Annotated in this window: 250 protein-coding genes, 1 tRNA gene, 4 pseudogenes and 1 riboswitch (2 of these 256 running past the window's edge); of the genes and pseudogenes, 179 read left to right on the plus strand and 76 right to left on the minus strand. The window is 70.2% G+C overall.

The annotated features are described in order from the left end of the window. The 4 genes in view from IG54_RS0103005 to IG54_RS0103020 are tightly spaced (at most 19 nt apart) and all read left to right on the plus strand, a layout consistent with a single transcriptional unit that may run on beyond the window. Positions 1–263: the final stretch of a nitrate- and nitrite sensing domain-containing protein gene (locus IG54_RS0103005; RefSeq protein WP_030776939.1), read on the plus strand. 2347 nt of this gene lie to the left of the window's left edge; the window shows 263 of its 2610 coding nt (coding positions 2348–2610); its start codon lies off the left edge, out of view; the stop codon is at positions 261–263. Further along, positions 260–694, plus strand: coding sequence for a roadblock/LC7 domain-containing protein (locus tag IG54_RS0103010; protein WP_030776940.1), 435 nt, complete (start codon positions 260–262; stop codon positions 692–694). The genes IG54_RS0103005 and IG54_RS0103010 overlap by 4 nt, the downstream gene beginning before the upstream one ends. 19 nt (positions 695–713) lie before the next feature. After that, positions 714–1127: a DUF742 domain-containing protein gene (locus IG54_RS0103015; RefSeq protein ID WP_030776943.1), complete on the plus strand. Its 414-nt coding sequence runs from the start codon at positions 714–716 to the stop codon at positions 1125–1127. Next, positions 1108–1713 carry a GTP-binding protein gene (locus IG54_RS0103020; protein WP_030776944.1) on the plus strand — a complete coding sequence of 202 codons (606 nt, stop codon included), beginning with the start codon at positions 1108–1110 and terminating at the stop codon, positions 1711–1713. Before IG54_RS0103015 ends, IG54_RS0103020 begins: the two co-directional genes overlap by 20 nt. A gap of 4 nt (positions 1714–1717) precedes the next feature. Here IG54_RS0103020 and IG54_RS0103025 read toward each other — a convergent pair whose 3' ends face one another. Then, complete coding sequence (locus tag IG54_RS0103025) at positions 1718–2146, minus strand: PPOX class F420-dependent oxidoreductase (RefSeq protein ID WP_030776945.1); 429 nt, start codon at positions 2144–2146, stop codon at positions 1718–1720. A gap of 92 nt (positions 2147–2238) precedes the next feature. On the opposite strand from IG54_RS0103025, the gene IG54_RS0103030 reads away from it, so the two are divergent. Both IG54_RS0103030 and IG54_RS0103035 read left to right on the plus strand, forming a co-directional pair. Further along, entirely contained in the window at positions 2239–2652 is a 414-nt protein-coding gene (locus IG54_RS0103030; protein WP_030776946.1) for a roadblock/LC7 domain-containing protein, read from the plus strand. A gap of 154 nt (positions 2653–2806) precedes the next feature. Continuing rightward, positions 2807–3739, plus strand: coding sequence for a DUF6397 family protein (locus IG54_RS0103035; protein ID WP_030776947.1), 933 nt, complete (start codon positions 2807–2809; stop codon positions 3737–3739). A gap of 27 nt (positions 3740–3766) precedes the next feature. Here the strand turns inward: IG54_RS0103035 and IG54_RS0103040 are convergent, their stop codons facing one another. The 4 genes from IG54_RS0103040 to IG54_RS0103055 form a co-directional block, all read right to left on the minus strand. Further along, positions 3767–4264 (minus strand): tetratricopeptide repeat protein, encoded by a 498-nt coding sequence (locus IG54_RS0103040; RefSeq protein ID WP_420712221.1) that lies wholly within the window; start codon positions 4262–4264, stop codon positions 3767–3769. Positions 4265–4389: 125 nt separating this feature from the next. Continuing rightward, positions 4390–5583 (minus strand): winged helix DNA-binding domain-containing protein, encoded by a 1194-nt coding sequence (locus IG54_RS0103045; RefSeq protein ID WP_030776949.1) that lies wholly within the window; start codon positions 5581–5583, stop codon positions 4390–4392. Between the two features lie 40 nt (positions 5584–5623). Continuing rightward, positions 5624–6526, minus strand: a complete 903-nt coding sequence (locus tag IG54_RS0103050; protein ID WP_030776956.1) for an acyl-CoA thioesterase — start codon at positions 6524–6526, stop codon at positions 5624–5626. A gap of 46 nt (positions 6527–6572) precedes the next feature. Continuing rightward, a complete protein-coding gene (locus IG54_RS0103055) occupies positions 6573–9146 on the minus strand; it encodes a DEAD/DEAH box helicase (RefSeq protein ID WP_078593649.1) in 2574 nt (857 codons plus the stop codon). A gap of 61 nt (positions 9147–9207) precedes the next feature. Here IG54_RS0103055 and IG54_RS0103060 point away from each other — a divergent pair, with 61 nt between their 5' ends. After that, positions 9208–10002, plus strand: a complete 795-nt coding sequence (locus tag IG54_RS0103060; protein WP_030776960.1) for a metal-dependent hydrolase — start codon at positions 9208–9210, stop codon at positions 10000–10002. A gap of 41 nt (positions 10003–10043) precedes the next feature. Here the strand turns inward: IG54_RS0103060 and IG54_RS0103065 are convergent, their stop codons facing one another. The 4 genes from IG54_RS0103065 to IG54_RS0103080 all read right to left on the minus strand — a co-directional run bounded on the left by IG54_RS0103065 (position 10044) and on the right by IG54_RS0103080 (position 17991). After that, on the minus strand, positions 10044–11999 hold the full coding sequence (locus tag IG54_RS0103065) for an ABC transporter ATP-binding protein (protein WP_063756182.1): 1956 nt from the start codon (positions 11997–11999) through the stop codon (positions 10044–10046). Continuing rightward, positions 11996–14059: an ABC transporter transmembrane domain-containing protein gene (locus tag IG54_RS39905; protein WP_078593651.1), complete on the minus strand. Its 2064-nt coding sequence runs from the start codon at positions 14057–14059 to the stop codon at positions 11996–11998. Before IG54_RS39905 ends, IG54_RS0103065 begins: the two co-directional genes overlap by 4 nt. Before the next feature lie 258 nt (positions 14060–14317). Next, entirely contained in the window at positions 14318–16099 is a 1782-nt protein-coding gene (locus IG54_RS0103075; protein ID WP_030776967.1) for an ABC transporter ATP-binding protein, read from the minus strand. Beyond that, a complete protein-coding gene (locus tag IG54_RS0103080; RefSeq protein ID WP_030776968.1) occupies positions 16096–17991 on the minus strand; it encodes an ABC transporter transmembrane domain-containing protein in 1896 nt (631 codons plus the stop codon). Before IG54_RS0103080 ends, IG54_RS0103075 begins: the two co-directional genes overlap by 4 nt. 270 nt (positions 17992–18261) lie before the next feature. On the opposite strand from IG54_RS0103080, the gene IG54_RS0103085 reads away from it, so the two are divergent. Then, positions 18262–19017, plus strand: a complete 756-nt coding sequence (locus IG54_RS0103085) for a L,D-transpeptidase family protein (protein ID WP_030776969.1) — start codon at positions 18262–18264, stop codon at positions 19015–19017. A gap of 13 nt (positions 19018–19030) precedes the next feature. Here the strand turns inward: IG54_RS0103085 and IG54_RS0103090 are convergent, their stop codons facing one another. Both IG54_RS0103090 and IG54_RS0103095 read right to left on the minus strand, forming a co-directional pair. Further along, the gene (locus IG54_RS0103090; RefSeq protein ID WP_030776972.1) at positions 19031–21949 is read right to left on the minus strand and encodes an FAD-binding and (Fe-S)-binding domain-containing protein; all 2919 of its coding nucleotides are present in this window, start codon (positions 21947–21949) and stop codon (positions 19031–19033) included. An 18-nt stretch (positions 21950–21967) separates the two neighbouring features. Continuing rightward, on the minus strand, positions 21968–22408 hold the full coding sequence (locus IG54_RS0103095; protein WP_030776973.1) for a MarR family winged helix-turn-helix transcriptional regulator: 441 nt from the start codon (positions 22406–22408) through the stop codon (positions 21968–21970). A gap of 180 nt (positions 22409–22588) precedes the next feature. On the opposite strand from IG54_RS0103095, the gene IG54_RS0103100 reads away from it, so the two are divergent. Continuing rightward, the gene (locus IG54_RS0103100; RefSeq protein WP_030776974.1) at positions 22589–24394 is read left to right on the plus strand and encodes an ABC transporter ATP-binding protein; all 1806 of its coding nucleotides are present in this window, start codon (positions 22589–22591) and stop codon (positions 24392–24394) included. Positions 24395–24437: 43 nt separating this feature from the next. Further along, positions 24438–25250: an endolytic transglycosylase MltG gene (gene mltG, locus IG54_RS0103105; RefSeq protein WP_030776975.1), complete on the plus strand. Its 813-nt coding sequence runs from the start codon at positions 24438–24440 to the stop codon at positions 25248–25250. Positions 25251–25409: 159 nt separating this feature from the next. Here mltG and IG54_RS0103110 read toward each other — a convergent pair whose 3' ends face one another. Both IG54_RS0103110 and IG54_RS0103115 read right to left on the minus strand, forming a co-directional pair. Further along, positions 25410–26069: a CoA transferase subunit B gene (locus IG54_RS0103110; protein ID WP_030776976.1), complete on the minus strand. Its 660-nt coding sequence runs from the start codon at positions 26067–26069 to the stop codon at positions 25410–25412. 1 nt (position 26070) lies between these two features. Continuing rightward, positions 26071–26853: a CoA transferase subunit A gene (locus tag IG54_RS0103115; protein ID WP_030776978.1), complete on the minus strand. Its 783-nt coding sequence runs from the start codon at positions 26851–26853 to the stop codon at positions 26071–26073. Between the two features lie 111 nt (positions 26854–26964). Between IG54_RS0103115 and IG54_RS39910 the strand changes: the two are divergent. The 5 genes and pseudogenes from IG54_RS39910 to IG54_RS0103140 form a co-directional block, all read left to right on the plus strand. Continuing rightward, positions 26965–27890, plus strand: a pseudogene (locus IG54_RS39910) (3-hydroxybutyrate oligomer hydrolase family protein); the annotation flags it as partial. 139 nt (positions 27891–28029) lie between these two features. After that, the gene (locus tag IG54_RS0103125; RefSeq protein ID WP_030776979.1) at positions 28030–28833 is read left to right on the plus strand and encodes a 3-hydroxybutyrate dehydrogenase; all 804 of its coding nucleotides are present in this window, start codon (positions 28030–28032) and stop codon (positions 28831–28833) included. A 72-nt stretch (positions 28834–28905) separates the two neighbouring features. Continuing rightward, positions 28906–30333 carry an MFS transporter gene (locus IG54_RS0103130; RefSeq protein ID WP_078593653.1) on the plus strand — a complete coding sequence of 476 codons (1428 nt, stop codon included), beginning with the start codon at positions 28906–28908 and terminating at the stop codon, positions 30331–30333. Positions 30334–30373: 40 nt separating this feature from the next. Continuing rightward, positions 30374–32299 (plus strand): helix-turn-helix domain-containing protein, encoded by a 1926-nt coding sequence (locus IG54_RS0103135; RefSeq protein ID WP_037896187.1) that lies wholly within the window; start codon positions 30374–30376, stop codon positions 32297–32299. 243 nt (positions 32300–32542) lie between these two features. Continuing rightward, positions 32543–33778, plus strand: coding sequence for an alpha/beta hydrolase family esterase (locus tag IG54_RS0103140; protein WP_106976934.1), 1236 nt, complete (start codon positions 32543–32545; stop codon positions 33776–33778). On the opposite strand, the gene IG54_RS0103145 is transcribed toward IG54_RS0103140, so the two are convergent. Next, the gene (locus tag IG54_RS0103145) at positions 33727–34869 is read right to left on the minus strand and encodes an NAD(P)-binding domain-containing protein (protein WP_051819230.1); all 1143 of its coding nucleotides are present in this window, start codon (positions 34867–34869) and stop codon (positions 33727–33729) included. The two genes, IG54_RS0103140 and IG54_RS0103145, sit on opposite strands and share 52 nt — an antisense overlap. 88 nt (positions 34870–34957) lie before the next feature. Here IG54_RS0103145 and IG54_RS0103150 point away from each other — a divergent pair, with 88 nt between their 5' ends. The 3 genes from IG54_RS0103150 (at position 34958) to IG54_RS0103160 (ending at position 37788) form a co-directional block, all read left to right on the plus strand. Beyond that, on the plus strand, positions 34958–35380 hold the full coding sequence (locus tag IG54_RS0103150; protein ID WP_030776984.1) for a secondary thiamine-phosphate synthase enzyme YjbQ: 423 nt from the start codon (positions 34958–34960) through the stop codon (positions 35378–35380). A 79-nt stretch (positions 35381–35459) separates the two neighbouring features. Beyond that, entirely contained in the window at positions 35460–36017 is a 558-nt protein-coding gene (locus tag IG54_RS0103155; RefSeq protein ID WP_030776985.1) for a PadR family transcriptional regulator, read from the plus strand. 46 nt (positions 36018–36063) lie between these two features. Next, positions 36064–37788 (plus strand): acyl-CoA dehydrogenase family protein, encoded by a 1725-nt coding sequence (locus tag IG54_RS0103160; protein WP_030776989.1) that lies wholly within the window; start codon positions 36064–36066, stop codon positions 37786–37788. Positions 37789–37821: 33 nt separating this feature from the next. On the opposite strand, the gene IG54_RS0103165 is transcribed toward IG54_RS0103160, so the two are convergent. Then, positions 37822–38238 carry a Fur family transcriptional regulator gene (locus IG54_RS0103165; protein WP_030776991.1) on the minus strand — a complete coding sequence of 139 codons (417 nt, stop codon included), beginning with the start codon at positions 38236–38238 and terminating at the stop codon, positions 37822–37824. 216 nt (positions 38239–38454) lie between these two features. Between IG54_RS0103165 and katG the strand changes: the two genes are divergently transcribed. Continuing rightward, positions 38455–40686 (plus strand): catalase/peroxidase HPI, encoded by a 2232-nt coding sequence (gene katG / locus IG54_RS0103170; protein ID WP_030776994.1) that lies wholly within the window; start codon positions 38455–38457, stop codon positions 40684–40686. A gap of 211 nt (positions 40687–40897) precedes the next feature. Continuing rightward, the gene (locus tag IG54_RS0103175; protein WP_030776997.1) at positions 40898–42262 is read left to right on the plus strand and encodes an FAD-dependent oxidoreductase; all 1365 of its coding nucleotides are present in this window, start codon (positions 40898–40900) and stop codon (positions 42260–42262) included. A gap of 19 nt (positions 42263–42281) precedes the next feature. Here IG54_RS0103175 and IG54_RS0103180 read toward each other — a convergent pair whose 3' ends face one another. Beyond that, a complete protein-coding gene (locus IG54_RS0103180) occupies positions 42282–42908 on the minus strand; it encodes a histidine phosphatase family protein (RefSeq protein WP_030777000.1) in 627 nt (208 codons plus the stop codon). A 188-nt stretch (positions 42909–43096) separates the two neighbouring features. Between IG54_RS0103180 and IG54_RS0103185 the strand changes: the two genes are divergently transcribed. After that, a complete protein-coding gene (locus IG54_RS0103185; RefSeq protein WP_234335945.1) occupies positions 43097–46189 on the plus strand; it encodes an AfsR/SARP family transcriptional regulator in 3093 nt (1030 codons plus the stop codon). A gap of 291 nt (positions 46190–46480) precedes the next feature. Next, entirely contained in the window at positions 46481–47170 is a 690-nt protein-coding gene (locus tag IG54_RS0103190) for a M15 family metallopeptidase (protein ID WP_030777003.1), read from the plus strand. Here IG54_RS0103190 and IG54_RS0103195 read toward each other — a convergent pair. The 3 genes from IG54_RS0103195 to IG54_RS0103205 are packed head-to-tail and all read right to left on the minus strand — an operon-like array spanning position 47167 to position 49830. Continuing rightward, on the minus strand, positions 47167–48528 hold the full coding sequence (locus IG54_RS0103195) for an aldehyde dehydrogenase family protein (RefSeq protein ID WP_030777006.1): 1362 nt from the start codon (positions 48526–48528) through the stop codon (positions 47167–47169). The genes IG54_RS0103190 and IG54_RS0103195 overlap by 4 nt on opposite strands. Then, positions 48528–49130 carry a TetR/AcrR family transcriptional regulator gene (locus IG54_RS0103200; RefSeq protein ID WP_051819231.1) on the minus strand — a complete coding sequence of 201 codons (603 nt, stop codon included), beginning with the start codon at positions 49128–49130 and terminating at the stop codon, positions 48528–48530. The genes IG54_RS0103195 and IG54_RS0103200 overlap by 1 nt, the downstream gene beginning before the upstream one ends. A 4-nt stretch (positions 49131–49134) precedes the next feature. Continuing rightward, the gene (locus IG54_RS0103205) at positions 49135–49830 is read right to left on the minus strand and encodes a type 1 glutamine amidotransferase domain-containing protein (RefSeq protein WP_030777011.1); all 696 of its coding nucleotides are present in this window, start codon (positions 49828–49830) and stop codon (positions 49135–49137) included. 240 nt (positions 49831–50070) lie between these two features. Here IG54_RS0103205 and IG54_RS0103210 point away from each other — a divergent pair, with 240 nt between their 5' ends. Beyond that, on the plus strand, positions 50071–50988 hold the full coding sequence (locus tag IG54_RS0103210) for a DNA-binding protein (RefSeq protein ID WP_199809490.1): 918 nt from the start codon (positions 50071–50073) through the stop codon (positions 50986–50988). Here the strand turns inward: IG54_RS0103210 and IG54_RS0103215 are convergent. Continuing rightward, positions 50951–51529 carry a TetR/AcrR family transcriptional regulator gene (locus IG54_RS0103215; RefSeq protein ID WP_030777015.1) on the minus strand — a complete coding sequence of 193 codons (579 nt, stop codon included), beginning with the start codon at positions 51527–51529 and terminating at the stop codon, positions 50951–50953. The genes IG54_RS0103210 and IG54_RS0103215 overlap by 38 nt on opposite strands. A gap of 235 nt (positions 51530–51764) precedes the next feature. Between IG54_RS0103215 and IG54_RS0103220 the strand changes: the two genes are divergently transcribed. Genes IG54_RS0103220 through IG54_RS0103235 form a run of 4 tightly spaced genes read left to right on the plus strand, consistent with a single transcriptional unit; the run spans position 51765 to position 56587 of the window. Further along, complete coding sequence (locus IG54_RS0103220) at positions 51765–52307, plus strand: (2Fe-2S)-binding protein (RefSeq protein WP_030777017.1); 543 nt, start codon at positions 51765–51767, stop codon at positions 52305–52307. Beyond that, positions 52304–53296, plus strand: a complete 993-nt coding sequence (locus IG54_RS0103225; protein ID WP_030777019.1) for an FAD binding domain-containing protein — start codon at positions 52304–52306, stop codon at positions 53294–53296. Before IG54_RS0103220 ends, IG54_RS0103225 begins: the two co-directional genes overlap by 4 nt. Beyond that, positions 53293–55446, plus strand: a complete 2154-nt coding sequence (locus IG54_RS0103230) for a xanthine dehydrogenase family protein molybdopterin-binding subunit (protein ID WP_030777023.1) — start codon at positions 53293–53295, stop codon at positions 55444–55446. Before IG54_RS0103225 ends, IG54_RS0103230 begins: the two co-directional genes overlap by 4 nt. Further along, positions 55439–56587, plus strand: coding sequence for an XdhC family protein (locus IG54_RS0103235; protein ID WP_030777026.1), 1149 nt, complete (start codon positions 55439–55441; stop codon positions 56585–56587). The genes IG54_RS0103230 and IG54_RS0103235 overlap by 8 nt, the downstream gene beginning before the upstream one ends. On the opposite strand, the gene IG54_RS0103240 is transcribed toward IG54_RS0103235, so the two are convergent. The 4 genes from IG54_RS0103240 to IG54_RS0103255 all read right to left on the minus strand — a co-directional run bounded on the left by IG54_RS0103240 (position 56566) and on the right by IG54_RS0103255 (position 64168). Beyond that, positions 56566–58785: a WD40/YVTN/BNR-like repeat-containing protein gene (locus IG54_RS0103240; RefSeq protein WP_030777028.1), complete on the minus strand. Its 2220-nt coding sequence runs from the start codon at positions 58783–58785 to the stop codon at positions 56566–56568. The two genes, IG54_RS0103235 and IG54_RS0103240, sit on opposite strands and share 22 nt — an antisense overlap. A 141-nt stretch (positions 58786–58926) precedes the next feature. Further along, positions 58927–60477 (minus strand): FAD-dependent oxidoreductase, encoded by a 1551-nt coding sequence (locus IG54_RS0103245; RefSeq protein ID WP_030777031.1) that lies wholly within the window; start codon positions 60475–60477, stop codon positions 58927–58929. A gap of 141 nt (positions 60478–60618) precedes the next feature. Then, the gene (locus IG54_RS0103250) at positions 60619–62673 is read right to left on the minus strand and encodes a CocE/NonD family hydrolase (RefSeq protein WP_030777033.1); all 2055 of its coding nucleotides are present in this window, start codon (positions 62671–62673) and stop codon (positions 60619–60621) included. Between the two features lie 181 nt (positions 62674–62854). After that, a complete protein-coding gene (locus tag IG54_RS0103255) occupies positions 62855–64168 on the minus strand; it encodes an ATP-grasp domain-containing protein (protein WP_030777035.1) in 1314 nt (437 codons plus the stop codon). 171 nt (positions 64169–64339) lie between these two features. On the opposite strand from IG54_RS0103255, the gene IG54_RS0103260 reads away from it, so the two are divergent. Further along, a complete protein-coding gene (locus IG54_RS0103260; protein ID WP_030777038.1) occupies positions 64340–65005 on the plus strand; it encodes a hypothetical protein in 666 nt (221 codons plus the stop codon). A gap of 46 nt (positions 65006–65051) precedes the next feature. On the opposite strand, the gene IG54_RS0103265 is transcribed toward IG54_RS0103260, so the two are convergent. Further along, positions 65052–66470 (minus strand): vWA domain-containing protein, encoded by a 1419-nt coding sequence (locus IG54_RS0103265; protein ID WP_030777042.1) that lies wholly within the window; start codon positions 66468–66470, stop codon positions 65052–65054. Between the two features lie 17 nt (positions 66471–66487). Beyond that, the gene (locus IG54_RS0103270; protein WP_030777045.1) at positions 66488–67357 is read right to left on the minus strand and encodes an AAA family ATPase; all 870 of its coding nucleotides are present in this window, start codon (positions 67355–67357) and stop codon (positions 66488–66490) included. A gap of 175 nt (positions 67358–67532) precedes the next feature. On the opposite strand from IG54_RS0103270, the gene IG54_RS0103275 reads away from it, so the two are divergent. Together IG54_RS0103275 and IG54_RS0103280 are read left to right on the plus strand one after the other, a co-directional pair. Then, positions 67533–68666: a 12-oxophytodienoate reductase gene (locus tag IG54_RS0103275; RefSeq protein WP_030777046.1), complete on the plus strand. Its 1134-nt coding sequence runs from the start codon at positions 67533–67535 to the stop codon at positions 68664–68666. Positions 68667–68731: 65 nt separating this feature from the next. Continuing rightward, positions 68732–69349 (plus strand): CGNR zinc finger domain-containing protein, encoded by a 618-nt coding sequence (locus IG54_RS0103280; RefSeq protein ID WP_030777048.1) that lies wholly within the window; start codon positions 68732–68734, stop codon positions 69347–69349. Between the two features lie 33 nt (positions 69350–69382). On the opposite strand, the gene IG54_RS0103285 is transcribed toward IG54_RS0103280, so the two are convergent. Further along, positions 69383–69823, minus strand: coding sequence for a nitroreductase family deazaflavin-dependent oxidoreductase (locus IG54_RS0103285; RefSeq protein WP_030777051.1), 441 nt, complete (start codon positions 69821–69823; stop codon positions 69383–69385). Positions 69824–69982: 159 nt separating this feature from the next. Here IG54_RS0103285 and IG54_RS0103290 point away from each other — a divergent pair, with 159 nt between their 5' ends. Further along, a complete protein-coding gene (locus IG54_RS0103290) occupies positions 69983–71107 on the plus strand; it encodes a PucR family transcriptional regulator (RefSeq protein ID WP_078593655.1) in 1125 nt (374 codons plus the stop codon). Here IG54_RS0103290 and IG54_RS0103295 read toward each other — a convergent pair. Together IG54_RS0103295 and IG54_RS0103300 are read right to left on the minus strand one after the other, a co-directional pair. Beyond that, positions 71064–71471: a CoA-binding protein gene (locus IG54_RS0103295; protein WP_030777055.1), complete on the minus strand. Its 408-nt coding sequence runs from the start codon at positions 71469–71471 to the stop codon at positions 71064–71066. The two genes, IG54_RS0103290 and IG54_RS0103295, sit on opposite strands and share 44 nt — an antisense overlap. 48 nt (positions 71472–71519) lie before the next feature. After that, positions 71520–72095 carry a TerD family protein gene (locus IG54_RS0103300; RefSeq protein ID WP_030777057.1) on the minus strand — a complete coding sequence of 192 codons (576 nt, stop codon included), beginning with the start codon at positions 72093–72095 and terminating at the stop codon, positions 71520–71522. A 149-nt stretch (positions 72096–72244) separates the two neighbouring features. Here IG54_RS0103300 and IG54_RS0103305 point away from each other — a divergent pair, with 149 nt between their 5' ends. Both IG54_RS0103305 and IG54_RS0103310 read left to right on the plus strand, forming a co-directional pair. After that, positions 72245–72652 carry a BlaI/MecI/CopY family transcriptional regulator gene (locus tag IG54_RS0103305; RefSeq protein ID WP_030777060.1) on the plus strand — a complete coding sequence of 136 codons (408 nt, stop codon included), beginning with the start codon at positions 72245–72247 and terminating at the stop codon, positions 72650–72652. A gap of 23 nt (positions 72653–72675) precedes the next feature. Beyond that, the gene (locus IG54_RS0103310; protein WP_030777062.1) at positions 72676–73608 is read left to right on the plus strand and encodes a M56 family metallopeptidase; all 933 of its coding nucleotides are present in this window, start codon (positions 72676–72678) and stop codon (positions 73606–73608) included. A gap of 20 nt (positions 73609–73628) precedes the next feature. Here the strand turns inward: IG54_RS0103310 and IG54_RS0103315 are convergent, their stop codons facing one another. The 7 genes from IG54_RS0103315 to IG54_RS0103345 form a co-directional block, all read right to left on the minus strand. Continuing rightward, a complete protein-coding gene (locus IG54_RS0103315) occupies positions 73629–74084 on the minus strand; it encodes a tellurite resistance TerB family protein (RefSeq protein ID WP_030777064.1) in 456 nt (151 codons plus the stop codon). Between the two features lie 103 nt (positions 74085–74187). Continuing rightward, entirely contained in the window at positions 74188–75933 is a 1746-nt protein-coding gene (locus IG54_RS0103320) for an ABC transporter ATP-binding protein (protein WP_051819233.1), read from the minus strand. 95 nt (positions 75934–76028) lie between these two features. Beyond that, the gene (locus tag IG54_RS0103325; RefSeq protein ID WP_030777069.1) at positions 76029–76481 is read right to left on the minus strand and encodes a lasso peptide biosynthesis B2 protein; all 453 of its coding nucleotides are present in this window, start codon (positions 76479–76481) and stop codon (positions 76029–76031) included. Then, positions 76478–76732: a lasso peptide biosynthesis PqqD family chaperone gene (locus tag IG54_RS0103330; protein ID WP_030777072.1), complete on the minus strand. Its 255-nt coding sequence runs from the start codon at positions 76730–76732 to the stop codon at positions 76478–76480. The genes IG54_RS0103325 and IG54_RS0103330 overlap by 4 nt, the downstream gene beginning before the upstream one ends. Positions 76733–76762: 30 nt before the next feature. Then, entirely contained in the window at positions 76763–78601 is a 1839-nt protein-coding gene (locus IG54_RS0103335) for a lasso peptide isopeptide bond-forming cyclase (protein WP_030777075.1), read from the minus strand. A 26-nt stretch (positions 78602–78627) separates the two neighbouring features. Further along, on the minus strand, positions 78628–78738 hold the full coding sequence (locus tag IG54_RS41170; RefSeq protein ID WP_106976935.1) for a keywimysin-related RiPP: 111 nt from the start codon (positions 78736–78738) through the stop codon (positions 78628–78630). 393 nt (positions 78739–79131) lie between these two features. Further along, positions 79132–79740 carry a TetR/AcrR family transcriptional regulator gene (locus IG54_RS0103345; RefSeq protein WP_158708782.1) on the minus strand — a complete coding sequence of 203 codons (609 nt, stop codon included), beginning with the start codon at positions 79738–79740 and terminating at the stop codon, positions 79132–79134. Between the two features lie 230 nt (positions 79741–79970). On the opposite strand from IG54_RS0103345, the gene IG54_RS0103350 reads away from it, so the two are divergent. After that, positions 79971–81437, plus strand: a complete 1467-nt coding sequence (locus IG54_RS0103350; protein ID WP_030777079.1) for an APC family permease — start codon at positions 79971–79973, stop codon at positions 81435–81437. A 65-nt stretch (positions 81438–81502) separates the two neighbouring features. After that, the gene (locus IG54_RS0103355) at positions 81503–83137 is read left to right on the plus strand and encodes an amidohydrolase (RefSeq protein ID WP_030777082.1); all 1635 of its coding nucleotides are present in this window, start codon (positions 81503–81505) and stop codon (positions 83135–83137) included. Here IG54_RS0103355 and IG54_RS0103360 read toward each other — a convergent pair. Then, positions 83112–83789: a 4'-phosphopantetheinyl transferase superfamily protein gene (locus IG54_RS0103360; protein ID WP_030777083.1), complete on the minus strand. Its 678-nt coding sequence runs from the start codon at positions 83787–83789 to the stop codon at positions 83112–83114. The two genes, IG54_RS0103355 and IG54_RS0103360, sit on opposite strands and share 26 nt — an antisense overlap. 195 nt (positions 83790–83984) lie before the next feature. On the opposite strand from IG54_RS0103360, the gene IG54_RS0103365 reads away from it, so the two are divergent. The 3 genes from IG54_RS0103365 (at position 83985) to IG54_RS0103375 (ending at position 88910) form a co-directional block, all read left to right on the plus strand. Then, positions 83985–84611, plus strand: coding sequence for a YigZ family protein (locus IG54_RS0103365; RefSeq protein ID WP_030777085.1), 627 nt, complete (start codon positions 83985–83987; stop codon positions 84609–84611). A 94-nt stretch (positions 84612–84705) separates the two neighbouring features. Further along, entirely contained in the window at positions 84706–85869 is a 1164-nt protein-coding gene (locus IG54_RS0103370; RefSeq protein ID WP_030777089.1) for an exonuclease SbcCD subunit D, read from the plus strand. Further along, positions 85866–88910, plus strand: a complete 3045-nt coding sequence (locus IG54_RS0103375) for an AAA family ATPase (RefSeq protein WP_030777091.1) — start codon at positions 85866–85868, stop codon at positions 88908–88910. Before IG54_RS0103370 ends, IG54_RS0103375 begins: the two co-directional genes overlap by 4 nt. Before the next feature lie 302 nt (positions 88911–89212). Here the strand turns inward: IG54_RS0103375 and IG54_RS0103380 are convergent, their stop codons facing one another. Continuing rightward, on the minus strand, positions 89213–89503 hold the full coding sequence (locus tag IG54_RS0103380) for a hypothetical protein (RefSeq protein ID WP_030777095.1): 291 nt from the start codon (positions 89501–89503) through the stop codon (positions 89213–89215). A gap of 27 nt (positions 89504–89530) precedes the next feature. Next, complete coding sequence (locus tag IG54_RS39065; protein ID WP_051819235.1) at positions 89531–90484, minus strand: hypothetical protein; 954 nt, start codon at positions 90482–90484, stop codon at positions 89531–89533. Positions 90485–90786: 302 nt separating this feature from the next. Here IG54_RS39065 and IG54_RS0103390 point away from each other — a divergent pair, with 302 nt between their 5' ends. From IG54_RS0103390 to IG54_RS43705, 4 genes and pseudogenes are all read left to right on the plus strand, one after another. After that, entirely contained in the window at positions 90787–91224 is a 438-nt protein-coding gene (locus IG54_RS0103390; RefSeq protein WP_030777099.1) for an ATP-binding protein, read from the plus strand. A 123-nt stretch (positions 91225–91347) separates the two neighbouring features. Beyond that, complete coding sequence (locus IG54_RS0103395) at positions 91348–92205, plus strand: SigB/SigF/SigG family RNA polymerase sigma factor (protein WP_030777102.1); 858 nt, start codon at positions 91348–91350, stop codon at positions 92203–92205. A 352-nt stretch (positions 92206–92557) separates the two neighbouring features. Then, positions 92558–92932: pseudogene (locus tag IG54_RS43700) on the plus strand (FAD-binding oxidoreductase); the annotation flags it as partial. A 752-nt stretch (positions 92933–93684) separates the two neighbouring features. Beyond that, positions 93685–93843 (plus strand): BBE domain-containing protein, encoded by a 159-nt coding sequence (locus tag IG54_RS43705; RefSeq protein WP_420712222.1) that lies wholly within the window; start codon positions 93685–93687, stop codon positions 93841–93843. A gap of 56 nt (positions 93844–93899) precedes the next feature. Here the strand turns inward: IG54_RS43705 and IG54_RS39070 are convergent, their stop codons facing one another. Continuing rightward, positions 93900–94514 carry a DMT family transporter gene (locus IG54_RS39070; RefSeq protein ID WP_078593661.1) on the minus strand — a complete coding sequence of 205 codons (615 nt, stop codon included), beginning with the start codon at positions 94512–94514 and terminating at the stop codon, positions 93900–93902. 171 nt (positions 94515–94685) lie between these two features. Between IG54_RS39070 and IG54_RS0103410 the strand changes: the two genes are divergently transcribed. Continuing rightward, positions 94686–95708, plus strand: coding sequence for a TerC family protein (locus tag IG54_RS0103410; protein ID WP_420712223.1), 1023 nt, complete (start codon positions 94686–94688; stop codon positions 95706–95708). 17 nt (positions 95709–95725) lie between these two features. Here IG54_RS0103410 and IG54_RS0103415 read toward each other — a convergent pair whose 3' ends face one another. Further along, positions 95726–96172, minus strand: coding sequence for an Lrp/AsnC family transcriptional regulator (locus tag IG54_RS0103415; protein WP_030777110.1), 447 nt, complete (start codon positions 96170–96172; stop codon positions 95726–95728). 94 nt (positions 96173–96266) lie between these two features. Between IG54_RS0103415 and IG54_RS0103420 the strand changes: the two genes are divergently transcribed. Both IG54_RS0103420 and IG54_RS0103425 read left to right on the plus strand, forming a co-directional pair. Beyond that, positions 96267–96794, plus strand: a complete 528-nt coding sequence (locus tag IG54_RS0103420) for a rhodanese-like domain-containing protein (RefSeq protein ID WP_030777113.1) — start codon at positions 96267–96269, stop codon at positions 96792–96794. Positions 96795–96881: 87 nt separating this feature from the next. Next, positions 96882–97667, plus strand: coding sequence for an SDR family oxidoreductase (locus IG54_RS0103425; protein ID WP_051819238.1), 786 nt, complete (start codon positions 96882–96884; stop codon positions 97665–97667). A gap of 25 nt (positions 97668–97692) precedes the next feature. Here the strand turns inward: IG54_RS0103425 and IG54_RS0103430 are convergent, their stop codons facing one another. From IG54_RS0103430 to IG54_RS0103440, 3 genes are all read right to left on the minus strand, one after another. Beyond that, complete coding sequence (locus IG54_RS0103430) at positions 97693–99399, minus strand: DUF885 domain-containing protein (RefSeq protein WP_106976942.1); 1707 nt, start codon at positions 99397–99399, stop codon at positions 97693–97695. 51 nt (positions 99400–99450) lie between these two features. Next, entirely contained in the window at positions 99451–100899 is a 1449-nt protein-coding gene (locus IG54_RS0103435; RefSeq protein ID WP_030777121.1) for a GNAT family N-acetyltransferase, read from the minus strand. A 129-nt stretch (positions 100900–101028) separates the two neighbouring features. Beyond that, positions 101029–102612: an alkaline phosphatase D family protein gene (locus IG54_RS0103440; protein ID WP_030777122.1), complete on the minus strand. Its 1584-nt coding sequence runs from the start codon at positions 102610–102612 to the stop codon at positions 101029–101031. Between the two features lie 194 nt (positions 102613–102806). On the opposite strand from IG54_RS0103440, the gene IG54_RS0103445 reads away from it, so the two are divergent. Beyond that, the gene (locus IG54_RS0103445) at positions 102807–103217 is read left to right on the plus strand and encodes a VOC family protein (protein WP_030777123.1); all 411 of its coding nucleotides are present in this window, start codon (positions 102807–102809) and stop codon (positions 103215–103217) included. Here IG54_RS0103445 and IG54_RS0103450 read toward each other — a convergent pair. Continuing rightward, on the minus strand, positions 103175–104632 hold the full coding sequence (locus IG54_RS0103450) for a PLP-dependent aminotransferase family protein (protein ID WP_234335949.1): 1458 nt from the start codon (positions 104630–104632) through the stop codon (positions 103175–103177). The two genes, IG54_RS0103445 and IG54_RS0103450, sit on opposite strands and share 43 nt — an antisense overlap. A gap of 114 nt (positions 104633–104746) precedes the next feature. On the opposite strand from IG54_RS0103450, the gene IG54_RS0103455 reads away from it, so the two are divergent. The 3 genes from IG54_RS0103455 (at position 104747) to IG54_RS0103465 (ending at position 107713) form a co-directional block, all read left to right on the plus strand. Then, positions 104747–105643, plus strand: a complete 897-nt coding sequence (locus IG54_RS0103455) for a DMT family transporter (RefSeq protein ID WP_030777127.1) — start codon at positions 104747–104749, stop codon at positions 105641–105643. Between the two features lie 112 nt (positions 105644–105755). Beyond that, a complete protein-coding gene (locus IG54_RS0103460; protein ID WP_030777129.1) occupies positions 105756–106646 on the plus strand; it encodes an RNA polymerase sigma-70 factor in 891 nt (296 codons plus the stop codon). Positions 106647–106951: 305 nt separating this feature from the next. After that, on the plus strand, positions 106952–107713 hold the full coding sequence (locus IG54_RS0103465) for a GntR family transcriptional regulator (RefSeq protein WP_030777132.1): 762 nt from the start codon (positions 106952–106954) through the stop codon (positions 107711–107713). 60 nt (positions 107714–107773) lie between these two features. Here IG54_RS0103465 and IG54_RS0103470 read toward each other — a convergent pair whose 3' ends face one another. The 6 genes from IG54_RS0103470 to IG54_RS0103495 form a co-directional block, all read right to left on the minus strand. Then, the gene (locus IG54_RS0103470) at positions 107774–108931 is read right to left on the minus strand and encodes an ROK family transcriptional regulator (RefSeq protein WP_030777135.1); all 1158 of its coding nucleotides are present in this window, start codon (positions 108929–108931) and stop codon (positions 107774–107776) included. Further along, a complete protein-coding gene (locus IG54_RS0103475; protein ID WP_030777137.1) occupies positions 108919–109308 on the minus strand; it encodes a hypothetical protein in 390 nt (129 codons plus the stop codon). Before IG54_RS0103475 ends, IG54_RS0103470 begins: the two co-directional genes overlap by 13 nt. A gap of 108 nt (positions 109309–109416) precedes the next feature. After that, on the minus strand, positions 109417–110451 hold the full coding sequence (locus tag IG54_RS0103480) for an enoyl-CoA hydratase/isomerase family protein (protein WP_030777140.1): 1035 nt from the start codon (positions 110449–110451) through the stop codon (positions 109417–109419). A 93-nt stretch (positions 110452–110544) separates the two neighbouring features. Beyond that, positions 110545–111552, minus strand: a complete 1008-nt coding sequence (gene meaB, locus IG54_RS0103485; RefSeq protein WP_030777143.1) for a methylmalonyl Co-A mutase-associated GTPase MeaB — start codon at positions 111550–111552, stop codon at positions 110545–110547. A gap of 13 nt (positions 111553–111565) precedes the next feature. After that, entirely contained in the window at positions 111566–113767 is a 2202-nt protein-coding gene (gene scpA, locus IG54_RS0103490; protein WP_030777146.1) for a methylmalonyl-CoA mutase, read from the minus strand. Next, the gene (locus tag IG54_RS0103495; RefSeq protein WP_030777149.1) at positions 113767–115614 is read right to left on the minus strand and encodes a methylmalonyl-CoA mutase family protein; all 1848 of its coding nucleotides are present in this window, start codon (positions 115612–115614) and stop codon (positions 113767–113769) included. The genes scpA and IG54_RS0103495 overlap by 1 nt, the downstream gene beginning before the upstream one ends. 348 nt (positions 115615–115962) lie before the next feature. Here IG54_RS0103495 and IG54_RS0103500 point away from each other — a divergent pair, with 348 nt between their 5' ends. Further along, positions 115963–116400: an SAV_915 family protein gene (locus IG54_RS0103500; protein WP_030777151.1), complete on the plus strand. Its 438-nt coding sequence runs from the start codon at positions 115963–115965 to the stop codon at positions 116398–116400. A gap of 25 nt (positions 116401–116425) precedes the next feature. Next, entirely contained in the window at positions 116426–117820 is a 1395-nt protein-coding gene (gene lysA, locus IG54_RS0103505) for a diaminopimelate decarboxylase (RefSeq protein WP_078593667.1), read from the plus strand. Between the two features lie 63 nt (positions 117821–117883). On the opposite strand, the gene purB is transcribed toward lysA, so the two are convergent. The 6 genes and pseudogenes from purB to IG54_RS0103535 form a co-directional block, all read right to left on the minus strand. After that, complete coding sequence (gene purB / locus IG54_RS0103510) at positions 117884–119326, minus strand: adenylosuccinate lyase (protein WP_030777156.1); 1443 nt, start codon at positions 119324–119326, stop codon at positions 117884–117886. Between the two features lie 83 nt (positions 119327–119409). Then, the gene (locus IG54_RS0103515; protein ID WP_030777158.1) at positions 119410–120189 is read right to left on the minus strand and encodes an SGNH/GDSL hydrolase family protein; all 780 of its coding nucleotides are present in this window, start codon (positions 120187–120189) and stop codon (positions 119410–119412) included. Positions 120190–120337: 148 nt separating this feature from the next. Beyond that, the gene (locus IG54_RS0103520) at positions 120338–121351 is read right to left on the minus strand and encodes a hemolysin family protein (protein WP_030777160.1); all 1014 of its coding nucleotides are present in this window, start codon (positions 121349–121351) and stop codon (positions 120338–120340) included. Then, positions 121348–122679 carry a hemolysin family protein gene (locus IG54_RS0103525; RefSeq protein ID WP_030777162.1) on the minus strand — a complete coding sequence of 444 codons (1332 nt, stop codon included), beginning with the start codon at positions 122677–122679 and terminating at the stop codon, positions 121348–121350. Before IG54_RS0103525 ends, IG54_RS0103520 begins: the two co-directional genes overlap by 4 nt. Positions 122680–122851: 172 nt before the next feature. After that, positions 122852–123277 carry a GNAT family N-acetyltransferase gene (locus IG54_RS0103530; protein ID WP_030777164.1) on the minus strand — a complete coding sequence of 142 codons (426 nt, stop codon included), beginning with the start codon at positions 123275–123277 and terminating at the stop codon, positions 122852–122854. Between the two features lie 88 nt (positions 123278–123365). Further along, a pseudogene (locus IG54_RS0103535) lies at positions 123366–125135 on the minus strand (ABC transporter permease); the annotation flags it as partial. Positions 125136–125301: 166 nt separating this feature from the next. On the opposite strand from IG54_RS0103535, the gene IG54_RS41800 reads away from it, so the two are divergent. The 66 genes from IG54_RS41800 (at position 125302) to IG54_RS0103895 (ending at position 155195) form a co-directional block, all read left to right on the plus strand. After that, entirely contained in the window at positions 125302–125469 is a 168-nt protein-coding gene (locus tag IG54_RS41800) for a hypothetical protein (protein ID WP_158708784.1), read from the plus strand. A 348-nt stretch (positions 125470–125817) separates the two neighbouring features. Beyond that, on the plus strand, positions 125818–126153 hold the full coding sequence (locus IG54_RS0103545; RefSeq protein WP_030777169.1) for a hypothetical protein: 336 nt from the start codon (positions 125818–125820) through the stop codon (positions 126151–126153). Beyond that, positions 126150–126503, plus strand: coding sequence for a hypothetical protein (locus IG54_RS0103550; RefSeq protein WP_030777172.1), 354 nt, complete (start codon positions 126150–126152; stop codon positions 126501–126503). The genes IG54_RS0103545 and IG54_RS0103550 overlap by 4 nt, the downstream gene beginning before the upstream one ends. A gap of 11 nt (positions 126504–126514) precedes the next feature. Then, positions 126515–126766 (plus strand): hypothetical protein, encoded by a 252-nt coding sequence (locus tag IG54_RS0103555; RefSeq protein ID WP_030777174.1) that lies wholly within the window; start codon positions 126515–126517, stop codon positions 126764–126766. Between the two features lie 406 nt (positions 126767–127172). Further along, complete coding sequence (locus IG54_RS37605; RefSeq protein WP_234335951.1) at positions 127173–127622, plus strand: DUF3846 domain-containing protein; 450 nt, start codon at positions 127173–127175, stop codon at positions 127620–127622. Between the two features lie 63 nt (positions 127623–127685). Next, a tRNA-Leu gene (locus tag IG54_RS0103575) sits at positions 127686–127760 on the plus strand. A gap of 29 nt (positions 127761–127789) precedes the next feature. Beyond that, entirely contained in the window at positions 127790–128023 is a 234-nt protein-coding gene (locus IG54_RS0103580) for a hypothetical protein (RefSeq protein ID WP_030777181.1), read from the plus strand. Between the two features lie 130 nt (positions 128024–128153). Continuing rightward, the gene (locus tag IG54_RS0103585) at positions 128154–128765 is read left to right on the plus strand and encodes a hypothetical protein (RefSeq protein WP_030777183.1); all 612 of its coding nucleotides are present in this window, start codon (positions 128154–128156) and stop codon (positions 128763–128765) included. Further along, a complete protein-coding gene (locus IG54_RS0103590) occupies positions 128762–129289 on the plus strand; it encodes a hypothetical protein (RefSeq protein WP_030777185.1) in 528 nt (175 codons plus the stop codon). The genes IG54_RS0103585 and IG54_RS0103590 overlap by 4 nt, the downstream gene beginning before the upstream one ends. Then, positions 129286–129468 (plus strand): hypothetical protein, encoded by a 183-nt coding sequence (locus IG54_RS0103595; protein WP_030777187.1) that lies wholly within the window; start codon positions 129286–129288, stop codon positions 129466–129468. The genes IG54_RS0103590 and IG54_RS0103595 overlap by 4 nt, the downstream gene beginning before the upstream one ends. A 12-nt stretch (positions 129469–129480) precedes the next feature. Next, complete coding sequence (locus tag IG54_RS0103600; protein WP_030777189.1) at positions 129481–129705, plus strand: hypothetical protein; 225 nt, start codon at positions 129481–129483, stop codon at positions 129703–129705. 240 nt (positions 129706–129945) lie between these two features. Then, positions 129946–130161 (plus strand): hypothetical protein, encoded by a 216-nt coding sequence (locus IG54_RS0103605; RefSeq protein ID WP_030777191.1) that lies wholly within the window; start codon positions 129946–129948, stop codon positions 130159–130161. Positions 130162–130243: 82 nt separating this feature from the next. Continuing rightward, entirely contained in the window at positions 130244–130399 is a 156-nt protein-coding gene (locus IG54_RS41805) for a hypothetical protein (protein ID WP_158708785.1), read from the plus strand. Continuing rightward, positions 130396–130623: a hypothetical protein gene (locus IG54_RS41810; RefSeq protein WP_030777194.1), complete on the plus strand. Its 228-nt coding sequence runs from the start codon at positions 130396–130398 to the stop codon at positions 130621–130623. Before IG54_RS41805 ends, IG54_RS41810 begins: the two co-directional genes overlap by 4 nt. Continuing rightward, a complete protein-coding gene (locus IG54_RS41815; protein ID WP_158708786.1) occupies positions 130620–130784 on the plus strand; it encodes a hypothetical protein in 165 nt (54 codons plus the stop codon). The genes IG54_RS41810 and IG54_RS41815 overlap by 4 nt, the downstream gene beginning before the upstream one ends. Further along, positions 130781–130933 carry a hypothetical protein gene (locus IG54_RS41820; protein WP_158708787.1) on the plus strand — a complete coding sequence of 51 codons (153 nt, stop codon included), beginning with the start codon at positions 130781–130783 and terminating at the stop codon, positions 130931–130933. The genes IG54_RS41815 and IG54_RS41820 overlap by 4 nt, the downstream gene beginning before the upstream one ends. A gap of 148 nt (positions 130934–131081) precedes the next feature. Next, a complete protein-coding gene (locus IG54_RS0103630) occupies positions 131082–131411 on the plus strand; it encodes a hypothetical protein (protein ID WP_030777195.1) in 330 nt (109 codons plus the stop codon). 64 nt (positions 131412–131475) lie between these two features. After that, the gene (locus IG54_RS0103635) at positions 131476–132828 is read left to right on the plus strand and encodes a DNA cytosine methyltransferase (RefSeq protein WP_199809492.1); all 1353 of its coding nucleotides are present in this window, start codon (positions 131476–131478) and stop codon (positions 132826–132828) included. Positions 132829–133090: 262 nt separating this feature from the next. Beyond that, positions 133091–133399 (plus strand): endonuclease VII domain-containing protein, encoded by a 309-nt coding sequence (locus IG54_RS0103640; protein ID WP_234335952.1) that lies wholly within the window; start codon positions 133091–133093, stop codon positions 133397–133399. Between the two features lie 87 nt (positions 133400–133486). Next, positions 133487–135370, plus strand: a complete 1884-nt coding sequence (locus IG54_RS41825; protein WP_158708788.1) for a hypothetical protein — start codon at positions 133487–133489, stop codon at positions 135368–135370. Between the two features lie 193 nt (positions 135371–135563). Next, on the plus strand, positions 135564–135758 hold the full coding sequence (locus tag IG54_RS0103660; protein ID WP_030777210.1) for a BldC family transcriptional regulator: 195 nt from the start codon (positions 135564–135566) through the stop codon (positions 135756–135758). Between the two features lie 138 nt (positions 135759–135896). Next, the gene (locus tag IG54_RS0103665) at positions 135897–136100 is read left to right on the plus strand and encodes a hypothetical protein (protein ID WP_030777212.1); all 204 of its coding nucleotides are present in this window, start codon (positions 135897–135899) and stop codon (positions 136098–136100) included. A 47-nt stretch (positions 136101–136147) separates the two neighbouring features. Next, the gene (locus IG54_RS0103670) at positions 136148–136963 is read left to right on the plus strand and encodes a hypothetical protein (RefSeq protein WP_030777214.1); all 816 of its coding nucleotides are present in this window, start codon (positions 136148–136150) and stop codon (positions 136961–136963) included. A gap of 185 nt (positions 136964–137148) precedes the next feature. Then, positions 137149–137718 (plus strand): TerD family protein, encoded by a 570-nt coding sequence (locus IG54_RS0103675; RefSeq protein ID WP_158708789.1) that lies wholly within the window; start codon positions 137149–137151, stop codon positions 137716–137718. After that, on the plus strand, positions 137718–137957 hold the full coding sequence (locus IG54_RS0103680; protein ID WP_030777219.1) for a hypothetical protein: 240 nt from the start codon (positions 137718–137720) through the stop codon (positions 137955–137957). The genes IG54_RS0103675 and IG54_RS0103680 overlap by 1 nt, the downstream gene beginning before the upstream one ends. A 170-nt stretch (positions 137958–138127) precedes the next feature. Continuing rightward, entirely contained in the window at positions 138128–139042 is a 915-nt protein-coding gene (locus IG54_RS0103690; protein WP_078593673.1) for a bifunctional DNA primase/polymerase, read from the plus strand. Positions 139043–139044: 2 nt separating this feature from the next. Then, positions 139045–139194, plus strand: a complete 150-nt coding sequence (locus IG54_RS41830; RefSeq protein WP_158708790.1) for a hypothetical protein — start codon at positions 139045–139047, stop codon at positions 139192–139194. Further along, positions 139191–139646, plus strand: a complete 456-nt coding sequence (locus tag IG54_RS0103700; protein ID WP_030777225.1) for a hypothetical protein — start codon at positions 139191–139193, stop codon at positions 139644–139646. The genes IG54_RS41830 and IG54_RS0103700 overlap by 4 nt, the downstream gene beginning before the upstream one ends. A gap of 3 nt (positions 139647–139649) precedes the next feature. Next, positions 139650–140072, plus strand: coding sequence for a hypothetical protein (locus tag IG54_RS0103705; RefSeq protein WP_030777226.1), 423 nt, complete (start codon positions 139650–139652; stop codon positions 140070–140072). Between the two features lie 167 nt (positions 140073–140239). Next, complete coding sequence (locus IG54_RS0103710; protein ID WP_051819241.1) at positions 140240–141049, plus strand: DUF2637 domain-containing protein; 810 nt, start codon at positions 140240–140242, stop codon at positions 141047–141049. Further along, positions 141046–143241 (plus strand): FtsK/SpoIIIE domain-containing protein, encoded by a 2196-nt coding sequence (locus IG54_RS0103715; protein ID WP_051819242.1) that lies wholly within the window; start codon positions 141046–141048, stop codon positions 143239–143241. Before IG54_RS0103710 ends, IG54_RS0103715 begins: the two co-directional genes overlap by 4 nt. Before the next feature lie 149 nt (positions 143242–143390). After that, a complete protein-coding gene (locus IG54_RS0103720; RefSeq protein WP_030777231.1) occupies positions 143391–143741 on the plus strand; it encodes a hypothetical protein in 351 nt (116 codons plus the stop codon). A gap of 283 nt (positions 143742–144024) precedes the next feature. After that, positions 144025–144240 (plus strand): hypothetical protein, encoded by a 216-nt coding sequence (locus tag IG54_RS41835; RefSeq protein WP_158708791.1) that lies wholly within the window; start codon positions 144025–144027, stop codon positions 144238–144240. 63 nt (positions 144241–144303) lie between these two features. Continuing rightward, positions 144304–144657 (plus strand): hypothetical protein, encoded by a 354-nt coding sequence (locus IG54_RS0103735; protein WP_030777236.1) that lies wholly within the window; start codon positions 144304–144306, stop codon positions 144655–144657. Next, the gene (locus IG54_RS0103740) at positions 144654–144866 is read left to right on the plus strand and encodes a hypothetical protein (protein WP_030777238.1); all 213 of its coding nucleotides are present in this window, start codon (positions 144654–144656) and stop codon (positions 144864–144866) included. The genes IG54_RS0103735 and IG54_RS0103740 overlap by 4 nt, the downstream gene beginning before the upstream one ends. Further along, positions 144863–144994: a hypothetical protein gene (locus IG54_RS43430; RefSeq protein ID WP_267883631.1), complete on the plus strand. Its 132-nt coding sequence runs from the start codon at positions 144863–144865 to the stop codon at positions 144992–144994. Before IG54_RS0103740 ends, IG54_RS43430 begins: the two co-directional genes overlap by 4 nt. Continuing rightward, a complete protein-coding gene (locus IG54_RS0103745) occupies positions 144976–145173 on the plus strand; it encodes a hypothetical protein (RefSeq protein ID WP_030777241.1) in 198 nt (65 codons plus the stop codon). The genes IG54_RS43430 and IG54_RS0103745 overlap by 19 nt, the downstream gene beginning before the upstream one ends. Then, positions 145173–145460: a hypothetical protein gene (locus IG54_RS0103750; RefSeq protein ID WP_030777243.1), complete on the plus strand. Its 288-nt coding sequence runs from the start codon at positions 145173–145175 to the stop codon at positions 145458–145460. The genes IG54_RS0103745 and IG54_RS0103750 overlap by 1 nt, the downstream gene beginning before the upstream one ends. A 177-nt stretch (positions 145461–145637) precedes the next feature. Beyond that, positions 145638–145976, plus strand: coding sequence for a hypothetical protein (locus IG54_RS0103755; RefSeq protein ID WP_051819243.1), 339 nt, complete (start codon positions 145638–145640; stop codon positions 145974–145976). After that, positions 145973–146248 (plus strand): hypothetical protein, encoded by a 276-nt coding sequence (locus IG54_RS0103760; RefSeq protein WP_158708792.1) that lies wholly within the window; start codon positions 145973–145975, stop codon positions 146246–146248. Before IG54_RS0103755 ends, IG54_RS0103760 begins: the two co-directional genes overlap by 4 nt. Then, entirely contained in the window at positions 146245–146421 is a 177-nt protein-coding gene (locus IG54_RS41840; protein WP_158708793.1) for a hypothetical protein, read from the plus strand. Before IG54_RS0103760 ends, IG54_RS41840 begins: the two co-directional genes overlap by 4 nt. Further along, complete coding sequence (locus tag IG54_RS0103770) at positions 146418–146756, plus strand: hypothetical protein (protein ID WP_030777248.1); 339 nt, start codon at positions 146418–146420, stop codon at positions 146754–146756. Before IG54_RS41840 ends, IG54_RS0103770 begins: the two co-directional genes overlap by 4 nt. Continuing rightward, a complete protein-coding gene (locus IG54_RS0103775) occupies positions 146749–147666 on the plus strand; it encodes a hypothetical protein (RefSeq protein ID WP_051819244.1) in 918 nt (305 codons plus the stop codon). Before IG54_RS0103770 ends, IG54_RS0103775 begins: the two co-directional genes overlap by 8 nt. Positions 147667–147668: 2 nt before the next feature. Beyond that, positions 147669–147887: a hypothetical protein gene (locus IG54_RS0103780; protein ID WP_030777253.1), complete on the plus strand. Its 219-nt coding sequence runs from the start codon at positions 147669–147671 to the stop codon at positions 147885–147887. Next, positions 147884–148036, plus strand: a complete 153-nt coding sequence (locus IG54_RS41845; protein WP_158708794.1) for a hypothetical protein — start codon at positions 147884–147886, stop codon at positions 148034–148036. Before IG54_RS0103780 ends, IG54_RS41845 begins: the two co-directional genes overlap by 4 nt. After that, on the plus strand, positions 148033–148347 hold the full coding sequence (locus tag IG54_RS0103790) for a hypothetical protein (RefSeq protein ID WP_030777255.1): 315 nt from the start codon (positions 148033–148035) through the stop codon (positions 148345–148347). The genes IG54_RS41845 and IG54_RS0103790 overlap by 4 nt, the downstream gene beginning before the upstream one ends. Continuing rightward, positions 148344–148676 carry a MazG-like family protein gene (locus tag IG54_RS0103795; protein ID WP_030777256.1) on the plus strand — a complete coding sequence of 111 codons (333 nt, stop codon included), beginning with the start codon at positions 148344–148346 and terminating at the stop codon, positions 148674–148676. Before IG54_RS0103790 ends, IG54_RS0103795 begins: the two co-directional genes overlap by 4 nt. Next, positions 148673–148897, plus strand: coding sequence for a hypothetical protein (locus tag IG54_RS0103800; RefSeq protein ID WP_030777259.1), 225 nt, complete (start codon positions 148673–148675; stop codon positions 148895–148897). Before IG54_RS0103795 ends, IG54_RS0103800 begins: the two co-directional genes overlap by 4 nt. Positions 148898–149003: 106 nt before the next feature. Beyond that, positions 149004–149201 carry a hypothetical protein gene (locus IG54_RS0103810; RefSeq protein WP_030777262.1) on the plus strand — a complete coding sequence of 66 codons (198 nt, stop codon included), beginning with the start codon at positions 149004–149006 and terminating at the stop codon, positions 149199–149201. A 186-nt stretch (positions 149202–149387) separates the two neighbouring features. Continuing rightward, positions 149388–149564, plus strand: coding sequence for a hypothetical protein (locus IG54_RS41850; protein ID WP_158708795.1), 177 nt, complete (start codon positions 149388–149390; stop codon positions 149562–149564). Positions 149565–149640: 76 nt separating this feature from the next. Next, a complete protein-coding gene (locus IG54_RS0103820) occupies positions 149641–149880 on the plus strand; it encodes a hypothetical protein (RefSeq protein WP_158708796.1) in 240 nt (79 codons plus the stop codon). Continuing rightward, entirely contained in the window at positions 149877–150284 is a 408-nt protein-coding gene (locus IG54_RS0103825; protein WP_051819245.1) for an SsgA family sporulation/cell division regulator, read from the plus strand. Before IG54_RS0103820 ends, IG54_RS0103825 begins: the two co-directional genes overlap by 4 nt. A 53-nt stretch (positions 150285–150337) precedes the next feature. After that, complete coding sequence (locus IG54_RS0103830; protein WP_030777270.1) at positions 150338–150553, plus strand: hypothetical protein; 216 nt, start codon at positions 150338–150340, stop codon at positions 150551–150553. Then, complete coding sequence (locus IG54_RS0103835; protein WP_030777271.1) at positions 150546–150806, plus strand: hypothetical protein; 261 nt, start codon at positions 150546–150548, stop codon at positions 150804–150806. The genes IG54_RS0103830 and IG54_RS0103835 overlap by 8 nt, the downstream gene beginning before the upstream one ends. A gap of 148 nt (positions 150807–150954) precedes the next feature. Further along, complete coding sequence (locus IG54_RS0103840) at positions 150955–151209, plus strand: hypothetical protein (protein ID WP_030777272.1); 255 nt, start codon at positions 150955–150957, stop codon at positions 151207–151209. Beyond that, positions 151202–151447, plus strand: coding sequence for a hypothetical protein (locus IG54_RS0103845; RefSeq protein WP_030777273.1), 246 nt, complete (start codon positions 151202–151204; stop codon positions 151445–151447). The genes IG54_RS0103840 and IG54_RS0103845 overlap by 8 nt, the downstream gene beginning before the upstream one ends. Then, positions 151431–151763, plus strand: coding sequence for a hypothetical protein (locus IG54_RS0103850; protein WP_051819247.1), 333 nt, complete (start codon positions 151431–151433; stop codon positions 151761–151763). The genes IG54_RS0103845 and IG54_RS0103850 overlap by 17 nt, the downstream gene beginning before the upstream one ends. After that, positions 151760–152278 (plus strand): hypothetical protein, encoded by a 519-nt coding sequence (locus tag IG54_RS0103855; RefSeq protein WP_030777277.1) that lies wholly within the window; start codon positions 151760–151762, stop codon positions 152276–152278. Before IG54_RS0103850 ends, IG54_RS0103855 begins: the two co-directional genes overlap by 4 nt. Beyond that, a complete protein-coding gene (locus IG54_RS0103860) occupies positions 152275–152613 on the plus strand; it encodes a hypothetical protein (RefSeq protein WP_030777278.1) in 339 nt (112 codons plus the stop codon). The genes IG54_RS0103855 and IG54_RS0103860 overlap by 4 nt, the downstream gene beginning before the upstream one ends. A gap of 9 nt (positions 152614–152622) precedes the next feature. Next, positions 152623–152778, plus strand: coding sequence for a hypothetical protein (locus IG54_RS41855; RefSeq protein WP_158708797.1), 156 nt, complete (start codon positions 152623–152625; stop codon positions 152776–152778). Then, on the plus strand, positions 152771–152947 hold the full coding sequence (locus IG54_RS41860) for a hypothetical protein (RefSeq protein ID WP_158708798.1): 177 nt from the start codon (positions 152771–152773) through the stop codon (positions 152945–152947). Before IG54_RS41855 ends, IG54_RS41860 begins: the two co-directional genes overlap by 8 nt. Further along, positions 152944–153153, plus strand: a complete 210-nt coding sequence (locus IG54_RS0103875; protein WP_030777280.1) for a hypothetical protein — start codon at positions 152944–152946, stop codon at positions 153151–153153. The genes IG54_RS41860 and IG54_RS0103875 overlap by 4 nt, the downstream gene beginning before the upstream one ends. Next, positions 153146–153448, plus strand: coding sequence for a hypothetical protein (locus IG54_RS0103880; RefSeq protein ID WP_030777282.1), 303 nt, complete (start codon positions 153146–153148; stop codon positions 153446–153448). The genes IG54_RS0103875 and IG54_RS0103880 overlap by 8 nt, the downstream gene beginning before the upstream one ends. After that, on the plus strand, positions 153445–153669 hold the full coding sequence (locus tag IG54_RS0103885; RefSeq protein ID WP_030777287.1) for a hypothetical protein: 225 nt from the start codon (positions 153445–153447) through the stop codon (positions 153667–153669). The genes IG54_RS0103880 and IG54_RS0103885 overlap by 4 nt, the downstream gene beginning before the upstream one ends. A gap of 284 nt (positions 153670–153953) precedes the next feature. Continuing rightward, positions 153954–154400 (plus strand): hypothetical protein, encoded by a 447-nt coding sequence (locus IG54_RS0103890; protein WP_158708799.1) that lies wholly within the window; start codon positions 153954–153956, stop codon positions 154398–154400. Between the two features lie 183 nt (positions 154401–154583). Continuing rightward, positions 154584–155195 carry a hypothetical protein gene (locus IG54_RS0103895; protein WP_158708800.1) on the plus strand — a complete coding sequence of 204 codons (612 nt, stop codon included), beginning with the start codon at positions 154584–154586 and terminating at the stop codon, positions 155193–155195. A 2-nt stretch (positions 155196–155197) separates the two neighbouring features. Here the strand turns inward: IG54_RS0103895 and IG54_RS41865 are convergent, their stop codons facing one another. Next, positions 155198–155680 carry a hypothetical protein gene (locus IG54_RS41865; protein WP_158708801.1) on the minus strand — a complete coding sequence of 161 codons (483 nt, stop codon included), beginning with the start codon at positions 155678–155680 and terminating at the stop codon, positions 155198–155200. Between IG54_RS41865 and IG54_RS0103900 the strand changes: the two genes are divergently transcribed. The 11 genes from IG54_RS0103900 to IG54_RS0103965 all read left to right on the plus strand — a co-directional run bounded on the left by IG54_RS0103900 (position 155636) and on the right by IG54_RS0103965 (position 162966). Further along, positions 155636–156631 (plus strand): AAA family ATPase, encoded by a 996-nt coding sequence (locus IG54_RS0103900; protein ID WP_158708802.1) that lies wholly within the window; start codon positions 155636–155638, stop codon positions 156629–156631. The genes IG54_RS41865 and IG54_RS0103900 overlap by 45 nt on opposite strands. A 301-nt stretch (positions 156632–156932) precedes the next feature. Next, positions 156933–157394: a hypothetical protein gene (locus tag IG54_RS0103905; RefSeq protein ID WP_030777302.1), complete on the plus strand. Its 462-nt coding sequence runs from the start codon at positions 156933–156935 to the stop codon at positions 157392–157394. Between the two features lie 380 nt (positions 157395–157774). Then, positions 157775–158503 carry a hypothetical protein gene (locus IG54_RS0103915; protein ID WP_030777305.1) on the plus strand — a complete coding sequence of 243 codons (729 nt, stop codon included), beginning with the start codon at positions 157775–157777 and terminating at the stop codon, positions 158501–158503. Between the two features lie 34 nt (positions 158504–158537). Further along, a complete protein-coding gene (locus tag IG54_RS0103920; protein ID WP_030777307.1) occupies positions 158538–158750 on the plus strand; it encodes a hypothetical protein in 213 nt (70 codons plus the stop codon). Then, on the plus strand, positions 158747–158944 hold the full coding sequence (locus tag IG54_RS0103925) for a hypothetical protein (protein ID WP_030777309.1): 198 nt from the start codon (positions 158747–158749) through the stop codon (positions 158942–158944). Before IG54_RS0103920 ends, IG54_RS0103925 begins: the two co-directional genes overlap by 4 nt. Continuing rightward, positions 158941–159303 carry a DUF6221 family protein gene (locus tag IG54_RS0103930; RefSeq protein WP_030777311.1) on the plus strand — a complete coding sequence of 121 codons (363 nt, stop codon included), beginning with the start codon at positions 158941–158943 and terminating at the stop codon, positions 159301–159303. The genes IG54_RS0103925 and IG54_RS0103930 overlap by 4 nt, the downstream gene beginning before the upstream one ends. Next, positions 159300–159689 (plus strand): DUF6221 family protein, encoded by a 390-nt coding sequence (locus IG54_RS39075; RefSeq protein ID WP_051819248.1) that lies wholly within the window; start codon positions 159300–159302, stop codon positions 159687–159689. The genes IG54_RS0103930 and IG54_RS39075 overlap by 4 nt, the downstream gene beginning before the upstream one ends. Continuing rightward, positions 159686–160096 carry a hypothetical protein gene (locus IG54_RS0103940; RefSeq protein WP_158708803.1) on the plus strand — a complete coding sequence of 137 codons (411 nt, stop codon included), beginning with the start codon at positions 159686–159688 and terminating at the stop codon, positions 160094–160096. The genes IG54_RS39075 and IG54_RS0103940 overlap by 4 nt, the downstream gene beginning before the upstream one ends. Positions 160097–160109: 13 nt before the next feature. Continuing rightward, positions 160110–160340, plus strand: a complete 231-nt coding sequence (locus IG54_RS0103945) for a hypothetical protein (RefSeq protein WP_030777318.1) — start codon at positions 160110–160112, stop codon at positions 160338–160340. A 439-nt stretch (positions 160341–160779) separates the two neighbouring features. Then, on the plus strand, positions 160780–161925 hold the full coding sequence (locus tag IG54_RS43540) for a transglycosylase family protein (RefSeq protein ID WP_051819249.1): 1146 nt from the start codon (positions 160780–160782) through the stop codon (positions 161923–161925). A 765-nt stretch (positions 161926–162690) separates the two neighbouring features. Further along, positions 162691–162966, plus strand: coding sequence for a hypothetical protein (locus tag IG54_RS0103965; protein ID WP_030777328.1), 276 nt, complete (start codon positions 162691–162693; stop codon positions 162964–162966). Here the strand turns inward: IG54_RS0103965 and IG54_RS0103970 are convergent. Then, positions 162953–163462: a hypothetical protein gene (locus IG54_RS0103970; protein ID WP_158708804.1), complete on the minus strand. Its 510-nt coding sequence runs from the start codon at positions 163460–163462 to the stop codon at positions 162953–162955. The genes IG54_RS0103965 and IG54_RS0103970 overlap by 14 nt on opposite strands. Before the next feature lie 129 nt (positions 163463–163591). On the opposite strand from IG54_RS0103970, the gene IG54_RS0103975 reads away from it, so the two are divergent. From IG54_RS0103975 to IG54_RS0104060, 18 genes are all read left to right on the plus strand, one after another. After that, on the plus strand, positions 163592–164071 hold the full coding sequence (locus tag IG54_RS0103975) for a hypothetical protein (protein ID WP_063756186.1): 480 nt from the start codon (positions 163592–163594) through the stop codon (positions 164069–164071). Positions 164072–164081: 10 nt separating this feature from the next. Then, positions 164082–164498 carry a hypothetical protein gene (locus tag IG54_RS39080; RefSeq protein ID WP_030777333.1) on the plus strand — a complete coding sequence of 139 codons (417 nt, stop codon included), beginning with the start codon at positions 164082–164084 and terminating at the stop codon, positions 164496–164498. A 68-nt stretch (positions 164499–164566) separates the two neighbouring features. Further along, positions 164567–165232 carry a hypothetical protein gene (locus IG54_RS0103985; protein WP_234335953.1) on the plus strand — a complete coding sequence of 222 codons (666 nt, stop codon included), beginning with the start codon at positions 164567–164569 and terminating at the stop codon, positions 165230–165232. 9 nt (positions 165233–165241) lie between these two features. Then, the gene (locus tag IG54_RS0103990; RefSeq protein ID WP_158708806.1) at positions 165242–165511 is read left to right on the plus strand and encodes a hypothetical protein; all 270 of its coding nucleotides are present in this window, start codon (positions 165242–165244) and stop codon (positions 165509–165511) included. 47 nt (positions 165512–165558) lie between these two features. Then, positions 165559–166008 carry a hypothetical protein gene (locus IG54_RS0103995; protein ID WP_158708807.1) on the plus strand — a complete coding sequence of 150 codons (450 nt, stop codon included), beginning with the start codon at positions 165559–165561 and terminating at the stop codon, positions 166006–166008. 17 nt (positions 166009–166025) lie between these two features. Further along, the gene (locus IG54_RS0104000) at positions 166026–167279 is read left to right on the plus strand and encodes a hypothetical protein (RefSeq protein ID WP_030777339.1); all 1254 of its coding nucleotides are present in this window, start codon (positions 166026–166028) and stop codon (positions 167277–167279) included. Next, complete coding sequence (locus IG54_RS0104005) at positions 167276–167581, plus strand: hypothetical protein (RefSeq protein ID WP_030777340.1); 306 nt, start codon at positions 167276–167278, stop codon at positions 167579–167581. Before IG54_RS0104000 ends, IG54_RS0104005 begins: the two co-directional genes overlap by 4 nt. Further along, positions 167578–169152: a hypothetical protein gene (locus IG54_RS0104010; protein WP_037896211.1), complete on the plus strand. Its 1575-nt coding sequence runs from the start codon at positions 167578–167580 to the stop codon at positions 169150–169152. Before IG54_RS0104005 ends, IG54_RS0104010 begins: the two co-directional genes overlap by 4 nt. Positions 169153–169155: 3 nt before the next feature. Continuing rightward, entirely contained in the window at positions 169156–170586 is a 1431-nt protein-coding gene (locus IG54_RS0104015) for a phage portal protein (protein WP_063756187.1), read from the plus strand. Further along, a complete protein-coding gene (locus tag IG54_RS39085) occupies positions 170573–171724 on the plus strand; it encodes an HK97 family phage prohead protease (RefSeq protein WP_158708808.1) in 1152 nt (383 codons plus the stop codon). Before IG54_RS0104015 ends, IG54_RS39085 begins: the two co-directional genes overlap by 14 nt. A 61-nt stretch (positions 171725–171785) precedes the next feature. Next, positions 171786–173072 carry a phage major capsid protein gene (locus IG54_RS0104025; RefSeq protein ID WP_030777345.1) on the plus strand — a complete coding sequence of 429 codons (1287 nt, stop codon included), beginning with the start codon at positions 171786–171788 and terminating at the stop codon, positions 173070–173072. 69 nt (positions 173073–173141) lie between these two features. Next, a complete protein-coding gene (locus IG54_RS0104030; protein ID WP_030777346.1) occupies positions 173142–173576 on the plus strand; it encodes a hypothetical protein in 435 nt (144 codons plus the stop codon). After that, the gene (locus IG54_RS0104035; protein WP_030777347.1) at positions 173576–173821 is read left to right on the plus strand and encodes a hypothetical protein; all 246 of its coding nucleotides are present in this window, start codon (positions 173576–173578) and stop codon (positions 173819–173821) included. The genes IG54_RS0104030 and IG54_RS0104035 overlap by 1 nt, the downstream gene beginning before the upstream one ends. A gap of 21 nt (positions 173822–173842) precedes the next feature. Beyond that, positions 173843–174454 (plus strand): hypothetical protein, encoded by a 612-nt coding sequence (locus tag IG54_RS0104040; protein WP_030777349.1) that lies wholly within the window; start codon positions 173843–173845, stop codon positions 174452–174454. Between the two features lies 1 nt (position 174455). Then, positions 174456–174899 carry a hypothetical protein gene (locus IG54_RS41875; protein ID WP_030777351.1) on the plus strand — a complete coding sequence of 148 codons (444 nt, stop codon included), beginning with the start codon at positions 174456–174458 and terminating at the stop codon, positions 174897–174899. A 149-nt stretch (positions 174900–175048) separates the two neighbouring features. Beyond that, a complete protein-coding gene (locus IG54_RS41880) occupies positions 175049–175249 on the plus strand; it encodes a hypothetical protein (protein WP_158708809.1) in 201 nt (66 codons plus the stop codon). 275 nt (positions 175250–175524) lie between these two features. Then, on the plus strand, positions 175525–175941 hold the full coding sequence (locus IG54_RS0104055; RefSeq protein ID WP_030777355.1) for a hypothetical protein: 417 nt from the start codon (positions 175525–175527) through the stop codon (positions 175939–175941). Beyond that, complete coding sequence (locus IG54_RS0104060) at positions 175941–176432, plus strand: hypothetical protein (RefSeq protein ID WP_051819252.1); 492 nt, start codon at positions 175941–175943, stop codon at positions 176430–176432. Before IG54_RS0104055 ends, IG54_RS0104060 begins: the two co-directional genes overlap by 1 nt. A gap of 93 nt (positions 176433–176525) precedes the next feature. Here IG54_RS0104060 and IG54_RS0104065 read toward each other — a convergent pair whose 3' ends face one another. Then, positions 176526–176861 (minus strand): histone-like nucleoid-structuring protein Lsr2, encoded by a 336-nt coding sequence (locus IG54_RS0104065; RefSeq protein ID WP_030777360.1) that lies wholly within the window; start codon positions 176859–176861, stop codon positions 176526–176528. Between the two features lie 73 nt (positions 176862–176934). Here IG54_RS0104065 and IG54_RS0104070 point away from each other — a divergent pair, with 73 nt between their 5' ends. The 10 genes from IG54_RS0104070 to IG54_RS0104115 all read left to right on the plus strand — a co-directional run bounded on the left by IG54_RS0104070 (position 176935) and on the right by IG54_RS0104115 (position 190216). Further along, complete coding sequence (locus IG54_RS0104070; protein ID WP_037896215.1) at positions 176935–177357, plus strand: hypothetical protein; 423 nt, start codon at positions 176935–176937, stop codon at positions 177355–177357. A 14-nt stretch (positions 177358–177371) separates the two neighbouring features. After that, a complete protein-coding gene (locus IG54_RS0104075) occupies positions 177372–177647 on the plus strand; it encodes a hypothetical protein (protein ID WP_030777364.1) in 276 nt (91 codons plus the stop codon). Between the two features lie 22 nt (positions 177648–177669). Continuing rightward, positions 177670–181983 carry a hypothetical protein gene (locus IG54_RS42450; RefSeq protein WP_030777366.1) on the plus strand — a complete coding sequence of 1438 codons (4314 nt, stop codon included), beginning with the start codon at positions 177670–177672 and terminating at the stop codon, positions 181981–181983. Beyond that, entirely contained in the window at positions 181980–185942 is a 3963-nt protein-coding gene (locus tag IG54_RS0104085) for a hypothetical protein (protein WP_030777369.1), read from the plus strand. Before IG54_RS42450 ends, IG54_RS0104085 begins: the two co-directional genes overlap by 4 nt. A 17-nt stretch (positions 185943–185959) precedes the next feature. After that, positions 185960–187105 carry a DUF5047 domain-containing protein gene (locus IG54_RS0104090; RefSeq protein WP_030777373.1) on the plus strand — a complete coding sequence of 382 codons (1146 nt, stop codon included), beginning with the start codon at positions 185960–185962 and terminating at the stop codon, positions 187103–187105. Continuing rightward, positions 187102–188154 (plus strand): hypothetical protein, encoded by a 1053-nt coding sequence (locus IG54_RS0104095; RefSeq protein ID WP_158708810.1) that lies wholly within the window; start codon positions 187102–187104, stop codon positions 188152–188154. Before IG54_RS0104090 ends, IG54_RS0104095 begins: the two co-directional genes overlap by 4 nt. Before the next feature lie 26 nt (positions 188155–188180). Beyond that, positions 188181–188432 carry a hypothetical protein gene (locus IG54_RS0104100; protein ID WP_158708811.1) on the plus strand — a complete coding sequence of 84 codons (252 nt, stop codon included), beginning with the start codon at positions 188181–188183 and terminating at the stop codon, positions 188430–188432. 170 nt (positions 188433–188602) lie between these two features. Then, positions 188603–189100, plus strand: coding sequence for a hypothetical protein (locus IG54_RS0104105; RefSeq protein ID WP_030777380.1), 498 nt, complete (start codon positions 188603–188605; stop codon positions 189098–189100). Then, entirely contained in the window at positions 189100–189843 is a 744-nt protein-coding gene (locus IG54_RS37615) for an N-acetylmuramoyl-L-alanine amidase (RefSeq protein WP_030777382.1), read from the plus strand. The genes IG54_RS0104105 and IG54_RS37615 overlap by 1 nt, the downstream gene beginning before the upstream one ends. A gap of 7 nt (positions 189844–189850) precedes the next feature. Continuing rightward, positions 189851–190216, plus strand: a complete 366-nt coding sequence (locus tag IG54_RS0104115) for a hypothetical protein (protein ID WP_051819253.1) — start codon at positions 189851–189853, stop codon at positions 190214–190216. A gap of 55 nt (positions 190217–190271) precedes the next feature. Here IG54_RS0104115 and IG54_RS0104120 read toward each other — a convergent pair whose 3' ends face one another. Next, a complete protein-coding gene (locus IG54_RS0104120; protein WP_030777386.1) occupies positions 190272–190886 on the minus strand; it encodes a hypothetical protein in 615 nt (204 codons plus the stop codon). 97 nt (positions 190887–190983) lie between these two features. On the opposite strand from IG54_RS0104120, the gene IG54_RS0104125 reads away from it, so the two are divergent. Then, the gene (locus tag IG54_RS0104125) at positions 190984–191196 is read left to right on the plus strand and encodes a hypothetical protein (protein WP_030777388.1); all 213 of its coding nucleotides are present in this window, start codon (positions 190984–190986) and stop codon (positions 191194–191196) included. Positions 191197–191245: 49 nt separating this feature from the next. Continuing rightward, positions 191246–191428 (plus strand): hypothetical protein, encoded by a 183-nt coding sequence (locus tag IG54_RS41885; RefSeq protein ID WP_158708812.1) that lies wholly within the window; start codon positions 191246–191248, stop codon positions 191426–191428. Between the two features lie 98 nt (positions 191429–191526). Here the strand turns inward: IG54_RS41885 and IG54_RS0104135 are convergent, their stop codons facing one another. Together IG54_RS0104135 and IG54_RS0104140 are read right to left on the minus strand one after the other, a co-directional pair. Then, the gene (locus IG54_RS0104135; protein ID WP_030777390.1) at positions 191527–192393 is read right to left on the minus strand and encodes a helix-turn-helix domain-containing protein; all 867 of its coding nucleotides are present in this window, start codon (positions 192391–192393) and stop codon (positions 191527–191529) included. 12 nt (positions 192394–192405) lie between these two features. After that, on the minus strand, positions 192406–193155 hold the full coding sequence (locus IG54_RS0104140) for a DUF6879 family protein (protein WP_030777399.1): 750 nt from the start codon (positions 193153–193155) through the stop codon (positions 192406–192408). Positions 193156–193327: 172 nt separating this feature from the next. Between IG54_RS0104140 and IG54_RS37620 the strand changes: the two genes are divergently transcribed. The 5 genes from IG54_RS37620 to IG54_RS0104165 all read left to right on the plus strand — a co-directional run bounded on the left by IG54_RS37620 (position 193328) and on the right by IG54_RS0104165 (position 194864). Next, a complete protein-coding gene (locus IG54_RS37620; protein WP_158708813.1) occupies positions 193328–193612 on the plus strand; it encodes a hypothetical protein in 285 nt (94 codons plus the stop codon). Beyond that, a complete protein-coding gene (locus IG54_RS0104150; protein ID WP_030777404.1) occupies positions 193609–193821 on the plus strand; it encodes a hypothetical protein in 213 nt (70 codons plus the stop codon). Before IG54_RS37620 ends, IG54_RS0104150 begins: the two co-directional genes overlap by 4 nt. Continuing rightward, positions 193818–194003 (plus strand): hypothetical protein, encoded by a 186-nt coding sequence (locus IG54_RS0104155; RefSeq protein WP_030777406.1) that lies wholly within the window; start codon positions 193818–193820, stop codon positions 194001–194003. Before IG54_RS0104150 ends, IG54_RS0104155 begins: the two co-directional genes overlap by 4 nt. A gap of 88 nt (positions 194004–194091) precedes the next feature. Further along, positions 194092–194607, plus strand: a complete 516-nt coding sequence (locus IG54_RS0104160) for a glycine-rich domain-containing protein (RefSeq protein WP_030777408.1) — start codon at positions 194092–194094, stop codon at positions 194605–194607. 26 nt (positions 194608–194633) lie between these two features. Further along, the gene (locus tag IG54_RS0104165) at positions 194634–194864 is read left to right on the plus strand and encodes a hypothetical protein (RefSeq protein WP_030777410.1); all 231 of its coding nucleotides are present in this window, start codon (positions 194634–194636) and stop codon (positions 194862–194864) included. A 971-nt stretch (positions 194865–195835) separates the two neighbouring features. Here the strand turns inward: IG54_RS0104165 and IG54_RS0104170 are convergent. Then, entirely contained in the window at positions 195836–196330 is a 495-nt protein-coding gene (locus IG54_RS0104170) for a hypothetical protein (RefSeq protein WP_030777412.1), read from the minus strand. A 509-nt stretch (positions 196331–196839) separates the two neighbouring features. Here IG54_RS0104170 and IG54_RS41890 point away from each other — a divergent pair. Together IG54_RS41890 and IG54_RS0104180 are read left to right on the plus strand one after the other, a co-directional pair. Next, the gene (locus IG54_RS41890; RefSeq protein ID WP_158708814.1) at positions 196840–196989 is read left to right on the plus strand and encodes a hypothetical protein; all 150 of its coding nucleotides are present in this window, start codon (positions 196840–196842) and stop codon (positions 196987–196989) included. A gap of 94 nt (positions 196990–197083) precedes the next feature. Then, entirely contained in the window at positions 197084–199078 is a 1995-nt protein-coding gene (locus tag IG54_RS0104180; RefSeq protein WP_234335964.1) for a recombinase family protein, read from the plus strand. On the opposite strand, the pseudogene IG54_RS39935 reads toward IG54_RS0104180, so the two are convergent. After that, a pseudogene (locus IG54_RS39935) lies at positions 199047–199862 on the minus strand (ABC transporter permease); the annotation flags it as partial. The gene IG54_RS0104180 and the pseudogene IG54_RS39935 sit on opposite strands and share 32 nt — an antisense overlap. Positions 199863–199875: 13 nt before the next feature. Beyond that, the gene (locus tag IG54_RS0104190; protein WP_030777417.1) at positions 199876–200688 is read right to left on the minus strand and encodes an ABC transporter ATP-binding protein; all 813 of its coding nucleotides are present in this window, start codon (positions 200686–200688) and stop codon (positions 199876–199878) included. Positions 200689–200852: 164 nt separating this feature from the next. Here IG54_RS0104190 and IG54_RS0104195 point away from each other — a divergent pair, with 164 nt between their 5' ends. The 3 genes from IG54_RS0104195 (at position 200853) to IG54_RS0104205 (ending at position 201968) form a co-directional block, all read left to right on the plus strand. Beyond that, positions 200853–201152 (plus strand): hypothetical protein, encoded by a 300-nt coding sequence (locus IG54_RS0104195; RefSeq protein WP_030777421.1) that lies wholly within the window; start codon positions 200853–200855, stop codon positions 201150–201152. A 4-nt stretch (positions 201153–201156) separates the two neighbouring features. Then, a complete protein-coding gene (locus IG54_RS0104200; RefSeq protein WP_030777423.1) occupies positions 201157–201528 on the plus strand; it encodes a hypothetical protein in 372 nt (123 codons plus the stop codon). Between the two features lie 77 nt (positions 201529–201605). Beyond that, positions 201606–201968 (plus strand): VOC family protein, encoded by a 363-nt coding sequence (locus IG54_RS0104205; RefSeq protein WP_030777424.1) that lies wholly within the window; start codon positions 201606–201608, stop codon positions 201966–201968. A gap of 40 nt (positions 201969–202008) precedes the next feature. Here the strand turns inward: IG54_RS0104205 and IG54_RS0104210 are convergent, their stop codons facing one another. From IG54_RS0104210 to bioB, 4 genes are all read right to left on the minus strand, one after another. Further along, a complete protein-coding gene (locus tag IG54_RS0104210; RefSeq protein ID WP_030777425.1) occupies positions 202009–202680 on the minus strand; it encodes a class I SAM-dependent methyltransferase in 672 nt (223 codons plus the stop codon). A 137-nt stretch (positions 202681–202817) separates the two neighbouring features. Continuing rightward, positions 202818–203552, minus strand: a complete 735-nt coding sequence (bioD, locus tag IG54_RS0104215; RefSeq protein WP_030777426.1) for a dethiobiotin synthase — start codon at positions 203550–203552, stop codon at positions 202818–202820. A gap of 1 nt (position 203553) precedes the next feature. Continuing rightward, positions 203554–204834, minus strand: coding sequence for an adenosylmethionine--8-amino-7-oxononanoate transaminase (locus tag IG54_RS0104220; protein ID WP_030777427.1), 1281 nt, complete (start codon positions 204832–204834; stop codon positions 203554–203556). Continuing rightward, on the minus strand, positions 204827–206035 hold the full coding sequence (gene bioB, locus IG54_RS0104225) for a biotin synthase BioB (protein ID WP_030777429.1): 1209 nt from the start codon (positions 206033–206035) through the stop codon (positions 204827–204829). The genes IG54_RS0104220 and bioB overlap by 8 nt, the downstream gene beginning before the upstream one ends. A gap of 120 nt (positions 206036–206155) precedes the next feature. Here bioB and IG54_RS0104230 point away from each other — a divergent pair, with 120 nt between their 5' ends. After that, a complete protein-coding gene (locus tag IG54_RS0104230; protein WP_078593681.1) occupies positions 206156–207364 on the plus strand; it encodes an 8-amino-7-oxononanoate synthase in 1209 nt (402 codons plus the stop codon). Positions 207365–207403: 39 nt separating this feature from the next. Here IG54_RS0104230 and IG54_RS0104235 read toward each other — a convergent pair whose 3' ends face one another. Together IG54_RS0104235 and IG54_RS0104240 are read right to left on the minus strand one after the other, a co-directional pair. Further along, positions 207404–207628: a DUF397 domain-containing protein gene (locus tag IG54_RS0104235; protein WP_030777433.1), complete on the minus strand. Its 225-nt coding sequence runs from the start codon at positions 207626–207628 to the stop codon at positions 207404–207406. Between the two features lie 9 nt (positions 207629–207637). Then, entirely contained in the window at positions 207638–208504 is an 867-nt protein-coding gene (locus tag IG54_RS0104240; protein ID WP_030777436.1) for a helix-turn-helix domain-containing protein, read from the minus strand. Positions 208505–208778: 274 nt separating this feature from the next. Between IG54_RS0104240 and IG54_RS0104245 the strand changes: the two genes are divergently transcribed. Further along, the gene (locus IG54_RS0104245) at positions 208779–209231 is read left to right on the plus strand and encodes an ATP-binding protein (RefSeq protein WP_030777438.1); all 453 of its coding nucleotides are present in this window, start codon (positions 208779–208781) and stop codon (positions 209229–209231) included. Between the two features lie 18 nt (positions 209232–209249). Here the strand turns inward: IG54_RS0104245 and IG54_RS0104250 are convergent, their stop codons facing one another. Next, the gene (locus tag IG54_RS0104250; protein WP_030777439.1) at positions 209250–210167 is read right to left on the minus strand and encodes a LysR family transcriptional regulator; all 918 of its coding nucleotides are present in this window, start codon (positions 210165–210167) and stop codon (positions 209250–209252) included. 118 nt (positions 210168–210285) lie between these two features. Between IG54_RS0104250 and IG54_RS0104255 the strand changes: the two genes are divergently transcribed. After that, positions 210286–210915: a LysE family translocator gene (locus IG54_RS0104255; protein ID WP_030777440.1), complete on the plus strand. Its 630-nt coding sequence runs from the start codon at positions 210286–210288 to the stop codon at positions 210913–210915. A gap of 56 nt (positions 210916–210971) precedes the next feature. Here IG54_RS0104255 and IG54_RS0104260 read toward each other — a convergent pair whose 3' ends face one another. The 3 genes from IG54_RS0104260 to IG54_RS0104270 all read right to left on the minus strand — a co-directional run bounded on the left by IG54_RS0104260 (position 210972) and on the right by IG54_RS0104270 (position 212925). Then, positions 210972–211445 (minus strand): C40 family peptidase, encoded by a 474-nt coding sequence (locus tag IG54_RS0104260; RefSeq protein WP_030777441.1) that lies wholly within the window; start codon positions 211443–211445, stop codon positions 210972–210974. Positions 211446–211448: 3 nt separating this feature from the next. Beyond that, positions 211449–211625: riboswitch (cyclic di-AMP (ydaO/yuaA leader) on the minus strand. Between the two features lie 348 nt (positions 211626–211973). Then, positions 211974–212282, minus strand: a complete 309-nt coding sequence (locus IG54_RS0104265; protein WP_030777442.1) for a hypothetical protein — start codon at positions 212280–212282, stop codon at positions 211974–211976. A 7-nt stretch (positions 212283–212289) separates the two neighbouring features. Then, a complete protein-coding gene (locus IG54_RS0104270) occupies positions 212290–212925 on the minus strand; it encodes an ATP-dependent Clp protease proteolytic subunit (RefSeq protein WP_030777444.1) in 636 nt (211 codons plus the stop codon). A 144-nt stretch (positions 212926–213069) separates the two neighbouring features. Between IG54_RS0104270 and IG54_RS0104275 the strand changes: the two genes are divergently transcribed. From IG54_RS0104275 to IG54_RS0104310, 8 genes are all read left to right on the plus strand, one after another. Next, complete coding sequence (locus IG54_RS0104275) at positions 213070–213357, plus strand: type II toxin-antitoxin system Phd/YefM family antitoxin (protein ID WP_030777446.1); 288 nt, start codon at positions 213070–213072, stop codon at positions 213355–213357. A 506-nt stretch (positions 213358–213863) separates the two neighbouring features. Next, entirely contained in the window at positions 213864–214166 is a 303-nt protein-coding gene (locus IG54_RS0104280) for an urease subunit gamma (RefSeq protein ID WP_030777448.1), read from the plus strand. Positions 214167–214183: 17 nt separating this feature from the next. Further along, positions 214184–214528 (plus strand): urease subunit beta, encoded by a 345-nt coding sequence (locus IG54_RS0104285; protein ID WP_030777450.1) that lies wholly within the window; start codon positions 214184–214186, stop codon positions 214526–214528. Next, positions 214521–216242 (plus strand): urease subunit alpha, encoded by a 1722-nt coding sequence (locus tag IG54_RS0104290; RefSeq protein WP_030777452.1) that lies wholly within the window; start codon positions 214521–214523, stop codon positions 216240–216242. Before IG54_RS0104285 ends, IG54_RS0104290 begins: the two co-directional genes overlap by 8 nt. Positions 216243–216325: 83 nt before the next feature. Next, positions 216326–217000 (plus strand): urease accessory protein UreF, encoded by a 675-nt coding sequence (locus IG54_RS0104295; protein ID WP_030777454.1) that lies wholly within the window; start codon positions 216326–216328, stop codon positions 216998–217000. A gap of 122 nt (positions 217001–217122) precedes the next feature. Then, positions 217123–217806, plus strand: coding sequence for an urease accessory protein UreG (ureG, locus tag IG54_RS0104300; protein WP_030777456.1), 684 nt, complete (start codon positions 217123–217125; stop codon positions 217804–217806). Further along, entirely contained in the window at positions 217803–218600 is a 798-nt protein-coding gene (locus tag IG54_RS0104305; protein ID WP_030777458.1) for an urease accessory protein UreD, read from the plus strand. The genes ureG and IG54_RS0104305 overlap by 4 nt, the downstream gene beginning before the upstream one ends. Before the next feature lie 78 nt (positions 218601–218678). Further along, positions 218679–218878: the 5' end (the start) of a hypothetical protein gene (locus IG54_RS0104310; protein ID WP_030777460.1), read on the plus strand. 832 nt of this gene lie beyond the right edge of the window; only the first 200 of its 1032 coding nucleotides appear in the window; the start codon lies at positions 218679–218681; the stop codon falls past the right edge of the window.

Consider the following 218878-nt stretch of genomic DNA (forward strand, 5'->3'; position numbering starts at 1 on the left):
AAGCGGCGGACGCACTGCCCCGCCGCGTACGGCAGGCGAGTCTTGCGCCTCAACTTCGTGAGCCCCACTCGGCCGACGCGGAGGGCTCCACGGACGACAGGGCAGACGAGCAGCGCAGCGCCGAGCAGGTGCGCGATCGCATGACCGCCTACCGCGACGGCTGGGCACGCGGCGGCGGTCCGCGCCCTGGTGTCGTCGGTTCGGTCCCCGACCTCTCAGGGCCCGTACCGGGCAGGGACAGCAGCGAAGGAGACCCCGCATGATCCAGGACCAGAGCATTCCCGCCGGGCGGACCGGCGAACTCGACTGGCTACTGGACGACCTGGTGCTGCGCGTCAACGAGGTGCGGCACGCGGTGGTTCTGTCCAACGACGGCCTGCCGGTCGGCGCTTCGACCGCCCTCACCAGAGAGGACGCGGAGCATCTGGCCGCCGTCGCATCGGGATTCCACAGTCTTGCCAAGGGGGCGGGCCGCCATTTCGGGGCCGGGGGAGTGCGCCAGACCATGGTCGAGATGGACGACGCGTTCCTGTTCGTGGCGGCCGCCGGTAACGGCTCCTGCCTCACGGTCCTCAGCTCCGTGACGGCCGACATCGGCCTCGTCGCGTACGAGATGGCTCGCCTGGTCAAGCGGGTGGGCGAGCACCTCCACACCCCCGTCCGCATCACCGCGCAACCTCCGGCAGCCGGATGACCGAGAACGGCCGGTACTCATGACCGACGAATCGACAGGCTCCGCGCCTCAGGCGGGCAGCCAGTGGTACGACAATGAAGCAGGGCCTCTCGTCCGGCCCTACGCGATGACAGGCGGGCGGACCGAGCCGGGGCCGAGCGGCGTCCGCTTCGACCTGATCGCCCTGGTGACTCTCGAAGCCGACACCACTGGCCTTGGGAGCGACACCGTGCTCGGGCCCGAACACCGGGCGCTCATCGAACTGTGCCGTGCCGAGACACAGTCGGTCGCCGAACTCGCAGCCGGAGCCGACCTGCCTGTGGGCGTGGTCAGGGTGCTGCTCGGCGACCTGCTGGAGATGGGCGTCGTCAAGGTCAGCCGGCCGGTGCCACCCGCACAGCTTCCCGACGAAAAGATCCTCCGAGAGGTGATCGATGGGCTCCGAGCGCTCTGACGCCACGGACGGCGAAACTGCCGCCATGGCGCTGAAGATTCTGGTGGCCGGCGGCTTCGGGGTGGGCAAGACCACCCTGGTGGGCGCGGTCAGCGAGATCCGCCCCCTGCGCACCGAGGAACTGCTCAGCGAGGCAGGCCAATCGGTGGACGATACCGAGGGCATCGACCGCAAGACCACCACGACCGTCGCCATGGACTTCGGCCGCATCACCATCAGGTCCGGCCTGTCGCTGTACCTCTTCGGCACTCCGGGACAGGACCGTTTCTGGTTCCTGTGGGACGAGCTTTCGCAGGGTGCTCTCGGCGCTGTCGTCCTCGCGGACACCCGGCGGCTCGAGGACTGCTTCCCGGCCGTGGACTACTTCGAACACCGCCGCATCCCGTTCGTCGTGGCCGTCAACTGCTTCGCGCACGCCCGTACGTACGGCGCGCAGGACGTCTCACGAGCCCTGGACCTCGACCGCGGCACTCCCGTGGTGCTGTGCGACGCACGGGATCGCGACTCGGGAAAGGAGGTGCTGATACGTCTGGTCGAGTACGCCGGACGGATGCATGCCGCCCGGCTGCTCGACTCGGTGGGCTGAACCCTCAGTCGGCGACTCCGAAGGACGCGAGCACCTTGTCGATCCTCACGCGCACCAGGAGTTCACCGGGGACGCCATTGCGCTTGCCGAACTCCTCGGCCCGGTCCCCGCCCATGTATCGCGCGCCGAGCCGGGCGGCCCAGTGCCGGACCTGGTCGATCTCCTCGATCAGCTTGGCCCGGCCCTGGAGGACGACGTAGGCGAAAGGCGGTTGATCGTCGTCCACGCACAGGGCCATGCGTCCGTCGCGCGCGAGGTTCCGGCCCTTCACCGTTTCCTTGCCGGTGTTGAACACCAGGTCTTCTCCGTCGAGCAGGAACCAGATAGGTGCGATGTGCGGGCTGCCGTCCGCCCGGACCGTCGAGAGCTTGCCGGTTCGCGTGCCGTGCGAGACGAAGGCCCGCCATTGTTCATTGGTCATCTTCTGTGCCATGTCCCCATCATGCTTGCCGGGGCGCCGGTCGTGGGGAAGGCTGGCAGGTCAGATCCTCCAGCCAGGGGGAGCGGACGCGGGGAGACGGGACCATGGGGCAGAGCACGGGGTTGGGCTGGCTGCTGGACGACCTGACGCAGCGGATGGAGCACGTACGACACGCGCTGGTGCTGTCCAACGACGGGCTGGTGACGGGCGCGAGTGCGGACCTGAAGCGTGAGGACGCGGAGCATCTTGCCGCGGTTTCCTCGGGACTTCACAGCCTCGCCAAGGGATCAGGGCGCCACTTCCGCGCCGGGAACGTGCGCCAGACAATGATCGAGTTCGACGACGCCGTCCTCTTTGTCACGGCGGCGGGCGACGGCAGCTGCCTCTGTGTCCTGAGTTCCGCGGAGGCCGACATCGGCCAGGTCGCCTACGAAATGACACTGCTCGTGAACCGCGTCGGCGAGCATTTGGGCGTGGGGGCCCGGCAGCCGGATCGCACGCCTGCTGTCGACCTCTGACCAGCGTTGACGGCGGCCTGACCAGCATTGTCGTCTGCCTCCGGCCAACTCTGACGTCGCCACGACAAGGGTTATCCACAGGCCCAGCGAGAATCGCGGTGGTCGGGCTACGGTTTTTCCCGAGAGCAATCACGTCTCACGGGGGAGAACCACCATGTCAAGTGACACGATCACGCAGAAGAGCGCCGCGACGGCCGCGACCGCCGTTCGGCCATCGATGACGCTGAGCGGGGCTGCGAGGGAACTGGACCTGAAGCGCGGCGAGTTCGACCTCGCGGTTGTGCTGGGCCGCATCCGCACCGTCGGGGACGGGGCCGGCGGTCAGCGGCGCGTCACGCGCGAGGAGATCGAACGCGTGCGCGGAAGCGAAGGATTCCCCGAGTCGCTGCGAGCGGGCATCAGAGCCGTGGGTACGACAGAGGGAGCGGGGCTCATGGACATCAGCCCGGCCCGCTTCACCCGCCTCGCCCGAGTCGGCGCGCTGACCCCGGTAAAATTTTACCTGAACAGGTATCGAGCTGTTGTCTGGCTCTATCTCGCCGAGGAACTGAGGCAGTTCGCCGAGACCGAGACCAACGCCGAGCTGCTCACCGGACGTCTGCCCGGAACACTGCGCACACGACTTGAAGAAGGCCAGGACCTGAGGGCGCGCAACTGGCGCGGCCGCCACGCGGACTTCCTATTAAGGCAGTCCGAGGATCCGTGGGAGCGCGTCGCCGCCATGGCCTCGCTGCTGGATCCAGTACAACTCGCGGAGATCATCAGGGATCCGTACGAGCGTGCCTACCTCAACCGTCTCAAGCCCGTGCCGCGTACCAGCGGAGCGCCGGACTCGCCCGTGGCGCGGATCGTGGAGAGGATCACGACCGCGGACGATCCGGACGAGATCCGGTGGTTGCGTTCCAGCCTGCTGATCGGCCTCGTCCAGGCCCGCGCGCAACGCCCGGCGCCCCGCCCGGCACCACGGCCCACGCAGGAACCAGCGCCCCTCGCACGGGAGCCCGAGCCACCGGTGGACGCCGTGGTCAATGCCTCCGTGCAGGAGTCGCGTGGCCTGCTGAAGTGGCTGCGCCGCAGGCGGGCGTAGACAGGCGTCACGCGGCCGACCGCGTCGCTATATCGTCGCGTCGAGGTCCTTGGCGTACTCCTCGATGGCGGGCCGGTAACCCGCGATCCCCGGATCCTTGCTCGTGGCCGCGAGCAACGTCAGGAGTATCTCCATCGCGTCATGTGTTCGGCCGGTGTTGTACAGCGCCATGGCCAGGAATGTCTTGAGCGCGCAGTCGTCGGGAAACTCGGCTGCCGCGTCGCCGAGCGTGGCGACGGCCTCCTCGTAGCGGCCGAGGACCCGATAGGTGCTGCCGAGGCCAAGGAGTGCCCCGCGGCGGTCGTCGGCGGACAAGCCCGGACCGGCAAGCGCCCGCTCGTAGTACGGCACCGCCTCGGCCTCCAGGCCAAGCGTGTCATGGACCCACGCGGTCTGGTACGCGACTTCCGCGTCCTGGGGGAACCGCGCGGAGAGGGCGACAAACCGCTCTCGGGCTTCCTCCCTCCGGCCTGCCTCGCGCAGACGAACGGCCTCGCCGAGCACCTGATCCCTGTCGTCGACCACATTCCCGTTCAACTGGCCCCCCTCGCTGTCGTACTCGTCGAGCTTTCTGCCCCGCTCATCGCGAACCCTTATTGGATGGAGACGCAATGCCTGAACTGCCCTGCCTCAGGTCCGCTCTGTGGCCGTCAAGCGGCCAGCTCCTCCTCGAGCCATGTGCGGCCTCGAGTGCGCGCGGTGAGCCGCACTCGGCCCAGGCGCGCGGCGAGCCGCTCGGCCTCGACCCGGACCGCGCTCCGCGCGTCCGCTCCCACGTCCTCGAGGAACCGGCATACGATCTCACCTTGCTTGTCCTGGGCCCAGCCGCCGACGATGCGGCCGTTCCACCACAGGGACGGACCGATGTTGCCGTTCCTGTCGAACAGGCGAGGGCCATGGTCGCCGAGAAACCAGCCGCGGTTCTGCCAGCCCATCGGGGTCGAGTCGAGAGCGGGCAGCAGGGCCGCCCATGGCTCGGGCCGGGCGGTCTCCGCCACATCGTCGGGAAGGAGCAGGCCCGTCACTCCGTCCAAGTCGACCTCGACGGGGCGCAGCTCAGTGAGCGCCCGCTTCGTCTGGGTCTTGGTCCACCCGGCCCACCAGCGCAGATCATCCGCCGGAGCCGGACCGAACGTCCGCAGCCAGCGCCGGGCAAGCTCGACCTCGGCCTCCTGGGTGGCCCAGTCGGCGAACCCTGCGGGAAACCAGTCCGTCAGAGGGGCCCAGCGGTACTGATGCGAGGTCCACGTGCCACGCGGGCGTCCACGCGCGACAAGGCCTTCTGCGGCGAGCAGCAGAAGGAGTCTGCTGGCCAGCTTCTGCCGGCCCTCGTAGCTCTTGCCGCGTGCCATCACCAGCTCCGTGCCCAGACGCGGGTCGTCGCCCGCCAACTCGGCCGCCGTTGCCTCGCCCCGCTCCTTGAGCGCCCGCACCGCCACCTTCTCGGTCTCCGCCAGCCACGCCAGGACTCCGGCCGCGTCGGCGGCGACGCCGGACTCCAGCAGCATCGTCAGCAGGAGTCGACGCTCCCGGGCAGCCACCGCACGCGAGCACGCGGCCTGCAACACGGGAGCGATATCAAGGGACGTCACGAAGACCGTGCGCCGCATCCCCATCAACCGGATCAGCGACCGGTCCTCGTACAGCGCGCGCTCCACATCCCGCACATGACCATCCCGCATACGGGCCCAGGCGCCCACATACACCGACGACGGATCGGTTCCGTGCAGTGCCAGCAGAGACTGCGCCACCTCGACCGGATCGTCCGCCCTGGTATCGGCTGTCAACCGATGGCGCGAAGCCAGCCGCGCCCGCCGCTCGGCCACATCGATCCGTCGCACCATGATTCCCCTACAGGTCCCCGTCCCTACAGGTCCCCGACGCTCACGCGCCTGCTGTCGGACTGTCCATGTGCCGTTCTCCGTAGGGACGGAAGAGCCCCTCCTGGACGACGGACACCAGGAGCCGCCCCTCCGTGTCATAGATACGGCCCCGGGCCAGGCCGCGACCCCCCGTCACGATGGGGGACTCCTGGTCGTACAGGAACCACTCGTCCGCCCGGAATGGACGGTGGAACCACATGGCGTGGTCAAGTGATGCCATGTCGAACCCGCGGGGACCCCAGAGCGGTTCCACCGGGATACGCACGGCGTCGAGAAGCGTCATGTCGCTCGCGTAGGTGAGCGCGCAGGTGTGTACGAGCGGGTCGTCCCCCAGCGGCCCGACGGCACGCATCCACACAGCGCTGCGCGGCTCGGCGTCCTTGATCTCCTCGGCGGTCCAGCGCAGCCGGTCCACATAGCGGATGTCGAAGGGCTGACGCCGGGCCATGCGCTCCAACTGCTCGGGGAGCGCGCCGAGGTGCGCCTTGATCTCCTCGGTGACGGTCGGGAGCGACTCCGGGTCGGGAGCCGCGATGCGTGGTGGCAGTTGGTGTTCGAAGGCGCCCCGTTCGGGCTGGTGGAAGGAGGCGGTGAGGTTGAAGATGGTGCGGCCCTGCTGGACGGCGGTGACGCGGCGCGTGGTGAAGGAGCGCCCGTCCCTGACCCGCTCGACCTGGTACACGATGGGAACGCCCGGCCGTCCCGGACGGAGGAAGTACGCGTGCAGCGAGTGCACCGGGCGGTCGCCCTCGGTGGTGCGGCCCGCTGCCACCAGGGCCTGCCCCGCGACCTGTCCTCCGAACACGCGTTGCAGCGATTCCTCGGGGCTGCGGCCGCGGAAGATGTTGACCTCGATCTGCTCCAGGTCAAGCAGGTCGACCAGTCGGTCGGCGGGGTTGTTCATGACTGTTCCTCGACTCCTGTCCGGGACGCGTGGATCCTCGGGGCGGTCAGAGCTGGCCGACGTCCGTCACCCGGACGATGGCGCGGCCCTCCTCGTCGGAGGCCGCGAGATCGACCTCCGCGCTGATGCCCCAGTCATGGTCGCCGTTCGGGTCGGCGAACGTCTGCCGGACGCGCCACAGACCGTGTTCCGGATCCTCCTCGATGAGCAGCAGCTTGGGGCCACGCGCGTCGGGGCCGGTCCCGAGATCTTCGTACTCGTCCCAGTACTTGTCCATGGCCTCGCCCCAGGCGTCCGCGTCCCAGCCGGATTCGCCGTCCAGCTCGCCAAGCTCCTCGACGTGATCGAGGGCGGCCAGCTCCACCCTGCGGAACAGCGCGTTGCGCACCAGGACACGGAAAGCGCGGGCGTTGGCGGTGACCGGCTTCACCTGGTCGGCCTTTTCCTGGGCTTCCTCGGCGGTCATGACCTCGGGGTTGGCGAGCTGCTCCCACTCGTCGAGGAGGCTGGAGTCGACCTGACGGACCATCTCGCCGAGCCAGGCGATCAGATCTTCCAGGTCCTCGGACTTCAGGTCGTCCGGGATGGTGTGCTCCAGGGCCTTGTACGCGCTCGCGAGGTAACGCAGCACGATCCCCTCGGTGCGGGCGAGTTCGTAGAAGGAGGTGAACTCCGTGAACGACAGGGCCCGTTCGTACATGTCCCGGACGACGGACTTCGGGGAGAGCGGGTGGTCGCCGACCCACGGGTGACTGGTGCGGTACGTGTTGTACGCGTGGAAGAGCAGCTCCTCCAGCGGCTTCGGGTACGTGATGTCCTGGAGTCGTTCCATCCGCTCCTCGTACTCGACGCCGTCCGCCTTCATGAGCGCCACGGCTTCGCCACGTGCCTTGTTCTGCTGGGCCGCGAGGATCTGACGCGGGTCGTCGAGAGTGGATTCGACGACGGACACCATGTCGAGGGCGTACGAGGGGGACTCGGGGTCCAGGACCTCGAAGGCGGCGAGGGCGAACGTCGACAGCGGCTGGTTGAGTGCGAAGTCCTGCTGCAAGTCGACCGTCAGGCGCACGATGCGGCCAGTGGCATCCGGCTCGTCGAGCTTCTCGACGACACCGCCGGCCAGGAGCGAGCGGTAGATCGCGATGGCCCGGCGAATGTGCCGCAGCTGCTGCTTGCGCGGCTCGTGGTTGTCCTCGAGGAGGTGGCGCATCGCCTCGAAGGCGTTCCCGGGGCGGGCGATCACGGACAGCAGCATGGTGTGCGTGACGCGGAAGCGCGAGGTCAGCGGCTCGGGCTCGGAGGCGATGAGCTTCTCGAAGGTGTTCTCGGTCCAGCCGACGAAGCCCTCGGGAGCCTTCTTGCGGACGACCTTGCGGCGCTTCTTCGCGTCGTCGCCAGCCTTGGCGAGGGCCTTCTCGTTCTCGATGACGTGTTCGGGCGCTTGCGCGACCACCAAGCCCGCGGTGTCGAAGCCCGCGCGCCCGGCCCGCCCCGCGATCTGGTGGAACTCCCGCGCGCGCAGAGTGCGGACACGGTTGCCGTCATACTTGGTCAGCGCCGTGAACAGCACCGTGCGGATCGGGACGTTCACGCCGACGCCGAGGGTGTCCGTGCCGCAGATGACCTTGAGGAGCCCTGCCTGGGCGAGCTTCTCCACCAAGCGGCGGTACTTGGGCAGCATGCCCGCGTGGTGGACGCCGATGCCATGGCGCACGTAGCGAGAGAGGTTGCGGCCGAACTTGGTGGTGAAGCGGAAGTTGCCGATCAGGTCGGCGATCTTGTCCTTCTCCTCGCGCGTGCACATGTTGATGCTCATCAGCGACTGTGCGCGCTCGACGGCCTGTGCCTGCGTGAAGTGCACGATGTAGACGGGTGCCTGCTTGGTCTCGAGCAGCTCGGTGAGCGTTTCGGTGATCGGCGTCAGGCGGTACTCGTACGACAGCGGCACGGGGCGCGTCGCGGACCGCACGACCGAGGTGGGTCGGCCCGTGCGGCGTGTGAGGTCCTTCTCGAACATGGAGACGTCGCCGAGCGTCGCCGACATGAGGATGAACTGCGCCTGCGGCAGTTCGAGCAGGGGGATCTGCCAGGCCCAGCCGCGGTCGGGCTCGGCGTAGAAGTGGAACTCGTCCATCACGACCTGGCCGATGTCGGCGTGCTTGCCGTCCCGCAGCGCGATGGAGGCGAGGACCTCGGCCGTGCAGCAGATGACAGGGGCGTCGGCGTTGACCGACGCGTCGCCCGTGAGCATGCCGACGTTCTCGGTGCCGAAGAGCTTGCACAGGTCGAAGAACTTCTCGGACACCAGTGCCTTGATGGGCGCGGTGTAGAAGGTGACCTTGTCCTGGGCGAGGGCTGTGAAGTGGGCGCCCGCCGCGACCAGGCTCTTGCCCGAGCCGGTCGGAGTGGACAAGATCACGTTCGCCCCGGAGACCACCTCGATCAGCGCCTCCTCCTGGGCCGGGTAGAGAGTGATCCCCTGGTCCTCGGCCCACGACGAGAAGGCTTCGAAGAGGGCATCTGGGTCGGCATCCGGCGGCAGCTGATCGATAAGGGTCACACCCCCATCTTGCCTTCCTTCTCCTCCATTCTGGGAACCGGAGGGCCCGACGAAGATCACGACCGCTACGCTGAGTCGCCAACGGGGCGTCAGTACAACGGAAATGGGGCGGGCAGCACCAATGATGGGACCGGCACATTCACTGTCGGGGGCGGCGGCCTGGCTCGGAGTAGGTGCGGCTGCCGCGGCCGCGGGGCACATGATGCCCTGGCCGGTCCTGCTCGTCGGGGCTCTGATCTGCGCCGGGGCGGCGCTCGCGCCCGACCTCGACCACAAGTCGGCGACCATCTCGCGCGCCTTCGGACCGATCTCACGCGGGCTGTGCGAGATCGTCGACAAGCTCTCGTACGCCGTCTACAAGGCGACGCGCAAACAGGGCGACCCGCGCCGCTCGGGCGGGCACCGCACGCTGACGCATACCTGGCTGTGGGCGGTGCTGATAGGGGCGGGCGCCTCGGCCCTGGCGATCTCCGGTGGGCGCTGGGCGGTCCTCGCGCTTCTCTTCGTCCACATGGTCCTCGCCATCGAAGGCCTGCTGTGGCGGGCCGCACGCGGGTCGAGCAGCGATGTGCTGGTGTGGCTGCTCGCCGCGACGAGTGCCTGGATCCTGGCCGGGGTCCTCGACAAGCCCGGCAACGGCTCGGACTGGCTGTTCACCGAGCCCGGCCAGGAGTATCTGTGGCTGGGGCTACCGATCGTCCTCGGAGCGCTGGTCCACGACCTCGGGGACGCGCTGACGGTCTCCGGCTGCCCGGTCCTGTGGCCCATTCCCATCGGCCGCAGGCGCTGGTACCCGGTCGGGCCGCCGAAGGCGCTGCGCTTTCGGGCCGGCAGCTGGATCGAGCTGAAGGTGCTGATGCCGGTGTTCATGCTGCTCGGGGGAGTGGGCGGCGCGGCCGCGCTCAACTTCATCTGAGGGTCAGTCCCTGGGCCAGCGCGGGCCACGAAAGCATCGGCTCAGGCCCTGGAGCTGCGGCTTCGGACTTCGGCGCCGGGTGGGCCTGTCTGTGTGCCGAGGCCGGGTCTCTCGAGATCGCCATTGCCATTGATGTCAGCATCGACGTCAGAATCGGCATCGGAATCGGCCTCGGCGGTCGGTGGGCGCTCGCCGTGCCAGGAGTGCCAGAGAGCCGCGTAGGAGCCGCCGGCCGTGACGAGGTCGTGGTGGGTGCCCAGCTCTGTCACCTGCCCGTCCTCCATGACCGCGACGCGGTCCGCGTCGTGGGCCGTCTGGAGGCGGTGAGCGATGGCGATGACGGTTCGTCCGCGCAGGACAGCGGCCAGAGCCCGTTCGGTGTGGCGCGCTGTCGTCGGGTCCAGGAGTGCGGTGGCCTCGTCGAGTATCAGGGTGTGCGGGTCGGCGAGTACGACCCGGGCCAGTGCCAGCTGCTGGGCCTGTGCCCCGGGCAGCCGGTGGCCCCCGGCACCGAGTTCGGTGTCCAGGCCGTCCGGCAGATCCCCCGCCCACTCGGCGCCGGCCGCCGCAAGAGCGTCATACAGTTCCCGGTCTGTGGCGGATTCCGCCGCGATCTGAAGATTGTCCCGGAGGGTGCCCAGGAACACGTGGTGCTCCTGGGTGACGAGGACGATCTGGCGGCGCAGTCGGCTTGGAGGCAGGTCGGCGATCGGGGTGCCGCCGACGGTCACCGTGCCCCTGGTCGGTGCGTCGATGCCCGCGAGCAATCGACTCAGAGTTGTCTTGCCCGCGCCGGAGGGGCCGACGATGGCGAGGCGTTCTCCGGGGCGGACGGACAGGTTGACACCGCGCAGGACGTCGGCGCCGTCACCGTAGGAGAACGAGACGCCGTCGGCTTCGATGCGGTCGTCGTCGAAGGCGGCGCAGGCGGAAGAGGGAGTGGCGGGGATGGCGGCCGCGAGTGTGGGCGCTGTCGTCCCCGCCGGGGCAGCGGCCAGGCCCTCGACCCGGGCGAAGGATGCGCCGCTGCTCTGCAACTCCTCGATCCGCTGCAAGATCGTGTCGAGCGGTTGGGAGAGCTGGCGCAGGTAGAGCGCGCAGGCCACCACCGTGCCGAGGCTCACCGCACCCCGGTCGTGCATCACGCCGCCGATGAGGAGCACGGTGACCACCGGGATCACGTACGAGATGTCGATGGACGGGAAGAGGACGCTGCGCAGGAACAAGGTGCGTTCGCGGGCGGCGACGCACCGTCCGATCTCCGCCTCGCTGTCCGCGATCCGGCGTTCCCGCAGACCGAAGGCCTCGATGGTGCGGGCTCCGGAGGCGGTGGCGGAGAGCACTTCCGCGAGTGCGGAGTGGGCCGCACCCTGGTCGAGGTAGGCGGAGCGCGCCCGCCGCAGGTACCAGCGGGTGGCGAACCAGATGCCGGTGAGGCCGAGCACACCACAGGCGCCCAGCAGCGGATCGAGCAGGAAAACCGCGCAGAGGATGAACAGCGCCTGCACGGCCGCGACGAAGACGTCGGGTCCGGTGTCACGCAGCGTGTGCCCGGCGGTCGCGACATCGGATGTGCCTCGGGCCGTCAGGTCCCCCGCGCCCGCGCGCTCGACGACCGACGCGGGCAGGGCGAGGGCCCGCTCGACGAACTGCTCGCGGATGCGGGCCAGGGTGCGCTCGCCGAAGCGGTGGCCGAGGTAGCGGGCGTGGCGCGCCAGGAGGAGCTGAGCGACGGCTCCGGCGAGGATGCCGAGGGCGAGGCGGTCCACGGCCTCGACGTCTCCACCGTCTTTGACCGTGTTGACGATGCGGCCGAGGAGCCACGGACCGATGAGGCCCGCCGCCGCGGCGAGCGCGTTGAAAATGATCATGGCGGTGAAGGCTCGGGCGTCCTGACGCACCAGCTGGAGCGCGGCGCGGCGGACCTGGCGCGCGTCGGCTGTGGGCAGCTGCCCCTGAGCGGCTTGAGGGCTGTCGGCGCAGCGTGGCGCCGTCATCGGAGGGCCTCGTGAGGGGGCTCGGAGGGGCGGGGGTCCTGATGGTGTTGTGGTGCTGGTGTGCCGTGATCTTCCGGGACTTGCGCCTCCGTGACGTGCTCTCTTGCTTCCTGCGTAGTGAGCTGCTCGCTCGCTTCCTGCGTAGTGACCTGCTCTCTCGCGTCCTGCGCTGCGAGCTGCTCGCTCTCCTTTCGGGCCGCGAAGCGTTCGGTCTCGTCGTGCGTGGGGTTCTGCTCGGCGGAGCCGCGCGACACCAGGCGCCGGTAGTCGGGGTGCGAGGACAACAGATCGGCGTGGCGGCCGACAGCGGCCAGTCGGCCGTCGACCAGGTAGTACACGGCGTCGGCCTGGCCGAGGACGAGGGGAGACGTACTGGTCACGAGGGTCGTGCGACCGCTGCGGGCGGCGCGCAGGCGGCTCGCCATCCGGGCCTCGGTGTGGGCGTCGACCGCAGACGTGGGTTCGATCGCCAGCAGGATCTCGGGGTCCGCGAGCAGAGCGCGGGCCAGGCGGACGCGTTGACGCTGACCGCCGGAGAGGTTGTGGCCGTGGGAGTCGAGGCGGGCATCGAGTCCGCCCGGAAGGCCGAGCACGATGTCGCGGGCCACGGCCTCGTCGATGACGCGCGCGAGAGCTTGCTCGTCCGGGCGGAGTCGGCCGGAGATCGCCGCACGCAACGTACCGGCGAAGAGTTCGGCTTCGTTGTCCGCGACGAGGATACGGGCGCGCACCTGTTCCAGGGCGATGTCGTCGAGACGGGCCGTGCCCCAAGTGGTGTGCGAAGGGGAGAACCGGCCGAGGCGGTCGACGACGTCCGTGGCGTCCGACGGGCGGGCGCTGACGAGCGCGGTGAGGACGCCGGGCTTTACCTCCACGCCGGACAGGGGGTCGCGCAACACAGCCGGTGCGTCGGGAGCGTCGATGGGGGCGGCGCGTTTGCCCGACGGCTCTGGGGCCGCCCCGCTCTCACCCGCACTCCCGCTCTCACCCGCACTTCCGTTCTCACCCGCCCTTCCGTGCGCGCTCTCGCTCGCTGCACCGGCTGCCTCCGCGGGCCCAACCGTGTGGTCGTCGGGCTCCAGGTTCAGGAAGTCCACGACTCGTCGTGCCGAGACCAGGCCCCGGCCGATGTCGTAGCCGCTCTCGATGAAGGACGCCACCGGCACCACGAGGACGGCGACGTAGCCGTAGACGGCCACCAGTTCGCCGACTGTGATGGTCCCCTGCGCGGCCATGCGGGCGGCGAGCCATGCCACGATCGACAGGAACACCGTGGGCAGGCCGAGCCCGAAGGCCTGGATCCAGCTCATCGACGAGCCGACGCGGTATCCCTCGTCGAGCAGCTGTCTCGAGCCGTGGCGGTATCGGGCCGCGAACACAGCCTTGCCGCCGATGCCGTTGAGGATCCGCAACCCGCCGACGAGGTCGCCGAGCACGGCGGCGAGGGTGCCCTGCCGATCTCGGTACGCGGTCTCGGCTCCCTGCAAACGGCTGAGGAACGGGCCGACCAACAGGGCGAGCAGGGGCACCCCGACCAGGACCACCACCGCGAGCAGAGGGGAGACGGACAGCAGCAGCGCGGCTATCACGATGTAGGCGATCACCGCGCCCACGCCGGGCCCTGTCACGGTCAGGGTCTGGCTGATCACGCCCACGTCGGAGTGCCCGATCGTGACGACCTCACCGGCGGAGACGCGGCGGGGGAGCGCGGCGCCGAGCCGCGTCGCGTGGTCGACCACGAGGCGCACGGTGCGGAAGTAGGCGTCGAGCCGGATCCGGGACATTGTGCGGTGCCGCATGATCGCGAGCCAGGCGTTGAGTACCCCGATACCGAGAAGGGCCGCGGCCCAGCCGACCAGCGCTCGCTGATCGCCGGTCCGCAAGCCGTCGTCGATGGCGCGCGACAGGAGGTACGGAGGGAGTGTCAGGCCGATCATCCACGCACTGCCCAGCAGCGCTCCGGCTGCGACGCGTCGGCGCTGGCTGACGGTCAGCCACCAGAGGTAGCGAGCAGGCCCGCGGCGGTCGGGGGTGCCGGGATCCGTGGGCGATGCAGTCATCCGAGCACCCTAACTACCCATGCGGGGAAGGGAGTAGGGCACCCAGTGCCTGGCCGCCCGCTCCGTCCCGGGGTGCGAAGGCGACCGACCGCGTCACGGTCGCCCCGACCGTCCTCGCCCGGACCGTCCTCGCCCGGCGCGTGGCAGCCCTCGCGAATGTCCCGGCCGCCGGTGCCCGGTGTACGGCCACCCTCGCGAGCGCCCGAGCAACCCTCGCTCAGAGCGCAGCCGCTCTCCTCCGAGCAGCAGCCGCCGCCGCTACCCGTGCCAGGACCGCCACAGGGCCGCGTACGCGCCGTCGGCGGAGACGAGCTGGTCGTGGCTGCCGAGTTCGCTGATGCGGCCGTTCTCGACCACGGCGATGACGTCCGCGTCGTGCGCGGTGTGCAGGCGGTGGGCGATCGCCACGACTGTGCGGCCGTCCAGGACGCGGGCGAGCGAGCGCTCCAGATGGCGTGCGGCGCGCGGGTCGAGGAGCGAGGTGGCCTCGTCCAGGACCAGCGTGTGCGGGTCGGCGAGGACGAGTCGGGCCAGTGCGATCTGCTGCGCCTGTGCCGGTGTCAGTGCGAAGCCGCCCGAGCCGACCTCGGTGTCCAGGCCCTTGTCGAGGCCCCGCGCCCAGTCGGCCGCGTCGACCGCGCCGAGCGCCGCCCAGAGTTCGGCGTCCCGCGCCCCGGTCCTGGCGAGAAGGAGGTTGTCACGCAGGGAGCCGACGAAGACGTGGTGCTCCTGGTTGACCAGCGCCACATGGGTGCGCACCTCCTCCGCGGGCATCGACGACAAAGCGGCGCCGCCCAGAGTGACCCGTCCGGTGCGCGGTCCGTAGATGCCGGCGAGCAGCCTGCCCAGTGTCGACTTGCCCGCGCCGGAGGGACCGACCAGGGCGACGCGCGAGCCGGGTTCGACGGCCAAGGACACCTCGCGCAGTACGTCGACGCCCGCGCGGTATCCGAAGTGCACGTCGTCCGCGAGGACGTGGCGCCCTTCCGGGGTGACCGAGGAGTCGCCCGCGTCCGGTTCGATGTCGCGCACCCCGACGAGTCGGGCCAGCGACACCTGGGCCACCTGCAACTCGTCGTACCAGCGCAGGATGATGCCCAGCGGGTCGACGAGCATCTGGGAGATCAGCACGCCCGTGGTCAGTTGTCCCACGCCGATCCAACCCTGGAGGACGAATACCCCGCCGATCATCAGTGTCGAACAGAGCACGATGACGTGGGTGAAGTTGATCACCGGGAAGAGCACCGACCGCAGAAAGAGGGTGTACCGCTCCCAAGCGGTCCACTCCTTGATGCGGCGTTCCGACAGTTCGATGCGGCGCTCGCCGAGCCGGTGGGCCTCGATGGTGCGGCCCGCGTCGACGGTCTCGGCGAGGGCGGCGGCCACGGAGGCGTACCCGGCGGCTTCCGAACGATAGGCGGAGGGTGCCCGCTTGAAGTACCAGCGGCAGCCCACGACAAGGAGCGGTACGGCGACGAGGACGGCGGGTGCCAGCGGCGGCGCGGTCACGACGAGCCCGCCGAGCAGCAGCGCCACCCACACGACACCGATCGCGAGTTGTGGCACGGCCTCGCGCATGGCGTTGGCCAGTCGGTCGATGTCCGTGGTGATCCGGGAGAGCAGATCACCCGTCCCCGCCCGCTCCAGGACTCCGGGCGGCAGCCCGACGGACCGTACGAGGAAGTCCTCCCGCAGGTCGGCCAGCATCCGCTCACCGAGCATCGCGCCGCGCAGCCGCACCTCCCGGACGAAGAAGGCCTGCACAGCGAGCGCCAGGGCGAACAGGCCGATGGTGCGCTCGAGATGGAGGTCACGGGCACTGTCCGAGACCTTCTCGACGAGGCCACCGAGCAGGTAAGGGCCTGCCATCGAGGCGACCACGGCGAGTGTGTTCACCACGACGAGCAGGACGAAGGCCCGGCGATGGCGCTGAAACAGCTCACGCACGTAGGTGCGAACGGTCGCGGCCGTGCCGATGGGCAGGGTCTCCGCCGTCGTGGGGGCCGCCGGGTCGTACTCCGGGGGCGCCAGGCCGATCATGCCGTCTCCTCGATCTCGAATTCCTTGAGGGCGTCCACACGGGCGCGCTCGTCGTCGGTCTCGCGGGTCACGACCGCGCGGTATCGCGGTTCGCTGTGCACCAGTTCGCGGTGCGCGCCGACCGCGGCGACCTCGCCTTCGGCCAGGAAGACGACACGTTCGGCGCGGTCCAGGAGCAGCGGCGAGGAGGTGAGTACCACGGTGGTGCGTCCGGCCCGCAGTCGCCGGATGCCGTCACCGACGCGCGCCTCGGTGTGCGAGTCGACGGCGGACGTCGGTTCGTCGAGCACCAGCGCCTCGGGGTCGGTGACCAGCGAGCGGGCCAGGGCGAGTCGTTGGCGTTGCCCTCCGGAGAGGGAGCGGCCGCGTTCTGTGAGGTGGGCGGCCATCGGGTCGTCGTCCACCGAGGTCTGTGCCAGAGCGTCCAGGACGTCCGAGCACTGCGCCGCGGCGAGGGCCTCTTCGGGGGTGACGGCTCCGGACGCCGGTACGTCGAGGAGCGCGCGGAGCGTTCCGGAGAGGAGGACGGGGTCCTTGTCCTGGACCAGGACAGCGGTACGGGCGGCGGACAGTGGGAGATCATCGAGCGGTACGCCCCCGAGGCGTACGGAGGGCAGGCCCGCTGCCTCCTCGAACGCGGGGTGGCCGCCGAGGCGTTCGGCCAGCCGCCCCGCCTCGTCCGGGTCGCCGCAGACCACAGCGGTGAGGCGACCGGCCGGGGCGAGAAGCCCCGTCACGGGGTCGTACAGATCGCCGGCCCCGGCAAGAGGCGCAGGTGCCGCCGTACGCCCAGCTACCTGCTCAACCATCCGCGCTTGCTCAGCTGTCCGCGCCTCCGCCCGCTCCCCCTCGTGGCTCTCCGCCCGCTCCGGGGTCGCCTCGCCTGTCCGCTCCGCCACTCGCTCCAGCGAAAGCACCCGAGCCGCCCGCTTCGCGGAGGGGCGGGAGAAGGAGTACGCCATGGCGATCTCCTCGAAGTGCCGGAGCGGATAGTTGAGCATCATCACGGCGCTGTAGACGGTGACCAGTTCGCCGACCGTGATCCGGCCCTCGCGGGCGAGATGCACGCCGTGCCAGACGACCGCGATCAGCAGCAGTCCCGGCATCAGGACCTGGATCGCCGAGATGACGGCCCACATCCGAGCGCTGCGGACCGCGGCCGTGCGGACCTCCTGGGAGGCGCGGCGGTAGCGGTCGAGGAAGAGTTCCTCACCGCCGATGCCGCGCAGCACCCGGAGCCCGGCGACGGTGTCCGACGCCAGTTCGGTGGCCCGCCCGGCCTTCTCGCGCTGGAAGTCCGCCCGGCGCGTGGCGCGGGGCAGCAGCGGGAGCACGGACAGCGCGAGCACCGGGATGCCCACGGCGACGACGACGCCCAGCGCGGGCTGGTAGACAAGGAGGCCGACACAGATCACGACGACCGTGAAGGCGGCCGCGGCGAACCGCGACAGCGCCTCGACGAACCAGCCGATCTTCTCGACGTCGCCCGTGGAGACCGCGACGACCTCACCGGCCGCCACGCGCCGGGTGAGCGCGGAGCCGAGCAGGGCCGTCTTGCGGGCGAGGAGTTGCTGCACGCGGGCCGCCGCGGTGATCCAGTTGGTGACCGCGGTGCGGTGCAGCATCGTGTCGCCCAGCGCGATGCCCACGCCGAGCAGGCCGATCAGCGCGCCCGCGAGGGCGAGCCGTGTCCCGGAGCGGTCGAGCACGGCTTCGACGGCGGTGCCGACCATATAGGGCAGGCCCGCGATGGAGCCGAAGTGCAGCAGGCCCCATGCGAGGGACTTGAGTTGGCCCCCGAGTTGGTTCCGGCCGAGCCACAGCAGGAAGCGCGGCCCTGACCGGGCATCGGGGACGCCGGGGTCGGAATACGGAAGATCGCGAATCTGCATGACGTCCCAGGACTCGGAAGCGGCGGCCGTCGGTCCCTGGGTCCTCGGAGCCGATGCGGTGTCGCGTTCGACGTGATGTTGTCGCAGGCGAGATCGCGGGCGGGTCCGAAGCCAGGAGAAACAGGCGGCGGTAACAAACCGTGAAAGGTTCGCCTCGGACGGTGGCCCGAAGCAAACGGTTTTCCGTCCGGGGGTAAAGAATCGGCCCCGGCTTCGCGTGGGCCAGGGAGCTGGGCGGGGGCAGCGCGGGCCGGGTGCGACCATGGGCGGATGCGTATAGCCGGTGCGGTGCGAGTGGCGGTCGCGGCAGCGGCCTGCGGGGTCCTATTGACGTCCTGCGGGAGCGGAAGCGACGACTCCACCAGGACGACGAAGAACGACGGGGGAGCGGGGCAGGCCAAGGGCGGCGGGAGCGCGCGGCAGAAGCCTGCCGATCTCAAGAGCATCCCTGACGTGGGTGACCGCTTGCAGTCGAAGATTCCCAAGGACTCCCGTCAGGTCGTCGCGGTCTACGGCGACGGCGAGGACTCGGCGAAGTCGACCGTCGTGCTCTTTACGAAAACAAGCAAGGCGGATGCCACTTGGGAGAAGGCCCGGAGCTGGCCCGCGCACAACGGCAAGAAGGGCTGGACCACCGCCCACCGCGAGAACGACAAGCGCAGCCCGGTCGGGGTGTTCACGCTCACCGACGCGGGCGGTGTCCTCGCGGACCCGGGCGCCAAGTTCCCGTACACGAAGTCGGACTCCATGCAGGCCCCGCACTACTGGCCCAGGACGCACTGGCACGACTTCGACTACGTCATCGCCATCGATTACAACCGCGCCAAGGGAACCCCGCCGAACGACCCGACGCGCCCCCAGGGGCAGGCCAAGGGCGGCAGCATCTGGCTGCACATGGATCACGGCAGCGGTACGTCGGGCTGCGTGAGCCTGTCCAAGGCGGGCATGGAGCATCTGCTGCGCACGCTGGATCCGAAGCAGCACCCGGTCGTGGTGATGGGGGACAGGGCCAACCTCAAGGCCTGAGCCACCGAGCCCGCTAGGGACGCGTCGCCCGCTCCAGCTCCAGCAGTACGGAGTAGTAGCCGCGGCCCGTCGCATGGTCCATGCCCACCTCGCACATGCGGTTCGCCGAGAGGTGGGCGTCGAAGGGGCGGGAGGTGACCTCCGCGGCCTCCTTGCGGGTGGCCGACTCGGTGAGTTCCTTGTGGAGCATGCCGCGGTCGCCCGCGAACGCGCAGCACCCGGCGTCGTCCGGCACGACCACCTCGTCCGCGCAGGCCTCGGCGACGGCACGCAACTGCGGTTCGTCGCCGAGGTGCCGCATGGAACAGGTGGGGTGCAGGACGGCGGAGCCGATCGTGCGGCGCACGGTCAGGCGGGGCAGCAGTTCGTCGGCGGCCCAGACGATGGAGTCGACGACCGTCAGTTCCCGGTGCAGCGCGCGGTTGTCCGCCGTCAGGTAGGGCACGACGTCGTGTGCGATGCCGAGCGTGCACGACGAGGCGTCGACGACCAGTGGCAGTCGGCCGCCCGCGGTCCAGCCCCAGGCCGCCTCGACGATGCGATTGGCCATGAGCGCGTTGCCGACCTCGTAGCCCTTGGAGTGCCAGATCGTCGCGCAGCACGTCCCCGCGACATCGCCGGGGATCCAGACGGGCCTGCCCGCGCGCGCGGACACGGCGACGACGGCCTCGGCCAGGGAGCGGTCGCCCGGGCCGCCGAAGATGCGGTTGACGCACGCCGGGTAGTAGACCGCCGAGGCGCCCGCGCGTGAGGTGCGCGGCAGGGTGCGGGCGGCGGCGCCGGGGATCCGCGGCAGCCACTCCGGTACGAGATCGGGCCGCACCGCCTTGCGGGCGGTCCGGGTCACCGTGGTGAGCAGCCGGTCGCTGATCCGGTCGGCGGCCGCCACGGCGAGCCGCGCCGTCGCCTCGACGGCCTTGAAGTTCCTCGCGGTGAGGGCGGCGAGCCGCTCCTCGCGCGGGGAGTGCCGTGCGTGCCGGAAGTTCTTCATCAGGGCGCCCGTGTCGATGCCGACCGGGCAGTCGAGCTTGCAGGTCGAGTCGCCCGCGCAGGTGTCCACCGCGTCGTAGCCGTACGCCTCGACGAGGCCGTTCTCGACGGGGGAGCCCGGCGTCTGGCGCATCATCTCGCGGCGCAGCACGATGCGCTGGCGCGGTGTGGTGGTCAAGTCCTCGCTGGGGCAGGTGGGTTCGCAGAAGCCGCACTCGATGCAGGGGTCGGCGATCAGCTCCACCCTGGGAATGGTCTTCAGGCCCCGCAGATGGGCTTTCGGGTCGCGGTCGAGGACGATGCGCGGCGCGAGGACGCCGTCCGGGTCGATGATCTGCTTGGTGCGCCACATCAGCTCCGTGGCCTTCGGGCCCCATTCGAGCTGAAGGAAGGGCGCGATGTTGCGGCCGGTGGCGTGCTCGGCCTTCAGGGAGCCGTCGAAGCGCTCCACGGTCAGGCGGCAGAACTCCTCCATGAAGGCGGCGTAGCGCGCCACGTCCGAGGGCAGCGCCGCGTCGAAGGCGAGCAGGAAGTGCAGATTGCCGTGGGCCGCGTGGCCCGCGACGGCGGCGTCGAAGCCGTGCCGCGTCTGGAGTTCGAGCAGCGCCTCGCAGGCCTCGGCGAGCTGCCCCGGCGGTACCGCGAAGTCCTCGGTGATCAGGGTCGTACCCGAGGGGCGGGAGCCGCCGACGGCCGTGACGAACGCCTTGCGTGCCTTCCAGTAGCGGCCGATCGTCTTCGGGTCGCGCGTGAAGGTGTTCGTCACCGAGGGGACGGGGGTGACCAGTTCGAGCCCTTCGAGGGCCTTGGCCGCTGCTGACTCGTACGCCTCCCGCGTGGCCTCGTCCGGCGCGCGGAACTCCACCAGGAGCGCGGTCGTCGCCTTGGGGAGCCCGGCCCAGTCGGCGGGCACCCCCTGCACGCTGACCGAGGCGCGCAGGGTATTGCCGTCCATCAGTTCGACGGCGAGGGCGCCCGCCGCGTTGAACAGCGGCACCGCCGCGGCGGCCGCGGACAGCGAGGGGAAGAAGAGCAGGGCGGTGCTGGTGTGCCGCTCCAGCGGCAGCGTGTCGAAGACGACTTCCGAGATGAAGCCGAAGGTGCCCTCCGAGCCGACCATGAGTCCGCGCAGGATCTGAACGGGCGTCGCGCCGTCGAGGAAGGCGTCGAGGCGGTAGCCGTTGGTGTTCTTGATCTGGTATTTGGCGCGGATGCGGGCCACCAGTTCGGCGTCCGCCTCGATCTCCCGTTTGATCGCGAGCAGGCCCTCGCACAGCGCGGGTTCGGCGTGCGCCAGCTGGTCGTCGGCGTCGGGCGCGGCCGTGTCCACGACCGTGCCCGAGGGCAGGACGAACGTCAGGGAGGCCATCGTGCGGTAGGAGTTGCGGGTCGTGCCCGCCGTCATGCCCGAGGCGTTGTTCGCGACGACGCCGCCGATGGTGCAGGCGATCGCGCTCGCCGGGTCGGGGCCGAGGACGCGGCCGAACCGGGCCAGCGTGGCGTTGGCGCGTACGACCGTGGTGCCCGGGCCGATGCGGGCCCGTTCCCCCTCGCCGAGCACCTCGACTCCCGCCCAGTGCTTGCGCACGTCGACCAGGATGTCCTCGCCCTGGGCCTGGCCGTTCAGCGACGTGCCCGCGGCCCGGAAGACGACTTCGCGGCCCTTGCCGTGCGCGTAGGACAGGACGGCGGAGACGTCGTCGATGTCCTCGGGGACGACCACGACCTGCGGCAGGAACCGGTAGGGGCTCGCGTCCGACGCGTACCGCACCAGATCCGAGATCCCCGTCAGGACCTTCTCTGCGCCGAGCAGTGCGGTCAGTTCGCTACGCAGCGGCTCCGGGGTCCCCGTGGCCCGCCGGTCCGGCACGCGGTCCGGTGCCGGGCCCTCCGTGCGCGACGTGGGGCGCAGGGCGTCGGGCTCGGGCTCCAGCAGCGGCATGGGCTCTCCTCGGCGGTGTCAGCAACGACCTTCCGGGTCGTCGAGCAGGGCGGACAGCAGACCGCCGAGCACCTCGCGCTGTTCGGCGGTCAGTGGAGCCAGGATGTCCTCCGCCGCGGCCCGGCGCGCGGCGCGCAGCTTCTTGAGGGCTTCCTGTCCCGTATCCGTCAGCTCGATGCGGATGACGCGGCGATTTCCGGGATCCGGCGCGCGGCGCACGAGGCCGCCCGCCTCCAGGCCGTCGACCAGGCTCGTCACCGCGCGCGGGACCACTTCGAGGCGCTGCGCGAGGTCGGCCATCCGCGGCGGTGCCTCGTAGTGCGCGAGGGTGCGCAGCAGCCGGGACTGGGCCGGGGTGACGCCCACCGGCCCCAGATGGCGCTTCTGGATGCGGTGCAGCCTGCGGGTGAGCCGCAGCAGCTGTTCGGCGAGGGGGCCGTCGGTGTCCGGGGTGCTCATGGCCGGAACATTATCAGGACCTAGTGCATTGTGAGTATAGGTAACAGTGAGCTAAGCTCCCTGATCCTGTCCCTCATCCTCGGCACCGTTCTCCCGCAGAGCCCCGGAACACCCCGGAACCATCCCGGAAGCAGCCCGGGATCCACCCCGCATCCCCCTCAGACACCCCGTCAGGAGCCCATGCGTCACGACGAACCGACCTGGACGCCGCCGCCCCAGGCCCCCGGCCAGGAGCCGCCGCGCCAGATGCGCCGCATCCTGCGTCTCTTCCGCCCCTACCGAGGTCGCCTCGCGATCGTGGGCCTGCTGGTCTGCGCCGCCTCCCTCGTCTCGGTCGCTACCCCCTTCCTGCTGAAAGAGATCCTCGACACCGCCATCCCGCAGGGCCGCACGGGCCTGCTGAGCCTGCTCGCGCTCGGCATGATCCTCAGCGCGGTGGTGACGAGCGTCTTCGGCGTCCTCCAGACCCTCATCAGCACATCCGTGGGGCAGCGGGTCATGCACGACCTGCGCACTGCCGTCTACGGTCGGCTCCAGGCCATGTCCCTGGCCTTCTTCACCCGCACCCGCACCGGCGAGGTCCAGTCCCGCATCGCCAACGACATCGGCGGCATGCAGGCGACCGTCACCTCTACCGCCACCTCCCTGGTCTCCAACCTCACGAGCGTGATCGCGACCGTCGTCGCCATGCTCGCCCTGGACTGGCGGCTGACCGTCGTCTCGCTGCTCCTGTTGCCGGTGTTCGTGTGGATCAGCCGTCGCGTCGGCCGCGAGCGCAAGAAGATCGCCACCCAGCGCCAGAAGCAGATGGCCGCGATGGCCGCGACCGTCACCGAGTCGCTCTCGGTGAGCGGCATCGTCCTCGGCCGCACGATGGGTCGCGCCGACTCCCTCACCCAGTCCTTCGCGGACGAGTCCGAGCGGCTGGTCGATCTGGAGATCCGGTCGAACATGGCGGGCCGCTGGCGCATGGCCGTCATCTCGATCGTCATGGCCGCCATGCCCGCCGTCATCTACTGGACCGCGGGCATCGCCTTCCAGGCGGGCGGCCCGAGCGTCTCGATCGGCACGCTCGTCGCCTTCGTCTCACTCCAGCAGGGCCTGTTCCGGCCGACCGTGAGCCTGCTCTCCACCGGCGTGCAGATCCAGACCTCGCTCGCGCTCTTCCAGCGCATCTTCGAGTACCTCGACCTGCCCGTCGACATCTCCGAACCCGCCGAGCCGGTCCGCCTCGACACGATCAGGGGCGAGGTCCGCTTCGAGGACGTCGAGTTCCGCTACGACGAGAAGTCCGGGCCCACGCTCCAGGGCATCGACATCGCGATCCCGGCGGGCGGCAGCCTCGCCGTGGTCGGGCCCACCGGCTCCGGCAAGTCGACCCTGAGCCATCTCGTCCCCCGGCTGTACGACGTCACGGGCGGCCGCGTCACCCTCGACGGGGTGGACGTGCGCGACCTGGACTTCGACACCCTCGCCCGCGCGGTCGGCGTGGTCTCCCAGGAGACGTACCTCTTCCACGCCTCCGTCTCCGACAACCTCCGCTTCGCCAAGCCCGACGCGACCGACGAGGAACTTGTCGCCGCCGCCCGCGCCGCCCAGATCCACGACCACATCGCCTCCCTGCCCGACGGGTACGACACGGTCGTCGGCGAGCGGGGCCACCGCTTCTCCGGCGGCGAGAAGCAGCGGCTCGCCATCGCCCGCACCGTCCTGCGCGATCCGCCGGTCCTCATCCTCGACGAGGCGACGAGCGCCCTGGACACCCGCACCGAGCGGGCCGTGCAGGAGGCCATCGACGCCCTGTCCGCCGACCGGACCACGCTCACCATCGCCCACCGGCTCTCCACGGTCCGCGGCGCCGACCAGATCGTGGTCCTGGACGCCGGACGCGCGGTCGAGCGCGGCACCCACGAGGAGCTGCTCGCGCGCGACGGGCGTTACGCCGCTCTCGTCCGCAGAGACGCCCAACTGGAGCCGACAACGTAGGGATATGCCGGGAATAACCCTATTTACGGGTTAACGTGCCCCCATGCAGACCAAGACTCCGCGACGGGGCACGATTCGACTGACGCGGCGGGGCCGGATCGCCCTGATCGCGACCGGAGCCGTCGCGGCGGCCACCGCCGTGGCGGTGCCGCTGCTGCTCCCGGACGACAACGCGCGGCCCGAGTCCCTGACCATCCCCGAGGGCTGGCGCTCGGGCCAGGTGTACGCGGCTGTGGACAAGGCCCTGAAGGTGCCCGCGGGCACCACGAAGAAGGCCGTGCCCAAGGCCGATCTCAAGCTTCCCGGCGATGCCGGGGGCAACCCCGAGGGCTACCTCTTCCCGGCGACGTATCCGCTCAGTTCCCAGTCGACGCCGGCGTCCGTCCTCTCGTACATGGTGAACACGGCCAACGAGAAGTTCAACGGCGGCCACGTCACGGCGGGCGCCGACCGCAACGCGGTGAACGTCTACCAGACCGTCACCATCGCGAGCATGATCGAGGCGGAGGCGGGCTCCAAGGAGGACATGGGCAAGGTGGCCCGGGTCATCTACAACCGCCTCGACCGGGGCATGCCCCTCCAGATGGACTCCACCATCAACTACGCCCTCAACCGCTCGACGCTGGCCACCAGTGACCGTGACACGAAGGTCAACAGTCCGTACAACACCTACGCGCGCATGGGCCTGCCGCCGACCCCCATCGGCAATCCGGGCGAGGAGGCGATGCGCGCGGCGATCAGTCCGACCCCGGGGAACTGGCTGTACTTCGTGACGGTGAAGCCGGGTGAGACGCGCTTCACGTCGGACTTCGGGGAGCACCAGAAGAACGTCGTGGAGTTCAACCGGAACACCTGACAGATCAGGGCCCGTCAGGTGTTGTCTTCCCCTGCCGGAATGTCGTCGACGGCGGCTGATCACGGCCGCCCTCCGGAAACAAATGGCCTGGTGCCCATCGCGCTTCTCCAGCCGCAGGGGGCCGGCTTGTGGTGCTACCGGCGTGTGCGGCGCGTCCGATCAGGCGGCGGTCGATGCCAAGAGCCGAGGGGGCACGATCAGGTCGGCCGCCGTCGCCGCCTCGACGTCCTGGACCGTCACAGTGGGCGCCAGCTCCGCCAGCTCGAACCCGTCGGGCGTGACATCGAGGACGGCGAGGTCGGTGATGACGCGCTGGACCACGCCGCGGCCGGTGAGCGGGAGCGTGCACCGCTCCACGAGCTTGGGGCTGCCGTCCTTGGCCGTGTGCTCCATGAGCACGATGACCCGCCGGGCTCCGTGGACCAGGTCCATGGCGCCGCCCATGCCCTTGACCATCTTGCCCGGGATCATCCAGTTGGCGAGGTCACCATGGGCGGAGACTTGCATGGCGCCGAGGACGGCGGCGTCGATGTGGCCGCCGCGGATCATGCCGAAGGAGAGCGCGGAGTCGAAGAACGAGGCTCCCGGCAGCGTGGTCACCGTTTCCTTGCCCGCGTTGATCAGGTCGCTGTCGACCGCGTCCTCGGTCGGGTAGGGCCCTACGCCGAGGATGCCGTTCTCCGACTGGAGCACCACTTCGACGCCGGGCGGCAGGTAGTTGGGGATGAGGGTGGGCAGACCGATGCCCAGATTGACGTACGTGCCATCGGTCAGTTCCCGTGCGGCCCGTGCGGCCATCTGCTCTCGGGTGAGCGCCATGTCAGGTACCGACTTCCTGCTGGGTACGGACGGTGCGGCGTTCGATGCGCCGCTGGGCCGTGGGGTCACCGGGGTGGACACGGACCACGCTCTGGACGAACACGCCGGGCAGGTGGATCTCGTCCGGGTCCAGTTCACCGGGTTCGACCAGGTGCTCGACCTCGGCGATCGTGATCTTGCCGGCCATCGCCGCCAACGGGTTGAAGTTGCGGGCGGAGGAGTGGAAGACCAGGTTGCCGTGGCGGTCGCCGAGGGCGGCTCGCACCAGTGCGTAGTCGGTGGTGATGCTCTCTTCCAGCAGGTACTCGGTGCCGTTGAAGACGCGACTCTCCTTGGGCGGTGAGGCCACGGTGATGGCGCCGCCCGGGCCGTAGCGCCAGGGCAGCCCGCCGTCGGCGATCTGGGTCCCGGCGCCGGCCGGTGTGTAGAAGGCGGGTATGCCCGCGCCCCCGGCACGCAGTCGCTCGGCGAGGGTGCCCTGTGGCACCAGCTCCACCTCCAGCTCCCCGCTGAGGTACTGCCGGGCGAATTCCTTGTTCTCGCCCACGTACGAGCTGGTCATCCGGTCGATCCGGCCCGCCCGCAGACGCAGCCCGAGCCCCCAGTCCTCCACACCGCAGTTGTTGGAGACGATCTTCAGCCCGGAAGTGCCCTCGCGCAGCAGCGCGTCGATCAACGCGCTCGGTATGCCGCAGAGACCGAATCCGCCGACGGCGAGTGATGCCCCGTCGGGGATGCCTCTCACCGCTTGGGCGACGTCCGCGACCGTCTTGTCCAGACCCATGCGACCTCTCTTCGTCATTGCTGCTGCTCGACCGAGCCGACGCCGAGCCTAGGAATCCCGGGCCGCCTCTCACCATGGTTGTCGCTCACATACCGAGAGGCCCCTGTATGGGGGACCGTGGGATCCGGTCACACCGATCCGGCCGACTGGGCGGGGCTGACCCCGAAGGGCCTCGCGACCCCGAGCGGCGTGCCCGGCATCCAGATCGACGGCTACTTCCCCGACAGCTCGCCCAGCGCTACCACCGCCCGCCCGCCCGGACCCTGGCCACCGGGATGTCCAACGCCGGCTACCTGGTGCGCTGGCAGCTGGAGAACCACCCTGAGCTGTACGACGGCGGGGTGGACTGGGAAGGCACGCTCTGGCGCGCCGATGGGCCGAACCTGCTCACGTTCCTGCCGCCCGCGCTGCGCTACTACCTCGCGTACGAGGCCGGAAGGCCCGGCGCCGAAGGGGCGCGGAAGGCGATGCACGCCGCCGGGTGCCCGGCCGGGTCGGAGTTCCTGTAGCCGTACCACCACAAGGTGTACTGGGACCTCACCCAGCGCATCTACCGCGAGGAGATCGACCCCGGCTTCGACGGCCCGACGGAAGCCGGCACTCCGTACTGCGCCCCGGGAAGCGCGGCCTGCGACGCGGACTACGACTACGCCTCGCGCCCCGCGGAAGTGCGCCGCGCCATGCAGCGGATCGCGCTGACCGGCCGTATCGGCAAGCCCTTGATCACCGTCCACGGCACCCTGGACGCGTTGCTGCCCATCAGCCGGGACTCCGACGTGTACGCCCGCATGGTGCGCCAGGCCGGCCGCGGCGGGCTGCACCGCTACTACCGCATCGAGGGCGGCACGCACGCCGACTCCCTGGTGGACACCTTCCCCGACCGGCTGCGGTCGCTCGTCCCCTGTCACCGGTCGGCCTTCAGCGCACTGGAGGGGTGGCTGACGCACTCCGACCCGCCACCGGCCGGCCGCACTGTGCCCCGTCCACCCACGGCCGACGCGGCGACGCTCCTGACCACCTGCCCCCTCGGCCGCTGAGCCATCAGGGCCCGCCGAGCAGCGGGGACAAAACCCTTACTTCAGACGTGGGCATAGGGGAGACTGCCACCTTCTGACGGGTCATTGTGGTGCTCGCTCCCATAGGAGAGTCGGCGAGGTGACTCTACTGTTTCCGGCCATGACCAGGGAATTTGCATCCTCGCAACTGTTGGGGTCGACCGTCTCGGCCACGGGCGGCGCGAATCTGTCCGGCCGTGCCGCACTGGTGACCGGCGGCGGCAGCGGCATCGGCCTGGCGTGCGCCGCCGCCCTTGCCGCCGCCGGCGCGGATGTCCACGTGGTCGACCTGGACGCCGAGAAGGCCAAAACGGTCGCCGACGCCATCGGGGGTGTGGCACACACGGCCGACCTGGCCGACCCGGACGTCATCGACACACTGCCCTCCGCCATCGACATCCTCGTCAACAACGCCGGATTGCAGCACGTCGCCGCCCTCCACGAGTTCCCGCCGGATCGCTTCGCGCTCATGCAGCAGGTGATGGTCACGGCGCCGTTCCTGCTGATCCGCCGCGTCCTGCCGCACATGTACGCCGGCGGATGGGGCCGAGTGATCAACATGTCCAGCGTCCACGGCCTGCGCGCCAGCGCGTTCAAGAGCGCCTACGTCACGGCCAAGCACGCCTTGGAGGGCCTGAGCAAGGTCACCGCCGTCGAGGGTGCCCCGCACGGTGTGACCAGCAACTGCGTGAACCCCGGCTATGTCCGCACCCCGCTGGTCGAGGGCCAGATCAAGGACCAGGCCGCGGCCCACGGCATCAGCCCCGGCGACGTCCTCTCCGACGTCCTGCTCACCCGCGCTCCGGTCAAGCGGCTCCTGGAGGCCGAGGAGGTCGCCGCCGCCGCCCTGTGGCTGTGCGGTCCGCACACCAGCTACATCACCGGAGCCTCGCTGCCCATGGACGGCGGTTGGGGAGCGAGCTGATCCCGGCCCGCCGTCCGCTTCCCGTCCCCGTCCACGCCCCTCACCCCATTCCGCACACGAAAGTGGTGACACATGTCCGACGCTCCGGCCATCGACCCCACCGAGCCCCCGGCCCCCACTGACCCCACCGCGCCAGGCCGCTCGCCCGGCATCGCCCGTATCGTCAGCGCGAGCCTGATCGGCACCACCATCGAGTGGTACGACTTCTTCCTCTACGGCTCCGCCGCCGCGCTCGTGTTCAACACGCTCTTCTTCCCCACCGCCGACCCGCTCGTAGGAACCCTGATCGCTTTCATCACCTACGCGATAGGGTTCGCCGCCAGGCCGATCGGCGGCGTGGTCTTCGGGCACTTCGGCGACAAGATCGGGCGCAAGAAGCTGCTCGTCATCAGCCTGCTCATGATGGGCGGGGCCACCTTCGCCATGGGCCTGCTGCCCACCTACGACAGCATCGGCATCGGCGCCCCGATCCTGCTCACCGTGCTGCGGCTCGTCCAGGGATTCGCGCTGGGCGGCGAATGGGGCGGTGCGGTGCTCATCGTCTCCGAGCACGGCGGGGACAAACAGCGCGGTTTCTGGGCCTCCTGGCCGCAGGCCGGCGCCCCGGGCGGCAACCTCCTGGCCACCGGCGTCCTCGCCCTGCTCGCGGCCGTCCAGTCGGAGGAGGACTTCACGGCCTGGGGCTGGCGCATCCCGTTCCTGCTCTCCGGGGTCCTGGTCCTCCTCGGCTTGTGGATCCGCATCTCCGTCTCGGAGTCTCCCGTCTTCCTCGCCGCCCAGGCCAAGACCCAGGCGGAAGCCGCCCGCGGCATCAAGCAGAAGCCGCCGGTGGTCGAGGTGTTCCGCCGCAGCTGGCGGGAGGTCCTGACCGCGATCGGTACCCGCTTCGGCGAGAACATCTCCTACTACGTCCTCACCGCCTTCCTCCTCGTCTACGTCACCAACCACCTGGACCTGCCGAAGAGCACCGCGCTGAATGCCGTCCTGATCGCCTCGGCCGTCCACTTCGTCACCATTCCCCTGTGGGGGGCGCTCTCCGACCGCATCGGCCGCAGGCCGGTCACCCTGATCGGCTCGGTCGGCATGGCTCTGTGGGCCTTCGCCTTCTTCGCCCTGCTCGACTCCAAGTCGTTCGCCGTCATCACCCTCGCGGTGACCGTCGGCCTGCTGCTGCACGGCGCCATGTACGGTCCCCAGGCCGCCTTCATCTCCGAGATGTTCGACACCAAGGTCCGCTACTCCGGCGCGTCGATGGGCTCCCAGCTCGCTTCCATCGTGGCCGGCGCGCTGGCACCGATCATCGCGGTCGAACTCCTCAAGGAGTACGACTCCGCCACCCCCGTCGCCGTGTATCTCTGTCTGGCCGCGGTCGTCACCACCGTCACCGTCGCCCTCGCCAGGGAAACACTCGGCCGGGACCTCACCGTCTCCATGGCGGCCGACCCCACGGACCGCTTGCAGCGGGAGACGCCCGCGCCCGCCGGCAGCGACAGGGTCTGAACCGACGCGTTCAGCGCCTCCGGACGTGAGGAGTGCCATCATGACCACCGTGAACGACCGCACGTACCGCGCCGCGGCACACAGTGCGATGGTGGCCCTCAGGCAGCTGCTGACCCTGCTGGCCTCCGGGGCGTCCACCGAGCAGTTCACCCGCCCCTCGGGCGACGCCGACACCGCTCACCTTCCACCCGAAGAGCGGTCTCTGCTGGAGGACGCCACACGGATCGCGCTGGAGATCCGCCGCACCCTCGACCAGCACCGCAGACGCGAGGCCGAGCTGGCCGCCCTCTTCGACACCGCCAGCGACCTCGCGGCCCTGCGCGACCTGGACGCGGTCCTGCGCGCCATCGTCCACCGGGCCAGAACCCTGGTCGGCACCGACGCCGCCTACCTCTCCCTGAACGACCCCGTCGCCAAAGACACCTATATGCGCGTCACCGACGGATCGGTCTCCGCCCGCTTCCAACAACTGCGTCTCGGCATGGGCGAGGGCCTGGGCGGCCTCGTCGCCCAGACCGCCCGCCCCTACACCAGCGCCGACTACCAGACCGACCCGCGCTTCAAGCACACCCGTGCCATCGACGAAGCGGTGCTTGAGGAGGGGCTGCGCGGCATCCTCGGCGTGCCGTTGCGTGTCGGCAAACGCGTCATCGGGGTGCTCTTCGCCGCCGACCGCACCACGCGCGACTTCCCGCCCGAAGCCATCGCGCTGCTCACCTCGCTCGCCGACCACGCCGCCGTCGCCATCGACAGCGCGCGCATGCTGGAGGAGACCCGCTCCGCGCTCGTCGAACTCAACACGGCCAACGAGACCGCGCGGGCCCACAGCACGGCGTTGCGCCGCGCCGCCGACGCCCACGACCGCCTCACCGACCTGGTCCTGCGCGGTGCGACCGTCGACGACCTGGTCCGCGAGATCGCCGCGCTGCTCGGCGGCGGCATCGCCCTCCACGACCCCGACGGCACGGAGATGGCCCGCGCAGGCACCGCCCCCCTCACCCCTTCGCCCCAGGGCATCACGGCCTCCCGCACCGGTGGCCGCGCCGTCCCGGTGGACGGCACCTGGGTGTGCGCCGTCCTGGCCGGCTCCGAACTGCTCGGCAGCATCGTCCTGACCTCACGCGCGGACCTGGCCGACCCCGACCGCCGCCTGTTCGAACGCGCCGCCCTGGTCGCCGCCCTCCTCCTGCTGCTGCGCCGCACTGTCGCCGAGGCCGAGGACCGCGTCCGCGGCGAACTCCTCGACGACCTGCTCACCGGCCACAAGACCGGCGGACGCCACGACGGCGGCAGCATGGCCCTCCGCGCCCGCAAGCTCGGCATCAACCTCTCCCGGCCCCACGCCGTGCTCACCCTGGACACCGACAACGAGCCGCGTTCGCATCTGTTCGCAGAAGCCGTGCGCCACGCCCGCTCACTGGGCGGGCTCGCGGGTATCCACGACGGCCACATCGTGCTGCTCGTCCCGTCGTCGGACCCCGGCGCACTCGCCGCCGAACTGGCCAGAGACCTCGGCAAGGCGGCCGGCGCGCCCGTCACCGTGGGCTCCGCGGGACCGGCCACCGGCCCCGAACAGCTCCCGGGCACGTACTCAGAAGCGGGCCGCTGCCTCAACGCCCTGCACGCCCTGGGCCGCACCGGGGACGGCAGCGACATCGCCGGACTGGGTTTCCTCGGAGTCCTGCTCGGCGACCGATCCGACCTCGACGGTTTCGTGCAGCGCTACCTGGGCCCCGTTCTCGCCTACGACCAGCAACGCGGCACCCAGCTCGTCCTGACGCTCGACGCCTACTACACCCATGGCGCGAGCCTGTCCAAGGCCAAGGACGCCCTGCACGTGCACGTCAACACCGTCGTGCAGCGACTGGACCGGGTCGCCCAACTCCTCGGCGCCGACTGGAACAGCCCCACCAGGGCCCTGGAGCTCCAACTGGCTCTGAAGTTGCATCGACTGGGCAGCCACTAGGGCCTGTCCGGCGGATCATGCCGCGGGCCGCGGGGTCTGGCACGCCGATCTGCCGTGTTGTCGTCGGTTGTCAACGCTCCGCGTTGCCGCCCTCCTCCGCCTTGCATCTCGACGCACCAGACCCCGCTCACCAGCGCAGAAAGGTGACCGCCACCCCAAGGCGCGGACGACACCGGCGCCCCTAGCCTCCACACAACCCCGTGAGGGCCGTCATCACAGAGCCGAACGTGGAGGTCTCTCCCCATGCCACATCTCTGCCCCCTGCCCGCGGTCGGCCGCCGACCAGCCGCCGCGTTCGCCGCGGCACTGGCCGTCCTGCTCGTCGCCGTACTGTCCGTCGTGTCGTCGTCCGGTCCGGCGCGCGCGGCGGCCACCCCGCAAGAAGTCACGGGGTTCGGATCCAACCCCGGCAACCTTCGCATGTTCCGTTACGTCCCCCCAGGTCTGCCCGACGGACGTCCTGTCGTCGTCGCCCTTCACGGCTGCACGCAGAACGCCGCGTCCTATGCGGCCCACACCGGCTGGCTGGGCCTGGCCGACACGTACAAGTTCTCACTGGTCCTGCCGCAGCAGCAGTCAGTGAACAACTCGAACTCCTGCTTCAACTGGTTCGAGCCCGGCGACACGCGGCGGGACTCCGGAGAGGCGCTGTCGATCAAGCAGATGGTCGACCGCGCGAAGAAGGACAGTGGCGCGAAGAGCGCCTACGCCAGCGGCCTCTCGGCGGGTGGAGGCATGGTCTCCGCCATGCTGGCGGCCTACCCCGACGTCTTCTCCGGCGGGGGGATAATCGCCGGCCTGCCCCACGGCTGCGCCAACTCGGTCTCCACCGCCTTCACCTGTATGAGCCCTGGCGTCAACAGGAGCGCCAAGGAGTGGGGAGACAGGGTCAGGGCGGCCTCTTCGTACTCCGGGCCCCGTCCGAAGGTCTCGATCTGGCAGGGCACCACGGATACGACCGTGAAACCCATGAACGCCACCGAACTGATGGAGCAGTTCACCAACGTGAACGGCACCGATCAAGTGCCGGACACCACGGACACGGTCGCCGGCTATCCGCACCGGGTGTACGGCGACACGGTGGAGACCTACGAGATCACCGGCATGGGGCACGGACACCCCGTCGACCCGGGCACCGGGCCGGCCCAGTGCGGGACCGCCGCCTCCTACGTCCTGGACGTGAACACCTGCTCCGCGTACCACCTCCTCCGCTTCTGGGACATCGACGACAGCGCCTCACCCACCCCGACACCGACCCCGACACCGACCGGCACGAGCACACCGACGCCCACGCCGACCAGCACCCAGCCCCCTTATTCCGACACGGCCGAGGGCACGGCGACCGACCACTACGTGGCACAGCGCATCACCGTGGACGAGTACAACAGGCTCGGCGCGGCCCGTGGCTACAACACCCCCTTCACCCTCTACAAGTGCGTAGCGGGCTGGACCGACAAGTCTGACTGCTCACCCATCTGACCTGCGATGCTCCGCTGGATCTCCCGTACGGCCGCGCGCCCCGCGCGATTGGCGCCGATCGTGCTGGCCGAAGGTCCGTAGCCCACCAGGTGGACGCGCGGGTCGGCGGCCGCTTTGGTGCCTTCCATACGGATGCCGCCGCCCGGCTCGCGCAGCCGCAGCGGCGCCAAGTGGTCGATCGCGGCGCGAAAGCCCGTCGCCCAGAGGATCACGTCCGCGTCGACGCGGCGTCCGTCGTCCCAGGCGACGCCGGTCGGTGTGATCCGGTCGAACATCGGCAGCCGGTCGAGGACCCCGTCGGCGCGCGCCCGGCGGATCGCGTCGTTCACGGGCAGGCCGGTCACCGACACCACACTGCGCGGCGGCAGCCCCCGACGTACGCGCTCCTCCACCATGGCGACGGCCGAGCGCCCCCAGTCCTCGTCGAACGGCCCCTCGCGGAACACCGGGGGCCGCCGGGTGACCCAGGTGGTCCCGGCCGCGTAGGGGGCGATCTCCATGAGGTGCTGGGTGCCCGACGCGCCACCGCCGACGACGATCACCCGCTGCCCCGCGAAGGCCTCCGGCCCCGGGTAGAGCGCCGTGTGCACCTGCCGCCCGCGGAACGTCTCCTGGCCGGGGTAGCGCGGCCAGAACGGCCGGTCCCAGGTGCCCGTCGCATTGATCAGCGCGCGTGTGGACCAGATGCCCGCCGAGGTCTCCACCAGCAGCCGGCCGCCCTCGCCCTCGCGCACCGCGCGCACATCGACGGGGCGCCGCACCCGCAGGCCGAAGCGGTCCTCGTACGCCGTGAAGTACTCCCCGATGACCTCTGACGACGGACGCGCGGGGTCGGCGCCCGTCAGCTCCATGCCGGGGAGTGCGTGCATGCCGTGCACCTTGCCGTACGTCAGGGAAGGCCACCGGAACTGCCAGGCGCCGCCGGGCCGGGGCGCGTGATCGAGGACCACGAAGTCCCGGTCGGGCTCGAAGCCGGCCCGCCGCAGGTGGTAGGCGCCGGACAGGCCCGCCTGGCCCGCGCCGATGACGACCACGTCAACGTCCTGCGCCGCCGCTGCGGCGGCCGTGTCACGTACCCCGATGTCGTTCACGCTTCCACTAACTGCGCCGGGGCCGGGGATCTTCCCGCGAGCGGCCGGGATACGCGGATCGGGAGACGGGATGAGGGAGGATGGCCGTATGCCCGACGCGTTCACCACCCGAGTCCTGCGGATCACCACCGGTTCGACCGAGAAGGTCCACGACCTCACCCGCGACTGCGAAGCCTTCCTGCGCGAGGCGGCGGCCGGCCGCGACGGCCTCCTGAACATCTTCGTCCCGCACGCCACGGCGGGCATCGCGGTCCTGGAGACGGGCGCCGGCAGCGACGACGACCTGCTCGCCGCGCTGCACACCCTGCTCCCCGCCGACGACCGCTGGCAGCACCGCCACGGCAGCCCCGGCCACGGCCGCGACCACGTCCTGCCCGCCCTGGTCCCGCCGCACGCGACGCTTCCGGTGGTGGCCGGGAGCCTGGAGCTGGGCACCTGGCAGTCGGTGTGCCTGGTCGACACGAACGTCGACAATCCCGACCGCAAGGTCCGGCTCAGCTTCCTGGGGTGACACGACGTCCCAGGTGAGCCGCGTCTCACCGGGGCGACGCCACTTGTCTATGCAACGAATTGCATAGAAAGATCGGCGTATGGCGCTAGAGCACGCGATCCTCGTCTCGCTGCTGGAGCAGCCGGGCTCCGGCTATGAGCTGGCCCGGCGGTTCGAGCGGTCCATCGGCTATTTCTGGACCGCCACCCACCAGCAGATCTACCGCGTCCTCAAACGCATGGAGGGCGACGGCTGGATCGACGCCCGCGAGGTGGCGCAGCAGACGCGGCCGGACAAGAAGGAGTACTCCGTCACCGCTCGGGGGCGGTCCGTCCTGGCCGAGTGGCTGCACGAGCCCATCGCGCCCGAGAGCGTCCGGCACGAGCTGGCCGTGAAGATCCGCGGCGCCGCGTTCGACGACCCGGTCGCGTTGATCCGTGAGGTCGAGCGGCACCGCGAGGCGCACGCCGACCGGCTCGCCCGCTACCTCGCGGGGGAGCTGCGCGACTTCACGGGCCCCGAGGCGCCGACGGCCCCCGACGCAGGGCAGCAGCTCCAGCACGTCGTGCTGCGCGGCGGCATCGCGTACGAACGCATGACCATCGCCTGGCTCGACGACGTGATCGCCACCCTCCACCGGCTCGGCCCCCCGGCCTGAACCGGCCCCCCTCACCTCAACTCCCGACCAGGAAAAGGCGGACACCATGGCCGACGCGCTGCTGTTCAACCCGCGCACCTACGACCCGACGCACTTCGACCCCGAGACCCGCAGGCTGCTGCGCGCGACCGTCGACTGGTTCGAGGCCCGCGGCAAGCGCAAGCTGATCGAGGACTACCGCTCCCGTGCCTGGCTGGCGGACTTCCTGGAGTTCTCCGCCAAGGAGAAGCTGTTCGCGACCTTCCTCACCCCGGCCTCCGCCGCGGGGGAGGGGCAGGGTGACCAGCGCTGGGACACCGCCCGGATCGCCGCCCTCAACGAGATCTTCGGGTTCTACGGGCTCGACTACTGGTACGCGTGGCAGGTCACCATCCTCGGCCTCGGCCCGGTCTGGCAGAGCGACAACGCCGCCGCGCGCACCCGCGCGGCCGAACTCCTCGACCAGGGAGAGGTGTTCGCCTTCGGCCTGTCCGAGAAGACGCACGGCGCCGACATCTACTCCACCGACATGCTCCTCACCCCCGACGCCGACGGCGGCTTCCGCGCCACCGGCTCCAAGCACTACATCGGCAACGGCAACGCGGCCGGTCTGGTCTCCGTCTTCGGCCGCCGTACCGACATCGAGGGCCCCGACGGCTACGTCTTCTTCGCCGCCGACAGCCGCCACCCCGCGTACCACCTCGTCAAGAACGTCGTCGACTCGTCCAAGTACGTCAGCGAGTTCCGCCTGGAGGACTACCCGGTCTCCGCCGCCGACGTCCTGCACACCGGCCGGGCCGCCTTCGACGCCGCGCTCAACACCGTCAACGTCGGCAAGTTCAACCTCTGCACCGCCTCGATCGGCATCTGCGAGCACGCTATGTACGAGGCCGTCACCCACGCCCAGGGCCGCATCCTCTACGGCCGCCCCGTCACCGCCTTCCCGCACGTGCGCCGGGAGTTGACCGACGCCTACGTCCGCCTCGTCGGCATGAAGCTGTTCAGCGACCGCGCCGTCGACTACTTCCGCTCCGCGGGCCCCGACGACCGCCGCTACCTCCTCTTCAACCCCATGACGAAGATGAAGGTGACCACGGAGGGCGAGAAGGTCATCGACCTGATGTGGGACGTCATCGCCGCCAAGGGCTTCGAGAAGGACAACTACTTCGCCCAGGCGGCCATCGAGATCCGCGGCCTGCCCAAGCTGGAGGGCACGGTCCACGTCAACCTCGCGCTGATCCTGAAGTTCATGCGCAACCACCTCCTGGACCCGGCGCCGTACGAGCCCGTACCGACCCGCCTGGACGCCGCCGACGACGACTTCCTCTTCCGGCAGGGGCCGGCCCGGGGCCTCGGCTCCGTACGGTTCCACGACTGGCGCACCGCCTACGACACCTTTGCCGAGGTGCCCAACGTCGCCCGCTTCCGCGAACAGGCCGACGCCCTGTGCGAGTTCGTGAGGACCGCCGCCCCCGACGAGGAGCAGAGCCGCGACCTGGACCTCCTCCTCGCTGTCGGCCAGCTGTTCGCGCTGGTCGTGCACGGCCAGCTGATCCTGGAGCAGGCGCGTCTGACCGGTCTCGACGAGGACGTCCTCGACGAGCTGTTCGCGGTCCTGGTACGCGACTTCTCCGCCCACGCCGTCGAACTGCACGGCAAGGACTCCGCCACCGAGGCGCAGCAGAGCTGGGCGCTGGGCGCGGTACGCCGCCCGGTCGTCGACGACGCCCGCTCGGCGCGCGTGTGGGCGACCGTCGAATCCCTGGCCGGGGCGTACGAGATGGCGCCGTAGGGCGCAGCCACACCCCGACTGTGCCCGCCCGGGCTACGGGCGGGCGCAGTCGGGGCAGCGGCCCCGGTAGGTGACCTCGGCCTCGGACACGGTGTAGCCGAACCGCTCGGAGTCCGGCAGGTCGGCCAGGGGATCGCCGCCGGGGTGCACGTCCCGGATGGTGCCGCAGTCCGAGCAGACCAGATGCTGGTGGGGGCGGTGGGCGTTCGGGTCGTAGCGCTTGGCGCGGCCGTGGGCCGTCACCTCGATCACCTCACCGAGCGAGACCAGTTCGCCGAGGGTGTTGTAGACCGTGGCGCGGGAGATCTCCGGCAGCCGGGTGGTGGCCCGCGCGAGCACCTCGTCCGCGGTGAGGTGGACGTGGTCGCCGTTGAGCACCTCGGCGACCACCCGGCGCTGAGCGGTCATCCGCCAGCCGCGTCCGCGCAGTCGTTGCAGCAGGTCACTCATGGCCACCAGCCTCACTGTGCTTCGTTCGACAAATGACTTCGGGCGGGCCTGTCTGTCGTATTGACTTGGACATGGTCCATCGTAGGATCGGATCCGGCTGTCGGCCAAGAGTCAGGGCAACAGCGGGGAAAAGTACGTGACTTGACCCGGGCCAGGTTCGTGGACGCGACCGTCCGCAGCTCCGCATCGTGATCCGCCCCGTCCGGAAGGATTCGCATGACTGAGAACCATGACGCGATCGTCACCGACCCCAAGCCGGAGGAGGTGACCGGCTGCCCGGTCGCGCACGGGCGTGCCCCGCACCCGACCCAGGGCGGCGGAAACCGCCAGTGGTGGCCGGAGCGGCTGAACCTGAAGATCCTCGCGAAGAACCCCGCCGTGGCCAACCCCCTCGGCGAGGAGTTCGACTACGCCGAGGCGTTCAAGGCCCTCGACCTGTCGGCCGTGAAGCGTGACATCGCGGAGGTCCTGACGACCTCGCAGCCCTGGTGGCCCGCGGACTTCGGCCATTACGGCCCGTTCATGATCCGGATGGCCTGGCACAGCGCGGGCACCTACCGCATCAGCGACGGCCGCGGCGGCGCCGGGGCCGGGCAGCAGCGCTTCGCGCCCCTCAACAGCTGGCCGGACAACGCCAGCCTCGACAAGGCCCGCCGTCTGCTGTGGCCGGTCAAGAAGAAGTACGGCCAGAGCATCTCGTGGGCCGACCTCATGATCCTCACCGGCAACGTGGCCCTGGAGTCGATGGGCTTCGAGACCTTCGGCTTCGCCGGTGGCCGCGAGGACGTGTGGGAGCCCGACGAGGACGTCTACTGGGGCCCCGAGACCACCTGGCTCGGCGACGAGCGCTACACCGGCGACCGCGAGCTGGAAAACCCCCTCGGCGCGGTCCAGATGGGCCTCATCTACGTCAACCCCGAGGGTCCGAACGGCAATCCGGACCCGATCGCCGCGGCCCGCGACATCCGCGAGACGTTCCGCCGGATGGCGATGAACGACGAGGAGACCGTCGCCCTGATCGCCGGTGGCCACACCTTCGGCAAGACGCACGGCGCGGGCCCGGCCGACCACGTCGGCGACGACCCCGAGGCCGCCCCGATGGAGCAGCAGGGCCTCGGCTGGAAGAGCACGTACGGCACCGGCAAGGGAGCCGACGCGATCACCAGCGGCCTTGAGGGCATCTGGACGAACACGCCGATCGCCTGGGACAACAGCTTCTTCGAGATCTTGTTCGGCTACGAGTGGGAGCTGTTCAAGAGCCCCGCGGGCGCGCACCAGTGGCGGCCGAAGGACGGCGCGGGCGCGGGCACTGTCCCCGACGCCCACGACGGGGCGAAGACCCACGCCCCGACGATGCTGACGACGGACCTCTCGCTGCGGTTCGACCCGGCCTACGAGCAGATCTCGCGCCGCTTCCTGGAGAACCCCGACGCGTTCGCGGACGCTTTCGCCCGCGCCTGGTTCAAGCTGACCCACCGCGACATGGGCCCGGTCGTGCGCTACCTCGGCCCGGAGGTCCCGGCGGAGACGCTGGTGTGGCAGGACCCCCTGCCCGAGGCCGCGCACGAGGTCATCGACGCCGCGGACATCGCCGACCTGAAGAGCCGGATCCTCGCCTCGGACCTCTCGGTGTCCCAGCTGGTGTCCACGGCGTGGGCCGCCGCCTCCTCCTTCCGCGGCAGCGACAAGCGCGGCGGCGCCAACGGCGCGCGCATCCGCCTGGAGCCGCAGAGCGGCTGGGAGGTCAACCAGCCCGACCGGCTGGCCACGGTGCTGCGCACCCTCGAAGGCATCAAGGAGACCTTCGACTCCGCGCAGAGCGGCGGCAAGCGGGTCTCGCTCGCCGACCTGATCGTGCTCGCCGGCGCCGCGGGTGTCGAGCAGGCCGCCAAGGACGCCGGGTTCGACGTCGAGGTCCCCTTCACACCGGGACGCGTCGACGCCACGCAGGAGCAGACGGACGTCGAGTCGTTCGCCGCCCTGGAGCCGACCGCCGACGGGTTCCGCAACTACCTCGGCAAGGGCAACCGCCTGCCGGCCGAGTACCTGCTGCTGGACAAGGCGAACCTGCTGACCCTGAGCGCCCCCGAGCTGACGGTCCTCGTCGGTGGCCTGCGCGTCCTCGGCGCGAACTACCAGGATTCCCAGCACGGCGTCCTCACCACCAGCCCCGGGACGCTGACCAACGACTTCTTCGTCAACCTGCTCGACCTGGGCACGGAGTGGAAGTCGACGTCCGAGGCCCAGGACACGTTCGAGGGGCGCGACATCGCCACGGGCGAGGTCAAGTGGACCGGCACCCGCGCCGACCTCGTCTTCGGGTCGAACTCCGAACTGCGGGCGCTCGCGGAGGTCTACGCCAGCGACGACGCGAAGGAGAAGTTCGTCAAGGACTTCATCGCGGCGTGGGACAAGGTCATGAACCTGGACCGGTTCGACCTGGTCTGATCCGTACGACCGTCCGCCCTGATCCGCGCGACGGTGCTGATCACGGCGTCAGGGCCGGCCCGCGCGGGCCGGCCCTGACGCCGTTCGTGCGCATGCGAGACTCATAAGGCAGCCTTATGGGGTCATAAAGCAGACCCGGCTACTTACTTAGGTTTGCCTTAGTTTAGGCTTCCCGGAGAGTACTCCTCCACCGCTCGAAGGGAACCTGAACATGCCTCGCCCTCTGCGGGTAGCCATTGTCGGAGCCGGCCCCGCCGGGATCTACGCCGCCGACGCGCTGCTGAAGTCCGCGGTGGCGGTCGAACCCGGTGTGTCGATCGACCTCTTCGAGCGCATGCCGGCGCCGTTCGGGCTGATCCGCTACGGCGTCGCGCCCGACCACCCGCGCATCAAGGGCATCATCACGGCCCTGCACCAGGTGCTCGACAAGCCCCAGGTCCGCCTCTTCGGCAACGTCGACTACCCGGGCGACATCAGCCTGGACGACCTGCGCACCTTCTACGACGCCGTGATCTTCTCCACCGGTGCGACGGCCGACCGGGCCCTGGACATACCGGGCATCGACCTCGACGGCTCCTACGGCGCCGCCGACTTCGTCTCCTGGTACGACGGTCACCCCGACGTGCCGCGGACCTGGCCGCTGGAGGCGGAGAAGGTCGCCGTCCTCGGCGTCGGCAACGTCGCGCTCGACGTGGCCCGCATCCTCGCCAAGACCGCCGACGAACTGCTGCCGACCGAGATCCCGGCCAACGTCCACGAGGGCCTCAAGGCCAACAAGGCGCTGGAGGTCCACGTCTTCGGCCGCCGCGGCCCCGCCCAGGCGAAGTTCAGCCCGATGGAGCTGCGCGAGCTGGACCACTCCCCGAACATCGAGGTCATCGTCGACCCCGAGGACATCGACTACGACGACGGGTCGATCGCCACGCGCCGCGGCAACAAGCAGGCCGACATGGTCGCCAAGACCCTGGAGAACTGGGCGATCCGCGACGTCGGCGACCGCCCGCACAAGCTCTTCCTGCACTTCTTCGAGTCGCCCGTCGAGATCCTCGGCGAGGACGGCAAGGTCGTCGGCCTGCGCACCGAGCGCACCGCCCTGGACGGCACCGGCAACGTCAAGGGCACCGGCGAGTTCAAGGACTGGGACCTCGGCGCCGTGTACCGCGCCGTCGGCTACCTCTCCGACGAACTGCCCAAGCTGCCCTGGGACGTCGCGTCGGGCACCGTCCCCGACCAGGCGGGCCGCGTGATCGAGGAGACCGGCGAGCACCTTCAGTCGACCTACGTCACCGGCTGGATCCGCCGCGGCCCCGTGGGCCTCATCGGACACACCAAGGGGGACGCCAACGAGACGGTCGCCAGCCTCCTCGATGACCACGAGAACGGCCGCCTGCACACCCCCGGCGCCCCCGCCCCGGAGGCCGTCGACGCCTTCCTCGGCGAGCGGAACGTCCGCTTCACCACATGGGAGGGCTGGTACCGCCTCGACGCCGCGGAGAAGGCGCTCGGCGAGCCGCAGGGCCGCGAGCGCGTGAAGATCGTGGAGCGCGAGGACATGCTCGACGCGAGCGGCGCGTAACGCCCCTCACTCCAGGTCGTCAGCCGAGGTGACGGACGTCGCCGAGGCTGACGACCTGCCGGTTGTGGAAGAAGTCGTCCTCGCGCAGCACCGTGATGCTGCCGGCGGGCGCCCGGAAGCTGACCGAGTGGAGCGACTCGAACGGCATCCTGATCCAGGCCGCCACGACGAACGTCAGGGCGAACCCGTGCGTCACGACGATCTGGTGGGCGGCGGGGCGGCGCAGCAGCTCGTCCATCACCGCGTAGACGCGCCGCGCGCACTCGCCCCTGGTCTCGGCACCCGTGACGCCCTCATGGTGGTTCATCCGGTCACCCTCGGCCGGCGGTGGGACGAACCGCCGGTCGAGCCACTCCTGGGACCGCCCCTCGGCCTCCCCGTAGGACTTCTCCCGCAGCCGCCGGTCCAGGACCGGCTCCACGCCGAGGAGTTCCCCCGCCGCCTGTGCCGTCTGCCGCGCGCGGCGCAGATCCGATGAGATCAGCTCCACGTCCGCGCCCTCGGGGATTTGCTCCCGCAGCGCCCGGGCGATGGAGGCCGCCGCGGTCCGGCCCGACGCGGTGAGGTGCGAGTCGTGCCAGCCGCCCACCACACGCTCGATGTGGTGGGTCGCCTCGGGGTGGGCGATGACGTACAAGCTGCGCATCGGTGCCTGCCTTTCGTGTAAGTGACCACTATGCGTAATCGATGGCTGATTCCCTGTGCTCGAAGGGGAGTTGGCGCCGAGCGGACGTACCATGACCAGTCGATCGGGGGCAGGGGTACGGCGAGGGGTTCGAGGAGCGGGGATCAGGGAGCGGGGGCGGTGCGGGGCAAGGACCCATGGAGATGGGCGTGGAAACGGACATGCACTACCGCTTGCTGGGACCGGTCGAGGCATGGCGCGAGGGGCGCCGCCTGGCGCTCGGCGGCCCCAAACCGCGGGCGCTGCTCGCCGCGCTGCTCCTCGAGCCCGGCCGGGTGGTCTCCGCCGACGCCCTGATCGACGCGATCTGGGGTGACCGGCCGCCGGACACGGCCCGGTCCCTGATCCAGTCGTACGTCTCGGCGCTGCGCCGCGCGCTGTCCGCCGACGTCATCGAGACACAACCGCCCGGATATCTGATCCACGCGGACGCGGAAGTCGTCGACCGCGTCGCGTTCGAGCGGCTCACGGCACAGGGGCGGCAGGCGGCGGCCGCCGGTGATCACGCCGGCGCCGCCCGGCTCCTGAGCGAGGCCCTCGCGCTCTGGCGAGGCCCCGCCCTCGGCGGGATAGGCGAGACGCTGCGGGCCATGGCCGACCAGCTGGAGGAGGCCCGGCAGGCGGCACTGGAGGAGCGCATCGCCGCGGACCTCGCCCAGGCGGGCCGCGAGACGGAGCTGGTCGGCGAACTCACCGCCCTCGTCGCCACCCACCCCACGCGCGAGCGGCTGCGCGGCCAACTGATGCTCGCCCTCTACCGGCTGGGCCGCCAGGCCGACGCGCTCGCGGTGTACGCGGAGGGCCGCGACGTACTCGCCGAGGAGCTGGGCATCGACCCCGGGCCGGGGCTGAGGGCGATGCACGAGGCCATCCTGCGGGCGGACGAGGACCTGCTGCCCGCGGCGGCGAGCACACCGGGCCCCACCGACGGCGAACGCGTGCCCGCCGCCCGCTCCCGCGACGAGGCCCCGATGCCCGCCCCGGCCCTTCTGCCGCCCGCCATCGGTGACTTCACCGGACGCGAGGAGCAGCTCAGCGCGGTGCAAGCCGCGCTCACGGGAGACGCTTCGCGCGAGACCATGCCGGTCGTCGCCGTGACCGGACCCGGCGGCATCGGCAAGTCCGTCCTCGGCGTCACCGCCGCCCACCGCGTCGCCGCCGCCTACCCGGACGGCCAGCTCTACGCCGAACTGCGCGGGGCCACCGACCCGGTGGCCCCGGGCGAGGTACTCGGCCGCCTGCTGCGCGCCCTCGGGGCCAACCCGCCCGAGGGAGACGCCGAACGGAGGGATCTCTTCCGGAGTCTGGTGGCGGGGCGCCGCGTCCTGCTCGTCCTCGACGACGCGGGCAGCGAGTCCCAGGTGCGCCCCTTGCTCCCGGGCAGTGCCACCTGCGGCGTGCTGATCACCGCACGCGCCCGGCTCGGCGCGCTGCCGTGCACCCACCGCACCGACCTCGACGTGCTCGACACCCAGCCCGGCGCCGACCTGCTCGCCCGGGTCGCCGGCGCCGAACGCGTACGCGACGAGCCCGACGCCGTCCGCCGCATCGTCGAGCTGTGCGGCGGACTGCCGCTGGCCCTGCGCATCGCCGGGGCCCGCCTCGCCACCCGCAGACACTGGACGGCCCGCACACTCGCCGAGAGACTCGCCGACGAACACCACCGCCTGGACGAACTCTCCGTCGGGGACCTGGAGGTCCGCGCCGGGCTCGGCCTGAGCTACCGGGCCCTGGACGCCCCGGCCCGCACCGCGCTGCGCCGCCTCGGCCTGCTCGCCGCGCCGGACGTCGCCTCCTGGGTGGTCGCCGCTCTCCTCGACGTGACGGAGACCGAGGCGGAGCGCGTCGTGGAGCAGCTGATCGACGCCCAGCTGCTGCACTGCACCGTCGTCGACCGCGCCGGACAGCCCCGGTACCGACCCCACGACCTCGTACAGGTGTACGCCGCCGAGCGCGCCGAGGCCGAGGACACCCCCGCCGAACGCTCCGCCGCCGTCGGCAGGGCGCTCGGCGCCGGGCTCTGGCTCACCGGTCGCGTCGCCTCCGCCACCCCGTCCGGCGCGGTCGAACTGCACCGCGGCTTCCTGGACTCCGGCGGCCCGGTCGGCGCCGCGTCGGACGCCATGCGCCACCTCGTGCGGCCCGTCGGGCCCGAGGCCACCCGGCGGGCGCTCGCCGACCCGTCCGCCTGGTTCGAGGCCGAGGCCGACGCGTTCGCCGCCGCCGTCGAGCGGGCCGCCGCCTACGACCTGCACACCCTGGCCTGCGAGGCCGCCGCCGCCCTGTGCTCGTCCGCGTACGCGGTGGGCAACCGCTTCGAGGCCTGGTGGCGCAGCCACGACGCGGCCCTGGCGGCCGCCCGCCGCGCCGAGGACCACTCCGGAGAGGCCCTGCTGCTCATCGGGCTCGGCCAGCTCCGCTACGAACAGGACCGGTTCGACGAGTCGCAGGACTACTTCCGCCAGGCCGCCGGGCTCTGCGCCGAACTCGGTGACGCGCGCGGCAGGGCCGCCGCCCTCGCCGGGCTCGGCAGCGCCCTGCGCGAGGCGGGTCGGCTGCGCTCCGCGCTCGACGTGCTCTCCCAGGCCGTCGAGGGCTTCCGCGGGCTCCAGGACGACCCGGGGCTCGGGCTCTCCTGTCGGTTCGCAGGCACGGTCCACCTCGAACTGGGCGAGCACGAGGAGGCGTTCGTCCTCCTCGACGAGTCCCTGCGGGCCTACCGCAGGCTCGGCAGCCGCCGCGGCGAGGCGCTCACGCTGCGCTCGCTCAGCCTCGTGCACCGCGCGCTCGGCGCGTACGAGGAGGCGCAGGAGCTGGCGGGACAAGCGGTGGACCTGCTGCGCCTCATCGGGGACCCGCTCATGTCGGCGTACGCGGTGCAGGCGAGGGCCAAGTGCCGCTTCCGCCTCGGCCATTGCGACGAGGCGGCCGCCGACCTGCGGGGCGTCCTTGAGACGTGCCGCGACCACCACGACCGCTTCGGCGAAGCGCTCGCCCTGCGCACCCTCGGCGAGTGCGAACTCGCCGCGGGCCGTCCCGACGCCGCGGAGAAGCACCTGACGGCGGCGGCCGCCCACTGGGCCGCGCTGGAGCTGCCGCTGCCCCGGGCGCGGACCCTGCGCGATCTCGCCACGGCGCGCGAGGCCGTGGGCGACCGCGCACAGGCGCTCGCGCTGCGCGCCGAGGCACGGGAGGTCTTCACCGCGTACGAGGCGCGGGAGCGGGATGAACCGGGCATGTGACCGCCGCGGCTCCCACCGCGGCCATGGAGGCACTTGCCGTGATTTTGCAGAGAACTTGCAGCGGCCCGCGCGATGCTCTACGTGTCGGCGGCACCAAGGGGTCGACAGCAACGGGGGATCTAACGGGGGAAAGGCCTTTGTTGCCTGCACGGCACGGCCCATACGACCGCGACGCCGGCCGTATGGGCCGTCCTTCGCGTCGGGCCACCGCGAGGCGGGGGACTCCGGGGGCGGGCGGCAGCCCGCCCCCGGAGCTGTGCCCGTCACTCCTGACACGAGAAGGGGCCGAGCGTGCCGTCGATCATCCTCATGAGCGATCCCCGCGTGGTCGGCATCCCGGTCCACGAATGCGGCGAGGCCCTCGTCGACCTGCGCCATCTGCCGTTCGTCGACGTCGACGAGCGCCTCGCGGACCCGGCGGGGGCCTACGCCCAGCTGCGCGAGGGCGTCGTATGGCGCCTGGCCCGCGCCGCCCGGCTGCTGCCTGAGGGGCTGCGGCTGCTGGTCACCGAGGGCTACCGCCCGCTCGACCTCCAGATCAAGTACTTCGAGGAGTACGCGGCCGAGCTGAGGCGCGCCCACCCCGACTGGTCGGCCGACCACCTGCACCGGCAGACGAGCCGCTCCCTGTCACCGCCGGAGGTGGGCCCGCACGTCGCGGGCGCCGCCGTCGACGTGACGCTGTGCACCGCCGCGGGCGTCGAACTCGACCTCGGGACACCGGTGAACGCGAGCCCCGAGGAGAGCGACGGCGCCTGCTACACCGACACCGACCGCATCTCCGCCCAGGCCCGCCGCAACCGCCGCACCCTCGGCGCCGCGCTGACCACGGCGGGCCTGGTCAACTACCCCACGGAGTGGTGGCACTGGTCCTACGGCGACCGCTATTGGGCGCATACGACCAGCGCGCCCGCCGCCCACTACGGCCCCGTGACCTTCTGCGCGCGCACGGGGCCGCAGGGCGTGACCGGCACGCTCTAGCCGAGGGGCACGTCGAGGCGGGCGCGGCGGTGGCTGAACGCGGCGATGGAGTGCGGGCCGTGATAGCTGCCCATGCCGCTCTCGCCGACGCCGCCGAAGGGCAGGTCGTGGACGCGCAGATGGGCCATCGGCAGCCCGAAGCCGAGCCCGCCGGAGGAGGTCTCCGCGGCGAGGCGCCGCCGGGTGGTCTCGTTCTCCGTGAAGCCGTAGAGGGCGAGGGGCTTGTCGCGGTCGTTGATGAAGGCGATGGCCTCGTCCAGGTCCTCGACCTCGACGAGGGGCAGGACGGGACCGAAGATCTCCTCCCGCATGACGGGGTCGTCCCCCTTCACCCCGGCCAGGACGGTCGGCGCGATGTAGACGTCGTCGCGGTCGGTGTGCCCGCCGAACACCGTCGTCCCCGAGTCGAGCAGGGCGGACACGCGGTCGAAGTGCCGCTGGTTCACCATGCGCCCGTACGCCTCGCAGGACTGCGGGTCCGGGCCGAACATGCCCTCCACGGCCTCGGCGAGGGCGACTTCGAGGGCGCGGGCGGTGGCGGGGTCGGTCAGGACGTAGTCGGGCGCGACGCACGTCTGCCCGGCGTTGCGGAACTTGGTGTCCGCCAGGCGCGCGGCCACCACGGAGACGTCGGCGTCCCGGTCGACGAAGACCGGTGACTTGCCGCCCAGTTCGAGCGTGACGGGCGTCAGATGCTCGGCGGCGGCGCGCATCACGATGCGGCCGACCGTGCCGTTGCCGGTGTAGAAGATGTGGTCGAAGCGCTGGGCGAGCAGCTCGGTGGTCTCCGGGACGCCGCCCTCGACGACGGCGACCGCCTCCGGGTCCAGGTACCGGGGCACCAGCCGGGCCATCAGCTCCGAGGTGGCGGGGGCCAGCTCGCTCGGCTTGAGGAGGACGGCGTTGCCCGCGGCGAGCGCGCCCGCGACCGGCACGAGCGAGAGCTGGACGGGATAGTTCCAGGGCGCGATGACCAGCACGGTGCCCAGTGGCTCGTACTGCGTACCCGCGGTGGAGCCCTGCGGCAGCCCGGCGAGGGATTCCTGGCCGAGCGACGTCGGGGTGAGCCACTGGGCCAGATGGGTCAGCGTGTGGTCGATCTCGCGTACGGGGAGGTCGACCTCGGCGGCGTACGCCTCGGCGCGCGGCTTGCGCAGATCGCTGTGGAGCGCGTCCGCTATCGCCTCGCGGTTCTCGGTGAACAGGGCGCGCAGCCGGGTCAGCTGCTCCTCACGCCAGGCGAGGGGGCGGGTGCGGCCGGTGGCGAAGGTGGCGCGCAGGCGGGCCACGAGGGCCGCGGTGTCTTCGGTGTCCTCCGTGCCTTGGGCGCGGTCGGTGGGTGTGACGGCGGTGTTCATCAGGAGGTTCCTCGGGTGGTGCGGAAAGGGGCGGTGCTGTGCTGGTGGGAGGAGCGGGCCTCGCCGAGCAGGCCGGTGGCGAGGGCGGCGGTCGCCGGGGCGAGCAGGCCACGGGCGCCGGGCATCGACTCCAGGCCGACGACCAGCGCGACGCAGATGTCGGCGGCCTCGGGCGGCTCGACGCCGTCCGCGGTGCCCGCCTCGGTCAACAGGGCGATCAGGAGGCGGCGCAGGTCCGAGGTGAACGACCCGCAGATCTCACCGAACAGGCGGGTCTTCCCGTCGAGCAGCTCCGTGGCGTGCGGGGAGTCCCCGGCCAGCTGGAGTACGAGGTCGAGCTTGGCGGCCAGGACGCCGTGCAGCCGCTCCCCGTAGGGGGCGTCCGCCTCGGCCGCCTCCCGGGCCCGCCGGAGCGCCTGCTCATGGAGGCGTCCGGCGAGCCGGCGGAAGGCGTCGTCCTTGCTGCGTACGTACTGGTAGACCGCTGACCGGGACACGCCCATGGCGGAGGCGATGTCGTCCATCGTGGTGCGCCGCGCGCCGTACCGCGTGAGGCAGTCGTAGGCGGCGTCGAGGACCTCGTCGAGCCGGTCGGCGCTCATGGCATCAGGCCAGCTTCTTCAGCAGCTCGGTGGCGAGCGGGGCGGAGGAGGCGGGGTTCTGGCCCGTGACGAGGTTGCGGTCGACGACCACCTTCGGGGCCCACGGCTCACCCTCCTGGAAGTCGGCTCCGGCCTCGACGAGACGGTCCTGGAGCAGCCACTTGGCCCGCTCGGCGAGACCGGCCTGGCGCTCCTCGGCGTTGGTGAAACCGGTCAGGCGGTACCCGGCGAAGGCGTTCGAACCGTCGTCCTTCGTGGCGGCGAGCAGGGCGGCCGGGGCGTGGCAGACCACACCCAGCGGCATGCCGATCTCCAGGGCGAGGGCGAGGAGCCTGCCGGAGTCGGCGTTGGTGGCGAGGTCCTCCATGGGGCCGTGGCCGCCGGGGTAGAAGACGGCGGCGTAGTCGGCGAGGTCCACGTCCTCCAGCCGGATCGGCCCCTGAAGCTCGGTGAACGCGGCGAGCGAGGCGGCGACCTTGTCCGCGCCTTCCTGGCCGCCGTTGGCCTCGGGGGCGAGGGAGCCGCGGTCGACGGTGGGCACCACGCCGCCCGGGGTGGCGACGACGATCTCGTGGCCGGCGGCCTTGAACGCCTCGTAGGGGGCGACGGCCTCCTCGGCCCAGAACCCGGTGGGGTGCTTGCTGCCGTCCGCCAGCGTCCACTGGTCGGCGCCGGTGACAACGAAAAGGATCTTCGACATGGTGGGTCTCCGGGGGGAGTGCGGTCTGACGTTCTGTGCTCAGAGCGTCAGCGTGGCGATGTATCGACCGTAGACCGATCGGACATAAGTATCCAATGCGGAAATAAATACGAGGCATCGGAAATCCGATGGGGGTTTTCGGAATAGCGTCGGGGCGAGGGCCGGGGTGCGGCCTACGTGACAGGGGGACGCGCGATGCCGGGTCGGAGCGATGAGCGGCAGGTCTCGACCCTTACCAGGGTGACCGGCGCCATCCAGCGCCTCCTCGCTCTGGACGCCACCCAGGGCGCCCGCGCGGCCGTCCCCGCGGCGCGCGAGGCCGTGCGGTCCGTGCCCGAGCTGTCCGCCGACCCCGAGCGGCTGCGAGGCCTGGACCGTGAACTGCTCGCGGAGTTGGCCGAGTTGTGCGAGGTCATCGGCTGGATCCTCTTCGACGCCGGACTCCACCGCCCCGCCCACCGGGCGAACGCGCGGGCGCTGGCCCTCGCGGAGCTGTGCGGCGACCGCTGGACGGCACGCCTCGTGCTGCTGAACCACAGCATGCTCCAGGCCCACACCGGCAGGTCCCGCGCCGCTCTGGAGACCGCTTCCCGGGTGTACGGCTCCCGTGCCCTCCCGCCCAGGGTGGAGGCCCTCGTCCTGATCCGCCGGGCCCACGCCATCGCCCTGCTCGGTGGCGACCGTGAGCCCGAGGCGCTGGTCTCCCGGGCCCGCGGCCGCTTCCTGGACGGCGTCTCCCGCCACGACCCGCCCTGGGCCTGGTGGATCGACGACACCGAACTCCTCGGTCACCAGGGCTGGGTGCTGGCCCGGCTGGGCCGCTGGGACCGGGCGATCCCGCTCCTGCGCCGGGCCGCGACGGCCCCCGGCGGCCCCGCCTACCGCGACCTGTTCGGCGCGGAACTGCTCGCGGCGCTCACGGGGGCCGGCGCCTGGCGGGAGGCCGAGGGCGTCATCGCGGACCTCGCGCCCCGCGCCGCCCGCATCGCCTCCGCCCGCACGCTCGGCTCGCTCGCCGCCACCGCGACCCGGCTGCGCGGCAGCACGACGGCCACCCCTTCGGCGCGCGACGGGGCGGCGCACCTCCTGGAGGTGCTGGGCGCCCCGCCGCCCGAGGCCCTCAGCGCCCCGGAGCGCCGGCTTTCAGCCCGTCCATGACGAGGTCCATCAGGCGCCCCGCGCGCGCCTGCCACTCGCCGTGCGGATCGATCTGCCACAGCCCGGCGATGGCCAGCAGGAAGTCGTCGGGGGTCACCCCGGACCGGATGGTGCCCGCTTTCTCGTTCGCCTCCAAAAGGACCGCCACGGCGTGCGTCAACGGTCCGTGGCCCACCCCCGCCAGGCTGCCGAGCGCGCTGGTCGCCCGGCGTATGGCGTCGGCGAGGCCCGCCTTGGCCATCGCGTACTGCACGAGGCGGTCCATCCACTCCCGCAGGGCCTGGTCGGGCGGCCGGGTGTGGAGCAGCTGGCAGGCGGCGTCGCAGACCTGCTGGACCTCGAAGCGGTAGACCTCCAGGACGAGCGCCTCGCGATTGGGGAAGTTGCGGTAGAACGTCCCCTGCCCGACGCCCGCCTTCCGCGCGATCGTGCTCAACGGCGCGTCGCTCGCCCGCGTCAGCTCCACCAGGGCCACTTCCAGGATGCGCTCGCGGTTGCGCTGCGCGTCCGAGCGCAAGGGTGCGTCCTTGTGCTGCCCCACTCGCTCTCCTCCCGCGCCTCACGGCCCGATTCGGCCTTGCTAAGCGGACACCTGTCCGCTAAGTTCGAAGGCTCATGGACAACTGTCCGCTTAGGGCCACCCTAGCGCCGGAAACGGCCGCGCGGGCCGATCTCCCGCCTCTGGTCGCCCTTCTCCTTCTCTGTACAGCGCCACCTCTCCCGAACCTCGCGCCGGGACCGCCTCGTCCGGTGCGATACGCGAAAGAAGGCTGCTCATGGCCCCATCGACGTCCAGTGCCCTCACCCTCCATATCAACGGCGAGAAGCACACACTGACCGTCGACCACCGCACCACCCTGCTCGACGCGCTGCGCGAGCGGCTCGACCTCACCGGCACCAAGAAGGGCTGCGACCAGGGCCAGTGCGGTGCCTGCACGGTGCTGATCGACGGCCGCCGCGCCGTGTCCTGTCTGCAACTCGCGGTCGCCGCCGAGGGGCGCGAGATCACCACCATCGAGGGCGTCGCCGACGGCGACCGGCTGCACCCCGTGCAGCAGGCGTTCCTCGACCTCGACGGCCTCCAGTGCGGCTACTGCACACCCGGCCAGATCTGTTCCGCCCTCGGCGTGATCGAGGAGCACGCGGCGGGCTGGCCGAGCGCCGCCACCACCGACGTGCGGCCCGAAGCGGGCGTGCCCGAACTCACCGCGGAGGAGATCCGCGAGCGGATGAGCGGCAACCTCTGCCGCTGCGGCGCGTACGTGTCGATCGTGCAGGCCGTCGCGGAGGCGGCCCGCGCCGAGAAGGAGAGCGTATGAGGGACTTCGGATACCAGCGGGCGCACGACGTGCCCGGGGCGGTCGCCCTGCTCGGCGCCGACCCCGACGCCCGCTACCTCGGCGGCGGCACGAACCTCGTCGACCTGATGAAGACCGGCGTCGAACGGCCCGCGCTCCTCGTCGACGTACGCGAACTGCCCCTGGACGGCATCGAGTCCACCGACGACGGCGGACTGCGCATCGGGGCGACCGTCACCAACAGCGACCTCGCCGCCCACCCCGAAGTGCGGCGCCGCTACCCGGCGTTGGCCGAGGCCGTCCTCGCGGGCGCCTCCGGCCAGCTGCGCAACATGGCGACCGTCGGCGGGAACCTGCTCCAGCGCACCCGCTGCGGCTACTTCACCGACCTGAGCAAGCCGTGCAACAAGCGCACCCCCGGCAGTGGTTGCTCCGCCGTCCGGGGCGAACACCACAACCACGCGATCCTCGGCGCCACCGAGCACTGCGTGGCCATCCACCCCTCCGACATGGGGGTGGCGCTCGCCGCCTTCGACGCCGTCGTCACCTACGAAACGCTCGACGGGCCGGGGGAGTTGCCGCTCACGGAGTTCTATCTTCCGGTGGGGGACACCCCGCATCTGGAGACCGCGCTGCCGCCCGGCGCGCTCATCACCGGCATCACGCTGCCGCCCGCACCGGTCGCGGCCCACTCCCGCTACCGCAAGGTGCGCGAGCGTGCCTCGTACGCGTTCGCCATCGGCTCCATAGCCGGGGCGCTCGACGTCAGGGACGGTGTCGTGCACGAGGTGCGCCTCGCCCTCGGGGCGGTCGCGTCCCGGCCCTGGCGGGCGCGGGCGGCCGAGCGGGCCCTGACCGGGGGCCCGGCGACCGCCGAGGCGTTCGCCGCCGCGGCGGACGCCGAACTGGCCGCGGCCGAGCCGCTGTCCGGCAACGCGTACAAGGTGACGCTCACGCGCAACCTCGTCGTGGCCCTGCTGACCGAACTCGCCGAGGAGGCCACCCGATGACCACGACCACCGGCCCCACCGCGGTGACGGGCTCCGTCGGCGTCGCGCACACCCGCGTCGAAGGCCGCGACAAGGTCACCGGCGCCGCGCGCTACGCCGCCGAGATCCCCTTCACCGACCTCGCCCACGGCTGGCTGGTGCTCTCCACGATCGCCCGCGGCCGCGTCACCTCCGTCGAGGCCGAACCCGCCCTCGCGATGCCCGGCGTCCTGACCGTCCTGCACCACGGGAACGCGCCGCGCATCGACGTGCACTACCAGGGGCTCATGGGCTCGCCCGACCCGGTCGTCGGGGTCTTCCAGCACGATCGGGTGCCCTTCGTGGGCTGGCCCGTGGCGCTCGTCGTCGCGGAGACGTCCGAGCAGGCCAGGGAGGCCGCCGAGACCCTGGTGGTCCACTACGCCCAGGAGCCGCACGACATCGCGTTCTTCGCGGGGCGCCCCGGCAGCTACACGCCCGAGGCCGACGGCATGCACACGGAGAAGGGCGACCTGGAGGCCCAACTCGCCGCCAGCGCCCACGTCGTGGACGCCCAGTACACCACGCCCGAAGAGCACCACAGCCCGATGGAACCGCACGCGGCGACCGCGCGCTGGGACAACGGCCGTCTCGAACTCGTCGACTCCAACCAGGGCAGCAACTGGATCGCCGACGAGCTGACGAAGGTGTTCTCCCTGGAGCCCGGCTCGGTGCGGGTCCGCTCCGAGCACGTCGGCGGGGCCTTCGGCTCCAAGGGGCTGCGGGTCCCCCAGGTCCTCGCCGCGATGGCGGCGACCGTACTCGACCGACCCGTCCGGGTCGTGCTGACCCGCCGACAGATGTTCTCCCTCGTCGGCTACCGCAGCCCCACCGCGCAGCACGTCCGGCTCGGCGCGGACCCCGACGGACAGCTGCGCGCCCTCGACCACCAAGCGCTGAACCTCAGCTCGACCGTCCATGAATTCGTCGAGCCGAGCGCGGGGTTCGCACGCCCGATGTACGACGCCGACGCGCACCGCACCCACACCCGCGTGGTGCGCCTCGACGTGCCGACGCCGACGTGGATGCGCGCCCCCGGCGAGGCCCCGGGGTCCTTCGCGCTGGAGTGCGCGCTCGACGAACTGGCCGAGAAGTGCGGCGTGGACCCCATCGCGCTGCGCCTTCGCAACGAACCGGAGGTCGGACCCGTCTCCGGGCTGCCGTTCAGCAGCCGCAACCTCGCCGCCTGCTTCGAGGAGGGCGCCCGCAGGTTCGGCTGGGCGGAGCGCGACCCGCGCCCCCGCGTGCGCCGCGAGGGACGCTGGCTGCTCGGCACCGGCATGGCCGCGGCGACCTTCCCGGTCCTCGTCGGCCCGGCGACGGCGGGCGTGACGGCCGAGGCCGACGGGACGTTCACCGTCCGCATCGCCGCCGCCGATGTCGGCACCGGCGCGCGGACCGCGCTCACACTGATCGCCGCCGACGCCCTGGAGGTGGCGCCCGAGCGCGTCCGGGTCCAGGTCGCCGACAGCGACTTCGGCTTCGCGATGATCGCGGGCGGCTCGATGGGCACCCGGTCCTGGGGCTGGGCGGTCACGGCCGCCGCGCGCGAACTGCGGGACAAGCTCGTCCCCGGTGGCGACATCCCCGCCGAGGGCATCACCGCGAAGGCCGACACCGGCGCCCTGCTCGGCACACTCACGCAGAAGGAACGTCACTCCTACGGCGCGCAGTTCGCCGAGGTCGCCGTGGACGTCGCCACCGGCGAGGTGCGCGTACGCCGCATGCTCGGCATCTTCGCCGCGGGCCGGATCATCAACCCGCTGACCGCGCGCGGCCAGCTGACCGGCGGAATGACCTGGGGCCTTTCCATGGCGCTGCACGAGGAGGCGGTCAGGGACCAGGCCACGGGCGCACCCGTGGGCCCCGACCTCGCGGGCTACCACGTCGCCGCGCACGCCGACGTGCCGCACATCGAGGCGGACTGGGTGGACGACCCGGACCCCGACGACCCGGTCGGGATCAAGGGCATCGGCGAGATCGGCATCGTGGGCGCCGCGGCAGCGATCGCCAACGCCGTCTGGCACGCGACGGGCGTCCGTCACCGGCACCTGCCGATCCGCCCGGACCGTGTCATCGAGGACGGTGTGAGCGAGGACCGGGTGACCGCGGCGGGCGGCGGCAGTGCTTGACATCGCCGACGACCTGAACCGCTGGGTCCAGGAGGGCCGGGACTTCGCGGTCGCCACCGTCGTGCGCGTCGGCGGCAGCGCACCGCGGGGTCCCGGCGCGGCCCTCGCCGTCGACGGCGAGGGCACGGCCATCGGCTCGGTCTCCGGCGGCTGCGTGGAAGGGGCGGTGTACGACCTGTGCGTCCAGGCCCTCCACGCGGGCGAGGTGGTGGTCGAGCGGTTCGGGTACAGCGACGAGGACGCCTTCGCGGTCGGCCTGACCTGCGGCGGTGTCATCGAGGTGCTGGTCGCCCCGGTGGCCGCGGACGCGCCGAACAGGGCGCTGCTCGCCACCGCCCTCGCGGCCGCCGCCCACGGTGAGCCGGCCGCGCTCGCCCGGATCACCGCGGGCCCCGCCGACCTGCTCGGCAAGGCGATCGTCGTGCACGGCGACGGCACGATCGAGGGGAGCCTCGGCGGGCATCCGGAGCTGGACCGCACGGCGGCGGGGGAGAGCCGCGCCCTGTTGGCGGCCGGCCGCACCGGCGAGTTCGTCGTCTCGGAGAGCGGGTCGCGCTGCGGGAGCGCCCTGACCTTCCTCGTCGAGTCGAGCGTGCTGCCGCCCCGCATGATCGTGTTCGGGGCGATCGACTTCGCCGCGGCCCTGGTCCGCGCAGGCAAGTTCCTCGGCTATCACGTCACGGTCTGCGACGCCCGCCCGGTCTTCGCGACGGCGGTTCGCTTCCCCGAGGCGGACGACATCGTGGTCGAGTGGCCGCACCGCTACCTGGAGCGCACCGCCACGGACAGCCGCACGGCCTTGTGCGTGCTCACCCACGACGCCAAGTTCGACGTGCCGCTGCTCGCCGCGGCGCTGCGGCTGCCCGTCGCGTTCGTCGGCGCGATGGGCAGCCGCCGCACCCACGAGGACCGCGACCGCAGGCTCCGCGACATCGGTGTCACCGAGGACGAACTGGCCAGGCTGCACTCGCCGATCGGCCTCGACCTCGGCGCCCGTACGCCCGAGGAGACCGCCCTGTCGATCGCGGCGGAGATCGTCGCGGTCCGACAGGGCGGCACGGGACTGCCGCTCACCGGCTCACGGACGCCGATCCACCACGAGGCGCCCGCGAGCCGCCTTCAGCGGGCGGCCAGTTCGTAGAAGCCCCTGCCGAACGTGGCCGCCACCAGACGGTCGTGCCCCGCGTCGTACTCGATGTCGTCGACCGGGACCGCGGGCAGGCCCCGCCCGAGCCGCGACCACGTCGGCTTGCCGGACCGGGACGTGAACACGCCCTGGTCGGTGCCGACGTGCAGCCGCCCGCCGTGCCCGAGGACGAGGTCGTTCACGGGCGCGTCCGGCAGATTGCCCGAGAGGTCCTGCCAGCTCCTGCCGCCATCCGAACTGCCGTATACATGGGCCTTGTTGGAACCGGAGCGGTAGGCGGAGTGGGTGGTGTACACGCGGTCGGGGTCGCGCGGGTCGACCACCACGCGGGTCACCCAGGAGCGGCCCTCGGCCAGCTTCGTCCAGTGCGCGCCCAGGTCCTCGGTCACCCAGACCCGGCCGTCGTCGGTGCCCGCGTAGACCGTGCGGCCGTCACCCGCCGGCGCGATCGACGTGATCGTTCCGTAGTTGGTGTAGAGCGGGTCGGGGCCGGGCCCGCCGGACAGGTCGGGGCTGATGGGCCGCCAGGTCGCGCCGCCGTCGGTGGAGCGGTTCACCACCTCCGAGCCGTAGTAGAGGACCTTAGGGTCCTTCGGGTCGAAGACGACGGGTGTGAACCAGTTGCGGCGCTTGAACGTCGTCCTGTCCGCGAAGTACGTCAGGGTGTCGCCGCCGTCGGTGGAGCGGAAGCAGTTGCCGTACTGGTAGCAGGCGAAGACGTTGTGCACGTCGGTGGGGTTGATCAGGTTCTCCTCACCGTCCCCGCCGAGGTACTCGTTGAAGCGCTCCCCGCCCCAGGAGCGCAGCGAGCCGTTGTCCTGCGCGCCGCCGGATATCCGTGCGGTGTCCTGCGGGCTGATGGCCGCGCTGTAGAGCTGGGTGTACGGCTCGTGCCTGGCCTTGACCCAGCCGCCGTCGCCGTTCGCGTCGGAGCGGTAGACGCCGCCGTCGTTGCCGAGATAGACACGACCCGGCCGGCGCGGGTCCCACACCATCGCGTGCTGGTCGACGTGGATGCTGGTGTCGTCGGCGCTCCAGGTGGCGCCGCCGTCCTTCGTGGTCATCAGGGGCACGCCCGCGACCTGTACGTGGTCCGCGTCCTTCGGGTCGGTCCACACCTTGCCGAACCACCAGCCGAACGACGACTGCGACGCGGTCAGCCGCTGATCGGCCGGGGTGCGCCGCCAGTGGTCGCCGCCGTCGGTGGACGCGTAGAAGCCCTCGAAGGGCCCGCTGGTCCTGTTGACGATCGCGTACGCCTTCTCGCCCGCGACGGCGAGGCCGATGCGCCCCACGTCCGGTCCTCGCCCGGGGAGGCCTGCGCCGAGCCGCCGCCAGGACCTGCCGTCGTCGTCGCTGCGGAAGATCCCGGAGCCCACACCGCCGTAGGTGCGCAGCTCGGGCGTGCGGCGGTGGTCCCAGAGCACGGCGTACAGCCGCTTGCCCCGGACGATGATCTCAGTGGCTCCGGTGAACTCGTTGGCGCCGGACAGGATGCGCCGCCAGGTCTTGCCGCCGTTCTCCGTGCGGTAGACGCCACGGTCGCCGCCGCCGTTGTAGAGCGAACCGGCCGCGGCCACGTAGACGCGGCGCGGGTCGCGGGGATCGACCGTGATCGCGCTGATGGCGCCGGAGTCGCGCAGGCCGATCCGCCGCCAGTGCCGGCCGCCGTCGGCGCTGCGGTAGAGGCCGGTGCCTTCGTACGTGATGCTGCCGCCGCCGGGGTTGGGCTCGCCGGTGCCCGCGTACAGGGCGCCGTCCGGGCCGGTGGCGACCGCGCCCATGGCTTGGGTCCAGCCGTCGGGCCAGGCGGACTTGAACGTCCGCCCCGCATCCGTGCTGCGCCAGATCCCGCCGCTGGCAGCGGCGGCGTACAGGGTGTCGGCCCGCTTCGGGTCGAGGGCCAGCGACACGATCCGGCCGCCGATGTTGGTGGGGCCGAGGGCCTTCCAGCGGCCGCCGGTGGTGGGCAGTTCGCGTGCCTGCGCGGCGGCGTTCTCGTGGGCGTGCCGGGGGAGCGGCTCTCCCGGCACGGTCTTTTGCAGATAGCGGTACTCGGCCGGTGCGGCGGGCCCGCGGACGGGGCGGTACACGTCGCCCGGCCCCGGCGGCGCCGCGCTCGCCGGTGCGGTTGCCAGGAGGACTACGCCCGCGAGCGGGGCGAGGACCAGATGAAGCAGGCGTCTTCGCATAAGCACCCTCTTCGTCGGCATGGCCAGGACAAGCCGTGCCGACGTTACGAGAGGGTGCGGAGGAACAGTAGGGCGGAAGTTGGCCGTTGTGGACCGAGCGCGCGCGAGGGGCGCTGGACGCCGCCCGCGGCCCCGGCCGCCTCACGAGCCCGGCAACTCCCGCCGCTCCAGGGGAGAGGTCGCCGGACCCTGAAGAACCTCCCCGTCGGTGCCGAAGCGCGAGCCGTGGCACGGGCATTCCCACGTGGTCTCCGCCTGGTTGAAGGCGACCAGGCACCCCAGGTGCGTGCAGCGGGCGGAGACGGCGTGGAGCGCGCCGCTCTCGTCGCGGTGCACCGCGCAGCGGCGCCCGTCGATCCGCACCACCGCACCCGAGCCCGCCGGGATCTCGTCCACCGAGTCGACATGGGTGCGCAGCCGGTCCCCGACGAAGTGCTTGGCGACCTCGGCCTGCTGGCTCAGCAGGGCCGGAGCCTCGCGCACGGTGCTGAGCAGCCGGCGCGGGTCGTACAGGTCGGCCCACGGCGACTTCTGTCCGTCGATCAGCCGGGCGAGCAGGCTCCCGGCCATGACGCCGCCGCTCATGCCCCAGCCGCCGAACCCCGTGGCCACGTAGGTGTGGCGGGCCCCGGGATGGAAGGGCCCGACCATGGGGACACCGTCGGTCACGGAATTGTCCTGGGCCGCCCACCGGTAGGCCGTCTCCGCGACGTCGAAGTGCTCCCGCATCCACGCGTCCAGCGCCCGGAAGCCGGCGGCGGCGTCGCCCGTGCCCGGGGTGAACCCCTCGCCCGTCACGATGAGGAGACGCCCGCCGTCGTCCCCGTACGGCGCGGTGCGCACCGAGCGCTTGCCTTCCTCCTGCGTGATGTACATGCCGCCGGGGTCCTGCCCGGGGGCCAGCGGCGCGGCGACGACGAGTTCGCGGTTGGCCGACAGCCTGGCGAAGAGCAGAGCGCGGTCGAAGACGGGGTAGTGGGTGGCGACGACGACCGCCTTCGCGGTGACCGTGTGCCCGGACTCCGCGGTCACCCTGCACGGGGATCCCTCGCGCAGGCCGGTCACCCGGGTCCGCTCGTGAATGACACCGCCCCGCGTCCGGAGATCCTCGGCGAGCGCCAGCAGATAGGCGCGGGGATGGAACTGCGCCTGGTCCTCGACGCGCACCGCGCCCGCCACGGCGAAGGGCAGATCGGTGACCTCCGTGTATCGCGCGGGCAGACCGGCCTCGCGGGCCGCGTCGGCCTCCGCGCGCAGTTCGTCGGTGCCGTCCGCGCGGGTGGTGTACGTGTAGGCGGGCGCGCGCTCCAGTTGGCAGTCGACGCCGATCTCGGCGCACACGGCCGCCACGTGCTCCACCGCCTCCTGCTGGGACCGCGCGTACAGGTGGGCGGCCTCCGGGCCGCGGGTGCGGCGCAGCCGCTCGTACACGAGGGTGTGCAGGGAGGACAGCTTGGCGGTGGTGTAGCCCGTCACGCCCGCGGCGATGCGGTCGGCTTCCAGGACGGCGACCGTCCGCCCGGTGCGGGCCACCTCCCACGCCGTGCTGAGCCCCGCGATGCCGCCGCCCACCACGGCGACGTCCACCTCGATGTCCTGTGCCAGGGGTGGATACGACGTCGGGTCGCTGGTGTCCATCCAGTACGACTCGGGCCGGCCCGGCAGTGGCCCGGTACGAGGTGTGACGGCCATGGTGGCTCCCTGGTCTCGGGATTCGTGGGTCGTGGTCTCGGGGTTCGTGCGGGTTCCCCGATCCCCACCGGGTCAACCCGGTGGGGATCTTGCCCACAGGCTACGCAAAAGGGGCATAGCGTGCTTCTGGGGTGGCCGGTCCTACAGCCAGTCGCGGGGCAGCGTCTCGTTCCACGTACGGGAGAAGACGCGGCGCTCACCCTCGTAGCCGTCGAGGGTCGCGTCGACGAGGAAGTTCTCCTCGTCGCACCGCAGCACCGTGCGGGTCCGCACACTCACCTCCCAGTCGTCGCGCGCGAACCGCATCGTCCACTCCGACTCGCCGGCCACCGACGTGAAGTCGTCACCCGTGGAGGTGTACCGCTCGAAGGCGCGGCAGCCGACGTCGAGGCCGATCTCCTCGAAGCGGACGGTGCCGCGGTCCTTGACGATCTCCAGCGCGGAGTTGTAGCCGACCAGGTCGCGCCGGACCTCCCAGCGCTGGTCCGGCGGCGAGAGCCGGGTGGTGGCCAGCGGCTCCGCGCCCTCGGGCTCGTCGAAGGGGCGCTGCGGCGCGTTGTCCGGCTCGGCGACCGGCCGCACCGGCAGCCGCAGCGCGCTGGAGCCCTCGTACACGCTGAGCAGGACGGGCCGGGGCGGGGGCCAGGCGAGCGGCCAGTACGACGTGGACAGCGAGAGCCGGATGCGGTGGCCGGCCGGGAAGGACTGGGCCACGCTGTTGAGCTGGAGGGTCGCGCGGTAGCGGCGCCCCGGCTCCAGGGGTTCGGGCTGCCCGGTGCCGTCCCTGTGGGTCAGGTTGAGTACGCCGTACGTCACCCGGGTGGCCCGCCCGTCCGGGGCGACGTCGGAGATGCGGGCGGCGACCGTGGCCACCGGTTCGCTGACCGACAGATCCAGGTCGACGCGGGGGGAGCCGAGGATCTCGACCGGCTCGGTCAGCTCGGGGGAGTCGAAGACCAGGGAGCCACCGTCCTCCTCTCGCTGGTCGTAGGGCAGGTCGGGCGGGGCGTTGTAGGAGGCCCACTTCCCCGCGAACTGGCCGACCGACAGCGGGGACTGGACGGTCATGGCCTCACCGGCGGCGTCCTGTCCCGCCACCGGCTCACTCTGCGCCGGGTCACCCTGCCAGGCGATGCGGTGACGCATCAGGGGGTGCGAGACCTCCTCGATGTGCGGCGAAGGCCAGTCCGGTTCGCCGACCCAGCGGCCCGGCCGCTCCTCGTAGGAGGTCGACGGCGGCACGCTGTCCTGCATCCAGGCCCGCAGCATCGGGCCCTCCATGACGCCGTTGTCCTCGCCCTTGAGCCAGTGGTCCCACCAGCGCACCACTTCCTGGAGATAGCCGATGGCGGGGCCGGGCTCACCCAGGTGCGGATACTTGTGCGACCAGGGGCCGATCAGACCCTTGCGCGGCACGTCCAGATGGCCGAGCAGCCGCGTCACGGCGTTGGAGTAGCCGTCCGCCCAGCCGCTGGAGGCCAGGACGGGGCAGCGGACGTCCTCGTAGTTCTCGCAGACCGAGGCGTGCTTCCAGTAGTCGTCGCGGCGCTGATGGCGCAGCCACTCCAGGACCCAGGGGCGTGCCTGGTCCATCCGCTCGTGCCACATCTCGCGCCAGCGCTCGCCGACCACCGCCGGGTCGGGCGGACAGGTGGCGTAGGCGAACATGGTGCCGGCCTCGGCGAGGTTGTCCGACAGCATCGCGCCGCCCATGTAGTGCATGTCGTCGGCGTACCGGTCGTCCGTGAACGAGGAGATGACGATGGCCTTCAGGCTCGGCGGCCGCCGAGCGGCGACCTGAAGAGCGGCGAACGCGCCCCAGGAGATGCCCATCATGCCGGTCGACCCGTCGCACCAGGGCTGCTCGGCCAGCCAGGCGAGCACTTCCTCGGCGTCGGTCTGCTCCCGCTCCAGGTACTCGTCCCGCAGGACGCCCTCGGACTCGCCCGTGCCGCGCACGTCCACGCGCACGCACGCGTAGCCGTGCCCCGCGATGTAGGGGTGATGGATCGAGTCGCGCACGGAACTCAGATCGCGCTTGCGGTACGGGATGTACTCCAGGACGGCCGGTACGGGCGCGTCGTCCGAGGACGTCGGGCGCCAGATCCGCGCCGAGAGCCGGGTGCCGTCGGACATCGGTACGACGACGTGTTCTTCCTCTTTGGTCGCGTACGGGAGATTGCCCACGTAACGCATGGGGCCGTGCCATCCTCTCGGTCGGTTCCTCCGCCGGGACAGGCGGAGTCCTGGGGGTTCTGTCCGCTCGTGCTAGGGCCTGTCCGGCGGATCAGGCCGTACTTGGGTGGCGGTCACCTTTCTGCGCCGCAGATCGGCGTGCCAGGCCCCGCGGCCCGCGGCATGATCCGCCGGACAGGCCCTAGTCGTTGGTCTGGTCGCGGCCGCCGGGCTCCGTGTCGTCGAAGGTGAGCCCGAGCGCGGCCACGCACCGGTCGTACTTGCGGCGCAGGTCCTCCTCGCTGTCGCCCCCGGTGTAGATGTGGGCCAGCTCGAAGCTGTAACTGTCCTGGTGACCGGAGTCGGACAGCCGCTGCCCCTCCTCGACGTTGACCTCGATCCGCACGTTCCCGATCTCGCGCTCGATGCGGTCGATGTCCTCACGCGTGGGCACGTTGTGCACCACGCCGTCGGCGAACCACCGGTAGTACCACTTGGCGGACGTCGCGCAGGGCCCTTCGCGATGGGGGATCGCCGGGTCCTCGTCGAAGGCGAGGCTGACCATGCAGTGGTGGTTCGGCACGCCGTCGACGTACTCGAACAGCTCCGCGTGCGACTGCGAGTGCCGCGGGTTGATCTCCAGCAGGTTCAGCTCGTCGGTACCGGGATCGTAGAAGTACTCGATGCTGAAGGTCGCGTTGTCCATGCCTATCTGCCGCATCACGCGCACGGAGACGTCGTGCAGCCGCCGCACGACCGGTTCCGGCAGGGTGGAGGGGTACTGGTGGCGCAGGAAGCACGAGGAGTCCGGGTAGTTGATGGAGTCGAGGACGCCGTAGACGGTGACCTCCCCCCGGTGGACGTATCCCTCGACCGCGACCTGGATCCCCGACAGCGCCTCCTCGGCGAGACAGACCTGGGCGCCGATCCCGTCCATCTCCGCGGGCAGCTCGATCTGGTCGAGGATGTGCTCGAAGGGGCGCCCGACCGTACCGATCCCCTCCTTGATCCTCGCCACGGCCGCGTCGAACTCGTCCTGGTCCTTCACGCTGTAGGCCAGCTTCGAGGAGTACGACAGGGCGGGCTTGAGCCACATGGGGAAGCGCACGCCCTCGGGAGGCCGCGGGGACTCGGCGTCCAGATCGACGCGGCCGAACCGGGGGTGCTCGTCGACCACCTTCTGCTGCTCAAGGCGGCTCCAGTACTTGTGCTCGCACTTGACGACCGACTCAAGGCTGGTGCTGCGGGTGCCGTACTGGGCGCCCAGCATCGGCACAAGGGTGCTCCCGGGGAAGTCCCAGTAGCTCACGATCGCGTCGATCTCGCCGTCGAACCCGTCGAGGACCTCCCGCGCCTTCGCGAGCAGGTCCGGCACGGAGACCTCGCCGCCCTGTAGCTCGTCGATCGTGAGCAGCGGATGGAAGCGATAGTCCCGCGCGTGCGGGATGGCGTGAAGTGTGGGCAGATTGGCCTCGTCCAGGCCGATCACGAATACGTTCTTTTGGCGTGCAGCCACAGATGCTCCCTCGTTCTTGTCCGGCGGTTCTCGTCCGGCTCTTCTCCGACGTCAGGGCGGCTGTGTACCCGCAGGCCGGACACGCACACGTTTTCGGCCATCAGGAGCGGGGAGCCATGAGGGCGGGGAGCCATGAGGGGTGGGGAGAGGAACCGACCCGGGAGGAGAACCATGGCCGACCGACACGGCCGCGACCGTGCCGTCGTGCAAGCCCTGCTCGACGCCCACGGCCGCACCTACGCCGAGGAGGCGGGCATCCGGCTGCGCGACACTCCGCAGCCGCTGTACCAGCTGCTCGTCCTGTCCGTACTGCTGAGCGCCCGCATCCGCAGCGCCGCGGCCGTGGGTGCCGCCAAAGAACTGTTCGACGCCGGTCTGCGCGACCCGCGGCGCATGTCCGGGGCGACGTGGCAGCAGCGGGTCGACGCGCTGGGCCGCGGCGGGTACCGCCGCTACGACGAGAGCACCTCCACCCGCCTGGGGGACGGCGCCGAGCTGATTCTGCGGGAGTACGGGGGCGACCTGCGCCGCCTGCGGGACGCGGCGGACGACGACGCCGCGCTGCGCCGCCTGCTCCAGACGGTGCCCGGCCTCGGCCCGACGGGCGCGGACATCTTCCTGCGCGAGGTGCAGCGGGTGTGGCCGGAGGTGGCACCCCGCCTGGGCGGCAAAGCCCTGCAAGGCGCGCACCGGCTCGGCCTGCCCGACGACGAGGAGGAACTGCTGCGCCTCGCCGGGAACGCGGACCCGGCGGCCCTGTCGGCGGCGCTCGTCCGCGCCGCCCTGGACAAGTCCGTCGCCGATGAACTGACGGGCGATGACCTACCGAACGGATGACCTATCGGGCGAGGCCTGACCTGCGGCGGGCGGAGTTCGCCGCAGGTCACACCGGCAGCAGCCGCGCGATCAGCTCGCCGAGCTGCCGGGCGTTGCGGCACTCGTGCATCTCGACCAGTTCCGCGTACGCGTACGCCGCCGAGTCACCGGTCGACCACTGCGCGCGCCGCTCGGGATTGAGCCAGTGCACCCGGCGGGCCCGCCCGGCGATCTGTCGCAGCGCCGGCAGATTGGGGTCCCTCATGTTCGTACGGGCGTCGCCGAGGACGAGGACCACGGTGCGCGGGCCGACCGCGTCGAGGTGGCGCTCGGCGAACTCGCCGAGGGACGTGCCGTAGTCACTGCTGCCGTGCCAGTCCGTCACGGCCGCCTCGCCGAGGATGCGGGCGCCGAGGCCCGCCGGGTCCGCGGAGCCGCGCGCGAGCAGCCCGGTCACCTCGTCGACACGGTTGACGAAAGCGAACACGCGCACCTTGCTGAACTGGTCGTGCAGCGCCTGCACCAGCAGCATCGTGAAGTTCGCGAAGCCCGCCACCGAACCGGACACATCGCACAGCAGTACGAGTTCGAGCCGCGCGGGACGGCGACGGCGCAGCACGGGCCGCATCGGCACACCACCGGTCGACAGCGAGCCGCGCAGCGTGCGCCGCAGGTCGATGGTGCCGTGCGCGGCATGCCTGCGGCGGGCGGCCAGCCGGGTCGCGAGCTTGCGGGCCAACGGATGAACGGCCCTGCGGAGTTCGTCCAGCTGGGCGCGGCCCGCGACCAGGAAGTCGACCCGGTCGGCGGTGGTCTCGACGGCCCGGCGGGCGACCTCCTCCGTGCCGCGCCGCTCGGCGACCCGCCGACGCGCCTCGGCCCGCACCCGCTCCCGGAACCCCTCGATGCGGCGCCGGATCTCATCGGGCTCCAGGCGGTCCGTGAACGCGGCGGCTCCCGGGCCCTCGCCGGTGGAGCCCGCGCGGAGAGCGGCGAGGACACGCGCGAGAAGCGTCTCGGGCCGCAGCCTGCTGAGCGTCTGGTGGGAGGACCAGCCGTCCGAGCCCTGCCCCGAGCCGTACCGGCCGAAGCCGTCCACCGCTTCGCGCGCCAACTGCCCGAGCAGCGCCCGGTCGTCGGCCGCGAGCGCGGCGACCAACCGCTCACGTAGCGCCTCCCGGTCGGCCTCGGCGCTCCTGTCCTGCGACGCGCTCCTGTCCGCCGACGCGCTCCTGTCCACCGGCCCGCCCACGCCCAGCGGGAAGTAGAGATCGAAGACGGGGTCGAAGACCGCCCGCTGGCTCTCCTGGTGCAGCAGCGCGGCCGCCAGTCCCTCCCTGACGCGTTCGCGGTCGGTGAGACCGAGCGCCGCCAGGGCGGCCGCCGCGTCGACGGTCTCACCGGGGCCGATGCGCAGGCCGTGGGAGCGCAGCGCCTTGACGAGCCCGGCGAGCCTGCCGGTGACCCCCTCGGCGTCGGCCGTCAGGGGGCCGGGAAGCGACGTCACACGGCGTCCAGATCCAGCTTCGCGACCGCCTTCAGCACATCGTCCTGGTGCTTGAGGAGGACGCCGAGGCTGTCGCGTACGACCGTCTCGTCCAGGGTGTCGGCGCCGAGCGCGAGCAGGGTGCGCGCCCAGTCGACGGTCTCGGCGACCGAGGGCGCCTTCCGCAGGTCCATGGCGCGCAACGCGCCCACCACCCGCACCACCGAATCGGCGAGCGCCTCGTCCAGGCCCGGCACCTTCATCCGGACGATGCGGCGCTCCAACTCCTCATCGGGGAAGCCGATATGGAGGAAGAGGCAGCGGCGGCGCAGCGCCTCGGACAGTTCCCGGCTCGCGTTGGAGGTGAGGACCACGAACGGGCGGCGCTCCGCGCTGATCGTGCCCAGCTCCGGGACCGTGACCTGGAAGTCGCTGAGGACTTCGAGGAGCAGGCCCTCCACCTCGACGTCCGCCTTGTCCGTCTCGTCGATCAGGAGCACCTTCGGATCACCGCCGCGGATCGCCGTGAGCAGCGGGCGGGAGAGCAGGAACTCCTCGCTGAAGATGTCCGTGCGCGTCTCGTCCCACGACTCGTCGCGCCCGGCGGTGATGCGGAGCAACTGCTTGGCGTGGTTCCACTCGTAGAGCGCGCGGGACTCGTCGACGCCCTCGTAGCACTGGAGCCGGACGAGGCGCGCGCCCGTGACCTGGGCGACGGCCTTCGCCAACTCCGTCTTGCCGACGCCCGCGGGGCCCTCCACCAGCAGTGGCTTGCCGAGCCGGTCGGCCAGGAAGACGGTCGTGGCGACCGCGGGCGAGGCCAGATACCCGGTCTCGGCCAAGCGGGCCGCGACGTCGTCGACGGATGTGAAGTACCCGGTCGTCATGGAGGTACCTGATCAGTTCCGGCCGCCGCCCACAACACGCGGCGGCGGTTTGGGGCGCACGTCACGTCCAGGGTCGCTGCTGCCCGGGAAGCGATGCCGACCCCGCGCGAGCGACAGAGGTAAATGGGTTACGCTTATTTCATCGATCTTGTGATCAAGAGCAGAGGAGCCTGTCATGACCCGTCCGAGCAGCGCCCACGGTTACCGGTCCCGCGCCGCACGCCTCCTGGGCCGGCCCCTCACCCTCGGCGATCTGACGCTGCGCAACCGCATCGCGATGGCCGCGGTGACCCGGCGCTTCTCACCGGGCGGCGTGCCGGGCGAGGACGTCGCCGCGTACTACGCGCGGCGGGCGGCGGGAGGCGCCGGCCTGATCGTCACGGAGGGCACCTACATAGGACGGGACGCGGCTGCGGCGTACGACCGGGTGCCGCACTTCCACGGCGAGAGGGCCCTGGCCGGCTGGGCGCGGGTGGCCGAGCGGGTGCACGAGGCGGGCGGCCGCATCATGCCCCAGCTGTGGCATACGGGCGTGGTCCGCACCGACACCGTCCCGCCGCTCGGCGTCCCCGCCGAGGGTCCTTCGGGGATCGGCCTCGACGGCCGTCCGCACGGCAGGGCCATGACGCTCGACGACATCGACGCGGTCGTGGAGGCCTTCGCGGAGGCCGCCGCCACCGCCGAGCGCATCGGCTTCGACGGCGTCGAACTGCACGGCGCCCACGGCTATCTGATCGACGCCTTCCTGTGGCACGGCACCAATACCCGCGGCGACGCCTACGGCGGGGACCACGCCTCCCGTGCCCGGTTCGCCGCCGAGGTCGTCGCCGCCGTACGCGCGGCGGTCTCACCCGGCTTCCCGGTCGTCCTGCGCCTCTCGCAGTGGAAGACCGACCACTACGACGCCCGCCTCGCCGAGAACCCCGCCGAACTGGAGCATTTGCTCGCACCCCTCGCGGCGGCGGGCGTGGACGCCTTCCACGCCTCGACGCGGCGCTACTGGCTCCCCGAGTTCGACGGCAGCGATCTGAACCTCGCGGGCTGGGCGAAGAAGCTCACCGGCAAGCCGTCGATCACCGTGGGCTCCGTCGGGCTCGACCAGCAGTTCGCCGGGGCGCCCGGGCGCACCCAGCGCTCCGGCGTCACCGGTATCGATCCGCTCCTGGACCGGCTGGAGCGCGACGAGTTCGACGTCGTCGCCGTCGCCCGCGCGCTGGTCGCCGACCCCGAGTGGCCCGCCAAGGCGCTCACCGGCCGGTTGGACGAGGCGGTGCCGTACGACGCCGCACGCCTCGACGCCCTGGTGTGAGAGGGGCGCGGGACCTGGCGTGAAAGAGTGGGTCGGCCCTTTCGAACCCCGGAGAGTGATCCGCCATGACCTGGCCCGCGACCGCGCGCTACCGCCTGGAGCCCGCGCCCGGCGGCCTCGGACTCGTCCAGGACCTGCTCAACACCGTCGCCGCCGGTACACCCCCGCACCCCGACCTGCTCGACGGCCTCGCCGAGGCGCGGGCATGGGCGCACGAGGCCGCCGTTGAGTGGGCGGCGGCGACCGGACTGCCCGCGCCGCACCTCACCCTCGACGCCGAGGGGCTGCGCGAACTGCGGACGTTCCGCGAGACGCTGGGGAAGCTCGTCGCGCGGCAGGGGGAGGGGCGGAGCCAGGAGAGCGGTGAGGGGGCCGGGGCGCTCGGGCCGGGCGTGGCGTACTCCGGTGAGGCGGCGCTGCGGCTCGGTGAGGACGGTGTCGTACGCCTGGAGCCGTGCGGCACCGGCTGGCGCCACCTGGTCGCACTGGCCCTCGCGGCGGCGTACGACGGGCGGCGCGCCGACACGGCGCGCCGCCTCAAGACCTGCCGCAACCCGCTCTGCCGGGTCGCGTTCTACGACCGCTCCCGCAACAACAGCGGAGTCTGGCACGACGTCAAGACATGCGGGAACGCGGCGAACCTGCGGGCCTACCGGGCCCGCCGCCGCGAACAGGAGACCTGACGCGACCTGCGCCAGGAGGCCTCCTGAAGGCGCTCAGGACTCGATGGGCGTCAGGACGAACAGGGGGATCTCGCGGGTCGTCTTCTTCTGGTAGTCGTCGTAGTCGGGCCATACCGCGACCGCCCGCTCCCACCAGACGCGCCGCTCCTCACCGGTGGCGACGCGCGCGCGGTAGTCCTTCTTCACCGGGCCGTCCTGAAGCTCGACATGCGGCTGGGCGACGAGGTTGTGGTACCAGGACGGGTGCGCGGGGTCGCCGCCCTTGGACGCCACTACCGCGTACTCCCCTTCGTGCTCGACGCGCATCAGGGGGTTCTTGCGGAGCTTCCCGCTCCTGGCGCCGACCGACGTCAGCACGATGACGGGCTTGCCCCGCAGGGTCGTGCCGTCCGTGCCGCCGGAACTCTCGTAGAGGTCGACCTGCTTGCTCGACCAATCCCATGTACCGGGCTCGTACTCTCCAGTCAGAGGCATGACCTGTACAACGACGCGTGCCGACCGATTGTTCCCGCCCCCCGCCCGGATTGCCCACACCAGCCATGCGTTAAAAAGGCATCAACGGTCCATCGGTATCAAGGTTCATCCGTATCGAGGTCCATCGGTATCAAGGTTCATCGAGGCGGCAGGTGCGGCATGGCGGGGCAGGACATACCGCAGGAGTATCTCGACGGCTACGCCCATATCCTCGCCGCCGCCTCCTCGACAGGGCGGCGGCTCACCCGCGACGAACTGGCGTCGCGGCGCGTGCTGGGGGAGCGGGCCGCCGAGGCCGGCCTCGGCCTCAGGGCCCTGATCGGCGCCCACCTCGCGGCGACCCGCGCCCACTGGCCCGCCGAGCGGGCGCTCTCCGTCGACAGCGCGCTGGCCGCCGCCGAACAGGCCGTGGACGCCTTCGCCGAGGGCTACGAACGCGCCCAGCGCCTGGCCGTCCGCCAGGAGGAGGCGGCCCGGCGCGAGTTCATCGACGATTTGCTCTACGGACGCAGCGACCTCGGCCTGCTCGCCGAACGCGCGGAACGCTTCGGGCTGCGCCTCTCCTTCGAACACGCCGTCGCCGTCGCCGAGGGCCCGAACGGATACGAGGAGGGGCACGCGGTCCCCCGTAAGGTCGAGCGGGCCCTGATCGGCCGGTTCGGCGACCGCAGCATCCTGCTCACCACCAAGGACGGCCGCCTGGTGTGCATCGCCCCGGGCGACCAGGACGAGGTCCTGGCCTTCTTCGCCAAGCATGCCTACGCCGCCACCGACGGCGGCCGCGTCGCCATCGGCCGCCCGCAGCCCGGCCCCGGCGGCGTCGTCCAGTCGTACGAGGAAGCGCTCAACGCCCTGGACCTCGCGGAGCGCCTGGAGCTCGACGACCCCGTGCTGCACGCGGCCGACCTGCTCGTCTACCCCGTCCTGACCCGCGACCGCCAGGCCATGGCCGACCTCGTGCTCAACACGCTCGGCCCGCTGGAGCGGGCCCGCGGCGGAGCGCAGCCGCTCATCGACACGCTCGCCGCGTACTTCGACTCGGGGTGCGTGGCCGCGGAGGCCGCCCGCCGTCTCGCGCTGAGCGTGCGCGCCCTGACCTACCGGCTGGAACGCATCCACAAGCTCACCGGCGCCAACCCCTCGGACCCCGTGCACCGTTACACCCTTCAGACCGCGGTGATCGGCGCGCGCCTGCTCGACTGGCCCTCGAAGCGGTTCTGGGGGCACGGCCGCCCCGACCTCAGCCCAGCCGCGGAATCTCGATCGCCGGGCAGCGGTCCATGACCATGTCCAGACCCGCCGCGCGCGTCCGTTCGTACGTCGCCTCGTCGATGACGCCGAGCTGGAACCACACGGCCCGCGCGCCGGCCGCGACCGCCTCGTCGGCGACCTGGCCCGCCAGGCCGCTGTTGACGAACACATCGACCACATCGACCTCGAACGGCACGGCGGACAGGGACGGATACCCCTGCTCGCCGTGGACCGTCTCGGCCTTGGGATGGATCGGCACGACACGCTTGCCGAAGCTTTGCAGGACGGCCGCGACGCCGTACGCCGGCCGGTCGCGATTGCCGGACAGGCCCACGACCGCCCAGGTGTCGCCCAGCTCCGTCAGGATCTTGCGCACCGTCTCCTGGTCGCCGTACATGACCTGCCTCCTCGGGGTTCGCGGCCGGATGCCGTCAGGGGCCGCGGGTCAGACGTTCACGCCGAAGTCCGTCGCGATGCCCCGCAGTCCACTGGCATAACCCTGGCCGACCGCGCGGAATTTCCACTCGGCGCCGTGGCGGTACAGCTCGCCGAAGACCATGGCGGTCTCCGTCGACGCGTCCTCGGAGAGGTCGTAGCGCGCGATCTCGACGCCGTCCGCCTGGTTCACCACGCGGATGAAGGCGTTGCGGACCTGGCCGAAGCTCTGGCCGCGGTTCTCGGCGTCGTGGATCGACACCGGGAAGACGATCTTCGTGATCTGGGCGGGCACCTGCGCGAGGTTCACCTTCACGGCCTCGTCGTCGCCCTCGCCCTCACCGGTGAGGTTGTCGCCGGTGTGCTCGACCGAACCGTCCGGACTCGTCAGGTTGTTGTAGAAGATGAAGTGCTGGTCGGAGACGACCTTGCCGGAGTCGTCGCAGAGCAGCGCGCTGGCATCCAGGTCGTAGTCCGTGCCCGTCGTGGTGCGCACGTCCCAGCCCAGACCGACCAGTACGGCGGTCAGGCCCGGGGCCTCCTTGCTGAGTGAGACGTTGCCGCCCTTGGCCAGGGAAACTCCCACGATGTCCTCCTGAGGTCCGAGTTACGCGTTCCGGGTGATAGCTCCGTAGAATCTACAGGAATGTAGAAGCTGGCGGGGTGGTCCGGGCCCGTTACGATATGGCGCTCCCGGCCGCCGAGGAGCGCGAAGAGGCTGGAGGGAGCCCCGGCATGGAGCATCACGACAAGCGCGAGGAGCGCCCGCAGAGGCTGCGCCGCCGCGCGCAGGGCGAGCTGGAGCAGCAGGTGCTCGCCGCGCTGCACGCCGCCCGCGGCCCGGTCGGCGCCGCCTGGGTGCAGGAGCGGATCGGCGGCGACCTCGCCTACACGACCGTGATGACGATCCTGACCCGCCTCCTCGCGAAGAACGTGGTGACCCGGGAGCGCGCGGGCCGGTCCTTCGCGTGGACGCCGGCCTCGGACGAGGCGGGGCTCGCCGCGTTCCGCATGCGCAAGGTGCTCGACGGCGAGAGCGACCGGGAGGCGGTCCTCGCCAGCTTCGTCACGACGCTCACCGCCGACGACGAGCAGCTCCTGCGGGAGCTGCTCGGGCGGGCGGGCGCCGAGACGGACGACTGACACCCGATGGGAGCTACCGCCTGATGGGCGTCTTCGTCTTCCTGCCGCTCGTGCTGCCGCTGACCGCCTGGCCGGTCGCCCGCCTCGCCGAACAGCATCTCCATCCGCGTACCGCCACGCGCGTGCTCACCGCCGTCGCCGGGGTGATGGCCGTGTGCAGCACGCTCTGCCTGGCGCTGCTCATGGTCGTCGGCACCGCCCAGCTGCCGGGCAACCCCCTGCCCGACGGCTGGTCCGACCCCGAGGTGCGGGCCGCCGTGCCCTACGACGAGATCGCGGGGAGGGCCGCCATTCCCGCGCTGCTCGCCGTGTGCGCCGCGTGCGCGCGCACCCTGTGGCGGCACGCGCGCGTACGGCGCCGGGGCCACCGCGCCCTCGAAGGCCTGCCCGGCACGTCCGTCGCCGTGCTGCCCGACGACGTGTCGTACGCCTACGCCCTGCCCTCGCGCCGCGGCGGCCGTGTCGTGGTCACCACCGGCATGCTGGCCCGGCTCGCGGCCCCGGAGCGGCGCGCGCTGTTCGCGCACGAGCGGGCCCATCTGGCCGCGCGCCACCACCGGCACCTGCTGGTCACGCGGTTGGCGGCCCGCGCCAATCCGTTCCTGCGGCCGCTGCGCACCTCGGTGGCCTTCACCGCGGAACGGTGGGCCGACGAGGAGGCGGCGCGGGCCGTGCGGGACCGGCGGACCGTCGCCCGCGCGATCGGCAAGGCCGCCCTCGTCTCGCGGGGCGCGCCCGCGCCGGCCCTCGCGGGGTTCGCCGCGCCGGGCCCCGTGCCGCGCCGCGTCGCCGCGCTGCTCGCCCCGCCGCCCGCGGCCCGCACGCGCCCCTCCCTGTTCACGGCGGTGGGACTCGCCCTGTGGTGCGCGGCGTTCGGCACCGTCGTGTCCGCGATGTCCTCGGCGAACTCCGCGGTCACGATGGTCCTCATCCTGCGCGCTGCCACGCCGCTCTGAACGGCTGTACGCAGTGGCTCCTATAGGTCGAACTCGTGCGGGGGCAGTTCGAGCGCGAAGCACGCTTCGCGCACCACGGCCTGCTCGTCCTTGTCGAAGTCGCCGTCGGCGCCGCCGATGACGATGCCTATCTGGATGACCGCGCGGGCCTCCGCGGGCTTCTTCTTCGCCTTGGCGACCTCCTGGAGGACGCTCACCTTGCCGAAGGCGAAGTCGGCGGTCAGCTTGTCGACATAGGCGTCGAAGCGGCGGCGCAGGTCGTCCGCCGGGAAGTTCTGCAACACCTCGTTCGAGCCGATGAGCTGGGCCACGCGGTGGCGCTCGGACGGGTCCACCGTGCCGTCGGCGGCCGCCACCAGGGCGCACATGGCCATGCTCGCGTCGCGGAAGGCGCCGCTCTTGAGATCGTTCTTCTTCGCCATCAGCTGGGTCTGCATCGTCGATGCGGATTCCTTGACGCGGTCCCACAGGGCCATGGAGAACTCCATACACGTATCGATAAATCAGTTTCTACAGCGGTGTAGAAACTACACTGCTGTAGAAACTACACCAGGGCGGTGACAGGCCCGGGTGGCGGGTTCACCCTTGCCCGGCGCCGGGCTGGAGCATCTGACCGGCCGCCAGTTCGCGGTACAGCGGGCTGTGGGAGAGCAGTTCCTCGTGACCTCCGCGAGCGGTGGCGCGACCGCCGTCGAGGACGACGATCTGGTCGGCGTGCTGCACGGTGGAGAGCCGGTGCGCGATCACCAGCAGGGCGCATTCACGCGCGACGTCCTTCATCACCGTGGTGAGGGCGGTCTCGTTGATCGCGTCGAGGTGGGAGGTCGGCTCGTCGAGCAGGAGCAGTCCGGGGCGGGCGAGCAGGGCGCGGGCCAGGGCGACGCGCTGGCGCTCGCCCCCCGAGAGGGTGTTGCCGCGGTCGCCGAGCAGACCGGCCAGACCGCCCGGCAACCGCCGTACGACGTCGTCGAGTTGCGCGAGTTCGATGACGCGCCGCACCTCGGCGTCGCTGGCGTCGGGTACGGCGTAGGTGATGTTGTCGCGCAGGGTGCCGTGGACGACGTGGGTGTTCTGATCGACCACGGCGATCCGCTCGCGGCATTCCGCGCGGGTCAGTTCGGTGGCGGGCCGCCCGTCGAAGAGGAGTACTCCGGAGTCCGGTTCGTAGAACCTGGCCACCAGAGCGAACACCGTGCTCTTCCCCGCACCCGACCGGCCGACCAGGGCCGTCTGACTCCGGTGGGGGACAGGGAAGGTGACGCCGCGCAGCACCGGCCGGCCGGGGGTGTAGCCGAAGGTGAGGTCCCGCAGAGCGAGGGCGGGCTCCTCGTGCGAAGGGGCGTGCGTGGGCGCCTCGCACGTGCGCGCCCGTACCGCCGGGCTGCCGGGGTGCGCGGGCTCCACGGGGAGATCCAGGGCCTGTTCGATGCGCTGGTAGGCGCCCATGCCGCGCTGGATCAGACCGACGGCGCGGAAGACCGACGACAGGGGCAGGACGAGGTAGGAGGCGTACAGCAGGAAGGCCACGAGGTCGCCGAGGGAGTTGGCGTGGCCGGCGACCCGCAGGCCGCCGATGACCAGGACGAGCAGGAAGGAACCCTGGACCGCCAGCTCGACCGCCGGGCTCATCACGGACGCGAGCTTCGCGGCCCGTACCCCCGCGTCGTGGGCGGAGTCGATGCGTTCGCCGACGCGCCGCGCCTCGCGGTCCTCGGCACGGTGGACGCGGACCATGGGCAGGGCGCCGAGCGCGCGCTCGAGGTCGGCGGCGATCGCGCCGACGGAACTCTGCATGTGCTCGGAGGCGGCGCGGATGCCCTTCAGCAGCGAGGCCACGACCGCGGCGGCGGTGGCCACGGTCAGGGCGACCAGGACGAGCAGCAGCGGGTCGATCCACATCATCAGGGCGATCGCTCCGGCGGCGACGAGGGCTCCCGTGACGAGGTCGACCAGGGCTTGGGAGACCACTTCCCTGAGCAGGGTGGTGTCGGTGGTCACGCGGGAGATCAGGTCGCCGGTGCGATGGTGGTCGTACTCCCGCATCTCCAGCCGCAGCAGTCGTGCGACGAGGCCGTGGCGGAGCTGCCGTACGACCCTTTCGCCCATGCGTTCCAGGACGAAGCGGCCCATCGCGCCGGTGGCGGCTTCGCTGATGAACAGCACGGCCAGGAGGATCAGCAGGGGCCAGAACGGCCGCCCCCGGTCGCCCGCGTCCACGATCTGCTTGGCGACGAGGGGCTGGGCGAGCCCGAGCACGGAGCCGACGAGGGTCAGCACGGTGGCCACGAGGATGGAGGGCCGGTGTCCTGTGGTGAGCCGGTACATGGTGGCGACCGCCGCCCGGGTCGAACGATCCGGTTCCTGTGGCGGCCGGTCCGGCTCCTGTGGTGACCGATCCGGCCCCTGCGTCCGGGAGTCCGTCATGGGCGGGACTGGTGGGGTCGGCGCTTCGCGGTCCGGGGCTCCACCGTGAGCAGCCGTGCGAAGTAGTCGTCGGGCGCGTCCTCGCCGATGGGCCGGCCCTCCGCCTCGATCCACGCGTGCGCGTTGAAGGGAGGCACCACGCTCGCCCCCGTGCACCACGTGGGCCAACTGCCCGTCAGCCGGCACAGCAGGGCGGCGCCCAACGAGCGGGGCAGACAGCCTTTCGGACCGGCGCAGAGCAGGCTGACCGCGCACATCGCGTCCCGCGCGCTCTTCGCCTGCGCGGCGGTGGCCGGGGCGGCTCCGCGGCGTACGACATCGAGGACGGCGCGGATCCGGCGCGGCGACAGCGAGGAGAGCACGACGGCGGGCAGCAGCACGAGCCGGGCGGCCAGACGCCGGGTGAAGGGAACGCCCGCGGGCCGTTCCAGGGCGCTCGGTGTCGTCATGAGGCCAGTCCCGACTCCCGCAGTTCCCGCACGAGAGCCGTGACGTCCTGTGTGGCGCGGGCCCGGTCGATGTCGAACTCCGTGACGAGCGCGTCGACGGCCGCCGCCTCCTCGCCACCGTCGAGGAGGGTCTTCACGACCAGGGTGCCGGTGGGATTCAGCTCCCAGTAGTCGCCGCTGCGCTGGTCCAGCAGAACTGTGCCGTAGTCGGTCTCCGCGGTGGAGACATCGGGGCCGAACCGCAGTGCCATAGCTGGTAACTGCCTTTCTCCGGGGGCGGCTTATCGGGTACGGGCGGGGGAGAGGCCCCGCAGCCACACTTCGGCGGCGATGGTGGAGTAGAGGATCGCGTCGCGCAGCCCGGGCGCGGAGGGCCGCTGCGCGAGGCGGCGCAGCGCGTCACCGTCGACCAGGCCGAGCTGTTCCAGCCTGGAGTCCTCCCACAGGGCCAGCAGGTCGGCGCGGTGCCTGCGCAGTCCGTCGGCGGCGTCCATGGCGGCCGCCGCCTTGGTGGTGCGCCGCAGACACTCCTCGGGCACGATGCCGCGCATCGCGGCGGTGAGGACGGGCTTGTACGACCAGGGCGTGACGCGTTCCTGCGGCCGGATCGCGAGGCACGCCTCGATGACGCGGTCGTCGAGGAACGGCGACGCCATCGGCACGCCGGCGCGGGCCGCCATGCGGTCCCATTGGCGGATGACGCGCGTGCAGGACCGGATCGCTTCCAGGTCGGTGTGCATACCGCGGTCCGGGTGCAGCGGCGTGACCGCCGCGGCGGCCTCCCGCAGCGCCCGCTGGACGACGCGTTCGGCGTCGGGCGTCACCCAGTCGAACAGCCGCGGCGGCATCCCCCAGGCGAGACTGGTGGTGACCGAGTCGGGGAGCGGGTCGCGAAGGTGACCGGCGGCATCGGCGAGGAACCTCCCGTACGAGCGGGATTCGGCCAGCGCCCGGACCGTGGCACCGAGCGGCCACTGCCACAGGGCCCGGAAGCCACGCAGCTGCCGCAGTGCGAACAGCGGTTCCGTGCGCGCGAGTCGGTGGTAGTACGCCTCGGAGCACCAGGCCACATGATCGCCGCCGATACCCGTGATGTGCAGTCGGCTGCCCCGCTCCGCCATTCCCGGCAGATGGTGCAGCACCCGCGAACGGTCCATGACGCCGATGGTCGGCTCGTCCAGCAGGTCATCGATGTCAAGGAGACCGTCGTAGACCAGAGGTGAGGCGTCCGCCTCCCACACCACGTGCTCGACATCCGGCAGGTGTTTCGCCGCCCGCTCGGCCCAGTGCAGATCGGTGTCGGCCGGATCGCGCCCCGGCCAGGTGCTGGCCACCACCTTGGCGGGGGACCGGTCGGCCAGGAAGCAGATGGAGGTCGAGTCCAGGCCCCCCGACAGGTCGCAACTGACCACACCGCCTTGCCGGGTGCGGGCGTCGACGGCCGTGGTGAGGGCCTCGCGGACCAGCGGGGCGCCGTCGGCGAGCGTACGGACGGGTTCGGGCGGGCTCCACCAGCGCGAGTGGCGTGCGGTTCGGCCGTCCGCGGCGACGATCAGCGCGTCCTGCGGTGGAACCGCGGTGACGGCCCGCCAGTGGGACGTTTCGAAGAGTGGATAGGGAACCGGCCACAGCAGCCCGACGGCGAGCTGCTCCTCGTCGGGATCGTGGCCGAGGGCGGCGGCGAGGACGTCGGCGCGGGTGGCGGCCACGCGCACTCCGTCCACGGCGGCGTGGAAGACCAGTCGGAGGCCGGACGCGGTGCCCTGCACCCGGAGTTGCTGGTCCATAGCGGCGACGAGGTGGAAGCTGCCGGGCAGGGAGCGGGCCAGCGCGTCCAGTTCGGCCAGGTCGCGCAACCGTCCTGCTCGGGCCTCCAGTTCGGTGGTGTCCACGGGGCAGCAGCCGATGACGGCCAGGGCGGTGCGGCCGGCGCTCGCCGTGACGATCTCCTGGTCGTCCCAGTGACCGACCAGCCACGGTCGGCCCGAGGGGTGCTTGAGGGTCCGCGTTCCGGGGTGGGCGAGGGACCGGGCCACGGCGGCCGCGTCCGCACGGTCACTGAAGACCGTGAAGTGCGCGTCGCCGGGGCCCGTCCCCGCACTCTCGTGCAGTTCAGTCATGACGTCGGGTCAGGGACCGTCGGTCGTCAGTTCTTGCTCAGGATGAGTCGGTCGTTGCCGGAGCGCCGCAGCAGCCCGGTCTTCTTCCGGAACGTCCCGAGCCGGACGAGTCCCGGCGCTTCGTAGGCCTTCTTCATGACTTCTCCTCAGGTAGAGGATGGGCGGCCGCTTCCCTGGTCGACGGTGCGCGAGGGCTCCGTCGGCCGATCCGGGGCTCATCGGGAACCCCGGGTGAGGACGTGGTCGCAGCTACCAAATAGCTGCACAGCCGGAACGCACGGCAAGACCAAGACAGAAAGTACGACAATACGAACAACGCATATGCGGCTGTGTGGCCACATTGCTACTTGTGGGTTTCGTCAGGGGTGCCGCACGATCCGACAACGCATGTACGAACAAGGTCAAAAAACGTTTCGACCTGCACACCAAAGGCCGGTGGACGGTCCTGCCGCGGACATGGGGAGGGCCCACGGCCGGGGGGCGCCGCCGGGGCGCATTCGGCTCCTTTGTTCGCGCTCCATCTTTTTCCGTCACCTCGGTCGCCGGGGCTCCGCGGCGGAGGTGCGAACTTCCGCGAGCTGCGCCACGAGCCCGCGCAACAACGCGTCGAGGCCCGCGTCGAACGCCTGCTCGGCACGCGCCGCCTTGTCGTGCTCGTGCTGGTGCGTGGCGTGCAGGGCGGCAGTGAGAGCCGGGACCCGGGGCCCTTGTCCCGAGGGGTCGATCATCGGCGGGGGCGCGACGAGGTCGAGCGCGGAGCCGAGCACGAAGGACTCCACGCTCGTCAGGACCGTCACCAGACGCTCGGACGGCCAGCCACCGCGGGCCAGCGCCTCCACCACCGACTCGTACATCGCGAGCATCGCCGGGGAACCGATCGTCGTCGTGACGAGGAGATCGATGGCCCGCGGGTGGCGCGCGAACGCGTCGCGGTACGAGCGCGCCCACGCGGCCACCGCGTCGGGCCAGGGCAGCACGGCGAACACGGAGACGTCGATCTCCTCGACGACCAGGCGCCGCACGCTCTCGATGACGGCGGCGCGGCCGTCCACGTGGTTGTACAGCGAGGCGGCCCGCACACCGAGCCGGCCGGCGAGCCGCGGCAGGCTGAACGCGCCGGCGCCCGCGGTGTCGATCATGGCAAGCGCCTCTCGCGCGATCAGGTCGGCGCTCAGCACCGGCCTGCTCGGGCGCCCCCTGCCCGCCCCTTCGCGACCTCTTCCCATGCCCTCTGCCCGCGCCCTCTTCTCCCGTGACCTCTTCCCAGGCACTTCCCTCGCAGAGTACGGTCCTGCCAGCCCGGACTAAAGGGTTTAGTTTTCTCGGCGATTCCACCCCCGTCGGCGCTTTCGACCCCGGGAGCACGCGCGTGACCGCACCCACTTCCCCCTTACCGCCACCCACCGCCACCCCCCAGGGTCTGAGCGACGCGGCCGTCGGCACCGGCGATCTGGTCTTCTTCGTCGTGGCGGCCGCGGCCCCGCTCACGGTCATGGCGGGCGTGGCCCCGCTGGCCATCGGCATGGCGGGACCCGCGGCGCCGCTCGGCTATCTCCTCTCGGGGCTGCTGCTGATCGTCTTCGCCGCCGGGTTCACGGCCATGAGCCGGTACGTGCGCAACGCCGGCGCTTTCTACGCGTACATCGGCAGGGGGCTCGGCCGCCCGACGGGAGCCGGATCCGCGTACGTCGCGCTCTTCTCGTACAACGCGATCGAGGTGGGCCTGCTCGCCGCCTTCGGATGGTTCACGGAATCGGGCTTCGAGGACCTCACCGCAGTCCATGTGCCCTGGTGGATCTGGGCGTTGGCCGGGCTGGGCGCCATCGGCGTGCTCGGCTATCTCAAAGTCACCCTCAGCGCCAAGGTCCTCGGCGCCGCCCTGGTCCTCGAAGTGCTGGTGCTGCTCGTCTTCGAAGCTGGCGTCCTCGCGCACGGCGGCGGTCCGCGCGGCCTCGACCTCGGGGCGCTGTCGCCCGCCCATCTCGGCGAGTCCGGGGTCGGCGGCATGTTCGTCCTCGCCATCGGCGCCTTCGTCGGCTTCGAGGCGACCGCGATCTACGCGGAGGAGGCGCGGCGACCGGAGCGGACCGTGCCGCGCGCCACCTACATCGCCGTGGCGTTCCTCGCGCTCTTCTACACCTTCACCGTCTGGATGATCATCAACGCGTACGGCAGTGATCGCGCCCAGGCGGTCGCGGACGGCAAGGGCGGCGCCGACATGGTGTTCTCCGCCACCGAGCGGTTCAGCGGAGCCTGGGCCGCCGACTCCATGCACGTACTGATCATCACCAGTGCCTTCGCCGCCACGCTCGCCTTCCACAACGGAGCCGCCCGCTACTTCTACGCGCTCGGCAGGGAGGGCCTCCTCCCGGGCCGCCTCGGCACCGTCTCCGTGAAGACACGGGCCCCGGCCGCGGCGGTCGTCACGCAGTCGGCCCTGGCGCTCACCGTGATCGTCGTGACGGTGGTCAGCGGGGCCGATCCGTACACCGTCACGTTCCTGTGGAGCAGCGGCTCCGGCATCCTCGGCGTGATGCTCATGCAGGCCCTCGCCGCCCTCGCCGTGTACGGGTTCTTCCGCCGCGACCGGCGCGCCCTGCCAGCGTGGCGGGTGGTCGTCGCCCCGTTGCTCGCCTGCGCGGGCCTCGCCGTCATGATCGTCCTCGTCTGCGCCCACCTCGACCTGCTCACCGGCGCCTCCGCAGGCGTGAACACGGCCCTGATCATCCCGCTGCCGGCGCTGTTCGTCATCGGCGCCGCGCTGGCCCTTCGTATGAAGACGCGCGATCCGGTCGCGTACGAGCGGCTGACGACGGTGGACGGCGAGCACGTCTGAACCCCCGGCCCACCCCGGCCCACCCCGGTCCCCCCGGCCCGAGCGAACGCGAGCAAGGAGAAGACGTGACGACCCTGGTCTTCCTCGGCCCCACCCGCACCGGCAGCCACCCCGGCCACGACGCCACGGCGCTCGCCGTGCGCGACGGCAAGGTCCTCGCGCTCGGCGACGAGGCCCGCGCCCTCGTCACCACCGCCGACGAGGTCGTCGACATCGGGGACGGGCTGCTGATGGCCGCCTTCGGAGACGGTCACGCCCACCCGCTCCTCGGCGGTCTGGAGAGCTTCGGACCACAGATCAAGGAACTCGCGTCCATCGCGGCGGTCGTCTCCGAAGTCGCGCGATGGGCCGAGGAGCACCCGCGGGCCGAGTGGATCGTCGGCGCCTCCTACGACCCCGCGCTCGCGCCCGACGGGGAGTTCGACGCCCGCTGGCTGGACGCGGCGGTACCCGACCGGCCCGTCGTGCTGCGCGCCCACGACTACCACACCGTCTGGTGCAACACCGAGGCGCTGCGCCGGGCCGGGGTGAGCGAGCGGACCCCGGAGCCGCGCCTCGGCCGGATCGTGCGCCGCCCCGACGGCACCCCTCTGGGGACGCTGCGCGAATGGCACGCCTGCGACCTCGTGCTCGACCAGGTCCCCTCGCGCGCGACGGACGACCTCGTCGAGGCGGTGCGCCGCGCCGGGCACGCGTACGCGCGCGCGGGCATCACCTGGGTCCAGGACGCCTGGGTCGAACCGGAGATGGCGGACGCCTATCTCGCCGCCGCCCGGCGTGACGCCCTGGCCTTCCGCGTCGACCTCGCCCAGCGCGCGGACCCCGACCGCTGGCGCGCGCAGCTCAAGCCGTTCGCCGAGACACGCGCGCGAGTGGCCGCGGAGGGCGGCGAGCTGCTGACCGCGCGGACGGTGAAGTTCTTCAGCGACGGCGTCGTCGAGGGCGGCACCGCCGCCATGCTCGCCCCCTATCTGGACGCGCCCCACAGCTGCGGCATGCCCGTGTGGGAGCCCCGAGCGCTCGCCGACGCGGTGCGGGCCTTCGACGCCCTGGGCTTCCGGACGCACATCCACGCGATCGGTGACGCGGGCGTACGCGCCTCGCTCGACGCGATCGAGTCCGCGATCGACGCCAATCCCGCCTGGGACCGGCGCCCGGTCATCACTCACGTACAGGTGGTCGACCCCGCCGACCTGCCCCGGTTCGCACCCCTCGGCGTCATCGCCAACTTCGAACCCCTCTGGGCGCAGCCCGACCCGCTCCAGACCGAGCTGTCCGTACCGCGGATCGGCGCGCGCCGGGCGGCCCTCCAGTACCCCATGGGCGAGCTGGCGCGGGACGGCGTCCGCCTGTCCTTCGGCAGCGACTGGCCCGTCAGTTCGCACGTACCGCTGGAAGGAATCCAAGTGGCCGTCACCAGGCGCACGTTCACGGGGGAGCCGGAAGAGGGCTGGATCCCCCACCAGCGGCTCACCGTCGAACAGGCACTCACGGCGGCCACCACCGGGGTCGCCCACCAGGCGGGCGCGGACGACCGGCTGCACCTCGCGCCGGGCGCCCCCGCCGACCTGGTCCTGCTCTCCGCCGACCCGCGCGCCGTCGACCCCATGGCGATCCGCCACGCGCGCGTGCTGGGCACCTGGCTGGGAGGCCGCCCCACGTACCGGGCGGCGGCTACGCGTGCGCCGCGGGCGCGGTGACCGGCAGGACGATGGCCGTGGCGGCCACCCCCGCGCGCACGATCCACTGCCCCGAGAACACCTTCAGTTCGACGCCCTCCACCACGGGCCCCTCCACGAGCAGCCGCGCGGAGAACGTCCCGTCCGGGTCCAGCTCCACCCGGGCCTCCTCGAAGCCGAGCCAGCGCCCGGTGAGCGGGAACCACGTCTTGTAGACGGACTCCTTGGCGCTGAACAGCAGCCGGTCCCAGGGCGTGTCCGGGTACCGGGCGCCGAGTGCGGCGAGCGCCGCCCGCTCCGTCTCGTCGGCGATCATCTTCAGGACGTCCGGGTCGCGCAGCGGCGCGGCGGGCTCCGCGTCGATGCCGAGCGAGGTCACCTCACCGGCCCGCGCCACGACCGCCGCGCGGTACCCGTCGCAGTGCGTCATGCTCCCGACGACGCCGGCCGGCCAGCGGGGCGCGCCCCGCTGGCCCGGCAGGATCGGGGCGGGCGGTACGCCGATGCGGCCGAGCGCGGCGCGGGCGCAGTGCCGCACGGTGGTGAACTCGTCGCGCCGCTTGGCCACCGCGTTCGCCACCACCGCCTCCTCCTCCGGGAAGAGCACGGCGTCGGCCGGGTCGTGATGGGTCTCGACGACGGTGACCGGCACGGCGGCCAGCAAGGAGACCAAGGGGCCGGAGGCTTCCGGCACTTGGGGCACGGGTATCGAGGGTGACGTCACGAGGGATCACCGTACCCGGCGCACGGCACGCGCGCGTGGACAGTGACCTGCGCCACCCGGCTCCGCTCCCGGCTGCGGACGGCCCCCGCACCCGGTTCCGCTCCCGGCTGCGGACGGCCCCCACGCAGCGCCTACGCTGGTCAGATGCAGGACGAATACCGCACAGTGGCCCGCGAGGGCGTGCACGAGACCGAGGTCAACCGCTCGCGCTTCCTGTGCGCCCTGGCACCCGCGGCCACCGAGCGGGAGGCCCAGGACTTCGTCGCGCGCATCCGCAAGGAGCACCCGACGGCCAGCCACAACTGCTTCGCGTACGTCATCGGGGCCGACGCGGCGATCCAGAAGGCCAGTGACGACGGCGAGCCCGGCGGCACCGCGGGCGTCCCGATGCTCCAGATGCTCACCCGCCGCGACATGCGGTACGTCGCCGCGGTCGTGACCCGCTACTACGGAGGCGTCAAGCTCGGCGCGGGCGGACTCATCCGTGCGTACGGAGGCGCGGTCGGCGAGGCACTCGACGCTCTCGGCACCGTCACCCGCCGCCGCTTCCGCCTCGCCACCGTCACCGTCGACCACCAGCGGGCGGGCAAGGTCCAGAACGATCTTCGGGCGGCCGGCCGTGCGGTGCGTGACGTTCGTTACGGCGACGCGGTCACCATCGAGATCGGCCTCCCGGACGCCGACGTGGACGCCTTCCGGGGCTGGCTGGCCGACGCCACCGCGGGCAGCGCGGTGTTGGAGCTGGGAGGAGAGGCGTACGGCGACGCCTGACGCGCGCCGCCCCCGCGCGGCCGGGGCCCAGGACGGCGGCGGTTACGGAAGGAGCCGCCCGTGATGTCCGACCCGCCCGTTAGTCTCGGGGATCATGAGGCTGCTGCACACGTCCGACTGGCATCTGGGCCGCTCGTTCCACCGCGTGAACATGCTGGACGCCCAGGCCGCGTTCATCGCTCACCTGGTGGCGACCGCCCGCGAGCGCGAGGTCGACGCCGTCCTGGTGGCCGGGGACGTGTACGACAGGGCGGTGCCGCCGCTCGCCGCGGTCGAGCTGTTCGACGACGCCCTGCACCGGCTCGCGGACCTCGGCGTGCCGACGGTGATGATCTCCGGGAACCACGACTCGGCACGCCGCCTCGGCGTCGGCGCGGGCCTCATCGGCCGCGCGGGCATCCACCTGCGCACCGACCCCGCCGCCTGCGCGGAGCCCGTCATCCTCGCCGACGACCACGGGGACGTGGCCTTCTACGGCCTGCCCTACCTCGAACCCGCTCTGGTCAAGGAGGAGTTCGCGGTGGCCAAGGCAGGGCACGAGGCGGTCATCGGGGCCGCCATGGACCGGGTGCGCGCCGACCTCGCCACCCGCGCGCGGGGCACCCGTTCCGTCGTCCTCGCCCACGCCTTCGTCAGCGGCGGGCAGATCAGCGACAGCGAGCGGGACATCACCGTCGGCGGGGTCGCCGCGGTCCCCGCCGCGGTCTTCGAGGGCGTCGACTACGCGGCGCTCGGTCACCTGCACGGCAGCCAGACGCTCACCGCGCGCGTGCGCTACTCCGGCTCCCCGCTGCCGTACTCCTTCTCCGAAGCCGACCACCGCAAGAGCATGTGGCTCGTCGACCTCGGACCCGAGGGCAAGATCGAGGCCGAGCGCGTCGACTGCCCGGTACCGCGCGCGCTCGCCCGCATCCGCGGCACCCTCGACGAACTCCTCGACGACCCCGGCCTCGCCCGCCACGAGGAGGCGTGGGTCGAGGCCACCCTCACCGACGCGGTCCGCCCCGACGACCCCATGGCCCGCCTCTGCGAGCGCTTCCCGCACACGCTCAGCCTCGTCTTCGACCCCGCCCGGGCACCGGAGGACCCGGACGTCTCGTACGCCCAGCGCCTCCAGGGCCGCAGCGACCAGCAGGTCGCCGAGGACTTCGTGGCCCATGTGCGCGGTGCCGGGCCCGACGCGCACGAGCAGGCGGTGCTGCGCTCCGCCCTCGACGCGGTCCGCGTCGACGACACCCTGCACGAGGTCGCCCGATGAGACTCCACCGGCTCCGGATCACCGCCTTCGGGCCCTTCGGCACCACCCAGGACATCGACTTCGACGACCTCTCCGCCGCCGGGATCTTCCTGCTGCACGGCCCGACCGGCGCGGGCAAGACCTCCGTCCTCGACGCCGTCTGCTACGCCCTGTACGGATCGGTGCCCGGGGCACGCCAGGGCAGCGGGCAGGGCATGACGCTCCGCAGCGACCACGCCCCGCAGGGCACGCGCACCGAGGTGAGCCTCGAACTGACCGTCGCCGGGCGCCGTTTGGAGATCACCCGCCAGCCACCCTGGGCACGCCCCAAGAAGCGCGGCACGGGCACGACCACGGAGAAGGCGCAGAGCTGGCTCCGCGAGAGCACTCCGGAAGGCGGCTGGAAGGACCTGAGCCGCTCCCACCAGGAGATCGGCGAGGAGATCAGCCAACTGCTCGGCATGAGCAAGGAGCAGTTCTGCCAGGTCGTACTGCTTCCCCAGGGCGACTTCGCGCGCTTCCTGCGCGCGGACGCGGAGGCGCGGGGCAAGCTGCTCGGGCGCCTCTTCGACACCCGTAGGTTCGCCGCCGTCGAACAGCGCCTCGCCGAGCAGCGGCGCACCACAGAGGCCGAGGTCAAGGACGGCGACGCGGCGCTCCTCGCCGACGCCCACCGCATGCAGCAGGCCGCGGCGGACGACGGCCGGGACGCCGAACTGCCCCTTCCCGACCTCGCGCCCGGCGACCCGGGCCTCGCCACCGAGGTCCTCACCTGGGCCGCCGTCGCCCGCGCGGGAGCGCGCGAACGCCTCGACATCGCGCACTGCGCGCTCACCGCCGCCGAATCGGCGCAGGCCGCCGCGGAGCGCCGACTCGGTGACGTACGCGAACTCGACCGGCTCCAGAGCCGGTTCGCCGAGGCACAGGAGCGCGCCGCGCGGCTCCACGCGCGCGCGGAGGAGCAGCGGGAGTGCGAGCAGCGCCTGGAGCGGGCGCGCAAGGCCGAGAAGGTCGCCCCCGCACTCGGGCTGCGCGACGCTGCCGAGGCGGAGCACCGCAGGGCCGCGCAGGAGGAGGCACGCGCGCGTGGCCGCCTCCCCGAGACCTTCGAGTCCGCGGGGGCGTCCAATCTCGCCGCCGCCGCGCGCAAGGCCGCCGAGGAGCTGGGCGGCCTGGGAGCGGCCCGGCGCGCCGAGCAGCGGCTCACCGATATCACCGCCGAGCGCGCCGCCCTGGGCCGACAGGAGCGCGCCGACGACGAGATCTCGCGAGACGCGGCGGGCTGGCTGGAGAGCTGGGAGACCACACGGGGCGCCCTCCAGGAGCGCATCGAATCCGCCCAGGAGGCCGCGACCCGCGCCGAGCGGCTCGCGGGGCGCCTCGAACCTGCCCGGACCCGGCTGGACGCGGCCCGCCGCCGCGACCGGCTCGTCCAGGACGCGGCGGCGGCACAGGACCGGGCCCTGACGGCCCGCGAGCACGCCACCAGTACGCACGAAGACTGGCTCGCCCTCAAGGAACAGCGCCTCACCGGCATCGCGGCCGAACTCGCCGCGCACCTGACGGACGGCGAACCGTGCGCGGTGTGCGGGGCGACGGAACACCCCGACCCCACCCGCAAGACCGCCGGGCACGTGGACCGCGGCGCGGAGGAGGAAGCGCTCGCCGCCCACCGCGCGGCGCTGGAGTCCCGCACGGCCGCCGAGCGCGAACTGAGCGACGTACAGGCCTCGCTGGCGGCGGCGACAGCGGCCGCACGAGGCAGTGGCACGGGGGCGGACGAGCCGGGGAACACCGACCCGGCCGTCGATGAACTCTCCGCGGCGGTAGAGGAGCTGCGCCGCTCCCACGCCGAAGCACGCGACCGGGCCTCCGGGCTGCACGCCGCCCGCGAGGCGCTCGCGCGGGCCGAGCGGGAGTACGACCGCAGGGTCGCCGAGCAGCAGGAGGCCGCACGCCGCGCGGCATCGAGGGCCACCCTGCGCGAGGCCCTCGACCGCGAACAGGAGTCCCTGGAGGCGGAGTTGGCCCACGCGCGCGGGGCCACCGGCAGCGTCGCGGCCCGCGCCGCCCAGCTGGAGCGGCAGACGGCCCTGCTCACAGAGGCCGCGGACGCCGCCCGCGCCGCGGACGAGACGGCCGAACGCCTCAAGGCGGCGGACGCGCGACTCGCCGACGCGGCTTTCCGCGCCGGGTTCGACACGCCGGTGGCCGCGGCCGAGGCCCTGCTCGACGACGCCCGGCACCGCGACCTCCAGCACCGCATCGACGCCTGGCGGAACGAGGAGGCCGCGGTGCGCGCCGTCCTCGCCGAACCGGACACGGCCGCCGCCGCGCGGCGGCCACCCGCCGACCTGCCGGCGGCGCGGGCCGAGGCCGAGACCGCGGGGCGGCGCCTTCGGGCCGCCGCGTCCGCGCGCGACGCCGCGGCCCGGCGCTGCGCCGAACTCGACCGGCTCTCCGCCCGCACCGTCGAGGGGACGCGCAGACTGGCCCCACTGCGCGCCGCGTACGACCGGGTGGCGCGGATGGCCGGCCTCACCGCGGGCACCTCGGCGGACAACGAACGCAGGATGCGCCTGGAGTCGTACGTACTGGCCGCCCGCCTCGAACAGGTGGCCGCTGCCGCGACGGTCCGGCTGCGACGGATGTCGTCGGGGCGGTACACCCTCGTGCACTCCGACGACCGTACGGGACGCGGCCGTTCCGGCCTCGGCCTGCACGTGGTCGACGCGTGGACCGGCCGCGAGCGCGACACGGCGACGCTCTCGGGCGGCGAGACCTTCTTCGCCTCCCTCGCACTCGCGCTCGGCCTCGCCGACGTGGTCACGGACGAGGCGGGCGGCGTACGCCTCGACACGCTCTTCATCGACGAGGGCTTCGGCAGCCTGGACGACCAGACCCTGGACGAGGTCCTCGACGTCCTGGACTCCCTGCGCGAGCGCGACCGCAGCGTCGGAATCGTCAGCCACGTCGCTGACCTGCGGCGACGCGTGCACGCGCAGCTGGAGGTGGTGAAGGGGCGGGGCGGATCGTCCGTACGGCAGCGGGGTGGGGTCTGAGGGCTCAGAACTGAGTACGGCTACTCATGCGCGAGGTGTGAGCGCCGTCTACCTTCGCGATATGCCTGCAAAGTCACCCACTTCCGGCAGTAGGGGGCCGGTCTGCTGCCTGCTGTTCACTGCCCTGCCGCTCGTCTGGTTGGTCGCCGCTCCCATCCTGCCGGAGCGGGTCTCTTGGTTTCCGTTCTGGTTGGGTGCTGTGATCTGGAATGGGACGGGCGGCCAAGGCGGTGTCAGCGGCCTGTTCGGCTGACGGCCTCCCCAAGGTGACGCCCGGCCCGCCCTGACGGTGGGTGAACTCCTCAGTAGGAGGCGTTCTTCCTGCCGCGCGGGTGCGCGCTGCTGCGTCGCGCCGTGGCGACGAGGCAGGCTACGACGGCGCCTGTCAGTCCTCCGAAGAGCAGGCCGCCGACGGGGTCGGTGTCATCGGCCCACGAGAGGGCGACCGCGACGGCGCACCATGCCACGCCGACGGCCAGGGCGACGCGGTCACCGTTGATCGTGCGCCATACGGACCGTCGGTGGGACCGCTTCGTCAGCCAGATCTCGACGAGGACGAAGACGGCGATGAGCGCGAGCCAGAGGAACGTCATCGGGATACACCTTTCTCCGCGTGGATGTCAGCGGCAGTAGCCGTCGCCCTGCTTGCCCGAGTACTCGCCGGGCTTCCCGTAGCTCTTGATCTTCAGGCACTTCTTGTGGGACTGGGCGATGTTGGCCATCGTGGTGATCGCGGCAACGGTGATGCCGGCGGCGGTGGTGAACCCGGCGGGTATCGACGCGATGATGGTGGCGGCGAGCCCGCCTCCAAGAGCGATCTTCCGGGTTTCGCTCTTGTTGAAGTAGACCGTTCCGCTGACGATGCCCCAGGTGTAGTGGGGGTCGGCGACCACGGGGAAGGCTGTGGTGCTGTTGGTGTCGATGCGCTGCACCAAGGTGCCGCCTTCCAGCTTGTAGCTGGTGGCGACGTCCTCGCCGTTGGCGTCCTTGGCCCAAGGCGCCGAGATGGTGCCCTTGAGCACGGTGGAGCCCTCGCCGCTGTCCTGGAAGATGTCGTAGCCGCCGCTGTCGTTGGCGGCCAGGTGCGTCCCGGTCGGCATCTGGAGGTCAAAACGCTGCTCGGTGGGAGCGTTCTTGTCCTTGAGCGTGACGAGCGTACGGGCACCGCCCTCGGTGGTGGGCTGGACGGCGAGGTCGGTGGAGTCGGCGGCGTCGGGATAGACGATGGTCCCGGAGCCCGCCCTGACGCCCTCGACGCTCTTCGTTCGAGACAGGCCGAGCCCGAATGCCGTGCCGTCAGGAGCCGTGGTTGTCACGTTTCCGGTGGCGTCTTCGGGGGCTTGCACGGTCACGGTGCCGCTCTCGGTCTTCGTGACGCTCCGCGCGGCCGCGCCGTGTGCGGCGGAGGAGGCGGCCAAGTCCTGCGTACCAGTGACCCGTTCGATGCCTGCGGCTGCTTCCTGGCCGCGCTGGTCCAGAGTCTCGGCGGAGGCCGTCGGGGCGATCGCGATGACGAGCGAGGTGGCGGTCACTGCGGCGACCAGGCCGGTCGCGGTGCGCTGACGGTGATTCATGATGCCCTTTCGGGATGGCGTTTCCTATGCGTCGGCGCATGAAGCCGGGTGGAAGCTCCCGCGCCGAGATGATCTTGAAGGACCTGTGTCATATGCCGCAACCGAGATGAACAGTGTTTATCGGATCTAAATAAGAAATGGGACCAAAGTCCCTCATGAGGGACTTTGGTCCCGACAGTGCGCCGCCGGGCACGCGGGGGCGCGACGGCCACGCGATAACCGGAAGACGGACATGATCGCTCAGAGGTCGGGAAACCCGCATGGCAGCCCTTCGGAGATCCGAGAGCGAAAGGGAGAGTGCCATGGACGCCGAACGCAAGCACCTGCGAGGCGAAGCCGGACTGAACATCTTGGCCGTCGAACAGACCTGGAATTTCGAGGGTGAACTGAGTGATGTGACGGAGGCGCGCGAGTGCGCGGACGTCTTCCTCCGTGATCTGGCGTGTGTGAAGCCGCAGTCCTCACCGGAGGCGCACGACGATGTGCTGCTCGCGGTCACCGAGCTGGCCTCGAACGCCTTCACCTACGCACCCGGGCCGTTCAGCCTCCGTCTGTGCGCGATGGCCGACACCGTCGAGATCGCCCTGACCGATACCAACCCCACAGCGCCGAAGCCCCGTTTCGCCGATCTCACGGGTTGCGGCGGCATTGGGTGGCACCTGATCAACGCCCTGGCCGAGCAGACCATCACCGTGCCGGAAGGGGAGGGCAAGACCGTGCACGCCTTCCTCCCCTGGTGATCGCCCTGGTGCGCGTGCCGAAAATTCGGCAATTCGGAAGACTTTTTACGTGTGAGGTGGTGGAAGCAGGGCAGACGATGCCCGCAGAGGCGGCACGCAACAATCTGAGAGGGAACGGGACGCATGATCACGGTGGCATTCGAAGAGCAGGTGCAGGCGCGCGCTGCGGAGAAGGCTGATGAGCGTGCGTACGTGGATCCGGCATCCGTCGCGCCCAAGGACGCTCGGGCGATCTCCAAGCGGTTCTTCGACCGGCTGGGCGAGCTGGAGGAGGGCACGCACGAGTACCAGTACGTGCGCAACTGCCTGATCGAGATGAATCTGTCCCTCGTGCAGTACGCGGCCTCACGTTTCAAGCACCGTGGTGCGCAGGAGATGGAGGACATCGTCCAGGTCGGCACGATCGGGCTGATCAAGGCGATCGACCGGTTCGAGCTGAGCCGCGAGGTGGAGTTCACCTCGTTCGCCGTCCCCTACATCACCGGTGAGATCAAACGGTTCTTCCGCGACACCAGCTGGGCCGTCCACGTGCCGCGCCGTCTCCAGGAAGCCCGTATCGAACTGTCGAAGGCGACCGAGGAGCTGCGCACGCGGCTGGGCCGCTGGCCCTCGACGGCGGAACTCGCCGAGCTGATGCAGCTGACACCGGCCGAGGTCTCCGAAGCCCAGCGGGCGTCCAACGGCTATGCCTCTGTCTCGTTGGACGCCGCCATCAGCGGCAAGGACGATGAATCCGACACGGCCCTGGCCGACTTCGTCGGAGTGGAGGAGGACCGCTTCGAGCTGGTCGACAACTTCCACGCCCTGGCCCCCCTCATCGCCCAGCTCGACGACCGCGACCGCCAGGTCATCCACCTGCGCTTCGTCGAGGAGAAGTCCCAGGCGCAGATCGGCGAGATCCTGGGCTGCTCGCAGATGCACGTCTCCCGCCTCATCAGCAGGATCGTCGCCAAGCTCCGCACCGGACTGGCCACCGACTGACGGCACGACCCTGTTCGACCGCTGCACCGACCCGCTCGGCCACGGCGGGCTTCCGGTGATCCGGGCCCCTGCCACCGAACCAATCATGCCCAACTGTCGTTGGGATTCGGCCAATTGATCCACCCGGCATCTCGCACGAATGTACGTTGTCCGCAGTGCGGTGGACCTGGCAGTCATGCTGGGAACACGGTCTGAGACGTGCGTACGTCCACACGGGGGTGTTCGGCATAGAGGTCAATTGGAAACTCCTGAGTCCGAGTCTCGACGGCCAGTTGGTGGTCCCGGGCGATGAGCAGTACGAGTGGGTCCGCAAGCCTTCATCGCACGCTTCGACGGCGTTCGCCCGCAGGCAGTGGCCCTGTGCCGGCACGCTCATGACGTCCGCGAGGTGATCGCGTTCGCCCGGCGGCACAGCGTCGGTATCGCCATACGCAGCGGTGGCCACTGCTTCGCCGGGAATTCGTCAACGGACGGTGTGATCGTCGATGTGACGCCGATGGACGACGTGCGCGTCGACGGCGAAACGGCGAGAGTCGGAGCAGGGACGCGTATCGGCGCGCTCTCGCGGGCCTTGCAGGAGCACGGTGTGACGGTCCCGTCCGGCTCCTGCCCCAGCGTCGGCATCGGCGGCACCACGCTCGGTGGCGGACTCGGGGTGCTCGGCCGCGTGCACGGGCTGACCTGCGACCACATGCTCGCAGCCGAAGTGGTGCTCGCGGACGGGCGAGTGGTGGAGACCGACAGTGAACGTGAGCCCGACCTGTTCTGGGCGCTGCGCGGCGCGGGCGGGGGAAATTTCGGCATCGTGACGTCGTTCCGGTTCCGCACGCGCACGGCTCCGAGGATGACCAACTTCTCCTACGTCTGGGACATCCGCCATGCGGCGACGGTCATCGACGCGTGGCAGCGTTGGGCGCCCGTGGCGCCCGACGAGATGGCAGCCGGACTCGCCCTGACCGCCACCGACGACGTGCGCGAGCCACCGTTCGTCGAGGTGTACGGTGCGATGCTCGGCAACGAGTCGGACGCCCTGCGCCTGCTTGAGCAGCTGGTGGAACGGGTCGGCGCCGTGCCGCGCAGCACCTCGTGCAAGGAACTGTCGTACCGCGAGACGGCCGACTTCCAGGCCGGGCTGCTCAGCGCCGCCAACGAGGTCGTCCCGACCCCGCGGGGGCCGGTCGAGCGGCAGGGGCACCGCTTCACCAAGTCCGAGTTCTTCAGCCGTCCGCTGCCCGCCGAGGCGGTCGAACGGCTGGTGTCCGTCTTCGTGCAGGACCGCAGACCCGGGGAGTATCGCGGACTCGAATGGGCGCCCTGGGGCGGTCAGTACTGCCGCGTGCCCGCCCACGCGAGCGCGTTCGTCCATCGTGACCAGTCGTACTCGCTCAAGCACGCCGTACTGGTCGACGGGGAGGCTTCCGGTCACGACAAGCACGCGGCGCACACCTGGGTGACCCGGTCCTGGGGGGCGGTTCACCCCTGGGGGCCCGCGCCGTCTACCCGAACTTCCCCGATCCGGAGACTCCGGACTGGCAACGTGCCTACCACGGAGCCAACTTCGAGCGTCTCACTCGGGTGAAGGCCCGGTTCGACCCCGAGAACGTCTTCCGGTTCCCGCACTCCATTCCCGTAGCCTGACGCGTTCACACGGGGACGGTCCGCAGCGCAAGCAGCACGGAGAGCAAAGGAAGTAGTCATGTTACGGCAGCTCCGCGGCCATAGCCCCACGGTCCACCCCGAAGCCCGGGTAGCACCCACCGCGGTCGTATCCGGCGCCGTGACCATCGGCCCCGGGGCCGTGGTCCTCGACGGTGAATGAACCCCAGCAGGTCGGCTCTCGTCTCTCCCACCGCACCGCTCGACGCGATCAGGCCGGCGATGGCCAGGGCGGTCGCCACGTACCAGCGGCCGACGGGCTTCTCCTTGCGGAGCAGATAGGCGACGATGCCGGTGGCGACGGGCACCGTGGCCACCGTGACGATCGAGCCCATGGCGACACCGAGCCGACTTATCCCGCTGAAGTAGCACCCCTGGTAGAGGGCGACCGAAGCCCCGAGCAGCAGCGTGGTGCCCGGGAGCGACCGTGCCACCGTGAACCTGCTGCGCCTGTGGAACGCCACGGCCAGCAGGAAGAGCCCTCCCACCAGCACGCGGGTGGCTCCCACCGCTGCTGGATGCGCGTCCGGCCCCAAGGCTCGCGCCACACCGCTTGTGCCGAAGAGAGTGGATCCGGCGAGAACCGCCAGAACAGCTGTTGAATGCGTAGACACCCGTTGTTTCATGCGACGTTGACTCTTCACTCCGGTCATGGTGACCGGCTCCCCGAGATTATTGATCACATAGTGCTACGACGTCGCCGTGCAGTCTTGTACGAAATTGATGCGCCGCTCCACATGCCGCTGGGGGCGAAATGCCGGACACTTCCCTTATGGGAGTCGGCATCAGGGGCGACATCGCAGTCCGTGTACGTCGCGCGGGCCATGGTCGGCGCGGTCAGGGTGCTGGGCGTGCTTGAGGTCCCGTACTGGCTGTGGCTGGCGTTCGCCGCGACGGTGGTCGTGTCGTTGGTGGTGGATCTGCTGGCCCACCGCACCGCGCATGTCATCGGGTTCAAGGAAGCCGCCGCCTGGAGCGGCCTGTGGGTCGGCCTCGCCCTGATCTTCGGAGCTGTCGTCTTCCTCGTCCTCGGCTCCACCGCCGGCACCGAGTACACGACGGCCTGGCTGCTGGAGAAGAGCCTCTCCGTCGACAACCTCTTCGTCTTCGCGGTGATCTTCGCCTACTTCAAGGTGCCCCGCGCCTACCAGCACCGCGTGCTGTTCTTCGGTGTCATCGGGGCACTTGTCTTCCGGGGGATCTTCCTCTCCCTCGGCGTGGCCGTGGTCAGCCGTTTCACCGCGGTGCTCTTCGTCTTCGCCGCCGTGCTCTTCTACAGCACCTACAAACTCCTCAAGGATGAAGAGGAGAGCTTCGATCCGGGCAAGAGCTTCGCGGTGCGGATGCTCCGCAAACTCATCCCCGTACGGGACGAGTACGCCGGGGCGAAGTTCTTCGTCAAGGAAGCCGGCAAGAGGATGGCGACTCCGCTGCTCGCGGTGGTCGCGGCGATCGAGGCCGCCGACCTGATCTTCGCCGTCGACAGCGTCCCCGCCGTTCTCGCCGTCAGCGACGACGCCTTCATCGTCTACACCAGCAACGCGTTCGCCATCCTCGGCCTACGAGCCCTCTACTTCATGCTCGCCGGCCTGCTGGACCGCTTCCACTATCTGAGCAAGGGCCTGGCGATCATTCTCGCCTTCATCGGCGTCAAGCTCATCCTCCAGGCATCCCACAAGCTGATCAGCCCGAGCATCCCGGAGATTGCCTCGCCGATCAGCCTCGCGGTCATCGTCGTCGTCCTGGCGGCCTCCGTGGTGCTCAGCCTCAGAAGACCCGCCCCGGCGGGCGCCACGGAACGGACCGACCCGGAGCCCCCCGCCGATCCGCCGCGTCGGGACGCTTGAACCGGATCGATGCGCTTTCAGCGCCCCAGCGGGCGCCTCGTCAGGGGAGAGGAGTAGACGACGCTCGTCGTCACCGACCCCAGCGCGCCGATCCGCCCCGAGACCTCCTCCAGGTGGTTCATCGAACGCGCGGCGACCTTGATGACGAAACAGTCGTCGCCCGTGACGTGGTGCGCCTCCAAGATCTCCGGAGTCGCCTCCACCAGGTCGTGGAACGGCTTGTAGTTCCCGGTCGGATAGCGCAGCCGTACGAACGCGAGGATGGGCAGACCGAGCCGCTCCGGGTCGACCACGGCCGCGTAGCCCTGGATGACCCCCGCTTCCTCCAGGCGCCGCACGCGCTCGGTGACGGCGCTCGGGGACATCGAGACGGCGCGCGCCAGCTCGGCGTAGCTGGCTCGGCCCTCGCGCTGGAGGACGTCGAGGATGCGCCAGTCGGTGGCGTCCGTGGAATAACCGGTCATGCCCGAGAGGAAACAGGGAAATCCCCGGCCGATCAAGAGGGATGCCGGGGATCGCTGCTTCCGGCTTCCGGTCGGCAGCCATAGATTTTCTGTCATGAACAACACGAACGCGCAGGTCAGCGCCCCTTCCTCCGTATCGTCCGGCGCGAGCGCCGACGCCACGAATTCGGTCCTGCGGGTCCCGCCGGCCTCCCCGGCCGCGGCCGCCGCCTATTTCGGGGCGAGCCTCGCTTTCCACGCCGATGTCTCGGACGTGGCGTCCGCGCTGGCCGCCGACGGCGATCCCGGCTTCGTCGTGATCGACACGCGTTCCACCGCCTCCTGGGACCAGGGCCACGTCCCGGGTGCGCTCCACCTGCCCACCGCGCTCATCCCGGAGCAGGCCGAGGCGCTCCTCGACAAGTCGGTGCCGGTGGTGACCTACTGCTGGGGACCCGGTTGCAACGGCGCGAGCCGCGCGGCCCTCGCCCTCGCCCAACTGGGCTTCCAGGTCAAGGAGATGCTGGGCGGCTTCGAGTACTGGGTGCGGGAAGGCTTCGCGTTCGAGACCTGGCAGGGCCCGGAAAGGCGCACCCCGGACGCGCTCACGGCACCCGTCGACGGGAACGACTGCGGCTGCTGACGGCACCGGCGCCGACGCCGTGGTGAGCACTCAGCCCCCATGGAAATGCCGTGCGCGGCACAGCCTCGGCGCCCATCATGAGGAGTCATGCCGCACCTGCCGCCTCCCTCGCCCGCCCAACTCCGCCGCGATCCCCTTCCGCTGCGCGGCCGTACCGCTCTCGTCACCGGCGCCAGCCGACGCGTCGGCATCGGGTACGCGGTGGCGCGTCGGCTCGCCGCCTATGGAGCCGGGGTGTATCTGCACCACCACGTGCCCCACGACGCCGCCATGCCCTGGGGCGCCGACCGGCCGGACGACCTCGTCGAGGGAGTGCGTGAGGCGCTCGGCGACCCGGACGCGACGGTGTGTGCGGGACCCGGCGACCTGGCGGAGCCCTCCGCGCCGGCCGAGCTGATCGGCACGGCGGCCGACGCGCTCGGCGGACGGCTCGACATCCTCGTCGCCCACCACGCGCTGAGCGGCGCCGACGGCTCCCTCGACGCCGTCGACGCCGCCATGCTCGACGCCCACTGGGCGGTCGACACCCGCTCCGTGATCCTGCTCGTCCAGGCGTACGCCCGGCTGCGCGCCCGGTCGGCGCCCCGGACTCCCGGCGGGCGCGTGCTGCTGATGACCTCCGGGCAGGACATCGCGAGCGGCATGCCGGACGAGATCGCGTACGCCCTACAGAAAGGCGCGCTGGCCTCGGTGACCCGCTCGCTCGCCACCGGCCTCGCCGACCTCGCCACCACCGTGAACTGCGTCAACCCGGGCCCCGTGGACACCGACTACCTCACCGGCGAGGCCTACGCGCAGGTCGAGGCCCGCTTCCTCCGAGGGCGGCTTCCGCCGCTGACGGACTTTAGGGCGGCGGCGCGGGTGCGCGCGTAAGCGCCGGCCCCGCCGCCCCTCCCCTTCACAGTGCGGACAGTTCGTCCACCAGGTCGTCCAGGCCGAGCGAACCCTGGGAGAGCGCCGCCATGTGCCACGCCTTGGCGTCGAACGCGTCGCCGTGGCGGCGGCGCGCGTTCTCACGGCCGAGGAGCCAGGCACGCTCACCCAGCTTGTAGCCGATCGCCTGCCCGGGAATCGTGAGGTAACGCGTCAGCTCGCTCGCGACGTAGTCCGTCGGGCGGCTGCAATGCGCGTCGCAGAACTCCTGCGCCAGGTCCGGCGTCCAGCGCTCACCCGGGTGGAAGGGGGAGTCCGCCGGGATCTCCAGCTCCAGGTGCATGCCGATGTCGACGATCACCCGCAGCGCGCGCATCATCTGGGCGTCCAGATAGCCGAGCCTGCGCTCCGGCTCCGTGAGGAACCCCAGCTCGTCCATGAGCCGCTCCGCGTACAGCGCCCAGCCCTCGGCGTTGGCGCTGACGATGCCCACGGTCGCCTGGTAGCGGGAGAGGTTCTCCGCGACGTGCGCCCACTGCGCCAGCTGGAGGTGATGGCCGGGCACGCCCTCGTGGTACCAGGTGGAGACGAGGTCGTAGACGGGGAAGCTGGTGTCACCCATGGTCGGCAGCCAGGTGCGGCCGGGGCGCGAGAAGTCCTCGGACGGGCCCGTGTAGTAAGGGGCGGCGGCGCCGCCCGGCGGGGCGATGTGCGACTCCACCTTCCGTACCCGCGCGGCGAGTTCGAAGTGCGTGCCGTCCAGCGCCTCGATCGCCTCGTCCATCAGTTCCTGGAGCCAGACCCGCACCTCCTCCACGCCCTCGATGCGGGTCCCGTGCTCGTCGAGGTGGGCGAGCGCCACCCACGGCGTGGCCGCGCCCGGCAGGATCTTCTCGGCCTCGGTCCGCATCTCCGCGAGCAGCCGGTGGAACTCCGACCAGCCGTACGCGTACGCCTCGTCGAGATCCAGGTCGGCGCCGTTGAAGTAGCGGGCGAGGACCGCGTAGCGCTCGCGGCCCACGGTGTCGGGGGAGCCCTCGATCGAGGGGGCGTAGACCTCCCGCATCCAGTCGCGCAGCGCCACGACGGAGGCCGTGGCGGCACGCGCCGCGGTGTCCAGCTCGGCGCGGAGCGCGTCCGGGCCCGCGGAGGCGAACTCCTCGAACCAGCCCCGGCCGCCCGCCCCGGGCTCCTCGCCCGCCCACTCCGTGAGCTGCTCGATGAACGTGGCCGTGGGACGCGGCGGGCCGAACAGCTTGCGGTCGAGACCGAGTTCGAGCGAGGCGCGATAGCCCTCGAACGCGGCCGGCACGGCCCGCAGCCGTTCGGCGATCGCCGCCCAGTCCTCCTCGGTCTCCATGGGCGTCACGGTGAAGATCTCGCGCACCGCGTGCGGAACCGTATGCAGATTGCCGACCCAGCGCAGCTCCTCACCCGTGTCGTGCAAGGCGAGTTCGGCGGTGAGCCGCTCCCGCAGCAGCCGTCCGCAACGGCGCTCGATCTCGCTGTCGGCCCCCGGCCGGGCTTCGGCCTCGTCGAGCCGGACCAGGGTCGTCCGCGCCAGCCGGGCGACGGCGTCCCGGCCCGCGGGCGAGGTGTCGGGCAGCTTGCCGCTGCTCTCCCGCACGCCGAGATAGGTGCCGATGATGGGGTCCAGGGCGATGAGTTCGTCGACGTAGGTGTCGGCGACCTCGCGAGGCAGGGGGCCGGTGTTCGGAAGCGGGTTCTTCATGGCTGACATGCGGACATCCTCGTACGAGGGGAGGGTGCGCGTCACCATGATTCAGCGGAGGTTTCGTGCGGGGCGATCCTCACGGGGCGGCAGCTGCGAACCGGCGGGCGTCGCATCCAGGCGGGCCGTGATCACCAGCGTGCCCTCCTCGATCTGGTAGTCGAGCGGCAGGCCGAGCCCGCGCATCGCGGCGACCATGCCGGTGTTGGACGCCTGCGTCACCGCGTACACGCTCTCGCAACCCGCCTCGACCGCCAACGACACGAGGCGACGCAGGAGTTGGCCGCCGATGCCGCGCCGCTGCCAGCCGTCCTCGACGAGCAGTGCGATCTCGGTCTCGTCGCCGTCCCAGAGCAGATGGCCGATGCCGACGATCCGGCCGGAGGCGGTCTGCACCGCGAGGGTGCGGCCGAACCGCGGGCTGAGCAGGTGGCCGAGGTAGCGGTCGGCGTCCCGCACCGGACCGTGGTAGCGCATGCTCAGCGTGCGCCGCGAGCAGCGGTCGTGCATGGCCTTGGCGGCCCCGACATCGGCCGTGTCGGCCCGGCGCAGGGTGATGGAGTTGCCCTCGGGCAGCGTCAGCACGTCCTGGCCGCGCGGAATGCGCGGGCCGAGCCGCGTGTCGAGTTCCACCAGCGCACGCGCGCGGGCGAACTCCGTGGGAGTGAACGGCAGATACGGCCGCTCCACGCTGATCACTTCGCCCTCCGGACCCTTGAGGCGCAGCACGGTCCCCTCCAGTACGCCGTCGCCCGGGACCGTCTCCTCGGCCGCCGCCCCGTCCCCGCGCCCGACCGCCCGCGCCCCGGCGGGCAGTGACCGGATGGTGCAGCGGCCCAGGAGCTGCCGCAGCGCCAGCGGCAGCTCCGCCGCATCCAGGGCGGTACGGGTGGCCAGGCCCAGGATGCGGGTGGGGGCGTCCACCAGGTCGTGGGTGTCGGCGCGTTCGATCCAGGTCCCGGTGCCGCCCGCCCGTGAGATCGACCGGGTGATCTCCGCGGCGTCCAGCGCCTCGGGAGCGCGCAACAGGAACTCGTCGACCGTGCCCTCGGCCAACGGATGTGCCTGGAGGCTCAGGATGTCCACCCGCCGGCCGGCGAGCGCCACGCACAGCGCCGCCAGCGAACCCGGCTCGTCTCGTACGGTCGTACGCATCCGCCACAGCGTCGTCGCCCCGGACGGGCCGGGGGAGGGCTCGCCCGGGGTCGCGGAGGCGGTGGGCCCGGCCTGCTCCGCGACAGCGGGCGGCCGGGCATCGGTATCGTGCGGACCCGGCGGGGCGTGGTTGTGGCGCCGCGCCCACCAGATGTGGAACCCGGCCGTGGCGAGCAGCACCACGGCCGAGATCACGAGCAGGGCGGGCCCGTCCGGGCCGTGTCCGATCGAGTTCGCCACGGCGTCCGCCACCGCGACGGCGGTGAACAGGGCGGCCAGTTCGACCACGTCGCGCCGCCAGTGGTGAACGGGGCGGCCGTGCTTGGTCCGTGTCACGTCAGGCATCTCAGCTCTCATACGGACACTCTGGGGGACCGGTGTTGCCTGATCGCGAACGCCTTGTGACTGATGGGTTAAGAGGCTATCCGCCCTCTTCGCACCCTTTCGTACCTACTCTCGGCCCGCGCCGCCCGGTTACTGCCCCACCCGGCCGGGCCGCAGGACACGCGTGTACAGCACGCCCCCGCCTTCCTGCCGCAGGCGCACGGTGAGGTCGCCGCTGCCCCCGTCGATGTCGACCTCGCCGAAGTACTGCGGGGTCTCGGCCGGTGAGGTGTTCGCCCGGGTCGGAGCCTTGATGAACTTCTGCTCGGGTCCGAACGTCCCGTCGAGCTTCGTCGCGGGGAAGCCTCCCGCGGCCAGTGGTCCGGACACGAACTCCCAGAACGGCGCGAAGTCCTTGAACGCGGCACGCGACGGGGCGTAGTGCTGTGCCGAGGTGTAGTGCACGTCGGCCGTGAGCCACAGCGTGCCCGTAATTCTGCGGTGCTTGATGTGCCGCAGGAGATCGGCGATCTGGAGTTCGCGGCCCAGCGGGGCGCCGGGGTCGCCCTGCGCCACGGCCTCGAAGTTCACCCTGCCGTCGGGTACGACGAGACCCAGCGGCATGTCCGACGCGATCACCTTCCACACCGCCCGGGAGCGCGACAGCTCCCGCTTCAGCCAGGCGAGCTGACGGGCCCCCAGGATGCCGGTGGCGTCCTCGGTCTGCCTGTTCGGGGAGTTGGCGTTCCGGTACGAGCGCATGTCCAGCACGAACACGTCCAGGAGCGGGCCGTGCCGCAGCACCCGGTACACCCGCCCGTCCTCGTCGCCCGGCGGCAGCGTCGAGAGGGGGTAGTACTCGCTGAACGCCCGCAAGGAGCGCCCTGCCAGCACGTCGACGTTCTTCTCGGTGTAGCGGGCGTCGTCCAGGATCTGTCCCGGGTACCAATTGTTGCGCACCTCGTGGTCGTCCCACTGGACGATCGACGGCACCTGGGCGTTGAACCGCCGTACGTTCTCGTCGAGCAGGTTGTAGCGGAACGCGCCGCGGAACTCGGCCAGGGACTCGGCGACCTTGGACTTCTCCTCCGTCGTGACGTTCCGCCACACCGAGCCGTCGGGGAGGGTGACGCTCGGCAGGATCGGCCCGTCGGCGTAGATGGTGTCGCCGCTGCACAGGAAGAAGTCGGGGTCGCGGCGGCGCATCTCCTCGAACACACGGAAGCCGCCGCGGTCCGGGTTGATGCCCCAGCCCTGCCCGGCGATGTCCCCCGACCACAGGAAGCGCACCCCCTCCTTGCGGCCCTTCGGCGTCGTACGGAACGTTCCGGTGACCGGCTCTCCGGTGCGCCGCGGGTCGTCGGGGTCGGCCAGCAGCACCCGGTAGTGGATCTGCTCCCCCGCGGGCAGCCCGCGCAGCCTGGTCGTGCCCGTGAAGTCCGTGCCCGGACCGAGCAACGGCCCCTGCCAGCGGCGTGCGTTGCGGAACGACTCCGTGGCCGAGGTCTCCACGATCATCCGGGCCGGACGGTCGGACCGCACCCAGACGAGCCCCGCGTGCGCGGTCACGTCCCCCGCCTGGATGCCCCACCGGGCTCTCGGGCGTCCCGACAGCGCGAACGAGGGCGCTGCCGCCCCCGCCAGCGCCGGTACGGCGAGCGCCGCCGGTACGGCGAGCGATCCGCGCAGCACGCTGCGGCGACGGGGGGCGGGACTCGGCTGACGTTGTGACATGACTGCGCCTCCAGTTGACGGGTGCGACCAGTGGGCGGGTGCCTGACCAGCCTCGGCCGATGGTCGCAGGTCTGTGGACGGATGCCCGGGGCCGTTTGTACCAGGACGTACGGCCGATGGCCGCGTGATCATCCTCTGCCTAGGCTCAGGACCGCGGCAAGCAACCGGGCGAGCCGCGCAGAAGGGGGACTCCCGTGCCTGTCAACGGTCAGAGCCACATCCGTATCGCCCGTCCCTCCCGTGACCTGGCGGCCGCGGAGCGCTTCTGGGTCGACGGGCTCGGACTGAAGGTGGTCTACCGGGCGGAGGGCGGCGACGCTCCCGGGGAGCACGAACTGCTCATGGTCGGCTGGCCGGACGCGTCCTGGCACCTCGAACTCGTCCACGAGGCCGCGGCCCCGGTCCAGCCGCGCCCCACCGAGGAGGACCTGCTCGTCGTCTACGTCGACGGCGAGGTCCCCGAGGAACTGCCGGCACGCCTCGAGGAGCACGGCGGCAAGCGGGTCCAGTCGCCCAACCCCTACTGGAACGAGTGGGGCGTCACGGTCGAGGACCCCGACGGCTATGGTCTGGTGCTCTGCACGCGCGCGTGGTCCAACGCCTGAACCCCTTGCGCCCCTTGGACGGCGTCGGCCAGCAGCCGGACGCCCTCGGTGATCCGGGCGGGCGTCAGGTGCGCGTACCCGAGGACGAGGCTCACACCGGGCCCGGCCGGTGTTCCGTAGTCACTGAGTGGGCGGAGCGCGACCCCGGCCGCCGCGGCCCGCTCCAGGAAGACGTCCTGGGGCCCCCAGCGGCTGCCGGGCAGCCGGGCGATGACGTGCAGGCCCGCCGCGATCCCGGTCACGCGCACGCCCGGCAGATGCTCACGCAGCGCCGCGACAAGAGCGTCCCTGCGGTCCCGGTAGGCGCGCTGGCAGCGGCGCAGCTGCCGGTCGTAGTCGCCCCGTTCGACGAAGCGGGCCAGGAGTGCCTGGTCCAGCGCCGGATTGCCCAGGTCCATCACGCGCTTGCGCTCGACGACCTCTTCGGCGAGGCCGTCCGGCACCAGGAGCCAGCCCAGGCGCAGGCCCGGGGCGAGTGACTTGCTCACCGAGCCGGTGTAGGCGACGCGTTCGGGGTCGAGGCCCTGCAAGGCCCCCACGGGGGCACGGTCGTAGCGGAAGTCCCCGTCGTAGTCGTCCTCGATGACGAGACCGTCCACCGACCGCGCCCAGTCCAGGAGTCCGGCACGCCGCCTCGCGGAGTAGCCGATCCCGGAGGGGAACTGGTGGGCGGGCGTGGTGACGACCGCGCGTACGTCCCGTTCCCGCAGCGCCCGCAGGTCCACGCCCTCGTCGTCCACGGGGATGCCCACCGGGGTGATGCCCGCGGCGGCGAGCAGCGTCTCGTGCTCGGGGCTCCCGGGGGACTCGACGCCGACCGTTGTCCGCCCACGCGCGCGGAGTGCCAGCGCCAGCAGCGTCATGGCCTGCGCCACTCCGGAGCACACGATGACGCGCTCGGGGTCCGCGACCACACCCCGGCGCCGCACCAGCAGGTCCGCGAGGACCGTACGCAGGTGCGGCAGCCCGCGGGGGTCGGGGTAGCCCAGCATGTGGTGCGGCAGTTCGGCGAGTACCTGGCGGTGGGCGGCGGCCCAGGCCGCGCGGGGGAACAGCGAGAGGTCGGGCACGCCGGGGAGGAAGTCCACGCGCGCGTGTCCGGGCCGGGGTGCGCGATCGCGCACCGGGGGCGCCGCGGCCCGCGCCGCCGCGCCCACCCAGGTCCCCGCCCCCCGGTCGCTGCGCAGATAGCCCTCGGCGGTCAACTGTTCGTACGCCTCGGTGATCAGGCCGCGCGAGACGCCGAGGTCGGCGGCGAGTTCACGGCTGGACGGGAGCCGTGTGCCCGGTGCGAGCCGCCCTGATCTGACGGCCTCCCGCAGGGCCGAGCGCAGGCTGCGGCCGCGGCTGCGCGCGGGAGCGGAGACCGCCGGGAGCAGCAACTCCCAGGCCGTGCCGGCGTGTGGACCGCTCACCGGGCCCTGTCCCACAGGATTCACCTCGCTGGAGAGGGGAGCGGGGAAGTGGTCCCCGAACCAGCTGTGGAAGTGGACCTTAATGCGGGCCGCCCGGCTTCCTAGCGTCGGGGCATGAACGCGAACTCCACACGCGGCGCGCTGCTCGCGGCCCTCGCCTGCCTCCTCGTCGGCGGCTCCTTCACCGCGAACAGCCTGCTGGGCGACTATCCGTACAGCGGGGGCCAGTTCGTCCGCTACGGACTGGCCTTCCTGCTCCTGCTGCCCTTGCTGGGAAAGGGCGGGACCGCCGCCCTGCGACGTCTGCCACGGCGCGCGTGGGGCCGCCTCGCGCTCCTGGCGGCTGTGGGGATGGTCGGATTCAACATGGCCATCCTGGCCGCGGAACGGTCGGCGGAACCCGCCGTACCGGGTGTCTTCGTAGGATGCGCCCCGGTGATCGTTGCCCTCCTGGTACCGCTCCTGGAACGTCGTACCCCTCAACGCACTGTCATCCAGGGGGCGCTCTTCGTCGCCGTCGGCGCCTTCGTCGTCCAGGGGTGGGGGCGCACCGACGGCCTGGGGCTCCTCTTCTCGGTCGGCGCGCTCGCCGGGGAGGTCGGGTTCGCGGTGCTCGCGGTTCCCGTGGTGCGTCCGCTCGGCCCCAGGCTGCTCGCGGCGACCGTGTGCGCGCTCGCCGCCGTCGAGTCGGCCGCCCTCGGTGTCGTCCTCGACGGAAGCGAGTTCGTGCGCTGGCCGGACCGGACCGAGGGCGCCGCCCTGCTGTGGCAGGCGGTCGTCGTCACCGTCGTCGGCTTCGTGCTCTGGTATACGGGGCTCCAGCGCATCGGCGCCGAGCGGGCCACGATCTTCTCGGGCCTCATCCCGGTCGCCGCGGCGTGCACCGCGCCCCTGGTCGGCACGGGCACGTACGGGGCGGCCCAGGCCGTCGGCAGCGCCCTGGTCGGACTCGGCGTGGCCGTCGGCTCCGGTGTCCTGCGCCGGCGCCCGTCAGCGACAGTTACCCGGTAGTAGGCCCTGCCTCAAGAGGAGGGCCGTTCTTCCTTCGGGACGGGCCACGGTGTGCCGAGCGCCGCACCGTTTTCTTCTGGACAGCGGATGCCCCGTGAGCTGGGATGGAGGGGTGGCTACCGACAGCGTGACCGACCTCTTCGAACAGCACCGCCCCGTCCTGATGGGTGTCGCCTACCGCATGCTCGGCCGGGTGGCGGACGCCGAGGACGTCGTCCAGGAAGCCTGGCTCCGCTGGTCCGCCGCCGACCACGACCAAGTGCGCGAACCCCGCGCCTACTTGGTGCGCGTCACCACACGCCTCGCCATCGACCGCCTCCGCCACGTGCAGTCCCGGCGCGAGGCGTACGTAGGGCCGTGGCTCCCCGAGCCCTACGCCACCGACTTCGGCCCGACCGTCCCCGACACGGCCGAGCGGGCCGTGCTCGCGGAGTCCGTCTCCCTGGCGGTCCTCGTCGTCCTCGAGTCCCTCTCACCCCTGGAGCGCGCCGTCTTCGTGCTGCGGGAGGCGTTCGGTTTCCCGTTCGCCGAGATCGCGCTCACGCTGGACCGCACCGAGGCCGCGGTGCGCCAGCTCGCCGGGCGGGCCCGCAAGCACGTCGAGGCGGGCCGCCCCCGCTACGAGGTGGACCCGGCCGAGCGCCGCGATCTGACCGAGCGGTTCCTGGCCGCGGCGGCGGAGGGCGACCTCGACGGGCTGATGTCGCTGCTCGCGCCGGACGTCCGCCTGGTCGGCGACAGCGGCGGCAAGGCCAAGGCCCCGGTGCGCGTCCTGGAGAGCGCCGACAAGGTGGGCCGCTTCCTGCACGGCATCGCGGGCAAGGGCATCGCCCCGGGGGCCGAGCTGGAATTCCGCTTCGTCGAACTCAACGGCGCCGAGTCCCTGCTCCTGCTGGCCGACGGCAAGCCCGACAGTGTGGTCCAGGTGGACGTCGTCGACGGCCGCATCCAGAGCATCTACATCATCCGTAATCCGGACAAGCTCGTGACGCTCGCTCGGTAGAGCAGCGACGAAAAGACGGCCCAAACCGCACAATTCCACAGAAAGAAACCCCCACCGCTCGGTGGGGGTTTCTTTCTGCGGAATTCCGGCGTCCCCGCACGCGCGCGTGGCCGATTACGCCTGCTTGGCCGCGTGCGAACACCGCGTGAATGCTCTGTGGCGTCGCTCCTGTGCGGGCTGTAACGGATCGAGGATTGGTCTTGACCAAGGGTGGGTGCAGGCCTATGGTCGCAGGGATAGTGCAGGAACCTTTAATAAACAAGGGCGCTAAAAAGCCGCCGGTGACGGCGATTGCGGAGGACAGGGTGGGGACCACGCAGCTCGAAACGGTGCCGGAGCCGAAGTACTGGCACCTGAAGACCGTGCTCAGTGAGGCGCTCGACTCCGAGTTCGCCGTGGGGGAGATCCTGCCCAACGAGCGTGAGCTGGCCGCCCGCTTCGGCGTCGCCCGCGCCACCCTCCGTCAGGCGCTCGAACAGCTTGAGCTGGAAGGCCGGCTCCAGCGCCGCCGCGGTGTCGGTACGACCGTGGCGCCGCCGCGCATGGGGGTGCCCGTGGGGTCCGCGCAGGGCGCCTGGCCGGGCGCGGCCGGTGACGCCTGGCAGCCCGCGGACTGCGCCCCGGGGACCCCGCCCGCGGCTGTCGCCCGGATGCTGGAGACCCACCCCGACGAACAGGTGCACATCGTGCGCCGCACCCGCGTCTCGCAGGGCCAGCCCGTCGCCGCCGAACTGCTGTACGTCCCGATGTCGTCCGTCGCCGAACTGACCGGCATGGACGCCCCCTCCGGCGCCGCCCGCGCGCGCGTGGTCCTGCGCGAGCTGGCGCGGCACGGCCTCGAAGGGCAGGACAGGGCCGTCGAGCTGGGCTCGGCCCGCGCGGACGACGCCAAGGCGCTCGACCGCCTGCCCGGAGCCCCCGTCCTCGTCGTGACGACCCGCTTCCTCGCCGAGGGCCGTACGGCCGCGGTCTCCGTGGCGACGTACCGCGCGGACACCTGCCGGCTCACCTTCGGCGACTCGGGCGGCGTGGAGATCCACCACGGTCCGCAGCGCCAGGCCTCCTGACATCGGCTGCCCCGCGGCGCACCGCACCGCGCCGCGCGTGGCCGACTTGGCCTCAGAGCTTCACCGCCGGGCGGTGACGGTGCCCTCCACGGCGAACAGCTGCTCGTCGACGTGGTCGAGAGCCAGCCGCAGCGCCCCCGTCGCCACCGCCGCCTCGCCGAGCACCGACAGCGCGACACGGGGCGGCCGCAGGCAGTAGCGCGCCAACTCCCGGCGCAGCGGCTCCAGCACGCCGTCCAGGCCCGCCGCCCAGCCGCCCACGACGACCAGTTCGGGATCGAGGGCGAGCACCAGCGCCGCCACATCGTGCACGAGACGCTGGATGAAACGGTTCACCGCCGCCCGGGCCCGCTCGTCGCCCTCCCGGGCGTGCGCGAAGACCTCGGCGACGGCCTGCTCGTCCAAGGGGTGCAGCGGCTCGCCCGTGGTGGACAGCAGCGTCTCCGGAGTGACCTCACGGCCCAGCAGGTGCAGCGCCCCGATCTCGCCCGCCGCGCCGCCGTAGCCGCGGTGCAGCCTGCCGCCGATCAGCGACCCGGCCCCCGGGCTCAGCCCCGCGAGGACGAAGACCATGTCGTCGGTGTCGGTCGCCGCGCCCTTCCAGTGCTCGGCCACGGCCGCCGCGTTCGCGTCGTTCTCCACGAGCACCGGGCACTTGAAGGAGCGGCGCAGCCGCTCACCGAGCTGGAGCCCCGTCCACTCGGGCAGCGCCGTGCTCAACCGCACCGTGCCATCCGCCTCCAGGATGCCGGGGCTGCCCACCCCGACCGCGCGCAGCGAGCTGCGGGCGATTCCTGCGCGGCGCAGCAGATCGGCGACCGTGGTGCGCAGGCGTTCGAGCCGCTCGTCCGCCGGGGCGTCCTCGCAGACGTCCTTGGACGCCGTCCCGAGGATCGTGCCGTCCAGATCCGACAGGACGGCGGCCACGCGGTGCGGCCCGACCTCCAGACCCAGCAGATGACCCGCCTCCGCCCGGAAGCGGAACTTCCGCGCGGGCCGCCCCTGGCGCCGGGCGCCGCTGTCCTCGGGCGCGGACTCCACCACGAGCCCGGCCTCGATGAGACCCTCCACGACCCCCTCCACGGTGGGCCGCGAGAGCCCGGTCACCCGGGCGATCTCCGTGAGCGTCGCCAAGTCCGTGGCGCGCAGCGCGTGCAGCACCACCGCGGAGTTGATCCGCCGCAACAGAGAGGGGTCCCCGCCGGTCAGCTGCCCCAACGTCCGTCCTCCCAGCGTGTGCGCATGATGGCCGGATCGTACTCGTAGGACGGGGCGGCGGCGAGTGCCGGGCCCGCATTCGCCCTGCGTACGGCCCTCATCGCGGCGAGACGAGCCCGGATGCGTCCGCGGCGATGCCCGCCTGTGGCCGGTCGCGCGCGCCCAGCACGGCGAGGAGCGGGGCAACACGCGGGGCGCGGGCCGCGCTCGACCGGGCGGTGCTCCCCGAGCGGGAGGCGCGGGTGCCGCGGGGTGGCCTCGATGCCGTCGAGCAGTGGGCCGTCGAGCAGATGCATGTGGATATCCATGGCGATCACGTGGGGCCGCAGCTCGCGGACGAGGGGCTTGTCGTCGGCGAGGAGGACGGTGACGGGCATCCGGCAAGCGTAGATCACGCCGGGGGAAGGTCGACGTGCACCTGCCATGCGCCGTCGCGGGGGCCGGTGGTGGCCCGAGCGCTGGGGGCCGATCTCCGGTGCACAGGGCTACGGGCCGACGTCCTCGAAGAAGCGGGCCACGTCCGCCTCCGTCACCTGCTCCAGCGCGGCGGGCGACCAGCGCGGCCTGCGGTCCTTGTCGACGACCTGCGCCCTGATGCCCTCGGGCAGGTCGGGCGAGCCGAGCGCGGCACAGGACACGCGGTACTCCTGGTCGAGAACGGCTTCCAGGGACGGCAGTTCACGCGCCCGGCGCAGCGCGGCGAGCGTGACCTTGAGGGAGGTCGGGGACTTCGTGAGGATCGTCTCGGCCGTCTGCTTCGCGTGCCGGTCGCCGCAGGCGTGCAGCCGGTCGACGATCTCCTCGACGGTGTCGGCGGCGTAGCAGTGGTCGATCCACTCGCGGTGCGCGGCGAGTTCACCCGCCGGGGCCGCGGCGGCGTACCGCCGTACGGCGTCGGACGCCTCGCTGTCGGCGAGGGCCGCGGTGAACTCCGCCAGCCGCTCCGAGGGCACGTAGTGGTCGGCGAGGCCGCACAGCAGCGCGTCGCCCGCGCCCACCGCCGTGCCGGTCAGCGCGAGGTGCGTGCCGAGTTCGCCCGGGGTGCGCGTGAGGAGGTAGGTGCCGCCCACATCGGGCACGAAGCCGATGCCGGTCTCGGGCATCGCGACCCGCGAGCGCTCGGTGACCACCCGTACGCTGCCGTGCGCCGACACGCCCACGCCGCCGCCCATCACGATGCCGTCCATGACGGCGACGTACGGCTTGGGGAAGCGGGCGATGCGGGCGTTGAGGCGGTACTCGTCGTGCCAGAACGCCGCCGACGCGCCCCCGCCGCCCGCCCTGACGTCGTCGTGGATGGAGCGGATGTCGCCGCCCGCGCACAGCCCGCGCTCCCCGGCCCCGGTGAGGACGACCGCCGTCACCGACTCGTCGGCCTGCCAGGCGCTCAGGGCCTCGTCCATCAGCCGGACCATGGCGTGGTCGAGGGCGTTGATGGCGCGCGGCCGGTTCAGGACGATGTGCCCCGCGCCGCCCTCGCGGCGGAGCAGGACGGGCGCGTCGTCGGGGGAGGCGTTCATGCTGCGGTGGCTCCGTTCACTTGAGGCGCGGTGCGAAGGAGACCGTAACCTCCGGGTCAGGCCGGGGGCGCGTGGGGGCCGCTGCTCAGAACGTCAGCCCGGAGGCGCGTGCGGGCCGCTGCCCTGGAACACGGCCAGGATCCGCTCGGCCGCCGAGGTGGCCGTCAACGTCCCCTCCCGTACGCGCTGCTCCAGCTCAGGGGCGACGCGCTGCACGTCCGCGTGGCCCAGGAGCCTGCCGAGCAGTTCGTCCCGCACCACCGCCCACGTCCAGTCGACCTGCTGATCGCGGCGCTTGGCCGCCAGCCCGCCCGTCGAGTCGAGCAGCGCCCGGTGCTGTTCGATCCGCTCCCAGAGCGTGTCGAGGCCGCTCGACTCCCGGGCGCTGCACGTGAGCACCGGAGGCGTCCACGCGGCGTCGGCGGGGTGCATCAGGCGCAGCGCGCCCGCCAGTTCGCGCGCGGCCGAGCGGGCGTCCCGCTCGTGCGGTCCGTCCGCCTTGTTCACGGCGATGACGTCCGCCAGCTCCAGGACGCCCTTCTTGATGCCCTGAAGCTGGTCGCCCGTGCGGGCGAGGGTCAGCAGGAGGAACGTGTCGACCATGTTCGCGACCGTCGTCTCGGACTGGCCGACGCCCACGGTCTCCACCAGCACCACGTCGTAACCCGCCGCCTCCATCACCACGATCGACTCCCGGGTCGCCTTGGCGACCCCGCCGAGCGTCCCGGCGGACGGGGACGGGCGTACGAACGCGGCGGGATCCAGCGAAAGCCGCTCCATCCGGGTCTTGTCACCCAGGATGGAGCCGCCCGTGCGCGTCGACGAAGGGTCGACGGCGAGGACGGCGACCCGGTGGCCGAGCGAGGTGAGCATCGTGCCGAGCGCGTCGATGAACGTGGACTTGCCCACGCCCGGCACACCGCTGATGCCGACCCGCCGCGCCCGCCCGCTGTGCGGAAGCAGCTCGGTCAGCAACTGCTGGGCGAGCGCGCGGTGCTGGGGGCGCGTGGACTCGACGAGGGTGATGGCGCGCGCGACATACGCGCGCTTCCCGTCGAGGACGCCCTTCACATACGTATCGATGTCGATCGTCACAGGCAGCGGGCTCACCGGCTCACAGGTCGTGGCCGAGATCGGCCGCCAGTCGGGTCACCAGGTCGTACGCCGCGTCCGGGATCACCGTGCCCGGCGGGAAGACGGCCGTGGCACCCGCGTCGTGCAGCGCCTCGACGTCCTGCGGGGGAATCACCCCACCCACGACGATCATGATGTCCTCGCGGCCCTCCGCGGCCAGTTCCTCACGCAGCGCCGGTACGAGGGTCAGGTGCCCGGCGGCCAGCGAGGAGACGCCCACGATGTGCACGTCGGCCTCGACGGCCTGGCGGGCGACCTCCGCCGGGGTCTGGAAGAGCGGGCCGACGTCCACGTCGAAGCCGAGGTCGGCGAAGGCGCTGGCGATGACCTTCTGGCCGCGGTCGTGCCCGTCCTGGCCCATCTTGGCGACCAGGATGCGCGGGCGGCGCCCCTCGGCCTCGTCGAAGGCGTCCACCAGCGTGCGCGTGCGCTCGACGGACGGGGACTGGCCTGCTTCGGTGCGGTACACACCGGAGATCGTACGGATCTGGCCCGCGTGCCGCCCGTACACGCTCTCCAACGCGTCGGAGATCTCACCGACCGTGGCCTTCGCCCGCGCCGCGTCGACCGCGAGCGCGAGCAGATTGCCCTCAAGACCCGGGCCCGAACCGCGCTCGGCCGCCGCGGTGAGCGCGCGCAGCGCGTCCTGGCACGCCGTGTCGTCACGCTCCGCGCGCAGGCGGCGCAGCTTGGCGATCTGCTGGGTGCGGACCGAGGAGTTGTCGACCTTCAGGACCTCGATCTGCTCGTCGGTCTCCACCCGGTACTTGTTGACGCCGATGACCGGCTGACGACCCGAGTCGATGCGGGCCTGCGTGCGCGCGGCGGCCTCCTCCACGCGCAGCTTCGGGATGCCCGCGTCGATGGCCTGCGCCATGCCGCCGGCCGCCTCGACCTCCTCGATGTGCTGCCAGGCGCGGCGTGCGAGGTCGTACGTCAGCTTCTCGACGTACGCGCTGCCGCCCCATGGGTCGATCGTCCGCGTCGTCCCCGACTCCTGCTGGATCAGGAGCTGGGTGTTGCGGGCGATGCGCGCGGAGAAGTCGGTCGGCAGGGCGAGCGCCTCGTCCAGGGCGTTCGTGTGCAGGGACTGGGTGTGCCCCTGCGTCGCCGCCATCGCCTCGACGCACGTACGCGTGACGTTGTTGAACACGTCCTGCGCGGTCAGTGACCAGCCCGACGTCTGCGAATGGGTGCGCAGGGACAGCGACTTGGCGCTCTTCGGGTCGAACTGCTTGACCAGCTTCGCCCACAGCAGGCGCGCCGCGCGGAGCTTGGCGACCTCCATGAAGAAGTTCATGCCGATCGCCCAGAAGAACGAGAGCCGGGGCGCGAACGCGTCGACGTCCAGGCCCGCCTCCTGCCCGGCGCGCAGATACTCGACCCCGTCGGCCAGCGTGTACGCCAGCTCCAAGTCGGCCGTCGCACCCGCCTCCTGGATGTGATAGCCGGAGATCGAGATGGAGTTGTAGCGTGGCATCTTCTGCGACGTGTACGCGAAGATGTCGGAGATGATCCGCATCGAGGGCTTCGGCGGATAGATATAGGTGTTGCGGACCATGAACTCTTTGAGAATGTCGTTCTGAATGGTCCCGGCCAGCTTCTCGGGCGGCACGCCCTGTTCCTCGGCCGCCACGATGTACAGCGCCAGTACGGGAAGCACGGCGCCGTTCATCGTCATCGACACCGTCATCTTGTCCAGCGGGATGCCGTCGAAGAGCTGACGCATGTCGTAGATGGAGTCGATGGCCACGCCCGCCATGCCGACGTCGCCGGTGACGCGCGGGTGATCACTGTCGTACCCGCGGTGCGTCGGCAGGTCGAAGGCGACCGAGAGACCCTTCTGGCCTGCCGCCAGATTGCGCCGGTAGAAGGCGTTGGACTCCTCGGCCGTGGAGAAGCCCGCGTACTGCCGGATCGTCCAGGGCTGGTTCACGTACATCGTCGGGTAGGGGCCGCGCAGGTACGGGGCGACGCCGGGATAGGTGTCCAGGAAGTCCAGGCCCTCCAGGTCGGCGCCCGTGTACAGCGGCTTGACCGCGATGCCCTCGGGCGTCTCCCACAGCAGGTCGCTCTCGGACTTGCCCGTGGACTCCTTCACCGCGGTGCGCCACTGCTCGTACGAGCCCTCCGCGCCCGCGCCGGAACCCAGGTCGACGGAGGAGAAATCGGGGATGCGCATTACGCCACTCCCATACGGTCGAGGGTGGAGGAGAGCACGGTCACGGCGTCGCAACCGGCGAAGACGTACGAGTCGACGCCGTCGTACTCGCCGCGACCAGCGAGGAACACATGGTCGGCGCCCGCCTCCTTGAGCACCCGGGCGACCGCCTCGGCCTGCTCGGCGTAGAGCGCGTCGCTGGAACACAGGCACGCCACCGGAGCGCCGCTCGCCGTGAAGGCGCCGGCGGCCGTCGCCGCGTCCACCGTCGCCGGTTCGTGCACGGTCTCGATGCCGCCCGCCTGGAAGAGGTTCGCGGCGAAACCGGCCCGGGCGGTGTGCGCGGCGGCGGGTCCGAGCGCGGCGAGGAACACCTTGGGGCGCGCGCCGGTCGCCTTGAGGTGGGCGTCCGATCGGGCGCGCAGCGCTTCGTACGCCTCGTCGCGACGCACCCGGGGCAGCCCACCGGCCGGTGTGGCGGGCGCGGCCTCGCGCTCGACGGGACGCTCCGCCAGATGGGGGAACTCGCTGACCCCGGTGATCGGTTCGCGGCGCCGGGCGAGCTTCGCGCTGCGCTCGGCCCAGGTGGCGGCGAGACGCTCGCCGACCATCCCGGAGCGCAGCGCCGTCGCCTGGCCGCCCACGCGCTCGATCTCCTGGAAGAACTCCCAGCCCGCGTGGGCGAGTTCGTCGGTGAGCCGCTCCACGTACCAGGACCCGCCCGCCGGGTCGATCACGCGGGCCAAATGGGATTCCTCGATCAGGATCGTGGAAGTGTTGCGGGCGATACGGCGCGCGAACGCGTCCGGCAGGCCCAGGGAGTGGTCGAACGGCAGCACGGTGACGGCATCCGCGCCACCGACGCCCGCGCCGAGGCAGGCCACCGTCGTACGCAGCATGTTCACCCACGGGTCGCGGCGGGTCATCATCACCGGCGACGTCACGGCGTGCTGCCGCTGCGCGCCCGCGCCGGCCGCCCCGCACACCTCGGCGACACGCGCCCAAAGACGCCGCGCCGCACGGAGCTTGGCGATCGTGAGGAACTGGTCGGCGGTCGCGGCGTAGCGGAACTCCAGTTGCGCACACGCCTCTTCGACCGTCAGCCCGGCCGCGGTGAGTTCCCGCAGATAGGCGACGCCCGTGGCGAGGGAGGCGCCCAGCTCCTGCGCGGCCGAACCGCCCGCCTCGTGATACGGCAGCGCGTCCACCGCCAGGGCCCGCAGCGCCGGGTACTCGCGAGCGCACAGCCGGGCAAGATCGACGGCTTCCGCCGGGTCCAACGCCTCACCGGACCGGGCCTCGTGGCCGAGCGCGTCCGCGCCGAACGTGCCGCGTGCGGACTCCTTCGGGACGCCCGCGGCCTCGTACAGACGGAGCAGCTCGCGCGCCGCGGGGCCGAATTCGGCGCCCGCGTCGAGCGCGACCGGGGCGAGATCCAGATAGACGCCGTCCAGCGTCCGCGCGAGGCCGGAGACCGGCACGCCGTGCGCGCCCACGCCCAGCCACAGCGAGGTGACGCCGTTCTCCAGGTCGGCGAGCACGGCTTCGTTCATGCGGGCGGGGTCGGCGCTCGCGTGCCGCTGCCGCACGTCCCAGCCCGCGGCGGCGCTGCCGCCAGGGGTGCCGCCCCGTACGAAGGGGGCGAAGCCGGGGTGTCCGGCGGCGGGCGCGGTGTCGCGCGCGGTGTACAGGGGCCGGGTGGTGAGCCCGTCCTCGAGAGCGGTGGAGAGCGCTTCCTCGGCGGCCGTGCCCGATACGTCCTTACCCGACTTGCGCAGCACGCCTTCCACAAGGCGGTGCCACTGCTCATGGGTCGCATCAGGGAACTCGGCGGCCAGGGAAAGCCCGTCGTCAGGCAGGACCGTCATGCCCCGATGCTAGGGCGCAACCCCTGGCACGCGGTGCCATCAGGGGCTGTGACCTTGCCCTCTTCTGATCGGTCTTGATCTCGAACGAGCGGGCGGCTAGTGCCGCGCCCGCCGCGCCCGCCGTGCGCCCAGGGACGCAGGCCGCCCCGAACCGGCCCGAGGCGCCTCTCTGGAATAGAGCCCCGTGAGACCTTCGAGTGAAGTTCCGGTCCCGATGGGCGGGAGGGGCCCGCCAGTATCGCGTCAGGGAGGGGCGTCGACGCGTCAACGTCGCGTTATCGAGGGTCGGTTGGCACTGCGTGCCGGGCATAACGTCTACGTACACCTTCTCTCCACCGGAGGAACCCCATGGCGAAGCTTCTGCGCGACGAGGACCCCGAGCCCTGCGAACGCGGCCCGGCCGGGCCGCTGTTCGTTCCCGTCCGGCCGGGGCCCGCGGGGTGTGTGGCCCGTCTGTTCCGCACACCCGTCGGCGAGCGCACCGCCGTCGCCTTCACCACCGCGCAGCGCCTGAGGGCGGCCCTCGGCCTCCGGCAGGCGTGGATCAGGCTCTCCGAACCGGCACTGCGTGCCCTTGCCGCGCCGCTCGGCGTCAGCGGCATCACCGTCGACCCCCGGCTGGCCGCCCATCCCGTCGGTCCGGCACCGGCACCGGCTCCGGCACCGGTACGGCTCGGCGAGCGGCGTGCCGCCGCCCGGCACGGCCAGGACCCGCTGGCGGTGGGCGCGCCGCGGGCGAGCGGCCCGGCGTCCTTCGCGGGCGCGCCCACCCCGTGGACCGGCTGAGGACGAGGCGAAGAGAGAACCTGCCATGACCACGCTGCACGTACCCCCGTTCCCGGCCCCGGCCCGGACGTCATCCCCGGCCGCTGCCTCTACGACGGCCGCCACCGCCACCGCTCCGCCCGACGAGACCCTCTCCGTCTGGCCCGCGTCCACCACCCCGCTCGCCCACGGTGACCTCGCCGTCGGCGGTGTGCCGCTCACCGAGGTCGCCGAGCGCTTCGGCACCCCCGCCTACCTCCTCGACGAGGGCGACGTGCGCGCCCGCTGCCGCGGTTACCTGCACGCCTTCGAGGACGCCGAGGTCCTCTACGCCGCCAAGGCGTTCCTGTGCCGCGCGATGGCGCACTGGATCGCCGAGGAGGGCCTCGGCCTGGACGTCTGCTCGGCCGGGGAGCTGGAGCTGGCCGTCACCACGGGCTTCCCCGCGGACCGCATCGTGCTGCACGGCAACGCCAAGAGCCCCGACGACCTGCGGGCCGCCCTCAGGCTCGGCGTCGGCCGCATCGTCATCGACAGCGCCTCGGAGATCGCGCGACTGGCCGCCGCCGTACCGCAGGGCAGCCGCCAGAAGGTGATGGTCCGGGTGGTGCCGGGCATCATGGCGGGCGCCCACGCCAAGATCCGCACGGGCACGGACGACCAGAAGTTCGGCCTGTCCCTCACGGACGGCTCGGCGCAGCACGCCATCACCCGCATCCTCGGCCAGCCGGCCCTCGACCTGGTGGGCCTGCACTGCCATCTGGGTTCGCAGATCACCGCCGAGAAGCCCTTCCTGTGCGCGGTGCGCCGCCTGGTGGGGCTCATGGCGCGGATCAAGGACCAGCACGGCGTCACCCTCCCCGAACTGGACCTCGGCGGCGGGCACGGCATCGCGTACCGCCCCGGCGAGGACGCCCTCGACATCGCCTCCCTCGCCCGCAAGGTGCGCGCCGAGCTGGTCGAGAGCTGCGCGGCGGCGGGGCTGACCGTGCCCCGGCTCATCGTGGAACCGGGCCGGGCGATCGCCGGCCCGGCCGGGGTGGCGCTCTACCGGGTGCTCGCGGTCAAGCGGACCGGCGGGCAGATCTTCGTCGCGGTGGACGGCGGCATGAGCGACAACCCGCGGCCCGCGCTGTACGGGGTGCGGTACGCGCCCCGTCTCATCGGACGGCGCTCCGCCGCCGGGCCGCAGCCGATGACAGTGGTGGGGAGGCACTGCGAGGCGGGCGACGTCCTCGCTTCGGATGTGCCGCTCCCCGACGACGTACGCCCCGGTGACCTGCTCGCCGTGCCGGTGGCAGGGGCGTACCACCTGTCGATGGCGTCCGGCTACAACCTCGTGGGCCGTCCGCCCGTGGTCGCGGTGGCCGGCGGGCACGCCAGGCTGCTGGTGCGCCGCGAATCACTGGAGGACTACCGCAGCAGGGACGTGGGCCTGTAGTCGTCGCGGAACGCGTCGGCCCCGGGGCATCGCGCCCCGGGGCCGCCGTATGCGCTGCGGGTCTCAGAGAATGGCGCCCGGCGTGTAGGCCGCGGCCTCCGGGTGGTCCTTCAGGAGCGCCTCGATCTGCGCGACGACCGTGGCGACCTGGTCGCTCGCCGCCCCGGTGAAGGACAGCTTGTCGGCCATCAGCTCGTCGAGCTGGGCGCGGTCCAGCGGGATGCGGGAGTCCGCCGCGAGCTTGTCGAGCAGTTCATTGCGCTCGGCGCCCTGCTCGCGCATGGCGAGCGCGGAGGCGACCGCGTTCTCCTTGATGGCCTCGTGGGCCTCCTCGCGGCCGACGCCCGCGCGCACCGAGGCCATCAGGACCTTGGTGGTGGCGAGGAAGGGGAGGTAGCGGTCCAGCTCGCGCGCGACGACCGCCGGGAAGGCGCCGAACTCGTCGAGCACCGTCAGGAAGGTCTCCAGCAGGCCGTCGAGCGCGAAGAACGCGTCGGGCAGCGCGACCCGGCGCACGACCGAGCAGGAGACGTCGCCCTCGTTCCACTGGTCGCCCGCCAGCTCGCCGGTCATCGAGGCGTAGCCGCGCAGGATGACGGTGAGGCCGTTGACGCGCTCGCAGGAGCGGGTGTTCATCTTGTGCGGCATCGCGGACGAGCCGACCTGGCCCGGCTTGAAGCCCTCGGTGACCAGCTCGTGCCCGGCCATCAGCCGGATCGTCTTGGCGATCGAGGACGGCGCGGCGGCGACCTGCACCAGCGCGGTGACGACCTCGTAGTCCAGCGAGCGCGGGTAGACCTGGCCGACCGAGGTGAACGCGCGGTCGAAACCGAGGTGCCCGGCGATGCGGTCCTCCAGCTCGGTGAGCTTGCCCGCGTCGCCGCCGAGCAGGTCGAGCATGTCCTGGGCGGTGCCGACCGGGCCCTTGATGCCGCGCAGCGGGTAGCGGCCGAGGAGGTCGTCGAGGCGGCGGTAGGCCACGAGCAGCTCGTCGGCGCCGGTCGCGAAGCGCTTGCCCAGCGTCGTCGCCTGCGCGGCCACGTTGTGGGAGCGGCCCGCCATGACCAGCTCGGCGTACTCACCGGCGAGCTTGCCGAGCCGGGCGAGGACCGCGACGGTACGGGAGCGGATCAGCTCCAGGGAGAGCCGGATCTGGAGCTGCTCGACGTTCTCGGTGAGGTCGCGCGAGGTCATGCCCTTGTGCACGTGCTCATGTCCGGCGAGGGCGTTGAACTCCTCGATACGGGCCTTCACGTCGTGGCGCGTGACCTTCTCGCGCTCGGCGATGGAGGCCAGGTCGACCTGGTCGAGGACGCGCTCGTAGTCGGCGATGGCGGCGTCCGGAACCTCGATCCCGAGGTCCTTCTGCGCACGCAGCACGGCGAGCCAGAGCTGACGCTCCAGCTTCACCTTCTGCTCGGGCGACCAGAGGGTGGCTAGCTCGGCGGAGGCGTAACGTCCCGCGAGGACGTTCGGGATACGGGGCTTTGCAGGCGCAGCAGTCACGTGTACGGATTCTACTGGGCATTCATGCAGGCCAGCGCCACGGCCCCGTTCGTCGGAAGCTACGAGGGTCCAGGGTGGCGCCGCTAGGGGAGCGGGCCGTCCCACGGCAGGAGGTCGGGGCGCTTGGGCGGGCGGCCGTCACCGGAGGAGCGGCCGGTCAGGCGGCGGCCGATCCACGGCACCAGGTGCTGCCGGGCGAACCGGGCGTCGGCGACGCGCCGCGCCGCCCAGTTGAGGGGCACCGCCGCGTCGAGCGGGGTCTGCCAGTCCTCCTCCGGCGGGTAGCCGAGGGCCTGCCACACGGCCTCGGCGATCCTGCGGTGCCCCTCGGCGGTGGGGTGCAGCCGATCCACGTCCCACAGGCGCTGATCGCCGAGGACAGGTACGCCGTAGAGGTTCACGACGATCGCGTCATGCCGGGAGGCGAGGTCGTCGATGTGTGTGTACAGCTCCTCCATGCGCGGCCGGAACCGTTCCATCACCGGGCCGTTGCGGCCCGGGCTGCGCATCAGGACGAGCTGCTTGCAGGAGGGGGCGAGGCGTTCGACGGCCTCTTCGAGGAGGTCCCGTACGCGCTTCATGTCGCACTTGGGCCGCAGCGTGTCGTTGAGCCCGCCCACCAGCGTGACCACGTCGGCCCGCATCGCGGCCGCCACGTCCACCTGCTCGGCGACGATCTGCCCGATGAGCTTGCCGCGCACCGCGAGGTTCGCGTAGCGGAAGCCGGGGCTGTGCGCCGCCATCCGCGCGGCCAGGAGGTCGGCCCAGCCGCGGTAGGTGCCGTCGGGCTGGAGGTCCGACATGCCCTCGGTGAAGGAGTCGCCGACCGCGACGAGACTGGTGTAGTTGGCATTCATCTGCATGGCGGGAGCGATGGTATCCCGCGTGGCGCGGGGCGGTCAGGGCGGGCGGCGGGCGTCGCCGGTCACTGGGGGACGGGGGACGGGGGGTGGGGCCGGCGCCCCGGACGGACTCCTGCCCCGCCCCCGGCCCCACCGGACACGCCCTAGCTCACACCGGCTGCCCGAACAGCTCCCGCAGGACGTCCTCCATCGTGACCATCCCGGCGAGCCTGCCGTCGGATCCCAGCACCGCGGCCACATGCGTACGGCTGCCCCGCATCGCGGTCAGCACGTCGTCCAGCGGCGTCGTCTCGCGCACCTGGGCGATCTTCCGCATATCCGGCACCCGGAACGGCAGATCGCGCGGCGCCCGGTCCAGGGCGTCCTTGACGTGCAGATAGCCGACGATGCGGCGCCCCTCGTCGACGACAGGGAAGCGGGAGAACCCGGACTCGGCCGAGAGGCTCTCCAACTGCTCCGGAGTGACGCCCACGCGCGCGTAGACCACGTCCTCCAGCGGCAGGACCACATCCCTGACCGGGCGCCTGCCCAGTTCGAGCGCGTCGTGCAGCCGCTCCTGCGCGCGGTCGTCGATCAGGCCCGCGTCACCGGAGTCCTTGACCATGCGGGCCAGGTCGTCGTCGGAGAAACTCGCCGAGACCTCGTCCTTCGCCTCGACCCGCAACAGCTTCAGGAGGCCGTTGGCGAACGCGTTGATCGCGAAGATCACCGGGCGCAGCGCCCGCGCGAGCGCCACCAGCGGCGGCCCGAGCAGCAGCGCGGTGCGCACCGGCTCGGCGAGCGCGATGTTCTTGGGGATCATCTCGCCGAGCAGCATGTGCAGATACGTCGCCAGGGTCAGCGCGATGACGAACGAGATGGGGTGCACCAGGCCGTGCGGCACACCGACCCCGTTGAACACCGGTTCGAGGAGATGCGCGATCGCGGGCTCCGCGACGACACCGAGGACGAGCGTGCACAGCGTGATGCCCAGCTGCGCGGCCGCCAGCAGGGCGGACACGTGCCGCAGCCCCCACATCACGCTCTTGGCGCGCCGGTCGCCCTCGTCGGCGTGCGGTTCGATCTGACTGCGGCGTACGGAGATGAGGGCGAACTCGGCGCCCACGAAGAAGGCGTTGACGACGAGCGTCGCGAAACCGATCAACAACTGGATGGCGATCATCGGGCGTCCTCCGCCTCGTCTGCGGTCAGCGGGGCGTGCAGCAGAACGCGCGCGGCGCGCCGCCCGGCGGCGTCCGTGACGTCGAGCCGCCAGCCACCGACCTCGACGCTGTCGCCGACGGCCGGGATGCGGCCGAGTTCCGTCGCGACGAGCCCGGCGAGGGTCTCGTACGGCCCGTCGGGAGCCCGCAGGCCGACCCGCGCGAGCTGGTCGGTGCGCGCCGCGCCGTCGGCGGAGTAGAGCGCCCTGCCGTCGTCGTCCGCGCCCGCGGGGGCGATGTCGGGCGTCTCGTGCGGGTCGTGCTCGTCCCGGACCTCGCCGACGACCTCCTCGACGATGTCCTCCAGGGTGGCGACCCCGGCGGTACCGCCGTACTCGTCGATGACCACGGCCATCGTGCGCTTGCCCGAGAGCCGGTCCAGGAGGCGGTCGACGGTCAGCGACTCCGGTACGAGCAGGGGCTCGCGCATCAGTTCGGCGACGGAGACGCGCGGGCGGCGTTCGGCCGGCACGGCGAGCACGTCCTTGATGTGTGCGACGCCCACGACCGAGTCGAGGTTGCCGCGGTAGACCGGGAAGCGGGACAGGCCCGTCGCCCGGGTCGCGTTCGCCACGTCCTCGCAGGTCGCGTGGACGTCGAGGGCCATCACCTGGACGCGCGGCGTCATTACGTTCTCCGCGCTGAGGTCGGCGAGGTTCAGTGTGCGCACGAACAGCTCGGCGGTGTCCGCCTCCAGCGCGCCCTCCCTGGCGGAGTGCCGCGCCAGGGCGATGAGTTCCTTGGGGCCGCGCGCGGAGGCCAGCTCCTCGGTGGGCTCGATGCCGAAGCGGCGTACAGAACGGTTCGCCGTGTTGTTCAGATGGGCGATGAACGGGCGGAACGCGGCGCTGAAGAGCCGTTGCGGTGTCGCCACCCGCTTGGCGATGGCGAGCGGGGAGGAGATCGCCCAGTTCTTGGGGACCAGCTCGCCGATGACCATCAGGAAGACCGTCGACAGTGCCGTACCGATGACCAGGGCCACCGAGGACGCCGCCGAGCGGGGCAGACCGAGGTCGCGCAGCGGCCCCGAGATCAGCTTGGCGATCGAGGGCTCGGAGAGCATGCCGACCACGAGGTTGGTGACGGTGATGCCGAGCTGGGCGCCGGAGAGCTGGAAGGTGAGGTTCTTGACGGCCTTGAGGGCGCCGGCGGCGCCGCGCTCACCACGCTCGGCGGCCCGTTCGAGTTCGCTGCGCTCGACCGTGGTGAGGGAGAACTCCGCCGCGACGAAGACGCCGCAGGCCACACAGAGCAGCACCGCCACGAGGAGCAGGAGCACTTCGGTCATCGGGTCACCTCCGTCCCATGATCGGGCAGGGGCGTGAGGAATGCGCGATGTCGGGTACTAGGAGGCTCGCCCATGGGCGGACGCTCACACCTTTCAGTCGGATACAGGTAGTGCGTCCATGGTAAAGGATCAGCAAAGGCACTCCGAAGCGGCCCCGGGAGCGCGCCCGGACTCAGCCCGTGAGGTGCTTCACCCAGCGGCTCCACTGCGGTTCGGGGGCGTAGCCCGCCGCCCGCCAGGCGCCGTGGGCGGGTTCGTTACGGTCCAGGACCATCGCGTCGCCGCGCCGCCCGCCGAGGCGTACGAACCGCTCCTCCGCGGCGGCCAGCAGCGCCGACCCGACGCCCCGGCGGCGGTGCTCCGGGTGGACGGCGAGGCGGTAGAGGTGGCAGCGCCACCCGTCGAAGCCCGCGATGACCGTGCCCGCCAGCTCGCCGCCGCGCTCGGCGAGGATCAGCGCCTCGGGGTCGCGGGCGACGAGCCGCTCCACGCCGGCGCTGTCGTCGCTGATGCTCGTGCCCTCGGCGGCCACCTTCCAGAACGCGAGCACCGCGTCCAGGTCCTCGGGCCCGGCGGTCCGTAACTGAAGATCGTCCATGGGCCCATCCCACCACCGGCACGGACGCGCCGCACGGGATTTTTCGGATTCGGCCAGGGAGGTGGGCACGCCCCCGCCCTCACTCACGTCACTCGTGCGCGATCGCCGCCAGCACGTTCATCCGGGACGCACGCAGCGCGGGCAGCAGCGCCGCGGCGAGGCCGACGACCACCGAGCCGATCACCACCGCCACGATCGTCGGCCACGGGAACGCGAGTTCCCTCATGCCCTGGAGCGCGAGCACCTGCTGCACGGCGACACCCCAGACCAGGCCGAGCGCGAGCCCGAGCAGCGCTCCGAAGACCGCGATCACCACCGACTCCAGGCGGATCATCCGGCGCAGCTGCCGCCGCCCGAGACCGATGGCGCGCAGCAGACCGATCTCCCGGGTGCGCTCCACGACCGACAGCGCCAAGGTGTTGACCACGCCCAGTACCGCGATGACGATCGCGAGGCCGAGCAGGGCGTAGACGAGGTAGAGCATCACGGCGATCTGCTGCCGGATCAGTTCCTTGTAGTCGGCCTGGTCGCGCACCTGCACCTGGGGGTAGGAGTCGAGTGTCTTCTCCAGGCGCTCGCGCAGGGTGTCCGCGGAGGTGCCGGAGGCCGCGTTGACGTACACCGCCGAGTCCTGCCCGTCCGGCACGTACTTCTCGACCGTGCCGAGGCCGAGGAAGAGCCCGCCTTCGACAGCGAACCCCTCGGGCGCGGCCTGATCGGTGAACGCCCCCACCGTCAGCTTCGCCTCCCGCCCGCCGGGGAAGGTCACCGGCAGCACGTCACCGACGCGCACCCCGTGCTTCCTCGCGAATTCCTTGTCCATGCCGATGCGCCCCGGTGCGAGCGCGGTCCGCGAACTCCCCTCGGCGTACTTGAGGTTGGCGACGTCGTCGAGCCGCGCGCCGTACCCCGCCGCGGTCGTCTCGACGTTCTCGCCGTCGGGGAGCGCCACTTCGAGGGGGGTGAAGCGCTGGCGTACGACGAGGCCCGCGCCCTCGGTGTCCTCGATCTTCCCCGTGATCTCCGCGGAGAAGGGCATGAACGTGTTGTTCTGCACCACGAAGTCGGCGCCGAGCGTGTCGTCGATCTGCCGGTCGAAGGACTTGGTCATCGACGCGCTCGCCACGGAGAGGCCGCCGACCAGCGCGAGCCCCACCATCAGGGCGGCCGCTGTCGCCCCCGTGCGGCGCGGGTTGCGCAGCGCGTTGCGCTGGCTCATCCGGCCGACCGAGCCGAAGACCGCGGGGAACGCGCCGCCGAGCACCCGGATCACCGGACGCACCAGGAGCGGGCCCGCGATGACGGTGGCGATGAGGGTCAGCACGATACCGAGGCCGAGCAGGGAGGCCGCCGACGACGTCTTGTCGGCGACGGCGCAGCCCACCAGGGCGCCCGCCCCGGCCACCGCGACGACGGAACCCGCCACCGCCCGCACCTTGAGCGGCCGCCCCACCCCGGCGATCTCGGCGTCCGCGAGCGCCGCCATCGGCGAGACGTGCGCGGCCCGGCGCGCCGGAAGGTACGCCGCGACGAACGTGACTCCCACCCCGACGACGTACGAGGAGACCGGGGTCGCCCAGGTGATGACCATCTCCGTGGACTTGAGGTTCATCCCGAGCAGGCCCATCAGCTCGATGAGGCCGAGGGCCAGGCCGATGCCGGCGGCCAGTCCCAGCGTCGAGCCGACCAGGCCGAGCAGCAGCGCCTCGATGAGCACCGAGCGGCGCACCTGCCTGCGGTCGGCGCCGAGCGCGCGCAGCAGTCCCAGCTCGCGGGTGCGCTGCGCGATCAGCATCGAGAACGTGTTGACGATCAGGAAGATGCCCACGAGTACGGCGACCCCGGCGAAGCCGAGCATCCGGCGAAGTGCTCTTCAAGTTCCCACTGTCACTGACCGCGTGACCAGCAGCAACACCCAAGGCGCCCCGCTCACTTCGAGCCGGGCGCCTTTCTCATGCCCCGCGGCCCGCACCCGGATTGCTCGGTGCGCGTCGCGGGTCCACCACCACAGAGAGGTGATCACGATGACCGGTACCACTGCACCGAAGGCGACCGGCGGACTCAAGGCGGTCCGCGACTTCTTCGGGCTGAAGCTGAACGAGATGAAGAGCGGGTGGACGAACGGCGGACTCACCGACGCAGAGAAGGAACAGATCGTGGCGGGCCTGAAGGACGGGACGCTGACCTACTGAGGCGGCTCGGACCACGGGCCGGCCGGAGGGCGCTCCGGGAGCTTGGCCCCGGGGCGCCTCATGTACCAGCGGATGAATTCACGCACGACGGCCGTACGGGGACTGCGTCCCGAGGGGCGCATTACCTTCGTGGCCTTCTCGAACGGGAGCCATTCGTCATCGGGCATGCGCATCTGCCGCGGCTGATCGTACTCAGAGTCGGCCATGCCGCCAAGGTAGCTGTTTGTAGCTACACGGAACAAGGCCTCCCACTTCTCTTGTAGCTACAAAATCATGATGCACGGTGGGGTCTTGTAGCTACGAACGGCCCTAGGCTTGTAGCTACAAGGCAAGTCGAGGGAGGTACCCATGAAGACCACCGTCACACCAAGCGAGGCAGCCGCCCTCAATCGCCTTGCGGATCTGATGGCTGAGGACGACTCCCGCACCGGCGGCGTTGGCATTCCGGTCTCATATGGCCACCGTCTCGTCTGGCTGGCGATCGTCGGCTCGTTCGAGGCGTGGCAGACCGAGTGGCTGCGGCTAACGCGAACAGAGTCGGCGCAAGCCGCCAATGCGTGGGACGACAGGCAAGAGGCGTTGGTCCGACGCCTGATCGAACTGGTTTACCCGGGCGGGGCAACGGCACAAGCCAAGACGGTGGCGGAAGTTCGCGCCATGGCAGCAACCGACGCGACGTCATGAAGACCACCGTCGCTGAGTACCTGGCCACCCGGGGACTGCCCGCGAACTGGCGCTACGCCTCCCCGTTCGGCCGCATCGCTGCCGAGACCTACCGCAGCATCTACCGCCGCGAGCCCCGCAAGGCGTTCCGCTTCATCAACGGCAAGTTCCGCCGCGTGATGGCGTACCGCGCGAGCGAGCGTCACGTGCTCGACACCGCATGGGACATCTACCCGCGCTGCGCGAACCCGTCCGCCGTTCCGACGCCGCGCCGCACCGTCGACCGCATCGACCGCGTGCTGAACGACTACGTGAGCAACGACGCGATGCGGTGGAGCCCCAGCAACCAGCCGCTGACGCGGCACCCGTAGGAGGGATCGTCATGTACCGCATTGCTATTTGCCGCAAGGGCCAGGCACCCGACCTCCGTGCCGCCACCGGAGCGGGGGACCTGCGAGACGTCGTTTACGAGGTGATCCGCGCCGAAGGCACCGAGATCAAGGACACCGACCACGCCGGGCTTGTCGCTCTTATCGGCAGTGCCCGCGCCATGGTCGACGCCGACGGCTTCGCCGGGCTGACGTTTGGTGCAGCCGCAATCGCCATCCGGTCTCTCCCTGTGGAGTCGTCATGATCCTCTCCATCGTCGTCTGGGTCTGGGACCACTGGTTCCTGTACACGCTCGCCGCCGCCGCGCTGGTCGCGGTGGCCGTGGCGGCGACCGTGAGGGGGCGGGCGTCGTGAGCGGCTACACGGACCGCGCGTCTATCGATCACCGCGCTGACTCGGCGCTACTGACGGTTGAGGCGATCATCGCCAACCGCTCCGTGCCCTCTGCCGTGCGGCTGCTCCGAGTCGCGGAACGCATGGCGGATGAGCCGATCTTGACCGACCCCTCACCTGCGGCGCGCTCCGTACGCCGGGACCGCCGCTAGCGACTGATCCCCCACCCCGCCCCGGTCCGGTCACCACGGACGTACGCCGCAAGGCAGACCGGGGCACCGATTCCATCCCACCCGCAAGCCCCAAGGAGGGGCGTCATGAAGGATCCCCTGCTCCACCTGATCGACACGGCACTGGCCGACCACGCTACGAGCGCGATCGCCATGCGATGGAGTCCTGACCGCCCGACGGTCAACGCGCTTCTGGTTCCCGTAGTCCAGGCCGCTCCCGTACCTCTGACTCTGCCAGGGGGTGCGGATGGCAACCTTGCCGCCTACTACTCGGCGATCGGCTGCGAGTCGGTCGACGTGGTGGCGCTCGCACAGCACCTCGACATGTGGCTGGACGACAACGGTCTCTATGACCAGCCGTTCAACCCGCAGGCGACGCGCCTCGCGCAGCGCTATGGCTTCACCGCGCAGCCGTACCACGGCCCGGTGGTGCTTACGGGAGGTGTCGACGCTCACGGCGATACGCAGGGGCTGACTCAGGACCAGGTTCAGGCGCTGACCTTGTTCCTCGACTGGCCCAACGCGCTGTCTCTCTGAGCCCCGACCCCCGCCCGGGACATGCGACCCGCACCATCGACTCGCTTCCCGGGCGGGCTCCTTGCACCCGTACCCCAACGGCAGAGGGTGGGGCCTTAAAAGCCCTGAACAGTGCGGGTTCGAATCCCGCCGGGTGCACTCCCGCAACCGAGCCCCAAGGGGGCGTCATGACACCTGAGCCCTACGCCTGGACGTACACCGAGGACGGCATCCGCCGCCAGATGAAGATCCACTGGACCCGAGACGGCATCGACGTCATATGGGCGCCGCGCCGTCTCGGAGACCCCGCCCCGTGGTTCGACGCGGACCGCGCGTTGGACGACCCCGCCGCGTACTACGAGGACGCCGACCTGATCACTCTCGGAGTCCCGGTCACCTCGTGGTCCGGCTTCGACGACTGACCCCACAAGCCCCCGCCCGGGACGCATCCCCCCGCCACCCGGGCGGGCCCCGGCAGGCGCCTTCGCCAACCTCTCCCGGCGAGGGCGCCTGTCACCTCAGCCCGATCACTGCCCCGGAAGGGGGCGCGTCATGAACGAGCGGTACCCGGTATCCGGCGGCAAGATGGTCATCAGCCCAGACGGCACGTCCACGTATGTGCGCTTCCACGACCGCCCGCAGACGCCGGACGAGACGCAGGCGTTCGCGAAGTACGCAGACCTGTCACCTCTGGAGATCCTGCGCCGCCTGCGCACAGCCGAGTGGAACGCCGAGGCCCGTGGGCGCGAGCGTGACCAGTGGAGGGTGGCGGCCCAGCGACTCCAAGGCGAAGTGGCCGCCGCTGAGCGCAAGCTGGCCGCATACCCGCCGGGCGGCTACGAGCTGCCGAAGGTGGTCGCCGATCTGCTGGCGCACGCCGCGGCGTGCGGCTGGAAGACTGCCGTCGCCTGGACGCTGCACGACGATGGTGGCGCGTATGTGGATGTGCGCCTCGGACGCCTGGCCGATCCTGCTGAAGCCCGCTTCACGGGCGCCCGGTGGGAGTATCAGATGACCTGGGCTCTCCCCGCGCCGGGGGCGAACGGCGCCAGGGTCCGCACGGGCCTGGCCAAGACACCCGACAGTGCGCAGTGGCGCGACGCCCCGTCGCTCAAGAAGATCCGTGAGGTGATCGCGGCGAATTCGATGGTGGTGCCGTCGTGATCTGCGAGAACGTGTGGCTCACCTGGAAGCGCCCCGGCCCGCACGGGTACGCCTCGCTGGACACCATGACCCGCTGCACGGCAGAGGCAACCACGGTGCGGGCCAGCCGCGACCAGGAGCGCAAGCACTTCTGCGCTCCGTGTGCCGAGAGCCTGGACGGCTACCGCGAGCGGCTCGATGCGGCGGTCCTCGACGCGCGGCGCAAGCGCGGGGAGATCTGCGGGCAGTACGGCGTGACGGACCCGTACGCCATCGAGCCGGGCGACCTCTGCGCCCGCTGGGTGTATACCGACCCGGATGACGCCAGGGGTCTGTTCGAGGTGCTCACGAAGCCTGAGAGCCGCCGCATCGAGCGCGGCAGCAAGCTGGACGACGACCGCCCGTACACATGGATGGAGAACCTGCACGGCCGCACCGTGTGGCAGCTGCGGGGGCGCCTGATCGAGTCCGGCCGCGAAGGCTGGATCTTCTACCGCAGTAACGAATGGTTCTGGCGCAAGGAAGAACGGGAGGTCAAGGCATGACCGCCCTGGTGATCCGCATCCTGACGTGCGACGCCGTCGACGACGGCGAGGTCTGCGACAGCGAGTTCGGCGGCGATCCTGAGGTGCCGTCCATCGAGGCGCTGCGGCGCGCTGCTGCTGAAGAAGGCTGGCGCCGGCCGCCCGGTGACGACGTCGACTACTGCCCGCACCACTCCTGAAGGGACCGGCTCATGCACATCATGACCAGGCTGCACTGGAGCGTCATGCCCGTCTCGTTCGCCCCTGAGCTGGTCCTGGAGTTCCGGGCCGCGCAGCTGGAACGGCACCAGGCAGAGCGGGAGTACATGGCCGCGTGGGACACACCTGCGGAGTCATCGACGGCCGCATACATGGAGTCCGCGTGGCTTGCCGAATCCTGGACGTACACCGCCGCCGCTGCGGTTCACGGCACCTGAAAGCTCCCCTGCCTGTGTGACTCCCGTTGACGGCGGGTGCAGGCAGGGACCCCGCGCGCTTGGCGGCAGCGCGGGGAGCAAGGCGCCCCGGAGACGCGTGGACTGTCGTCTCCGGGGCGCCCGTATTCCCTCGTAACTCAGTCAGGAAGAGCCTGCGCGCGCTACCTCCCCATGCCCCGCGCGCAGAGACCCCGGTTCGAGTCCGGGCGAGGGAACGACCACCCAAGGAAGGACCCGCCCATGAATGAGCAAGGCACGCACTTCTGGTTCATGGCATTCGTCGGCAAGAACACCAGTGGCCTGTCGGTGCAGGAGCGTAACGGTCACTGGACACCGGCGGATGACATGACCCGGTTCGACGCCATGAACGAGGTACGCCGACAAGTCATTGAGGCCAGTCCGTACTTGGCGGACGCAGTGCTCATCAGCTTCGACATCCAGCCCAACTCGCTGTAGGCCATGTCCCCTCCGGGGACCCACAGGCGCCACACCGAGAGCGCCGTCTCTTCACCCGCATCAACGCCCTGAAGGGGGCGCCATGGCGAGCATCGCCGACCTCGACATCACGACGGAAGAACTCCAGCGGCGCATCCGCGAAGGGGAGGCAGCCGAAATGCGGCACCTCCTGCACGACGCCGACCCGGACAGCACCGTGCCCGCGTTCATCGACCTGGACAAGGGGGTTCGGGGATGAGCGCCCGCGACGATCTCGCTGCGTACGCAATCACCACGCGCACGGTCACCGCTGACGACCTGGCCCCGCTGCTCGACGCTTACCGCGCGGAAGTGCTGCGCGAGGCGTACGCGGCGATCGAGGATCCGCAGCAGCGTGCGGCCGTTGGCGGTGGGCTGGGCTGGGAGGCGGCCCGCGACGTCGTCCACAACCTGCTCCGTAAGACCACGGGCGGCACCCCATGACCCGCCAGCGCGTCCAGCTCGCTAAGCAGAAGGCCACCCGCAAGCGGGGCACCGAGGGGGAGAGCGGCAGCGCCGACCGGGCGCGCGGCAGGACCGCGTCGCGGCGCGCCGCACTGGTGACGCAGGCGGCCCGCCGCTTCCTCGCGAGGAGTGCACCGTGACCGTGGCCGAGTACCTGCGGGCCGCCCGCATCCTGACACAGGGCGAGGTCGACCACCGCGCGTTCGTGCGCGGCCTGGCCGATCCGGCGCCCGGCGACGTGGCCGAGGCTCACGCGCTTCACGCGGAGTACGGGAGCGCCGAGCGGTGATCCGTGCCCACTTGCGGGACGGCTGCCAGCACATCCTCCGCTGCACCCGGTGCGGCACGCCGCTGCGTGCCGCACCGCCCCGCTCGCCGGCCCGCCTGTGCGCGGGCTGCTGGCGGAACACCGCTATCTCAGAAACGGAAGGACCGCTATGACGGACCCCATCCCGGTCGGCGTGGACGACCGCCTCGCCCTGCGCTTCGCGGAGCTTCAGAGCGCGAAGGAGTCCGCGGCAAAGTGGAACGCGTACGTGAAGAGCCTGACGGCCAGCATCCTCGAAGACCTGGGCTACGACCCGGGCGACGACAGGCCACCCTCCCGTGTGGCGCAGGACGCCGACGGGAAGCCGCTGTTCGCGGTGGAGGTGAGCTACCGCAAGGGCTTCGACAAGGGGTCTCTCGCGACGAAGTACCCGGCGGTGTACGCGGAGTTCGAGACGCTGACCCCGGTCAAGTCGCTGAAGCCCGCCGACCCCGCCTGATCCGTTCGCCCTGAACCCCGCTGCCGCACCGGCCGCGGGGTTTCTTCATGCCCGGGAGGGCGCAGTGAACCTTGCACAGCGGATGGCGCTCTTCGAGCTGCTCGTCAGACTGGGGCCCGTCGAATGGCTGGACGGCTTCTGCGGGGGCGGCGGATCGACCCGCGGCATCCACCTGATCCCCGGACAGAAGACCCGGGTCGCGATCAACCACTGGCGCCCGTCGGTCGACGTGCACCAGGCCAACAACCCGGACACGGATCACGACTGCGCGGACATCTCGCAGGTCGACCCGCGGCGCTACCCGCGCACCGACTGCGCGTGGTTCTCCCCGTCGTGCACGGCTCACAGCATCGCCCAGGGTGCGCGCTTCATGGCCGTGGATGAGAGTGCGGTGCGCGCGCGGTCGACGATGTGGGACGTCCAGCGGTTCGACGAGATCCACAAGTACCGCTTCATCATCGTCGAGAACGTCGTCGAAGTCCGCACGTGGGTCGGCTTCCGCGCCTGGAAGATCGCCATGGCGGACGGCGGCAAGTGCCTGCACGAGGTCTTCCTCAACGCCGCTCACGCGGGCCGCCTCGGGGATCCGGCGCACCAGTGGCGCGACCGCTGGTTCTGCCTCATGCACCCCAAGGGCACACGGTGCCCGGACACCGATGCGTGGATCGCCCCCGCCGCACTGTGCGCCGCCTGCGGTCCGACGACCGGGCGGCAGGCGTGGAAGAACGGCCGCGACGCAGGCAAGTACCGGCGCCAGTACGACTTCGTGTGCCGGACCTGCGCGGCGCCGGTGGAGCCGCACGTGCGCCCGGCGGGCGACGTCATCGACTGGTCGCTGCCGACGCCGGTGATCGGAGAGCGCAAGACCCCGCTCGCGGCGAAGACCATGAGCCGTATCGAGCACGGACTGCGGGAGTACGGCCCGGCCCTTGTGCCCGTCGAAGGACGTGACGGCAAGCGGCCGTTCCCCGTGGAAGTGCCCATGCGCACGGTCACCGGCCGCAACGAGACCGGGCTGGTCGTGCCGCCGTTCATCGCGGAACTGCGCGGCGGCAGCAGCAAGACGCGGCGGGTCTCGGAGCCCCTGAGCACGGTGTGTGCGAGCGGCAACCATCACGGCCTGGTCATCCCGTACTACGGGCGGACGCGGGTGCGGACCACCGAAGAGCCGTTCATGACGGTGACCACGGTGGACCGGGCGGCGCTGATGCCGAACCCCCAGCCGGACATCAACGACTGCGGATTCCGCATGATCACGCCCCCGGAGTACGCACGGTTCATGGACTTCCCCGACAGCTACGACTGGCTGGCCGGCCGCCTCAGCAAACGCGACCGGGTACGCCTCGCCGGTCAGGCGGTGCCGGTGAACATGGCCCGCGACCTGGTCGGCTGCGCGCTGGAATCCATGGTGGCCTGACGCGCCATGTGCCGGGGCCCGCTGTTCCAAGGCGAGCACTTGTGGAATTCCGCGATCGGTGTGCCCTCGAAGGTCATCGAGTGCGACTGGTGCGTGATCTGTTCAGCGCCCCGTCCCGGCTTCATCGACCCCGCTGCGAGGGCAGCCCAATGGAAAGCGGAGGCCGATGCCGCCGAAGAAGAGACACTGCAAGGACTGCCCGGAGGGCAGCAAACGGCCGGCTCCGTACCCGGGCCCCCGCTGCGCGACGTGCAGCCGGGCGGTGAAGAAGCGGCGTAAGGAGACGGCGCACGAGCTGGCCGTGCAGAACACCTACGGCCTGGCGCCCGGCGACTACGACAAGCTGTACCGCCTCCAGGGCGGGCGCTGCGCGATCTGCCGCCGCGCTACCGGGGCGACGCGCCGCCTCAGCGTCGACCACGACCACGCCAGCGGCGCGGTGCGCGGGCTGCTCTGCCGCCCCTGCAACTCGATGCTGGGCCACGCCCGCGATGACATCGAGTTCTTTCAGCGGGCCATCGCCTACCTGATCCTTCCGCCCGCATGCCGCCTGAAAGGCAGTGAGACGTGATTCCCCAGTTCGAGATAGGAGCGACCGGGGCGGGCTGCTTCTGGCTGTGCGTCCTGGTGTGGGCCTGGCTCCAGAAGGAGGGCCGCCGTGGCCGATAAATATCACTGCATCTCCTGCCACAAGAACGTGACTGCGACGACGGACAGGCACTACCGCAAGCATGACCGCGAGAAGGGGGCAGAGTGCTCGCGCTCGAAGCGCGATATCCCGGCGTGGCTGATCCGGCGGGGCCCCGAGACAGGACCGGAGGACGACCGGCCGGTGATCGGGCGTGACTACGCGCCGTGCCCCGCGTGCCCCGGCTCGCCCGTACTGGACGGCGCGACGGGCCGCTTCACCGACCACATGCGCGAGGGCGAGACGCCGACGTCGGCGCGCGTCCCTTGCCCCATGTCCGGCAAGCCGTACGAGAGCGGGGAAGAGGAATGCCCGACGGTGAAGGAGTCCCTCACATCGGACCAGAACCGGACTGCGCCTACTGCCCGCCTGGGCGGTGCGACGAATGCCCAGCCGACTGCCGACAGTGCGGCCCCCAACGAGTCCGAGGAGATGATCAGCAAGTGGGCAGAGGCAGCCGCAAGGGCGATCGAGAACCGGGAACTCCCTCCGCCCCCGCCCTCCCCGGAGTCGACGACTACGCCGAAGGGCTCGCCGCCGCGGCCGGACGCACCCGAGGTGCCGCCTTCGAGCCCCTCGGCTCCTGCGACGAGCCCAACTGGTGCGGACTCGCCGGATGGTGCTGGTGCCGCGGGGGCGAGCCAGCAGGGGAGACCGTGCCATATCGCGAAGGATCACGGGCCGCACCTGTGGATGCACGAGAGGCGGCGGGCGCAGTGCCCGGGGAAGACGACGACGAGCCCTGCTGCCTCAGTTCCCATGACGGGGTCTACGGAGAATGCGACCGCCTCGAAGCCGACCGGCGACGAGCCGTCGCCGCTGGGCGTCGCGGCGGTGACGAGGCTTTCCCGGAAGAGTGCCCCCATCCCGGACAGCACGCCTGCGGACAGTGCAGCCCCGGCACCTGCGGGTGTCCCGGTCGCGTCGTCGTCCGGTGCCCCCACGCCGACACCGGATGCGGCACCTTCGACGGATGCGACCCCGAAGACCCCAGCCGCTGCGCCGCCTTCGAGTAGCCCGTTCGTCCAGCCGGGCAGCCCGTTCAGCCAGCCGGGGAAGGCGCCCGCGGCAGAGCCTGCGGTGCCGATGACGGTGATGGCTGAACGGCTTGTGGCCAGGATGCGGGAGGTCTTCTACAGCTACGGCAACCGGAAGACCGACGACAACCGATCGGCACAGACGACGCTGGGTCCCAGCGAGATCGGCAGCCCCTGCGACAGGCGCCTTGCCATGTCGCTGCTGCGGATACCGCCGGTCAATCCCGGCATGGACGGCTGGGCCGCCTTCAAGGGCACGGCCATCCACAGAGAGCTGGCCGAGGTGTTCACGTGGGCGAGCGGCAATACAGGCCGCTTCGCTGTCGAGGTGCCGCTCACGTTCCCGAGCGACCTCGTGCCGCGCGGCACGACGGACCTGCTCGACCGCGTCCTGTTCATGGTTGATGACCACAAGATCCAGGGGAAGTGGTCACAGACCAAGCTGCGCACGGAAGGCATGACGCCCACGCAGCGAACGCAGCTGCACGTGTACGGATTCGGCGCGAGGCTGCAAGGCGAGCGCGTCGACTTCGTGGCGCTGCTCTCGTGGCCGATGGAGTCATCAACGCTGGACGACATGTACGCGGTCGTCGAGCCGTACGACCCGCAGATAGCGCGCGATGCGCTGGCGCGGGTGGACCGGATCGCGGACCGCATACAGGAGATCCAGGCGCCTGCCGCTGTCGCCGGAATTCAGGGGCCGTCCTTCCTTCAGCAGGTCAGACAATTCCCCATCGATCCCGAGTCGTGTCGCTTCTGTCCGTTCTACGCACCCGGCGACGCCCTAATGGAAAGGGGATGCAATGGCCGACAGTGACCCCGCCGTGCAGTGGTGGGAGAACGACCCGAGAAGTCCGGGGAATCTGGAACGCACCGATATCCAGCACTGGAGACTGGACGCCGTCTATCCGGAACTCACACACGCTATAGCGGTCGGATATTTTAGCCCCGACTGCGGCGATTACGCCCGCCCGATGTTCGAGGTGCTGCCCCAATAGGAGGTGACAGATATGGAACTCGACTACGAGAAGCTGCTCACCCCTTCCGAGGTGGCTGAGATCTTCCGCGTGGACACGAAGACGGTAGCCCGCTGGGCAGATGCGGGAAAGCTGACGTCGGTCCGCACGCTTGGCGGGCACCGCCGCTACCGCGACTCGGAGGTGCGGGCCGCGTACGAATCCGCACCGGGAAAGCAGGCCGCATGAGGCTGCTCCGCGCACTGGTGCACCGCCTCTTCCCGCGCCTGCACTGGTGGGCAGAGGCGGCGCGCGGTCCGCTGCGCTGGATATGCGCCGGCTGCGGCGCACGGACTTACGAACTCCCGTGAGGGCGGTGGTGATCCCATGACCCAGCTCAGCATCAACATCAACGACGACACTGAAGCAAAGCTTCCCTGGTACGCGGGACGTAAGGGGACCTCGGTCACCGAGACCGTTCGTCGCGCCGTTGCCCTGCTCGAACTTGTCGAGCGGGAAACCGCTGAAGGGGGAGAGGTTCTTCTGAAATCGAAGGACGGAAAGTCCGTACGCGAACTCTGGCTGGCCTGACTCGGCAGCCGTCCACATCTCACTCACCCGAAACGAAAGAAGGCCAAGTGACAACCCCTAACCCCTTCGCGCAGCCTGACAAGGGCGACCGGTTCACGCCGCGCGACCACCCCGAATGGCTGGGCAAGCTGTTCATCATCTACCCGGACAGCGTCAACCAGCATCAGGGCACTGACGACAAGGGCCAGCCGCAGATGTACGAGGCGGTCGAGGCCGATGTCGCGATTGTCGACCTGCCCAATCCCGAAACGGGGCAGCCGACGACGCTGACCAATGCACGCATCGCGGGCAAGGGCCTGGTCCCGCAGATCAGGAAGCACTGCGGTGGCGGCATGGTCTTGGGGCGCCTGTCCCAGTCGCCGCCGAACGGCCGGAACTCTGGCGCCTACTTCCTCGCGGAGTACACCGACGCCGACGTCCAATTGGCGACGCAGTACATCAACGCCCACCCGCGCAACGCCTTCACTCAGCCGACCGCGCAGCAGGCGCCTGCGCCCGCCCCGGCGCAGCAGCAGGCGTGGGGGCAGCAGCCGCAGAACGTGCCGGGCTACGGCGGTCCGCAGGCGCAGCCGCAGTACGCCTCGCAGCAGCTGCCGTACGACCCGTGGCAGGGCACGCCGGGGGCGGCAGCGCCGCAGCCTCAGGCGGCCCCGGCGGGCCCTCCGCCGGGGCAGTGGCAGCCCCCTGCCGCTTCGCCGCAGGCAGCCCCTGCCCAGACCGCCCCTGCCTCAGCATCTGCCGCCCTTGACCCGGCGCTGGTCGCGTTCCTCCAGTCGAAGGGCGTCAACCCCGAGGGGATGACACCCGAGCAGGCAACGATGATCGCGAACACTCTCCAGACGCAGGAGCGGCCGCCCTTCTAGTACCACCGCACCACCACGACGGACGCACCCGATGGGTCGCGTCCTTTTTTCATGTCCGGCACCGGGGGCCCGTCCAGATGCGGGCCCCTTCGTCATGCGGGCAGGGACGGGCATCCGACGCCTTCGCGTCCCGCCCCTGTCCGCTTGATGAAGCACCCACCCGCGAGAGGAATCACATGCTCAGCATGACCAAGAACGCAGGACCCGAGGCTCTGACCGGTATTGCGGTGCTGCAAGCCGGGGTCGCCTGGAAGACGTCGGGCGGCGGGCAGAAGGGGTGGCGCGGCAAGCTGAAGCGCGCTCAGGGCACCGACCTGGATCTCGCCTGTGTCGCTCTGTCCGAGGGCCGCGCGGTGCGTATGTGCTGGTTCGACAATGAGGACGCCTTCGACAACGGCTCTCTGGTCACCACCGGCGACAACACATCCGGCAAGGGCGACGGCGACGACGAAACGGTCATCGCCCGCCTGGACCAGGTGCCGCCCGGCATCGACGCCCTCGTGTTCATCGTGTCCGCCTACAAGGAGGGCGTGTCCTTCTCGAACGTCGAGGGGATCACGCTCAACGTCTACGACGGCGGCCCCGGCGGCAAGCTGCTCGGCCAGTACTGGCCGGACATCGACAGCCGCAACAACGCGTGCGTCATGGCGAAGGCGAGGCGGGGAGCGGACGGCTGGACGATCGAGGTCGTGAATGAGATGGGCAACGCCCGCTCCCGCGACGCCCTGCTTCAGCTCGCGAAGCAGTACGCGTGATGCGCCGCCTGCTCGTGGCGGCCTCGGCCGTCTGTGCGCTCGCCCTGACCGGCTGCGGTCCCAAGCCCGGCCCCGCCGGAACGGTCATCGACAAGGACCGCACCTACCAGTCGAAGCGGTGGAAGTACGAGCTGACAACCCGCGACAAGGCGGGCAAGGAACACGAGTTCCGGGTGTCCCGCAGCGACTACAAGGACTGCGTGCGCGGCGCCCGCTACCCGAAGTGCGCCAAGGACTGACCCATCCGAGGGGCTCCGGAAGCGGGGCCCCTCCTCGCGTGAACGGAGATGCGATGGATTCCGAAAAGGCGTACGCCGTTGTCGTCGTCGTGTTCGCCGTCGTCGGCAGCCTGGTCATGCTGGCGGTCGGGTTCGGCCTGGCCGTCTGGCTCTGGCAGCACGCCCTGTAGATGACAGAGAACCTGATCGCCCACGCAATTGCTGCGGTGCAGCGGGGCTGGCACGTATTCCCCTGCAATTCCGCCGGGACCCGCTGCCCCCAGTCCGGTGACGTCATCGACAAGCAGCCGCACCTGATCGTGCCGGACAAGCCGTACAAGATCCGGTGGGGGGAGTGGGCCACCACCGACCTGGACCGCGTGATCGAGGCCTGGACGTACGCGCCGTCCGCCAACGTCGCGATCGCCTGCGCACCTTCGGGGCTGCTGGTTGTCGACTGCGACATCTGCAAGGGACCCGGCCAGCTGGAGGGCACACCGTACGCGGCGCTGCACGAGAAGCTCGGTCCGCTGGTCGACGGCACCGACGTGCTGCGCCACCTGTGCGAGCTGTACGGCGGCGACTGGGACGACCTGATGGACACCTACCGGGTGCAGACCGGACGGCTGGGACTGCACCTGTACTTCCGGTGGCCGCCGGGCCTCACCGCGTCGCAGGCCTCGCCCGTCAAGGGCCTGGTCGACGTGCGCGGCAACGGCGGGGAGCGCGGCGGCTACGTGCTCGCGGCCGGCTCGCGCACCACGTCCGGCCCCTACATCGCGGAGAACGACGCGCCCGTGCGCGACGCCCCGCCCTGGCTGGTCGAGTTGTGCCGCGAGAAGCCCCGCCCCGCGCGAGCGCTGTTCGCGCAGCCGCGCAGGACGGGCAACCGGTCCGGGCTGATCGACATGGTGCGCAACGCGCCGCCCGGCAACCGGTCCAACGCCCTGTTCTACGCGGCCCGCTGCTACTGCTCCGACGGCGTCGCCATCGAGACGGCCATCGGCGAACTCGCGGAGGCGTACACCGGCCGCGGCGGACACCGCCAGGCGGCAGCGTCCGTCAGATCTGCCTATCGAAATCAATCACGCAAAGAAGGGCTCTGACCATGTGGGAATTCGTTCTGCTGCTGTTCGCCGTCATTTGTCTCGGACTGGCGGCGCTCAACGTCCCTGCCTCGCGCGTATCGCTCGGCTGGCTGGGGCTGTTCTTCTTCGTGCTCGTTCCGTTCATCCACGAACTGGAGAAGCTGCGATGAGCACGTCCACGAACGGCATCCTCGTCTACGGATACGACCTCGCCGGAGGCGACGCGGAATGGAAGGTACGCGAGGTCGGCGAGTACGGAGAGCTGAAGCTCGACTGGCTGGACGATGAGAACGATGACTTCTGGACGGCGGCAGAGAAGCGCCTGCTGGCCGCTGCCGGATTCACGGAGACCGACTACACGGCTGACGGCTACTTCAAACGCGAGCGTGAAGCGAAGGGCTGCACCGGAGTTGAGATCGAGTCGTACTGTTCCGGCGACTACCCGATGTATCTGCTCGCCGCGAAGGGCTCGGTCACGACGGCGTACCGGGGCGACTGCGAGCAGGTCGACTTCACCGTCAATCCCGAATGGGACGCCAAGCTGCGCGCCGCCCTGGAAGTCCTCGGCATGACGCCGACGCAGGAGCGGGCGCAGTGGCTGCTCTGCTCGTGCTGGGGGTAGCCGATGCCCCGCCCCGTCATCACGTGCGCCCACTGCGGCAAGGAGGCCGTGCACAAGGCGCGCGGCTGGTGCAAGAGCTGCTACCGCCGCTGGCTCTACTGCGGTAAGCCTCCGGACGGCCTGCCGCCCCGGCGCGTGATCCCGTGTGGCACGACGCGCGGATGGGAGAAGCACAAGCGCGACCGCACACCGCCCTGTCACGCCTGCCGTACGGCGCACAACAAGCAGGTGCGCGGGCACAGGAAGAAGACGGGCAAGGAGCGGTACTACAGCGAATGGACCGATGAGGCCGACTGGACCGGAGGGCAGCAGCGCGCCGCAGAGCGTGCCGAGAATGCATCAACAGGCCCGGACGATTACCGCCTCCTGCTCGAAGCGCTCGGACTCGCACAGTTCTCGGCACAGCAGGAGCGGGACAGCGCCTGACCCCACCTGCAAGCCGCACCACACCAGGGGTGTCGCAGCCTGGCGGATACCCGACACCGCTTGCGCCCGCTGAAGCGGCGGGCGTAGAGCGGAGCACATCAACCCGCGCACCCCGGCCAGCGATTGGCGTCGCCGACCGGGGCACTTGACCAGGAGAGCTGACCTCCATGGCCCGCAAGAAAGGTAGCGCCGCACCCCCTGCGGCGATCAAGAGTTCTGACAGGTTTCCCGTTTCCTCTTCTGACGCCTCGCGCGTCCTGACCCTGCTCGCCGTCATCGCGGCCGTAGCCACCATCGCCCTCACCGGCGGCGCCTTCTGGCTTTCGTACGAACACCTGCATGACGTCGCCGCGGCCCAGGGGCTTCAGCACTCGCCCGCCAGGGCGTGGGCATGGCCCGGCACCGTCGACATGTTCATCGTCGTCGGCGAGGTACTGATCCTGCGCGCCTCGCTGATGCGGCGCATCGACTGGTGGGCCATCGCGCTCGCCGTCGCCGGATCGCTCGGCTCCATCGCACTGAACGTCGCGGGCGTCGGCACCGGAGCCGAACCGATGGACTACGTGGTGGCCGCAGTGCCGCCCGTCGCCGCGCTGCTCGCCTTCGGCGCGCTCATGCGCCAAGTCCACGAAGCCATTGCGCGGCGCGTCGCAACGCCCGGCGTTGCAGTGCCACGCACCCCCGTTGCAGCCATCTGCGCGGCACCCCTGCGCCCCGTCTTCCGGTGGGCCGACGCGGTTCCTGCGGGGGTGCGGCTGCTGCCGCTCGTGGCGGCGGGCGCAACGCCCGTGGCGGTGCCGTCGCAGGGGCGTGGCGAGATGCTGACGACCAGTGAGGTCGCGGAGCGGCTGAACGTCAGCCCAAACACGGTCCGGTCCTACAAGCACCGCGGCACCCTGACCCCCGTTGCAGCCGACCCCGGGGGCGGGCACCTCTTCGACGCCCGGGATGTGGAGAAGCTGCGGGGTGCGCCGTGAGCATCCCCGACGGCGCCACGGGGACGGTCATCAACGGGACAGAGCAGAAGGTCACGTTCAAGAAGGTCGGAGCGGACGACAAACGGGAGACGTACGCGCTCGATCCTGATGCGCCGCCGATGCCCGTCGACACCCCGCAAGTCGCAGCCGACACGGGTACGTGGGCGGAGCAGCGCCGCGCTGACCTCACGGACGCGCCCGCGGTGCTGCCGACCTGGCTGCGCAGCGTGCGCGAGTTCGCCGTCAATATGCGCTGGACGCTGGCCTACTGCGTCCACTTCGGGGCGTTCCACCTGCTGCGCCTGCCGGTCTACCTGATCCGGCTGCTGCTGTGTGCCCCGCGCGGCACCGGGCGGCTCATCGTCCGGTGGGGCAAGTGGGTCGCGGACACCGAGGCGCGGCCGGTGACGGCCAGGGCCGCGGCGACAGCCGACATCGAGGCGTGGCTGGCCCTGTCGCGGGAGCACTCGCGCAGGGTGAGGCCGCGGCGCATCGCATCCCTGGCCCTCGCGGGCGCAGTGTTGCTGATCCTGTTTGTGGCCGCGCTGGCCGTGCCGCTGTGGTGCGGGGGCGCGGTGACCGCGGCCCTGGCTCTGGCCGGTGTGCATGGCCGACGCGGGGACAAGCCGATCGTCACCCGCTACCTGTCCATCCACCTCCAGCGTCCGCTGGACTCCGAGGAGCTGGCTCAGGCGATCGAGGCGATCGGCGTCAAGGGCACGCCGCGGTTCGTCGCGCCGATCGCGGTCGACGGCCCCGGATGGCTGGCGCAGGTGGACCTGCCCGGCGCGACGCTCGCGGAACTGCTGCTGGACAAGCGCAAGGAGCTGGCCGCCGCGATGCGGCGCCCGTTGCAGTGCGTCTGGCCGTCGGTGGGCTCCGAGCATCCGGGGCGCGCGAACATCTGGGTCGCGAAGAAGGACCCGCGCACGATTCTGCGGCCGTGGCCGCTGCTCGCCGGGGGCGCAGCGGACATGTACGGGGAGATCCCCTTCGGCGTCACGCCCAAGGGCGACCGTGAGCCGCTCGCCGTCATCGCGACCAACATGCTCATCGGCGGCGTCATGGGCTCCGGGAAGACGTCGGCGGTGTGCACGATCGCATGCGCCGGGGCGCTGGATCCCACCTGCGAGGAGTGGCTGTTCGAGCTGAAGGGCTCGGGTGACCTTGAGGGCCTCAGGCCCATCTGTCACCGCTACGTGCAGGGTGACGACGACGAGCACTGCGAGGCCGCGCTGGACGGGGGCTACGCCCTGGAGAGGGAGATGAAGCGGCGCAAGAAGACCGTCGCCGGTCTCCCCGTCGCGGATGTGCCGACCGGGCGCAAGGTGACCCGCAAGCTCTCGGACAAGTACCCGCACCTGCACCTGCACCCCATCCTCGCGATCTTCGACGAGGTGCACACGCTGTTCGAGCACCCCGTGTACGGCAAGGAGGCAGAGGCGGTCTTCGCCCGGCTGATCCGCAAGGCGCGGGCGTACGGCATCATCCTGGTGCTGACCACGCAGCGGCCCGACGCGAAGTCGATCCCCAAAAAGATCAGCGACAACGCGATCGTGCGCTTCTGCCTCGCGATCACCGGACACACCGCGAATGACCTGGTGCTGGGCACCGGCATGTACAAGCGGGGGATCCGCGCGAACATCTTCGAGCCCGCCGAAGGAGACGATCCGAAGGACTCCGGGACCGGGTGGCTCGCCCGCTCCGCGACCAACGCGAAGATCGTGCGGGCGTATTTCATCCCGCAGGCGGACGTGCGTGATGTCGGCCGGCGCGGCCTCGCCCTGCGGACCGCAGCCGGAACGCTGTCGGGCGAGGCCGCTGGCCAGCAGATCGAGAAGCCCGACCGCACGACCATCGCCGACCACGTCCACGCCATCTGGCCGGACGGCGCTGACGCGGTGCACAGCCACCGGCTGGTCGAGTCGCTCGCGCTGTATCTGCCGGAGCTGTACGGCTCGTGGATGGAGACAGAGAAGCCTGTCGCAGAGATGAGCCCGGACGAAGTACGCGACGTCCAGGCCGTCCGTTCCACGGCGCTGTCGGCCGCCCTCAAGGTGCACAAGATCCCGACTCGGCAGATCACCATCCGGGACTGCTGCGGGGGAGCGAAGGGCGTGCGCTACGCCGACCTCCCCGAGCCCAGGGGCGCCGACGAGGACGACGAAGACCCGGCTTCGGCAGGGGTCTGAGGTTTCACCGCGGCCCGAAACCGGTTTCGGGCCCGATATCGACGCGATCACTGGCGCGACCTGCGGAAGTTTCGGGTTTCGGCCCTGTGCCGCGCCACCTCATATGCCCTGCGTATCCACCGCGACGACACCCGATGAAAGGACCCCGCATGACCCGCGTGTACAGCAAAAGCCAGATGGCCCGCCGCGTCTGGCTCACCGGACGCATAGCCAAGCAGGCCATGGCCGACGACGAGTACGGCACCGAGGCCGACAGTTGCGTCGACCCGAAGCTGTTGCGCGAGATCGACCGCATCGACCGCCGCGCCGAAGAAGAGGCGGGCTACCAGCAGTACGCGGCCAAGCGGCAGCTCGAAGAAGCACGCGGCGCCGCCGCGGCGGCGAAGGTCCGCCTGAACGCCGCTGCCCCAAAAGACAAGCGCCAGGCCCGCATGGCCAAGAACGACGCGGAGGCGGCGCTGAAGCGGGCGCAGCGCGCCGCCCGCAAGGCGGGGCTCTGAGCGCCGACGGATTGTACCGCAAGTAGCCCTGGAGGGACGCCATGAATCTGATCAACCCTGACACCGGCAGCGAAGTCGAGACCGAAGAAGACGGCGACTTCACCGTCACCTTTCCGATGAGGCTCCCCGAGCCCGCTGACGAAACCGGCGACTGATGCACCCCCCGTTGCAGCCGTGGCACCAGTGTCACGCACCCCCGCCGCAGTACCTGGGCACCGACGCGAACGGCCAGCCTGTATACGGCAGCCCCCCGGCGCACCCTGCAACGCACCCCGTTGCGCCGTTGCAGCCGATCGTTGCGCGGCCGTGGGGCGCCTACCTCGGGGGCGGCTGCCTGGCCGTGATCGCGCTCGCGATCCTCGGCACCGTTGCGGTGTTCCTGATGCTCGGCCTCGCCGCCGTTGCAGTGTGCATCGGCCTCGCCGCAGTCGCGCTGACGATCTGCGTACTCGTGCTGCGCTCGATGTGGCGCGACTACCAACGAGAGAAGGGGCACTGACCCCGCCCGCACCCGCGCCCCGTTGCCACCGGCAGCGGGGCGCTTCGCATTCAGGGACCCGCCATGACCGTTCTCATCGTCACCACCTATCTGGCCGCCATGCTGGTCGCGGCCCGCATCCTGTACGGCCGTGCCCGGCGGCGCGGCATCGACGGGCTCGTGGCGCAGCGCACCTCTCACGACAACGGGCCCAGGCACAAGGATCCGGTCGCCGCCTGGACGCGGCAATGCCAGGTAGACGCCGTCCTTGAGGCGGCGCTCTTCGCCTTCGTCTGGCCGCTGGCCCTGACCGGATCCGCGGTGTGGAGCTTCGTCACTGCGAGCCCGCCGCCCTCCATGTACGAGATCAGGCAGGAGAAGGCGGCCGCGCTGGCCCGCATCGCAGAGCTGGAAGAACTGCTGGAGATCAAGCCGTGAACGACTATCCACACCGTGTCCGCCTCGTGCGCGGACACCTCACCCACCTTGCCCGCGCTTGGCGCAGCAGCTGCTCCGTCATGCAGCTCATCACCGCCTGCGGTCACACCTACGCCCTGCGCTCGATCGCCGACATGAGCGCCGAAGGACAGCTGTGCCACGGCTGCGAGAGCGCCGTCCGGCCCGGCCCCGAAGGAGCCAACCCGTGAAGAGACTGATCCACACCGTGCTGCACTTCTGGATCGAATGCCCGCTGTGCAGCGAACAGGTCAGCAGCGAGGCCGACCTCAGCGGCCCACCCGACAGGGCGGTGACGTCATGCCCTTCATGGCGCTGACGATCGCCGAACTGCGGCTGCGTGCGTCGCAGCTGCGCCTCAAAGCGGCAGCCCTCGACTACAAGATCCCCGGCGAGGGCGTAACCGCGCAGTCCCGCAGGTTCAGGCAGGCGGGGCGCTACGTCCAGCAGGCCGCCGACTTCGACGCGCTCGCGCAGATGGCTGAGGTGGATGAGTAGTGGACGACACGATGACCTGCCCCGGCTGCCAGTCGCACAGCTCCGACATCCTCAACGACTTCACGGACGGCGTGCCGTGCCGATACTGCGGGCTCTCCGCTGCGGCGGCCTTCGAGATCCAGGGGGTTCGCCAGTCCCGCGCCGACGACGCGCTGAAGGGACGCGTGGAAGAGCTGGTCAAGGAGGCGGACCAGTGGAGGCGGCGCGCAGAGCGGGCCGAGAACTTCGTCGTCGGTATCAGTGATGCCGTCGGCGACTTCGAGATCGGGCAACGTGGCGAAGGGTAAGCGCGAGACCGCCAACGAGATCAGCGGCGAGAAGGTCGCCAAGATCCGGACGGACATAGCGAGATGGTCAGCGGGCCTATGGGCGAGGGAAGTCGCGCCGGGGCCCGCTTGCGTATGCGGACTCGCCCGCGAAGGCGCACCCCAGAAGCAATGCCACCGGCACAGAGAGGAAACGGCATGACGATCAACACTGACCTGCTGCTCGCGATCCGCGAGCAGATCACCAGCCACCCCGAGGCGCACGACCAGCGGGAGTGGGGCGTACGCACCGAGTGCGGCACAACGCACTGCATCGCCGGATGGGCGGCAGTGCTCACCGGCGCCACCATCGACTGGCGCGGCAGCGAGGGGGGCCACCGGGTGTATCTCGTCGACGACGAGGATCCCGAGGTGTACGCGGCCGGCATGCTGGGTCTCGACCACGACGAAGCCCACTCCCTCTTCTACGAGAGGGACAACGCCGCCGCCCTGCGCCGCCTCGACATCCTGATCGAGAAGGGCAAGAACGCCGCATGAGCGCCATGCCACAGCAGCGCAAGCGCAAGCGGCGCCTGCCAGTCGCCCCGCCCGAACCAGCGCGCGCCGACTGGCGCCGCGTCTACTGCCCCGGGTGCGGGGAAGTCCAGCGCAACTACGGGCCGTGGTGCGCACTGCGCGACGGCGTCGTCATCCCGCACATGCACGCGGTCGTCCCCGACACGGCGGACCGCCGCCGCTGGGCAGAGAAGACGACAGAGGTCCGGTGCGATGGCGGGACCGTTGACCCGGTGAAGGACCGCGCCCCGTGAACGACACGTTCGAGCCCGTGACCCTGCCCCGCTACACGGCGACGCTCAGCGTCCAGCGGGGCGATGCGGAAGGCGAAGTGATCGTGCACGGCGTCGTCACCGGCCCCGCAGCCGCAGTCGCGCAGACATTCCACGCGCTGGCCGACGCGTTCGAGGAAGAGGTGCAGCGGTGAGCGGCACCGAACGGCGCGAGCGGTACGAGGCGGCGGTCAAGAGCGTGCTGCCCATGACATCCGGCATGGCGTGCAGCGTCATCGCCGACGCGGTGATGGAGATTGCGGATGCTGAGCTAGCGAGCGCGAACGGGCAGATCGAGGCACGGCGCATCGAACTGCTTTGGGTGAACGAGAGGCACGCTGCCGACCGAACCGCGACCCGCGCGGCAGCACTCCGCGAAGCCGTTGCCGAGCTGAAGCGAGATGCACTCGGAGTCATCCCCCGATTGCTTCGCATGGCCGACGAAGCACAGCACCCCACAACCCCCGACGAACAGGACCCTCATGCCTGAGCACAAGCAACGCAGGCGCCGCAAGGCGCTGATCGTCACCACTTCCGGGGCCGCCTTGATGGCGGCCCTTCTTCTTGCCCCCGGCGCGGAAGGCGCACCGTCGCCCAATGCCATGCCGAAGGGCGACCTGCCCGGGTGGCGGCAGGTGTGGGCCGAGAACTTCAACTCGGCTGTCACCACCCCGGTGAAGACCGGCTCGTTCAGCGGCTGCAACAACCACGCGGACACCCCGCGGGCGTACTGCTCGGGGCTGTCCGGCAAGTGGCGCGACACCCTGTGGGCCTACCCGTCCGGGTGGGAGGACACCGCGAAGTCCGGCGCCGACGGCAACACGGGTGCCCCGTTCGGCGGGACGTACGAGCCGCAGAAGACCGTCTCGATCGGCAAGGGATACGACGGCACCGGCACGCTGAAGGTCTCCATGTACCGGCCGGCGAGCGGCGGCGACAACGTGGTCGGCACCGTCGTGCCGCGCCGCTGCATGGACCTGCGCGACGGAAGGTACAGCGCACGCATCAAGGTCGCCCGCGCCGACCCCGGGTTCAAATCGGCGTGGCTCCGCTACGAGGGCAGCAGCGCAGAGCTGGACTACCCCGAGGTCGACGACTACCGGGGCACCAACGTGGCTGCGTTCAGCCACGGCAGCGGCAGCGAGTGGAACGTCCAGACCCGCGCGTACATGACCACGGCGCACACCTATACGTGGGAGCGGCGCGGCAGCACCGTCACCGTCTACCTGGACGGCAAGAAGCTGCGCACCGGCGGCACGTCGCTGACCACGTCGTCGTGGATCTGGCAGAACGAGTCGCGGATCGAACGGGACCGCAGCCGCACCGGCGGCGGCTACGCGGCGCCCGGCGCGAAGGCGACGCTCGAAGTCAGCTGGGCTACCTGCTACGTGAGGAAGTGACCATGAGGTTCTCCATCACCGTGCGCCCCGCCATCCACGACCTGTTCAGCTGGGATTGGCAGGTGCGCCCCCTCGAAGACGGCCAGCCGTCTATTCACGGCGTCGCCTCGGACCGGGATGAAGCCAAGCGAGCCGCAGAAAAGCAGGCCGACCGCATCGTCCAGCGGGACCGGGAAGTCGAGACCTACACGTACACCGCAGGCGAGGGCGGCACCTCATGACCGACCGAGAGGACCGCCTCGCCCGCTATCTCGCCGCCAGGCACCGCGACCAGACCACCGGTTCACCGGCTGCCCGCATGGAGCTGGCCGCCGCGGCGCGCGAGCTGGAAGAGCACGGCGAGGACATCCCGGAGGCGATGCCGTCGTGACTTTCCCCGAGCACAACGCCACCGCCGACACCCGCGCCCTGGTCTTGGAGATGTTCAAGGGCAACGTGCCGTGCATCGTCTCCATGGGTGACCCGCCGTGTCACCGGACGGCTGTGTGCGTCGCCTACTTCCGGCACCTGCCCACCGGGGACTGCGACGGACAGCCGCCCGCGCCACTGTGCCCCGAGCACCGGCGGAATCTGGAACTGAGCCTGCAACCCTTCTGGCGGGCCTGGCTCAACGCTGACCCGATCCTGTGCGACGCATGCGGCGAAGAGATCACAGTCGACCGAATCGAGGCGATCACGTGACCAGTCCTTGGGCGCACGTCGATGACGTCGTTGCATGGCTGGACGAAGCCGCAAAGGGGCAGGGCGACCAGAGCGCGCTGCGGCTGCTGAAAATCGGCGAGGAGTACGGGGAGGCGACGCAGGCGTACATCGGCGTCGTCGGCCAGAACCCGCGCAAGGGCTTCACGCACGTCCCCCAGGACGTGGCGGAAGAACTGTGCGACGTGATCCTCGCCGCGATGGTGGCGCTGCACGGCTTCACCATCACCGACCCGCAGGACTTCTTCGAGGCGTACGTGCGCGGCCGCGCCCAGCGGCTCGCCGCACTGACGGAAAGGACGGAGTCATGAAGTCCCGCACCCACGCAACGGCCTGTGACTACGGTCTGGCCGGGCCAGGCGGCCCCGCGCCCTGCATCTGCGGCGTGAGCGCCGCGCAGCTGAGCGCGGATCAGCTGATCAGGACGGTGGCGCTGGAGGCGGCGGTCGGCCTCGACATGGAGATCTCGCCGTCCGAAGTCCTCAACATCGCCCGCCGCTTCGAGACCTACATCAGGGATGAGGCCAAATGACCGGAGCCTGGATCCTCACCGGATACCTGGTCCTGCTGTTCCTGGCGCTCGTCGTGAGGGACGTGCGGGCCGCCTGGAGCCGCAGGCCTTCCGGGAGGCGGGACACATGAGCAGTCCCTTCACCCGCCCGGACGCCCCCGCGCAGCCGCCTGGGGGCGCCCGCCGTTTTACGGCCGAACTCGCCACCCGATGTGCGTGCGGCAACCACATCGAGCCCGGTGACAAGGCGGGCTTGATCGATGACGAACCCGTCGCCTCGTGCGGCGACTGCTGTGACGAAGCGGAGGACAACGACCATGCCTGAACGCCTGGCCGACCGGACTGTGTTCGGGCCCGACTACATCCCGCGCCTGGCAGCGCTATGGGATACCGGCCACACGTGCCTGGGCTGCGGACACCACATACGCCAGGGCGAGCTGTACGGATCGATCAGCGGCTTCGCCCACTGCGGGCCCTGCTGCGACGCAGCGGAGAAGAGGGGGTACCGGTCATGAGCGACCGGATCATGCCGTGCCCGGTGAAGGCGTGCGGCTACGAAGAGTGGGTCTCGCCCGACGACGAAGACGGCAGCTTCTCCGAGCTGTGGCGTCACGTCATGCGCAGGCACCGGATCACCGGTGACGCCGGATCTGTGCTCATGGCGACGGTGGAGGTGGAGGAGCGGTGATCCGACTCTTTGCGCGGCTCCTTGCCGGACCGGTGCCCGTCTGCCCGTTCTGCGGCCGCGTCCAATGCATCTGCCCGTGACCGAGTGGCTGGCTCTCGCGGCGTCGCCCGTTATCGGCGGCGCCGCCGGCTACACCGTCTCCGCGCTGCGCGCCACGGGCAGGCGCCGCGGACAGCACCGCCGCCTGTTCCAGAAGGCGCCGCGGCCCGGCCCGCACAAAGTAGTGCCGGTCAAAGATCCGAACACCGACGACGCCCCCACCGAAAAGATTCCCGTCCCCGGTGGGGGCGCCCGCATCCCCGAGGGAGAGCAGTGATAACCGTACCCATCAACCTCGAACACATCCTGGACGACCACCGCGTGCACGAGTTGGACGCCTCGTACCTGCACTACGACTGCGACGACCCGTACGCGGTGATGCTCGACATCGGCGAAACGGGCACAGACCAGCGCATCGAATGGACCCTCGCCCGCGACACGCTCGCCGACGGCATCACCACCCCCGCGGGCGCGGGCCGCGGCGACGTCACTGTCTGGCCGTGCGAGGGCGGCATCCACATCCAGTTGTGCAGCCCCGAAGGGGAAGCGCATCTGCACGCGGACGCCGGGCAGATCGAGGCGTTCCTCACCCAGTCCTACGCGATGGTGCCGCTCGGCTGCGAGCTGGACGGCATCGACGTCGGTGCCGAACTCAACAAGATCTTCGGAAAGGCAGCCTGATGAGATTCGAAGAGCCGCCCCGGCACACAAGCGCAGGCCGGACCGGCCATGCCGTGGCTGCCGCAGCCCTGAAGCAGCGCCCCGGCCAGTGGGGCATCGTCGGAACGTACAAGAGCATCGGGTCGGCCAGCGGCGCAGGGCTGCGCATCAAGCAGGGCATAGCAGCCGCGTACCGGCCCGCCGGGGCCTTCGAAGCGGTCGCCCGCACCGTGCACGGCGAAGCGCGGCTGTACGCAAGGTTCGTGGGGGAGGGGAGGTGCGATGCCTGAGCAGCAGACGCCGAAGCAGTTCGCCCTCGCAGTGATCAATGACGCAAAGAACAACATCAGCCAGCTGGGCACGGTACGCGGCGAAGCGAGCCTGATCACCAGCGTCACCGCACAGGCCCACCTCGCCATCGCCGCCGCCCTGCTGGACATGGGAGAGGCGATACGGGGTGACGGCACCGGAGCTTCGGTGGAGCGGGCCATGGGACGACTGACCGAGGCGCTGCGCGAGGGCACAGGAAGGCGGGAGACATGAGCGCACGGGACGAGCTACGTGACCATCTCGTATCGGGTGTCAACTGGGGAGCCGACGAGCTGATCGACGCTTACGGCGACGAAGTGCGCCGCGAAGTACTGGACGAACAGGCCCCGACGAGCAGGAGACCCTCGAAGAAGCCGCGCTCATGTACCGCAGCCTGCGCGACAGCATCGTGACAACCATGGCCGACCCGAACGACTGGGACGGCGACGGAGACGAGGGATCGATCCTCGGGAATTACGTCGCATGGCTGGCCGCCCGGCACACCGAGATCCAGAAGGCCGACGCCGCCACCGTCCGCGACGCCAAGGTGCGCGAGCCGATCGACGAAGCGGAGCGGTACCTGAACGCGGTGCTCGAAGACGTCGCGGTGAAGATCGAAGGAGGGTCCGATGCTTGAGCGCCTGGACATTCCGATCTTCATTGACGGTTGCTCCGGACACCGCAAGGGACAGCACAAGTTCCGCAACCTCGGCAACTACACCGTTGAGTGCGTGCGCTGCGACACCGCAGGCGCCGTAGTCCCGGCAGACCAGGCGGCAGAGATGCTAGACGACACGGCGAGGCGGTACCTGAACATCACCCCCGAAGACGTGGCGACGGAGATCGAGGGGGGCGGGGATGAGCATCCTCGATGAGATCAAGGCCGAGCGCGCCCGGCAGGACGCCCAGTTCGGCGAGCAGAACCATCCCGACATGGCGGGCGACACGACCACGCAGTGCGAGGCCCGCGAGATGTTCGACGAGTGGGCCGTCAACTACCGCACCATCAACAGCGGCACGCTCGACGCGCGAGACGCGGACCGGCGGCTCGACTGGACGGGGATCCTTCTCGAAGAGGTCTACGAGGCCCTCGCTGAATCCGACCCCGCCAGGATCCGCGCGGAGCTGGTCCAGGTCGCGGCCGTGGCTGCCGCGTGGATCGAGTGCATCGACCGTCGGGAGCGCCCATGAAAGCGGTCACCGCGTTCTGGCGCGACGTCTGGTGGTGCTTGCGCCACCCCGCCGCACCGGCGGACGCCTCGCCCTACCAGCTCGAACGGCGGGTCGTCACGGCGGACGAGGCGGCGGGGCTGGGACTGACGCGCGACGTGGCGCCCCCGCACTGTCCCGAGGGCGGCGAGCCGTACCGCAAGGTGCCCGGCGGGCACTCGTGCACCCACAAGAGCGACTGCGTGTACGTGCACCAGGGGCGGCGCCCCTGCCGGTACTGCGACAACGCGCTGTGCCCCGAGGACTGCCCCGAATGCGGCACGCCTATCCACGACCTGGACGCCGTGCCGCCCGGCGCCACCGTCCCGGTCCCCAGGGACGCGCTGTGGGACCTCGTGGAGGTGGCCAAATGGGTGGCTGCGGAGCGCTGGTCATACGTCAAGCAGGCGCCATACGTGGCGTCCACGGCGAGGGTCGCGCTCGCGGCGCTGGACGATGCGGGGCTTCTGGACCAGATCGGAGAAGGAGATCAATGAGCTACGACATCGCGCTGTACATCGACGTCGATACGGGCGGCCCGGAGCCGAAGCGCTTCTGGCCCGGCGGGCCCGGTAACTACACCTCCAACGTCACGCCCATGTGGGAGAAGGCGCTCGGCTACCCGCTGCGTGACCTCGCGGACAAGCGCGCGGGGGACTGCGTCGCGGACCTGAAGCGGGCTGCGGCCGACATGACCGCGAACCCCCAGACGTACGAGGCCATGAACCCGCCCAACGGGTGGGGCGACTACTCGGGAGCGCTGATGTACCTGCGCGATCTCCGTGACGCGTGCATCGCCTTCCCGGACGCCACCGTCGACATCTGCTGCTGAGGAGGAGACATGATCACGTTCGTGGCAGGACTGGCCCTCGGAGGACTCTCCGGGGGCCTCACCTTTGCGGCCACCGCCGACGGCCAGCTGGCCGCGATCGTCGGGGCCGTCGTCATGGTGCTGTGCTGGGTCGGAGTAGCGGCCGTGGTGGTGCTCGATGACTGACGCACGCCCGGACGACGAAGAGGCCGAAGCCCGCGAGATCTGGCGGCAGCTCGCACAGAAACTCACCGCGCGCGGCTGGTACCTGAGTGTCGGATGCAGCACCGTCCAGATCTGCATCCCGGGCAACGGCGGGGCCGACACGGACCGGTACGTGGAGGTGCTGGGGTGAGCGCCCGTCAGGACATCGCGGCCATGTTCGAGTCACGCCTCAGCGAGGCAGGGCGCCGCCGCCTCCAGGAACTGCTCGACACCTACGCCCACGAGCTGGCCGAGAAGATCCGCAACTCCAGGCGGCTGCGCGACTACACCGACGACCACATGGGCGACTGCCTCGCCGCGGCCGACCTGATCGACCCGGAGGTGAGCGATGACTGACCGCTACCGCGTCGACTGCCTCAACCCCGCATGCCGCTGGGTCGGCTACCGGCGCAACGCCTATGAGTGCGAGTGCTACGACTACCCGTGCCACCCGACCAGTCCGGGCATGGGCTGCCCCAACGGCGCCAGCCTGCGGGCCTCCTGCCCGCGCTGCAAGGGCGACTGGGAGCCGCGCGGGTTGAAGACCTTCGGAGGTCCGGAGTACTTCGTCGCCCGTGCGACCTGGTCCCGGCGAGAGGTCAGCCAGATTTTCGCGGGGCGGGCGAAGCTGCGAAGCGAGGGGAAGCGATGAGCGCCTGGGCAGAGATCGTCTGTGCGGACAGCTCGCCTGAATGGCTGGCCACGTGCAACAAGGGGTTGGCCGAAATCCAGACGGAGCAGCGACGCAAGGACGCCGCGAAGATCCGGAAGCTCAAGGCGGTCGTGGGCCCGGCGGAACTGAAGCCCAGTGCAGTCAAGGAGATCCTGGAATGGGCCGCCCTGGACGTTGACCCGGAGGTGAACGACCGGTGAGGAGCCTCCGCGACTACCGGGACGCACCGTGGAAGCTGTGGCAGGTCCGCTGGTACTGGGTCTGCTCTCACGGCTTCACCCATCACTCGTGGCCCGACTGCCCGGAAACCAGCGCACGGGTGTGGCGCTGCCGCTGGTACGCGCCCGTACTCGTCTGGTCGGACCGCTGGATCGAGCAGCCCCTTCGGCGGCTCTCGTGCAGTCTCGGACGCTGCACGCGGGCGTGCCGGGGACGCGGCGACCACACATGGACCAAGGAAGCCGGGACTCACAGGAGGTGAGCGATGACACCGAAGCGAAGTAAAGATCCAGCCGAAGGCGCATGCCCGCGCTGCCGCAAGGAGATCCCCCTGGTGCACGACGGCCAGGGGGATCTCGTTTTGCAGGAGCACCACTTCGTGACGGACGACCAGGGGTACGGCGTAGTGATATGCCGGGAGAGCGGGAAGCAGCCCGTCGCACTCAAGGACGGCAGCGACTGGGCATGGATCACGCCGGACAAAAAGGCGGTCCGCAGCCACGGCCTCAGCGACCAGCAGTTCGACGAAGCGGTACGCGGCGCCTTCGCGCAGGCCGTGCCCCTACAGGCGCTCAGCGGCACCCCATGCCCCGCCAGGGGCGGCGGGGTGTGCCTGTGCAGCCGCTGGAACTGCGACGGCGCGCATCTGTGTTACTGCGGGCTCTCCTGGACGGACACCCGGCTCCGCACGCAGCCCGGGAGGGAAGAATGACCCGCTGCCCGCGCTGCGGCGCACAGCCCGACGTCATCGTCTCCCGGCGGGGGCCGTGCCTTGCCGGACACGACATGAGCATCTTCTCCCAGAGCGGCGCACGCAGCCGCTGCCCCGGCTCGTTCACGGCAGCCCCCGGCGAAACCGCACCCTGGAGCGCCATACCGCGTCAGGCTCAGGGCCGTGCCCCCGGCTAGGCGCGAGGTGTGCGGGGCAGGCCTGCACGACCTCACCGACCCCGTCAACGTCGGCCTCTACAGGCGCAAGTGCGGCCACACGACGCGCTACTGCCTGCCGTGCAGCCGCCGCAGGAGCCAGGAGCACAGGCGGCGTGAGCGGAAAGCGGCGCCTGAACTTGCGCCGGCCCGGCGGCGGCCACCGCGCAGCGGCGGTCTGGGCATCCTCCAGGCCGTCGCCGACGGTGAGACGGTCAGCGAAGCAGCTGAGCAGCTGGCCCTCACGTGCGACGCCGTCCAGGGCTGCCTGGTGCGGCTGCGCCGCCGCTACGGCGTTGCCAGCACCGCGGCGGCCGTCGCGGCGGCCCTGGCCGCGGGAGACATCAGCCCGGTGAGGGGGCAGCCGCTGCCGCCGCGCAACAACACGACGCGCAATCACACGCGTTCTCTGCTGCGCCTGCTGAGGGGCGAGCGCGGGCCCCGGAGCCACGGCGCCGCGTATGAGCGCATGCTGGACGACCTGTACGCGTTCAGCGAGCCGCACGCCGTGAGCGTCCTGTGGAAGGCCCGGATCATCACCGCTGACGACGTACGTCCTCTACTGGAAGAAGCGGCATGAGATCACCCGTCATTGAATGCAGCACCCGGTGACAGCAACAACAGGAAAGGCGCGTGGCCGTGACGGAGACAGCGGATCAGAACGGCCACGCGCCCGCCTTCCCTTTGATCCTCTACACGCTTGCCGACTACGCGGCCACGCTCGCCCTTGACGACCAGGTCCGCCTTGTCGAACCGCATATACCCCCGCCGCTCCTGCCGGATTTCCTCGGAGTCGTCCAGCGGCGGCGTGAGGAAATCCGGCAGGACGAAGAGCAACGCAAAAGGAAAGGAGCCGCCGAATGGGCTGACGTACTCCAGCAGAGACGCGAAGGCGCGGAAATCGATGCGGCGCGGCAGCGCGAAGCGATGCCCCGCGCCTGGGCACCCATTGATATCGCAGCGGCATGGGACGCCGCTGAAGACGAAACCCGTACGGAAGTCGGCTACCTCTCCGGGGACATGCCCGTCGGGCTGTTCTACCGGGGCAAGCTGAACGGAGTCCACGCCGAGTCGGAGGCGGGCAAGAGCTGGCTGTCCTGCCTTGTCGCCGTCCAGGAGATCACCTCTCGCCACCACGTCGCCTACATCGACTTCGAGGACGACGCGACCTCGATCGTGCGGCGCCTGAAGCTGCTCGGTGCCAGGCGCGAGGACGTAATGGCCTTCTTCCACTACCGCAACCCCACCGGCCCGCTCACGGCCGCGGATGAACAGGGCCTGCAAGAGCTGATCGGCGTCCGGGGCAGCCTTGCCGTCTTCGACGGCATGACCGAGGCCATGTCGCACGAGGGGCTGGACGGCCGGCTGGAGAACGACGTTGCGGCCTGGCACGCGAAGGTGACGAAACCATTCGCCGCGGCGGACTGGTCCGTGGTGGTCCTCGATCATGTACCGCACGGTGAGAAGCGGGCGATCGGCTCCCAGCACAAGCGGTCTGCGCTGACCGGGGTCAGCTACCTGCTGGAGCTGATTAAGCCCATCGGCAAGAACATGAAGGGCAAGAGCCGTCTGCGGGTCGAGAAGGACCGCGGGGCATGGGTACGCGCCCACGCGGTCCCCGGAGCCCGCCCCCAGTGGTTCGCGGACATGGTCATCGACTTCGAGGGCAAGGCGGTGCCGACCGCGAACGTGTGGCCCGCCTGGCCGCACGACGACGCGGAGGCGCGGGGCTTCGAGGACGCACCCCCGCAGAAGCTGTGCGAGGCCGTCACGGGCTTCGTGGCGGGCAACCCGGGGTGCAGCGCGCGGGCGATCCGGCAGGGCGTCACGGGCGCTACGGACCGGATTCTGTGGACGATCGAGTGGCTGACATCGCAGGGACACCTGACGGTGTCGAAGGCGGGCGCGCGGACCGCGCATGATCCGGGACCGGTCCCGTACGAGGCGACCAAGATCGAGGACCACTGTACAGAGGACCGGTCCGTGTTCGTCCAGGACCACCTTACCGGCCAATGAGAGTCGGAATTTTAAATACGACCAGGTCAGAGCCCTTATCTGCACATTTTTCGAGTGGTCCTCGGACCGGTCCCGGACCACTCAGGACCGCTCTTTTAGTGGTCCCGGACCACTCAGGACGTTTGCCCAGGTCAGGACTGGTCTTTAGTGGTCCTCCCCCGTCCGTCCTTTAAGGACGGGGACCACGGACCGGTTCCGGACACGTTGCGAAGATCAAAAGAGGAAGGATCTTGCTACGGCTACGCAGAGTCTTATGGACACAGAAATCAAGATCGCGACTTGCAACCGATGCGGAAGCGTCGTGCTGGCCGCTCAGGTCTCAGGACTGGCCACGGCGGCAGACCCCATCCCGCTGGACGCAGAGAGCTACCGGGCCGCGCTGATCGCCGCCCGCTGGACGTACGACGTCATCACCCAGGCCGGGCGGCCCTGGAGGCTGCGACTGCGGACCGCCGCCGTGTCGGCGACGCCGTGCGACATCGTGGCGTCACATGCGTGCGGCGCCCACGGCCAGGACGCCACGGCCGTCACGGAGGTGGGCGTGGCCCCTCCCCGAGCCCGCGGGAGCGCTGTCGGGCACCCGGATGCGCCCTGTGTCTCCGCGACGCCTGCGGCCCGGCCCCGTTCCAGGAGCTGGCCGCACCGCTGCCGGACCTGCCGCCGCCTGATCGAGGACGGCGAGCCGTACATGGCCATCGATCACGACAGCTTCCACTGGGCCGTTCACGACGTGTGCCCCGTGCGCGCTTCTGACGCCTCGTAGGCCGCACGCCGGCCCCCGGGCGGTCCTGAACCCTTCAGCGGCCTCCCGGGGCCGCTCCGTCATGATCAGGAAGAGGAACAATGCTGGACGTCTGGAAACTGATCGAACTCCTGCACTCCTCACGGCATCCGTCACAGGTGAGGGTGACGGTCACTCAGTGCCCGTTCCACGACCCCAGGGCGTTCGAGGCAGAGGCCCGCCGCATCACCCGGCTGGCGCGGCTCGGTATTGGCAGGCGCTCATGATCTGCAAGCACTGCGCATGGGCGGCCGACTACCCCGTCGCCGCACGGGAGTTCCCCGAGCAGGGCCATGCGGCCTGCCCAGGCTGCGACTGCCAGCACGGCGCCAGCAGGCCGCACGACTACGCGGGCGGTACTGATGGCGAGTGATCCCGAGTTCATCGCCGATCTCGTTCGCCAGCTCGTCAGCGGCTGGGAGGAGCGGATCGAGTACCGGGTGCCGATCACACAGCATGTGACGCTGTGCCAGGTATGGAGATCGGCTATGCCGCCCGGCAGGCGCAGACACCATGAATGCAAATGCCCTGCTGATGTCGAGGCGCGAGCCCGGACCCTGCAATTGCCCAGCCTGATCGTCCAGTTGCAGGAAGCCGTCACCGAGCCGGTATCGAAAGCGGGCGGTGACGGCATAGGGGCCATTGACAAGCCGCACTCCAATCCGCCTGGGAATGGTGAGGCGCTGGCGCTGCTGCTGACCATTAGGACCGATGCCCATAATCATTACGACACCCTTCGCGCGGTGCTCTATCCCGACCATGGCGAGCGGAAAGGCGTCACCGTGCTCAGTGCGCTGCGGGCGTTGCCTGACTGGTGCGCGATGGCGGGCGAAGCCGGGCACGACGATCTCGTCTACGGGATCAAGGAGGACTTGCGCAAGCGCGTCCGCACGGCGCGGATCATCCTCGGCTACGACTCGCCGATGGCGATGCTGGCCGATGTCCTGTGCGGCAACTGCAACGGCGCCCTGATCGTTGCCGGTGATGCGTCAACAGACGTGCGCTGCATCGGGACACCGGAAACGGCGCCGTGCGGTACGAAGTACATGCGATGGGACTGGATCAAGCTGCTGGAAGGTGAGGGTGCGTGATGGAGCCGATACATATGGCAGAGGGCGATACGCCATGCGTGATGAGTACAAGTACAACGCGGGCGGCACGGGTGTTCACGAGGGTCTCGTGCAGGCGGTCCTTGAAGCGTGGTCACGGGTCAGCCCCACTGGCGAACCGTCGACGCTGCGCTCGGTGGGGGATGGCTATATGAACTCTGTCGACAACATCGCCCGGATCGCCGCTGTGGCGGTCGCGGAGGCCATCGACTACCTGGAGGACCGATGACACAGACGATCAAGCACGCGGCGGCAGGCAAGGTCATGACCCTGGACGAGATCGAGGCCTTCTGCCGCCAGGCCCGCGCGGCCGGGGCCTCGGGTGCGGATTCGCCGAAGGTGCGGATCACCTTCGGCGGGCAGCTCCGGAGCATGGAGATCACCGTGGACGGTGGGCGGGCAGTGAAGGACGGGGCGCAGTGACCGCCGACCTGCCTGTGTTCCTGCGGGCGCGGTTGATGGAGGACCAGGAGATTGCGGCAGATGCTGCGGTTGCAGGCTGGGACCGCGACGCCGTGGACGAAGGGAATCCCGTGGCGCGGCACGTTGTGCGGCACGGCCCTGCGCGCGTGCTGGCCGATGCTGCGGCCAGGCGGCGGCTCGTTGACATGATCTTGGCATACGAGGCGAAGATCGACGGCGAGTGGGGCTGCCTTCACGGCGCCAAGGAGATCGAAGAGGGCCGGTGCCCGGAGACGAACCCCGACGAGATCGAGGCGCTGCGCCTGCTTGCCGTGGCGTACGACGGCCATCCCGACTACCGCGAGGAGTGGCGCCCGTGACCGCCGACCTGATTGCATTCCTGCGGGCGCGGCTCGATGAGGACGTGGCGGTGATCGTGGCACCGGAGACTTGGACCGCCTTCGAGGAGAACGAGCGGACCGGCACCCGCCGGGTGGACGTCGATCACTCGATCGAGCGCGTCGTCGCGTGTACGCGTTCTTGGCGCGGAGATCACATCGCCCGCCATGATCCGGCCCGCGTCCTCAAGGAGATCGAGGCGAAGCGCCAGATCATCGCGCGGTACGAGGATCAGGCCGCGCTGCTTGCGAATCACATGGGCGGGATCCTCACGAAGTACCTCGTGCAGGAGCTTCTCGAAGTAGTCCGAGCGCTCGCCCTGTCGGATGACGACCACCCGGATTACAAGGAGTCGTGGCGCCCGTGAGCGATGACGGGTGGACTGTCGAGGTGCTGCGGGCCCATGTCGGGGCGATCTTCGAGGAGCGGGACAAGCGCTACGACCAGCGCTTCAACGATCTCGACATGGCGACGAAGGCGGCGCTGGCCGCGTCCGAGAAGGCCGTCAACAAGGCAGAGAACGCCATGGAGCGGCGCTTCGAAGGCGTCAACGAATTCCGCAGCACGCTCTCCGACCAGGCGTCGCAGTTCATGACACGCCTGGAGGCCGTGGCTGCGATCGAGCGCAACTCGGAGCGCATTCAGGAGCTGACGGACCGTCTCAACCGCTCCGAGGGCAAGGGCGCAGGCCTCAACGCCGGTTGGGCCTACCTGATTGCAGGGGTCACGGTGATCGCTGCCGTGGTCGGGATCATCCTGGGCGTGACCAGATGAGAGGAGTGGGGTTGTGGGTGACCCGGATTACATCGTCATCCGTCCTGCGGAAGACCTGCCTGGCGCTGTGCCGCCGCGCTTGAACGGCTGGTGGTATGACCGGGCGTCCTTCCCTGAGGCGGCGCCCGGGGCGGGATATGACGCTGTTGCGCGCTATGGCGGCTACGTGGCCGTAGCGACTGGTCGCTTCGAGGTCCGCGACTACGACGGCGCGGTAGCTGAGATCTTCGAGATCCGCCCGTGATCCTCGCCGACACCGAGGCTGCCTGCCTGCACTGGGGCATCTCGCGCCGCCTGCTGTTCCGGTGGGCCGCAGAGGGCCGTCTGGTCCGCTACGGCACCGCCGGGCGCCGCCTGTGGGACCTGGAGGCAATGCCTCCGCGCAAGCCCGGAGAGCCCTTGACGGAGCCGCCGCCGAAACGCCCGTGAAAGGGGGTGATTGCCATGTAGCGTTTCCACGTGCACTATTGACCCGTACCAGGTATGCCGCGAGGCAGCCTGGCCAGACGTTAAGGCCCGCCGCGAGCGGGCCTTTTTGCTGCGCAAGCCGCTGAACGGCAGCGCCAGTCACGACCCGCGCCATGCGCGGTTACAGCGGCCCCGTCGCGGGCCGCTTCCTCATGCCCGCACCTGGCGGGTGGCCTGAGCGGGGCAGGCCCAACTCCCATCGGAGATCAGCTCATATGGGGCACGACCACAACAAGCACCGCAAGATCAAGGGCGGCGCCCAGACCCAGCGCGCCCTGGCCACGACGGGCATCACTGCTCTCGTGGGAACCGGCATGGCGATGACCGGGGCAGGCACGGCAGATGCCGCCCCGGTCGGCGTATGGGACAAGGTCGCTGCGTGCGAGTCCGGCAACCGCTGGAACATCAACACCGGCAACGGGTACTACGGCGGGCTTCAGTTCAGCGCGTCGACCTGGCGCGGCTACGGCGGGGCGAAGTACGCATCCCGTGCCGATCTCGCGACCAAGGCACAGCAGATCCAGATAGCCGAGAAGGTGCTCAAGGGGCAGGGCCCCGGAGCGTGGCCCGTGTGCGGTAAGCGGGCCGGCCTCACCCGGGGCGGCCCTGCTCCTGCGGCGCCGAAGGCAGCCGCGCCCAAGGCGGCGCCCGCCGCGCCGAAGGCGGCCGTCAGCGGCACCGCGGCGAAGGCTGTCGCGTACGCCCTGGCGCAGCGCGGCAAGCCGTACATCTGGGGCGCCACCGGGCCCAACGCGTATGACTGTTCCGGCCTGGTGCAGGCGGCTTGGCGAATTGCGGGCGTCTCGATCCCGCGTACGTCTCAGGCGCAGCTGGCCGGACTGAAACGGGTCTCACCGTCACAGGTACGGCCCGGCGATCTGGTGATCTACCGGGGCGGCGCTCACGTCGCTATGTACATTGGCGGCGGCAAGATCGTCGAGGCGTCGAAGCCCGGCACCTCCATCCGCACTGCGTCCTGGCGCAGCGGCTGGTACGCCAGCGCCTTCACCGCCGTCGTACGGCCCGCTGGCTCGACAGCAGGGGGGCCTGCGGACACGGCCGCCCCTGCCATGCCGAAGGCCAAGGGGCCCGCCATGAACAAGGGCGAGCCCGCCAATCCGAGGGCAGCGGCCAAGGCCAAGGGTGCCGAGCAGCACAGGGCTGCACCCCGCACGGGCAGGTTCCCTGCCACGTGGGACGGCAAGGCGTACAAGGTCAGGAGCGGTGACTACCTGTCACGCATAGCCGCGCAGCACAACATCAGCGGCGGATGGCACGCACTGTACGCAGGCAACCGCAAGACCGTCGGCAGCAACCCGCACCTGATCCATCCCGGCCAGACCCTGCGTTTGTCCAGCTAGATTCATCTCGCTTGTGCTGCCTGCTGTGCTGTCACCGGCACGGTGTGCCCCCGAACTTGGAGGAGCGCCGTGCCGGTGACCAGATGTGCTGGCCGTAGTGGCAGCCGATGGCGTGATGCAGTCGCACTGCTGCGTCGTGAGTCAGTGCCGATCTGTCACCTGTGTGGTCAGTCGATCGACATGACACTGCACTACCTTGATCCGATGGCATGGCAAGCGGATCACGATCCCTCGATCGCCGTACTGCTCGCGCGCGGTGATGACCCCGATGATGTGCAGTGGCTCAGGCCCTCGCACCGTCTCTGTAACCAGCGCAAAGGATCAGGCGCGGCCAAGCGTCCGTTGATCGCTTCCAAGCGGTGGTGATGATCTCCCGCTGTGGTCTGAATGGAACCCTGCATAGATCATTATTCAGGATCCATTCACTGCCCTGATCATTACGACTGATCGTTACGGCGGATCAAGCGACAGGGATCAGTGCAGGTCAGAGGCTTGCCGTCGGGCCCGATATTCCGAGGCCATAGGGGGGTGGGGTGCATCCGTGAGGGATTCTCCCGGTGACCCCAAATGCCCTTATGTCCGCAATAACCCTCTGACGGATCTTGCGCTAGTGATCATTTCGCAGGGTTGAATAACCCCAGGCCAGAGGCGTGATCATCCATTCAGGATCCATTCAGGCCCTTCGCACTCAGTCCTAATCCACCGAACCCCTGCTGCGTGATTCAGCGCGTGGGTCGGGTCACGTAGATCTACTGGGAGGTGATCATGGCCACCTCTGCCTGGGAGAAGGACCCGGAGGCCACGCTCGACTGGGTATGGGACTGGTCGGACTGGCTCGAACCCGGAGAGACGATCACGACGTCGGCCATGACCGTATCGGCCGGCCTGACGCTCGACAGCGACGCGCACAGCGTGACCAGTGCCACGGCCTGGCTTTCCGGTGGCACACCCGGCACCCCCTATCAGGTGACCAACCGGATCATCACAAGCGCCGGCCGCATCGACGACCGCAGCATCACGATCCGGGTCAAGAACCGGTAGTGCCGTAGTGCTGCCACCCGTCGGGCACCCAGTCGCCTGCCTGGCGCGTCCGCCCGGCAGGGTTCAGACGGCCGGCCCACCGCATCAGCTCCTGCCACGCCGCGTCAGCCTCGCGGGACCAGGCGGCGCCTGCTTGCTCCACTACGTCCAGTGCCGCCGCCGTGCGCTGCTGGATGGCGCTGAGCTGGTCGTGCGTGCCCGTGGGCAACAAGTCCGCATGGCCGCCCATCTTTGTGTGCAGGTGCTCGAAGCAGCGCGTCAGGTGCTCTCGCATCGCCGTGATGTTGTCCGGTGAGGGGTGCGGCGGGACGCATGAGGCAAGCAACTGGCCGGATGCCAGCGCCTGCCACCAGTGCGCTTCACGGAACAACAAGCTGCGCTGGTGGTCGGGCAGCCTGCTGTACGGAGGGGGCGGATACTCCCCTCTGGCCTTCGCATCGGCGCGGGCCTGGGTCACCCAGCGCTTCACCAGCTGCTTGACGTCGTCTGTGATCACGGGCCGCACGGAGCCTCCTGCCGTTGACCGGGCACTTGTCACAGGCTGCCCTGCCGGGCGCTTCTGTTCTGCTCCGTGCGCCCACAAAGCGCGTGGCCTGCGTCACAAGTTGCTGCGACGGAGGCGCTGATGGCCCTCTTCGTCGTGATCGGCCCGCCCGCCGCGGGCAAGAGCACGTGGGTCAACGACCGAGCGAAGAGCGGTGACATCGTCATCGACTACGACCGCATCGCCAACGCGCTGACCGCGGTCGGCGCCGCCCCGCACGGCCACAGGCGCCCCCTGGCGACGGTTGCTTTCCGTGCCCGCGAGGGTGCCATCACCGAGGCGCTGCGGCACGTCGAGACGCACGACGTCTACATCATCCACTCGGTGCCCAAGCAGGCCGCGATGGACCGCTACCGCAAATGCGGCGCGGAGGTCGTCACGGTCGATCCGGGGCGCGACGTCGTTGAAGCGCGCTGCGCCGCCGAGCGCCCCGAGGACTACATGAAGGGCGTGCAGCGCTGGTACGGCTCTGGCCTGCGTAAACGCCCTGCACTCATTCAGACGATCAGTGCGCCCGAGGGCGCGACACCGCGGCCGGCCACGGGGTCCCGCGCATGGTGAAGGGAACCTGATGGCCGTTCAGCTTGCTACTGCAACTCAGAACGCGATGGCGGACGCCGCTGTCGACCTGGTCGACGGGGGAGCGGGCGCCGGAACCATCAAGCTCTACACGGCGTCGCAGCCCGCGAACGCGAACACGGCGGTGTCCGGTCAAACGCTGCTCGCCACGTTCACGCTGGACGATCCCGCCTTCGGCGCGGCGTCTTCTGGTGTCTGCACGCTGGCTGCGGTGCCTCTGTCGACGACCGGCGTTGCGGCCGGGACGGCCGCGTGGTTCCGCTGCGCGAGCAGCACGCCGGGCACGGTCTTCGACGGCAGCGTCACGGCGACGGGCGGCGGCGGGCAGCTCCAGCTCAATACAACGACGATCTCGGTCGGCGTCAGTGTGGAGATCACCAGCGGTACGTTCACGATGCCCGCGGCCTGACCATGCCGATCGGCTTTCAGAGTGCCACGACGGTGACGCTCAACGCGGGCGGGAACAACGCTGCCACGGTGTCCGTCAACGTGCCTGCGGGGACGGCCAACGGCGACATGCTGATCTTCGGTATCGAGGTGTCGGAGTCCGCCGGGGTCGTCCCGGCGATTCCGGGCTTCACTCAGAAGGCAACGGTCAACGACCTGCCCAGCGGGGATCAGGACAACACCGTGAGCCTGTTCTGGCGCCGGGCGTCCTCGGAGCCAGCCAGCTACACCGTGACGCCGGACGGCACGTACGGCAACTACGCCGCGATGGCCATGCTCCGGTACACCGGAGTGATCGCGACAGGTGACCCGTTCCGCACGTCAGCAACGCTGGCGGGGAACGGCACCGGCATCTCGAAGACGAGTACAGCCCTGACGGGGGTTCAGTCCACGGACCTGGCCATTCACTGTGTGGGGACGTCGCTGGCCACCTGGAACGGAACGGCGTATGACGTGGCGGGCCCTGGCGGTTCCTGGACGGAACGCGGCGAGATCGGCATGACGGCCGGGGCCACGCCCAATCCGCGCATCCTGTTCGCCGAACAACTGGGGACCGGTACCGCCCCGGTCTTCACGTCGACCTTCGCCGGTGTCGCCTGGTGCTTCTGCGCCGGGGCGCTGATCGCGGAGCCCCCGCAGACGGGCCCGAACAACAGGATCTTCAGCACGGCGGTGCGTCGTGCCTCTATGTGGTGAGAGGACGTCATGGCCGCTCTTGATCCCAACAGGTATCCGCTGATGTGGATGAACGGGGAGTCGGACCGTGTCGCGCTGTACGCGCTGCGCGACATCACCGCCGCCGACACCCTGGACGTGATCCAGCAGTTCACGGTCATCAAGCGCGCTGTGATCATGGGGACGACCGTCGCGGCAGCGGTGGGCGCCTCCATCTCCGGGACGACCGTCACGATCCCCGCAGGCGCCAACAGGGACGGTGCATACCTGCTGGTCTACGGCGTGGCCGGTGTTGCGTGAGCCTCTACATCGCCTACAACTGCGCTGTCGACGCGACCACTGGCGTCATGACGGGAACCAGCTACGCCGCCGGTGCCAAGTGCGCGATCCAACTGGCCGCCACCTCGACCGTCGGCATCCGCGTAGTCGAATGGGGTGTTTCCTTCAACGGCAGCGCCGCCGGAACTCCTGCGGTGTGCACACTCGCACAGGCCAGTGCTGCTACGACGTCGCTCACTGCGCACAGCACCAGCACGGTCGTGCCTGTGGGCGACAACGCGAAGGCGAGCAGCCTCACCATGGGCACCGGTTCCACTGGCTACGGCGCGGCGGCCATCGTCACGAACACCACGGAGCGGCAATTCGCGGGCGCCTTCGTGGGCCCTACGACGCAGTACGAGAAGCAGTTCCCCCTTGGCCGCGACTACGTGGTGAGCCCCTCGAAGTACTGCCAGCTGCGCATCAACACCGCGGCCACGCTCACGGCGATCGCGTACATCGTCTTCGAGGAGTGCTGACCCGAGGGCGGTGACCCATGGCCCGTCTCGGCCGCAGACAGCCGGCAGGCGCGTACACGACGCGGTACACGCAGCCCGCCACAGCGCTGGATGTTGACGGCGACCTCGCGGTCGCGGCTCCGTCCGCGACGGTGGCCGCTGCGGGGCAGCTGGAGGTCGCCGGCGCCCTGTTGGTTACGGCGCCCTCGGTTGCGGTGGCCGTCGTCGGTGCGGTCGAGGCAGCAGGCAACCTGCCCGTCACCGCGCCTCTGCCCGTCCTCGGCATCGCCGCTGACATGGTCGCAACGGGCACGCTGGCTGTGACCGCGCCTTCGGCCGTAGCGGCCCTTGCCGGGGTCGTCACGGCAGTTGGTGACCTGTCCGTCACCGCGCCTTCGGTCACGGTCGCCGCCGCCGCCGACGTCACCGCATCGGGGGCCCTCCCCGTCGTCGCACCGGTCCCGGTCATCGACATGACGGCGCAGGTGCCATACGCGCTGCGCGTCGTCGCTCCTGCCGCTCATGTCTTCATGGTGGGCGGCGCAACGGATCTGCTGGATGTCGTCGCTCCTGCCGCGGCCGTTGCGTTCGCCGCGGACGTCAAGGTCACCGGCGACATCGAAGCGGGCGCTCCTTCCCCCACCGTCCAGGCCGGCGGCGGGGCCACCGTGTACGCCACGCTGGCCGTGGCGGCACCTGCCGCAGCGAGCGATGCTGACGCCGAGCTGACGGTGACGGGCGAGGCGTCGGTTACCGCACCGGCACCCGCGATCGGCTTGGACGGGGAGGTTGGCGCCGTAGCGGCAGTGGCCGTGACGGCGCCCGCGCCTCACGTAACGATGCCCGCTGAAGCGATGGTCCTCAGTACGGCTGCTGTCGCTGCCCCGGCGCCTGTAATGGTGCTGCCGGGCGAGGTGACGACGCGCGGGTCCATTGCTGCCGTGGCGCCCTCCGTGGGGTTCTCCGCTGCGGGCACGGTGGCTGCGCCCGGCTCGCTGTCGGTGCTCGCTCCGGGCGCTCAGGTGGCTTTGCAGGGCGCCGCGTCCACCGGCGTAGGCATGCTCACGGTGACGGCGCCGGCGCCTGCCGTCCTGGCGTTCCTGGAGACCCGTGTCAGCGGCCCCCGTGTTGTTGTCGTGTTCGCAGAGCCCCGCGTCCTGACGGTGCCCGCCGAGCCGCGCACGGTCCGTGTCATCGAAGAGACGCGAATTCTTACTGTCGCCCCCGAGGCCCGCACGATGCTGATCGAGCCGGCGCCGCGAGTCCTGGAACTGGCGGGTGACTTCGGATGAGCGAGTTCGGTGAGGCCATTTCTGAGGGCGACAAGCGTACGCAGCTCGAAGCAATTCGCGACCGGCTTGCCGCGGAGATCAGCGGCGAGTCCGACTGCTGCGAGTGCGGCAAGCCGCGGCGTTCGTCGGGCGCTGAAACCGCCGCTCTGACGCTGCGCCTGGTCAAGGTGCTCGAAGCGCTTGAAGGGATCCCCGATGGCGCGACGGTGTCCCGGGTCGATGAGCTGATGGCCCGCCGCACGGGCGGCAGCACGAACGCCGCACGCCGTCAGGGCGGCAGGCGCAGGGGCACCGGGGCATGAGCGGTGTCGTCATACCGGGGCGCGGCGATCAGGCCCCCCGGATACTCAGCGCGCCGCCGCGCGTTTCCAGCGCGGGTGCTGATGTCGCGGAGCTTGCGGAGATCGCCGGGCTCACCCTCGATCCGTGGCAGCGCCTCGTGCTCGATGAGGCCCTCGGGCAGCGGGCGGACGGGACATGGTCCGCCTTCGAGGTCGGTCTGATCGTCGGCCGCCAGAACGGCAAGGGCGTCGTCCTCGAAGCCCGTGAGCTGGCCAGCCTTTTCCTCCTGGACGAAGAGCTGTGCATCCACAGCGCCCACCTCTTCGACACGTCACTCGAAGCCTTCAAGCGCATCCTCGGCCTTATCGAGAGCACGCCGGACCTGGACCGCATGGTCAAGCGCGTCAGCCGCTCCCACGGCGAAGAGGGCATTGAGGTCTTCCGTGACGGGGCGCTGCGGCGCCTTCGTTTCCGCTCGCGCACTGCGGGCGGCGGCCGTGGCTTCTCCTGCGACTGTCTCGTGCTGGACGAAGCGATGATCCTCACGGACCGTGCGGTCGGCGCGATCCTCCCGACACTGTCCGCGGTGCCTGACCCTCAGGTCTGGTACACGGGGTCGTCCGGCACCAAGGAGTCGACCGCGCTCGGCCGGGTCCGCACCCGCGGCATCGCCGGCTCCGATCCCCGCTTGTGCTACCTGGAATGGTCGATCGACGAGTGCACGCAGTTCTGCCCTCCGACGTGCGAAGACCACGACGTGCAGGACTTCAGGGCCGACCCCCGCTGGACGCGAGAGGAGTACGACCGGCAGCTTTCTCGTCTGTACGCCTCGTATCCGAAGGCGAATCCTGGCTTTGGCATCCGCATCGGCGGTGCGCATTCTCCGGAGCGCAGCGTGGAGCACATCGAGGCTGAGCGACGCAGCATGTCCGCCGAGGAGTTCAGTCGCGAACGCCTGGGTGTGGGGGACTGGCCGGTCGAGGGCGAGTCGTGGCGTGTCATCGGTGAGGCGTACTGGAAGGCCTGCATCGATCCGGCGTCCGAGCCCGTCGGTGACCTGTCCTTCGGCGTCGATCTGACGCCGGACCGCAAGAGCGGCTGCATCGTCGTCGCCGGGCTGAACCCAGACGGCCTGACCCACGTAGAGATCACATCGTCTGATGCTCTGGACCATCGCCCTGGTGACCGGTGGATCGTGCCGCGCCTGGCCGACCTGGTGGCGCGCTGGAAGCCGAAGGCTGTGGTCATCAACCGTGCCGGTCAGGCGGGCGCGCTGATACCGGCGCTCGAAGCCAAGGGCGTCGAGGTCATCAATCCGACTGCCCGCGAATTCGCTCAGGCCTGCGGCTCGTTCGGCAGCGCCGTCGTGCCGATGCGCGGCAATCATCCCACCCTCGTGCACCTGGACCAGGTGCCGCTGTCATCCGCTGTCGCGGGCGCCGACAAGCGCGTTGTTGCCGACCTGTGGGCCTGGGACCAGCGGGGAGCAGCCATCGACATCTCACCTCTCCAGGCCGCGACGCTCGCGGTCTGGGGTCTTCAGCAGAGCGCCAAGAAGCCGCCCGTCGAAGCAGGTTGCGCATGGGGGTGACGGATGGCCTGGTGGAAGAAGCTCATCCCCTGGGGCCGTAACCGGAAGGCCTTCACACAGCCCGACTTCTGGAACATCGACGCTGCCCCGTTCTTCATGGGCAGCACCGCCGACAAGGAGCGGATCGAGACCGACTTCGAGGGCTACGTCGAAGGAGCCTTCAAGCGCAACGGCCCGATCTTCTCATGCGTCATGGCACGTCAGATGGTGTTCAGCGAAGCCCGGTTCCAGTGGCGGAAGTTCAAGAACGGCCGCCCAGGCGATCTCTTCGGCAGTCAGGAGCTGACACTCCTGGAAAGGCCGTGGGCTTCCGGCACGACGGGCGAGCTGCTCGCGCGCATGGAGCAGGACGCCTCACTGGCCGGAAACTCGTACTGGACGAAGACCGACGACCAGGGCCGCTTCGGCGACAGTGCGAGCGGCCCCGGTCTGCGGCTCGCGCGGCTGCGGCCTGACTGGGTGTCGATGGTCATCGGCTCTCACTCCGGTGACTTGTACGCCGTGGACGCGAGGATCATCGGCTTCCTCTACGAGCCGCGGCAGTTCGGCGTCATGTCGTCGGGCGGACCGATGGCGAGTGGCGGCGCTGTCCTGCTCATGCCGGACGAAGTCGCCCACTACAGCCCGATACCCGACCCGGGAGCCCGCTTCAGGGGAATGAGTTGGATCACGCCCGTACTGCGGGAGATCGAGGCGGACACCGCGGCGACGGTCCACAAGAAGACGTTCTTCGAGCATGCGGCTGTACCGAACATGGTGGTCCGCTTCGACAAGGACGTGCAGAAGGAGCAGTTCGAGTCCTTCGTCAAGGCGTTCAAGGCCGGGCATCAGGGTGCGTTCAACGCGTACAAGACGCTCTTTCTCCAGGGCGGCGCCGACGTCACGCCGCTCACCCACGATTTCCGGCAGCTCGACTTCACGTCGACCGTCGGCAAGGGTGAAGCGCGCATAGCGAGCGCCGCCGGGGTCCCACCCTCGTGGGTCGGCTTCTCCGAGGGCCTTCAGGGGTCCGCGCTCAATGCCTCCAACTTCACCGCGAGCCGGCGCCGCTTCGCGGACGGCACGATGCGCCCGCTGTGGCGCATGGCCGCGTCGTGCCTGGAAAACCTGGTGACGGTGCCGAACGGCGCGAGCCTTTGGTACGACGACCGCGACATCGCCTTTCTGCGCGAGGACTCCAAGGACCGCGCGGAGATCCTGCGCGTGCAGGCGAACACGATTGACGCCCTCATCAAGGCGGGCTTCGAGCCTGATGCCGCAGTGCAGGCGATTCTCGCCGAAGACGTCTCTCAGCTCGTCGGTCAGCACACCGGCCTCGTGTCGGTTCAGATGCAGCCGCCCGCAAGTCTCGAACCCGCGGAGCCCGAAGTCAATCCCGCGCCCCTTGAATTGGAACAATCCGGCACGCCGGAAGGACAAGATGATGGAGCGTAAAAGCCTGTCCGGCGGCCTGGAAATCAAGGACGCGGAAAAGGGCATTGTCTCGGCAGTCTTCTCAACTATGAACGTCCGCGACCACGACGGGGATTACACCCGCGAGGATGCCTTTACCGACGGGGCGCCGGTTGTTATCAGCGCCTACGGACACAAGTCCTGGGACGGTGCGCCCCCGGTAGGAAAGGGCGTCATCCGCGTGAAGGGCAAGCGGGCCGTCCTTGAGGGGCAGTTCTTCATGAACACCACGGCGGGCCGAGATACTTTCGAGACCGTAAAAGAACTCGCGAAGGACGGCCTTGGTGAGTGGTCGTACGGCTTTGACATCAACAAGTACTCCTTCGGTGAAGAGAAGGACCAGCCGGTCCGCTATCTCGAAGCCGTGACTGTGCACGAGGTGTCACCCGTTCTGCTGGGTGCTGGAATCAATACGCGCACTCTGTCGACGAAGGGCCGTGCCGTGGACGATGACCAGTTCCGCACCGTGAAGGGCCCAACTGCCGTTCGCGGGCCCATTCCGGCACAGGAGACAGCGACGCTCACGCGCGCCTGGGACGGCGCGAAGACAATCGGTGATCTGCCTGAGGACTCGCGGCCCTCCCAGCTCCGCAGCGTGTATGCGTGGGTCGACCCCGACGGGGACCCGGAGCTGAAGGGCTCTTACCTGCTGGCTCACCACCACGGAGTCGACGGGCCGGCCAATCTGCGCGCGTGCCTTCAGGGCATCGCGCAGCTGAACGGCGTAAGCGGTGACTCCGGGGTTCCGGAGTCTGACCGTGAGGCGGTCTACAAGCACTTGGCATCGCATCTTCGCGACGCCGATCGAGAGCCGCCCAAGCTGCGGGACCGCAGTGACGGGCATGCGAAGGGCCTCACTTTGAGTGAGGAACTGATTGACGCTCTTGCCTGTACGGCAGGGGCAATTGACAGCGCGTCACGGGTGGTCGCTCTGCGCGCCGAAAAGGGAAAGTCGCTCTCAAAGGTCAATTCCGAGATCCTGGACTGGATCAGGGATGAACTCAAGCGGCTTGATTCCATCTTGTCGGTACCGGTCGTCAATGACGAGCCGGACGGACCGAGTGATGAACAGAAGCTGTCGCTCTACGTCCAGTCCCTGGCTCTTATCAACGACTTCTAGCAGTCGCGTCCCTTGAGGCCCCCTGTTCGGGGGCTTTTTTCATGCCCGAAAACGGAGCGTCATGTACAACGACTCTGATCGCATCATTGAGTTCCCTGCCCTGAAGCAGGCCCAGGAAGCGCTTGACGAGAGGCGCAAGGCGCTGGCCACCGTCTTCTCAGAGGCTGGCCCTGATTACGACATGTCGAAGGTGAAGAGCCTTCAGGGCGACTCGACCGCGAAGGTCGAAGAGATCCGCAAGATGAACGACGAGATCATCGAGCGCAAGAAGAAGCTCGACGAGCTTCAGATCGTCGGCCGTGCCGCGGCTGCGTCCAAGCAGGACGAAGAGGCGGCCGAGCGCGGCGACGGCGCCAGGGGCGGCGGGCGGGAGGCCGAGCGCAAAGGCGGGCGGCGCCTCAGTCTGGGGGAGAGCTTCGCTGAGTCGCAGGCTTTCAAGGGCTACAAGCCGGGCTCTGGCGTCGGCCCGTCGGCGCACCTCGACATCAGCCTGAAGACGCTTATGGAGACCCCGGTCGGCTGGGACTCAGAGGACGTCCGCACGGGGCGCCTTGAGCTGATGCCGATGCGGCCCTCGGTGCATGTGGCTTCGTACTTCCCGAGCACCACGACCGGCATGAGCGCCGTCGTCTACATGGAAGAGACCACTTACACGAACGCGGCGGCCGAGACCTTCGAGGCCAACCAGGCGGACAGCCAGGGCGCATACCCCGAGTCGGCTCTCGCGCTCACCGAGCGGCAGGAGCCGGTGCGGAAGATCGCGACCTTCCTGCCCGTCACGGACGAGCAGTTCGAGGACGAGCCACGCGCGAAGGGCTATGTCGAGAACCGTCTTCCGTTCATGATTCAGCAGCGGCTGGACAGCCAGCTCCTGGTGGGTAACGGCACCGCGCCGAACCTGCGCGGCACCGAGAACGTGGTGGGCATCAACACGCAGGCTCTCGGCGGCGACTCGATTCCGGACGCCATCTACAAGGCAGCCCGGAAGATCCGCGACACCGGGTTTGCGGAGCCGTCGGTCTGCTTCATTGCCCCCTCGAAGTGGGAGGGCGTGCGGCTGCTGAAGACCGCTGACGGCCAGTACATCTGGGGGCACCCCAGCATGGTCGGCCCGTTCACGATCTGGGGAATCCCGGTCGTGGAGACTACGGCGGTCACCGCCACCAAGGCAGTGCTGGGCGATTACACGAACTTCGCGGAACTCGCGATGCGCCGTGGAATCGACGTGCAGGTCAGCAACAGTCACAGCGACTACTTCGTGAAGGGCAAGCTCGCCATCCGCGCGGACATGCGCTGCGCTGCGCTTCACTACCGCCCGCTGGCGTTCGCGGCCGTCACCGGCCTCTGATCGAGAACCGACCTGACCGAAGGGGCCGCTGTCTGGCGCCCCTTCGGTTTTCCTCATGAAGGGAATCCCATGGGCAACATCATGCCCGGCACCGGGAAGATCGGTTCCGGGAACCACGTCGGCCGCGTGAAGTACGCGCGCGCCGTCTACGACTTCGCGGTGGACGGCGGTGCGATCGGCACCATCACGCTGCGAGGCGACGCACTGCCTACCGGCGCCATTCTGCTGGACGCCTTCGTCGATGTCACGACGGCCTTCCTTCCCGTGACGACCACGACTGTGGCGCTCACCGTCCAGTCGGCCGGCGATCTGCGGGCGGCGGCACTCACCAATGCCTCGCCGTCCGTCATCTCCACCACGGGCGCCAAGCGCCTGCTGGTGGACGCCGGTGACGCTGACCTGGTCAAGACGACGGCAGTCCGCTCGATCACCCTGGCCGTCGCCGCGGGAGCCGTGACGGCGGGCAAGTGCTCGGTCGTCGTGGCCTACCTGGAGCTGGCCTGATGACGGGCCGCGACTGGGTCACGGTCACGGAGCACTGGTGCCTCACTGAGGACCGCAGCCGCGTCGTGCGCGAGACCGACCCCGAAGCCCGCTTCCTCCACTGGTCGCCGGGCACCGTGGTCTCTCGCGAGGAAGCTGAGCGCCTCGGGGCGGTGAAGCGCGAGCCGGCCCCGGAACCTGAACAGAAGAAGGCGGCGCCAGCCGTGAACAAGGCGCGACTTCCTGGCCACAACAAAGGGCGCTGACGCGGACGGGGGGTCTCCCTCATGGCCCTTGGTGCTGCATACGCCACGCTCGCGGAGCTGAAGGCGAGGCTTTCGAACCTGGAAGACGTTGCCATCTATGACGATGTCCTTGAGGACGCACTCGACTCGGTGAGCCGCGAGATCGAGAGCCATTGCGGGCGGCAGTTCAACAACACGGACACGGCAACGACCCGCAAGTACGGACCTGATGAGGTCTTTGCGTTGCGCGAGGGGGCGGCTGTTTCGCGGTGGGTGCGGGTCGATGACTTCTACGACACGGCAGAGCTGGTCATCGAGTCCGGCGGCACGACCTGGTCGGGCGGGGACTACCTGCTGCACCCCCGCAATGGGGTGATCGACGGGCAGCCAGGCTGGCCGTACTGCGAGGTTCACGCCGACGGATTGCTGAGATTCGATTCCGGCTTGAGCGTTACCGCAAAGTGGGGCTGGGCGGCCGTGCCCGCGCCGGTAAAACAAGCCTGCTTGATCATGGCTGCCGAAACGTTTCAAATCAAGGACGCGCCTTTCGGTGTGGCTGGAATGGACCAGTTCGGCGCCATCCGCGTACGCGATAACCGCATGGCGGCAGCGAAGCTCTCCCGTTATTGCCGTGACCCTATCCGAGTGAGGTGACATGGCGTCCCTCACTGAGATAAGGGCTGCGCTGAAAACCACGTTCAAGGAAAATATACCGAATCTGAACGTATATGCGGAAGTCGCGGACGTGACGCAAGTTCCGGCCATTGTAGTAATGCCTGCACGCGTCAATTCAAGCGGGCTTGTGTGCGAATTCAACGGGGCGTTCGGCCGCGGCCTCGACACGTGGCATCTGGAACTATACGTACTGGTGGCCCGCACAGAGGCGGTCCTTGCTCAGCAGGCATTGGACCAGTACGTCACCGGTACCGGACCGAAAAGTGTCCGTCGAATCCTTTACGAGAACCCAGATCTAGGGCTCGCCGACGGCACAGATGCGCACACGGAGGGCGTGAGTGCCTATGACGGGGCTTTCGAATCTGCGGGCATCCCGCATGTGGGCGCAGTAGTCCGGGTGACCGTGCGAACTTCCAGTACTTAAGCGAGGAAGCAATGTCCCTCAGGACAACCCAAGTCATTGTGCCTGCGGGCACTGCCCCTACGTTCACCGCAACTACGGCGTCCGACACGATGGAAGTCGGGGACCGCCTCTTTGCTGTTTACCGCAGCACGCACTCTACGACCGTCACTGTGACTGTGCTCGGTGAGCAGGTGCTGGAGAACGGCGATGTCGCGCCGAACAAGGTCTACACACTGGCCATCGGCAGCACCACGATGCAAGAGAAGTGGATTCCGCTTTTCAAGTCCTATCACGATGCGACGACGGGACTGGCCACTATCACGTGTTCACCATTGGACGCCACGATCACTATGGCTGTTGTGAGGCGATGACCTGATGGCTAGGGCGAGCGATCGCCCGATACCTCAGCCCCTCCCAGTACAGGACCGCCCGGCAGCTCAGCCGAGGCGGTCTTTGCGTATTCCGAGGGAAGATCCCGTGCCGCGGGAGTACGAGGTTATCGGGCCGAAAGTCGTAGGCGGAAAGATCAAGGGCGAGCGCGTGACGCTCGCCCTTACTCGTGCCCAGGAGCGGGCGCTTATCGAAGCCGGGCATGTGAAGCCCGCCATTGAACGGCCGTCGTTGGCCGACAGGGAAGAGGCTGGCGATGGCCAAGATAGTCCTGCGTAGCTGTGACATTGTCGTAAACGGAGTCAACTTCTCCGATCACATTTCCTCGGTCGAGATCAATCTGGTCAAGGACGAGATCGAGACCACGAATTTCAGCGGCCAGGGACGCGAGCGCGTCGCCGGCCTTAAGGACGACAGTTTTGTCCTGAACTTCCAGCAGGACTTCGCGTCTGGCGAGGTGAACTCGACCCTCTTCCCGCTGTGGGACCTGGAGACGGAATTCACGGTAGTGGTCAAGCCGACGGCGGCAGCGGTCTCGGTTAACAACCCCTCCTTCACCGGCACGTGCATCCTCCTTGAGTACCAGCCCCTTTCCGGTGACGTCGGCGACCTCAGTGAGACCGAGGTCACCTTCCCGACGCAGCGGACAGGTATCACCATGGCGACTGTCTGATGCCGCAGCGCGTCGGTATCAACGTTCGCCTGGGCGAGGAATTCCGCCGCACGGCGAACGCCCTGCGCGAGGTCGACCGCTCCCTTCCCGGGAAGCTCCGCAAGGACATGGAGCGTGCTCTGCGCCCAGCAGTCGCGGACGCCAAGGCGCGTGTCCGGAGCCTGCCGGTGCAGGGCACCAGCGGGCATACAGGCTTGCGGCGCCGGGTGGCCCGCGGCGTCAGGATTCAGGCGCGTACGGGCAAGTCACCGATCCTTCGGGTGACGACATCGATGGCGGAGCGCGACGAGCAGAACCTCCCCGGATATCTCGACCGCCCTCAGGGCTGGCGGCACCCGGTGTTCGGCAACCGTCATGAGTGGGTGACCCAGCACACGGGCGGCAGCTGGTTCCGCGAACCTCTGGCAGACCATCGTCAGGAGATCGCCCAAAGCCTGCGTCAGGTTCTGGACGACGCAGCCGAAACGATCGCCGCGGCTACCCGCGGTTGATCGGTGCGGCCCGGCCGGGGTCCGCGGGTACCCCGGCCGGGCCCGTGCACAGCAAAGCCCCCGGCATCGGACCGGGGGCTTTGCTCTGGCTGGTCAGTGTGCCTTGTCGTATGCCTCGCGGACTGACGCGGGGACACGCCCGCGGTCATTGACCTCGAACCCGTTCTCTTTCGCCCAGGCGCGGACTGCGGCGGTGTCCTGGCTGCTGCCCGCCTTGCGCGGCTTGCTCTTGCCTGCGGTACCCCGCACGCGACGGGCGCCGTCGGCAGTCAGATAGGGCGAGAGCCTTTCGAGAAGGTCGTCGTAATTGTCGGGCGTCAGGTCGATTTCCACGCCTGCGCCATTGACGAGAATCGTGTGCGTGCTGATCTCTTCCGACTCTTCGCCGGTCAGGTCATCGATATAGGTAACCACAGTCTTTTGAGCCATGACCGGATGTTACCCCACATTTCCGCGACGCCAACCCTGAGTTTCAAATCCCGTGATCGAAAGGTAACCCGCGATGCTGCTTTCCCGTGAACAGATCCTCGAAGCCAAGGATCTTAAGACTGAGGATGTGCCGGTCCCTGAGTGGGCGCCGGATGGGGCGGAGAACCCCAATGACTACGAGGTTCGGCTGCGCACGCTCATCGGTGAGGAGCGTGACCGCTTCGAGCGCTTCATGGCCGAAGGCCAGGCGGGCGGCAAGAAGAAGCAGAATCTGGAGAATTTCCGCGCCCGAATGATCACAATGTGTGCTGTCGACGGCCAGGGCAAGCCGCTCTTCACCACGGGCGACATCAAGGCGCTGGGGATGAAGTCGAGCGTCGCTCTGTCCCGGGTCTTCGACAAGTGCCAGGAGATGAACGGTTTCACCGAGGCCGACGTCGAGGAGCTGACCGAGGATTTCGGCGAAGGCCAGGACGAGCCCTCTACTTCCGGCTAGCTCTTGCTCTGGGCATGACGGTCCGCGAGCTGCTCGCCCGGATCGACTCCCGCGAGCTGGCCGAGTGGGCGGCGTACGAGCGCTATGCGGGTCCGGTCGATGACAGCTATCTGGCCGGCGTCCTGGCCGCGCTGCATGAGCAGGTGCAGACGCTGAACCGCATGCAGGGTGCCGCGCACTTCACGGACCGCAAGCACCGCAAGAACCCGGCTCCGGAGCCTAAGCGCTACCCAAGGCCGCACGAGCTGTACCGGCATGACGACTCCTCTGACGAGGAGGACGGCAACTAAATAGCGAGGGTGGTGCACGGTCTTGGCCACCATCACTTCGCTGGCGTTCACGGTCACGTCGACCTACAGCGGCGCCGGTCTTCGCCGCGCCCGCCGGGATATCAGCGATTTCGACAACGGCCTGCGCGCCATGGACAAGGCCGCGTCGAATATCGGCAAGCAGCTGACGTCCGTCACGAACGCCGCGCTGGCCTTCGCCCCCGCCCTCGTTCCCATCGCGGTTGCGGCTACGGGGGTGGCGGGCGGGCTCGCCGCGGCCGGCGCAGCAGCGGGCCTTGCTGCGGGCGTTTTCGGAGGTGCTCTCTTCGGCGCCATCAAGGCGACGAACGGCGCTACCAAGAGTGCGAGAGATGCCCTCGAAAAGCAGAAGGAGACTCTTGCCGGTCTGACACCGGGCACGAAGGCGTACGAGGAGCAGCTCAAGAAGGTCAACGAGGCGAAGAAGAACCTCAAGACCATCATCGACGGGCTGACGCCGGTACAGCAGAAGTACGTAAAAGCCACCTCGGACATGAAGGGCGCCTGGGGCGAGTTCATCAAGGCGACCGAGAAGGACACGCTCACTCCCGTCTCGATTGTCATGGGCGCCCTCGCGCGCAACTTCGAGAAGTTCACGCCGCTGGTCAAGGCTGTCAGCCCTGTCATCACGAGGCTCGCCAAGGACTTCGCGGCATGGATGGACGGCCCGGGGCTCGACCAGTTCATCGACATCATGGTGGCGCAGGGTGTTCCGGCCCTGGAGAACTTCATCAAGTCTGCCCAGCGAATGCTGGGCGTTCTCGGCCAGGGCTTCCGCGATTTTCTCCCGTACGGGAACCGGCTTTTCGAGTCGATAGCCGCAGGTGCAAAAAGCGCCAATTCGTGGGGTGAGGGTGGGGGCTTCACGCGTTTCCTCGACAAGGTGCATTCTGTCGCGCCGGACGTCAGGGAATTCTTTTCGGCGCTGGTGACGGCTCTTGGGAATATCGCGAAGGCGGCTGCCGATCTCAGCGGCGATTCCTTCAGTGTCCTCACGGTGCTGCTCAAAGTGCTGGGTTCGCTGCCGCCTGAGCTGTTGGCCAATCTTGTGCGGGCTTGGCTCGCATGGAATGCGGCCCTACTCGTCTACAACGTGGTGGCTGGTATTGCTGCGACAGTTACCGCGGTCCTGGCCATCGCAGCGAGCGGCATGGGCATCATCTTTCTCGGCATGGCTTTGACGATCGGTCTGGTCGTCGTTGCTCTCGCGGCCCTGGCTGTTGGAATCTACTTTCTGGTCAAGAACTGGGACACGGTACTCGCGGCGCTCAAGACGGCGTGGAACGCGACATGGAATGCCGTTAAGACTACCGCTCTGGCGGTCTGGAATTTCATCTCCCAGGGGTGGGGCCAGCTGCTGCTCGGGCTCATGGGGCCGATCGGTGTTCTTATATTTATCGCGACGCACTGGTCCGAGATCTGGGGTGGAATCAAGACGGCGGCTTTCGCTGTCTGGGGTGCGCTCCGGACGGGTTGGTCGAATTTCCTGGGCTGGCTTTCTGCTGGGTGGGGCGCTGTCTGGGGGGCTCTGACTGTAGCGTGGCAGGGTTTCATCGGTCCGTTCGTGGAAATGTGGAACACCGTCTGGCCAGAGGTGCAGCTGGCGGCGCAGAACATTTGGAACGCGCTGAGCGCAGCCTGGGCAGTCCTTTGGGCCGGTGCCACATTTGTGTGGAGTGGATTCTGGGCTTCTTTTGGTCCGGTCTTCACGACTGCCTGGGCCAGTCTCATTGCGTCGGGAATTGCGGTATGGAACGTGTTTACCGCTGCGTGGCGGCTGGTGTGGGCTGTAATCACTTCGGTGTATCAGGTCGGCTGGGCAATTCTGTCCGGTTCCTGGCAGGTTGGCTGGGCCTGGCTGGCCGGTGCGGCACAGACAGCCTGGTCAATCCTCATCGGATTCTGGCGGGTCGTCTGGGCCACGGTCACCGGAATATGGAACGTCTTCTACGCGACGTTCAGTGCCACATTTTCCGGAGCCTGGAATGTCATCGCCGCGATAGCCACCGGTATCTGGAACGTAATCAAGGCAGCGTGGCAGGCACTATGGGCGGTAGTCACTGCGGTCTTCCTGGCCTTCGCCGCTGTGTTCACGGGCCGGTGGGGTGCAGCCTGGAACGCCATCAAGGACGCCGCCTCTGCCGTATGGAATGTCCTGAGGACGGCGTGGCAGGCCCTGCTGAACGTCCTCCTCGCGGCCTTCGCTGCGTTCGCGGGTGTCTTCACTGCCGCGTTCCGTGCGACGTGGACAGCGATTCAGAACATAGCGACTGCCGCTTGGAATGCGCTGCGTTCGTCGTTCCAGGTATTCCTTACGGCGCTTCAGAACTTGTGGAACACGGCGTGGACGGCCATCCGCAACATTTTCCAGACGATCCTCAATAATATCGTTTCCATTGCCCAAGCTGCATGGAACCTTATGCGGGCCGCAGTCCAGGCGTTCATTACGGCTGTGGCCGGAATCTGGAACACCGGCTGGACGGCCATACGGACGTTCTTCCAGACGGCGGCCAACGGTATCTCCGCCGCCGCCGGGGCGTTGTGGGACAAGCTGCGTGAGATCTTCAGTACGGGCTCCACGTGGCTCCGGAATACGTTCTGGAATCCGGTCCGTGACTTCTTCACCAAGACGATCCCGAATGCTTTTGACTCTGCGGTGAAAGCAATCGGTAAGGCCTGGGATGCCCTGAAGAAGGTCGTCATGGCCCCCGTGCAGGCGATCGTCAACGTGGTGTACAACTCCGGAATCCGGAAGTTGTGGAATGTTGTAGCGACAAAGTTCGGGGCTTCAGAGCTGCCCGAATTTAAACTGCCCGGTTTCGCAAAGGGCGGAGAAGTGAACGGCCCGGGGTCGGGCACGTCGGACTCGATCGTCGCGCGGCTGTCCGCGGGTGAGCACGTGTGGACGGCCAAGGAGGTTGCAGGGGCCGGCGGCCATGAAGCCGTCGCTGCGCTGCGCAGCCAGGCAATGGGCGGCGCGAATGTGCGCACGTACTCCGACGGTGACCACCGGTTCGGTGACGGCGGCGGCATCTTCGGGACGGGGTGGGGCGGGGACTTCGGTCCCGATCTGGTTCCTGACGGCATCATCAAGAACGCCCTTGGCAAGTTGAAGGACTTGGCCCTGGGTGCGATCTCTGGCCCCTTCGGGGCGGCAGTCGACGGTGTGGCCAAGCTGGGCAAGGGGGCGGTCCGCAAGGTTGTCCCGGGCGACGGCACCGCCCTGGAGAACATGGGCGTCGGCATGATCGACGAGATGGCCAAGACCGCCAAGTCCTGGGTGTCGGACAACGACGTTGCCCCGGACACCGGGGGCGGGGGCGGATTCATTCCGTGGGCGAAGTGGAAGTCTGGAGACGGCAACAAGCAGACGTACGGCGGGGTTGTTGTCAACCGGCGTACCGCGGCGATGCTCGGTCACGCAGCCAAGCTGGCCAAGACGAGCTTCTCAATGATGCAGGGCAGTTTCAACAACGGCGTCAAGGCGTCTGGCGGTACGCACTCCGGTGGCGGGGCGGTCGACCTCGGCCCTGCTAGGGACTCGATTGTCGGCGCTATGCGTTCGTCCGGGTTCGCGGCCTGGCGCCGCACGCCGGCTGAAGGATTTGTGCCGCACATCCATGGCATCGCCGTGGGCGACCCGACGGTGAGCAGCGCCGCCGCGCAGCAGGTCCGGGACTTCCATGCGGGAAAGAACGGACTGGCCGACGGAGGACCCGACACCTATAAGGGCGGGATCACTTCCGGCAAGTCGGTGTCTGCGGCCAAGGCAACCGGCAAGAGCCTGAATGCAGGTCGCGGCTGGTCGTCTCACTGGTCTGCTCTGGAAGCCCTGTGGAATCGCGAATCAGGCTGGCGCTGGAATGCAGATAACCCCAGCTCAGACGCGTACGGCATTCCCCAAAGTTTGCCGGGATCGAAAATGAAGAGCGCGGGTGCGGACTGGAAGACAAATCCCGCAACGCAGATCAAGTGGGGTTTGGGATATATTAAGTCGCGTTATGGAAACCCCTCCAAGGCCAATTCATTTCAGAAGTCGAACAACTGGTACGGCCTTGGAACTCCGGGCGCCCGCAGCGGGCCCGCGATCGTGGGCGAGCACGGTCCCGAACTGGTCGGTTTCCGGGGCGGCGAGCGCGTCGAGTCCAATGCCGCATTGCGGGATCTGGTCGGCAACGGCGGCACGACGACCGTCGAGGTGAACGTGCCCGTCACCGTCCAGGGCAATGCGACGCCGGGCACGGTCGACAAGCTGCAACGCGAGCTGGTCCCGAAGCTGACCATGGCCATCAAGCAAGGGGTGGGGAGGCGACCGTGACGGGCCTGTCTCACCTGTGCAACGACGATTTCCGCAACGAGGGCTGGGGCTTGGTCGGCTCGCTGGTGAGCAGGCTTTTCCACTGCTGGAACAACGATGACGACAGCAAGTACTGCTGGAACCCGCCCCACAAAGGGCGGGCCTGCGTCAGGTTCCCGGTGGACATCGGCACTGTGCCGGAAGGTGCGGTCATCACGTCCGTGACGGTCAAGGTGCGGGCACGGAAGATGGACAGCCAGAATCGCACTCTCACCATCAACGTGTCCTGCCTGGACGACACGAGCCGTTTCACCTCGCGCACCATCCCGCTGACGCAGACGATCACAGACTATGAGGTGGCGACCTACCAGCGGGACCCGCTCGGTTATCCGTGGGACATTCACCGACTGAACAAGCTGCTCTGCCAGGTCTTCAGCTACGCGGCGTCGCTGCACTGCATCCGCGTCTACAAGGTATGGGTGCAGATCAACTACCGGGTGCGGCCGACCGTCAGCGTCGAGGCGCCGACGGGTACCGTGCTCACGCCGTCGCCGGCCATCAGCTGGACGTACGCGCAGGCCGACGGGGATCCGCAGGCGAAAGCCGAGTACCGGATCTTCACGGCAATCCAGGCCGCTGAATCCACCTTCGCACCGAACACCACGCCACCGGTCTATGCGACCACGGTGTCCGGCGACATCACGTCACAGACGCTCCCGACATCGATCAATCCTGACCAGTACTCCGTGTACGTGCGGGTGTACTCGTCCTACGGCGCCAAGAGCGTCTGGGTGGGCCGCGCCTTCGCGGTACAGGGTCCGAGCCCTGGCGTGCCTGGTGATGATCACACGGTGTCCGGCACGCCGGGCATCGGCGTCGTCAGCGTCGTCCCGGACAGCTACGCCTCCGCGGTAGCCCTGACGCTGCGGGACAGTTCGAACCTGCTCTCTGTCCAGTCCGCGGACTTCGAGACCCTGACGGACGCTCCCGAGTACACAATGGCGAACTGCACCGCGGCACAGGACACCTCTGTGTACTTCGCGGGCGTCGCCTCGCTGAAGCTGACCTCGTCCAGTGCTGCGGCGATGTCCGTGCTCAGTCCCTTCGTGGAGCTGGCGCCGGGCTCGCCGGTCACCGTGCGGGCGCAGCTGCGTGCCGCGGTGACGGCCAGGGTGTGCAGTGTCCGCATCCGCTTTTACGACAACACCTTCACCGATCTCGCGGGCACAGTTACCGGCACGGGCACCGACTCCGGTTCCACGTGGACTGAGGTCGTCGCAACCGGCACCTCTCCTGCGGCGACGGTGTACGCCAAGGTCGAAGTCGAAGTGGCGTCACCGGCGCTCGCTGAGGTTCACCACGTGGATCACGTCGGACTGATGTACGGGGCGGGCGCCCCGTGGTCTGACGGCGGGCATACGAGCCGAAACATTCTGCCCGCTTTCTCTGCGACGGGCGATGACCCGGTCGGGGACAACTGGGTCGCCGGCGCAGGCAGCACCATCTCCCGCGTGGCGGTAACGGGTGCGGGCTCCCACGGCACGCTGACGAAACGCCTGACGTACACGGGCATCACCCCGAGCCTCGGATTCCGTGCGACCGGCGCCGCCTTCACGTCGCCGACGTCCGGCACGGACTTCACGCTGAGCAAGCCGGCCGGCGTCGTGGTCGGCGACCTCATGGTCGCCTTCGTCAGCTCGAATCAATTCGGGACCATCACTCCGCCAGCAGGCTGGACGGCGGTCAACACGGCGAGCATCGACGACGGGTCCACGGACACGGCGCTCTTCATCCTGAAGCGCACCGCAGGCGGCTCCGAGCCGTCGACCTGGACGGACGGCAGCCTGAGCGTGTCGAGCACCCGGCGCTACGCCGTGGTCGTCGCGTACTCGGGAGCAGCTGATGCTGCGGATCAGTTCATCGCTGAAGGCGTGCTGACCAGGGGGACGGGAACACCGCTCTACCTGACGTCAGCCCTGCTCAATAACACCGACGCCAACGCGTGGCGGATCAGCGCGTTCGCGGTGAGCGACAACGTGACCGGCGGCTCGGTGGTCGCCAACATCGCGCCGCCCACTTCGAGCGCCGACATCTCCTATGTCGGCAAGGGCACCGCCTGGACGACGGCCAGCAACGCGACCAGCTACGTCATCAACCGCCCGTCCGGAGTGGTGTCCGGTGACCTGATGGTCGCCACGGTCGCCATCTCGGACACAGTGATTGCGACGCTTACGGCGCCGTCGGGATGGACGGTGGTCCGGCAGCTCACGGAGGCGGATGGCACGGCGTCGCTGCGTTTCGCAGTGCTGAAGCGGACGGCGGGCAGCAGCGAACCGAGCAGCTGGACGGGGACACTCAGCGCCACGGTCAAACCCATCGTCACGCAGGTGTCGGCCTACCGGAACGCGGACTCAGCGGCGAATCAGTTCATTGCGGAGGACGCGAGCCAGTCCGGCAGCGGCAACACCGTGGCCACGGCGACGGTCTCGAACACTGACTCGCGCGCCTGGCGGATCAGCGCCTTCGGGTCGAGCGGCGACTATTACACGGAGTGGGGCAGCACGACGGAGGTTGCGGAGCGCTCGGACAACGCGGCCGAGTACCAGATCTCCTACTGGCAGTACCGCACGGCGACGCTGATGATGGCCGACTCCAACGGGCCGGTCGGTACTGGCTCGCACTCGCGTACCGGCTCACTGAACCGCAACTTCTACGCGGGCGCCTCATGGGTCGGCATCATCAAGCCGCTCCCCGGTGCTCCCGCCCCGGGGGCAAACGAGACAGAGCGCAGTGACGTCACGGTGGGCAGTAGTGATCCGTGGCTGACCACCGGGGTGTACGACTCCAACGGCGTGGTGCCGATCGGCGCGACGTCGGTGACTGCGGCGTTCACGCCGGGATCGGGCAGCGAGTTCAATTCTGCTGCGTCCTGGGTCGGCCTGATCAAACCGGCCGTCCCGCTGGTCGCCGGCCGCACGGTGGCGACGATGCCGGACGCGGTCGACGTCTCCGGGATCGATCCGCAGATCATGCAGCTGGCCGACAGCAAGGTCACGTTCACCTCGGGGTTCCTCGGTTCGGCAAGCGGCACCCCGTATCTGACGCTGCACTTCTACCGGGCGAACCAGCTGATCAGCAGCCAGACGATCCAGGGCGCGAGCTTCGGTACGGCGACGTGGGCCAAGTCCTCGGGGACGTATGACATCCCGGAGGGCACGACCCGCATCAAGGGCGAGGTGTCCGTCACCGACCGCGCTGTAAGCGATCTCGTCTACTTCGACCGGGTCGGCATCATGCTCGGTCCGTCGGGGGTCTGGCGCAACGGCACAGGCCGCAGCACGCACGCTGTCTGGCATGCCCCGGTGATCGAGTACGCAGACGATGACGGTGCGGGGTACGGGGACTGGCAGGTCCTGCCCGGTCTGGACACGAGCCCTCCCGCCTATGACCCGCTGTCCGGCATCGCGACCTACACGGACCACACGGTGATCCCGCTTGTAAACCGCAAGTACCGGGCGCAGACCGTCAGCTTCGGCCTGGCGGGGGACCGGTTCGTGTCCGGCTTCGGGCCACCGTCGGATGAGGTGTCGCTGACGGCGCTGAACTGGTGGCTGAAGGACATCACCGACCCCGATGCCAAGGTCGCTCTGAGGGTGAAAGCGGAGCCTCTCCAGGTGGGGACGACCGGCACGAGTGTCATGTACCAACCGCTCGGAGAGGACCGTCCGGTGGTCCTGTCGGAAGGCTTCAAGGGAGATGCGATCGAGCTGACGCTGATCCTCAAGCGGGAGGAGTACGCCCCGCTGCGGGCGCTGCTCCGTTCGGGCCGCACGCTCTTCCTCCAGACGAATGTCGATCATGCGTGGTGGGTGCGCCCGGTCGGCGACATCCAGGCGGAAGTCCAGGTGAGCGGGCAGCGCTTCGTCGATCCGCTGCGCTTCGTCAAGTTGACCTTCGTGGAAGTCGCGCCACCCGAGTAGCGAAAGGGGGCGGGACGGTGGTTCAGCGTGCGTCGGCCCGCCTGCTCTCCGAGATCCGCCGGTCCCACCAGGTCTACAGCTACGTGGACGTGATCTCTCCGACGCAGGAGCGGACTCGCCTCCCCGCGACGGGCGGCGACGTCTCCTGCGACCGCACGGCCGCGATCCGGCGGACCTGCAAGGCCACCTGCGTAGATCCTCTGGGCACCCTGGTCCCCAGCGGCACAACCTCTCTGCTGACCCCGTACGGCACCGAGCTGCGCCCGTACCGGGGTGTGCGGTACGCCCCCACTCCGGAGCATCCCAAAGGCGAGATCGAAGTGCTGCCCCTGGGCGTGTTCCGGCTGGCCAAGGTGTCGATCCAGGAACAGACGGGCGGGTCTCCCGACATCCAGCTGGAGGCCTATGACCTGAGCCGCACGGTGGCGAGGGACAAGTTCATCAGCCCGTACGTCATCGAGACGGGCACGAACATCATCGACGCGATCAAGAGCATCCTCGCGCGGACCTTCGACGACCTCAGCTATGACGCGATCAGCACGACCAGGGCGACAACGGCGCCGCGCCTGTACGACGTCGGCGATGACCCGTGGGACGCGGTCACCGTCCTCGCGCAGTCCCTCGGCTGCGACATCTATTTCGACGTCGAAGGCTGGGTGGTGATCGCGCCGCCGCCGGATATCGACGCTCTGCCCAGTCCCGACTTTCAGTACATCGAGGGCGAGCGGTGCACGATGCTCGACCTTTCCCGCGTACTGACGGACGAGCCGGGCTTCAACGGGATCGTCCTGACGGGGGAGTCGCCGGGGGATGAGCTGCCCGCGGTGAGGGCGGTCGCCTGGGACGAAGAGCCCACGTCGGCGACGTATCACCTGGGTCCGTACGGACAGGTCCCCCAGTTCATCACCGACCAGTTGATCAAGACTGCCGAGGAGGCGCAGGCCACCGCCGACCAGCTGCTCCGTAATTTGCTCGGCTTCTCCTCACAGCTCTCGATCAGCGGCATCGTCAATCCCGGCTTCGAGGCCGGCGCGGTGGTCGAGGTGGTGCGGGAGCGGGCGCACGTCAGCGGCCTGTACGCCGTCGACAGCTTCAACATCCCGCTGGACGCCAAGGGCACTCAGAATTTGACGCTCAGACAGAAGCGGCAGGGGGGCGGATGACCACGCCTTCCGACCCGGGCGAGACTGTCCCGGCAGAGCCGCCGGTTTCGCCTGACGAAGCCGCGGTGCAGGGTGCCGCGGCCGAAGCCGAGGCGGCAGCCGCGGCGCAGCTGAACGCGATCCGCGAGCTGGCCGCGGAGATCGCGAAGCAGACGCTGCTCGCCTTCGATCCGGCGACGCTGCGCAAGGGCACGGTCTCCAGTATCGCCTCCGCGGCTGCGCCTCCGACGCTGGGCGTGCAGATCAGCGGGGACACCACCGAGATCCCGGGCGTCCGCTACATCGACAGCTACGCGCCAGAAGTCGGCGACACAGTCCTGATCATCAAGCAGGGGACCGACCTGGTCGCGCTCGGGGAGATTGCCGGGCAGTTCAGCGAGAGCGGGTGGACCACCGTCCCGCTGGCCGCGGGCTTCACGCACAACGGCAATAGCAACGGCAACGTAGAGGTGCGGCGCATCTGGGATCACGGCAGCTGGAAGGTTCAGTTCAAGGGCGCTGCGAACAGATCGTCCGGCACGGTGGTCTGCACCGACCTGGGGGAGAAGTACCGCCCCACCGCCCGGCGTTCGCTGCTGGTCACGCGCACGGCCAACGGCGGCAGCAACGTGGTGAAGGTCGACATCGAGACGTCGGGTTCGGTGACGATGGTCGGCGGGACGACGGCGCCGAACGGCGGCGACACCTCGACGTCGTCCGAACACACGCACCAGATCGCCAACAGTGATCACTTCCACGGCGACACCAGCAGCGAGGGGTCGCACACGCACGGCATCGCCAACAACGACCACAACCACGGCGGGGACACCGGGACGACGTCGTCCCACAAGCACAGCATCCCGACCACCACGCACAAGCACGGCAACCCGGCCGACGGTGAGCCCGGCGGCACGACGTCGGTGAATGACCACGCGCACTCGATCCCGACGTCGTCGCACACCCACGGCACGAACGGCGCCCTCGCCGACGGCTCGCACGATCACACCTTCACGCCGGTCGTCGAAGACCCTGCGTGGATCAGCTTCAACCAGCTCGAATATTTCCTCTGAGGGGTGCGATGGACCCGGTTACAGGGGTGCTCGTCCAGTACGGCGCGGTCGGCGCGGTCGCCGTCATGGCGATAGCGGCGGTGCGGGTTCTTTTCACGCGGCTTCAGGCGGCGGTCGACAGGGAGGCGGAGCGGGCGGACCGCCTGGAGGAGGAGCTGCGCAGGCTGAACGAGACGGTGAGGAATGACTACATCGGAACAATCGCTACCGCTGCGCAGGCCATTTCCGATGCGAACCGCGCAGTCGCTGACGCCCTGGCAGCGGTACGCAGGGGTTGAGTTTATGACTAGGCAAAGCCCGGTTGACCGGCTGCTTGCTGAATCGGAAAGGCTGCGCGAAGAACTGCTCAGGACTGCCGCCCGGCTTGAGGGATTCTCCGAGGAACTCCTCGCCGAGGTGCGGCAGCTGCGTGCAGAGGCCAGCCCTCCGGATACAGGAGGGAGCGACAGTGACACAGGCACCTGACGGAACGCGGCCCCAAGACCCCGGGATCACCCCGCTGGACCGTCTGGCCAGTGCAGCATCGGCGCTGCTCGAAGAACTCGAAGCGCTGGGACAGGACGCCGGCCGCCAGTTCACCGCGCTGGCGAAGCGGTCGCAGCGCAACCGGCGCATGATCCGCATTGTGGTCGTCAGTCTTGTGCTGGATGTGCTGCTCACGGCTGCGGTGGGATTCGGTCTGTTCCAGGTGGACAGCAATGCGGACCGTATCGACGACCTGACACAACGTCTGGACGTGGCACAGTCCGAGACGCGGCGAAAGGCATTCTGCCCTCTCTATGAAATCTTCCTTGGCTCCAAGTCTGAGCAGGGCCGTAAGGCGGCTGCCGATCCGAAGGCGTATGACCGAGCCTTCGATGTCATCGAGAGCGGCTATCGCGCCCTGGACTGCGCCGAATTCACGAACGGCGCAACACCGTTCGGTAATACCCCGAAGGGGGAGTAATGGCGTCACCCCTGACCACTGTCAGATTCCTGGGCGTCCTGCGGGACGAAGGCCTCACTGTCGTTCAGGTCGGCGACTGGAGGGCGCACAGCCGCAATCACGTCGGCGGGTGGGGCCCGGTCCACGGCGTGATGATCCATCACACGGCGACGTCGGGCAGTGCCCGCACGGTGGATATCTGCCGCCGCGGCTACGCCGGACTGCCGGGTCCGCTCTGTCACGGCGTGATCACCAAGGACGGCCGTGTCCACCTGGTCGGCTACGGCCGCGCGAACCATGCAGGGCTCGGAGATGACGATGTCCTGACCGCGGTGAAGAACGAAACCGCGCTCCCCGCGAGGAACGAGGCGAACACCGACGGGAACCGCCACTTTTACGGCTTCGAATGCGAGAACCGCGGCGACGGTGAGGACCCCTGGCCAGCTGCCCAGCTGCTCGCGATCGAGCGGGCGTCCGCCGCGCTGTGCCGCGCGCATCAATGGACGGAGCGCTCCGTCATCGGTCACCTGGAGTGGCAGCCGGGCAAGCCGGATCCCCGCGGCTTCACGATGGACTCGATGCGTGGCCGCGTCCGCCGCCGTCTCGCACCGAAGCCCGCTACCCACACGGTGCGCCCCGGCGAGACGCTGTCCAGCATCGGCGCCCTGACCGGCGTGCGGTGGCCGGACATCGCCAAGGTCAATGGGCTGAAGACCCCGTACCGGATCTATCCGGGTCTGGTCCTGAAGATCCCTAGGAAGTGAGGCAGTCATGAAGGTGTTCGGCAGAGAGCCCGCGCTGATCGTGAACTCCGTCGGCGCGATCCTCTCGCTGGTCGTCGCGTTCAATGTCGGCCTGTCCAGCACGCAGGCGGGCTACCTGGTCGCAGTCATCAGTGCGGTGTTCGCGGCCATCGCCGCAGCCCTCACCCGCCCCATCGCCCCGGCCGCGTTCACTGGTCTGGTGGCCGTCATCGCCACCGCCACAGCGGCGTTCGGCTTCGACGTGTCCCCGGAGGTGGTGGCGTCCGTCAACGGCATCATCATCGCGGGCCTGGTGTTCCTGACCCGAGGCCAGGTCACTCCCATCCCGAAGATCGACCCGCTGGTACCTGCGCGCCCGGTGCAGTCGGTCTGATCCGCTTCAGCGAGAAGCCCCCTCCGCCTTCGGGCGGAGGGGGCTTCTTCTGCGTCTACTTCAGCCCCGCCTTCAGCTTCGCCAGTTCAGGGCCGGCGTCCTTGGCGGGCATCTTCCACCGGTACGTCTGGCCCTCGCCGTCGGTGTAGACCAGCGTGCCGCCGCGCTGCGCCTCGGTGATGTCGAAGACCTGGCTGCGCCACTGGAAGCTGTCCGGCTGGATCGGGCCCGCGTTGGTGAAGCCCTTGGCGTTGACGCTGGGTGCGCTGAAGCCGTTGTTCTCGGCTGTCTCGCCGTCGGGTGCGATCCACTGCCAGCCCTTTGCTTCGGCGGGTACGGTCTCCGAGGCGGCGACGCCTCTGGTGGACTTCGCCTTGTAGGCGACGACCGCGAACACTTCCTCTTCCGGTGTCTGGCCGGTGCCCTTTGTGACGTAGGCGATCGTGGACGGCGTGATGTCGAGCATGCCGCCACCGCCTCCCCCCAGTGGATGGGCCGCGCCGGCGGTGTGCGCCGTTGTGCCCAGAGCGGGGGCTTCCGGCTTGGCGGTGGGCGATTCGGCCCGGGTGGGCTCCTTGGGGTTCTTGCCCGCGTCGCCGTCACCTCCGCACGAGGCGACGGACAGGGCCGCAGCGGCAGCCAGGACGAGGACTTTGGGTGTCGGGCGCATGGCATCCCCCGGTTGTGTCGATAACGCACCGTACCGGTCCCGATACAGAGCGGGCGTATGTTGTGCAGAATCCGGCGCCCCGCTGCACGCTGGATCCATGGCATCCGTGATAGTCGTGCACCGCCCGTCCCCGAGCGGCGGGCGCCGCGTGACGGTGGGGTCCGCGATCCTAGGGCTCGCCCACGATGACCGCGACCTCATCGAGTTCCTGCGCCGGGCCGGGCTGGAGGATGCCGAGGCACTGGTGCTGGGGGATTCGCCGTTGATCCATTGGTGGGGCGGGCGGGCCCACGAGTACGCGGCGGCGTAGGTATCCACAGGTACATCCGTTCCCCGGCGCTCTGTCCTACGGTGCCCGCATGGATCAAGAGATGCGCCTGCCGCTGCTGACCCTGGACGAAGCCCACGACGTCATCGACGTCCTGGCGCGCGGCGCCGCGACCGGTGACGTGGAGGCGGAACGCCTGCTCTGCGAGCTGGCCGCGCGGGTGCCGTCGCGGGATGTCACCCATACGGGTGACGGTGCCTGCACTGCATGGTGACCATGACCCGTCAGTGCGTACGGTCGGGGCGTGCCCGGCGGAACGGGTGCCGCATTGTGCAACGCGGGCGTACCCCGCTGCACCGAGTCCGGCGGGTATCACCTTGCGGTGAGTGCCCGCCGCGCCGCGTTGATCAGGTTGTGCGCGTCGGCGCCGTAGACCGCGGACTCGCGCAGCGTGTCCCAGACGCGGAGATAGGTGGCCACGCTGACCGCATCGTCGATCCACAGCTCCGCATGCCAGTCCTCGACGATCACGAGCCGTTCGTCGTAGACCCAGAAGCTGTTGCCCGGGAAGATCTTCAGCGATGCCGTGAAGGGGACGATCCCCAGTTCCACCGTGTCCAGCCCGATGGCGCTGGCGAGGTGGTGGAGCTGGGCGGCAAGGACCGACGGCGGGCAGATGAGGGAGCGCAGTGCCCCTTCCCACATCATGACCCGGTGCTGGCGGCCTGCCTGGTACAGCCTCTCCTGCCGCTGGATCCGGGCGCGTACGGCGTCCTCGGTGTCCCGCCGCGGCGGCGGCAGCTGCATCAGGTCGGCGTGCCGGGTGAGTACGTGACGGGCGTAGTCCGGGATCTGGAGCAGACCGGGGACGAGGCAGCTCTCCCAGATGGTGAGCACCCGTGTCCGTTTGTGCTCTGCCGCGGCGGCGTCCTGTACGGATTTGTGTCCCGCGGAGAGCTGACGGCGCCATGAGCGGATGTGGGACTCGAAGCCCCGTAGCCGGGCGAGCAGTTCACTGTAGGCATCGGGGTGACCGGTCCCGTCTGCCCACGCACGCAGGTCGTCTGCTGTCGCCGTCTGCCTGCCGTTCTCCAGCATGCTGACTTTGACTTTGCTCCATCCCGGCCCGAGCCGTTCAGCGAGCTGGGTACCGGTGAGCCGTCCCTCAGGGGCCGTTAACCGCAGCTCCCGGAGGCGGACTCCGAGATCCTCGCGTGCCTGCTGATAGTCCGTGCTCACCGGTACACCTGCCTACTCTTCCTTCATGGCCGCCACGAACTCCCGGTAGGGGGTGGCGTAGTGCAGTGCGGCATCACGCAGCCGGCTGTACTGGTTGACGCGCGCGGGCTCCGAGATCAGCTCAGCGCCGGTCAGATTGGCGTCGCTGTCCCAGATGCAGAGGGCGACGATGTGCGAGTCGAAGATCCAGAAATCTTCATCGGGCAGATTGTGGCGCTCGGCATCCTTGCGCCACATGATGCGGACGTCCTCGCCCAGCTGGTCGTTGTGCTCAGCGTGCGCGAGCAGGTACCGCTGCCCTTCGGTGGGCGGGTCGTCGACGATGCGCACGCGGCCGACGTACGCGCCGTCCCGCGTCTTGGCGCCGATGGTCCGGGCCCACGGTGAATCCATGTCCCACGCCGGCTTCTCGCCGCGGACGAACTGGGCGTAGGTTTCCGTGGCTTCGTCGACCGCGTACCGTCCGCGCATCTCCAGGTGCCAGGCGCTGTGCCGGAAGTTTTCGAACATTCCGGCGAAGGTCTCCGGGTCGAGGATGCGCGGCTCTTCGTCGCGGTCCTTCGGGCCGAAGTCGATCAGCGTGTTGCGCGGTACGACGATGGGGATCTCGTGCTCGTCGATGTGCTGGAGCTGGGCGAGGGTTTCGGGGTCGGTGAGCCGGGGGCCGTGCACGATGACCTCGCCCGTGTCGAGATCCTCGTGTACTGCGGGGCAGGATCCGCCGCCGCTTCCGGTGCCGTTGAAGCGCAGTCGTCGCGCCATGATCGTTCCCTCCGTCGGGAGACTGATCCACCAAGCATCGCTGAGCCCAACGGTCCCTGTGTGGGGTGAGGTTGAGCTTCCTGGTTAACTTCCCTGAATTTCGGCTGCACGTCAATGAACTTCGCTGAACTTGCATGGCGCCGCCCCGCCCGGCCTCCCTAACGTCCAGTTCATGGCCACTACGCAGGAGCCGCAGGAAGCCGATCCGTTCACGGCTACGGAGGCGGTGCGGGACGCTCTCGCCGAGTCGGGGATCGTCTTCCCCTCCCTCGGAGTCGATTACGGGTCGCCGCACCTCGGTCTCGTGAACCTCGGACGCGTCCGCCCGGACGTGGCCGGGCGGCTGGCCGGCGAACTGGTGCAGAGCCGACGGCTGGCCGCAGAGGTCACCGCCCTGAAGGCAGAAATCACCGCCCTGAAGAAAGAACTCGAAGCGCTCCGAGGGGGCCAGACATGACCACCGAATGGGAAACCGGCGCCATGGTCATCGACACCGCACGGCAGCGCCTGGGCCGCGTGATGGATCACCTGGGCACCCGCCTTCAGCTCCGCCCTCCGAACGGCGGACGCGAGTGGGATGCCGATCCGGCATATGTCCGGCCTGCCATGGAGCACGAAATCCTGAAGGCGTCCGCACGCGACGCGAAGCACAGGCGGACGCCATGACCGCGGTCCTGCCGGACCCCCGGACGCTGAGCAATCTCCAGCTCACGGAACAGGCCTGCGCGCTGTGCGGCGGGCGTCTGTTCCGTGACCGCCTGCTGGGCACGGTCACCTACCGGGACCGTGTGGGCCGTAAGCAGAGAGCCGAGCTGTGGGCGTGCGATCCACCGTGCAAGCCGTCGTGACCCGCCTGTGAGCCCCCGTCCCGGCCGCCTTGCCTGGAAGCGGACAGCCGGGACGGGTCACACCCTCCCCGAAGGAAGGAAGTTCATTATGTCCACTCCCCCCTACCCGCTGCCGCCCGACCCGCCCGGCGGGCCGGACCCGGTGATCCCCCGCATGCTGATCACTGATGCGCAGTTCATGAGCTGCCGCAGCACGGTGGCGGATGCCAACCCGGACATGTCCGAGGAGATGGCAGGCCGCATCGTGGAGGAGGCGCTGAAGTTCGTGATGGCCTGTGCGGCATACCCTGCGGAGGGGCTCGCCCCCTCGCGCATCGTGGACGAGGGCTGGCACGCGCTGATTCTGCACACGGCGATGTACGCGGAGCTGTGCGAGCGACTCGGCAATTTCGTGCACCACTACCCGGGGTGGGACCCGACGCACTACGACCCCGAGATCCTGAACCGCACCCGTCGCCTGATCGCCCGGTGCGGCTATGCGGCGGACGACGAGCTGTGGAGTGCCCCGGATGACCGGACCCTGGTGTCCGTGGCGGCGAAATGCCAGCACGCACCGGAGTGCACGATCCGGCCCATGCCGACGCCGCAGCCGCCGGTGAACTGATGGAGCCGGGGCCGTACGCTGGCCGCATGAACGAGGATCAAGCGCGTCATCTCCAGCGCCTGCTCAGTCTGTGCGGTATGCCCGGCGTCGCGGCCCCCGCGGCCGATCCGGCCGGCGAGTGGCGGATCTATGACGACACCGACCCGGCGGCGCGGCAGGACATCACCGACGTCTCGCGGCAGCGTTTGGCCGAGTCGGCGGATCGGCCGCCGACCGGCACCGCGGTCCGGGGCTTCGTCGTCCCGGACCGCGCCTGAACGCCAGCAGCCCTGTCCTCGTTCCCCTTCACAGGGGAGCGGGGGCAGGGCTGTTTGGCGTAGATACGCCTCATACCGCGGGCCGGTTCACACGGGGTGCGAGCCGGATGCGCACATATATCTACGGCACCCCCTGACTCTGCACCGTGCACAGTGAAACGGTGGCGAATGTGCACGTGGCTGGCTCACTCCCCCGCAGCTGGCGGCGTGCGCCAGCGTGGCTGATGTGGTGTCAGAACGGGCGAACGTTACAGACGTTGCGACTTATGGGTGGCCAGGGTGGTCGAGAGAATCATGAACCGGACATCGCGGGACTTGTTGACACGCGGAGCATGTGGAGGAATATGGAGCACCACACCGGCAGCGGTTAATTCCTCCACTGGCGGTGAGCGATCAACCCGACTGTTCCTGTGTGCGGTGTGGAGCCGACGTGATGGGGCTGAGGGCAACCCGGACTTCCTGCACGCTGGAGGCGAGGGCACATGTAAGCACCCGACGCAGACGCCGGGAGGGCACGCCGGGCCTTCCTGATCCCGGGCCCTGCGCCCCCTGTAATGACCACAGGTAGGGGGGTCGGCGAAAGCGTGACGACCACGCGAGAATAAAGATCAGGCAGCACAAGCAAAAAACGATGGACGCAGCATCGTGATCACCCCCCGGGCCGCCCGTCCCTTAAAACGGTGCTGGTGATCACGATGCGCGTTCGACGTCGCCCCGGACACGGCTTGGCCGTGCATCTTCGATGGTGGTCCGGGGCACTCATGGCGCACCCCCACTGCGCATGAGGAGCGGCCCGGCCCCCGCCGTCTTCAGCTCTGATCCAGCGACTGAGGAGTGCACTGTGCCGACCGGGGCCGAAAACAGCAAAGATGAATGGGCGCGGGGAATGGTGCAGGGGCTGGCGCCGATGGACCGCGAGGATGTCGAAGACCTTGAGTGCATCCAGGAGCTGATCACAGGGAAGTCGCCGCTCACTGAGGAACTGCGGTCAGAATCCGCTTAGGGCGCAAGATCCGGTGCCGCACCTGGTCTTCGGCGTCGGTGGAGGGGCCGGGTGTCACGAGGATCTGGAAACCGCACCAGACCTTTCTGAGGTCGTGGTACCTCTGCACCGGGGTGGCCGAAGCCCAGCCTGTAGCGATCTCGCTAGCCGTCCGGTCATCGAAGTCCGGGACCGGCATGGTGGCCAGATGCGCGAGGGCCTCGCGGGCGGAGGCGATGGCGGCGTCCAGTTCGGCCACCGCTTCGGCGTGCTGGCCGATGGTGATCAGGCCGCCGTTGAGCCGCCGGTCCCAGTAGGACCGGACCTCTTCCCGCCGGGCGATTTCCTCCTCGTACGGCTCCCGCTGGGCGTGGTGCTCCGCCTGGATCTTCCTGACCATGGCGAGCTGCTGAGGGTCGGTCAGCCGCTGAAGCGTCATGTCGCCGATGGCTTTGTCCAGCACCCGCTGGTCTGCGACCGTCATGCCGCAGCCCGGAGGTTTCAGGGACCGGTAGTGACGGCGAGGTTCGCCGTCCCCGTATGTCGCGCCCCGCTGATGGACGGTGGCGGACAGGTGTCCGCCGCAGCGGGCGCACCGGACGGGTGAGTCCTTGCCGCTGCACAAGTGCGGATCCTGGGACGGTCGCCCTCTTCGGCGTGGGGGTGGCACAGATCCTCCCATGCGTGACGGGTCAAGGATCAAGACCTGGTCAGCGGTTCAGGCGCCTGGCGGCGGCGCGCAGTTGACCATAGCCCCACCAGCTCTTCACTGCACCACCATCCGGTACATGTACGTCGGATCTTGGACAGTAGTTGAGCGGTGACACACCGTGAAGCAATGGCTAGGCGTAAGGGTAGCCACAACTCCCGTACCGCGCTGCGACTTGGCGGAGAATTCTCCATAACTTTGAAGCGCTTTCTGCCCTCTGGTCGCGTCGCCGGCCCAGAGCCCCGTCCGTCTTGCCGTAGCGATCACAAAGGCCAGGAGGACCGATGTCCAAGCCGACCCCCGAGGAAGCAGGCGAGTGGCTGCGGCGGCATTTCGCCGATGAGCACGAGCCAGAGATCACCCTGACCTGGGTCCCCGGTGAATCCAACCCGGCCGTCTACCTGGAGGTGATGGAAATACTGTTCGGCCCCTGAGGCGGCCCAGCACTCGGCATACTGACGGCAGTTGTTCCGCTCCGGGCGCTATGGCCCAAGCCAGCAGGAAGGCACCGTCGTGACATCAGCGTTCGTGGATCCCGAGAACGAGGAACTCCGGGCGCTGGCCGACGAGATAGGGGCCGTCTTCAAGGACCCTGCGCCGGGGCAGCTCCGGGCCGTCGCCTACCTCCGGGTCTCCACCGAAGACCAGAAGAAGGGCTACGGCTTGTCCTATACAGGCAAGCGCGTCATCAAGTATCTCGCAAAAAAGGGGTACGCCCTGGTCGGCATATACGCCGACGGCGGATTCAGCGGGAGCCTCGAAGCTCACGAGCGCCCCGACCTGACGCGCCTCATGGGGCATGCCCGCCGACCCAAGCCGCTCATGGACATTGTCTGCGTGGCGGAAGCCAGGGCCATCGGCCGCCGGGACCGGGCGTTCTGGCCGTGGGTGTGGGAGCTGGAAGACCTCGGGGTGTACACCGCAGTCGTCAAGGGCGATTACGACAACACCACCGACGAGGGCCGCTCGCGGATGCGCAAGGACGCCGATAAAGCTGAGGACGAACGCGAGACTATCAGGGACCGCACACAGGGCGGCCTTCAGGAGAAGGCCGAGGACGGCGGATATACAGGCGGCTTCGTTCCCTTCGGTTACATGATCGCAAGCCAGGGCGTCAAAGGCGAGTCCCGACTGGTCCTCAATCCGGATGACCTTCCGACTCTTGGTCGCGGGCGAAGGCTTTTCGTCCAGACAAAAAGCTGGCCGGACACGGTGGCGGTGCTCAATGCGGAGCAGCTGCTCACGAAGTCGGGCAGACCCTGGTCCGACCAGAACCTTCAGAAGATCATGCTGGGTGATGCCGTGCTCCGGTCCAGGATTGTCTTCCGCAAAAAGTCGAAGGCCAGGCTGGACCGGGACGGAAGGCCCCTGTTCGGCGAGAGCGTCACGATCCACCTGCCTCCCGTCTTCACCCCGCAGGAAGTGGCAGAACTCGAAGAGGCGGCCCGGCTCGTCAAGAAGGGGCCGCCCGTGAACCGCGGCCGTACGTACTGGCTGAGCGGGCGGCTCATCGCACGCTGCGGTGAGTGCTACACCGGGCACCGGAAGAACGGCAGGGTTCCCGGTTACCGCTGCAACGGGTCGGTGTCTTCGGGCGGTCGTGGCTGCGACTGCCCCTTCATCGAGGCAGAGGTGACAGAGTCCGCCTTCTGGGGCCCGTTCGCCGCGGCCCTGGGGGACATCGACCGCCTGCGCAAGGTGGCGAAGGACTGGACCGACGTCAGCGCTGGCCAGAACATCAACCACGCTGAACGCATAGCCGACCTGGACAAGCAGATCAGCGCGCTTCGGCGGACGAAGAACGTGACGCTGCGCGTCGCGTTGCGAGGGGCCATTGAAGAGGGCGCCTCGGACGAGGAGGCCGAAGAAGCAGCGGCAGCGGCAGTCCGGCCGCTCGGTGAGGAACTGGCCAGTCTGGCCAGCCTCAGGGCGGAGGCGTCCGCGTGGCAGGCGGAAACAGAGCAGGCGGGACAGCGGGCACAGGATCTGCTGGCGATGGCACAGAAGGCGCACAGGAAGCTGGAGAGCCTCAGCCCGGAGCAGAAGCAGCGGCTGCTGGAACTGCTCGACACGGTGGCGACGGTGACGAAGAACCCGCCCAAGGGCAGGCAGGGCACGCCGTGCGCGCTGTCGGCCTGGTTCCATGAGCACGAGCGGTGCGTGCCCCACCTGACGGACAATGCCTGGGCAGTGATCGCCGATCTGTTCCCGGCCGCGATGCGCAGGGGCGAGCCGCGGAAGGTTGTCGAAGGGCTGCTCCACAAGGCCCGTACCGGCGTGACGTGGCAGTCGCTGCCCGTGGAATACGGATCCCACACGATGCTCCATAACCACTGGACGCGTTGGAGGCCGGGGCTGTGGCGGGAGGCCATGGACCGGCTGGCCGACCTGCCAGGGGTGGAGCCGTTCCGCCCGTGGGCCGCCCCGTCGATGTCGATTCGTACCTGGGTCGTGCCGGAGTTGTTCCTTGATGCGGAACAGAACGTGGCCGGATGCTCGCGAAGCCGAGCATCACGTACTTGATGACGTCCAGGAAGCCGCCGAGCGAGGACGCGGCGGACGCGGCCTGCTCGTCGGCGGTCTTCAGGTCGTAGCCCGCGCCCAGTTCGGCGGCGATCCGGCGCTTCAGCGCCTCGTCGTCGACGCCCTTCTCAGCCGTCACCGAGATGCTGGACGCCGCGTCCTTGGACCCGAGGAGCTTCTGCTGAGCGGTCGGGGTGTCGAGGAAGACGAGGGCGGCGCCGGGGTTCGTGGTGGTGAAGGTGGCGATGCCGACGATCTCGACCTTGAAGGAGCCGGGGCGGGCGAGGACGGTGAGGGTGTCGCCGATCTCCACGCTCTTCGTGTCGGCCGTGTCCGCGTCCAGGAGCGCCTGGCCCGGCCCGCGCGGGGCGTGCCCGGAGGTGAGTTCCACGGGGCTGCGGTCGGTGACGTACCAGTTGGTGGCGACGGTCGGGGCGCCGGTCGTCGGCCCCACCGGTTCGTTGTCGCGGTCGACGACGGTGACGTTCTCGACGGAGGCGTCGACATGGGCGTCCGCGACCCCCTCGACCCGGGCCACCTTCTCCCTGAGGTCGGCGGGCAGGGTCGGCGTCCGGCCCGAGGGCACCGCCTCGTTGAGGTCTTCCTCCGGCGCGACCAGCACATCGGCCGACGTGGAGGCGAACAGGCGGTCGAAGGTGCGGGTCACCGTGTCCGAGAAGATCAGGCTGCCCGCGACGAACGCGACCGAGAGGATGACGGCGAGGGCGGACAGGGCGAGCCTGCCCTTGTGCGCGAGGAAGCTCCTGAGTGTCGCCTTCAGCACCGCGGCCCCCGGTTCAGCTCTGCTCGGACGGGCGGTCGGTGGGTGCCACCGCGTGCAGGGAGTCGAAACGCTTCATGCGTTCGAGTACCGCGTCGGCCGTCGGGCGTTCCATGTCGTCCACGATCCGTCCGTCGCCGAGAAAGAGCACCAGGTCGGAGTGGGCGGCGGCGCCGGGGTCGTGGGTCACCATGACGACGGTCTGACCGAGCTGGTCGACCGCGTCGCGCAGAAAGCCGAGGACTTCGAGGCCGGCCCGCGAGTCGAGGTTGCCGGTCGGCTCGTCGGCGAAGATCAGCTCGGGCTTCGACGCCAGCGCCCGCGCACAGGCCACCCGCTGCTGCTGTCCTCCGGAGAGCTGCGCCGGACGGTGCTTCAGCCGGTCCCGCAGCCCCAGCGTGTCGATCACGTGCTCCAGCCAGGCCTGGTCGGGCCGCTGCCCCGCGATGTCCATGGGCAGCGTCATGTTCTCCAGCGCGTTGAGCGTGGGGATCAGGTTGAACGACTGGAACATGAAGCCGATGCGGTCGCGCCGCAGCCGCGTCAGCTCCCGCTCCTTGAGGCCGGTGATCTCCGTGTCGCCGAGCCACACCTGCCCCGCCGAGACGCTGTCGAGCCCGGCGAGGCAGTGCATGAGCGTGGACTTCCCCGAACCCGAGGGGCCCATGACGGCCGTGAACCGCTCGCGCGCGATGTCCACGTCGACCGAGTCGAGGGCGAGCACGGTCGTCTCGCCCGAGCCGTACGCCTTGGTCAGACCGCGGGCGCGCGCGGCGGTGCCGGCGGCTGAGGAGCGGCCGGTGAACGGTGCCGAAGCAGGTGTGGACAAGGCCGCCTCCTGGGTTGTGCCCGGGCCAACTCCTCTGATTCCGGAGAGAGTAGCGGCGGGGTCCACCCCCGCGGTATCCCTCCCAGGTCGGGCCTGCGGACGCATGTAAGGGGCATGGTCCTGGCGCCCTTGTCGCGCTAGCACCCCGGCGCTAGCTTGAAGGGATGGCGAAGACTCAGCTGAACGTGCGGGTGGACGAGGACACCGCCCGGGCCGCGCGGGAGCGCGCCCTGGCCCGAGGGATGAGCGTGAACCGCTACATAGAGCAACTCGTGAAGCAGGACGCCGGCGAAGTCGGGCATACGTTCGTCGAGGCGGCCGCCGACTTCATGAAGCAGTACGAGAGCGTCTTCGCCGAGGAGTTCGGCACGGAGCGCGAAGGGACCCGTCCGGTCCGTGAGGCGCCCCGTCCCGTACAGACCGTGCAGGACACCGCGCGGCCGTTCGGTGAAGGTCGTCGTTGAGCCGTTGAACCTCAGAATCGATCTTGCCTGGCTCCTGATGATCGCCGAACACAAGACGCCCGGAGACCCCCAGGTCACCGACTGGGGCGCGCTGGTCGCCGCCCTCAGCCGGCACGACGCGGAGATATTCGGCGTGCCCGTCTACGAAACGCCGCACGACCGGGCCGCGGCGCTCCTGCAACTGCTGCTCCACATCCCCGCGCTCGAACGTTCGAACGCGCTCTTCGCCGCCTCCGTCGCGTACGCCTATCTCGTCTCCAGCGGCCTGAAGGTCGTCACCTCGCCCGAACAGGTGCGGGACCTGGCCCGACTGGTGAAGGAGGACGGCGCGAGCGTGCAGGCGATCGCGGAGCGGTTGCGGCAGTGGAGCCTTTGAGTCACGGCCGGGCGATGAGTTGCCGCCTCGGGGACAGTCAGAAAGGAGCCGGTGCCCGTCAGCAGGAGGAGAACCCCATGCCCGCCGCGATCCATCCGATCGTCGTCACCCCGGACGTCGACCGCCTCCACTCCTTCTACCGCGAGCTGCTCGGGGCCGAGCTGGCCGAGCGGTATCCGCCGGACGGCGACGTCTTCTTCGTGGACCTGCGGATCGGTGACGCGGGACTCGGCATCGTCGCGAACACCGAGGCCGTGACCGGCACGCCGGGGCGGGTGCTCCTGAGCGTGCGGGTGGACGCCGTCGACGACGTGCTCAAGCGGGTCGAGCCGCTCGGCGGGACGGTGTTGGGGGAGCCGAACGACATGCCCTGGGGCCAGCGCGTCGCGCACGTCAGGGACCCGGACGGCAACGCGCTCAACCTGACCCAGCCGATCTGACACCGGGCACGGGTGCCCGGGGCGGGTCGCGCCCCGGGCGTCACGAGTCCCGCGGGCGGCGCGCCGTGCCCAGTACGCAGTACGAGGTGGGCAGGCGCGGCCCCTTCGCGGGCACCAGGACGCGGCGGTACGCGCCGAGTTCGAAGCCCGCCTCGCGCAGCGCGGCCAGCGGGTCCCGCGCGACGTGGCAGCCGCCGAACAGCGGGGGCCACACCGTGCGGTCCAGGACGCGCTGGGTGGCGGCCATCAAGGCGCCGGGGGCCCGCCCGTGCTCGAAGAAGCGCAGCTCACCACCGGGCCGCAGGACCCGGCGCAGCTCGCCGAGCGCCCGCCGCACATCGCGCACGCTGCACAGCACGAGGGAGGCGACGGCCGCGTCGAACGCCTCGCTCTTGACGGGCAGCGCCTCCGCGGTGCCCGGCACCACATCGACGGGGACGTCGGCGCGCAGGGCCGCGGAGACGGCGAGCTGCCGCAGGACGCGCTCCGGTTCGATCGCCACGACCTCGCAGACCGCGCCCGGATAGTGCGCGAAGTTCAGCCCGTTGCCCGCACCGACCTCGATGACCCGGCCGCAGAGCCCGGCGAGCAGTTCCTTGCGGTGGGCGGAGATCACGGGTTCGACGGCCACGCTCTGGCGAGCGTAGAACCGGGCGAAGACGGGGTGGTGCACGGCGTCCCGGAACGCCGGTTCGGCGGAGCGCGGTGACATGGGCCCTCCTCGGCGGGGCGAGCGGTTACCGCAATGGTGCCCCGGTGGGCCCCATTCCCCTCCCGCCCACGGCGAGGCGTCCCCGCGCGGGGCGGTACGCGGCGCGACCCGCCGCGCCCGTACGCACCCCGCGCCGCTCAGCGCCCCACCGGCCCCGGCGCCTGCCCCCGCGTGAAGGCCTCCGCGTCCCACGTGCCGCCGAGCACGGGAGCCAGCCAGCTCCCGGCCGCGGCGCGGAAGTCCGGGGCGTCCAGGGCTGCGGCGTTCTCCGGGATCGCGCCGAGGAGCGGTGCGTCCGCTTCTCGCGGGAGGTCCGCCAGATTGCAGCGGGAGGCCAGGTCGGGCGCGGTCGGCCAGCTGCCGATGGTGACGCCCAGTTGGCGTACGCCGCGGGCCCGCAGGGCCTCGGCCGTCAGCGTCGTCGTGTTCAGCGTGCCGAGGCCCGCCGTCGCGACCACCAGGACCGGGGCGTCCAGCAGCCTCGCGGCGTCGGCGAGCGTGCCGCCCTCGTCGTCGAGACGGACGAGCAGCCCGCCCGCCCCCTCCACCAGGACCAGGTCGTGCTCCGCCGCCAGCTTCCCCGCGGCGTCGGCCACATCGTGCGGGCGCACCATCGCCATACCGGCCCGCCGCGCCGCGGTGTTGGGCGCCAACGGCTCGGGGAAACGCGCGAGTTCGAGCGTGGTGATGTCACCACCCGCGAGCCGCGCCACCTCCTGCGCGTCGCCCGGCTCCCCGGGCGCCACCCCGGTCTGCGCGGGCTTGAGCACCGCCACGCTCCGCCCGGCCGCCAGCGCCACCGCGGCCACCGCGGCCGTCGTCACCGTCTTGCCGATCTCCGTGCCCGTCCCGGACACCACCATCACCGTCATGTCAGCCCTCCCTCGCCGCGGCGCACACCGCGCGCGCGACCTGTGCCACGTCGTCGTCACCCGTGATGAACGGCGGCATCGTGTAGATCAGGTCGCGGAACGGCCGCAGCCACACGCCCTCGCGCACCGCCGCCCGCGTCGCCGCCTCCATGTCCACCGGGTGCTCCAGCTGGACGACACCGATCGCGCCGAGGACCCGGACCTCCCGTACACCGGGCAGGGCCTCGGCCTCGGCAAGGCCCTCGCGCAGGCCCGTCTCGATGCGCTTGACCTCGGTCGGCCAGTCCTGCCCGAGGAGCAGGTCGATGGAGGCGCCCGCCACCGCGGCGGCCAGCGGATTGCCCATGAACGTCGGCCCGTGCGCGAGCACCGGCACCTCGCCCCGCGAGATGCCGTCCGCCACCCGCGACGTGCACAGCGTCGCCGCCATCGTCAGATAGCCGCCGGTCATCGCCTTGCCCACGCACATCACGTCGGGCGTGACACCCGCGTGGTCCGCGGCGAACAGCGCTCCCGTACGGCCGAAGCCCGTGGCGATCTCGTCGAACACCAGGAGCACGTCATGCGCGTCGCACGCCTCGCGCAGCACGCGCAGATAGGCGGGGGAGTGGAACCGCATCCCGCCCGCGCCCTGCACCACGGGCTCCACGATCACCGCGGCCAGCTCATCGGCGTGACGCTCGATCAGCTCGCGCAGATGATCCGAGTACGTCTCCTCGTACGCGGCCGGCGGCGCGTCCGCGAAGACCTGGACCGGCAGGGCCCCCTGCCACAGCTCGTGCATGCCGCCCTTGGGGTCGCAGACGGACATCGGCTGCCAGGTGTCGCCGTGGTAGCCGCCGCGCCAGGTCAGCATCCGCCGCTTCTCGGGGCGGCCGAGCGAACGCCAGTGCTGGAGGCACATCTTCACCGCGACCTCGACCGAGACCGAACCGGAGTCGGTCAGGAAGACGTGCTCGAGGCCCTCGGGAGACATATCGACAAGGCGCTTCGCCAGTGCCACGGCGGGCTCGTGCGTGAGCCCGCCGAACATGACGTGGCTCATCCGGCCGAGCTGGCCGCGCACCGCTTCGTTCAGCACCGGGTGGTTGTAGCCGTGGATCGCGGACCACCACGACGACATGCCGTCGATCAGCTCGCCCGAACCGTCCGCGAGGCGCAGCCGCACCCCGCTCGCCGACTCGACGACCAGGGGCTCCTGGCGTCCGGGCATCGGCCCGTAGGGGTGCCACACATGGCGACGGTCCAGTTCGAGGAGGTCGCCGAGGGGAAGGTCAGGCATTGGGCGCCAGATCCGTTCCCGCGCCCCTGCGGCGTACCGCCACCAGGTCCGTACGCGCCTCGTTGGAGGCCTCCACCGCGGGCTCGCCCGTCCCGCAGGGGCCGCAGCCGCCGCCCTCGTGCGAGCCGCAGCCCTGGGCGTCGTGCGAGCCGCAGCCCCCCTGGGACGCGTGCGAACCGCAGCCCGCCACCGCGTCCACCCGGTGCTCCGGCAGCGTCACCTGATCCGCGCCCTCGACCTCGAAACCGGCGTCCGCGATCATGTCCAGGTCCGCCTTGCCGGCCTGGCCCTCACTGGTCAGGTAGTCGCCGAGGAAGATCGAATTGGCGAGGTTCAGGGCGAGCGGCTGCATCGAGCGCAGGTGGACCTCGCGGCCTCCGGCGATGCGCACCTCGGCGTCCGGGCAGACGAAGCGGACCATCGCGAGGATGCGCAGGCAGCGCTGCGGAGTGAGGTTCCACTCCTTGGCCAGCGGGGTGCCCTCCATCGGGATCAGGAAGTTCACCGGCACCGAGTCCGGGTCAAGCTCGCGCAGCGAGAAGACCACGTCCACCAGGTCCTCGTCGGTCTCGCCCATGCCCGCGATCAGCCCGGAGCAGGCGGAGAGCCCCGCCGCGTGCGCCTTCTGGACGGTGTCCACGCGGTCGGCGTAGGTGTGCGTCTTGGTGATGCCCGCGTACGTGGCCTCGGACGTGTTCAGGTTGTGGTTGTACGCGTCCGCGCCCGCGCCCCGCAGCCGCTCCGCCTGACCGTCGGAGAGCAGGCCGAGGCAGGCGCACACCTCGACGCCCTCGTTCTGTTCCTTGACCGCCGCGATGGTCTCCGCCACCCGGTCCACGTCACGATCGGTGGGCCCGCGGCCGCTGGCCACCAGGCAGACCCGCTTCGCGCCACCCGCGACGCCGGCCGCGGCGGCCTGCGAGGCCTCGTCGGGCTTCAGCCACGTGTACTTGAGAATCTCGGCCTTCGACCCGAGCCGCTGCGAGCAGTACGAGCAGTCCTCGGGGCACAGGCCCGACTTGAGGTTGACCAGATAGTTGAGTTTCACCCGTCGCCCGAACCACTGCCGCCGCACCTTTCCGGCGGCGGCCACTACGTCCAGGAGTTCGTCGTCGGAGGTGGCCAGTACGGCCAGCGCCTCTTCGCGGGTCGGCAGTTCGCGCCGAAGCCCCTTGTCCACCAGCGTGTTCAGCAGATCCATGGCGCTGATCCTTACGCACAGCAGGCGCCCCGGCCAAGGAGAGTTCGTACAACAGAACCGGTTTGAGGTGTGGGTATTGCCACATACTGGCCAGATGGCAAGACCGCTAGGGTCTGTGCAATGTCTACAAACAGGCACCCCGTGACTCCGGCGCCGGGTCCGTCCGGCGCCGCGTGTGCGCCGCCGTCGACGCGCGCGCCGTTCGACTGGATCGACGAGCAGGCGCGCCTGCGCGCCGACGCCGGACTCGTCCGCACGCTGCGTCCGCGCGCCGCGGCCGCGGGCGGCCTCCTCGATCTGGCGAGCAACGACTACCTGGGCCTGACCCGCCACCCGGAGATCACCGACGGCGCCGCCGCGGCGGCCCAGCGGTGGGGTGGCGGCGCCACCGGCTCGCGGCTCGTCACGGGGTCCACGGAGCTGCACGCCGAGCTGGAGCGGGAACTCGCCGAGTTCTGCGGCTTCGAGGCGGCGCTCGTGCTCTCCTCGGGGTACGCGGCCAACCTCGCGGCGGTCACCGCGCTCGCCCCGCACGGCTCGCTGATCGTCTCCGACGCGGGCAACCACGCCTCCTTGATCGACGGCTGCCGCCTCGCGCGCGGCGCCACCCAGGTGGTGCCGCACACCGACCCCGAGGCGGTGCGCAAGACGCTGGAGGGCCACGAAGGCCCCGCCGTCATGGTGTCCGACTCGGTGTTCTCGGTGGACGGCGACGCCGCACCGCTGGCCGAACTGGCGAACGTATGCCGGGAGTTCGGCGCGGGGCTCATCGTCGACGACGCCCACGGGCTCGGTGTGCTGGGCGACGGCGGCCGGGGCGCCCCGCAGGCCGCCGGGCTGGCGGGCGCCGCCGACACGGTGGTCACCGTCACCCTCTCGAAGTCCTTCGGCAGCCAGGGCGGCGCCGTGCTCGGACCCGCCAAGGTCATCGACCATCTGGTGAACGCCGCGCGGACCTTCATCTTCGACACGGGGCTCGCGCCCGCGGCGGTGGGCGCCGCGCTCGCGGCCCTGCGGCTGCTGCGCCGCGAGCCCGAACGCGCGGCTCGCGCGCGCCAGGTCGCCGCTGAGCTGCATCGACTCCTCACGGCCGAGGGTCTGTCGGCGGTACGCCCCGACGCCGCCGTCGTCTCCGTACGCGCGCCGTCACCGGAGTCGGCCGTGCGCTGGGCCGCCGACTGCCGGGCCGCGGGCCTGGCGGTGGGCTGCTTCAGGCCGCCATCGGTGCCGGACGGGATTTCGAGGCTGCGGCTGACCGCCCGCGCGGATCTCACCGGCCCACAGATCGCCGATGCCGTACGAGTGATCAGCCGCGCCGCGCCCCGATGAGACGGCCGACGGTCCGGCCCGCGCGGGGCCGGACCGCGCTCACCGGAGGCTGTCGACGAACGTCTCCCAGGGACCGGGGGAGAACAGCAGGGCGGGCCCCGCGGTGCTCTTCGAGTCGCGCACGGCCAGCAGGCCGCTCAGCGTGCCGGAGTCGAGCGTGGCTGTCTCGACACAGTTGTTCATTCCATTGCTGCGGCTGCTGCGCTGCCACCGCGCGCCCTGAAGGGTGGTGCTTGAAGGTACGTACCGAGGCATTGCGGTCATGGTGCCTCCTTACGCGCCGTCGTATAGCCCGGCGATGAATTCCTTTGAGTCCTCGGGGGAAAGCGCCTGTTCCTGAAGGGAGTTGAAGGCCTCCGTGTACGCCTGGAGGTCTTCTTTCCGTTCCAGGTAGAGGCTACTCGTCAAGTGGTCGAGAACAACCACATCCAGATCAGCAATGTTCCGAAAAGAGAACATAACGAAAGACCCGATGAGACCCACATGCTCTCCGGAGGCGAACGGCAGCACCTGAAGTCGCACCTGCGGCAACATCGCCACCTCCTGTAACCGTGCGAGCTGCCGCGCGAGGACTCCGGGACCGCCCACGGGTCGGCGCAAAACCGCCTCGTCCAGGACCACGCTCAGCCGCAGCGGCGGGTCCGCGCGCAGCACGTCCTGCCGGGCCAGGCGCACCTCCACCAGCGAGTCGACCTCCTTCTCGGAGAGCCCGCCGAGCGCGGCCCGGGTCACCGCGCGCGCGTACTCGGGGGTCTGGAGGAGGCCGGGGACCACCGAGGTCTCCAGGGTGCGCATCCAGCCGGCCTGCGCCTCCAGGCTGATGAAGTCGCGGTAGGCGGCGGGCAGCAGGTCACGGTAGGCCTTCCACCAGTGGTGACGCCCCGCGGTGCCGGTCTCGTCGGTCCCGGCCAACGCCACGAGCAGCTCGCTGAGGTGGGGGTCCCGCACCTCGTACGCGTCGAGCAGGAGGCGTACATCCGTGGCCTTCACGCCGCTGCGGCCGGTCTCGATCCGGCTCACCTTCGACTGGTGCCAGCCCACCTTCGCGGCGGCCTGGCTGCTGGTGAGGCCCGCGAGGCCGCGCAGCGCGCGCAGTTCGGCGCCGAGTCGGCGGCGGCGCACCGCGGGGCCGTGCTGCATGTCCGTCTCCTTCCGGACCGAGCCGTCGGGCGTCCCGGCGGCGGAGCGGGGGACAAAGGCGACAGTAGAGGAAGTGCCGCCCCTACGCCCAAATACGGTCGGCCGTAGCAGAGTTCACCGCTTCGAGCGACAGATATATGCACATCTCGGTGGATCGCCACCCGTGACCGGTTAAGGAGTGGGACGCTGGCCTGAAGCACCAGTCCGGGGCCGTCCTCGGGTCATCCGCTACGAGTTCGGAGACCGGCCCCGGTGGGAAAGGGACAGCGTCGCCATGGCAGATCACCAGGAAGCATCCGTCACTCTGCCGAGCGATCCCGCCTCGGTCTGCGCCGCCCGGAAATACGTGGCGAACGTCCTCATGGAATGGGGCCTGCCCGGTGACGCCGAGGTGGGGGACACCATCAGACTCATCGTCTCCGAGCTGGCCACGAACGCCGTGCAGCACACCCGCGGGCAGTCGCCCACCTTCACCGTGGACGTCGAGCTTGACCGGGACGAGCAGCTGCGGATCGGCGTCACCGACAGCCACCCGCGCTATCCGAAGCGGCTTCCGGCCGCCGTCCAGCAGGACAACGGCCGCGGCATGGTCATCGTCCGCTGGCTCACCGCCGAGTGCGGCGGCAGGCTCTCGGTCAGCCCCACCGAGGAGGGCGGCAAGACCGTGTGGATCGCCCTGCCCTGGACGGTCCCCGTCCAGCACCGGCACCGCGACCCGGCGCGCTGAGCGCGGGACGTCCCCGGCTCAGTTCGGACTCGCCGAGCGCCCGAACGCCCCGCGCAGCAGCGCCCGGAAGGAGTCCGCCGCCGCGTTCGACTCCTCGGCGCGGTAGCTGACGGAGATGGTCCGCCGCAGGTCACCGGGGTCGAGGAGCCGCATACCGACGGGCGTCGACGCGGTGCGCGCCACCATCTCGGGCACCACGGCGACCCCGAGCCCCGCGCTGACCAGGGCGCAGACCAGGACGTAGCCCGGCGTGCCGACGACCACGGAGGGGGTCGCACCGGCCCGCGCGAGAGCCCGCTCCACGGCATGCCGCGGCGGGTGGTCGGGCGCCATGCTGATCAGTGGCTGCCCGGCCAGCTCGGCCGGCGGCAGCCGGGACGTCCCGCTCGTCAGGGCGTGCCCCGGCTGGGTCACCAGGACCAGCTCCTCCACCAGGACCGGCTCGGCCGACACCCCGGAGGGCAGCGGCAAGGGGTCGGCGGGCTCGTAGGTGTGGGTGAGGGCCAGGTCGATCTCGCCCGCCGCCACGGCCGCCACACCGAAGGGCGGTTCGTGGTCGGTCACCGTCAGCTCCACCTCCGGATGGGCCCTGCGGAAAGCCGTCAGGACGGGCGGCAGCAGATGGATGCCCGCGGTCTGGAAGGTGCCCACGCGCAGCCGGCCCCCGGAGAGCCCGGCGAACCGCGCCAGTTCGTGCCGGGCCCGCTCCATCTCGTCGAGCACCCGGCGGGCATGGCCCACGAGAAGCTCACCCGCGCCGGTCAGCCTGGCCCCGCGGTGGTGGCGTACGAGAAGGGCGGCGCCCGCCTCCCGCTCCAGCTTGGCCAGCTGCTGGGAGAGCGCGGGCACGGTGTAGCCGAGGCGCTCGGCGGCCCGGGTGATCGAACCGGCCTCGGAGACTGCGACGAGCGCGGCGAGCCGTGTGGGGTCATACATGGGAACCGCCCTCCGTGCGACGCGCGCCTCGCCGGGCCGCGGGCTAAACGTCTGCTTAAGGCAGACCCAGGATATTGCACATACCCGCTGAAGGCCTCCGCCCGGCAGGCTGGGCGGCATGGACGCACAACTGGTCGCCTTCACCGGGGTCGCCGCGGGCATGGTTGCCGTGCCGGGCGCCGACTTCACCGTCGTCGTACGCAACGCCCTCGTCTCCCGGCGGGCCGGGGTCGCCTGTGCGATCGGCATCGCCGCCGGGCTTCTCGTGCACACGGCGCTGGCGGTCGCGGGGGTCGCGGCGGTGCTCGCGGCCGTGCCCGCGCTCTTCAAGGCGCTTCAAGTCGCCGGCGGGGTCTACGTGCTGTACCTGGCTGTCCGCGCGCTGCGCTCCGCGGCGCGGGCGGGCACCGTGCCGGGCGGCGAGCCGGGCGGTGAGCCGGTGGTGCGGGGCGGAGGTCTGCGCGAGGGCTTCCTCACCAACGCCCTGAACCCGAAGGCGTCCATCACGTTCCTCGGCGTGCTGCCGCAGTTCGTGCCCGAGGGCAGCCCCGCGATGCCCAGGACCCTGCTGCTCGCGGCCATCATCGTGGCGTTCGCCCTGCTGTGGTTCCCGGTCGTGGCGCTCCTGGTGGACCGCCTCGGCGGCCGGCTGCGCGGGCCGCGCGCCGCCCGCACCGCCGAAGCCCTCACCGGCGGCGCGCTCGGCGCGTTGGGTGTGGTGCTCGTCCTCGAACCGCTCCTGGCGTGACGCCGCACGGCCCCTCGGGGAGCGGCCGTGCGGCGTGCGGGGCGCGGCGAGCCGGATCAGCGGACGCGGCCGTACCAGACGCTCTTGGTCCAGATCTTCTCCAGGCGCACTACGGCCCCCTTCTTCGGCGAGTGCCAGATACGGCCGTTACCCGCGTAGATACCGACGTGGTAGACGTTGCGGCCCGAGTGGAAGAACACGAGGTCGCCGTGGGTCCGCTGGGACTTGGCGATGTGCCGGGTCTTGTTGTACTGCGCGGCGGCGGTGCGCGGCAGCTTCTTGCCCGTGCGCTTGAACGAGTACAGCGTCAGGCCCGAGCAGTCGAACCGGTTGGGCCCCGCGGCCCCGTAGCGGTACGGGGAGCCCTTCTTGGACGCCGCGATCTTGAGCGCCTTCGTCCCGTGGGTGGCTGCCTCGGCTTCCGACGTGAGCCCGGGGGCCACGATGGTGCCGCCTACGACGGCGAGCGTGAGAGCCGATGCGGCACCCGTCCTGCCGAGCAGCGACGGAACGTGATTCAGCGCGGTCATGCGTAACCCTTCGTCAGCCGCCTGTGAAGGATGACCTGTCGGGTTCGGGCAGGCGAAGATGCCCGGCCGCGTCGTGCTCTGCGGCTTCACCCCAAGGGCGTCGTCCGGACTTTCCGGACGGGCCCGCCGTGCTTGGGTCCTCCACTCCTGCCGGTGCACCGATGTCGACCGGTCATCCGGGTGGCGGCAGGACTCGGCGTCCGCCCGGATCGCCCCGCCGCTGTGGCGGAGGCTTGTCGTCGGAAGGGATCTTGACCCGAAAACGACTCGAAAACCGAGTCGAAACGGCGTTTTGTGAGGCTACTCACGACTGACCTGTTCGGGTGGACACTGCTGAATTCGACCCGAGCGCGCCTGGTCTGAGGATGGCTCGACCAGCACCGGAACGGTTCATTCCGCCCGCTTCGTGCGCGTCCTGTGCAACTCTCGGCCGCGTGATGACGGGCCACCGGATACGCCAAGTGGGGTAGCCCGACTGGTCCGTTTCAAAACGGACCCGGACGTTCCGAGAGGGCGGAGCGCGTCCGCTCACGGGCGTGTCGGGGGCGGCACGCCGACGCGACCGGTCCGCCGCTCACCGTCCAGGACGCGCAACGCGCGGGCGAGCGTGGCGGCGTGCACCTCGCTCTCGCCCCGCTGGTGCATGAGGGTCAGCGCGTCCCGCAGGGCGGTCGCCCGGCCGACCAGCGCCTGGGCGGCGCGCAGCCCGCCGTAGGTGTGCTCGGCGCGGGCGGGGTTGATCCGGCCGACCAGATCGACGACTTCGAGGTAGCGGTCGATCAACTCCGCCTCGGCGTGGGTCAGTGCGGGCAGCGGCGGCAGTTCGGGTGGCAGCATCCGCGCGTCACCTCGCCCCGCGCGCGTGGAGCGAGGTCTTGCGGCTCGGGATGATCCGGTCCACGAGGCCGTACTCGACCGCGGCGGGCGCGTCGAAGATCTTGTCCCGCTCGATGTCCGCGGTGATCCGCTCCTGGCTCTGGCCCGTGTGCCGTACGAGGAGTTCCGTCAGGAGCCGCCGGGTCCGCAGGATCTCGTCGGCCTGGATCGCCAGGTCGCTTGCCTGGCCCCGCATCGGCTCGGAGACGGCGGGCTGGTGGATCAGCACGCGCGCTCCGGGCAGCGCGTGCCGCTTGCCCGGTGTGCCCGCCGCCAGCAGCACGGCGGCGGCCGACGCCGCCTGCCCCAGACATGTCGTCTCCACATCGCAGCTGACGAACCGCATCGTGTCGTAGATGGCGGTCATCGCGCTGAACGAGCCGCCGGGGGAGTTGATGTAGAGGGAGATGTCGCGGTCCGGTGCCAGATATTCGAGGTGCATGAACTGCGCCATCACGTCGTTCGCCGACGTGTCGTCGATGGGCGTACCGAGGAAGACGATCCGCTCCTCCAGGAGCCGCGAGTACGGATCCAGGGTCCGCGTCCCCGAACTGGTGCGCTCGGTGAACTCGGGCAGGACATGGCGGGCGGACGGACGGTTCATGGCACGCCTCTTCTCTTCCGGTCGGCGGTGGCGGCCCGGGACGGGACCTCTGTAAAAAATGTACAGGACGTACGTAAGTCGGGGAGGTGCTTTCGACGTCCCGGCCCCGGCGGCTCGCGGAGGGCGACGTCTAAGCTGGAGGGCATGGCCTACGAGATTCCGGTGACGCAAGCCCGGGCAGAGCTTGCCGAGCTGATCAACCGCGTCGTCTACGGCGGTGAGCGGGTCGTCGTCACACGCCACGGCAAGCCGCTCGTAGCCCTGGTCTCCGCCGCCGACCTGGCCCGCCTCGAAGAGGACGCCGAGTCCTCGGAGGAGCAGGCGGTCAGCACGGTCACACCACTCGGCTCCACACGGCCGGCCGCGGCCGCCACGTCGGAACCCCGCCGATTCGGCATCGCGGCGGAACATCGCGGGCCCGAAGCGAGGTAGGCCGCTCAGCTTGCGCTGACTTTCGGTGGGGGCGGCGGGCGGCGAGGCTCGTCCGCGCCTCCCCCCGGGCCCCCGCCGGGCCGAGCCGCGCTCCGAGTCCGGTGAGGGTCTCCCCCGCGCCCGCACCGCGCGACCTAGCCGCGGACGGTATACGGGGCGAGCGCGGCGCCGGGGCGACCGTGGTGCGCACCGCGAGGGTGGAGAGGTCCAACATCCCTGCTTGCGCACTCCAGTTACCGCTGAGGATGCCCGGCCAGCTGTGCCAGGACGGCCGCGGGCACCGACGAGTATGCGTCGCCCCAGCTGATGGTCATGGCGCGGTCAACAGCTGGTTAACCTCATTGAAACTCCTCCCAACTACTCTCCCGTGCCACGCCACCAGGGGTTTTCTTAGCCAGGGTGCGCAAGATCGCGCGCATTCGCTGTGTGTTACATCTATACCCGTCGTGGTGGCCGCGGCAGCCGGACCCCGCACGGTTCGGAGCGAGGACTGTGAGGTGGGACGCGTGCAACTGACCCCGCACGAGCAGGAGAGACTGCTGATCCATGTGGCCGCGGACGTGGCCGAGAAGCGAAGGGCGCGGGGGCTGCTGCTCAACCATCCCGAGTCGGTCGCCCTCATCACCTCCCACATCCTCGAAGGCGCCAGGGACGGCCGCACCGTCGCCGAGCTGATGTCCTCCGGGCGCAGGGTCCTCACCCGCGACGACGTCATGGAGGGCATCCCCGAGATGATCCACGACGTCCAGGTCGAGGCCACCTTCCCGGACGGCACGAAGCTCGTCACCGTCCACGACCCGATCGTCTGACGGGGGATACGCGTCTCATGCATGCCGCGACCCACGGCACTGGTCATGGCCTCGTCCCCGGAGAGGTCCTCTTCGCCGACGAACCCGTCCCCTTCAACGAGGGCCGCGAGGTTACCCGCCTCACGGTCCTCAACGCCGCCGACCGTCCCGTCCAGGTCGGCTCCCACTACCACTTCGCCGAGGCCAACCCGGGTCTGGACTTCGACCGCGGCGCCGCGCACGGAAAGCGGCTGAACATCGCCGCGGGCACCGCCGTGCGCTTCGAGCCCGGAATCCCCGTCGACGTAGAACTCGTCCCGCTGGCCGGCAAGCGCGTCGTGCCCGGCCTGCGCGGCGAGACCGGAGGTGCCCTCGATGCCTGAGCTGTCCCGTGCCGCGTACGCCGACCTGTTCGGCCCCACGACCGGCGACCGGATCCGGCTCGCCGACACCGATCTGCTGATCGAGATCGAGGAGGACCGCTCGGGCGGCCCCGGGCGGTCCGGCGACGAGGCGGTGTTCGGCGGCGGCAAGGTCATCCGCGAGTCGATGGGCCAGTCCCGCACCACCCGCGCCGAAGGCGCCCCCGACACCGTCATCACCGGCGCGGTGATCATCGACCATTGGGGAATCGTCAAGGCCGACATCGGCATCCGGGACGGACGCATCACCGGCATCGGCAAGTCCGGCAACCCCGACACGATGGACGGCGTCCACCCCGACCTCGTCATCGGCCCGGAGACCGAAGTCCTCGCGGGCAACGGCAAGATCCTCACCGCGGGCGGCATCGACACCCACATCCACTTCATCTCGCCGACTCTCGTCGGCGAGGCGCTCGCCTCCGGCGTGACCACGCTCTTCGGCGGGGGCACGGGTCCGGCCGAGGGCAGCAAGGCGACCACGATCACCCCGGGCGCCTGGCACCTCGCGCGGATGTTCGCGGCCATGGAGTCCAGCCCCGTCAACATCGGCTTCCTCGGCAAGGGCAACACCGTCTCCGCCGACTCCCTGCACGCCCAGCTTCGCGCGGGCGCCGTCAGCTTCAAGATCCACGAGGACTGGGGCGCGACGCCCGCCGTCATCGACGCCTGCCTGAATGTCTGCGAGGAGACCGGCGCCCAACTCGCCGTCCACACCGACACGTTGAACGAGGCGGGCTTCATCGACGCCACCTTCGACGCCGTCGCGGGCCGCACCCTGCACGCCTTCCACGTCGAGGGCGCGGGCGGCGGACACGCCCCCGACATGATCACCGCGGTCTCGCTGCCGAACATGCTGCCCAGCTCGACCAACCCGACCCGGCCGCACACCGTCAACACCGTCGAGGAACACCTCGACATGCTGATGGTCTGCCACCACCTCAACCCGGCCGTCCCCGAGGACCTGGCCTTCGCCGAGTCCCGCATCCGGCCCACCACCATCGGGGCGGAGGACATCCTCCACGACCTCGGCGCCATCTCGATCATGTCCTCCGACTCCCAGGCGATGGGGCGCGTCGGCGAGGTCATCCTGCGCACCTGGCAGACCGCGCACGTGATGAAGCGGCGCCGCGGCTTCCTGCCGGGGGACACCCGCGCCGACAACCATCGCGCGCGTCGCTACGTCGCCAAGTACACGATCAACGCGGCCGTCGCCCAGGGCATCGACCACGAGGTCGGCTCGGTCGAGTCCGGCAAACTCGCCGACCTCGTGCTGTGGGACCCGGCGTTCTTCGGCGTCAAACCGCAGCTCGTCCTCAAGGGCGGACAGATCACGTACGCGCAGATGGGCGACGCCAACGCGTCCATCCCGACTCCGCAGCCGGTCCTGCCGCGCCGCATGTTCGGAGCACACGGCAAGGCCCCGGCCCTTAACTCGGTCAACTTCGTTACCCAGTCAGCTCTGGACGACGGCCTTCCGGAACGCCTCGGCCTGGACAAGCCGTTCATGGCCATCCGCTCCACGCGCGGCCGCACCAAGGCGGACATGCGTGAGAACGACGCGCTGCCCCGCGTCGAGGTCGCCCCCGACAGCTTCGCCGTCACCATCGACGGCGAACTGGTCGAGCCGTCGCCCGCCTCCCAACTGCCGCTCGCCCAGCGGTACTTCCTCTTCTGATGGTCCTGATGGACCTGACGGCCCCGGCGGCCCCCATGACCCCGCCGGCCCCGGCCGCCCCGACGACCCCTGGCGGCGATCACATGTCACGCGCAGCACTCCTCGTCCTGGCCGACGGCCGTTTCCCCGCAGGCGGGCACGCCCACTCCGGTGGCGCCGAAGCGGCCGTCAAAGCGGGCCGCGTCACCGGAGCCGCGAGCCTGGAGGCCTTCTGCCGGGGGCGGCTCCACACCAGCGGCCTGGTGACGGCCGCCCTCGCGGCCGCCGCCGCCCTCGGCATCGACCCGGCCGCTCTGGACGAGGCCGCCGACGCCCGCACACCCTCGCCCGCCCTGCGGACCGCGGCGCGGCGACTCGGGCGGCAGATGATGCGGGCCGCCCGCGCCACCTGGCCGCACCCCGAACTGGACGCGCTGGCCCGGAAGTTCCCGAAGGGTGCCCACCAGCCGATCGTCCTCGGGCTCACCGCCCGCGCCGCCGGCCTCGGGCCCGAGGACGCGGCGTACTGCTCGGCGTACGAAGGCGTCAGCGGCCCGGCGACCGCCACCGTGCGGCTGCTGAGCCTCGACCCCTTCGACGCCACCGCGGTCCTGGCGCGACTCGCCCCCGATCTCGACCGGGTCGCGCAGGACGCGGTGGCGGCCGCGAGACGCGCCGCCGACGAAGGCATCGACGCGCTGCCCGCCGCTTCGGCTCCGCTGCTGGAGATCGGGGCGGAGGCGCACGCGGCTTGGCCTGTGCGGTTGTTCGCCTCCTAGCGGCGCGCCGGCCTCCCGCACCTGACCTGGGAGCTTCGCCCCCAGACCCCCTATCGGCCTGAACGGCCTCGTCCTCAAACGCCGGACGGGCCAAAACCCCCCGGAGCATTGGAGCTGTAACCATGCACCTCGACCACTCCCACGACGGCCCCGCAGCGGTCAGCGCCGACGCCGTCCGCCCCGACGGACGCCGCCGCGCGCTGCGCATCGGGCTCGGCGGGCCCGTCGGATCCGGCAAGACCGCGACCGTCGCCGCCCTGTGCCACGCCCTGCGCGCCGAGCTGTCCCTCGCCGTCGTCACCAACGACATCTACACCCGCGAGGACGCCGAATTCCTGCTCCGCGAGGCCGTCCTGCCGCCCGAGCGGATCACCGCCGTGGAGACCGGCGCCTGCCCGCACACCGCGATCCGCGACGACATCTCCGCCAACCTGGAGGCCGTGGAGGACCTGGAGGACGAGGTCGGGCCGCTCGACCTCATCCTCGTCGAGTCCGGCGGCGACAACCTCACCGCGACCTTCTCCAAGGGCCTCGTCGACGCGCAGATCTTCGTCATCGACGTCGCGGGCGGCGACGACATCCCCCGCAAGGGCGGCCCCGGCGTCACCACGGCCGACCTGCTCGTCGTCAACAAGACCGACCTCGCCCCGCACGTCGGCTCCGACCTCGCCCGCATGGCCGCCGACGCGAAGGCGCAGCGCGCCGAACTCCCCGTCGTCTTCCAGTCGTTGCGGTCCGACGACGGCGTCGGCCCGGTCGCTGCCTGGGTGCGTGAGCAGTACGCCGCCTGGACCGCGTCGGCGTGACGGTCGACCTCGCCCCCGGAGGCCGTACGGAGTCGGGGGGCGGCGCGGGCCTCCGGGCCACCGCCCGCGTCGTGGCGCAGGCCGACGGGCGAGGCGGCACCGCGCTGCCCGTGCTCGACGGTGAGGGGCCGCTCGCGCTGCGCCGCACCCGCTCGACCGGACCGGCGGCACGCGTCACGCTGGTCGGCGCGATGAGCGGCCCCCTCGGCGGCGACCACCTGGCCGTCGAGGCCACCGCACGGGAAGACGCCGCGCTGCACATCGGTTCCGCCGCGGCGACCCTCGCCCTGCCGGGGCAGGCCAGGCAGGCGGCGCGCTACGACGTACGCCTCGCCGTCGCCGAGGGGGCCGAACTGCACTGGCTTCCCGAGCAGTTGATCTCCGTACGCGACAGCGACCTGCGCGTCACCACGCGCGCGGAGATCGCCGCGGGGGGTCGCCTGGTGCTGCGCGAGGAACAAGTGCTCGGCCGCACCGGTGAGGCCCCCGGCCGTCTGACCAGCCGCCTGACCGTGCGCCGCGCGGGAGCGACCCTGCTCGACCAAGAGGTGTCGTTCGGGCCCGGCGCACCCGGCGGCTGGGACGGCCCCGCGGTCCTCGCGGGCTATCGTGCCATCGGCCAACTCATCGTCGTACGACCGGAGTTCGAACACGCCAAGCCGCAGGCCGCGCCGCTGGGGGAGTGGGCCGCGCTCACACCCCTGGCCGGGCCCGCCGTCCTGGTCACCGTTGTCGCCCCGGACGCCCTGCGGGTACGCCGTACGCTGGACGAGGTCCTGCGCGACCTGAACTGAAACGGCTCACCGGGGCGGCCGAACCGTTTGGGCCGCCGTCACCATCGGCATGTACATAGCAAACTGATGGGGGAAGCGATGGATCCAGCGGAGCTGAGCGCGCAGGCCGTGCGGGTGATAACGCAGCTTGTCGAGGGCGCGGCCCCCGCGTCGCTCACCGGCGCCGGGCAGGGCGTCCTCGACCTCGTGCGGCAGCGGCTCGGCGGTACGCCGTCGGGAGCGGCGGCCTTTGCGGCCGTGGGCGCGCGCCCCGACGATCCGGCCGCCGTCGCGGGGCT

Origin of the sequence: Streptomyces sp. NRRL S-920, assembly GCF_000717945.1 — a bacterium.
Classification (GTDB): Bacteria; Actinomycetota; Actinomycetes; order Streptomycetales; family Streptomycetaceae; genus Streptomyces; species Streptomyces alboniger.

What these genes read in the sequence shown, in the direction of transcription:
- IG54_RS0103920 (WP_030777307.1), top strand. Translation starts at nt 158,538, where the DNA reads ATGCGTGATGAGTACAAGTACAACGCGGGCGGCACGGGTGTTCACGAG.
- IG54_RS0103110 (WP_030776976.1), bottom strand. Translation starts at nt 26,069, where the DNA reads ATGGCGCTCACCCGAGAGCAGATGGCCGCACGGGCCGCACGGGAACTG.
- IG54_RS37620 (WP_158708813.1), top strand. Translation starts at nt 193,328, where the DNA reads ATGGCCACTACGCAGGAGCCGCAGGAAGCCGATCCGTTCACGGCTACG.
- IG54_RS0104290 (WP_030777452.1), top strand. Translation starts at nt 214,521, where the DNA reads ATGCCTGAGCTGTCCCGTGCCGCGTACGCCGACCTGTTCGGCCCCACG.
- IG54_RS0104265 (WP_030777442.1), bottom strand. Translation starts at nt 212,282, where the DNA reads ATGCTGCCACCCGAACTGCCGCCGCTGCCCGCACTGACCCACGCCGAG.
- IG54_RS0103545 (WP_030777169.1), top strand. Translation starts at nt 125,818, where the DNA reads ATGAAGACCACCGTCACACCAAGCGAGGCAGCCGCCCTCAATCGCCTT.
- IG54_RS0103925 (WP_030777309.1), top strand. Translation starts at nt 158,747, where the DNA reads ATGACACAGACGATCAAGCACGCGGCGGCAGGCAAGGTCATGACCCTG.
- IG54_RS0104195 (WP_030777421.1), top strand. Translation starts at nt 200,853, where the DNA reads ATGGCGAAGACTCAGCTGAACGTGCGGGTGGACGAGGACACCGCCCGG.
- IG54_RS0103155 (WP_030776985.1), top strand. Translation starts at nt 35,460, where the DNA reads ATGGCGCTAGAGCACGCGATCCTCGTCTCGCTGCTGGAGCAGCCGGGC.
- IG54_RS0103375 (WP_030777091.1), top strand. Translation starts at nt 85,866, where the DNA reads ATGAGACTCCACCGGCTCCGGATCACCGCCTTCGGGCCCTTCGGCACC.
- IG54_RS0103890 (WP_158708799.1), top strand. Translation starts at nt 153,954, where the DNA reads ATGACACCGAAGCGAAGTAAAGATCCAGCCGAAGGCGCATGCCCGCGC.
- IG54_RS0103660 (WP_030777210.1), top strand. Translation starts at nt 135,564, where the DNA reads ATGGAACTCGACTACGAGAAGCTGCTCACCCCTTCCGAGGTGGCTGAG.
- IG54_RS0103760 (WP_158708792.1), top strand. Translation starts at nt 145,973, where the DNA reads ATGAGCGCCATGCCACAGCAGCGCAAGCGCAAGCGGCGCCTGCCAGTC.
- IG54_RS0103035 (WP_030776947.1), top strand. Translation starts at nt 2,807, where the DNA reads ATGTCAAGTGACACGATCACGCAGAAGAGCGCCGCGACGGCCGCGACC.
- IG54_RS0103195 (WP_030777006.1), bottom strand. Translation starts at nt 48,528, where the DNA reads ATGAACACCGCCGTCACACCCACCGACCGCGCCCAAGGCACGGAGGAC.
- scpA (WP_030777146.1), bottom strand. Translation starts at nt 113,767, where the DNA reads ATGCGCATCCCCGATTTCTCCTCCGTCGACCTGGGTTCCGGCGCGGGC.
- IG54_RS0104005 (WP_030777340.1), top strand. Translation starts at nt 167,276, where the DNA reads ATGAGCGAGTTCGGTGAGGCCATTTCTGAGGGCGACAAGCGTACGCAG.
- IG54_RS0103690 (WP_078593673.1), top strand. Translation starts at nt 138,128, where the DNA reads ATGACAGAGAACCTGATCGCCCACGCAATTGCTGCGGTGCAGCGGGGC.
- IG54_RS0104255 (WP_030777440.1), top strand. Translation starts at nt 210,286, where the DNA reads ATGGACGCACAACTGGTCGCCTTCACCGGGGTCGCCGCGGGCATGGTT.
- IG54_RS0103335 (WP_030777075.1), bottom strand. Translation starts at nt 78,601, where the DNA reads ATGACTGAACTGCACGAGAGTGCGGGGACGGGCCCCGGCGACGCGCAC.
- IG54_RS0103680 (WP_030777219.1), top strand. Translation starts at nt 137,718, where the DNA reads ATGCGCCGCCTGCTCGTGGCGGCCTCGGCCGTCTGTGCGCTCGCCCTG.
- IG54_RS0103990 (WP_158708806.1), top strand. Translation starts at nt 165,242, where the DNA reads ATGGCCGCTCTTGATCCCAACAGGTATCCGCTGATGTGGATGAACGGG.
- IG54_RS0103260 (WP_030777038.1), top strand. Translation starts at nt 64,340, where the DNA reads ATGGCCGACCGACACGGCCGCGACCGTGCCGTCGTGCAAGCCCTGCTC.
- IG54_RS39070 (WP_078593661.1), bottom strand. Translation starts at nt 94,514, where the DNA reads ATGACCGGAGTGAAGAGTCAACGTCGCATGAAACAACGGGTGTCTACG.
- IG54_RS0104260 (WP_030777441.1), bottom strand. Translation starts at nt 211,445, where the DNA reads ATGACCGCGCTGAATCACGTTCCGTCGCTGCTCGGCAGGACGGGTGCC.
- IG54_RS0103135 (WP_037896187.1), top strand. Translation starts at nt 30,374, where the DNA reads ATGACCACCGTGAACGACCGCACGTACCGCGCCGCGGCACACAGTGCG.
- IG54_RS0103745 (WP_030777241.1), top strand. Translation starts at nt 144,976, where the DNA reads ATGCCCTTCATGGCGCTGACGATCGCCGAACTGCGGCTGCGTGCGTCG.
- IG54_RS43540 (WP_051819249.1), top strand. Translation starts at nt 160,780, where the DNA reads ATGGGGCACGACCACAACAAGCACCGCAAGATCAAGGGCGGCGCCCAG.
- IG54_RS0103270 (WP_030777045.1), bottom strand. Translation starts at nt 67,357, where the DNA reads ATGACGACCGGGTACTTCACATCCGTCGACGACGTCGCGGCCCGCTTG.
- IG54_RS0103440 (WP_030777122.1), bottom strand. Translation starts at nt 102,612, where the DNA reads ATGTCACAACGTCAGCCGAGTCCCGCCCCCCGTCGCCGCAGCGTGCTG.
- IG54_RS0103365 (WP_030777085.1), top strand. Translation starts at nt 83,985, where the DNA reads ATGCAGGACGAATACCGCACAGTGGCCCGCGAGGGCGTGCACGAGACC.
- IG54_RS0103705 (WP_030777226.1), top strand. Translation starts at nt 139,650, where the DNA reads ATGCCCCGCCCCGTCATCACGTGCGCCCACTGCGGCAAGGAGGCCGTG.
- IG54_RS0103800 (WP_030777259.1), top strand. Translation starts at nt 148,673, where the DNA reads ATGAAGTCCCGCACCCACGCAACGGCCTGTGACTACGGTCTGGCCGGG.
- IG54_RS0103495 (WP_030777149.1), bottom strand. Translation starts at nt 115,614, where the DNA reads ATGACGGTCCTGCCTGACGACGGGCTTTCCCTGGCCGCCGAGTTCCCT.
- bioB (WP_030777429.1), bottom strand. Translation starts at nt 206,035, where the DNA reads ATGGATCTGCTGAACACGCTGGTGGACAAGGGGCTTCGGCGCGAACTG.
- IG54_RS41845 (WP_158708794.1), top strand. Translation starts at nt 147,884, where the DNA reads ATGACCGACCGAGAGGACCGCCTCGCCCGCTATCTCGCCGCCAGGCAC.
- IG54_RS0103280 (WP_030777048.1), top strand. Translation starts at nt 68,732, where the DNA reads ATGACCTGGCCCGCGACCGCGCGCTACCGCCTGGAGCCCGCGCCCGGC.
- IG54_RS0103165 (WP_030776991.1), bottom strand. Translation starts at nt 38,238, where the DNA reads ATGAGTGACCTGCTGCAACGACTGCGCGGACGCGGCTGGCGGATGACC.
- IG54_RS0103345 (WP_158708782.1), bottom strand. Translation starts at nt 79,740, where the DNA reads ATGATCGACACCGCGGGCGCCGGCGCGTTCAGCCTGCCGCGGCTCGCC.
- IG54_RS37615 (WP_030777382.1), top strand. Translation starts at nt 189,100, where the DNA reads ATGGCGTCACCCCTGACCACTGTCAGATTCCTGGGCGTCCTGCGGGAC.
- IG54_RS0104295 (WP_030777454.1), top strand. Translation starts at nt 216,326, where the DNA reads ATGTCACGCGCAGCACTCCTCGTCCTGGCCGACGGCCGTTTCCCCGCA.
- IG54_RS0103595 (WP_030777187.1), top strand. Translation starts at nt 129,286, where the DNA reads ATGACCGCCCTGGTGATCCGCATCCTGACGTGCGACGCCGTCGACGAC.
- IG54_RS0103225 (WP_030777019.1), top strand. Translation starts at nt 52,304, where the DNA reads ATGAGGGACTTCGGATACCAGCGGGCGCACGACGTGCCCGGGGCGGTC.
- IG54_RS0103175 (WP_030776997.1), top strand. Translation starts at nt 40,898, where the DNA reads ATGCCTCGCCCTCTGCGGGTAGCCATTGTCGGAGCCGGCCCCGCCGGG.
- IG54_RS0103435 (WP_030777121.1), bottom strand. Translation starts at nt 100,899, where the DNA reads ATGCCTGACGTGACACGGACCAAGCACGGCCGCCCCGTTCACCACTGG.
- IG54_RS0103245 (WP_030777031.1), bottom strand. Translation starts at nt 60,477, where the DNA reads ATGGCCGTCACACCTCGTACCGGGCCACTGCCGGGCCGGCCCGAGTCG.
- IG54_RS0103180 (WP_030777000.1), bottom strand. Translation starts at nt 42,908, where the DNA reads ATGCGCAGCTTGTACGTCATCGCCCACCCCGAGGCGACCCACCACATC.
- IG54_RS0103250 (WP_030777033.1), bottom strand. Translation starts at nt 62,673, where the DNA reads ATGCGTTACGTGGGCAATCTCCCGTACGCGACCAAAGAGGAAGAACAC.
- IG54_RS0103100 (WP_030776974.1), top strand. Translation starts at nt 22,589, where the DNA reads ATGCGTCACGACGAACCGACCTGGACGCCGCCGCCCCAGGCCCCCGGC.
- IG54_RS0103515 (WP_030777158.1), bottom strand. Translation starts at nt 120,189, where the DNA reads ATGCAGATGAATGCCAACTACACCAGTCTCGTCGCGGTCGGCGACTCC.
- ureG (WP_030777456.1), top strand. Translation starts at nt 217,123, where the DNA reads ATGCACCTCGACCACTCCCACGACGGCCCCGCAGCGGTCAGCGCCGAC.
- IG54_RS0104070 (WP_037896215.1), top strand. Translation starts at nt 176,935, where the DNA reads ATGCTGCTTTCCCGTGAACAGATCCTCGAAGCCAAGGATCTTAAGACT.
- IG54_RS41800 (WP_158708784.1), top strand. Translation starts at nt 125,302, where the DNA reads ATGACCGGTACCACTGCACCGAAGGCGACCGGCGGACTCAAGGCGGTC.
- IG54_RS0103585 (WP_030777183.1), top strand. Translation starts at nt 128,154, where the DNA reads ATGAACGAGCGGTACCCGGTATCCGGCGGCAAGATGGTCATCAGCCCA.
- IG54_RS0103025 (WP_030776945.1), bottom strand. Translation starts at nt 2,146, where the DNA reads ATGGCACAGAAGATGACCAATGAACAATGGCGGGCCTTCGTCTCGCAC.
- IG54_RS0103390 (WP_030777099.1), top strand. Translation starts at nt 90,787, where the DNA reads ATGGACGCCGAACGCAAGCACCTGCGAGGCGAAGCCGGACTGAACATC.
- IG54_RS0103150 (WP_030776984.1), top strand. Translation starts at nt 34,958, where the DNA reads ATGCCCGACGCGTTCACCACCCGAGTCCTGCGGATCACCACCGGTTCG.
- IG54_RS0103200 (WP_051819231.1), bottom strand. Translation starts at nt 49,130, where the DNA reads ATGAGCGCCGACCGGCTCGACGAGGTCCTCGACGCCGCCTACGACTGC.
- IG54_RS0104220 (WP_030777427.1), bottom strand. Translation starts at nt 204,834, where the DNA reads ATGCCTGACCTTCCCCTCGGCGACCTCCTCGAACTGGACCGTCGCCAT.
- IG54_RS39085 (WP_158708808.1), top strand. Translation starts at nt 170,573, where the DNA reads ATGATGGAGCGTAAAAGCCTGTCCGGCGGCCTGGAAATCAAGGACGCG.
- IG54_RS41810 (WP_030777194.1), top strand. Translation starts at nt 130,396, where the DNA reads ATGAGCGCCCGCGACGATCTCGCTGCGTACGCAATCACCACGCGCACG.
- IG54_RS0103275 (WP_030777046.1), top strand. Translation starts at nt 67,533, where the DNA reads ATGACCCGTCCGAGCAGCGCCCACGGTTACCGGTCCCGCGCCGCACGC.
- IG54_RS0103080 (WP_030776968.1), bottom strand. Translation starts at nt 17,991, where the DNA reads ATGCAGATTCGCGATCTTCCGTATTCCGACCCCGGCGTCCCCGATGCC.
- IG54_RS0103525 (WP_030777162.1), bottom strand. Translation starts at nt 122,679, where the DNA reads ATGACCGAAGTGCTCCTGCTCCTCGTGGCGGTGCTGCTCTGTGTGGCC.
- IG54_RS0103855 (WP_030777277.1), top strand. Translation starts at nt 151,760, where the DNA reads ATGAAAGCGGTCACCGCGTTCTGGCGCGACGTCTGGTGGTGCTTGCGC.
- IG54_RS0103085 (WP_030776969.1), top strand. Translation starts at nt 18,262, where the DNA reads ATGCGTATAGCCGGTGCGGTGCGAGTGGCGGTCGCGGCAGCGGCCTGC.
- IG54_RS0103995 (WP_158708807.1), top strand. Translation starts at nt 165,559, where the DNA reads ATGACGGGAACCAGCTACGCCGCCGGTGCCAAGTGCGCGATCCAACTG.
- IG54_RS0104055 (WP_030777355.1), top strand. Translation starts at nt 175,525, where the DNA reads ATGGCCAAGATAGTCCTGCGTAGCTGTGACATTGTCGTAAACGGAGTC.
- IG54_RS0103125 (WP_030776979.1), top strand. Translation starts at nt 28,030, where the DNA reads ATGACCAGGGAATTTGCATCCTCGCAACTGTTGGGGTCGACCGTCTCG.
- bioD (WP_030777426.1), bottom strand. Translation starts at nt 203,552, where the DNA reads ATGACGGTGATGGTGGTGTCCGGGACGGGCACGGAGATCGGCAAGACG.
- IG54_RS0103900 (WP_158708802.1), top strand. Translation starts at nt 155,636, where the DNA reads ATGCCCGTCGGGCTGTTCTACCGGGGCAAGCTGAACGGAGTCCACGCC.
- IG54_RS0103755 (WP_051819243.1), top strand. Translation starts at nt 145,638, where the DNA reads ATGACGATCAACACTGACCTGCTGCTCGCGATCCGCGAGCAGATCACC.
- IG54_RS0103140 (WP_106976934.1), top strand. Translation starts at nt 32,543, where the DNA reads ATGCCACATCTCTGCCCCCTGCCCGCGGTCGGCCGCCGACCAGCCGCC.
- IG54_RS0103060 (WP_030776960.1), top strand. Translation starts at nt 9,208, where the DNA reads ATGATGGGACCGGCACATTCACTGTCGGGGGCGGCGGCCTGGCTCGGA.
- IG54_RS0103305 (WP_030777060.1), top strand. Translation starts at nt 72,245, where the DNA reads ATGGAGCATCACGACAAGCGCGAGGAGCGCCCGCAGAGGCTGCGCCGC.
- IG54_RS0104250 (WP_030777439.1), bottom strand. Translation starts at nt 210,167, where the DNA reads ATGTATGACCCCACACGGCTCGCCGCGCTCGTCGCAGTCTCCGAGGCC.
- IG54_RS0104245 (WP_030777438.1), top strand. Translation starts at nt 208,779, where the DNA reads ATGGCAGATCACCAGGAAGCATCCGTCACTCTGCCGAGCGATCCCGCC.
- IG54_RS0103065 (WP_063756182.1), bottom strand. Translation starts at nt 11,999, where the DNA reads ATGACGGCGCCACGCTGCGCCGACAGCCCTCAAGCCGCTCAGGGGCAG.
- IG54_RS0103090 (WP_030776972.1), bottom strand. Translation starts at nt 21,949, where the DNA reads ATGCCGCTGCTGGAGCCCGAGCCCGACGCCCTGCGCCCCACGTCGCGC.
- IG54_RS0103010 (WP_030776940.1), top strand. Translation starts at nt 260, where the DNA reads ATGATCCAGGACCAGAGCATTCCCGCCGGGCGGACCGGCGAACTCGAC.
- IG54_RS37605 (WP_234335951.1), top strand. Translation starts at nt 127,173, where the DNA reads ATGAAGGATCCCCTGCTCCACCTGATCGACACGGCACTGGCCGACCAC.
- IG54_RS0103530 (WP_030777164.1), bottom strand. Translation starts at nt 123,277, where the DNA reads ATGGACGATCTTCAGTTACGGACCGCCGGGCCCGAGGACCTGGACGCG.
- IG54_RS0104065 (WP_030777360.1), bottom strand. Translation starts at nt 176,861, where the DNA reads ATGGCTCAAAAGACTGTGGTTACCTATATCGATGACCTGACCGGCGAA.
- IG54_RS0104170 (WP_030777412.1), bottom strand. Translation starts at nt 196,330, where the DNA reads ATGACGGTCGCAGACCAGCGGGTGCTGGACAAAGCCATCGGCGACATG.
- IG54_RS0103775 (WP_051819244.1), top strand. Translation starts at nt 146,749, where the DNA reads ATGCCTGAGCACAAGCAACGCAGGCGCCGCAAGGCGCTGATCGTCACC.
- IG54_RS0103735 (WP_030777236.1), top strand. Translation starts at nt 144,304, where the DNA reads ATGACCGTTCTCATCGTCACCACCTATCTGGCCGCCATGCTGGTCGCG.
- IG54_RS0104000 (WP_030777339.1), top strand. Translation starts at nt 166,026, where the DNA reads ATGGCCCGTCTCGGCCGCAGACAGCCGGCAGGCGCGTACACGACGCGG.
- IG54_RS0103555 (WP_030777174.1), top strand. Translation starts at nt 126,515, where the DNA reads ATGTACCGCATTGCTATTTGCCGCAAGGGCCAGGCACCCGACCTCCGT.
- IG54_RS0103315 (WP_030777064.1), bottom strand. Translation starts at nt 74,084, where the DNA reads ATGGCCCTGTGGGACCGCGTCAAGGAATCCGCATCGACGATGCAGACC.
- IG54_RS0103520 (WP_030777160.1), bottom strand. Translation starts at nt 121,351, where the DNA reads ATGATCGCCATCCAGTTGTTGATCGGTTTCGCGACGCTCGTCGTCAAC.
- IG54_RS0103475 (WP_030777137.1), bottom strand. Translation starts at nt 109,308, where the DNA reads ATGCCCGTCACCGTCCTCCTCGCCGACGACAAGCCCCTCGTCCGCGAG.
- IG54_RS0103850 (WP_051819247.1), top strand. Translation starts at nt 151,431, where the DNA reads ATGAGCATCCTCGATGAGATCAAGGCCGAGCGCGCCCGGCAGGACGCC.
- IG54_RS41875 (WP_030777351.1), top strand. Translation starts at nt 174,456, where the DNA reads ATGGCGTCCCTCACTGAGATAAGGGCTGCGCTGAAAACCACGTTCAAG.
- IG54_RS0103720 (WP_030777231.1), top strand. Translation starts at nt 143,391, where the DNA reads ATGACCCGCGTGTACAGCAAAAGCCAGATGGCCCGCCGCGTCTGGCTC.
- IG54_RS0104230 (WP_078593681.1), top strand. Translation starts at nt 206,156, where the DNA reads ATGTCTACAAACAGGCACCCCGTGACTCCGGCGCCGGGTCCGTCCGGC.
- IG54_RS0103320 (WP_051819233.1), bottom strand. Translation starts at nt 75,933, where the DNA reads ATGTACCGGCTCACCACAGGACACCGGCCCTCCATCCTCGTGGCCACC.
- IG54_RS0103415 (WP_030777110.1), bottom strand. Translation starts at nt 96,172, where the DNA reads ATGACCGGTTATTCCACGGACGCCACCGACTGGCGCATCCTCGACGTC.
- IG54_RS41805 (WP_158708785.1), top strand. Translation starts at nt 130,244, where the DNA reads ATGGCGAGCATCGCCGACCTCGACATCACGACGGAAGAACTCCAGCGG.
- IG54_RS0103325 (WP_030777069.1), bottom strand. Translation starts at nt 76,481, where the DNA reads ATGACGACACCGAGCGCCCTGGAACGGCCCGCGGGCGTTCCCTTCACC.
- IG54_RS0103285 (WP_030777051.1), bottom strand. Translation starts at nt 69,823, where the DNA reads ATGCCTCTGACTGGAGAGTACGAGCCCGGTACATGGGATTGGTCGAGC.
- IG54_RS0103915 (WP_030777305.1), top strand. Translation starts at nt 157,775, where the DNA reads ATGGCGAGTGATCCCGAGTTCATCGCCGATCTCGTTCGCCAGCTCGTC.
- katG (WP_030776994.1), top strand. Translation starts at nt 38,455, where the DNA reads ATGACTGAGAACCATGACGCGATCGTCACCGACCCCAAGCCGGAGGAG.
- IG54_RS0103840 (WP_030777272.1), top strand. Translation starts at nt 150,955, where the DNA reads ATGTACCGCAGCCTGCGCGACAGCATCGTGACAACCATGGCCGACCCG.
- IG54_RS0103050 (WP_030776956.1), bottom strand. Translation starts at nt 6,526, where the DNA reads ATGAACAACCCCGCCGACCGACTGGTCGACCTGCTTGACCTGGAGCAG.
- IG54_RS0103975 (WP_063756186.1), top strand. Translation starts at nt 163,592, where the DNA reads ATGGCCCTCTTCGTCGTGATCGGCCCGCCCGCCGCGGGCAAGAGCACG.
- IG54_RS0103130 (WP_078593653.1), top strand. Translation starts at nt 28,906, where the DNA reads ATGTCCGACGCTCCGGCCATCGACCCCACCGAGCCCCCGGCCCCCACT.
- IG54_RS0103370 (WP_030777089.1), top strand. Translation starts at nt 84,706, where the DNA reads ATGAGGCTGCTGCACACGTCCGACTGGCATCTGGGCCGCTCGTTCCAC.
- IG54_RS0103160 (WP_030776989.1), top strand. Translation starts at nt 36,064, where the DNA reads ATGGCCGACGCGCTGCTGTTCAACCCGCGCACCTACGACCCGACGCAC.
- IG54_RS0103710 (WP_051819241.1), top strand. Translation starts at nt 140,240, where the DNA reads ATGGCCCGCAAGAAAGGTAGCGCCGCACCCCCTGCGGCGATCAAGAGT.
- IG54_RS0103880 (WP_030777282.1), top strand. Translation starts at nt 153,146, where the DNA reads ATGACTGACCGCTACCGCGTCGACTGCCTCAACCCCGCATGCCGCTGG.
- IG54_RS39905 (WP_078593651.1), bottom strand. Translation starts at nt 14,059, where the DNA reads ATGACTGCATCGCCCACGGATCCCGGCACCCCCGACCGCCGCGGGCCT.
- IG54_RS0103810 (WP_030777262.1), top strand. Translation starts at nt 149,004, where the DNA reads ATGAGCAGTCCCTTCACCCGCCCGGACGCCCCCGCGCAGCCGCCTGGG.
- IG54_RS0103600 (WP_030777189.1), top strand. Translation starts at nt 129,481, where the DNA reads ATGCACATCATGACCAGGCTGCACTGGAGCGTCATGCCCGTCTCGTTC.
- IG54_RS41170 (WP_106976935.1), bottom strand. Translation starts at nt 78,738, where the DNA reads ATGAAGAAGGCCTACGAAGCGCCGGGACTCGTCCGGCTCGGGACGTTC.
- IG54_RS0103115 (WP_030776978.1), bottom strand. Translation starts at nt 26,853, where the DNA reads ATGGGTCTGGACAAGACGGTCGCGGACGTCGCCCAAGCGGTGAGAGGC.
- IG54_RS0103425 (WP_051819238.1), top strand. Translation starts at nt 96,882, where the DNA reads ATGCCGCACCTGCCGCCTCCCTCGCCCGCCCAACTCCGCCGCGATCCC.
- IG54_RS41885 (WP_158708812.1), top strand. Translation starts at nt 191,246, where the DNA reads ATGGATCAAGAGATGCGCCTGCCGCTGCTGACCCTGGACGAAGCCCAC.
- IG54_RS41815 (WP_158708786.1), top strand. Translation starts at nt 130,620, where the DNA reads ATGACCCGCCAGCGCGTCCAGCTCGCTAAGCAGAAGGCCACCCGCAAG.
- IG54_RS41850 (WP_158708795.1), top strand. Translation starts at nt 149,388, where the DNA reads ATGAGCGACCGGATCATGCCGTGCCCGGTGAAGGCGTGCGGCTACGAA.
- IG54_RS0103580 (WP_030777181.1), top strand. Translation starts at nt 127,790, where the DNA reads ATGACACCTGAGCCCTACGCCTGGACGTACACCGAGGACGGCATCCGC.
- IG54_RS41830 (WP_158708790.1), top strand. Translation starts at nt 139,045, where the DNA reads ATGTGGGAATTCGTTCTGCTGCTGTTCGCCGTCATTTGTCTCGGACTG.
- IG54_RS0103230 (WP_030777023.1), top strand. Translation starts at nt 53,293, where the DNA reads ATGACCACGACCACCGGCCCCACCGCGGTGACGGGCTCCGTCGGCGTC.
- IG54_RS0104075 (WP_030777364.1), top strand. Translation starts at nt 177,372, where the DNA reads ATGACGGTCCGCGAGCTGCTCGCCCGGATCGACTCCCGCGAGCTGGCC.
- IG54_RS0103290 (WP_078593655.1), top strand. Translation starts at nt 69,983, where the DNA reads ATGGCGGGGCAGGACATACCGCAGGAGTATCTCGACGGCTACGCCCAT.
- IG54_RS0104210 (WP_030777425.1), bottom strand. Translation starts at nt 202,680, where the DNA reads ATGTCACCGCGCTCCGCCGAACCGGCGTTCCGGGACGCCGTGCACCAC.
- IG54_RS0104165 (WP_030777410.1), top strand. Translation starts at nt 194,634, where the DNA reads ATGAACGAGGATCAAGCGCGTCATCTCCAGCGCCTGCTCAGTCTGTGC.
- IG54_RS0104095 (WP_158708810.1), top strand. Translation starts at nt 187,102, where the DNA reads ATGACCACGCCTTCCGACCCGGGCGAGACTGTCCCGGCAGAGCCGCCG.
- IG54_RS0103780 (WP_030777253.1), top strand. Translation starts at nt 147,669, where the DNA reads ATGAGGTTCTCCATCACCGTGCGCCCCGCCATCCACGACCTGTTCAGC.
- IG54_RS0104010 (WP_037896211.1), top strand. Translation starts at nt 167,578, where the DNA reads ATGAGCGGTGTCGTCATACCGGGGCGCGGCGATCAGGCCCCCCGGATA.
- IG54_RS0104205 (WP_030777424.1), top strand. Translation starts at nt 201,606, where the DNA reads ATGCCCGCCGCGATCCATCCGATCGTCGTCACCCCGGACGTCGACCGC.
- IG54_RS0103550 (WP_030777172.1), top strand. Translation starts at nt 126,150, where the DNA reads ATGAAGACCACCGTCGCTGAGTACCTGGCCACCCGGGGACTGCCCGCG.
- IG54_RS0103295 (WP_030777055.1), bottom strand. Translation starts at nt 71,471, where the DNA reads ATGTACGGCGACCAGGAGACGGTGCGCAAGATCCTGACGGAGCTGGGC.
- IG54_RS0103480 (WP_030777140.1), bottom strand. Translation starts at nt 110,451, where the DNA reads ATGAACGCCTCCCCCGACGACGCGCCCGTCCTGCTCCGCCGCGAGGGC.
- IG54_RS0103430 (WP_106976942.1), bottom strand. Translation starts at nt 99,399, where the DNA reads ATGAAGAACCCGCTTCCGAACACCGGCCCCCTGCCTCGCGAGGTCGCC.
- IG54_RS0103330 (WP_030777072.1), bottom strand. Translation starts at nt 76,732, where the DNA reads ATGGCACTGCGGTTCGGCCCCGATGTCTCCACCGCGGAGACCGACTAC.
- lysA (WP_078593667.1), top strand. Translation starts at nt 116,426, where the DNA reads ATGACCACGCTGCACGTACCCCCGTTCCCGGCCCCGGCCCGGACGTCA.
- IG54_RS0103675 (WP_158708789.1), top strand. Translation starts at nt 137,149, where the DNA reads ATGACCAAGAACGCAGGACCCGAGGCTCTGACCGGTATTGCGGTGCTG.
- IG54_RS39065 (WP_051819235.1), bottom strand. Translation starts at nt 90,484, where the DNA reads ATGAATCACCGTCAGCGCACCGCGACCGGCCTGGTCGCCGCAGTGACC.
- IG54_RS0104120 (WP_030777386.1), bottom strand. Translation starts at nt 190,886, where the DNA reads ATGCGCCCGACACCCAAAGTCCTCGTCCTGGCTGCCGCTGCGGCCCTG.
- IG54_RS0104025 (WP_030777345.1), top strand. Translation starts at nt 171,786, where the DNA reads ATGTACAACGACTCTGATCGCATCATTGAGTTCCCTGCCCTGAAGCAG.
- IG54_RS0103395 (WP_030777102.1), top strand. Translation starts at nt 91,348, where the DNA reads ATGATCACGGTGGCATTCGAAGAGCAGGTGCAGGCGCGCGCTGCGGAG.
- IG54_RS0103665 (WP_030777212.1), top strand. Translation starts at nt 135,897, where the DNA reads ATGACCCAGCTCAGCATCAACATCAACGACGACACTGAAGCAAAGCTT.
- IG54_RS0104160 (WP_030777408.1), top strand. Translation starts at nt 194,092, where the DNA reads ATGTCCACTCCCCCCTACCCGCTGCCGCCCGACCCGCCCGGCGGGCCG.
- IG54_RS0103700 (WP_030777225.1), top strand. Translation starts at nt 139,191, where the DNA reads ATGAGCACGTCCACGAACGGCATCCTCGTCTACGGATACGACCTCGCC.
- IG54_RS0103965 (WP_030777328.1), top strand. Translation starts at nt 162,691, where the DNA reads ATGGCCACCTCTGCCTGGGAGAAGGACCCGGAGGCCACGCTCGACTGG.
- IG54_RS41855 (WP_158708797.1), top strand. Translation starts at nt 152,623, where the DNA reads ATGATCACGTTCGTGGCAGGACTGGCCCTCGGAGGACTCTCCGGGGGC.
- IG54_RS0103420 (WP_030777113.1), top strand. Translation starts at nt 96,267, where the DNA reads ATGAACAACACGAACGCGCAGGTCAGCGCCCCTTCCTCCGTATCGTCC.
- IG54_RS0104030 (WP_030777346.1), top strand. Translation starts at nt 173,142, where the DNA reads ATGGGCAACATCATGCCCGGCACCGGGAAGATCGGTTCCGGGAACCAC.
- IG54_RS0103095 (WP_030776973.1), bottom strand. Translation starts at nt 22,408, where the DNA reads ATGAGCACCCCGGACACCGACGGCCCCCTCGCCGAACAGCTGCTGCGG.
- IG54_RS0104285 (WP_030777450.1), top strand. Translation starts at nt 214,184, where the DNA reads ATGCATGCCGCGACCCACGGCACTGGTCATGGCCTCGTCCCCGGAGAG.
- IG54_RS0103015 (WP_030776943.1), top strand. Translation starts at nt 714, where the DNA reads ATGACCGACGAATCGACAGGCTCCGCGCCTCAGGCGGGCAGCCAGTGG.
- IG54_RS0103860 (WP_030777278.1), top strand. Translation starts at nt 152,275, where the DNA reads ATGAGCTACGACATCGCGCTGTACATCGACGTCGATACGGGCGGCCCG.
- IG54_RS41860 (WP_158708798.1), top strand. Translation starts at nt 152,771, where the DNA reads ATGACTGACGCACGCCCGGACGACGAAGAGGCCGAAGCCCGCGAGATC.
- IG54_RS0104270 (WP_030777444.1), bottom strand. Translation starts at nt 212,925, where the DNA reads ATGAACCGTCCGTCCGCCCGCCATGTCCTGCCCGAGTTCACCGAGCGC.
- IG54_RS0103220 (WP_030777017.1), top strand. Translation starts at nt 51,765, where the DNA reads ATGGCCCCATCGACGTCCAGTGCCCTCACCCTCCATATCAACGGCGAG.
- IG54_RS0104015 (WP_063756187.1), top strand. Translation starts at nt 169,156, where the DNA reads ATGGCCTGGTGGAAGAAGCTCATCCCCTGGGGCCGTAACCGGAAGGCC.
- IG54_RS0103835 (WP_030777271.1), top strand. Translation starts at nt 150,546, where the DNA reads ATGCCTGAGCAGCAGACGCCGAAGCAGTTCGCCCTCGCAGTGATCAAT.
- IG54_RS0103845 (WP_030777273.1), top strand. Translation starts at nt 151,202, where the DNA reads ATGCTTGAGCGCCTGGACATTCCGATCTTCATTGACGGTTGCTCCGGA.
- IG54_RS0103045 (WP_030776949.1), bottom strand. Translation starts at nt 5,583, where the DNA reads ATGGTGCGACGGATCGATGTGGCCGAGCGGCGGGCGCGGCTGGCTTCG.
- IG54_RS0104115 (WP_051819253.1), top strand. Translation starts at nt 189,851, where the DNA reads ATGAAGGTGTTCGGCAGAGAGCCCGCGCTGATCGTGAACTCCGTCGGC.
- IG54_RS0103310 (WP_030777062.1), top strand. Translation starts at nt 72,676, where the DNA reads ATGGGCGTCTTCGTCTTCCTGCCGCTCGTGCTGCCGCTGACCGCCTGG.
- IG54_RS0103240 (WP_030777028.1), bottom strand. Translation starts at nt 58,785, where the DNA reads ATGCGAAGACGCCTGCTTCATCTGGTCCTCGCCCCGCTCGCGGGCGTA.
- IG54_RS0104125 (WP_030777388.1), top strand. Translation starts at nt 190,984, where the DNA reads ATGGCATCCGTGATAGTCGTGCACCGCCCGTCCCCGAGCGGCGGGCGC.
- IG54_RS0104240 (WP_030777436.1), bottom strand. Translation starts at nt 208,504, where the DNA reads ATGCAGCACGGCCCCGCGGTGCGCCGCCGCCGACTCGGCGCCGAACTG.
- IG54_RS0103605 (WP_030777191.1), top strand. Translation starts at nt 129,946, where the DNA reads ATGAATGAGCAAGGCACGCACTTCTGGTTCATGGCATTCGTCGGCAAG.
- IG54_RS0103455 (WP_030777127.1), top strand. Translation starts at nt 104,747, where the DNA reads ATGAACGCGAACTCCACACGCGGCGCGCTGCTCGCGGCCCTCGCCTGC.
- IG54_RS0104155 (WP_030777406.1), top strand. Translation starts at nt 193,818, where the DNA reads ATGACCGCGGTCCTGCCGGACCCCCGGACGCTGAGCAATCTCCAGCTC.
- mltG (WP_030776975.1), top strand. Translation starts at nt 24,438, where the DNA reads ATGCAGACCAAGACTCCGCGACGGGGCACGATTCGACTGACGCGGCGG.
- IG54_RS0103380 (WP_030777095.1), bottom strand. Translation starts at nt 89,503, where the DNA reads ATGACGTTCCTCTGGCTCGCGCTCATCGCCGTCTTCGTCCTCGTCGAG.
- IG54_RS0103500 (WP_030777151.1), top strand. Translation starts at nt 115,963, where the DNA reads ATGGCGAAGCTTCTGCGCGACGAGGACCCCGAGCCCTGCGAACGCGGC.
- IG54_RS0104060 (WP_051819252.1), top strand. Translation starts at nt 175,941, where the DNA reads ATGCCGCAGCGCGTCGGTATCAACGTTCGCCTGGGCGAGGAATTCCGC.
- IG54_RS0103885 (WP_030777287.1), top strand. Translation starts at nt 153,445, where the DNA reads ATGAGCGCCTGGGCAGAGATCGTCTGTGCGGACAGCTCGCCTGAATGG.
- IG54_RS0104140 (WP_030777399.1), bottom strand. Translation starts at nt 193,155, where the DNA reads ATGGCGCGACGACTGCGCTTCAACGGCACCGGAAGCGGCGGCGGATCC.
- IG54_RS39080 (WP_030777333.1), top strand. Translation starts at nt 164,082, where the DNA reads ATGGCCGTTCAGCTTGCTACTGCAACTCAGAACGCGATGGCGGACGCC.
- IG54_RS0103205 (WP_030777011.1), bottom strand. Translation starts at nt 49,830, where the DNA reads ATGTCGAAGATCCTTTTCGTTGTCACCGGCGCCGACCAGTGGACGCTG.
- IG54_RS0103075 (WP_030776967.1), bottom strand. Translation starts at nt 16,099, where the DNA reads ATGATCGGCCTGGCGCCCCCGGAGTACGACCCGGCGGCCCCCACGACG.
- IG54_RS0104035 (WP_030777347.1), top strand. Translation starts at nt 173,576, where the DNA reads ATGACGGGCCGCGACTGGGTCACGGTCACGGAGCACTGGTGCCTCACT.
- IG54_RS0104150 (WP_030777404.1), top strand. Translation starts at nt 193,609, where the DNA reads ATGACCACCGAATGGGAAACCGGCGCCATGGTCATCGACACCGCACGG.
- IG54_RS0103630 (WP_030777195.1), top strand. Translation starts at nt 131,082, where the DNA reads ATGACGGACCCCATCCCGGTCGGCGTGGACGACCGCCTCGCCCTGCGC.
- IG54_RS0103020 (WP_030776944.1), top strand. Translation starts at nt 1,108, where the DNA reads ATGGGCTCCGAGCGCTCTGACGCCACGGACGGCGAAACTGCCGCCATG.
- IG54_RS0103410 (WP_420712223.1), top strand. Translation starts at nt 94,686, where the DNA reads ATGGTCGGCGCGGTCAGGGTGCTGGGCGTGCTTGAGGTCCCGTACTGG.
- IG54_RS0103030 (WP_030776946.1), top strand. Translation starts at nt 2,239, where the DNA reads ATGGGGCAGAGCACGGGGTTGGGCTGGCTGCTGGACGACCTGACGCAG.
- IG54_RS0104275 (WP_030777446.1), top strand. Translation starts at nt 213,070, where the DNA reads ATGGCCTACGAGATTCCGGTGACGCAAGCCCGGGCAGAGCTTGCCGAG.
- IG54_RS0104235 (WP_030777433.1), bottom strand. Translation starts at nt 207,628, where the DNA reads ATGACCGCAATGCCTCGGTACGTACCTTCAAGCACCACCCTTCAGGGC.
- IG54_RS0104040 (WP_030777349.1), top strand. Translation starts at nt 173,843, where the DNA reads ATGGCCCTTGGTGCTGCATACGCCACGCTCGCGGAGCTGAAGGCGAGG.
- IG54_RS41890 (WP_158708814.1), top strand. Translation starts at nt 196,840, where the DNA reads ATGTCCAAGCCGACCCCCGAGGAAGCAGGCGAGTGGCTGCGGCGGCAT.